Here is a 201,909-nt window from a genome sequence, read left to right on the forward strand (position 1 = left end):
ATTTTTATTTTATAAATTAAGATTCGTGTACACGAATCTTTTTTAAATGAGGTTGTCACCTCAAACACCAATTCATTCATAAAAATTTATTTTCAATTGTTCATTCCCTAAAGGGAATTATACTCCAAAATCAAGATCCTGTCAAGTTAAATTTCCGTTACAAATCTTTATCCTACCCTCCCTCCCCCACAAGTGCTGTGGGGGATTTTTTGTTTTTTCTGAACTTTTTTCACTTTTTAGTCCGAAAACTCCCAAAAAATCTCCTTATAAATAAGAACAACTGTCCAGCTCATGACACTAAACCGAGCAAGAGTCCATTCACTATTTTGTCCAAAAGAAAGGTAAAGAATTATGACAAAAAAACTGAACTCAAAACAACCCAAACCTGACAAGGTCGCTATCCGAAGAGAAAAAGAAATCAAGGAAGCGATTGAACGTGGCGACTGGAAAAGAGTTGTCCATCTTTTATCATTACCATTTGATAACGCAGAGAGGAAAGACAGGTATCATGGAAAACTCAGCCTCAATTTCATCTATAAGAGGAAAGAAATGCTTGACTTTCTACCTGACAATTCCAGACACTCCAATCCTCTTGAGTCACTCATTTATGAAGAAGATACCAAGATTGTCTATCAGACAATTGACGAGTTTGACGACATCGAACAAATCATTATCTTTGGTTACTTCTTTGAAGATAAAAATTTTACTCAATTAGCTGAAGAAGTTCACCTCAGTGATAAAACAGTCAAAAGAAGGCTAGAAAAATCGCTCAAACTTCTGAGGGAAAAACTAGAAGAGTAAATAAAGACTGTCCAGCTCATGACATGAAACCGAGCTTGTCTCTTCTCACTTTTAAATCTACTTATAGAAAGGTATATCCATATGAAAATTAAACCACAACACCGCAAAGGCGGTTACTCAAACCACATCGCCCAACAATACGTTGACCTTACCGAACCTATCTACTTATTGAGTGACGAACTCGAACCCCAACAAAAATATGAAGATAATAAACCAACCGATGAAATTATCGCATATAAGGCTTGGTTTGGTCAAAAAGGACTTCCACCTTTTCAAGTAAAATTTACAGAAGCACCTGAACTACCAGACTACCTATCTCTAATTTCATTTGAAAATCTAGTAGCATGCGAAGTTAACTACAATGTTTACTTCAAAGCTGATGGATTGAAAGAGGTGAACTAATGGTTTCAACTCTCACACAAAGAGAGTTGGAACAATACCTGTTACAGAGCTTGAACATGGGTTTGGGCTCTGTATTACAGGGTGAAACATCCTACACCAACTCTTTTAACATTCTCGTCCGAGAAGACGGCTTTATCTTTGTCCCTCGGCTTCCTTGTGGCTTTATCATCGATGATGACTTGTATCAAAAGATTTTTCTAATCGCAAACGCCTCCCTCTATCCACAATATACTTTGTTAAAGCAAAATTCTGCTTACTTTATCGCATTAAAGACAGAGGATATTCATGTTCAGCGAGGCTTATTCTTCCCATGGAAAATCGGAATTTCGGAACGCTTGGTTATTCCAGAACTTGAGACATTTGCCTCAAATCTAAAGTGTAATAATATTCCTATTATGAAAAATCTAACCATTAACTATGACAAGGTAACATCCCTTGCGATTGCGGGAAATTCAGGTAGTGGAAAAAGCTATGCCCTTACCTACCTTTTAAGTGTCCTCAGAAACTTTTCTGACTTGATTATCATTGACCCTAAGTTTGATACCCCATCACGTTGGGCAAGAGAATACCAAATCCCTGTCATTCACCCTCATGAAAACCGTTCTAAGTCTGACTTTGTGTCAGAAATCAATGAAAACTTAAGCAAGTGTCTGACCATCATCCATAAAAGGCAAGCCATCCTGTTTGAAAATCCTAGGCACGATTTTAAACATCTAAGCATTGTCATTGATGAAGTTCTTGCCTTGTCAGAAGGGGTCAACAAAACCATAAAAGATTCCTTCTTCTCGTTATTATCTCAAATCGCGTTACTGGGACGTTCCACACGAGTTCATTTACTTCTAGTCAGTCAACGCTTTGATCATACTACCATACCAGTTTCTGTTCGAGAACAATTAAACGTTCTTATACAAATTGGAAACATTAATAAAAAGACCACACAATTTTTGTTTCCCGACCTTGACCCAGAAGGCATTGTTATTCCAATCGGCAAAGGAACTGGCTTAATTCAAATCATTGATAACGAACATCCTTATCAAGTTCTCCCCCTCCTCTGCCCCACCTATTACACTACGAAAGGAATTTTATAGACTATGATAAAAACGAATTTTCAAAAAACCATTCATCCAGCAACCACCCTTTTTACAATAGGAATCCTATCTATGCTTATTTCAATCTTATTGAGGCTTGGAATGAATCCCTTGGAAAACAGTATTTATTTCACATCTCTGTTTGATTTCCTGCACTTGCTTCACTTTATCAGCTCATCTATCTCTTTCTTGTCCCTTCTCTTATTCTTTGGATTATTTGGCTATGAAATTAAGATACGACAGAGAGAAGATAGAGTATCTAACCTCTTTAAGTCCATCATACAGACCTTTTCACTTCGCCTTTTTCTTATTCAAAGAGAACACTCAGAATCTGGAAGCACAAGCGAGCAAGGGAATATAAAAAGATACAGTCCTGTCAATAAACAGTTCAATAAAGCAATTCAGAAAGTGGTTGTAGATATAAGAGAAGGAAGCGCAACCTTGATTATTCCTGTTCCCAAATCCCAACAAGCCATTAAAATCTTAAAGGATTTGGAAACAATCATCAGTGAAGAAGTTTCTAGTCGCAATCCAGACTATTATTTTTCACGACCTGAAAGAAAGGGCATGGACTTCTACTTTATCGGAACAAGACGCAAATGATTGGAAGGGCGCTTTGGCGCACGAAGTGAGCGCCACCTAGCGCCCTTCTGTTTTGGTCTACGGACTAACGGGTTACTACGACCCCGTTAGTCCAATAATCAATAATCACAAAAATATCAAATAAAGCGTGTCCCACCTTCCGAAGACACCCCTCTAAATCTCCTTATAGATAGAAATACAATTTGAAAGCGAGACATATTGAATATGGCAAAAGAACAACGTTCTAATAAATGGGCTTTTCTTTTCTACAGAGAGAGCGCCCCAGAAAACTATTTGGAAATCCTTGAAGGTTTTCATATCCCCTTTATCTTATCACCTTGGCATGATAGAGATATCAATCGAAAAACAGGGGAACTTAAGAAAGCTCATAAGCATGGAGCCTTTTTCTTTGATTCGCTTAAAAGCTATAATCAAGTATCTGAACTCATCAAGGATAAATTAAAGGGGCCTGCTCATGTAGAGCCCATTATGTCTCCCAAGGGGATGTATGACTACTTTGTTCATGCGGAGAATCCTGAAAAGACTCAATACAAAATTGATGATATAGAAATAGGATGCGGATTTGAATTAGACAAATTCCTCATAAACAATAACAACGATGATTTTCTATCAGCCATCATTGATGTGATAGACAAGAAGAATTTCACAGAGTTTAATCATCTGGTTAGATATGCGAGAGAAGAAAATCCGATCTTATTAAGGCTTATCGTAGATAAAACTTACTTTTTTGCTAAGTATTTAGATTCACGAAGGTATAGCACAGACAAAAGCAAAATAACTTCATCAGAAAATTCTTTGACGAATACCCCGAATGAAACTAGTGACGTCATATCAAGCACTACTTCAATAGAAGTATAATGGAGGAAAAGCTATGCAAGTAATCTTACCAGATGAGCAAATTCATCAAATTCAACTTTTACTCTCTAATCTTATAAATAAAGAAATCAGAGAGCAATTAGACAAGAGCGGTATCGATAGCCCCTATTTGAACAAGCAACAAGCTTGTAACTATTTAGGTATATCAAACAATACACTGGATTCTTGGATTGTAAAAGGCCTACCCAAAATCAAAATCGGTAAAACGATTCGATTCCATAAAGACGCTATCGACCAATGGCTAAACTCACATAACTAGAAATATCAAGATTTTTGTTTTATAATAGTCATGATATTTTCTGGTTCGATACACAAGGAGAATATCATGACTATCACTAAAACAAAAAATGGTACTTATCGTTTAAAAATCTACATTCCAATAGAAGCTCGAATGCCACTTGGAATCGTCAGTAACAACTACTACGATAAACGATTCAAAACAAGAAAGGAGGCACGACAAGCAGAGATAGACTTACTCACGAAGTTAAACCAAATTGAAGACAATGCGTTTTCAGGACTAGGAAAAGAAGATATTCTTTTCTCAGACTTCTATAATAATATTTGGTGGGAATCCTATAAAGCAGGACAAACTACATCAACTTCTAAGCCACCAAGCAGGTCAACAATTGCTAATACCAAAACATGTTTTGAAAAGCATATACTACCACTTCTTGGCAACTATACGATTCAATTTTTAAACCAAAATAAACAGGTTATTCTAAATTTGATGACGGCAAAAGCCAACGAATATGCCAACTTCAAAACTTTACGAAGTTACGTTATTTCTATTTTTGATTGGGCAGAAGAACTTGAATATATTGAAGCAAATAGAGTTGCAAAAACTTTAAGACGAATTAAGGCTGTTAAAAAAATTCAACTTGCAGAATCAAAACGTGATGAAGATTTATATTTAACTCATGAGCAACTCCAAGAATGGTTCTCAGCCTTTAAAGAGGATTTAGAGAATGATAGAATATCACTCAAAGATTACGTCCTTTTCTATCTCACTTTTTTCCTTGGAGATAGAAAATCAGAAACATATGCTCTCCAGTGGAAACATATCGACTTTTCAAAATCTCAGATTCAGTTAATTCAGGCTTTAGATAGATACGGACAAGTAAAATCTACCAAAGGAAATAAAAAAACTATCTTTTCTATTTCTAGTGACTTGCTTCAACTCCTAACCTTATGGAAAAAACAACAAAAATATGAACTAGCAAAGTTTGGTATCATCAGTAATCCAGAACAATTCATCTTCACTTATATAGATACCAGAGGGAATATCAATAAACCCCTACATTCTGACTATCTTAATAATAAGATGCAAACTATCAGAAAGCGACACCCAGAGCTTACACACGCTACACCACATAAACTACGTCATACGGGAGCAACGCTCGCTAAACAGGCTGGAATGAGCTTAGAAGCCATTTCCGAAGCTCTAACACATAGCGACACAGGTACAACACAGATTTATGTCAATACTTCTAACGTAGTCCCTATGGCAGTCGGTGAATTTGCCTTAAAGTCTCTAAAACAATAAGGTTAAAATAAGGTAAACTTTGAGGTGAACTTTTTCAAAAAACACAAAAAAAGCACCCATGAGGTAAACTCTTGAGTGCTTCGAAACGTTGATATAATCGTATTGATTAACGTTTTGAGAATTGTGATGCTTTACGAGCTTTCTTAAGACCTGGTTTCTTACGCTCAACCTTACGTGAGTCACGTGTAAGAAGTCCTGCGCGTTTCAATGAATCGCGGAAGTCTGGGTCTACTTGAAGAAGGGCACGAGCGATACCATGACGGATAGCTCCTGATTGACCAGCGTATCCACCACCTACAACGTTAACGAAAACGTCGTATGAACCTACAGTTGAAGTAACTGCGAATGGTTGGTTGATTACAAGACGAAGGTCAGCGTGTGGGATGTACTCTTCAACATCTTTTTTGTTAACAGTGATTTTACCAGTTCCTGGAACAAGGCGAACGCGTGCAACAGCGTTTTTACGACGTCCAGTACCTGCATATTGTGCTTGTGACATACTTTATTGTTCCTTTCCTTAGATAAGTCCTGAAATATCAAGAACTTCTGGTTGTTGTGCAGCGTGAGTGTGCTCAGCTCCAACGAATACTTTCAATTTCATACCTTGAGCGCGGCCAAGAGTATTGTGTGGAAGCATACCTTTAACTGATTTTTCGATCAAACGTACTGCATTTTTAGAACGAAGTTCACCAGCAGAGATTTGTTTCAATCCACCTGGGTGATTTGAGTGAGTGTAATAGATCTTATCAGATGCTTTTTTACCAGTCAATTTAACTTTTTCAGCATTGATAACGATTACGAAGTCACCTGTATCAGTGTGTGGTGTAAATGTTGGTTTGTTTTTTCCGCGAAGTACGCTAGCAACAACTGCTGAAAGGCGTCCAAGAGGTACATCAGTTGCGTCAACAACGTACCATTTGCGTTCTACTTGGCCTGGTTTAGCCATGAATGTAGTTTTGTTCATGATTTCTCCTATATGAATATCGTTTTTGTTTACTGGGCGGATGTTCCGGTCCGCGGGGTATTTGAAAGGTTCCGGGGTCTTACAAATGGGGTAAACAATACCGTCTACTATCATACCAAATTTTACTACTAAAAGTCAATAGATATAAAAAATAATTTTATCTATTTTCCCGTTTAAAGTCTAGAAAAACCTCGCTTTCGCGAGGCTCTCCTATTTATAAGCCAAGGCACGTTTGAAGCTTTTCCATAGACCTAAGTCATCTGTCTGAAGGACTAGGCTGGCATACATACGTCCGATAAAGGCTGTTGCAGTCACTGCAAAAACAACCGTTATGGCAAGGGAAATCCAAGCTTCTAAATCACTTGCATAACCATTAATGGCTCTAAATGGCATAAAGAAGGTTGAAATAAAGGGAATATAAGACCCAATTTTCAAAATCAAATTGTCTCCTGCAACACCTAGAGAAGTCACACCGACAAATCCTGCTATAATCAAGATCATCAAAGGCGACAAGGCCTTACCGGCATCTTCAGGGCGAGAAACCATAGATCCTAAGAAGGCTGCTAAAACAACGTACATAAAGAGGCTAACCAAGACAAACAATAAGGTATTAAGCGAGAAAGCCTCTCCTATATGGTTTAAAATACCAGACTGGGCCAAGATTGGTAGGTCTTTAAAGAGCAGAATGGCAGCCAGCCCACCCACGACGTAAATGCCAATATGAGTCAAAATCACAAGAAGCAGAGCCAGCATGCGAGCGTAGAAATAATGGCTAGCTCGAATACTAGAGAAGACCACTTCCATGATTTTGGTTCCTTTTTCACTAGCCACTTCCTGAGCAGTGACACTAGCATAGGTAATCAAGATCATATAAAGGAAGAAACCGAGACCCGCAGCCGCAATGGTTTGGACCATCTTTTTATTTTCTTTGGATTCGTCAATCTTCTCAGTAAAGTCAACAGTCTGAGCCAGGCGTTTTTCCTGTTCTTGAGACAAATTAGCTGCTGAACGATTGAGTTGGTATTGCAGTTCGTTTAGCTTATTGGTTACTGCTAGTTTGATACCTGTTTCAAGAGAAGTTTCACCGTGATAGACGGCCTTGAGGACACTGTCCTCTTGATCAATGGTTAGGTAACCCTTGATTTTCTCATCTTTGATAGCAGCTTGGGCACTGGCTTCATCCTTATAATCAAAGTTGATACCATTGGTACCCTTGAGCCCTTCTTCCACAGATGGCACAGTTGTTACTACTGCTACCTTGCTATTTTTAGCCATCGAAGAATTTTGTAGATAGCCGATTCCTACAGATAAGGCTAAAAAGAGGAACGGCGAAATCACCATAAAGAAGAAACTCCACGACTTGACATGTCGAAGATAGGTTTCCTTCATTACAACCCACATATTTCTCATACTTCCACCCCTGATTCTAGTTTAAAGATTTCATCGATTGTTGGAGCCTGTTGGTCAAAGGTCGCGATATATTGACCTTGAGTCAGGATTGGGAAGAGTTCCCTTCCAGCACTCTCATCATCGAGGATCAATTTCCAACTGCCTTGCTTGGTCAAGCTCACCTGTTTGACATGAGGAAGACTTTCCAGTTCTTCCTTGCTTCGTTCACTTGAAACAAAGAGACGTGTTTTCCCGTATTGATTGCGAACATCCTGAACAGGTCCATGCAAGACTACACGCCCATCACGAATCATCAGGATATCATCGCAAAGCTCCTCGACATTGGTCATGACATGGTCAGAAAAGATAATGATTGCACCGCGCTCTTTCTCTTTCAAGATGACTTGTTTGAGCAACTCAGTATTGACTGGATCCAAACCACTAAAAGGTTCATCCAAGATAATCAAGTCTGGCTCATGGATCAGAGTGATAATGAGCTGAATTTTCTGCTGATTCCCTTTGGAGAGGCTCTTGATTTTATCAGTCAGCTTTCCTTTCACTTCCAGTTTCTCCATCCATTGAGGGAGTTTTTCCTTGACCTCCTTAGCATCCATGCCCTTTAGAGTCGCCAAGTAGCGAACTTGCTCAAGGACTGTCAGCTTGGGCATAAGACTGCGTTCCTCAGGCAGATAGCCAATCCGAGCGTAGGTTTCCTGACGAATCTCCTGCCCATCCAGACTGATTTCTCCTTGATAGTCCAAAAATTTCAACATACTGTGGAAAATCGTTGTTTTCCCAGCACCATTTTTCCCGACCAGTCCCAAAATTCGTCCTGGACTTGCCTGAAAATCGACACCAAACAAGACTTGCTTGGAACCGAAACTTTTCTCTAGATTTCTTACTTCTAGCATTTTCCACCTCCGAAATATGTTGCACTTATTATACTCCTTTTTGATAGCCTTTACAAGGATTTATGTACATTTTTATCTTGTTCATCCTTCCTTAAAAACTAAACTCTCTAAGGATTTTGAGTACCCAAGTGATAGAACAATTATAGCCCATTAAAGTGCATACAGGTGCTCTTACTCCTCAATTGTCCATTTTTGATCCTGAATTGTCATTTTGAAAAGCAAAAATCCACCCCGAAGGATGGATTGATGAGTTAACGCACTTCTGCATTGACTTTTTCTTCGAGTGATGCTTGGATTTTTTCCATATAGCGTGCGACTTCTTCGTCTGTCAAGCTATCTTCTGGATTTTGGAAGGTCAAGCTATAGGCCATTGACTTCATACCAAGTCCCAATTTTTCGCCTGAGAAGACGTCAAAGAGTTTGATATCTGTCAAACGTTTCACGCCTGCAGCTCGGATAGCATCTACAACTTCTTGGTGAGTGACTTCTGCCTTGAGAAGTAGAGCAATATCACGACTAACCGCTGGGAATTTGGTAATTTCCACAAATGGAGTAGCTGGTTGAAGGGCAACTTCGATGGCTGAAAGGTTGAGCTCCGCTACATACGTTTCTGGAATATCATAAGCCTTGGCAGTGACTGGATGCACTTGGCCAAGGAAACCAAGAACTTGGTCACCGTGTGAAATCACAGCTGTACGGCCTGGGTGAAGACTAGCAATTTCATCTGTTGCTGTATAAGTCACTTCAAGCCCCAAGCGAGCAAAAAGCGCTTCAAGGATTCCCTTAGCATAGAAGAAATCAACTGGAACTGCTGCTGTTTGGAAGTCTTTTTCAGCAACCAAGCCTGTCAAGGCAAAGGCAAAGCTGTTGATTTCGTTTGGTAGATCTTCTTTTGGATTGCCTGTTTGTTCAAAGACTTTTCCAATCTCGTAAAGTGCCAAGTTTTTATTCTTACGAGCTACGTTGTAGGCAACGGTATCAAGGATACCAGAAATCATATTTTGACGGAGGACAGAACGGTCCACTGTCATTGGCCACATGAGTTCTGTCAGCTTGCTTGGTTGAGCTGTGAACTCAACCGCTTTTTCAGGCGTTGTTAGAGCGTAGGTGATGATTTCTGTCAAACCTGCTCCTTCAGCGATGGTACGAACTTGACGGCGAAGTTTTTGTGTCGCAGTCAATTCACCAGCTGTACCGTCATCTTTCGGAAGACTAGTTGGCAAACGATCGTAACCATAGATACGAGCGATTTCTTCAAAGAGGTCAGCTTCGATGGTGATATCCCAACGACGACGTGGTACGCTGACTGTAAAGCTAGCTTCATTTCCAGAAAGACCAAATCCAAGACGACGGAATACATCTTCCACATCAGTGTATGAAAGTTCTGTACCAAGGACACGGTTGACGTCTGCAAGGGTTGAAGAAACTTCTACATCAGAAGTATCAAGCTCACCTGCTGAAACGATACCCTTACGCACCGTCGCACCTGCAAGATTAGCAATCATGCTAGCCGCCGCATCAAGGGCTTCGTTAACAGTTGCCACATTGATGCCTTTTTCAAAGCGAGAAGATGATTCCGAACGAAGGTTGAGGCGTCCGCTAGTCTTACGAATCGATTTGCCATTGAAAACAGCAGCTTCAAGGACAACGCGACTAGAATTTTCAGAGATTTCTGTTGCTTGACCACCCATGACACCTGCAAGGGCTACTGGCTTGTCTGCGACAGTGATGACTATGTCATTTGTTTCCAAGTCACGTTCTTCACTGTCCAAGGTCACCAATTTTTCACCAGCACGCGCTTCACGCACACGAATCTCGCTTCCTTCAAAGGTATCCAAGTCAAAGGCATGCATAGGTTGACCAAAGTAGAGCAGGATGTAGTTTGTCACGTCCACTACGTTATTGATGGGACGGATGCCTTCGTTCATAAGGAGGTTTTGCAACCATTGTGGACTTGGTGCAATGGTTACATTGTCCAAGATACGGGCCGCATAGTACGGCGCCTTATCTGTGTCAATGTTGACAGAAAGAGCATCTGTAGCGGCTTGGTCTGTTTCTGAAAGAGCAAATTCTTTAAAGTTAACTGCCTTGTCATAGATAGCTGCTACTTCGTGAGCCACACCCTGCATAGAAAGAGCGTCCGCACGGTTTGGAGTGATGGAAAGTTCGATGATTTCATCATCCAAGTCTAGGTAAGAAAAGACTTCGTCCCCAGGAACTGCATCTTGAGGCAAGATTTGGATACCATCTGCGAATTCTTTCGGAACAACTGAGTCAGAAATCCCCAATTCACCAAGTGAACAGATCATCCCAAGTGACTCAAGTCCACGGATTTTTCCTTTTTTAATCTTGTAGTTGTCAGCGATACGAGCACCTGGAAGAGCCACCATGACCTTGATACCAGCACGCACATTCGGAGCACCACAAACGATTTGGCGGGCTTCTTCTTCGCCAACGTTAACCTGACAAACATGGAGGTGTGTTTCTGGTACATCTTCGCAAGAAAGCACCTCACCGACGACAATTTTTGAGAGACCAGCAGCAGGTGATTCCACACCTTCGACCTCGATCCCTGTAGTTGACATTTTTTCAGCCAACTCTTGTGATGGTACATCAATGTCCACCAACTCTTTTAACCATTTATAAGATACTAACATAATTCTGATTGTAAGATCCCACCAAGTAAGACCTTTTCAATTCCTTTCTTTTTCTTCGAGTCAGTCGTTTCTTTTTAACTATATGAAATGTGAGCGACTGTTTAGGACTGTGTTTCAGGTTTCAATCTTATTTAAACTGTTCTGAGAAACGGACATCCCCTTGGTAGAAGCCACGGATATCGTTGATTCCGTAACGGAGCATAGCTACACGCTCTTGTCCAAGACCAAAGGCAAAACCAGAGTATACTGTCGCATCAATACCACTCATCTCAAGGACACGTGGGTGAACCATACCGGCACCCATGATTTCGATCCAACCTGTTTTCTTACATACGTTACAGCCTTCTCCACCACACTTGAAGCAGGAAACATCCACCTCAACAGATGGCTCTGTGAATGGGAAATAAGATGGACGCAAACGAATTTGACGCTCTTCACCAAACATTTTTTGAACGATTAACTGAAGCGTTCCTTGAAGGTCTGCCATAGAGATATTTTTCCCAACAACCAAGCCTTCGATTTGATGGAATTGGTGACTGTGGGTCGCATCGTCCGTATCACGACGGAACACACGCCCTGGTGAGATCATTTTCAAAGGACCTTTTGAAAAATCATGAGCATCCATAGCACGCGCCTGAACTGGAGACGTGTGAGTACGGAGCAAGATTTCTTCTGTGATGTAGAACGTGTCCTGCATATCACGGGCTGGGTGGTCTTTCGGAAGGTTCATGCGCTCAAAGTTGTAGTAGTCTTGCTCCACTTCAAAACCATCCACGACTTGGTACCCCATCCCGATGAAAATATCTTCGATTTCTTCACTGGTTTGTGTCAAAACGTGACGGTGACCAGTCGCAACTGGGCGACCTGGAAGTGTCACATCGATGCTCTCACTTGCTAGTTGAGCTTCTACTTTCTTTTCTTCCAAGAGCTTAGCCGTTTCTTCAAAGGCTGCTGTCAAGATATCACGCGCTTCATTGACGTGTTTCCCGATGATTGGACGCATCTCAGCAGAGACATCTTTCATCCCTTTGAGGATTTCAGTAAGCGACCCTTTTTTACCAAGGACAGAGACACGCAAGTCCTGCATCTCTTTTTCATTTTCAGCAGTAATCTGCTTCAAGCTAGCCAGCGTTTCTTCGCGAAGCGCTTTTAATTGTTCTTCAATAGTTGACATAATTCCTCCATCAAGTCCCTCGTAGATAAAAAGAAAACCACATGCCAAAAACTCCACTCGGAGCGTTGACACGCGGTACCATCCGTTTTCATCTGACAAGTCAGACCTTCATTTCTAAATCCATGCGCAAGTGAATTCACCCAACTTTCATATAGAGAGCTTGCAGTCACGGCTCTCCTCCCTGATATACTTCCCCTGAGATACTAGTCTTGCGGATTCCTATTCAATTACTACTTAGTTTATCAGATTTTTAGTTAAAAAACAAGTTAGATTAGACTAATTTCAGTATAAAAAGGAACAAGACACAATGCATCACCTATTTGCAGGGTCTGTTTCATCTGCTTTCCTTTTCAATAAAAGAGTTGCTGCTTGATTAAAACCATCACACCAGTTATACCATTTTGCTTCATACTCATCTTGAGCTAGGATACGGTCTTTTAAATCAAAGACAGAGTAAATCTTTCTTTCCTCGCAAGCTTGCGCATAGAGATGATACAGTTCATCGCCACCATCTCTATCCCACTCAGCAGAAATCGTATTCCTACCTGCCAATAAAGCCTGATAAGCCCTGTGATGCCCATCTGTAATTAACAAGTAATCTCCGAACGCAAGAATACTGATTGGAGCAACATTGATTATTTCTGCCGACTGATAAAGTGTCTGGATGCCTTCTAGTTTCTTTTCTGATAAGTATAGTTGACTCGGATGAAGATCTTTTATGTTGACTTTCATTTCTTTCTCCTCGAGGGAATTTGATACTCACTTCTGCTTGCCTTTAAATCGCCATTGGAAGCGAAGCTTGTCATAGAAAGGAAATTCGATAAATAAGACTCCCAAGCCCACACAGAAACTGGCAAGAACATCTGATGGGTAGTGGACTCCCAGATAGACCCGAGATAGCAGCACACTGACTAGGTAGACCCCAAGGACGATTTGCACAATTTTTCTCCAAACCGAATCTTTAATCCGTTGACTGAGAATGACAATCAAGGTCCCTACCATCAAAGTTACAGCCAGAGAATGGCCACTTGGAAAAGAAAATCCCTTCTCCTCTACCAAGTGTAAAATAGCTGGCCGTGGGCGCTGGTAGATGTTTTTAAAGGTCACGATTAAAAGACCAGCTAAGGCTAGATTGCCCGCCATGAAGTAGCTTTCTATCTTCCACTGCTTACGATAAAAGATAACGGCTGCGATGGCAACCCAGGTGATAATCACTGGGATATCAATCAAATGCGTAAGGGCACGGAACAGAACAGTCAAATAATCTGGCAAGTCCCCACGAAGGGCAGTCTGAAGCGGTTGATCAAAACCGGCCAGCGTTTCAGGATAGAACTTAACCATATAGCCAAGAAGGACGAAAAGTAAAAGGGCAAAACTGCCCTTCATTAAAAATGTTTGTTTATCTCTCATAATGTTTTAAGGTTGGTTTCAAGAGGACGTATAACAACCAGAATGAAACAGCAAAGATTAAACCTTCAATCAGGTTAAAAGGTAAAACCATGGTCATCAAGTAGTTAGAAAGTCCTATAATTTCTCTAATATCAAAGTTGGCAAACTGCGCGTACAAAGGAACCGCATAGACATAGTTGAGAACCAACATGGCAGAAGTCAACCCAATAGTTCCCGCTAGAGATGCTAGTAGGAAACGAAGGGTGCTACGTTCCTTTTTCCAAATCAAACCAAAGACGATAACAAAAACTCCCAGAGCTACGACATTCATTGGCAAGCCAATGTAAGTATTCACTCCCTGGCTATTGAGAAGCAGCTTCAAGAGGGATCGCAGCAAGAGAATCCCTAGAGCAGCAGGTAAATCCATCACTACCAAGCCCACAAGGACTGGCAAGATACTAAACTCGATCTTGAGGAAGGTCGCCGCTGGCAAGAGCGGAAAGTCAAAGTACATCAGCACAAATGAGATGGCTGATAAAATCGCAATGGTCGAAAGTCGACGTGTGTTTGTCATAACAGGTTCCTCCAATTTTCTATAAAATCAGAAGAAGTTGGAAAGGATTCCTCTATCTATTCTCACTTTTTATATCTCAAAAGTTCCCTCTCACTCTTTTGAGCAAGCGGTTGCAACTTCTCTATAAACTCATCAGAACAGACAAAGCCATTCTTTCGTCTTCTCCCATCCAGACTATACTGTCGGTTGTGGAATCGCACCACATCAGCTTGCGCTCGCGGACTTCTTTAAGGGAAGGAAATAGAGATTTTTCTTTTAGACTAGGCGACAAGCTGTAGGCATAACTTCCAGTTAGGCAAAACTTGTCAACAAAGTTTTAAAGGAAAAATTTTTTCCTAATGATACTCAATGAAAATCAAAGAACAAACTAGGAAGCTAGCCGCGGGCTGTACTTGAGTACGGCAAGGCGAAGCTGACGTGGTTTGAATTGGATTTTCGAAGAGTATTAAAGTCACCGCCGGTCGGGAATTGCACCCAGCCCTGAAGACCCTTTAATCTTAACAAAAAACGCTTGCAAGTGCAAGCATTTTGATTATTTCAATTTATCTGCTTCATAGGTGTGAACGAGTTCCAAACCTGCGAAATTCTGCTGACGAAGCGCTTCGTAGACGATCATGCAGACCGTATTCGAAACATTGAGACTGCGGACATGTTCATCATTCATAGGAATACGGAGAGCTTTCTCAGGATGTTCTCTCATAAAGTCCTCAGGTAAGCCCTTGTCTTCACGTCCGAATAGAAAATAATGGTCTTCGTCAGTCGATAAATCTGCCTCAGAGTATACCTTCTCAGCAAATTTCGAAATCAGATAGAGTTTTCCCTTCATCTGAGACATGAAATCTTCTAAACTGTCGTAAAAATGAATCTCTAACTTATCCCAATAATCCAAACCTGCCCGCTTCATTTTGCGGTCATCAATAGGAAAGCCCATCGGTTTGATGATGTGGAGGGGAGAATTGGTCGCAGCGCAAGTACGCGCAATGTTACCTGTATTTTGTGGAATCTGAGGTTCAAATAATACAATGTGATTTGTCATGACGGGCTTCCTTTTATCATTGCAAAAAAATAGCCACACTGCCCGGAGTCAAGCTCAGCAAACAGCGTGGTTAAGGCATCGTTAACTTACCTCACAACAGGTTTGAAGTAAATCAGCGAAACTACTTTCTTAGTATAACACTTTCAGAATCAATGTCAATAGAAACGACTTGATTTTTTTACTTTTTTGATGATATTTTCATGTTTGGTCATTCCATTTCTGAAAAGGGATAGTAAAATCACTTCAAATCAGAGTCGTTGTTATAGAAGTTAAGCAAATGTATCTTCAAAAACTTGAAAAAGTTCTTTCTTCCTTTAAAAATCGGCTTGGCAAGTGCATTTTTTGCTAAAAAAGGGTATGATAGTTACATCATGAAAAAGTAGGTTTTTTATATGAAAATTGTCCTTGTTGGTGGAGGGAAAGTTGGTTTCGCCCTCTGTCGTTCACTAGTAGCGGAAAACCATGACGTTGTCCTCATCGAGCAAAATGAAGCTGTACTTAACCATATTGTCAGTCGCTTTGATATCATGGGCCTCCTTGGAAATGGTGCTGACTTTGCCATCTTGGAGCAAGCTGGCGTTCAAGAGTGCGATATCTTTATCGCTCTAACTGAATACGATGAAGTGAATATGATTTCAGCGGTACTTGCTAAAAAAATGGGCGCTAAAGAAACCATCGTTCGAGTGCGAAATCCTGAATACTCTAATGCCTATTTTAAGGAGAAAAATATTCTTGGATTTTCACTTATCGTTAATCCAGAACTCCTAGCAGCCCGTGCCATCTCAAATATCATCGATTTTCCTAATGCCCTCTCAGTTGAGCGTTTTGCTGGAGGTCGGGTCAGCCTGATGGAGTTTGTTATCAAAGATTCTAGCGGGCTCTGTCAAATGCCAATCTCAGACTTCCGTAAAAAATTTGGCAACATCATTGTCTGTGCTATGGAAAGAGACCATCAACTCATGATTCCAAGTGGTGATGTTACTATCCAGGACAAGGATCGGATTTTTGTTACGGGGAATCGTGTGGATATGATGCTTTTCCACAACTATTTCAAATCGCGTGCAGTGAAAAGCTTGCTTATCGTTGGAGCTGGAAAAATCGCTTATTATCTACTTGGCATTTTAAAAGACAGTCGCATTGATACCAAGGTTATCGAGATCAATCCTGAAAGAGCTCGTTTCTTTAGTGAAAAATTCCCAAATCTCTATATCGTACAAGGAGATGGAACTGCTAAGGACATCTTACTGGAAGAAAGTGCTCCTAGCTACGATGCGGTCGCAACCTTAACTGGGGTTGACGAGGAAAACATCATCACCTCCATGTTCCTTGACCGTGTTGGTGTCCAGAAAAATATCACCAAGGTCAACCGAACTAGTCTTCTAGAGATTATCCATGCGCCTGATTTTTCAAGTATCATCACGCCGAAAATCATCGCAGTGGATACCATTATGCACTTTATCCGTGGTCGGGTAAACGCCCAATACTCAGACCTTCAAGCCATGCACCATCTTGCAAATGGCCAAATTGAAACCCTGCAATTCCATATCAAGGAAGCTAATAAAATGACTGCCAAGCCACTTTCGCATCTAAAATTAAAAAAAGGTGTTCTCATCGCAGCCATTATCCGAAAAGGAAAAACAATCTTCCCTACTGGAGAGGATATGCTTGAGGTGGGAGACAAGTTACTCGTGACGACCTTATTGCCAAACATCACCAAGATTTATGATTTGATTGAGAGGTAAAAAATGAATAAAAGTATGATTCGTTACCTCCTCTCAAAACTTCTCTTGATTGAGGCTGTTCTCCTTCTAGTACCTGTTGGTGTAGCAACCTATTACCAAGAATCCAGTCAAGTATTTATCGCTCTCTTTTCTACGATTGGAATTTTAGTCCTTCTTGGTGGTCTTGGCGTTTTACGAAAACCGAAAAATCAACGGATTTACGCCAAGGAAGGGGTCTTAATTGTTGCCCTCTGTTGGATTCTCTGGTCTTTCTTTGGTGGCCTCCCTTTTGTCTTTTCAGGACAAATCCCAAGCGTCATCGATGCCTTCTTTGAAATCAGTTCTGGATTTACGACTACAGGAGCAACTATTCTGAACGATGTTTCAGTTCTCAGTCGTTCCCTCCTCTTCTGGCGAAGTTTTACCCACTTGATCGGAGGGATGGGGGTGCTTGTTTTCGCACTTGCCATTATGGACAATGCTAAGAATAGTCACTTAGAGGTGATGAAGGCAGAGGTCCCTGGTCCTGTCTTTGGTAAGGTTGTATCCAAACTGAAAAATACTGCTCAGATCCTCTATCTACTTTACCTAGGGCTCTTCTCCCTATTTGTTGTCATCTACTATCTAGCAGGTATGCCCTTGTTTGATAGCTTTGTCATCGCTATGGGAACAGCGGGAACAGGAGGCTTTACCGTCTATAACGACGGAATTGCTCACTACGGTAGTTCCCTAATTACCTATCTTGTCAGTTTTGGCGTTCTAGTTTTCGGAGTCAATTTTAACCTGTATTACTTCCTTATGCTCCGTCGGGTCAAGGCCTTCTTTGGAGATGAAGAACTGCGGGCTTATGTCATTATTGTCCTCGTGTCTACAGGTTTGATTACTCTCAATACCCTCCACCTCTATCAAGGTGTCTCTAAGAGTTTTGAGATGGCTCTCTTCCAGGTTTCCAATATCATCACGACAACAGGTTTTGGTTACGGAGATATTACCAACTGGCCCCTCTTCTCCCAATTTATCCTCCTCTTCCTCATGGGAATCGGTGGATCAGCTGGTTCAACTGCTGGTGGTCTCAAAATTATCCGTGGACTCATCCTCACAAAAATTGCCAAAAATCAGATTTTATCTATTTTATCCCCTCACCGTGTCTTGACTCTGCATGTCAATAAAACCGTGATTGATAAGGATACCCAGCACAAGATTCTTAAATATTTTGCCATCTACGTGATGATTATACTCTCTCTCATCTTTATCGTCAGTCTTGATAGCAATGATTTTCTAGTAGTTACCAGCGCCGTTTTCAGCTGTTTTAACAATATCGGACCTATTCTAGGTACAACCTCTAGTTTTGCCATCTTTAGTCCCATCTCTAAAATCCTGCTCTCATTTGCAATGATTGCGGGCCGCTTAGAGATTTACCCAATTTTGCTACTCTTTATGAAACGTACCTGGTCTAAACGTTAATTACAATACAATCCCCTTTTACAAGTAAGTAGAAGGGGAATTTTTCTATTAAAAATGAGAAGACCATTCGGTCCTCTCCTAATCTGTTTATTTTTTAAGAGCTTCTTTGTATCGAGCAACTTCCGCTTGGTTAGCCCAAACATAGTGACCTGGACGAATTTCTACCATAGATGGCTTATCTGTCTCATAGTCATGTTGGTCAGGATCGTAAACTTTCAAGACCTTCTTGCGTTCCAAGATTGGATCTGGAATCGGTACAGCAGATAGAAGTGCTTGAGTGTAGGGGTGGACAGGATTGTTAAACAACTCCTCTGTCTCCGCCACTTCAACGATAACTCCCTTATAGATAACTGCGATACGATCTGAGATAAAGCGAACAACTGACAAGTCATGTGCGATAAAGAGATAAGTCAAGCCCAACTCTTTTTGGAACTTCTTGAGCAAGTTCAAAACTTGCGCACGTACAGATACGTCCAAGGCAGAGATTGGCTCATCCGCAATAACGAAATCAGGTTCCATCACAAGGGCACGGGCAATCCCGATACGCTGACGTTGACCACCAGAAAACTCGTGTGGATAACGGGTCAAGTGTTCTTTCAAAAGTCCAACTTCATGGATCATCTTTTGAACTTTTTCTTTCCGATCTTCTTCATCTTTAAACAAGTGGTAGTTGTAAAGACCTTCAGAGATGATATAGTCGACCGTCGCACGCTCATTCAAGCTTGCTGCAGGGTCCTGGAAAATCATCTGGATACGACGGATTAAGTCTGCTGATTCCTTATGAGATTTTTTCCCATTGATTTTCTGGCCATCAAAGATAATCTCACCTTTACTAGTGTTATTTAAACCAATAATGGCACGACCAATCGTTGTTTTCCCACTACCAGACTCACCTACAAGAGAGAAAGTTTCTCCCTTGTTGATAAAGAAGTTGGCGTTTTTAACCGCGACAAACTTCTTACTTCCTTCACCGAAGGAAATTTCTAAATCTTTAATTTCTACTAATTTTTCAGACATTTCCTTCCTCCTAGTCTTCTAGATGAGCAAAGCCCATTTTATCACGAATTTTGTCATGCAAATCTGCAATGACCCCAGGTTTTTCAACTTTAGGAGCATTCTCATGAAGCAACCAAGTCTTAGCCCAGTGAGTATCAGTGACTGAAAACTGAGGTGCTTTCTGTTCAAAGTCAATTTGCATCGCATAATCTGAACGAAGGGCAAAGGCATCACCTTTCAACTCAGTATAAAGAGACGGTGGTGTTCCTGGGATAGAGTACAATTCCCCTTTATCATCAGCAAGCTGAGGCAAGCTAGACAAGAGACTCCAAGTGTATGGATGACGTGGATCGTAGAAGACTTCCTCAACAGTACCGTATTCTACAATTTCCCCAGCATACATAACTGCTACCTTATCGGCAATACTTGCTACCACACCAAGGTCATGGGTGATAAAGATAATGGTAAAATGGTACTCATTTTGCAAGGTTTTAAGCAAATCAATGATTTGCGCTTGAATGGTTACATCAAGAGCCGTTGTTGGCTCGTCACAGATCAAGATATCCGGACGGCAAGCAAGGGCAATGGCAATAACGATACGTTGGCGCATTCCTCCAGAATATTGGAAAGGATACTCGTCAAAACGTTTTTCAGCATCTGGAATTCCGACCTTGTTCATATAGTCGATTGCCATCTCTTTGGCTTCCTTAGCTGTTTTCCCTTGGTGTTTAACGATAACTTCTGTGATTTGGCTACCGATTGTATTGATTGGATCCAAACTTGTCATTGGATCTTGGAAGATGGTCGCAATTTTAGCACCACGAATCTTCTCCCATTCCTTGTTAGAAGTAAGAGCGGTCAAGTCTTGTCCACGATAGTCGATGCTTCCTTGAGCAATACGTCCATTGTCTTCTAACATCCCTGTAAAGGTTTTTGTTAAAACAGATTTACCAGAACCGGACTCACCTACCAAGGCAAGAACTTCTCCTTCAATCAGGTCCAGAGAAACTCCTCGGATAGCCGTCAGAACTTTGTCACGAACGTCAAATTCCACGACAATATCACGAGCAGTCAAAATTACATTACTTTCTTTTGTCATGTCTACTCCTATCTATGTGTACGTGGATCACTAGCATCCGCTAGGTTTTGACCAACAACGAAGAGAGAAAGAGACACCAAGATCAAGGTTGTCAACGGAATCCAGAACAAGTAAGCGTTGGTCGTAACGTTTTGTGAGTAATCTGAGATCAAACGTCCCAAACTTGGCACTGTTACAGGCAATCCCAATCCAAAGAAGGAAAGGAAGGCTTCATAAGAGATAAAGCTTGGCAACATCAAGGTCATCGTAGAAACAATAACAGATACCAATTGCGGCATGATGTTTTTAACGATAATCTTAAAGGTTGGTGTTCCAAGTGTTTGAGAAGCAAGGTTGTATTCCAAATCACGGTAACGCATGATTTGGATACGAATCATATAAGCAATCCCAATCCAAGTTGTCACACTCATGGCAAAAATCAGATTCCAGAAACCAGCACCGATTGAGTAAGTCAAGACGATGACAATCAAGAGAGATGGAATGTTTGAAATAATGTTATAAACTTCCATCATAACACGGTCAACAGATTTTGAAATTCCCCAGATTCCACCGACAATAACCCCAATTACAAGGTTGATAAAAGTTGCAATTACAGAGATGAGGATAGAGTTACGCGCACCAAACCAAACCCCATCAAACAAGGATTTACCATTGCTATCTGTACCAAACCAATGTTCAGCGTTAGGCTTGATAAAGCGAGCACTGAAGTCATTTACCTTACTTACATCGTTGAAATCAAAATCTGAGAACATTGGATAAATAAAGCTCATCAAGATAATGGCAACCAAAATCCCCAACATAATGACTGTTGATTTTTTCTTTAGAAATTGTCTAAATACAGAACCCCAGTATGAATAGGCAGGGGCGTCAATTGTTTCAGAGGCAAAATCGTCACGTTTTACGAACTGAAATTTTTCTTTTCCGATTGTTGACATTATTTGCCTCCTTTCTCTGTCAATTTAATACGTGGATCAAGCATCGTCATCCAGATATCTCCTACAAAGAGTGAGAAGATAGAAATACATGTGAAGATGAAGACGAGACCAACTACCATTGAGTTGTTGGATGCCTTAACAGAGTCGATCAACATTTTACCCATACCTGGGAAGGCGAAGACTGTTTCTGTCAATGTTGCACCACCAATAACTCCAATTACGGCACCAGGAATACCCGAAACCAAAGGAACCATGGCATTTTTAAAGATGTGTTTATTTGAAATTTCTTTTTCAGACAAACCTTTTGCACGAGCAAATCGAACGAAATCTTGAGATTGCAAGTCGATCATGTAACGACGAATCCAGATAGCTGTACTTGGCGCTCCCAACAAACCTAGAATGACTGCAGGCAAGACATAGGAACGCCAATCTCCAGCCCCCAAGATAGGGAATGAGTCTGGCAGACCAATAGATGATCCAATCAAGCGCACGATGTAAACCAAAGCGATCGTTGGAAGGGCAAGCAAGAAGGTTAGAGCACCTGTAGAGAAACTATCAATCCAAGTATTCTTGTGGCGAGCCATAGCAGATCCAAGAGGAATTGCGATAGCATAAGAAATAATCAAACCGATCAAACCAGCAACAGCCGAGCTTGCAATCATTGATGGATATTGATAATTGCTTTCTGTAGCTGTATATGGATCGTCTTTACCATAGTTAGCTACCTCACGCGCATCTGCTTGACTTGGTGACTTGTAGGTACGAGAGTAAATATCTACAGAGGAAGTCTTTTTACCCGTAGGGAATTGAACTTCTGATGTCTTGGTTTGTCCCTGACCCTGTGTGATAACTTGAAGCACTGGTGTGTTTGCATAAGTTGGGTAAGAGTCTCCCAAGTTAATGTTCACAAAGTTTTGGTGTACAAATGGGAATTGATTATTGAAATACAAAAGATATTTATGCTTTGTACCCGAACCAACTAATGACCAACCGATAGCAGGGTCATTTTCAAAACGAAGATAACGTTCCAAGTTTGGATTTTCAGGGTCTTGAATCTTGTTTGTATGATCAATGTCGAGCAAGTTCGAGTAGAATTTGAAAACACGTTCAAAAATCGGAATTTCACGCGTAGCATAGAATTGACCACTTTCTGAGAATACACCGAGTGTCCAACCATTCCCTAGTTGGTTGATGTATTTTTCGTAGATTGCCTTATTAGTATCATTGGCATCAACTGTTACAGATGAGTCCATTGTGCTCGCTTTTTCTTGCAACTCCTTGGTATCGTAGTACTCGATATAGCCCATCCGCTCATAAACGGTATTTTCATAATTGTCCCGTTTATCTGGCGTCGTTGCAATCTTGTTATAGTTGGTATCCTGCTTAAAAATCAGTTTCCGAGGAACCATCGTATAGATAATCGTGTAGGTCAAGGTTGTCACCAAGAAAATAGACAACAATGAACGCAATACACGCATAAAAATATATTTCTTCATATCGTTTCCTTTTAAAATCCCAAAAGAACCTTCTCCTCATGGAGAGAAAGTTCTCTTGAGAGTTATTTATTTAACGTGATTAGCCAATTCTTTTTGAACTTTTTCGTTTGATTCTTTTTTCTCTTTGAGCCATTTCTCACGAGCTTGTTCATAGTCAGCTTTGGTTACAACCTTGTCTTGTAACTGAATATACTTGAAGTATACATCTGAGCCTTTATCTCCAGATTGGCTATAAGATGCTGAGAATGGTACTACACGAGAAATGAATGGCGCTGCACCACTACCTGACATAGCAGGAAGGAAGAGAGAGCTGTCTGTCAACCAAGCTTGAGCTGCCGCGTATTTTTCATAACGAACATTCAAATCACTGGTTTCTTTAGCAGCTTCATCAACTAACTTATCGTATTCTTTCAAACCAACCTGTGCAACTGCTGCATTTGCTGGATTGTCATAACCCATATAAGTTTTTGTTTGCTCGCCATTAGTTGTCTTCAAGATATCAAGGTAAGTTGACGGATCTTCAAAGTCTGGGTTCCATCCAACTGCCCCTGAGAGATCCCAATCTTCTGCCGCAGCGTTTGCAGCATAATAGGTGATATTGTGCAACTCATCTTTCGAAGTTTGTTGGATATCAATGACTACGTTTTCTGTCCCTAGTACCTTCTCTACTGTTTGTTTGAAGGATTGGATACGAGCAACAAAGCCCTTATCTGTTTGATCTACTGGAATATCCAAGTGAATAGGGAATTTCACACCTTCTGCTTCTAAAGCAGTTTTAGCTTTGGCAAATTCGGCTTTGGCTTTATCGGCATTGAAGAGACCATCTTGACCATCAGCAAAGTTTACGTTCTTCCATTCATCACCGTAAGCAGCCATCTTTTCAGTCACCAAGTCACCGAAAGTTTTTTCACCTGCAGAGACAAACCCTGGTTTCACAAAGAGGTTACGAACGGCAAGGGGAGCTCCTTCTTTACCATTAATTTGTGCTGAATAAGAAGTACGGTCAAAGGCAAAGTTCAAGGCCTGACGGAAATCCTTGTTAAGAAGGGCTTTCTTAGTTGAAGTCTTCTCTTCATCTGTTGTTTTAGAAGTATATTTATAGCTTTGGCGATCAATATTGACACCTAGACCAAAAATACCAGGTCCTGATGGTGTGTAGTAAATATTGTCCTTATAGCTTTCTGCTACCTTAGAGTAGTTTGAACTTGTAGGGAAGAGACGGGCATAGCTATAAGCTCCGCTTGTAAAGTTGCGTTCAAGCGACTCTTGGTCTGATCCATCATAGAAAGCAAGGGTTACTTTATCAAGATGAACATTGTCTTTGTCCCAGTATTGTTCATTTTTAGCGAACTCGATAGAAGACTTGGCAGTCAAACCTTTCAGCAAGAATGGTCCATTGTAAAGCAATGATGTCGGGTCAGTCGCTTTAGCAAAGTCGGCTCCTTTTGATTTTTCAAATTCTTCGTTCAATGGCCAGAAGATTGAATAAGCCATCTTAGAGTTCCAGTATGGCTCTGGTTGATTCAAGGAATACTCAAGAGTATAATCATCAACTGCTTTCACACCAACTGAAGAAAAGTCTTTTGTATTACCTGCCAAATAATCAGACAAACCTTTAACAGAATTTTCTGCTAGGTAAATTGCTTGTGACTTGTTATCAGCTGCATGTTTCAAACCATTTACGAAGTCTTTCGCTGTTACTTCAGCATACTCTTCGCCATCTGATGTCATCCATTTGACACCTTTACGAATCTTGTAGGTATAAGTCAAACCGTCTTTTGAAACTGACCAGTCTTCTGCAACTGCAGGAGTCAAATTCCCATATTTATCATTTGTAAAAAGGCCATCGATACCATTTGAAGTGGCAATTTTGGTACTTTGTTTTCCTGAGATCAAGTAATCCAATGTTTCTGGGTCAGCTGAATAAACATAACCATAATTTTTTGGCGCTGTTGAGTCAGATGATTTTGAAGAACCACAAGCAGCTAGAACGCCAGTTGCTAATAGGGCTATTCCTGCCGCAACAAATACTCTACTTTTTTTCATGTATGTATTCCCTCTTTAAAAAAATTTTAGTCTTGTTTTCGATTATATCACATATTATCTAAAAAGTAAACGAATTTTCAGAATATTTAGGCGTATACCCTCAAAAAACTTTCATTTGTCAAATTTCTCTATTCTTTGTTTGCTATCTATAGAATCAAAAGGGAAGTTAAGGCTCTATAAAGCCTGATTTTCAGATTTTCTCTCCCCATTTTTCCATCCAATCAGAAAGGGCAATCTTCTAAATTGGATTTTCGATTAAGAAACTATTGACGTAGAATCATTTTCAAGGTATAATATTAAACGTTGAGGCGGTATAGCCAAGTGGTAAGGCACGGCTCTGCAAAAGCTTGATCGTCGGTTCAAATCCGTCTACCGCCTTTCAGTACCTGAAATAACAGGAATTAACCGAGCGAAAAGCCCGTAAATCGGGCTTTTTTGTTTTTTTTCTTCGGACAAATAAGGACAACTTTGAAAATCTTTTGGGGCGAATAAAAAACAGTGACGAAAATCACTGTTTTACTCGGTTTCTTCTTCGGGTTCTAGTTCTGTGATTTGAACTTTTACCTTAGTAACGCGCCCATTTTTCACCTTATCATTGGTTAGGATAATCTGCTTGTTTTGGCTGACCAATTCATAACTAATTTTCTCAGTTGTTGGAATCGTACCAACACCCGTCAAATAATAACCGGCGATAGTATCCACATCATCGCTTTCTAGTTCAACGCCAAAGTAGTCGTTGAAGTCGTTAAGATTCATGGTTCCTTGTGCAATATAGGTATCCTCACCGATTTGATGGACTTCGATTTCTGCTCTGTCCGTTTCATCATCAATTTCGCCGACAATCTCTTCTAGGAGATCCTCCAGAGTTACCAAACCAGCCATACCGCCGTATTCGTCTAGTAAGATAGCCATTTGATTTTGGGTATTTCGAAGCTCTTTAAGGAGGTCATCCACAAAGATAGTCTCAGGCACAAATAGTGGCGTTTGGAGGATTCGCTTCCAGACAATATTTTCAAAGCCATCTGCATAAGCAGCGTTTAGCAAACGCTTGGTATGAATCAAACCGATCACATTGTCCTTATCCCCATCATAAACAGGAATACGTGAGAAATTTTGCTTCAAAATACTTTCGATAATCGCCTTACTGTCATCCTGAATATCCACCATGAAGGCGTCGGTTCGGGGCACCATTAGCTCACGAGCCATCAGCTCATCTAGAGAAAAGATCCCCTGTAGCATTTCAATCTCATCTGCATCTAGTGTTTCTTCACTATTGGTGAGCATGTACTCTATTTCATCACGTGTCATCTTTTCATCAGCATCATCAAAGGTCATTGGCGTCACACGGCTCAATAAATTAGTTGAAGCAGATAGCAGCCAAACAAAGGGGCTGACAATTTTCCCCAAACCAATAATGACTGGTGCTGTTCGGATGGCCAAGGTATCTTTCAGATTTAGAGCGATTCTCTTGGGATAGAGTTCCCCAAAGACAATAGAAATATAGGTCAAAAACGCTAAAGATAGAAAACTTGCAATAGCGTAAGCCGTCTCTCCGCTTCCCATCCAAGATGCGATCACTTGTCCAAGGGTATCCGCCAATTTGGCCCCTGACAAGATGGTAATCAAGGTGATACCGACTTGAATGGTTGATAAAAAATGATTAGGGTTTTCAAGTACCTTTAGCAAACGGATATAGCGTTTATCACCTTCCTCTGCTTTTTGCTCTACTCGGGCACGATTTAGTGACACCATAGCCATTTCTGTAGCTGAGAAAAAGGCATTCAAAAAGGTCAATACAACTAAAAGTACAAATTGCAGTAACAAATCCTGACTGCTCGGGTCTTCCATGGTCTTTCTCCTAAAATAGTATCTTGTGTTCCATTATATCATAAATCGGCCTAGGAATCACATTATTTTCTAATTTGCACGATCGCTCCCTTATCTACGATAGACAACGGAGCGATTTTTGTTCTTTTATAGATTGTTTCTAGTTTGTCACCGTGACTTGACCTGTTCGGTAATCAAGCTGGATTCCCTTTTGAACATTGGGGATTAGGACATTGAATTCCAACTCGCCATCCGAAGACTTGGCTTCGATTTGTGAAGCGGATGGAACTAGATCCTCATTTGTCGCATAGTGGAGAGTTACCCGATAACGGACTCTCTTATTCTGGTCCAAGGCTTTTCTGACCAAACTCTCATAGTAGTTCTGACCAGTCGAATCCTCAGCTTGCGCTTGATTCGCCCAAGCTGTCTGGACTGCAATGTTCTTGGGATTGCTGGTAGAGGCATCAAAACCATCCAAACCACCTATCAAGGCATAGCCCAGCAGGTGTCCTCTATCAACTGCATGTGTATAGGTCCCCTTTAGATTCTTGACCTGATGCCACCCTGGTGGAGTCCAAGAGGTGGATCCATTTCCAGTCTCTTCCCGATTCTTATATTGCCGAGTCGCTTTAGATAAGATGGCATTAGCAACAGTTGGGACGGTCTCTTTCCCGACTGGTTTTATTTTATTATCCGCATAGGGTTTGCTAGAAACCTTGGCATCTAGATTGGTTTTATTGCCATTGACAATGAAGGCTCCTGCTCCATTCCACTCGAGCCCCCCTTTGATTTGGTTTTTGATTGACTCAGTTAAGACACTTTCAGCCAGCTCCTGACTGGGAGCTTCTGAAGCTTGTTTTTTCTGACTAACTTTGGTTTTAGGCGTGTTTGATGTCGACTGCATTTGCTTGATATAATAGCTTCCAGCAGCCAAGAGTAAGAATATAAGTAACCCTACTAGTGTCTGTCTTGTTTTTTTGTTCATTTTTCTCCTTATTTCTTTAGAAAAAGACTGGTCTCCCAGTCTAATTTCCTGTAAATTTGCTAATCAATTCTTGCCACTTTGCCGGAGACAAGATAGCCCACGGATCCTGTCCCTTTCCTAGAATTCCGTAGCCGATCATCAAGCCGATTCCTAAAGCAAGGAATCCCAGCAAGAGTACGATAAAAATTAACAATAAGCGACGGAGTACATAACGTATGTTTTTATTCTTCATCCTTAACCTCAATCCGCTGAATCTTTGCTCCTAGCTGAGCTAATTTCTCATGGAAACGGTAGTAACCTCTATCAAGGTGGACTAACTTACCAACAACTGTTTCTCCCTGCGCCACCAGACCTGTCAAAATCAAAGCAGCACTAGCGCGAAGGTCCGTTGATAGAACTTCTGCTCCCTGTAAAGCCTGTCCCCCAACAATACGGGCTGTATCACGGATAATCTCCGAATGCAAGCCCATACGGCGCATTTCCTCTAAGTGTTGGAAGCGATTCTCAAACACCGTTTCCACCATGGTGGATTCCCCTTTTGCGACTGTCATCAGCGCTGTAAATTGAGCCTGCATATCTGTCGGGAATCCTGGATGTGGCAAGGTTTTTACATGAACAGCCTTGAGATTTTCCAGTTGAGAACGGACACGAATACCTTCCGACTCCTCCGTCACCTCAACTCCTATTTCAAGAAGTTTGGCAATCAAGGGGCGATTATGCTCCCAGACTGCATCTCGAATGAGGACATCGCCACCTGTCATGGCTGCCGCCACCATAAAGGTTCCAGCTTCGATACGGTCCTGTACCACATTATGAGTTGTGCCATGGAGTTCCTCGACACCAGTCACTGTGATTGTTTCAGTACCAGCTCCCTTGACCTTAGCCCCCATTTCATTAAGAAGGATAGCAAGGTCAACAATTTCGGGCTCACGCGCAGCATTTTCAATCACTGTCACACCGTCAGCTAGAGTTGCTGCCATCATGAGGTTTTGTGTCGCGCCAACACTAGGGAAGTCCATATAGATATGAGCACCATGCAAGCGTTCTGCCTTGGCTTCGATGTAACCAGCTGCCTGGCTAATCTTAGCTCCCATAGCTTCTAGGCCCTTGAGATGGAGATCAATCGGACGACTCCCAATGGTGCAACCACCTGGCATGGATACCTTGGCATGGCCTACACGAGCAAGGATTGGTCCCAAGACAACGATGGATGCTCGCATCTTGCTGACATATTTGTAAGGAGCCTCCTCCGTGATGTCACCAGTCGCATCGACCTCGACAATATGAGCTTCCTCATCAAAGTCCACCTTGGCATTCAGACCACGAACTACTTGATTCATGGTGAAAACATCTGACAAGATCGGTACATTCTGCAAGACTGTCTTACCCTTGCTTGCTAGAATAGTCGCTGCCAACAAGGGCAAGACTGCATTCTTTGCCCCCTCAATCGTCACACTCCCGACCAGACGATTATCTCCGCCTTGAACCACAATTTTTTCCATAGTTTTTCCTTTACTTTTGATTTTATAACAGTCCTCTAAATGCTTCTTGCCACAGTTGGTACAAACTGATAAAGAATGAACTTAAGATGTAGCCCATTACAATACTAAAGAAGCCTACCAACAAACGAACTTTTTTTGTGTTTGTAGCAGTTACTTTTAACACCTTTTCCCATCTCACAAGATCCTTCAAAAGGTAAAAACTCAAATAAATAAAGAGTATATGACTACTTAGGGTGAATAATAATTGAACCATTTGACTATTATACCATCTTATCCGCTTGCGCGCTAGTTTTCGATTTTTCTACGGATTAGGGATTGTTTTTAAGGTAATCAATCGCATCCTGCAAGGTTTTAACGGGCACGATTTTCATCTCTGTCTTGATTGTTTTAGCAGCTTCTAGGGCTGTTTCATAGTTGCTTTTCGCATTGGGATCTGCTTTTTTCGCTTCCTCAGTGACTGGATTGTCAGGAGCAAAAAAGATGTTCGCTCCCTGACGAGAGGCTGCAACTACTTTTTTGTCAATTCCACCAATGTCGCCAACATTTCCATCGCGATCAATGGTTCCAGTACCTGCTACGATACGACCATTACGCAGACCTGGATCTGCTATCTGGGTATAAATAGCTAGACTAAACATGAGACCGGCACTTGGCCCACCGATACCAGCTGTGGAGAAGCGAATTGGAACATCACTGGTCACTTCCGTACGGTCAATCAAGCCAATACCAATCCCGTTTTTCCCGTTTTCGAGAGTGATAATTTTACCTTCAGCAGTCTTGACTCTTCCGTCTTCTTCGTAGGTTACCTTGACTGGATCTCCTAGTTTTTGAGAATTGACATAATCAATCAAGTCTTTGGAACTGTCAAACGTCTTATCATTAACAGCCGTCACTGTGTCTGCAATGTTCAGAATGCCTTTAAAAGTCGAATTGTCTGTCACGGTTAAGACGTAAACTCCCAGGTACTTGAGTTCTATATCCTTTCCAGCCGTCTTCAATCCTTGATACTTGGCCATATTTTGGGATGTTTGCATGTAGAACTGATTGATCCGCATAAACTCTGCATCAGTAGAGCCACCCGTTGTCTCCTGAGCGCTTCTAATATCCGTAAATGGAGTCAGCCAAGCATAGACAAGATGCGACAGGGTTGCATGCTGAATACCGACTGTTACAAACTGGTAAGCTCCTGCTTCTGTATCTTCTGTTTCATTGACTTTCAAAACTTGACGAATATCTTCCGCTCCACCTGGAACTTCTATGTAGTAAGGTAAAGGTACTACAAAAGCTAAAAAAGTCAATACTAGTGCTAGGATGACATATAAGGGCCATCTAGTTTTTTTCTTCATGTTCTAATTCCTCCACAACACTGTTTGGGACATATTGCTGAATCTCCTGACCAAACTTCAGGAGCTCTCTCACGGCTGAAGAGCTAATATAAAGATGCTCTGGGCGACTATATAGGTAAATGATTTCGATTTCTGGAGCCAGTTGATGATTGTAGTAATCAAAACTAGACTCGTATTGCAAGTCGGTGGCATTCCGCAAGCCACGGACAAGGGTCTTAGCACCCAATCTTCTTGCAACATCGACGACTAGTTGATCATGAGAAGCCAGCACCTCTACATTACCTAAATGCGCCACAGCTTTTTCGACTGCTCGTTTGCGATTTTCAACAGGAAGAAAGCCTTGTTTGTGGGGATTGTAGAACACCCCGACATAGAGCTTATCAAAGAGTTTGCTGGCACGTTCAATGATATCCAGATGTCCATTTGTCATCGGATCAAATGAACCCGTAAATAATCCAATTTTATCTGACATAGACTGTTACCTTACTAATCCCATATATTTTTTCCTTCCAGATGCCTAAGCAGGCAATTTCTTCTGGAAGTTCTACAGACTTATCGGTTTCGCAGACGACCATGACTTCTTGGGAGAATAGATTTCTCTCTGCCATTTTTTCGATATCTGCAACTATTTGTTCCTTGGCATAGGGAGGGTCTAAAAAGACCAGGTCAAAGGGACCATTCACTTGCTCCAAGGCCCGTTCAGCCTCCATCTTTAAGAGCTGAAATTTGGAAACTTCCTTGGTCATTTGGATATTTTCAGCGATGATAGCTTGTGCCTTTCGATCCCGTTCCACTAAGACAGCATGGGACATGCCACGCGATACTGCCTCAATAGATAAGCCACCACTACCTGCATAAAGATCCAAGACACGTCCACCCCCAAAATAGGGACCTATCATGTTAAAGATAGCTCCACGCACCTTATCCGATGTCGGCCTAGTCGTCTTTCCTTCTAGCGTCTTGAGGGGACGCCCTCTGTAGATTCCTGATACGATTTTCATACCGTTTATTATACCAAATTATAGGCAAAAAGAGAAAGAAAACCGAACCTTACGGTTCGATTCTCTATAAGATATTTTCGTAAGTATCGCGGACTTCTTGAGGCCAGACACTGGTCTGAACTTCTCCAATGTGTTTCTTACGAAGAAGGAACATGGCCATCCGAGACTGTCCGATACCCCCACCGATTGTCAATGGGAAAAGGCCGTTAAGCAGAGCCTTATGCCATTCCAACTCAAGACGATCTTCGTCTCCTGTAAGGGCAACTTGGCGACGAAGCGTGTCTTCATCCACCCGAATCCCCATTGAGGAAAGTTCAAAGGCACAACCAAGAGGTTCATTCCAAACCAGGATATCCCCATTCAGTCCCTTGTAGCCATTCTCAGACTCTGTTGTCCAGTCATCATAGTCAGGTGCACGACCGTCATGAGGTTTCCCGTCAGGCAACTCGCCACCAATACCAATCAAGAAGACTGCACCGAACTCTTTACAAATCTCATTTTCGCGCTCTTTTGGTGTTAGATCTGGGTAGCGTTCCACCAACTCTTCTGTATGAATGAAAGTGATTTGTTTTGGCAAGATAGATTCGATATCATAGCGGGCTTCTACTGCTAGCTCTGTCAGACGAATAGCCTTATAAATCTTTTCAACGGTTTCTTTGAGATAGGCGATATTACGTTGTCCATTTGGAATCACTTTTTCCCAGTCCCACTGGTCTACATAAACAGAGTGGGTCGCATCCAGTGAATCTTCATCTGGACGAAGGGCCTTCATGTGGACAAACAGACCTTCTCCTTCTCCAAAACCAAAGCGAGCCAAGGTGTGGCGTTTCCATTTGGCTAGTGAGTGAACGACTTCATAGGTTTCATCTGGAATCTGCAAGACCTTGACAGATACTGGATGTTCGACACCGGACAGGTTGTCCTGCATCCCATCGCCGACCTTACTCAAGATAGGACCTTGAACTTCAACAACTTCTAACTTATCTTTTAAATACTGGGTAAAGGTGTTTTTAACAAAAGAAATTTCTTCTTGCTGATGAATAAAGCTTTTCTTCATAACTACTCCTAAAAAATTAATTAAAAGCATTATACACCTATTTTCAAGAAAAGGAAAGAGTAAATAAGAAAAAGTCAGTGCTCTTTTGAACACTGACTCTGTCATTCATTAATCGTTTCGACCAAAGATTCGTAAGATGCTAAGGAAGAGGTTGATAAAGTCTAGGTAGATGCTGAGCGCCATTGAGATGACCCAACCTGTCGCTACTTGCCCTCGTGACTGCTCATAAACATAGCGAATCTTTTGGTTGTCCCAAGCAATCAAACCTGAGAAAACCAAAACCATGGCAATACTAATCATGTAGTCAAAGAAACCACTAGCTAAGAAAATATTCACAATCATGGCAATGATGAGACCAACAAGCGCCGCCATCAAAGCTCGTCCCATTCCACTCAAATCTTTCTTGGTGAAAATCCCGATTGCCGCCATGACAAAGAAGAGTAGGGCACTGGATACAAAGGCTGACAAAACTGTTCCCGGCGTATAGAAAGCTACGACAAAGCTAAGTGTGAAGCCATTCAGTAGGGAGTACACTAGAAATACTGGCAGAGCTACTGGGCTATTTTTAGCAGCCATGCTACTTGCAACAAAGACCAGACCAAGTTCTGCAAAAGTTGCAATCATCAACCAGAGACGGCCATGCATTAAAAAGTAGACCAATTGAGTCTGAAAGACTGTCAACATCAAAGCTGACACGAGAGCTGACAGACCAATCCCAAGTCCCACAAAGGCATAAACCTTAGCGTAAAATTGATTGAGACCTGAACGTTCTTGAATAATTGTTTGATTCATTCCGATTCTCCTTTTTCTATAAATATGTCTTGATTATAACAAAGATTTTATAAATTAGCTGAAATAAAACATCAAAATGCCTGCTGCAACTGCCACGTTGAGACTTTCTGCTTGACCTTTCATGCTTATATGAACCAGCTGATCAGCACTCTCAACCATGACAGAACTAATCCCCTGTCCTTCATTTCCCATAACTAAAACAAAGTCTTCTAGGGGAGAAAGCTCACGATAATCCTTTGAATCTCTCGATAAGGTCGTTGCTAGAATGGGCAAATTGCTTTTCTTTGCCTCTTCTACAAAGGTGGCAAGAGACATCCGATAGATGGGCAAATGAAAATGACTTCCTTGCATAGAACGCAGGGTCTTGAGACTGTAGATATCCGCTGACTTGTCTGAAACAATGACCCCTGTAAAACCTGCTGCATCCGCCGTCCGAATCATGGTACCCACATTGCCAGGATCTTGGACATCTTCTAAAAATAGAAACTTACCCTGACGAAGATCAGGCTGTCCCATTTCTGCTTTTTGAATAACTGCGACAATGCCCTGAGGAGTTTGCGTATCTGCCAAATCCCGCAAAATCTCCTCTGAAACCCAGACAGTTTGAGGAAAAGTAGCCAACTGTTCCCTATAACTCTCCAGAGCAAAGATCTTCTCAATCCTCACTCCTGCTTGAACAGCTTCTTCGAATAAGTGCCAGCCCTCAATCAAATAAGCAGACTTTCGATATTTTTTTTGATGCAATTTCTTAGCATTTTTTACCACAGAATTGGCTTTTGAGGTTATAATAGTCATAGAAACATTATAACACAATCAAAGGGGATTGGTATGCAAAAGGTTAGAATGATTGCCCAAGGCAGGGTGCAGGGAGTCGGCTTTCGTTGGGGCGTTTATACTCTAGCGCTTGAAATCGGTGGCATCACCGGTCGTGTCTGGAATAATGACGATGGCACAGTGGAAATTCTCGCTCAGGCAGACTCCTCTGCCACTATGGCAAAATTTATCCAAGAAATCCGAAAAGGTCCGACACCTTTCTCAAAAGTTACCTATCTGGATGTGCAAATGAGTAATTTTTCATCCTATTCTGACTTCAAAGTCGCAAATTAGGTCTCCAGAACTATTGTATATTTTACAAAAAAACAGTAGAATAGAAAGGTATAATTTTTAAAGAAGGAATGAAAACATTGAAATCTATTAAACGTTTTGCCCTCTCTGCTATGGGAGTGGCTATGCTACTTATCTTGACAGGCTGTGTTTCTGTTGATAAAACGACTGGAGAACCGACTGGATTTATCTGGAACACCATCGGAGCGCCTATGGCAGAGGCCATCAAATACTTTGCTAATGATATGGGACTTGGTTTTGGGATGGGGATTATCATCGTCACCATTATCGTGCGTTTGATTATCTTGCCACTCGGTATCTACCAATCGTGGAAGGCGACGCTTCACTCTGAAAAGATGAACGCCCTCAAACACGTGCTTGAACCACATCAAACACGTCTCAAAGAAGCAACAACTCAAGAAGAAAAACTTGAGGCTCAACAAGCTCTCTTTGCCGCCCAAAAAGAACATGGTATCAGCATGCTAGGAGGCGTCGGATGTTTCCCTATCCTCATTCAAATGCCTTTCTTCTCTGCTATCTACTTTGCAGCCCAACATACTGAAGGGGTTGCTCAAGCAAGCTACCTAGGAATTCCTCTAGGGTCTCCAAGTATGATTTTGGTTGCCTGTGCTGGTGTCCTTTACTATCTTCAATCGCTCCTTTCACTTCACGGAGTAGAAGATGAAATGCAAAGAGAACAAATCAAGAAAATGATCTACATGAGCCCACTCATGATAGTTATCTTCTCCCTCTTCTCACCAGCCAGTGTCACACTTTACTGGGTTGTCGGTGGTTTCATGATGATTCTCCAACAGTTTATCGTCAACTATGTCGTTCGTCCAAAACTTCGTCAAAAAGTACGCGAAGAATACGAAAAGAACCCTCCAAAAGCAAGTTCTACTGCAGGAGTAAGAAAAGATGTGACTCCTAAGCAGGCTCAAGCGATCACAACCAATAAGAAAAAGAAAAACCGCAACTCTGGTAAACAACGATTTAGATAAGACTCAAAAGGCTTAGCTGAAAGGCTAAGTCTTTTTGCATCACAAAAGCCCGATGTCTCCATCAGGCTTCTTTTTTATCCATGAACACGTTTCATATAGTCTTGATAACTTTCTGTATCCATAAGCTCCTTGGCATTCTTGACACGATCTGCCGTTGGTGGCTTTACCCCTTCAAGCGAATATGGAATCCCTAGTTCACGCCACTTGAATTCTCCCATCGTATGATAAGGTAGGATTTCAAACTTGTCAACGTTTTTGAGGGTTTTGACGAATTTACCGAGTTCGATCAAGTCGTCATCTCTGTCTGTCAATCCCGGAACCAGCACATGGCGAATCCAAACAGGCTTCCCAATATCTGATAAGTACCGGGCACAGGCCAAGATGTTTTTATTGGTTTGGCTTGTGACAATCTTGTGCTGTTCTTCATTGATTTCCTTGATATCCAAGAGAACTAAGTCTGTCACCGCCATGAGTTTATTAAACTTTTCGAGATAACGTGGTGTATTACGGAAAGGAAGGGCACAGGTGTCCAAGGTGCAGTGGATTCCTTTTTCCTTAGCCTTGGTAAAAAAGGCAATCAAGAAATCAATCTGCAAGAGTGCCTCTCCACCACTAACAGTGATTCCTCCCTTGTCTCCCCAGAAACCACGATAACGAAGGGCTTCTGTCAAGACATCGTCTACTGTCCGTTCGCGTGATTTATTGGTCTCCATAGCCCATGTATCAGGGTTATGACAGTACTGGCAACGCATGTGACAGCCCTGCAAAAAGACAATAAAACGAATCCCAGGGCCATCTACCGCCCCAAAACTCTCTGTCGAATGCACCATTCCTGTCACTTGTCCATAGTCAATTGTTTCTTCAGACATATCGTCACCTTCCTTGAAACCGTTTTATAGTTTTATTATATCACGACTTGAGGGAAAAACAAGATTTTTGTCTATTTTTTAGAAAGCAATCTGTTTTTCACTTTCATTTTCATTTTTTTAATGATCGGGTTCAAAATCAAAACCATACAAGGTTGCAAAATAGTCCTCAGGACGCTCTGCACGGCGGATTTGGCGGGCTTTGCCTTCTTCGGTATAGAGGATTTCTGCCGAGCGTAGTTTGGCATTGTACTGGTAACCCATGGAGAATCCATGTGCACCTGTATCATGAATCACCAGTAAATCACCGATTTCTGTATGAGGTAGTTCGCGATTAATGGCAAATTTATCATTGTTTTCACAGAGTGAACCAACCACATCTACAACCTCAACTGGTCCGTCTGGATGGGTCAGATTGGTGATATGGTGGTAAGCTCCATACATGGCTGGGCGCATGAGGTTGACTGCTGAGGCATCCACGCCCAGATAGGTACGGTAGGTTTTCTTTTTATGAGTGACTTTTGTGACGAGAACTCCATGAGGCGCCAACATAAAGCGACCCAATTCGGTGAAAATCTTAACCTGCCCAAGACCTGCCGGCGTAAGGACTTCCTCATAAACCTTACGAACTCCCTCACCAATCACAGCGATGTCATTTGGCTCCTGGTCTGGGCGGTAGTTGACCCCGATTCCGCCAGAAAGATTGATAAAGTCCAGTGAAATACCTAATTTCTCCTTGATTTCAACGGCCAATTCAAAAAGCTGACGAGCCAACTCTGGATAGTAGAGATGGGTGATGGTATTGGATGCTAGGAAAGAGTGAATCCCAAAAGTCTTGGCTCCTTTTTCCTTCAAGATGGTAAAGGCTTCAAAAAGCTGGTCCTTGGTCATACCAAACTTGGCTTCTCCGGGATTGTCCATGATATCTGTCCCTAGCTCAAAAACTCCTCCAGGATTGTAACGACAAGAGATGATTTCTGGAATGCCTGCCGCTCGCTCCAGATGTGCAATGTCTTCAAAGGCATCCAAGTTAATGGTCGCACCCAATTCACGCGCATAAGCATACTCCTTGTCTGGCGTGTTATTAGAAGAGAACATGATCTCAGAACCGGGGAAATCTAGTTTATGACTCATCAAGAGCTCTACATAACTAGAACAGTCCACACCACAACCTTCCTCTTTGAGGATTTTCAAGATAGCTGGGGTTGGAGTAGCCTTAACTGCAAAATATTCTTTAAAGCCCTCATTCCACGAAAAAGCCTTGTTGACCGCTCGGGCTTTTTCACGAATCCCCTTCTCATCATACAAGTGAAAGGGAGTTGGGAACTCTGCAACAATTGTTTCTAAATCTTCTCGGCTGATAAATGGTGTTTTCATAAGCTTCTTTCTATTCTGTTTGCAAAGAAAGGCTGGGACAATCGTTCCAACCTTTAGTTCTATCTCTTATTTGTCTTCGTCAAAGATATTTCCAATCTCAACATCGATGGATTGGTTCTTAACATCAATATTGGTTACTTTCAAGAGTGACTTGTAATCAAACTGCTTTTCACGTTCTTCTTGGGCATTGTCTGCAAAGACTGCGACACCAGCTAGTTCAGAATCGAACTCACGCAAGAGACTGATCATCCCGTTGACCGTTCCGCCACCTTTCAAGAAGTCATCCACGATCAAGACACGACTGCCTGCCTTGAGACTGCGTTTTGAAAGGAACATTTTCTCGATACGGTCACCGCTGGAACCTGATACATAGTTGACGCTGACCGTTGAACCTTCTGTGATTTTCAAGTCACGACGCACAATGACAAATGGAACATTGAGGACATTGGCAACTGCATTTGCGAGTGGCACACCTTTTGTTGCTACTGTCATAACGGCATCGATTTTTTGGTCCATAAAGCTCTTGGCAATGATGCGCCCAATATTTTTCAAAATGGCAGGTGTACTGAGCAAATCAGATAGGTAGATATAGCCACCTGGCAAGATACGGTCGCTTTCTGAAAGTTTGTCACGCAAGTCTGCGATCATTTCTTTGGCTTCATGACTTGAGATTGATGGTGTAAAGATAACGCCACCACCTGCTCCAGTCACAGTCTGAATATGACCGATTTCGATTTCCTCAAAGGCGCGCTTGATAATCACGATATCCTCTGAGATAGAGGATTTAGCAGATTCGTACTTTTCTGCAAAGGTATTGAGACTTGTTAGTTTGTATGGATTATTAATCAAATAGTTGGAAATGACAACCATCCGATCACTTCTTCTTAATTTCATTTTTATTTACCATTCCATTTAATTTTGATATTTTATCCATTATACCACATTCACATAAAAAAACGAACATTATTGCGTAAAAAATGCTCGTTTTTCTTAAATTATTAATCTAAATCTGGTTTATAGAAGGAACGATTGTCCATAGCGAAGATTTTATTGGTCATCTCACCTTTGTCCACCAAAGCAAGAGCTGTTGACATCATCATCATGCTGGCGTCTAGATTGTCAATCATATGAATAATCTCTGCCTCCATAATGCGTGGACGGACTGGACTTCCATACTCCAGCAAGCCATGGTGACTGAGGATGACATGGCGCAGTAATACCACTTCTTCTCTAGTATCATCGATGCCCAGTTCCATGACTGTCTTGGTAATTTCACTATCGATGAGGGCTATATGGCCGATGAGATTGCCTCGTACTGTATACTCCGTCTGGTCTGGTCCCGTCAACTCAATAACCTTGGCCAAATCGTGCAGCATAATCCCGGCATAGAGGAGGCTCTTGTTGAGCTGAGGGTAGATCTCGCTAATGGCATCTGCCAAGCGCACCATGGTTGCTGTATGATAGGCCAAACCAGTTTCAAAGGCATGGTGGTTGGTCTTGGCAGCTGGATAGGAGTAGAATTCCTTATCATACTTGGTGTAGAGACTGCGAACGATACGCTGCCAGACAGGATTTTCAATCTTGAAAACCATTTGCGACATGTAGTCACGGATTTCCTTGACATCAACTGGCGATTTAACCTTGAAGTCAGCTGGATCATTGGGTTCGCCAGGCTGAGGCAAGCGGAGAGTAATTTGATTGACTTGAGGAGTGTTATTGTACACTTCTCGACGTCCCTGCATGTGGACGACTTTCCCTACGGTAAAGGTCTCAACGTTATGAGGTTGGGCATCCCAGAGTTTCCCTTCAATCTCGCCACTATCGTCTTGGAAGGTAAAGGCTAGGTAGTTTTTCCCAGCTCGCGTCTGTCTCAGGTCAGCTGACTTGATCAGGTAAAAACCTTCAAACAGCTCATCTTTTTTCATGTGACTAATCTTCATATTCTTCCTCATCTTCTTGGAAATGGAGTATATCAAGCGCAGGCTCACCTTCTGATAACTCAATGTGACGGAGCGTCCGCTCAATAGCTGTGGTACGACGGTTTAATAATTCATCAATATTGCCAGAGGCATGTTGGAGATGCTTTTGTGCCTTAACCAAAATTCCCCCGAACTTGCCAAACTCGGTTCTGACACTAGCAAGGGTCTTGCTGATATGGTCGGCACTCTTTTGGATATTGAGAGTTTTGAAGCCAACTGATAGAGAATTAAGCAGGGCTGATAGGGTACTTGGACCAGCAACAATAATCTGCTCCTCCCGTCTCAAATCATCAAAGAAGACCGGATTGCGAACAATCTCTGAGTAAAGTCCCTCTGTCGGAACAAACAAGACTCCAAAATTGGTCGTCCGAGGTGGCGCCAGATACTTGCTCTTGATATCCTTGGCAAAGCGCTTGACGCTAGCTAGGAGTGACTTGCGACAGCGTTCGATTTCGTCCTTATCGCCTGCTTCATAAGCTTCTTCTAAGCGGTAATAATCCGCCAGTGGAAACTTGGAGTCAATCGGTAAATAGACATATTCCTGGTCACCCTGTCCAGGTAACTTGATGGCATACTCCACTCGCTCGCTAGAGTTCTCAACCGTTGCGTATTCTCGTTCGTACTGGGCAGGTGTCATGATGTCTTCAATGATTTGCCCCAGTTGCAACTCTCCCAGAATCCCTCGCGTCTTGGTCCCAGAGAGAACCTTGTTGAGAGCTCCGACATCACGGGCAACTGTCTGCATTTCTCCCAGGCCACGATTGACAGACTCCAGTTGCTTGGAAACTGTCTCGAAGGATGCTTGCAAGCGGGTCTGTAAGGTCTTTTCTAGTTTTTCCTCGACTGTCTGGCGCATTTGTTCTAAACGTTGCTCATTTGATTCCTGCAGGGCTTGGAGGCGTTGGTCGGTCTTATCTCTGGTTTGGAGGAGATTCTCGTTCATCTCCTGTCTAACTTGCGTCAAGCCTTGGTGCAACTCCATTCGCACTTCTTGCAAACGGTCGCTGACAGCCACTTCCAAGTCTTTTTGGTCTAACTGGCTGGCTTGTCTAGCTTGGTCAAAACGATAATCTAACTGATCTGACAAGTGATCTGCCTGATCCTCCAAGCTCTTGGCTAGGTACTTGTCTTGCTTATCCTGCCTTTGCCAAATCAGAAAGAGTCCAGCTAGGTTGACAATTAATAATAGTAATAATACAGTCTCCATCCTACCTCCTGTCCTTGCTATGCAACACGACGACATAGCCATCTGGGCAAGTTACCGCAACTTCCCTATCTATATATTCGTTAGAAGCGTACACTTTTTTAAAGAAAAAATTTTCCTCTGTCAACTCATACTTGGCACCGAGAATGGTCAGCTGGCTATCCCGAACTGGCATAAAAGCTAGATAATCGTAGTCCGAACGTGGTTCAAGTTGACTGGTCCCTTCTGGACAATAGGCAATCAAGTTTTGCCCATCCTCAATCGCTATCTGGCGCATATAGGGTGCTAACTTGGGATTGCTAGGCAGAAAGACATTGGCCAGCATATGATCAATACGACCACCCAAAGCCCCAAAAATAGTCACCTGAGCCTGAGGATTTTGTTCAAAGATGGTCAAGAGAGCCAATTCCAGATCCGTATCATCCTTTTCTGGCTGGGCTTGGACAAAATGTTGGGCACGTTTTTGAATCACCTGACGCTCTTCTGCAGTGACAGAATCAAAATCTCCAACTGCTAGGTCGAGAGGAAGGTCTTCTTCCAAGACCCAGAGCGAACCGCGATCCACACCGACAAAGCAATCAAAATCCGTCCGATAATGACCGCGATCTCCGCCGGCAAAAACGGCAACCCTAGTCCAGTTGTTTTCTGAGAGTTTGCACTCGTTCATTGACATCTCCCTTAAAGACATAGGATCCTGCTACAAAAACGGTCGCACCAGCTTCTTTGGCTTGAGCAATAGTTTGATCATCGATTCCACCATCGACTTCGATCTCAAAGTTCAAGCCTTTTTCCTCACGAAGGGCAACTAACTCTCGAACCTTGTCCATGGTTTCAGGCAGAAAGGCTTGACCACCGAAGCCAGGATTAACTGTCATGACCAAGACTTGGTCAACTAGATGAAGGACGTGCTTGATAGCCTCAACAGGTGTACCAGGATTGATAACCACAGAAGGTTTGACACCGAGAGAGCGAATTTTTTGGAGGGCTCCATGAATATGAGGCGTTGCTTCCACATGAATACTGATAATATCTGCCCCCGCACGCGCAAAGTCTTCTAGATGATGCTCAGGATTCGCCACCATCAAGTGACAGTCAAAGACCATCTTACTATGAGGACGAAGAGCTTCAACCACACCTGCACCAAAACTGATTTGCGGTACAAAGTGACCATCCATGATATCGATATGGGCATATTCTGCACCAGTTGCTTCTAGGCGTTTAATTTCACGTTCAAAGTTGGCATAATCTGCTGCCAGAATTGACGGAGCAATCTTGTATTGAGACATAGGTTTCTCCTTATTTTGGAATTTTTTTGCTGACTTTTTTATAGGTTTCTCTGCGATTTTCAATCTCACTGAGGAATTGGAGGTAATTGTCAAAACGGAAGGTCGCAATGATGTCTTCTTCCACTGCAGGCTTGACTGCACAGGACGGCTCATGGGTATGGGTACAAGTACGGAATTTACAGTCTCGACTGACACTGGCAATCTCTGGAAAGGCTTGATTGAGGTCTTCAGCAGTTGAGACTTCATAATCCAGTGATGAAAATCCTGGCGTGTCTGCGATTTTCCCACCATTGAGGTTGTAAAAACTAACAGCTCGAGTGGTATGACGACCGCGACCCAGACTATCTGAGATTTCTCCTGTTTCAAGATTGAGATCCGGAGCAATTTTATTGAGAAGGGTTGACTTACCAACACCCGTTTGTCCCATAAAGACCGTCACTTTGCCTGTCAGCAAAGGCAGGAGTTCCTCCTTACTGGTCACAAAGTCGTAACCAATAGCACCATAGGTTTGTTGGTAAAAACTTAATTCTTCCCTATCTTCTAGCAAATCCATTTTAGAAATATAAACGATGGGATGGATGCCCTTGTGCTCCAAAAGAACCAAGAAACGATCCAGCAAATTACTATTAAAATCAGGTTCCTTGGCCGACATGATAACCACAGCTTGGTCAATATTAACAATAGGCGGACGAACCAGACTATTTTTTCGTTCGTGAATCTTGAGAATGTAACCTTCTGAATTTTCCTCCGCAGAAAAATCTACCCAGTCCCCAACGTAGGGTGTGTGGCCTTTTTTGCGGAAATTTCCACGCGCGCGCGTCTGGTAAACTTGACCATCACTCTCCACATAGTAGAAACCCGCCAAGGCTTTAATGATTTGTCCCTGCATCTTAGAGCCCTTGTCCTTTAAGCGCATCTGCCAGACTGGCAAATTCTACCAAGCCAAGAGCTTCACCACGTACACTTGGTGACAAGCCTGCTTGGTCCAAAGCCTTGGTCAACTTATCCTTGACTTCATCAGTCTTGCCAAAGTAACCTGTCAGGTTATTCCACAAGGTCTTGCGACGATGAGTGAAACTAGCCTTGGAAACCTTAAAGAAGAAGTTCTCATCTTCTACTGCTACAGCTGGTTCTGGACGGCGCACCATTTTCAAGATGGCTGAGTCCACATTTGGCGCTGGCACAAAGACCGTACGAGGCACGATAAAGGCAACCTTGGCTGTCATGTAATACTGAACCGCAATCGACAAGCTACCGTAAGCCTTGGTGTTAGGTTGGGCTGAGATACGATCCGCCACTTCTTTTTGCATCATGACCACAAATTCACTAAAAGGAATGCCACTCTCGATCAAATGCATGAGAATAGGCGTCGTGATATAGTAAGGCAAGTTGGCTACTACCTTGATTGGCAGGTCAGGATTTTTGAAATTCTGGATATGTTGCGCCAAATCGACCTTGAGAATGTCCTCGTTGACTACGGTCACATTATCAAAATCACGCAAGGTATCAGCTAGGATTGGCACCAAACGGTGGTCGATCTCAAAGGCCATGACTTGAGCCGCACGCTCAGCCAAAAATTCTGTCAAGGCACCAATCCCTGGCCCGATTTCGATAACATTAACCTGATCATCAATTTCAGCTGTATCCACGATTTTTTGAAGGATATTGGTATCCGTCAGGAAATTCTGCCCGAAGGACTTTTTAAAGGTAAAACCGTGACGCTCCAGCACTGCCTTGGTCACGCTATAATCTGCAATTCTCATTTATCTACTCTTTTTCCACATTACTATTAAAACCAGTAAAATAAAAATTATACTTTCCTGCCTTATCTATATTCTTTTTCTTTAAAAATCTAGTAAAGCTATCATTTTCAAAAACTATTGTATTATAAACATTTTCATTCTTTATACAAAATATATAATATTTGAAATTATTAGACTTTTGTATTTTCTCTGAAAATAGACTATTCCAACCAGAGAATAAACTTCCAGCAATATAGCCGGATTTATTTTCCTCCGTTATATAATTTTTACTGATACTTATTTTTTTGTTATTTCTTTTTTCATCAACTCCTATGCCGTACGATACCAACCCATTAATAATATCCTTATAAATTTCTTCCCTATTTTCTGACTTAGAATCAATTTCAAAAAACTTGTTTCCTAAAATATAGTTATCAGCTATAATCCCTTCTCGGGCATCAAATACAGTTCCATATTCTGAAACAGATGTAGAATAAAATTGCTCAGCAAAATCATCCTCATTAGAGTCTTTAAATGTTCCTATAATCGTATTACTATCACTTAGTAATTCTTTCACTTTTTGTTCAGATAACTCACCAGTACTGATACTACAGTTGATAAATTCACATGCTTCAAATGAATTTGAAGCAAAAAAATCAGCAGAAAAAGTACACTCTACAAAGCTTTTGTCTTTAAACTTTACTTTTTCAATCTCATATCCAGTAACACCAAATTCAACATAACTGAAATATTTAACTTCCTTGGAACCAAATATTTCTTCCTTTTTCAAAGATATTATTTCTCTCATAACTGGTTTCAGTGCTGTGCTCAAATTATATTTCCAGTTCTCCGCCAACTCATTCCCAGGATTCTCTATTCCTTTTGGATATTTTATTGAACAAATTGTAGACAATACTTGAACAAAGTCAAGAGAAATATCTAATTTTAATATCTCATTCCATTCCTTTAATAATTTATTATACGTATCAATGATATATTCAATTTTTCCCGCCTTATAAAAGGGTAACTCTTTGGTCTTACTAATATCTGCAACAAGTTCTGTAAGTTGCTTATCATAATACTTCACAGTGTCTCTAACATTATCAGACACAGTATTTTTCTTATTTTCTTTACTTTGTTCAATAGCTTGATTCCAAGTAACTAATGTCGGCAACGCAATAACTATGCCCGCTAATACTTCTCCTTGGGATAAACTATTAAGAATTAAATTCTTACCCTCAAAAAGATTATTCATATATAAAATAATACCAACAATCACAACTCCGACTGCAGCAAAACTCAACAATAATTTACCATCCTTATTTTTCATACAGCCTCCTATTAACTTAAATACACTACCTTCATTTTAACATAATTCTCTACACTTTAGAGTCTTTCTCATAACTTTCCATAACCTCTTCCACTTCTGCCAAGGTTACTCCAAACAACTCTAAGCGCTTGAGGAGTTGCTTGCCGTTGGAATAGCCGATGCGGAGCTGTTCGCCTAGATACTCTCGGCGTCTACGACTGTCTGCTCCCGCTAGGAAACCTAGGCGAATCAAGTCGCTTCGACTGATGTCAAACACGTTCTCATTTTCAAATTGCTCTGTCACCTGAGCGAGCGCTGTTTTCAGGTCCTCATAGCTGGCGTGTTCAATTCCCAGAGAACGCCCCTTAGTCTTGGATTTGGGAACAGCCTCATCTCGTTTGAGAAAGGCATGCTGGACTGTTGGAATAGCCGTCATAATCATGCGACGAATCCGCTCCCCATTAAAATCTGGATCGGTAAAGACAATCACTCCATGCAATTCATGCAGGCGCTGAATGCGTTCTATATCCTGGTCATTTATTGCGGAACCTCGTGTCTCATAGGTTTCCACGTCAAAGTAACGTTTGAGATTGACCGTATCATCACGACCTTCGACCACGATAACTTGTGAAATTTTTTCTTTCATGATTGTTTTTCCAATCCAAAAATTCGCTCTGCATTGGCAGTCGTTGCCACCGCCAGCTCTTCTGTCGTCATCCCACGCAAATCGGCAATAAAGTCCGCCACATAGCGTGTGTAGGCTGTTTTGTTTTCACGGCCACGTTTAGGAACAGGAGCTAGGTAAGGGGCATCTGTCTCAACGAGGATTTTATCCAAAGGAAGTTCCCTAGCAGCCTCTTGGATATCCGTCGCTTTCTTAAAGGTCACCACACCTGAGAAAGAAATGGTCATGCCAAGCTCGACAAACTTCTCAGCCCACTCCAAAGAACCTGAAAATGAATGCATGATGCCTCCACGAGGGCCAACTCCCTCGCTCCTGATAATCTCATAAGTATCTTCTAGCGCATCACGGGTATGGACCACAAAAGGCAAATTCAAATCCTTAGACAACTGAATCTGACGACGAAAAACCTGCTCCTGTACTTCCTTAGGTGCTGTCATCCAATGGTAGTCCAGACCAATCTCACCTAAAGCAACAACCTTGTGATGTTTTAGTTTTTCAAGCAAGTAAGCTTCGACCTCATCTGTGTAAGTCCCTGCTTCCGTCGGATGCCAACCAATAGTTGCGTAGAGCTGCTCATACTCATCTGCCAACTCTAGGGCTCGTTCAATGGTCGGTTTATCAAAACCAACAATATTCATCTGTGTCACACCCATCTCAGCAGCCAAGGCGATTTCTTCTGCCTCACGTCCTGCAAATTCTTCTACATTTAAATGTGTGTGCGTATCAAAAATCATCTCTTCTAACCTCATTTTCTTCCATCTATTATACCAAAAATAGCATCCCTCGGCTTGTAAAAATATTCTAATACCGACCATTCTCCCTTGACTGCCCTTTTTCAAAGCAGTATAATAACACTTATTGAAATTTTCAGCAAAGGAAAAGAAAATGTTTAGAAAATTAAAATATACCTTTATCGGTCGGCCACTCAAGTCTCTCACAGATGGTGAAGGGGGATTACTTGGAAAAATGCAGGCACTTGCAATGTTATCCAGTGATGCCCTGTCTTCTATTGCCTACGGACCTGAACAAGTCATTCTCGTTTTAGTCAGTCTCTCTCCTCTCGCTATTTGGTGGAGCCTCCCTATCGGTATTTTTGTCCTCTTACTCCTCGCTAGTTTGACCATTTCCTATCGTCAAATTATTCACGCCTATCCTCAAGGTGGAGGAGCTTATATGGTCACTCGGGAAAATCTCTCCCCTGAACTAGGCTTGATTGCAGGAGGCAGCCTCCTTGTTGACTATATGCTGACAGTAGCCGTATCCGTTGCTTCTGGAGCTGATGCTATTACTGCAGCCATACCTGCCCTCCATCCCTACAATCTTCATATCTCTATTTTCCTAGTCTGCCTGCTCATGCTCTTGAATTTAAGAGGCTTGAAAGAATCGGCCAGCTCTCTGATGATTCCCGTCTATCTCTTTATCTTCAGTACCGTCTTTCTCTTGCTTTATGGGTTCTTTCAACTATTTACAGGTTCCCTAAACTATCAGGCGACTTCAACCATTGGACAAACTGTTCCGAGCCTTTCCATCGTTCTCCTACTAAGAGCCTTTACCAGTGGCTCTGCCTCTCTGACAGGGGTTGAAGCTATTTCAAATGCGGTACCATTTTTCAAAACTCCGAAAGAAAAGAATGCTGCTCAAACCTTGACCATCATGTCGCTCATTTTAGGATTTCTTTTTGCTGGCATTACCTTCCTAAACTACTGGATGGGCATCACACCTCAAAATGGAGAAACCATCCTCTCGCAAATGGCCAAGGGCATTCTTGGGAATTCATTCTTTGGTCATGCTAGCTACTATCTCTTCCAGTTCTCAACAGCCTTGATTCTAGCTGTAGCTGCAAATACTGGCTTTTCAGCCTTCCCTATGCTAGCTTACAATATGGCTAAAAACAAATATATGCCCCATCTCTTTATGGAAAAAGGAGACCGCCTTGGCTACTCCAACGGTATCTTAACTCTGGCTTTTGGAGCTATGATCCTTCTTCTCATTTTTAATGGGAATACTGAACGCTTGATTCCTCTTTATACTATCGGAGTCTTCGTTCCCTTTGCCCTTTCTCAGACTGGGATGATTCGCCATTGGAAAAAGGAAAAAGGAGCAAACTTCTTAAAATCTGCCTTCGCTAATATCCTTGGGGCCATCATTTGTTATGCCATTGTCCTCATTTTACTCCTCTTCAGACTGGGTGATATCTGGCCATTCTTCCCAATTATCCTAGTCTTAACCTTCCTCTTTTTGTCCATTCACAACCATTACCAAAAAGTGGCAAAACAACTACGACTCTACGAAGGAATTGAAAAGCGCACTTATGACGGCAACCTTGTCCTTGTCCTAGTAGGAAATGTTACCAGAGTCAGTGTCGGAGCCATTAACTACGCTCAAAGTATCGGTGATGAAGTGTTAGCCATGCACATTGCTACTAAAGAAACGGCCGAAAAAGACCAAGAAATTCTTCAGGAATTTGCCGATTACTTCCCAAATATCGCTCTGAAGAATATCAATACCAGCTACCGTGACATCATCACCCCTAGTGTTAAGTATGTCAAACGAATCGCCCAAGAAGCTAAGCAAAAAAACTACACCGTTACAGTCCTTGTACCACAGTTTATCCCTAACAAGCCTTGGCAAAATATCCTGCACAATCAAATGAGCCTCAAACTAAAATACGCTCTCAGATGGCATGAAGACGTCGTTGTCGCTAGCTACTCTTATCATTTAAAAGAATAAAGAAAAGGCCCTACCAGAACCAAAAAGCGTCTGGTGGGGCCTTTTTCTGAATCCAGCCACTATGCTTAACTAAAAAGCATGACTAGGAATATTATTGAATGTGGTTAGCTAGATCTTCTTGGGCTTTTTTGTTGGACTCAGTTTTTTCTTTTTGCCATTTTTCATAAAACTCTTGGTACTGTTTCGCAGTCACGGGATCTTTTTGCAACTCAAGGTATTTGTAGTTGTCCGCATCCCCTTTGTGTCCAACGAATGAGAAGGCTCCTGTGAACGGTACAGTCTTACGGAAGATTGGATTAGCTCCTCCACTTTGAACTGGCAGAAAGAGAGCACTATCTGTTAGCCAAGCTTGAACTTCGGCAAATTTCTCATAGCGAACCTGAGTGTTTTCAACTTCTTTATCTGCCTCATCCAACAACTTCTTGTAGGTAGAGAGACCGATTTTTTCCTTAACACCATTGTCTTTTCCTGGAGTCAAGCCAAGATTTTTTAACTGAGAACCAGAGTCTGGATCCAAGAGGTCAAGATAGGTCTTGGGATCAGAGTAATCTCCGCTCCAGCCTGAGATGTCAATGTCATAGTCCTTTTGTTCAGCTGTGTCAGCAAAGAAGGTTGCATTGTCTTTCTCGTCTGGAGAAAGTTGAATCACATCGATAACAATATTATCTGATCCAAGTGTCTCCTCAACCGTCTGCTTGAAAGAACTGGCTTGTTGTACATCCAACTTAGCAGTCTGGTCCACTGGCATGTCTAGATGGATTGGGAAAGTCACACCTTCTGCTTGCAAACTTTCTTTGGCTTTGGCAAATTCTGCCTTGGCTTTGTCAGCATTCAAGAAGGCAGGCTGAGCGTCGTTTAGATTGACATTAGCCCACTCTGAACCATAGTTGACTATCTTTTCATTGACAGCATCTCCAAAGTTTTTCCCACCGATTTGAACAAAATTGCTTGGTGTGACTGTGTTTCGAAGGATACGGTCAGCTCCATCTTCTCCATTTGTCTGTGCGGCGTAGGCATGACGGTCAAAGGCAAAGTTAATCGCCTGACGGAAGTCCTTATTTTGCATAGCTGCACGAGAATCCGTCTTTTCTTTATCCGTCTGTTTCATTGTTTGATTGTAACTTTGACGGTTGACATTGAAGAGATAGTAGAAAGTCACAGCATCCTGAGGAGTATAGGTAATCTTATCTTCATTCCCTTTTTTCAGCTGGTCAAAGACAGAGCTTGTCGGGAAGATACGGCCATCTGTGTAGTTGCCTTCTAAGAATCCTCGAGCCAAACTATCTTGGTCTGAACCATCATAGAAGGAAAGTTTTACTTTCTCAATCTTGACATTGTCCTTATCCCAGTAATTAGAGTTCTTTTCAAACTCAATTAAAGATTTTGATGTGAAAGACTTGAACAAGTATGGCCCATTTGACAGAATACTAGATGGGGTAACACTTCCAAAGTCATCTCCCTTAGATTTCAAAAAGGCTTCATTGACAGGACTCAAAATTCCCCCTGTTGTCTTTGAATTCCAATAAGACTCTGGCTTGTTCAAGGTGTATTGGAGAGTATAGTCGTCCACTGCCTTGACTCCAACCGTCTCAAAGTCAGATGTTTTCCCTTCGACATAATCTGCCAAACCTTTGATTGAATCCCGTACCAAGTACAAGTTCTCAGCCTTTTTATCCGCTGCATACTTAAGACCTGTTACAAAGTCATGAGCTGTCACTTCAGCGTACTCTTCTCCTTCAGAGGTATACCACTTAGCTCCTTGGCGGATTTTGTAGGTATAGGTCAAACCGTCTTTTGATACTGTCCATGACTCCGCCATAGAAGGAACGAGGTTGCCGTACTTATCATTTTCCAACAAACCATCGATCAAGTTTGTCGTAATGCTAGAAGTCGAACCACGTGTCGAAGTGATATAGTCTAATGTATCTGGATTGCTAGCAAATACATATGAGTAGGTTTTATCTGTATTTGATTGTGCCGAACTACAAGCCACCATCAAGAAGCTTGCACTCAAAATTCCAGCCCCTAGTAGGAGGGCTTTTGATTTCTTCATAACTGTTCTCCATTTTTATAGTATATGAAACATTATACATTATTTCAGAAAAAATATAAAGCATTTACAGACTGATATTATAGGAAAAAAGAAAAGCCAGTAGACTCGAGTTCCTACTGACTTCTTTATTGAATTCGTTTGGATTAAGCAGCCAAAACTTTGCGTCCTTTACGACGACGAGCTGCCAATACGCGACGACCGTTTTTAGTTGACATACGGTTACGGAATCCGTGTTTGCGCGCACGACGAAGTTTACTTGGTTGATAAGTACGTTTCACGATGAATACCTCCTCATAGATTTTGTATTCGTTTAGCCGGCTATAAAGTGATCAGTTACTAAACATACTTTACTATTCTATCTGATTCTGCCACTTTTGTCAATAGCTCCAAGCAAATGTTTTCTAGCTTTTCCTATGAAAGCCCTTATCAGAAACAGTTAAGAGTAACATTCTCTTCAGATGCGAATAAATCAGTAAAAAATAATTCTTGCTAACATACATTTCCTATATTGAATCCACCGATTTCATATCCCAAACTGTCTGCAAAAATCAGCATTCATTTCTAACAATTCTTTAAAAGGAACTATTTTTCTAACTGCACCTGATGGAGTGTACTCCATTGACCACATAAATGGATAGGTCAAAACAACTTCATTCGTTTCAAGCGATAAATCTAATTTGAACAAATCTGATACTATAAGTTCTTGATAAAATAGGTCTAACTGATTTGTAGTCACCCAATATAAAAATCCCTTATAATCTATCTCCAAATCCTCCCATTCTAATGTATCGGGGGTAAAATATTCTATTGAATTTAATTTTTCAATATTTATTGCAAATAGACCACCCAAAATATCATAAGCTATCAAACAACGATTAGGATTATAACATTTTGAAAACAATTCATTACAATAGATGAATCCATTCTCTGAGTCATTCCCCAAAATCTTTAAATAACCATTAACAGTTATATAAGAAAAATGTTCTAAGATAAACTTCAGTTCTTGTGGTGTTTCTATAGTATCCGTTATTTTTTTATTAAATTCTAAAAACTTAATATCATTGGAACTTTCATCAAATTTTTCAAGAATCTCTCTCATAGTTATCATTTTATTTACCTATTCTCCACTATTCATCTTTACTCTTGTAGTTCATAGTTACTAATGTTTTTAATATTAAAAATTCTAACAATAAATTCTAATTTTTCAGGATATTATATCTTCCCAGTATCCTTCCAAGAAAATAAAAATCTCAGAGAGGTAACGTTTAAATCATAAAAACGTTCGCTTTCTCTGAGATAAAACGCTAAAATCTAGTTGAGCCCTATAGAACCTTATCTACGATACTGTTTTAAGAAACGAGTCATCTTTTCTTGGATTTGCGCTAATTCGTCCACTCGTGGGAGGTAAACGATACGGAAATGGTCTGGTTCTTGCCAGTTAAAGCCGCGGCCATGAACCAAGAGAACCTTTTCCTGTTTCAAGAAATTAAGAACAAACTGTTCATCATCATCGATGCGGTACATATCGCGGTCGATTTTAGGGAAGATATAAAGACCCGCCTTCGGCTTGACCGCAGACAAACCTGGAATATCTTGAATAGCATTGTAGATGAAGTTTCTTTGTTCGTAGATCCGTCCACCAGGAAGGAGTAATTCGTCCACTGACTGGTGCCCACCTAGCGAGGTTTGTACAACTTGCTGGGCCAAAACGTTAGAGCAAAGACGCATATTGGACAGCATATTGAGACCTTCGATATAGCCCTTGACATGGTGCTTAGGACCAGACAAGACCATCCAGCCCACACGAAAACCAGCGATACGATGCGATTTTGACAGACCATTCATGCTGACACAGAAGACATCTGGTGCCAAGCTTGCCACAGGCGTGTGTACATGCCCGTCCATCACCATGCGGTCATAAATCTCATCTGCAAAGATGATCAAGTCGTTTTGACGAGCAATCTCAATAATCTCCAACAAGAGTTCCTTAGGATAAAGGGCTCCAGTTGGGTTATTTGGGTTGATAAGGACGATGGCCTTGGTATTGGAAGTAATTTTTGACTTGATATCGTCAATATCAGGGTACCATTCTGCAGCTTCATCACAGATATAGTGAACCGCATTTCCCCCAGCTAGGCTGACCGCAGCTGTCCAGAGAGGATAGTCTGGCATAGGAACCAAGACCTCATCTCCATTGTCTAAAAGCCCCTGCATGGACATAACAATCAGCTCGCTGACTCCATTTCCAAGGTAGATATCATCAATGTCCACATTGGGGAAGTTCTTCAATTGGCAATACTGCATGATGGCTTTACGTGCTGAGAAAATCCCTTTGGAGTCAGAATATCCCTCACTATCACGCGCATTCATAATCAAGTCATGAATGACCTCGTCTGGCGCTGTAAAGCCAAATTCTGCTGGATTTCCTGTGTTCAGACGTAAAATCTTTTCTCCGTTTGCTCGCATCCGCATAGCTTCTTCCAAAACAGGGCCACGGATATCATAGGCAACATGCTCTAACTTACTAGACTTGTTATATTCTTTCATCTTGTTTCCTCAATTCATCGAGATAGTAACATTATACCACTAGAAAGGGATTGCGACAAGTTTCCTGAAATGAGCAAACAAAGAAAAAACTCACAACGACTAGGTTCTCACCGTCTAAATAACTAGAAGGAAGAATCATTTTTCACATACCAAAAGACAAACCTAGGAAGACCAATGCTAAAAAGGAATCATACAAAAGATTAAACATGAGAAAGAGCCCCCACGTGACCAAATAGTCCAAGCGACCACTTCTCTTTGCAATCACAAATAAAATGATATGGTAGACTAAGTGAAAGAGAAGAAAACCAACAAAACCTAGATAGAAAACACGCACGACTCTTTCCAGCTGCCAAAGCATCGCTACTTCTCCTACAAGTGACGCAAGGATAATTCCATGATAAAGAAGACTTATTTTTTTAGAAACTTGAACAAAATCTTTCATACTTTCTCATCCCCTCACTATGTTTCCTACTATCCCGTTTTCTTTTATTTTAACATATCTCCACCAAATCGAATCTCCGATAATATTTATTTAAATATGATTTTTACTTTACTTCTTTAGTGAAAAGGATTACAATAAAAGTAAGAAAATTTCAGGAGGTTTCATTATGGCACAACGTTACCAAAATGTTATGGTTGCAATTGATGGTTCTAAAGAGGCAGACTTGGCTTTTGTTAAAGGTGTTTACACTGCTCTACGCAATGATTCCAAGCTCACCATTGCCCATGTTATTGACACACGCGCTCTTCAAAGCGTGTCTACCTTTGATGCTGAAGTTTACGAAGAACTCCAAGTCGACGCTGAAAGTTTGATGAAAGAGTACGAAAAACGTGCAAAAGATGCGGGTGTGACCGATATTCATACCGTCATCGAAATGGGAAATCCAAAAACTCTCCTTGCCCGTACCATTCCAGACGCAGAAAATGTTGACTTGATTCTCGTCGGTGCAACAGGTCTTAATGCCTTTGAACGCCTCTTGGTTGGCTCTTCATCTGAATACATCCTCCGCCACGCAAAAGTTGATTTACTGGTCGTGAGAGAACAAGAAAAAACATTATAGGAACACAAAAGGAGCCTGCTAGGCTCCCTTTTTTCTTACTTATTTCTCTCTTTATGTCGCTCATAAGCCTTGAGCTGACGCTGCAGTTCCTTTCTGATAGCAGGTTCTGGAGCATATTTTTCGTCCCAGTCATCCGGTTTTAAGATTTTATGTGTAATTGGATCAAAATGAGCTTTTCCATCAGGAAAAACCTTCCCCATGTTTGCCTCATGCACAATATCAAATATGCGTTCTGGATCCACTCCCATCAAGGCAAAACTGCCGTAAGTAAAATACAGTGTATCGATTAAGGCATCAACCTGCCCGATTAGATCTTTTTGGGCAGGCGTTTTTTGCCTTACCTTTTCTGCCGCCTTGTCAAGTGCCGCATGCATGCTTGCAAGCGACTGCTGGAATTCTTCCTCCGAAGAACTTGCCGCGCGGACAAACTCTACTAATTCTTCAATTTTAAAGTCTGCACGATGGGTTGCCCCTTCAACATCCCATGCCTGCGGCTCTTCCTGCGTCCGTTCATCCATCATGTGATGGAAGGTCTTGACCTTATTAAAATGGTAATCTCGACTGACAAAAACTTTTTCTGAAGCCAAGACTCCAAAATGTTCAAGCGCCTTGTGGATGCCATCTTGTTGGTTACTTGCAGTAATGTGCTTGGCAACTTCTTTGACGCTGCTACTGCCATTTCCCATGGCTACAGACATACCAACACCTGCCAACATTTCCAGGTCATTGTCTGAATCACCAAAGGCCATGACTTGGTTGAGATCAAAGCCATATTCTTTCCCGACTCGGCGAATGCCTTCTAGTTTAGAATTTCCTTGGTTAATGATATCTGCTGCAAAAGGATTGCTTCGAGTCAATTTCAAATCTTCAAAATCACTTGCAGCTTTCTCAGATTCTTCGGGTGTCATCAGCATTAACACTTGATAGATTGGCTCATTGATCAAACGAAGTAGGTCATCTTCCTTTTGAGGAACTGCCTTGCTAACCATCCGATTAAAAGAACGGCTAACAGTTCTTGTCAGAACAGTCGGAATAAAACGACTAACCAGTTGAGAAAAGGATCCGAGACCAAATGACATAATTTTCGAACCAACAACGGCATGTTCGGTTCCAAGAGCGATTTCTTTTCGCTCTTTTTTAGCATAGGCAATCAATTGACGCAGGCTTGACTTAGCGATTGGGCTTGCAAAGAGTACCTTTTCTTTATTAAAAATGTATTGGCCGTTGTAGGTCACTGCAAAATCCAAGTCTAAATCTTCCATCAATTCCTTGACAAAGAAAGGCCCCCGTCCTGTCGCCACTCCAACAAGCACCCCTTGTTCTTTCACGATCCGAATTGCGTCCTTAGTGGATTTCAAAACACTCTTACGATCGTTAACTAGCGTTCCATCGATATCAAAAAAAACAGCTTTGACTTCCATCCTATCCCATTCTCCCCTTTTGTGTTACAATGATTATACCACATTTCAGAAAGAGTGACTAAATCATGCCTAAGAAAATCCTTGTTTTGCATACAGGTGGGACCATTTCCATGCAAGCAGACGCCACTGGTGCCGTTGTAACTAGTCAGGACAATCCTATGAACCATGTTTCCAATCCACTTGAAGGGATTGAGGTTCATGCCCTAGACCTTTTTAACCTGCCAAGTCCCCATATCAAACCCAAGCATATGCTTGCACTCTATCATAAAATCAAAGAGGAGGCTGATAACTACGATGGTGTTGTCATCACACATGGTACGGATACCTTAGAAGAAACAGCTTACTTCCTTGATACCATGAAAATTCCACCCATCCCCATCGTTCTAACAGGGGCCATGCGTAGTTCAAACGAACTTGGTAGCGACGGTGTATATAACTATCTGAGCGCTTTGCGAGTTGCCAGTGATGATAAAGCAGCCGACAAGGGTGTGCTGGTCGTCATGAATGATGAGATTCACGCAGCAAAGTATGTTACCAAAACCCATACGACCAACGTCGGTACCTTCCAAACTCCAACACACGGACCACTTGGTCTCATCATGAAGCAAGAAATCCTCTACTTTAAAACAGCTGAGCCTCGTGTCCGTTTTGATCTCGAACATATTCAAGGTCTGGTTCCCATCATCTCGGCCTATGCAGGTATGACAGATGAGCTGATTGATATGCTTGACCTAGATCACCTAGATGGATTAGTCGTTCAAGCTTTTGGAGCAGGTAATGTACCCAAAGAAACAGCTCAAAAATTAGAAAGTCTCCTCCAAAAAGGCATTCCAGTCGCCTTGGTTTCACGTTGTTTTAACGGAATTGCAGAACCCGTTTACGCCTATCCAGGCGGAGGAATTCAATTACAAGAGTCTGGCGTTTTCTTTGTCAAAGAACTCAATGCTCAAAAAGCTCGCCTCAAATTATTGATTGCTATCAACGCGGGACTAAAAGGACAAGAACTTCGCAATTACATGGAAGGTTAAAATTGAAAATCAGGAAATCTTCTCGATTCCCTGATTTTTTCTATTTGCGTTTTCGTGTCGAACGACGTTCTGTCAAACCGTGAGGCAGGAGAACTTCACGTTCTTCCAACTCTTCTTTATGCATAATCTTGGTCAACATACGCATACTGATAGCACCAAGGTCGTATAGAGGTTGAGCAATTGTCGTTAAGTTTGGACGAGTGAATCGTGCAATTTGAGAATCATCTGTCGTAATGATTTCAAACTCTTCTGGTACAGAAATACCGTGATCTGCCAAGCCATTTAACACACCCGCAGCCAATTCATCACCTGTCACAACCGCGGCTGTAGCCTGTGAAGAAACCAAGCGCTCTGCCAAGGCATAGCCATCATTATAGCTGTATTTAGACTCAAATACCAAGCCCTCGCTATAAGGGATTCCTGCCTTTTTCAAAGCTTCCTTGTAACCAATCAATCGAATTTTACCATTGATATCATCAACAAGTGGTCCACTGATAAAGGCAATCTTTTCATTTTCCTGAAGCAAATGAGTTACTGCATCAATCGTTGCTTGTTTGTAGTCAATATTAACACTTGGCAACTGGTGTTCGATATCCACCGTTCCTGCAAGGACAACTGGTGTCCGAGAACGAGAAAATTCTGAACGAATCTTTTCAGTCAAGTGATAGCCCATAAAAATGATCCCGTCAACCTGTTTTGAAAAGAGAGTATTAACTACTGAAACTTCTTTTTCATCGTCTTCATCACTGTTGGCTAGGACGATATTGTACTTATACATCTCTGCAATATCATCAATCCCCTTGGCTAGGGTTGAAAAATAGCCATTAGTAATATTTGGAATCACAACACCAACTGTCGTGGTTTTCTTGCTGGCCAAGCCACGCGCTACCGCATTTGGACGATAGTCAAGACGATCAATCACCTCTAGAACTTTTTTACGAGTATTCTCTTTGACGTTCTTATTACCATTCACTACACGGCTAACAGTTGCCATTGAAACCCCAGCTTCACGGGCAACATCATAAATCGTTACTGTATCATCTGTGTTCATTCTGTTTCCTTTCTATATTGAAAATTTCGCTTTCATACATCTGCTTACTCCATTTTATCACTTATTGTAAACACTTTCAAGTATTTTTTAGAGAAACTTTGAAAAAATTTCACAACCTATTCCCATTTTGAAAAAGCGAGTACGATTTCTTGATTTTTGGGATGTTTTGCTGTATGATAAGGAAAAATAAAAGGAGGGAGGGAATGTTTATGGCTTTTACAAATACTCAGAGACGTTCTGCCAGTTTTGGCGTTGTGACCAGCTTGCCTGACGATGTTATCGACTCTTTATGGTTTATTATCGATCATTTTTTGAAAAACGTCTTTGAATTAGAAGAGGAACTCGAATTTCAACTACTAAACAACGAGGGGACCATTACCTTCCATTTCTCTAGTCAGCACCTGCCGACTAGTATCGACTTTGATTTTAATCATCCCTTCGCCCCTCTTTACCCTCCTCGGGTTCTTGTTTTAGACATGGACGGGAAAGAAACCATCCTCCTTCCTGAAGAAAATGACCTATTTTAAAAACTCTAGCTTCTCGGCGCAAACTGCTGAGGAACTAGAGTTTTTTCTATTTGTTCAATTCTTGATACAAGTAGCGTATCGGCTGTTTGAGTACTGGATGAATAAAATGGGGAGCTATTTCTTGCAGAGACTCAAGGACAAAGAGGCGTTCTGCTACATAAGGGTGAGGCAAGATGAGGTCGTCTGTATAAATGACTTGGTCCTCCACAAAGAGCAAGTCCAAATCAATCAAACGTGGTCCCCAATGCACCTCTCGAACCCGTCCCATCTCTGACTCAATGGCTAATAATGTTTCTAACAAGACTGGTGTTGGTAGCCAGGTTTCCACCTCAACCACTTGATTGACAAAACTATCCTGTTCCACACCACCCCAAGGCTCCGTCGTTAAGACACTAGACTCTTTGAGAATATGGATGCCTCGAGTCCGCAGTTTATGAATAGCTTGTTCCAAGTTCGCTTGCTTGTCCCCCATATTGCTTCCTAGGGCGATAAAGGCCCGCTGCTTACGACGGTGAATGATCACCGAGCAGGTATCCAACGGTAAATGCACTGGAGCCCAAGGTTTTTTGAGTTCCAACTCAATTTCTTGGACAAGAGGATAGGTCTCAAAGGTACGCTCTACTAGTTTGTAGGCTACCGTTTCAATCAAGTCCTCAGTGGTTTCCTGAAACCAAGTCGTCCACTGCTGACAAAGTTCCCCATAATGAATAGAAGCTGTCAAGTCCAAGTCTGTCGCTGCCTTGGTCATATCATAGGATAAGATTGCGGAAATAACAAACTTCTGCCCCAATTCTTTCTCACTAGGAAAAAGACCATGATAGGCAAAAATTTCCAAATCTTTAATCTGCAGTTGATCCATAACTAGTCCTTTCTAGAAAAATCCGCATGAAGCGGATTCTTTTTATAGTCCCATTAAACGATAAGCCTGGTCTCGGAGGTCCTTATCTGTTTCAAATAGACCACGAGCTACTGTCGTCAAGGTTGCAGTGCCTGGTTTTCGAACACCACGCATGCTCATACACATATGCTCTGCCTCAATGACAACAAAGGCTCCCTTAGCCCCCAGATACTCCATCAAGGCATCGGCCACTTCGATATTCAACCGTTCTTGAATCTGTGGTTTTTTAGAGTAGACTTCAACCGTACGGGCTAGCTTAGACAAGCCTGCCACACGACCATCTGGAATGTAGGCAATATGCGCTCTCCCATAGAAGGGCAAGAAGTGATGTTCACACATGGTGTGGAAAAAAATATCCTTTTCCACTACCATATTGTCATCAATAATCTCAAAGGATTTTGACAAATATTCCTCCGCTGTTTGACCAAGACCTGAAAAAATCTCTTGGTACATACGGGCTACACGAGCAGGTGTTTCCTGTAATCCCTCGCGGTTAGCGTCCTCACCAACAGCCTCGATAATCATTTTTACAGCCGTTTCAATCTTTTGTGTATCCATTCTCGTTCTTCCTCTCCATCAGGTAGGCTCTCACTTGGTTCAAGAAATACAAGGAACCCGTGACAATCCTAACTGTTTGTTTCTCTTCATTTTTATCTGTCAATTTCTGCTCTAGAAAATCCTGCCAACTTTGGTAATTGAGATTTCTAGACTTGGCTATCTCTTTCAGCACGCTTTCATCCGTCGCCCGACTATCGTCAAAATGGGTTAAAGTCAATTGACTATCTGGCAGCGTTTCTAGCAAATCCAGCATATCGTCCAAGGCCTTGGTTTTGATGCAAGTAAAGAGGATTTCCTTATGATAATCCGCAAAGCGTTCTTGCAAGGTTGCTAACAAAGCCTTGATAGCATGAGGATTGTGGGCCCCATCTAAAAACAGCAAGGAGTTACTAGACACGACCTCCAAACGCCCTGGCCATCTAGTTTCTTTCAAAGCTTGAGCAACCAAGTCATTACTTGCTAATTCTCGCCCAATCTCCTGACAATAAGTATCTAGGAGAGTAAGTGCCATCCCCGCATTTTCTACCTGATGTAAACCAAGCAGACCTGTTTGAAAGCGACCTTGTCTGACAGGACTTGTATAGTCAAAGACATCGCCTGTCACCACACTTTCTTGATGACGAACCTGATAATCTTTTCCATAGGCAAGTCTAGGCGCATTTTTAGCTTCTGCAATAGGATCAATCACAGCCAAGGCTTCAGGAACAATATGACCTGTCACCAAGGGAATACCTTGTTTGATAATACCAGCCTTCTGCTCTGCTATGGCTTCCAAGGTGTCACCAAGTAGGGCTACATGATCCAGTCCAATAGTCGTAATTCCTGTTAAAATCGGCTGGCAAACATTGGTACTATCCAAAAGACCACCCATGCCGACTTCCATGATAGCCACATCTACTTGTTCTGAGGCAAAATAATCATAAGCTATGGCTGTGATAATCTCAAACTCAGTCGTTCCTTGTAATGCAACGCTCCTCTCCCCCTCAAGCAAAGAGCGATAAACTGCCATGAGGGCTTCTAGCCTCTCTTCTGGGATGGATTCCCCATTGATGCTAATCTGGTCTGTGTAATGAATGAGATAAGGCGAGCTAAAAACTCCAACTTTCAACCCCATCTTTTCCAACATATTTTTCAAAAAAGCAATGGTCGAACCTTTACCATTTGTTCCGCCGATATGGATAACCTTGAGTTTGAGATGGGGATTGCCACGCAAAGCTAATAGTTTTACCATTCGCTCCAAACCAAAATGCGGTTGGTCGGTCCGATAGTGGGCAATCCACTGATTGTTTTGAATTTCTTTCATCTTATTTATATTGTTTTAAATCTAGATTTTCCGCATCATCTGCCAAACGAATGGCTGACGCAATTTCAACCGCCATCCTGTGACTGGCTACATCGTGCACGCGCACCACTTCGACACCCTGTCTTGCAGCGATACTGGTTACATGAGCCGAAACTGTGTCCCGATTACGGAAACCAAGTTCGGTCTCAGGATTGACTTCAAAACCATTTTCTTCTAGGATATTGATGACAAATCGCTTACGCGAAACTCCAAGAAAAATTGGATAGCCTTGCTGGTGTAGTTTATCCAGATCCCGTAGAAGGAGCAGATTTTCCTTCTTGGTCAGACCAAAGCCAATTCCTGGATCCAGCAGGATATTTTCTTGTGCAATACCAGCTTGATTCGCTCTCACTAGTGCTCGTTCAAAGAAAGCCTCCATCAAGTCTTCAATTGGCATTTTTTCAAAGTCAGCTAACTCTTCCTCTGTAAAAGCCTGACCAAAGCCAAAATAAGGGAATATGAGCGAGCTAGGGTGCTGAGGTCGAGCCATGACTGGATTAAACATGATAACCACCTTCGCTCCAGCTTTAGCAACCACATCCGCCATTCTCTCATCTCCCATGAGACCAGTGATATCATTGACCAGATTGGCACCAGCTTCCAAAGCTGCCTCTGCCACCTGACTCTTCCAAGTATCGATGGAGATGAGGACATCACTTTCCTTACGGATAGCTTCGATGACTGGAACAACACGCTGGATTTCCTCTTCTATCTCGACATAGCTACTGCCAGGACGAGTCGATTCTCCACCGATATCTAGCATACTCGCTCCTTCAGCTATCAATTTACGGGCTTGCTGGAGAGCCTGGTCAACAGCAAAAAACTGCCCACCATCCGAAAAGGAATCTGGGGTTACATTGATAATTCCGCAAATGGCTGTTTTTGCCTGACTAGCTTTATTGGACATAAGGTCACTCCTCAAGGTTTTTCACCACATTATTTCTCTATTTTACCATAAAAAGAAAAAGATGGATACGCTAGCATTTATCTTTTCCAAGTAAGGAAATGGTTTAGAAAGGCAAGCCTACATTTCGACTAATCAAAACCAGTAAAGCCAGCAAACAAAAGGCAATACCATTGACAATCATATGAAGCAAGATCGACATCTCTAAGCGTTCTGTTCTGTAAGCTGTCCAAGTTAAAACTGTCGACATTCCTCCATAGATAAGGAGAGAAGGCATATTGGTCGGTGTGTGGAGCAAGGCAAAGACGACTGCACCTACAAGATAACCCAACTTCTCCTTCCCACGGAAGATCTTTTTAGGGATAATTCCACGACACAATATTTCCTCACAAATGGGAGCAATCAGAACCAGTAAGAAAAAACTGGAAATCAGCGAGCTATTCTGAACCAGATTATTAATAGTTGATTGGTTGCTGGTCGTAGATTCATTCATCAGACGAAGCAAGGCAGAGCCGAATAAGTTACTTGTGAAAATAACCAAATAACTCAAAACCAAGCGGGCTAGATCTTTTGCCTTGAAAAAAGAAAGATTGAAGGTCGCAATCTCTGTTTTTCGCGCACTAAAGATAAAAACAGTTAGAATAGCAACCGACAGCAAAGCCACCAAGAGTCCTGACTGGAGGAGTGGGAATTGTCTAGCAGATAAAAGGGCAGATAAAATTAAAGGAAGTTGGGATAACACCAATCCTATTAAAAAAATCAACACCCATATTCCTCTATCCAGAATTTCTTGCCAGATACCTTTTTTCTTCATGATGTACCTCCTTATAATAAAAAGGGGAGACTCCCCTTTTTCTATTATACCATTTATAGCTTATAGCGCCATGCTGATATAGTTCAGGATAAACAAGGCATCCAAAATCCAAATCATCACGTGCACATCCTTGGCTTGACCTTTGACAACTTTTGTCAAGGTATAAGTCAAGAAACCAACAGCAATACCTTGTGTGATAGAGTAGCTGAATCCCATAAAGATAGATGTGAAGAAGGCAGGAACCGCTTCAGCCATATCATCCCAAGGAATGTTTTTCAAGTTAGAAAGCATCATGATTCCGACGATGATCAAAATTGGCGCTGTTGCAGCTGTCGGAACAATCGCTAGAAGTGGGCTAAAGAAGCTAGAGAGAGCAAAACAGATCGCAACAACTAGGGCCGTCAAACCAGTACGTCCACCAGCACCGATACCCGCCGCAGACTCGACATAGGTCGTAACGTTTGAAGTACCTGCAATGGCACCTACTGAAGTCGCCACCAAGTCAGAGTAAAGAGCCTTATCCAATTTAACTGACTCATGATTTTCCCCACTTGTCGCAACAATACCAACTTTTTCACCAGTACCGATAAGAGTACCAATTGTATCAAAAATATCCGTTAGTGAGAAGGCAAGAATAGCCATCAAGGTTTCCGGTAAACGTGAAGTGTTTGAAATCAAAGATCCTAAACCTTCTGAGCCCAGAGCGGCACCAAACAAAGTCCCAAGGTCATTAACTGCTGATGAAAGATTGTTGCTAGCGAAGTCAATCCCTGATAATTTCACAACACCAACAGCAATGGCAAGCACAGTCGTTGTTAAAATAGAAAGAATAATTCCACCTTTGATGCCTTTAACAACAAAGAAGATGGTAATAGCCAGACCAGCAAGAGCCACCAATACTGCTGGAGTATTGAAGTCTACCAATCCTGGAACGGCTGCTGAGTTTGCAGTAAGTGCAGCTTGAGCCTTGTCTGCTCCTTCACCTGCTACAGTATAAGTACCTGGGTCAATTGAGAATTTCAAGAGACCAGCATTCTTAATCCCAACATAGGCAAGGAAAACACCAATACCAGCGGAAATAGCTGAACGAAGTGTTGTAGGAATAGATTCGATGATCATTTTACGAACATTTGTCAAGGTAATAATCAGTGAAATAATTCCACAAATGAAGACCATACCAAGAGCTTCTTTCCAAGTATAGCCCATCCCAAACACAACTGTAAATGTGAAGAAGGCATTGAGTCCCATACCTGGTGCTTGTGCATATGGCAAATTAGCATAGAAAGCCATCATCAAAGTACCAACTACAGAACCGATAATTGTTGCCAAGAACACACCTTGAACAGGCATCCCTGTTTGTGAAAGCATTTGAGGGTTTACAAAGAGAATATAACTCATTGCAAAGAATGTTGTTAAACCAGCAAGCACCTCTGTACGGACATCTGTCCCGTGCTCTTTTAGTTTAAATAGTTTGTCCATGTTTAATCTCCTTTTGTTTTTTACGAACAATGAGAGTATTATATCATTTATCATTCACCTTTTCAATATGTTTGTTTGATTTATTTAACAAAATGAAATTTCTATTTTTGTTTTGAGCCTGTTTTTCTTCTTTCTTTTTGATATAATAGTAGACATCTTATCTGGAATGTACTAGGAAGGTTTATATGACTAAAAAAATTATCGCAGTCGATTTGGACGGAACCCTGCTCAACTCAGAGAGTAAGATTTCAGATTTTACTCGAAACACAATTAAACGAATTGCTGAAAAAGGCCACCATGTCATCATCACTACTGGGCGCCCTTACCGTATGGCAAAAGAATTTTATCAGGAACTAGAGTTGCACACACCTATGATCAACTTCAATGGTTCCCTTACCCATCTACCTGGGCAGACTTGGGAACACGAAAAGTGCTTGACCTTGGACAAAAAATACCTCTTAGACATGGTCAAACGCAAAGAGGATATCCAAGCCGACTTTATTGCAGGAGAATACCGCAAGAAATTTTATATCACGGCTCCTAATGAAGAAATTGCCAATCCCAAACTTTTTGGTGTAGAAAATTTCCAACCAGAAAATCAATTCAAATCTGAATTGGTGACCAAGGACCCTAACTGTATCCTCTTGCAAACAAGAGTCGATGATAAATACGCGCTAGCAGATGAGATGAATCGTTTTTACCAACACCAACTAGCAATCAATACCTGGGGAGGCCCTCTCAACATTCTCGAATGTACACCAAAAGGGGTCAACAAAGCCTTTGCCTTAGAATACTTGCTCAATGTTATGAACCGTGACAAAAAAGACCTGATTGCCTTTGGAGATGAACACAATGACACCGAAATGTTGGCATTTGCAGGCAAGGGATATGCTATGAAGAATGCCAATCCCGATTTGCTACCATATGCTGATGAGCAACTCTCTCTGACAAACGATGAAGATGGTGTTGCCCATACCCTACAAGATTTGTTCCTATGACACTCAAAAAGTTAGCTTGTGCTAGCTTTTTTGATTTTCACAATTTTTCAATTAATCGGCCTATTTTCATTTTTTTATATTAAATTACTCCCTTATCTTTTTAAACATTTCTACAAAAGGTTTATATATTAACATTTTGTAAGCGAGTTTTCATTGAAAACCAATACATATTTATAAGAAATGGTTGATTTTTGTTTGAAAACGGTTTATACTTAAAGTTAGGCTTAAAGTTTTCTTAAACAAATAGTCAAACATTTTAAAGGAGGAATGACAATAATGAGTATCGGAATCATTATTGCGAGCCACGGCGAATTTGCTGCGGGTATTCATCAGTCCGGATCTATGATCTTTGGTGAACAAGAGAAGGTTCAAGTTGTAACCTTTATGCCAAACGAAGGTCCTGATGATTTATACGCTAAGATCAATAACGCTGTTGCTGCATTTGACGCAGAAGATGAGGTTCTAGTATTGGCTGACCTTTGGAGTGGATCTCCATTCAACCAAGCTAGCCGCGTGATGGGAGAAAATCCAGAACGTAAATTTGCCATCATCACAGGACTGAACTTGCCGATGTTGATCCAAGCCTACACAGAGCGCCTTATGGACGCTACTGCAGGTGTGGAAAAAGTCGCTGCGAACATCATTAAAGAAGCCAAAGATGGCATCAAGGCTCTTCCAGAAGAGCTTAACCCAGTTGAGGAAGTTGCAACTGCTGCAGCTGCTCCTGCTGCCCAAGCTGCTATTCCAGAAGGAACTGTTATCGGTGACGGTAAACTGAAGATCAACCTTGCTCGTCTAGACACTCGTCTCCTTCACGGTCAGGTTGCCACTGCTTGGACACCAGATTCAAAAGCAGATCGTATCATCGTTGCTTCAGACAATGTCGCAAACGACGATTTGCGTAAAGAATTGATCAAACAAGCAGCTCCAAACGGAGTAAAAGCCAACGTTGTTCCAATTCAAAAATTGATCGACGTTGCAAAAGACCCACGTTTCGGTGACACTCATGCCCTTATCTTGTTTGAAACTCCACAAGATGCACTTCGTGCAATCGAAGGTGGCGTGCCAATCAAAACCCTTAACGTTGGTTCTATGGCTCACTCAACAGGTAAAACAATGATTAACAACGTTTTGTCTATGGACAAAGACGATGTTGCAACCTTTGAAAAAATGCGTGACCTCGGTGTTGAATTTGACGTACGTAAAGTACCAAACGACACGAAAAAAGATTTGTTTGACTTGATTAACAAAGCAAACGTTCAATAATTTTAATCTGTTTCTATCATTTTTGAAAACAGGATTAAATACTTTATTAAAACTAAATAGAAAAGGAATAAAACCATGTCAGATATTTCAATCATTTCTGCTATCTTGGTTGTAGTTGTTGCCTTCCTTGCAGGTCTTGAAGGTATCCTCGACCAATTCCAATTCCATCAACCAATCGTCGCATGTACCCTTATCGGACTTGCAACTGGTAACCTCGAAGCAGGTGTTATGCTTGGTGGATCTCTTCAAATGATCGCCCTCGGTTGGGCAAACATCGGAGCTGCTGTAGCTCCTGACGCTGCTCTTGCATCTGTTGCCGCAGCGATCATCTTGATTAAAGGTGGTAACTTTACTACTGAAGGTATCGCCGTTGCAACTGCAACAGCTATCCCTCTTGCCGTAGCTGGACTTTTCTTGACTATGATTGTTCGTACAATCTCAGTTGGTTTGGTTCACACTGCTGATGCTGCTGCTAAAGACGGAAATATTGCGGCTGTTGAACGTGCTCACTTTATCGCCCTTCTTCTTCAAGGTCTTCGTATTGCAATCCCTGCTGCATTCCTTATCGCTATCCCAGCTTCTGCCGTTCAAGATGCTCTTAAATTGATGCCAGACTGGTTGAATGGTGGTATGGCTGTTGGTGGTGCTATGGTCGTTGCCGTTGGTTACGCTATGGTTATCAACATGATGGCGACTCGTGAAGTATGGCCATTCTTCGCTATTGGTTTCGCTCTTGCAGCGATTTCACAATTGACTTTGATTGCCCTTGGTGTCATCGGTGTTGCCCTTGCCTTCATCTACCTTAATCTTTCAAAACAAGGTGGAAACGGTGGCGGCGGAGCTGCAACTTCTAACGACCCAATCGGTGATATCCTAGAAGACTACTAGAAAGGGGAACAATCATGGCTGAAAAAATTCAATTATCAAAATCAGATCGTCAAAAAGTTTGGTGGCGTTCACAATTCCTTCAAGGTTCTTGGAACTACGAACGTATGCAAAACTTGGGTTGGGCTTACTCATTGATCCCAGCTATCAAAAAATTGTACACTACTAAAGAAGACCAAGCTGCTGCTCTTGAGCGCCACCTTGAGTTCTTCAACACTCACCCATACGTAGCCGCTCCAATCATGGGGGTTACTCTTGCACTTGAAGAAGAGCGCGCTAACGGTGTTGAAATCGACGACGCAGCTATCCAAGGGGTTAAGATCGGTATGATGGGACCTCTTGCTGGTATCGGTGACCCAGTATTCTGGTTTACAGTTCGTCCTATCCTTGGAGCCCTTGGTGCATCACTTGCTGCATCTGGTAACATTGTTGGCCCACTTCTCTTCTTCTTTGGATGGAATGCTATCCGTATGGCCTTCCTATGGTATACACAAGAGTTCGGTTACAAAGCTGGATCTGAAATCACTAAAGACATGTCTGGTGGTATCTTGAAAGACATCACTAAAGGAGCTTCTATCCTCGGTATGTTCATCCTTGCCGTTCTTGTACAACGTTGGGTGTCTATCAACTTTACTGTGAACCTTCCAGGTAAACAATTGGCAGAAGGTGCTTACATCAACTTCCCAGAAGGTCCTGTATCAGGTGCTGAATTGAAAGGTATCCTTGGTCAAGCACTTGGTGGATTGAGCTTAGATAAGATTCAACCACAAACTCTTCAAGGCCAGTTGAACTCATTGATCCCAGGATTGATGGGACTTCTCCTTACTTTCCTTTGCATGTGGTTGCTTAAGAAAAAAGTATCACCAATCGCAATCATCCTTGCTCTCTTTGCAGTAGGTATTGCAGCTCGTTTCTTCGGTATCATGTAAACCATCGAGAATATAAATAAAAAAGAATCAGGATTAAGTCTTGATTCTTTTTGTGTATCAACTTTTTCTCTTAGTCAGATAATGCAAGCCCCAATCACTACTGCTAGGATGGCAACATAGAGCATTTGAGTGGTTTCTAGAGGCACGAAAGCTCCTTGCAGGATAAAGGTATTGACAAGTACGCCAACAAGGGCTGCAAGGCTCAAAAACGTGAGCAAGAGCAACTTGTATCGATTCAAAGGCAGACTAACCTTGGCAACCAGACATAGACCATTGATCAAAGCAAGGAGGAAGCAAATAAATTTGACCTGACTCGGGACAGTGATAAAGAAGTTAGTCAGGAGAACACTAGTAACCAGAATGCCTCCACCAATCGCAGCATTGGTCAAAATATCTCGCATAAAATGTGTGCTGACCTTTTCTTTATTGGACTCAAAAGTTAGGAAGAAGGATGGAATCCCAATCGTAATTGCTGAAATAATCGTGAACTGAATGGGGATAAAGGCAAATTCCAAACCAAATACCACACTCAAAATGGCAAAAACGATGGAGAAGAAGGTCTTTGTTAGAAAGAGAGAGGCTACCTTTTGGATGTTATTGATGACACGGCGACCTTCCATCAAGATATCATAAAATACCGCAAAATCATCTGTCAGGAAAACAATATTGGATACACTTTTAGCTGCGCTGGTAGCACCATTCATAGCAAAACTGATATCTGCTTTCTTGAGAGCCAGAACATCATTGACCCCATCACCACTCATGGCAACGGTCTTGCCAGCATTTTGCAAAACGGTCACCATCTTCTGTTTCTGTTCAGGTGTAACGCGTCCAAAGATATCATGTTCCAAGACCACTCTTTCAAAGTCATCATCGCTCACCTTGGTCATATCAATCGTCCGCGCTTCCTCCTTAAAACCTGCTTTACGAGCCACCCCATATACAGCCACATGATTATCACCACTGATAATCTTCACTTCAACACCTTGAGATTCGAAATAGTCAAAGGTTTCCTTGGTATTATCCTTAATCTCATCTGATAGAACGACGTGTCCTAGTAGTTCCATATTGGCTGGACTTGTAATCTGGTCCTTGCTATGAGCAAGCGATAAGATTCGAAAACCTTGCTGTTTTAGATTTTCATAGTAAGGATCCACCGCTTGGGTGAAGCCGAGAAACTCATAAGCCCCGAAGAAATAGGTCCCACCGTCTTTTACTTGGACAAAGGAATACTTGTTTTTGCTTGAAAAGGCACCAACTTCTTGAACTTCCCACTTTTTCTCACACGTTAAGTAAGTCTTCAAAGCTCGTGAGGTTGCATTTTCATCCTCAAAATAAGCTAGATAAGAAGACAGTTTCTCTGCTAGCTTATCATCTATTTCTTGGACCTTCATATTACCAGTCGTGATGGTTCCTGTCTTATCAAAACAAAGAACATCTACTCGCGCCAAGGTCTCTACACAGTATAGCTCCTGCACTAGAACCTTCTTTTTGGCCAGCTTCATGGCCGCTACTGCAAGGGAGACACTGACCAGGAGAATCAAACCCTCTGGAATCATGCCAACCAAGGCACCTGAACTTCCTAAAACAATCTCAACATAAGACCGTCCTAGACTAAAACCTCTGACATAGAGGAGAATCGCAACTGGCACCAGCAAGATGGAAACGATTTTTAAAATCTTATCCATGTAATCGCGCAGTTGAGAAGGGTATTTTTTGAATTCCTTGCTGGATTTTGCGAGTTTGTTAATATAGCTATCGGGCCCCACAGCTGTCGCCGTGACCAGACACGTGCCACTGACGACATTGCTTCCGCTCATCAGCTGGTCACCAACGGTTTTAAAGACCGAATCACTCTCACCCGTCAGCAAGGACTCATCAACTTCAATATTCCCTTCAAGGACTTCTGCATCGACAGGCACCTGATCACCTAGATTGAGATGCAGATACTCCCCTAGAACGATGTCTTCTGGATCAATCTCGATCGTTTGACCATCTCGGTTGACTCTGTACTTACTTTTACCAAGCAAACTTAGCTTTTCTAAGGCATTTTTTGAACGCACTTCTTGGAAAATCCCAATGGCTGTATTGATAGCAATCACACCTAAAAAGAGCATGTTCTCAAATCGCAAGGTTGTGGCTACCAGAACTGCCAGAGTCAAGTTCATGGCATTAAAAAAGGTGAAGATATTTGAAACGACGATTTCCTTGGTTGTTTTATAAGGTTTAATATCGCTGATGTTTCGTTGACGATTCTTGATGTCTTGGCTACTTAAATACTTCATTTCTACTCCGATATCCTTTTGTACTACTATAGTAACACATATCTTTTTCTCTGTCACTTAAAGACTCAGGATGCTTGGTAAACATCGTCTGTTACCACTTTAAGAACTTATTTGAAAAAAAGGTTAGGATTTCCCTAACCTCTTTTCTTTATACTTTATTCTGCCAAGGCTCCCATTGGATCCCATGGTGCTAACACGATTGGTTCTGCTTCATAGGCGGCTTGTTCTTCTGCTGTCAGCAATTCCTTACGGACAACGATTTGGTAAGTGTATTCATCCATCCAAGCATCTGAAGCAACAAAGTAACCATCTGTACCGACCTTGTCTCCCCAAGAGTTTTCAACCTTCCACTTGGTTGATTTGCCATTTTCGTCCAAGTCCACACCTGTCAAGACCATGGCGTGGGTCATCAAGCTTTCGCTGTAGTCCAAGCGTCCAGCCTTGTCTTGAGTGAGTTGAATATCCATGCTTGATTCAAAGTCATAAACATCTGTCGCAAGAATTCCTGCTTTGCGGTTGCTGAGTTGGCCGACATCAGAACCAAACCAAACAGTCTCACCTGTTTGCATTTGAGCAATCGCTAATTCTTTCAAGCGCTCCATTGGAACGTTGATGTAGCGAACTGCACGGCTGCCAACCACATTTCCCAACATCTCAACTGTGTAAGATTTGCCGTATGGTTTATCAGCAGTTGGGGCATTGATAACAGAAACATAATCTTCTAGCGGAAGATTGACATATTTCTTGTAAAATTCCTGTGGCGTGATTCCCTTTTCACTTTGGTAGTTATCATCCTTGTCGCGATAAGCAAAATCAAATTTACGTGGTGGAAGCCCTAGTGACATAGCAAGGAAGTTAAAGATTTCTTGCAAGAGGTCTTCTTTCTTAGCTTGAATAGTCGCTTGGTCTGCATCAGAAGCAAGCAAGTCACGCAAGATTTGAGCATCTTGACGAAGCAATTTGTTAAGGATGGCATTGAGCTCACGGCTATTGCTAGATGAAACAGACTCAGGATAAACTGACTTGGGCACGACACCGTATTTCTCAAAGAGGGACACTACCATATCCCACTGTCCACCGTCTTGTTGTGGTGTTTGGAGTAGGAAGCTAACCTTGCGGCTAGTTAAGTCTTGGTCTGCAGTCGCAATGACTTGCTCCAAGAACCAGTTTGATTTCTCATACTTGTCCCAGAAGAAGGTGTGGGCTTGTGACAGTTCAAAGTTTTCGAGCTTGTATTGAGAGATGAGTTTGTGACGGAAGGTATTAAGGGCTGCAAACATCCAGCAACGACCAGAGGCCTTCTGATTGGTCACCTTGTCCTTGGTTAAATCAAGTGAGAAAACAGGTGTATTGTCTACATGGCTCTGACGACGTTCTAGGGCTGCAAAAATGCCGTTGTGGCTAGCTGCGTTTTCAATAGCTTGGTATTTTACATTTGCTTCATAGTTGGTAAATAATTGTTCCGTAAATGATTCTTGAATCGCGTTCATAGATTCCTCCTTTAATTCTACTGTCTATTATAACTCTTTTCACAAAGGAAGCAACTGAAAAATGAAAAAGCAAGCCAAATAGACTCACCCTTTTACTAAAATAAATTAACTTAAGCAACGCTAGCAAGAAGCTCCTCTAACTCCTCCTTGGTCAAGCGACGCCATTCTCCCCGTTTCAGCTTCTCGTCTAAAATCAATGTTCCCATCGTCAAACGTTGTAGGTCCACCACTTCCTTGCCACAGTAGGCCACCATTCGTTTGACCTGATGGAACTTCCCTTCTGCAATGGTCACACGAACCAGACTTTGATTCTTTTCTGGATCTACCGACATAATCTCCAGCTTAGCGGGCTGGCAGGTAAAATCCTTGAGCGGAATGCCCTTGGCAAATATCTCCACATCTTCTTGGGTCATAATACCCTCGACTTGCGCCAAATAGGTCTTTTCCACATGACGTTTAGGTGAAAGAAGAGCATAGGCAAGCTGGCCGTCATTGGTCAAGAGCAGAAGACCATGCGTGTCAATATCCAAGCGCCCTACTGGAAAAACTTCCTTGGTCCGCGCCAAGTCATCTAGCAAGTCTAGAACCGTTCTATGCTTGGTATCCTCAGTCGCTGAAATGACTCCTTGGGGCTTGTTCATCATGTAGTAGACAAACTCCTCGTAGTCTAACTTTTGCCCATCAAAGCGAATTTCGTCTCTTTCTTCATTGATTCGCAGTTTAGCTGACTTTTCCATTTTGCCATTTACCGTCACGCGCCCAGCCTTGAGCAAGTTTTTGACCTCTGTTCGACTCCCTACAGCGCAGGCAACTAAAAATTTATCTAATCTCATAGAACTATTATATCATACTCAAAAGGAGGCTGGCCCAAGTGACCAACCTCCTTTTTTCTAATTTTTCAAGAAACTAACTTCCTCGTCTCCAGAAAATAGCCAAAACAATCATAGCCCCTAAAATAGCTGGGACACTCTATCACACAAATCCATTAATTGTGTTGCAACCGTTATTCCAGTAGGTATTTTATGTAGAATTGCTTGTATTGAAATCCAAGCTTTCTTAATTTTTATCCTTTTGGGATTGCTTGAGGACATTTCTGACTGAATTGTTTCAACATCGTCAATAACTACTTCTTTATCATCATTTGACAAGAAGTTAGATTTTATGAGTTCGCTTAAAACATCTGAACAAAGTTTTTCTATTGAATCATTATCCATTGATATAGTATTTACTGAAGAAATACTGCCATTTCCTACTGCAGATGTAGTCCCATAGTTATTTTCAATATTCTGTGTAATTTGCGGCATATTTTGACTTAATCCTGTGAGTTCTATTATTTTTTGAGATAATTGGTCATTTATATAGTCAACTAATGGTTTAAATACTTTATTTAGGAAAGCTCGTATATTATCATTAAATTTTCTTGAAGAGGTGAATAAAAACATACGAGATACCCCTGCTAAATTCATATCCTCTTCAATAATAGTATTTAAATAGTCATAAATAAGCTTCAAATGTTCCGCTTCATTTATGGGAGCATTTATACTATTCCATCCTGTATTTTTATCTTTGATAATGAACTCTCTACTATAATTTTCGGGTAAACCAATCCATAAATTATTTAGAATTTCTTGTATAGCATCATTTTTATCAATAAACTCTTTAAACCTAATAAGATACAGCAAATCATCATCGTATTTAGAATTCAGCATATTTGATGAACTTCTTCTAAAATCTAAGCTAATTTTTCTGTATTTCTGTAAATCACTCAATATATATCACCTCCACAATAGGCACAAAAGACTTTTGAAGCACCAGCATTATATAAGACTTTTTCATGTCGTTCACATATTCCACAAGAAAATACTTCCTCGACAGAATCCTGCTCTTCCGGTTTCAAGATAGACTTGTGTTTTATTTTTTTGAAATCAACCTTAAAACTTTTTGAACTTTTTACTGACCCAAGACTTTTATTTATAGCGTTAATCATCCATTCCTCAGCAATATTCTGAATATAGGCTAGAGTTTCTTTCGAGTAAAATTTGTCTGCCACATCAACTAAACCACAGTATGGGCAAAATAATTCCTCAAGACTAAAACTCTCATCTTTCACATCACTAGCCAATAGCTTAAACTGTTCTTCGCAGAATGGACATTCATAAGTAAAATATCCATCCGAATCGGATTCGAATTCAATTATAAAACTTTCCATATTATACCTCTTTAGATTTCTATATATGTTTATCAAAGATTGAGAAATAGACAATTCTATAATCCTATTATAGCACACCTCAAACATCACAACAATGAAAACCCGTGTAACCACTATATCTACACATCATTCTGCACTCCAATAACCAACTTTGCCTCTTGATCCTAGCTATTTCACATCACTGGAATCTTGTAAAAAACACTTGACACTTCCTCTATAGCGAGTAATGATGAACTCATCAAATAAAGCATGGAAGATTTATATAGAGAAATTCGATAAAAATATAGAAACTATCTAGCTTACTAATTTTGTGAAACTATGAGATTATATCATACTCAAAAGGAGGCTGGCTCAAGTGACCAACCTCCTTTTTTCTAATTTTACAAGAAACTAACTTCCTCGTCTCCAGAAAATCGCTAAGACAATCATAGCTCCTAAAATAGCTGGGATAATGGCCGTTCCTGCTATAATAGGAGACCAACAAACATACTTCCAAGCATAACTTCTCCTTAAATTGCCCAGTCTCCATTACGGAAGAGGGGTACACGTGTTCCATCCTCACGGATACCATCGATATCCATTTGACTAGAACCAATCATAAAGTCAACGTGAACATCTGAACGGTTAAGTCCTGCAGCTTCAAGCTCTTCTTCGCTCATCTCTGCCCCACCAACAACGCTGGTCGCATAGGCTGCACCGATAGCCAAGTGGTTTGACGCATTTTCATCGAAAAGGGTATTAAAGAAGGTAATGCCTGACTGAGAAATTGGACTTGGATCTGGCACCAAGGCACACTCACCCAAGGCACGCGCGCCCGCATTTTCAAAGACAAGGTCTTTCATGACCTGATCACCCTTTTCAGCAGTAATGTCTACGATTTGACCATCCTTGAAGGTCACTTTAATCCCTTCGATGATATTTCCATTATAGCTAAGCGGTTTTGTAGAGGTTACATAACCATCTGCACGACGGAAGTCGGGGGCTGTGAAGACTTCCTCTGTCGGCATATTTGGCAAGAATTCTTCGCCCTGTGCATTGATAGCACCAGCTGATTCCCAAACGTGATTCTTAGGCAAACCAAGTGTCAAATCTGTCCCTGGCGCTGTGTAATGAAGGGCTGAGAATTGTTCTTTATTGAGCATTTCTGCCTTGCTCTTGAGGATGGCTGCATGTTCTTCCCAAGCCTTAACGGGATCTTCTTCGTAGACACGACAAGTTTTGAAAATTTGGTCCCAAAGGAGATCAACTGCTTCTTCGTCGCTCGCAGCATTTGGAAAGACTTTTTTGGCCCACTCAAGTCCAGCAGCGGCTGCCACAGTCCAGCTGACTTTATTGGATTGCGTTGCGATGCGCATTGGCTTCATGGCAAGTCCCATAGCTTTGGCAGAAGCTGAAAGTTTGTCAGCATCGACTCCGTTCAAAGCACCTGGATCAGAAGAGCGGACACCAAGACGGCTAGCCTTGTTTTCCAAGAGGTAGTTCATCTCAGCAATCTTGTATTCTGGCACATTGTCCAGACGCTCCATCGGGGCGTGGAGGAATTTCTCACGATTGATGACATCATCTGTCCACTGAACGATAACTTCGTGTGCTCCAAGTGCATAGGCTTCTTTCACGATCAAATGCGCCAACTCACGTTGCTCTACATCGATAGAGAGAGCCAAAGTGTGACCAGGTTGCACGTTGATTCCATTCGCAACCAATAATTTCGCATATTTTTCTAGATTTTCTTTAAAATTTGGTAAAACCATTTTGTTTTCTCTTTTCTATTTTTATTTTTCTTTCAAAGCAGAGAATAATCCTGCTAAAGCAATGGCACCAGACAAGAGTGCTGTCGATAGAATAATTGTTTCATCTGCCAGCTCTAACTGATAGTCAAAAACCTTTTCAGCAGGTTTATCTTCCGCAAAAATTCTAAGTTTCATCTTGAACTCCTTAAAATTTATTAAAATAAATCGCTATGACTGCCTGTCCTCAGCAAGTTTAAAATCAATTCCGACTTGTCTACTTTATAGACCAAAAGCCAATCTGGTTGGATATGACACTCACGAACTCCTTGAAAGTGCTTGGATGCTGCCAGTTGATGATCTCGATATTTGTCAGGAAGTTCTTTTTCTCGAACCAGAAAATTCAAAACTTCTTCTAACAATTCTGCCCTCAAACCACGCTTCATAGCCAACTTAAAATCTTTTTTAAACTGTTTATGATAACGAATCTTAAGCACGCAAGTCCTCCATCAAGTCAGAGACTGATTCAAAAGATTGGCTCATATTACGATTTTGATTTAAATCCGTTAATCCCTCAAGTAACTTCCGATTCTCGTCTAGCCTAACATCAAAAGGTAAACCCTGATATTGAATAGCCTGACGAAGGAAAATATTGATAGCTGTGGTCATATCCATTCCCAGATTATTAAATACCTGTTGGGCCTGCTCCTTGACCTCACTATCCAAACGAATGCTCATGCTCGTCTTTGACATATTTCCACCCTCTTTCTATTTATTATTTTAACAAAAATGGCAAGCGATGTAAATACAAAACACATACAACGGACATACAATATCCTTCAATAGACAAATAGAATGAGGTTCCCTCTTCAAATATATTGACATAAAAAAGCCAGTGTGCTACTCTTTATAAAAATACCCAAAAATACATAGGAGCAAAAAGATAATGGACGAAATCTTTAACAATGAAATTGCAAAACAAGTTACTAGTGCTATTCTGGATAAATACCTTTTACCTATTATTTCCAAAACGACTGACAAATTTAAAACGCTCTACAATGAGGTAAAAATTGATCTAGAAATTCCTTTCCAAGCTTATTTAACAAATTCTTATGAAAAATACAGTAAAATCAAAACGATTATCTACGGAATTGAACCCAAAAAACTGTATGATTTTTTTGAAATCCCATTTTTAAGAAAAGGCTCAGACATCATCAAGCCCACTACAACAAAAATACTGACTAATCTCTCAAAATTTTTAATCATTGAAGGTTCTGGTGGAATTGGTAAATCCACTCTCATGAAACACCTTTTTCTAAGTGAATTAGAATTAAAAGACTATATTCCTATTTTTATTGAATTAAAAGATTTCAACGAAGAGGGGCATTTAGACCTTGAGAAATTACTGCTAAAAAAACTAAATCAATTTCACAATACATTCCAAGAAGAATATTTAGATTATGCACTTCAATCTGGATGCTTTTTATTCCTATTGGATGGCTATGATGAATTGTATAGCGAAAACCAAAAAGAATTTTTCAAGAAGTTAAATGATTTTTGTGACAAATATCCTGAAAACCATTATATCCTTTCTTCCAGACCTTATAGCGAATCGGAATTCATTGAATTTCAACGTTTCACAGTTTTAAAAGCTGTTCCTTTTACTAAGGAACAAGCTATAAGTCTTATTACTAAAATTGAATATCCCGATGAAGAACTCAAAAATAAATTTATTCGTGATCTAGAGAGTGGTTTATATGATAGACATAAGTCCTTTGCTTCAAATCCTCTGTTACTAAATATTATGCTCTCCACTTACAATGACTATGCAGAAATTCCGCAAAAATTACACCTATTCTACTATCAAGCCTTTGATACCATGTTCTCAAAGCACGATGCTACGAAAAGTTATCGACGAAAAATGTTATCAGATTTAAGTTCAGATACTTTTAAAGAGTGTTTTGCAATCTTCTGTCTTCTGACATACCAAAAAGCAAAAACAGAGTTTACCTTCCCAGAGATTGAAGAAATTTTTAAAAAATTTCCTCCTCGAATTAAAAACGTTCTCAATATAGGCAATTTTATCCACGATTTAGAAAACTGTCTGTGTGTACTATACAAAGAAGGAAACAGATACAAGTTTTCCCATCGTTCTTTTCAAGAATATTTTGTTGCTTATTTTCTAAATATACAAACGGATAGTAAGATGCGTGACTATAGCTTTCATCTAATAGACTCAGGAAAATTTAGGGCCAGTGCAGATTCTGTATTTTTTATGTTAGAGGATATGAATACCCTACGCTTCAATAGCAACATATTGATTCCATTATTAGATAAATTTGAAGAATCTAAATCTGATGAAGAAGACTTATTTGAATATTACATTCTCAATTCTCCCGTAAAAATTGAAATTTCTCCTAGCCCTAGCGACTCATCTCTTGGATTAGGATTCTACGAACCAACAGGTAAACTTCAGAGTTTTATTTATTATTTTTTCGACAATACTATTGATTATACAGTCTACAGTACAAGTGATAATAATCCCCTAATATCATTCTGCGAAGATAATCATTTAATAGAAAAGGTTATAGGACCAGAAGACCTCATTAAAAACAAAGAATTATTGGACTTATTTAAAAAATCTTGGGTCGGCCAACGTATACTTTCTCTCGCTCATTACAAGCAGAAACTGATAGAAGACCTAAAAGAAGATGAGATAGTCTTAGAGGATTAGTAATCTAGCCGTTGTATATTTATGTTCACAATTAAAAAATAACAGGATTGTCTAATGTCCTGTTATTTTTTAATTATCAAACATCTCTGTTAAATTGGGGCTAATCTACCTTCTTAAAACAACTCATCAAACAAACTCAACTGGTTATCCTCTGGCATATTGCCGAGAATCCCCATTTCATCCATCTTTTCAACCAAGGTTGATGAAAGTCCACCGCGTTTGCGCAGTTCTGTCTTAGAGAGGAACTCACCCTCTTCACGCGCACGCACCAACTGCTTAGCAACGTTCTCTCCCAGACCATCCATTGCTACAAATGGCGGAATGAGGGTATCCCCATCAATGAGGAACTCTGTCGCCTGACTACGGTAGAGGTCTAATTTCCCAAATTTGAAACCACGTTCCCACATTTCATTGACAATCTCAAGAGTTGTATAGAGATCAATTTCCACATTAGAGGCTTCGTTATTCTTGCGTTTTTCAGAAATTTCTTCCATTCTGCGCTTGATAGCATCCAAGCCCGCTCCCATGGTCTTGATATCAAAAGCCTTAGCACGAATGGAGAAGTAAGCACAGTAGTAATAAATCGGATGGTGAACCTTGAAGTAGGCTACACGCAAGGCCATCATAACGTAGGCTGCCGCATGGGCTTTAGGGAACATGTACTTAATTTTCCCACAGGACTCGATATACCACTCTGGGACCTTATTGGCCTTCATAGCTTCGATATAGCCATTTCGCTCCTCTTCAGAAATCTTGAGCCACAAGCCTTTACGCACCCGTTCCATGATGGTAAAGGCCATCTTAGGTTCAAGACCAGCATGCATGAGGTAAACCATGATGTCGTCCCGACAACCGATAACAGTTGATAGGTCCGCAATCCCTTGTTTAATTAAATCTTGGGCATTTCCCAACCAGACATCGGTACCGTGGGACAGTCCAGACAGCTGAAGCAACTCCGCAAAAGTCGTCGGATGCGTCTCATCTACCATCCCACGTACAAAGTTAGTTCCAAACTCTGGAATTCCCAGCATGCCCGTCGGTGTTCCAATTTGCTCAGGCGTCACCCCTAAAACTTCCGTTCCAGAAAAGAGAGCCATAACGCTTTCATCATCCATGGGAATTTCATTAGGGTCAATACCAGACAAGTCCTGCAATTTTCGAATCATGGTCGGATCATCATGACCCAGCACATCGAGTTTGAGGACGTTCTCATCGATATCGTGGAAGTTAAAGTGAGTTGTTTGCCATTCAGCCGTCACGTCATCTGCTGGATACTGGACAGGCGTAAAATCATAGACATCCATGTAGTTAGGAATAACAACGATTCCTCCCGGGTGTTGTCCTGTTGTCCGCTTGACACCAGCCGCACCCTGAGCGAGGCGTTCCACCTCTGCATCACGATAAAACTTCCCATAGTCCCTCTCGTAGCCCTTGACAAAGCCATAAGCAGTCTTAGCAGCAACTGTACCAACCGTTCCTGCGCGAAAGGCATACTCCGAACCAAAGATATCACGCACATCCAAGTGGGCGCTAGGCTGGTCTTCTCCCGAGAAGTTCAAGTCAATATCGGGAACCTTGTCTCCATCAAAACCAAGGAAGGTTTCAAACGGAATATCCTGCCCATTTTTGCTGAGTTTATGACCACACTTTGGACAATCCTTATTAGGCATATCAAAACCTGAACCGTAAGAACCATCCGTGATAAATTCACTGTACTGACACTGACCACAGACATAGTGAGGGGAGAGAGGATTGACCTCCGTAATCCCGATCATGGTCGCAACGAAACTGGAACCGACAGATCCACGAGAACCCACCAAGTAGCCCCGTTCATTGGAACGTTGTACCAGCATCTGGGAAGCCAGGTAAATCACGGCAAATCCATTCCCCAGAATGGAAGTCAATTCTTTTTCAATCCGCAAATCAACGATATCTGGCAGCGGATTTCCATAAATCTCAAAAGCTTTCTTATAGGTTAACTCAGCGACCGTTTCTTCAGCCTTGTCGATGAAAGGCGTGTACAAGTCACCCTTAACAACCTCAACAGACTCAAATATTTCTGTCAAGGCATTGGTATTTTCAATAACCAGTTTACGAGCCAGTTCCTCTCCCAAGAAGGCAAATTCATCCAACATCTCATTAGTTGTTCGAAAATGAGCTTTGGGAAGTGGAGCTGGTTGGGCATGTTCGCCGTGACCGATGGTTCGGTTAATCATAGCCCCCTGTCCCAAACTACGGACGATGATTTCACGGTAAATCTCTTCTTCCGGTTCGATATAGTGGACATTTCCCGTAGCTAGAACAGGCTTGTCAAGACGGTCCCCAACCTCTATCAAACTCTTGATAATAGTCTGGAGTTCCTCCATATCCTTGACCTGCTCCTTGGCAATCAAGGGAGCATAGATAGCTGGTGGCATGACCTCGATAAAGTCATAATACTTGGCCACTTCAACCGCCGCGTCCACACCTTGGGAAACGACTGCGTCAAAAACTTCCCCCTCGGAGCAAGCCGATCCTAAAATCAAGCCCTCCCGATGGGCATCTAGAACTGTTCTGGGAATCCGTGGCACCCCTTCAAAGTACTTGGTATTGGACAAAGAAACCAGCTTAAAGATATTTTTTAGACCTACTTGATTCTTGACATAAATGGTCGCATGCTTGATCCGAGCTTTTTTATAAGAGTCTGGACTAATCAAATCAATGTTTAGTCTAGCTAGATCGGTCACACCATGTTTTTCTGCCACCTCTTTGATAAAGATAAAGAGCAGGCGACCGGTAGCTTCCGCATCGTAGTTGGCCATGTGGTGGTGTTCCAGTGCCACACCAAAACGCTTGGTCAAAGGTCCCAAACCATGGCGTTTATACTCAGGATAGAGATTTCTAGCAAACTCGAGCGTATCGATGACTGGCTGGCTAATCGTAGGCAGACCATGACGCTCATAGTTGGCATTCATAAAGCCAACGTCAAAAGTGGCATTGTGGGCAACTAAGACCGTATCCTTACAGAATTCTTGGAATTCTTGCAAAACTTGTTCCAGTGGTTTGGCATTTTTGACATGATCATCTGTAATACCTGTCAACTCAGTAGTAAAGGCAGATAAGGGATGCCCAGGATTGATAAATTCATCAAATTCGGCAATAACATTTCCCTTGTACATCTTAGAGGCCGCAACCTGAATCAAGTCATTATAGATGGCTGAAAGTCCCGTCGTTTCCACGTCAAAAACCACGTAGATTGCTTCTGACAAGTCCATTTCCACTTCGTTATAAACGATAGGAACGCGGTCTTCAACGATATTGGCTTCCATTCCATAGATTAGCTGAATTCCAGCTTTCTCAGCTGCCTTATAGCCATGTGGGAAGGACTGGACATTCCCATGGTCCGTGATAGCAACCGCCTTGTGTCCCCACTTAGCAGCTGTCTCAACGATTTTTTCTACCTCTGGCAGAGCATCCATGGTCGACATGTTAGTATGAGCATGAAACTCAACCCGACGCTCACCTTCTGGCATCAAATCCTTCCGCTCATAGTGAACAACTTCCTGCACATCCTGCACGTTCATGGTCAAATCTCGTGTAAAGTTATTCATCTCTACATTTCCACGAACACGGAGCCAAGAATTTTTCTTGATGAGGTCAAATTTCTGAGCCTCTTCCTCATTTTTAACCCATTTTTGCATTGAGAAGCTTGAACTATAGTCCGTCATTTTAAAGTTGATCAAAACACGACCCGTTCTGGTCACTTTTTGCTCGACATCAAAGACTACCCCTTCAAAGACCAAACGATTTTCCTCAGTTGTCACGTCAATCATCTGGGTAACTTCTGCCTTATCTAGTTTTGGCTTGGCTGCAGCCTTTTTAGCCTGAAAATCAAAGACTGGCTTCTCTTCTACTGGAGGAGGAGCCATTTGTTCTAGTTGTTCCATAGCACGCAAAGCCTCTTCATTGGCAGCCTGGACGATTTGTTCATTCTCCGTATAGAAGGCTTCCTCCTGCTCTTGTGTAAGGGCATCATTCTTTTCTATTTGGCATACAAAGGCTGGGAAACCAAACTTTTCAAGTTGCTTTGCTAGATTAGGAAGATGATTCTTCTTAAAGTGTTCCTTATCAATCGCCTCTGAACCTTCAATAAAGAGCTGATTTCCTTCCGCACGAACTTGCAGATTCTGATAAAGAGACTTAAACCCTTGGCTAGCACATGGACCTTCAGAAAAAGCCTCCTTATAGTAAGCCTGCAAAAGTTCATTTGAAAACTCTTGCGAGAGAACCTTGATTTCGAAAACAGCTCGATTCCCTGTCTTAGAAAATTCTTCACTAAGCCCTTTCTTTAACTCCAAAAAGATTTCAATCGGTAAAATATTAGAAAATACAAAATGAAATTCCCAAATCTTACTAATTTTATGAACCACAACACGCTCAATTCTGGCATCAACAAGAGCAGGATCCCGTCTCAATTGATCAGAGATTCCTAGTTGATTCATTAAAATTTCAAACTTACTTGACATTCATTTTCCTCACATTATTCTCTTACTATTTTACCATAATTAAAGAAAATATATAGTCAGTACCATCTCCCTTGCGACTTAGATGGAAAGATTTTATCATACTTGTGGTAGATAAAACTATACTGATCCGTAGTCACATATTAAAAAGTGAGATGAACTTCATCTCACTTTTATTTTTAAAATCCATTATGGTCGCTAAGCTCTTTGAACCAGTGGCCTGATTTCTTAAGGCGGCGTTCTTGCGTTTCCAAGTCAAGCTCAACTAGACCATAGCGGTTTTTATAGCTATTGAGCCATGACCAACAATCAATAAAGGTCCAGATTAAGTAACCTTTACAGTTAGCACCATCTTCAATGGCACGATGGAGTTCACGCAGATGCCCTTTGACAAAGTCAATACGATAGTCGTCCTGAATCATGCCATTCTCACGGAACTTGTCTTCACCTTCAACCCCCATACCATTCTCTGTCAGCATCCACTCAATATTACCATAATTTTCCTTGATATTTTGGGCAATATCATAAATCCCTTGCTCATAGATTTCCCAACCGCGGTGAGGGTTGATTTTACGTCCAGGCATAACATAAGGCTCGTAAAAATGTTCTGGCAAGAGCGGACTGTCTGGATGCTTGGCAAAACGTGGCGCCATGACACGCAAAGGTTGGTAATAGTTGACTCCAAGAAAGTCCACTGTATGGTCACGAATAAGTTCTAACTCTTCAACAGTGTACTCTGGCAGCAAATCATGCTCAGACAAGATTTTCACTAACTCTTCTGGATAAGCCCCCAAGACAGACGGATCTAGGAAAGATTGAGCTTGAAAGAGATCGGCAATGCGAGCGGCCTTGACATCTGCGGGATGCTGGCTACGTGGGTAGGCTGGTGTCAAGTTGAGAACAATCCCAATCTTAGAATCAGGCAAAACTTCATGACAGGCCTTAACCGCAAGACTACTAGCCAGTTGTGTGTGATAGGCAACCTTAACCGCAGCTTTGGCATCCACCTTGTGAGGATAGTGGGCATCATAGAAATAGCCAAACTCTACGGGGACAATGGGCTCGTTAAAGGTAATCCATTGGTCTACCAAGTCACCGTAAGTCTCAAAACAAAAACGAGCATAGTCTTCATAGGCTGAGACAGTCGCCTTATTTTCCCAACCATCCCCAGTTTCTTGAAGGGCAAAAGGAAGGTCAAAGTGATAGAGATTGACTAGAAGACGGATTCCCTTAGCCTTAATGGCTTCAAATACCTGACGGTAGAAAGACACCCCTTGAGGATTGACCTCTCCACGGCCCTGTGGAAAAACGCGAGACCACTGGATAGAAGTGCGGAAGGCTGTATGGCCAGTCTCTACCAAAAGCTCAATATCCTTCTCCCAGTTCTCGTAAAAAGTCGATGTTTTGTCAGGTCCAATCCCATTGTAGTAGCGATTGGGCTCCACCTGATACCAATAATCCCAGAGATTATCTCCTTTACCATCACCAAGCACTCGTCCTTCTGTCTGTGGTCCAGAAGTGGAGGAACCCCAAACAAAATCCTTTGGAAATTTTAGCATAGCTTTACCTCTTCATTTACTCATTTCCCCCATTATACAGAAAAAACAAGGTAAAAACTAGTTACATTTTTGCCTTGTTTTTCTTCTGATTATAGTTTTTATTTCTTGCTGAGGATTTCAAGCGTTTCAAGCAAGTTGTCTGCGTGAACTTCGATGGTGTCACCAGTCGCCTTAATCTTAACTTCTACGATGCCATCGGCTGCTTTTTTCCCGACAGTGATACGGATTGGCAGACCAATCAAGTCGCTATCGCTAAACTTCACCCCGACACGTTCGTTACGGTCATCCGTCAAGACTTCGTAACCAGCCTCCATCAAGTTGGCTTCCAGTTTTTCTGTCAAGGCTTGCGCTGCCTCATCTTTTACATTGACAGTAATCAAGTGCACATCAAATGGCGCCAATTCTTTAGGGAAGTTAATTCCCCAAGCGTAACGGTATTCACCTTTTGGCGTTTTGTTAACAAAGAGGCGAGCGTGTTGCTCCATAACTGCTGAGAGAAGACGGCTAACACCGATACCGTAACAACCCATGATGATTGGTACAGCACGGCCATTTTCATCCAAAACATCTGCTCCCATACTTGCTGAATAACGAGTTCCGAGTTTGAAGATATGACCGATCTCGATACCACGCGCGAAGTTAAGAACACCTTGTCCGTCTGGAGAGATTTCACCCTCACGCACTTCACGGATATCCACGTATTCTGCAGTGAAATCACGACCTGGATTCAAACCTGTCAAGTGGTAGCCATCTTCGTTGGCTCCCGCAACAGCATTGCGAACATCTTGCACCTTACGGTCAGCAATGATTTTCACGTTTTCTGGCAAACCAACTGGACCAAGCGAACCAAAGCCTGCTGGGATAACATTTGCTACTTCTTCTTCGCTAGCCACATCAAAGAAATCTGCACCCAAATGGTTTTTCAACTTGACCTCGTTGAGTTGGTCATTTCCAACTAGAAGGGCTGCAACAAGCTCACCATCTGCCATATAGAAGAGGGTTTTAATCGTTTGATCTTCTGGCACGTTAAGGAAGGCTGCCACTTCATCGATGGATTTAACACCTGGAGTTTCCACTCGAGTCACTTCTTCTTCAGCAACGACACGGTTGCTTGGTTTGTAGGCGTTTGTTGCCATTTCTAAGTTAGCTGCATAGCTAGACTCACTTGAGTAGGCAATGGTGTCTTCACCAGAAACCATCCATTTGAGCAATTCTGCCTTGATTTCTTCTTGCACTTCTGCAGGAATTTCATCAAATGAGGCAACTGACTTGTCCAAAACAACCCAGCGGTCGAGGTCTGTACGGGCTGGTGTAATCGCCATAAATTCTTGGCTATCCTTACCACCCATGGCTCCACCGTCACCGATGATGGCCTTGAAATCCAAACCACTACGAGTGAAAATACGTTCATAGGCCGCCTTGTACTCGTCATAAGTCACATCCAAACTATCGTAATTAGCATGGAAACTATAACCGTCTTTCATGATAAATTCACGCGTACGGAGAAGGCCGTTACGTGGGCGTTTTTCATCACGATACTTGGGCTGGATTTGGTAAAGGTTGAGTGGCAATTGTTTGTATGACTTAACAGAGTCACGGACAATGGCTGTGAAAGTCTCTTCGTGTGTCGGACCTAGGATAAAGTCCGACTTTTCACGGTTTTTCAATTTATAGAGGTCTTCACCATAGGTTTCATAACGACCTGATTCACGCCAAAGATCAGCACTGAGAAGGGCCGGAGCCAACATCTCCACCGCACCAATCTTATCAAACTCTTGGCGCATGATGTTCTTAGCCTTTTCAATCACACGGTTAGCAAGTGGTAGGTAAGAATAAACACCTGCAGAAACTTGACGAACATAACCAGCACGCAACATAAGGGCGTGGCTGATAACTTGAGCATCGCTTGGCATTTCGCGAAGCGTTGGGATTAGCATTTTACTTTGTTTCATAATATTCCTCGATTATCTAAAAGAAGAGTCGCATAATGTCATTCCAGGTCACAGCTAGCATCAAGACAACCATGATAACTACACCAGCCATGGTGACATAGGTTTCAATTTCTTGTTTAAGGGGTTTCCGGCGGATAGCCTCTAGGATATTGAGCACAATCTTTCCACCATCCAAAGCCGGGATCGGAATCAAATTAAAAATCCCGATATTGATGGAAATCATGGCTAGGAAGTAGAGGACATTCTCAATTCCATTTTTGGCAGCATCGCTACTTGCCTTAAAGATGGCAACGGGGCCACCGAGTTTGTTCAAGTCAGGATGGAAAATCAAGTTTTTCAGAGCCGAAAGGATACGGAGCCCCGAGTCAGCAGCTGTCGTAAATCCACCAACAAACATGGATAGAAAGTCTGACTTGACCCCCGGTTGAACCCCGAGAATATAGCGTCCTTGATTCTCTTCTGGAGTCATAGTAACTTGTTTTTCGCTACCATTTTCAGAAATGGTCACATCCAAGGTCGGGGCAGTCTTATCCTTGGTATCTGCTTCCACAGCCTGGGTCAAATCTTGCCAATTCTTAACTTCATGCGAGCCGACCTTGGTGATTTGAGCTGTCTCAGCTACGCCCACCTTAGCCAAAGCTCCCTCTGGCATGACATGAAAGATATTGGTCTGAGTGTCTCTAACACCACCCTGCAAAAAGATCAGGACCCAAAAAACAACAACACCTAAGATAAAGTTATTCATGGGACCTGCAAAGTTGGTGATGAGCTTACCCCAGATAGAAGCATTTTGATACTGTACATCCAGAGGAGCGATGCGTACTTCGGTTCCGTCTGCCTCAACAACTGTTGCATCGTGATCCACTGCAAAGGTCTTTTCTTCTTCCAAGACCAAGCCTTTAATGAAGAGCTTGTCTTCAAAGTCAAACTGGGTTACCTGCATCGGGAGAGCTGTTTGATCCAGTTTCTTCCCAGATAGATTGATCCGTTTGACCTTACCATCGTCGGCAAGTGTTAAACTGACTGGGGTTCCAGTCTTGATCTCCGTCGCATCATCACCCCAACCAGCCATACGAACATACCCTCCTAAAGGAAGGATCCGAATGGTATAAGCAGTGCCATCCTTACCGATATGGGCAAAAATCTTGGGGCCCATACCAATAGCAAATTCACGAACTAGAATGCCTGATTTCTTGGCAAAATAAAAATGTCCAAACTCATGCACCACCACGATAATCCCAAAAACCAGGATAAAGGTTAGCAATCCAATCATTCAATATTCCTTTCTTTAAAACAGGCCAAACAAGTGCATGATAGGAAATACAACTAGCATACTGTCAAAACGATCCAACACACCGCCATGTCCAGGGATAAATTTGCCAGAATCCTTGACACCGAAATGGCGTTTCATGGCACTCTCAATCAAGTCACCAAACTGACCCGCCACACTGAAGAAGACGGCAAAGAGGCTCATTCTATAAATCCCATAAGGGAGAGCAACTGTGCTATCTACTAGCATGAAGATTGCTGTTACCAGTACCGCACCTAGAATCCCACCGATAAAGCCCTCAATACTCTTATTAGGAGAAACTCTTGGTGCCAACTTATGCTTCCCAAAATTCATCCCTATCAGGTAAGCCGCACTATCTGTCGCCCAAACGATAAAGAGGGCCAGAAGCACCTTGTCAAAACCTGCCACCCGAGCATCTAGTAAGGCATTAAAACCAAAACCAACATAAAAGCTCACAGCAATTGGAAAGGCAGCATCTTCAATCGTATAGCTTTTACTGAAAACAGTCGTCCCTAGCATTATTGTAATCAGAACACTATAGGCAACCACATTCCCATCAACTGGCAAAAAAGTTAGATAATTTTCTAAGGGGATTGTGAGGGCAAATGTCGCAAAGAGGGACAAGGCGCCCTCGATGGTGATGGTCTTTAGCCCCTTCATCTGCAAGAGTTCATGGACAGCCAGCATGGCTAACAAACCAATCCCTACCTGCAACAAGAGTCCTCCCACAAACAAAATGGGAAGGAAAATAGCCAGGGCCAATCCAGCAAACAATGTTCTCTTTTGTAAATCTTGGGTCATATCTTCTCCTAAACTCCTCCAAAACGGCGATTGCGACGATTATAGGCCGTAATAGCCTCCTGCAAAGAGGTCTCATCAAAATCAGGCCACAAGGTATCCGTAAAGTAAAGCTCGCTATAGGCTGCTTGCCATGGCAAGAAATTACTCAAACGCAACTCACCACTCGTACGGATAATCAAATCAGGATCTCGCAAATCCTTTGGCAGGCGTTGTGTGAAAAGATAATCCCCTATCATATCTTCTGTAATATCACCAGGATTGATTTTGGCATCTAGAACCTCCTGAGCCAAGCTCTTAAAAGCCTGCGTAATTTCAGCACGACCACCATAGTTAAGCGCAAAATTGAGAATCAATCCTGTATTGTTCTTGGTCAATTCCTCTGCTTTTTTCAAAGCTTCAAAGGTCGGCTTAGGTAGGCGATCTGTCTCCCCAATCATCTGAATCTTAACGTTATTTGCATGTAATTCCGGGACGTAGTTGTCATAAAACTCGACTGGCAAGTTCATGATAAACTTGACCTCTTGATCTGGGCGTGTCCAATTTTCCGTTGAAAAGGCATAAACCGTGATGACCTTAACTCCCATCTTGTTAGCTGCCTTGGTTACCTTTTGGAGGGCTTCCATTCCCGCCTTATGACCAAAAACCCGTGGTTGCATCCGTTTTTTAGCCCAACGACCATTCCCATCCATGATGATGCCAATATGAGCAGGAACCTGTGTTGGAACCTCGACTTCTACAGCTTTATCTTTCTTAAAAAATCCAAACATGTTCTTATTCCTATTCAAAAATCTATCGTTTCATTATACCATATTTCCCTATTTTCTTCTATTGCTAAGTTATTAGCTCTCCGTAAAGACAAAAATTAAGCCGCCTAATTGGGCGACTTAGTTTTATAGGGAGATTATTATGAAAAAGTTTTAGGAGTTTAAGTTAAGTTTCTCTTAACTTATGAACTTAGTATACACCTCCTAGCTTAAATTTTTCTTAAGTTTTTTGAGAAATGAAAAATCTAAAATAAGATTGCCCACTTGAGTGTACGAAAAGTACCTCAAATCATCTCAAATAGCCAATCTAAGTCTAAAACCTAGCTTTTTCTGAAAGTCATTTCAAGCTGACACCTTTTCCCATAGTTTATAGATTGGAACTTTGCTTCATAAGTTTCTTTCATAATGCACTTATCTATCAAATCATATATTCTACACTGTAGGTGGCATCTGATAAGATACGAGCTAGGAACTGCTTGGTTCGTTCTTCTTGTGGACGACTAAAGAAATCATGCGGATTATTCTCCTCTACGATACGGCCTCCATCCATGAAAATAACGTGGTTAGCGACATCCCTAGCAAATCCCATCTCATGCGTGACGACCACCATGGTCACACCTTCTCCCGCCAACTGTTTCAGAACATCCAAAACATCTCCAACCAACTCAGGGTCCAGTGCAGATGTTGGTTCATCCAACAAAATCACCTCGGGCTTGACGGCAATAGCACGCGCAATTCCTATTCGTTGTTGTTGCCCACCAGAAAGCTGGGAAGGGTAGTAGTCTTTGTAGGCCAGTAAACCAACTTTTTCCAAGGCAGATTCTGCACGTTTGACCGCTTCTTCCTTGGGAACTTTACGAGCCACGATTAGGCCTTCTAGAATATTTTCCAGAGCAGTTTTATTCGCAAAGAGATTGTAGTGTTGGAAAACAAAGGCTGTTTTTTGGCGAATTTCTAGAATGTCTTTCTTGCTTAATTTGGCTAAGTCATAGGTCTTTCCTGCCAAAGTCAAACGACCACTGTCAGCTTTTTCTAAGTGGTTGAGACAACGGAGAAAGGTCGTTTTCCCCGAACCTGATGGTCCTAAAATAACGACGACATCCCCTTGGTTGACCTGAAGATTGACATCCTCTAGTACCTGCCTCTCACCAAATGTTTTTGCGATATGTTCTACTTGTAACATCCTGTCCTCCTATACAAAACGCGCGCTAGATGCTTCTGTTCTCTTTTCTTTTTTCACATAGCCTTTCTCCAGTAGGGAGAAGCTCCACTGAATCAAACCACAGATCAAAATATACTGCAAAAAGATCACAAAATAAGACTCAAAATACTGGTAACCGTAGGACGCTTCTACACGAGCAATAGCAGTAATATCCTTGATAGTCATGACAAAGACCAGGGAAGTCCCTTTGACGATATTGATTACCAGATTGGCCAGGTTAGGTAAGGCTGAGCGCAGAGCTTGAGGAAAAACAATCCTTAAATAGGCCTGGGTCGTAGTCAACCCAATCGCATGCGCCGCCTCTAGTTGTCCCTTGTCCACCGTCAAGATAGCTGATCGCAAAATCTCCGATAAACTCCCGACTGTCATCAAACTATAAATGATAAAGGCATAGTAGAGAGGATCAAGCTTGAAAATATCAAAGTCGCTTCCTATGCTTTTGAAAAATTGATTCAGCAAACTTGGAAACAAACTATAAAAGAAGAGGATCAATAAAATCGGAGGAGTCGCTCGGATAAAAGCCAGATAGACCAGAGAAAAACTCCTCACCCCTCGAATCTTGTGGATCTGCCCCAAGGCTAAAAATAGAGCCGGTAAAAAGCTTAAGACCATAGCCACAATCATGATAATCAAGGTGATTGGCACACCCTTCAAGGTCTCCAGAAAGGTCTTTACAATATAGTCTATATCCATTTCTTACCTCCCTTTTGTTTCCAAAGACTTCTCAAGCAAACGACTCAAGCTAGAAATAACTAAGGCAATCCCCCAGTAAAGAAGTGCAACTGCCGTGTAGATTTCCAGAGAGTAGTTCCCTAAATTGCGACTAATCAAGAGATTTCCTGCCCCCATAACATCAACGAAACCAATCGTATAAGCCAATGCAGCATCCCGCATGAGATTGAGAATAGCAGTCGTTATATTGGGAAGAGCAACTTGAAAAGCTTGGGGAAAAATGATTCTCCAAAAAGTCTGACTTGGAGTCAAACCAATACTAAGCCCGGCCTCTGTCTGCCCCTTTGGAATAGCTTGATAGGCCGCCTTGAAAACCTCGGCAACAATAGCCGCAAACAAGAGAATCATCGTCAGGAGAACAAAAATAGTTTTAGACCAGTTGTTGATATCCAAACCAAGCCACCATTTCAGAAATTCTGGCAAGCCATAAAAGACTAGAAAAAGCAAGACAATCGGCGGTGTACAACGAAGGGTAAAGATATAGCCTTTGGAAATCGCTGCAAAACTCTTGTCTTCTCCTACTTGTGCCCAGGCCAAGAGACCTCCAAAAAGGGAACCAAGAAGAGTGGTAAAAAAGAGAATGGACAAGGTCATAGGAAGTGCCTGCCATAAGGTCGGTAAAAACTGAAAGACCTTGGAAAAATCATAAGAAACCATACAAAACCCTTTCTAGTCTTGGAATTTCTGGTCTAGTCTTTGTCTACGTAACTAAAGACATCTTCTTTAAAGTATTGCTGAGATAGCTTAGCAAGCGTGCCATCTTCTTTCAACTCTTTGATTGCTTTTTCGTATTCTTTAGCGAATTTCTCACCCTTTTCATCACGGTGAATCAAGGGATAAGTTGGAATGCCCTTGTATGGGAACCAGCTGAGTTTATCCGCATATTGGTGGTAAGGGCCATCTTCTGCGGTAACTGCTTTTTCAAAGGACAGTTTGATATCAAAGAAGGCGTCATAACGTCCTTCCAAGATCCAGGCATAGGCATCTGCTACTTTAAAGGATTCTGCTGCTGTTAGCTCAATCGGTGCGTCCTGATGTTTTTCATTGTAGCTGGTGATAACATTCCATTGAGCATTCTGTGGAGAGATAGGAACCAATTTCCCTTTATTCTTAGCAAAGTCATCAATGGTTTTGTATTTCTGTTCATCTTCTTTTCTGACAGTAAATCCGATGATGCTCGCTCCGACTGGTTCAGATGGAATGACAAACTTTTTAGCTCGTTCATCTGTGTACCAAGCTCCCTTGGTTCCGATGTCATACTTGCCTGATTCCAGACCAATCAAGAGGTCGTCATCACTGGTACCCGTATATTCAAATTGATAGTTTGCCAACTTCTCATCAACAGCCTTCAAAACAGCTACTTCATAACCATCTGATTCCCCTTTTTCATTGACAAAGTCATAAGGTACGTAGTTTTGTGTATGGGCAACCTTCAAGGTTATGACTTCAGCAGACGAAGCCGTTTCTCCCTCCTTGGATGGAGCGCCAGCTAAACTTCTCCCAATAATCGTTACCCCAATTACTGCAACAACTGCTACACCACCGATAATCCATGCTTTTTTACTCATCTTTTTCTCCTTTAGTTTTCAAGCGCTTCTCTCACCCACTGGATACGTTCAACTGCGATATCACTTGGAATGGTACAATCTGCCCCAAGTACCAAGCTCTGTTCCCCAGCTTCTGCAACTAGTTTCTTTGCCTCAGCCTGAATGGCGTCCTTGCTACCAGTATACAGCAAGCCTGTCTTACCATTTTCGAATCCTCCAAGAACCGTACGTCCCTTGAAAATCTCACGACCTTCCTTGAGAGTTATTCCCTCTGGTCCTACAGCCCAGTTAAAGACTTGGGCTGGATAGTCTGCAAAAAGGTGAATATCATTTCGCGCCCCCTCGTAGCCACAGATATGAAGGACAGTGACACCACCAACAGCACTAACCGCTTCTAGAATAGTTATCTCGCTAGGTGCAATGACGGCTTGATAATTTGCTGCCGACACTCGTTGATCTTGGATACTTTGCACGCTGAGGTAGATTCCATCTGCACCAGCCTCTTCGATGACAGCTCGGCTGAGACTCGCAATATCTTCTGCAATCACATCCAACACTTTCTTCAGAGCTTCAGGATCTTCCACCAGAAAATCTGCAATGAGGTCATCGCCACCAGACACTTCCCCAAGCAGCCACTTAAGATAGGTCACAGGAGCAAAAATATTGTAAATCGCAACGATATCTTCTGTAAATTCTTGCTTGATTTTCTTAACCAAGTCAACCTGCTCTTTTATCCAAGCGTGATCTGGTCCGAGTGGTTGAATGCTCGCCAATTCTTGAAGTGATTTTCCTTTGGCGATCGCTGGATTTGGATAAGCAAAGTAGCCATCACTCATTAACTTGATAAAGTCCGGCTGAACTTCTCGGATAAAGCGCTTATGCCCCTCGATATTCTTCTCGATAATAGCTGGATTTGAGAAACCGTGTAGCCATTCGTCTTCTGAAGTGAAATGATGCCAAAAACCAACTGGCACACGATCAACCTTTTCACCTCTAAATACTTTTAAAACCCATTCTCTTTTTTCTGACATTCTTATTCTCCATTTCTTCCTTTTTCAACTAATAAACTGCTTGCGATATCATTCGAGCGTAGAAAGGGGAGACTGGACTTGGAAAAATCCTGAACTCCACGACATCTCTCTCCATTTTTGCAGTGCCCATTTTTTAGGACGCTTATGGCGACCAAGGCCAGCAAACCGACAACTGCAATAAAGATGCCCAATCTTTTACTTTTCATAGCTCCTCCTTTTAGAGAACAGCTGCCTGCCGAATCCAGTCCAACCTCTCTAAGTCAAAGTCATCTGGAACAGTACAGTCAGCTCCCAGAAGAACGCCTTTACTACCCGCTTCAGCCAGCAACCGTCTTGTTTCATCTTGCAATTCCGCCTTGGAACCCTGATAAAGCAAACTTTTCTTGCCATTTTCAAATCCACCTAAAACGGCCTTGCCTCGGAACAACTCCTGGCCCTGTGTCAAACTAACATCCTCATGATGAGTCGCCCAGTTGACCACTTGAGCTGGATAGTCCTTAAATATCGTCACATCATTGCTCGCACCTTCAAAACCACAGATATGGAGGATATTGGTCCCACCCACCTGATTGGCTGCCTCCAAAATCGCTATATTGCTCGGTTCGATGTAAGTTTGGTAGAGTGCTGGTGTGATGCGCTCATCTTGAATTTCCTGGGTGCTGAGGTAAATCCCGTCAACACCGCCTTGCTGGATGATTTTCTGAGTTAGGATAGCAATATCTCCTGCAATCACATCTAAAATCGCTCTGAATTGCTCAGGATTTTCAAGCAATAGGTCAGCCACTTCCCTATCTCCTCGAGAAGTTTCTGTACGGAACCAGCGCTTGAGGTAGGAGATCGGTGAAAAGATATTGTAGAAAGAAGCAATCTCTTCGGTAAAGGTCTCTCGAATCGCTTGTACCACTTCCACCTGTTGCTGAATCCATGGGTGTTCCTCACCAATCGACTCAATAGAAGCCAACTCCTGAATGCTTGCGATCTTAGGACTATGGACATTACTTGGATAAAGGAAAAAACCGTCGCTCATAATTTTGACAAAATCAGGATGAATCCTTTCCACATAGTTGCGATGCCCATCAACACTTTTTTGAAAGATACGTGGATTGTTTAATCCCTGCCCCTTTTCTTCGAGTGTTACAAAATGAAACCAAAATCCCACAGGAACTCTTTCCACTTCATCGCCTCGAATCGCTCTAAAGACTAGATCTCTTTTACTTGCCATACCTTTCTCCTTCCATTTGGATTGAAACTATCTTACCATTCCTTTTTTCCTTTTCCCAATATATATTGACTATCGACTCGATTGGAAATTTTTATATCTATAAAGAAAAAAATCCCTGAAAAGCTTGATGTTACTAGCCTCTCAAAGATTCACTTTATTTTCATCTATTTTTCAAAAAGGAGTTGATATAGATTTTCTATCAAGCCGATTGAATTTTTTTATATCCATCTTCATTCCCAAATTAAGTACATAATTTTATCCTAATACCAAATTACTACTGAAAAATTTCTTTTCTCTCGATATTTCCTTGCACAAATCCCATGAAAACGCTACAATATTAATAGACTATTATTAGGAGGATGGGATTATGAAAATATCCAAAGTTACCATTACAATTGCTTCTACACTTACTTCCGTCATTTTACTGACTGGCTGTGGCACAAATTCGGCAAATTCACAGACAACACAAAGTAGTACATCTGATAATCAGGTTACCATGACCTATGATCAGTTGCGTTCAAGAGAGAACACTATGTCAACTCTTTGGTATCAAAAAGCAGCTGAAACCAAGGCACTCTATCTACAAGGTTACAATGTCGCTACTGATCGTTTGAAAGAACTACTAAAAACACAGACAGATAAACCCTACTCTATCGTTTTGGACTTGGACGAAACCGTATTAGACAATAGTCCTTATCAAGCGCAAAATGTCAAAGACGGAACAGCATTTACCCCAGAAAACTGGGATGTCTGGGTAAAAAAAGCAGCAGCCAAGGCTGTACCAGGTGCTAAAGACTTTCTCCAATTTGCAGACCAAAACGGTGTCCAAATTTACTATGTATCTGACCGCACGATAGATCAGGTAGATGATACGATCAAAAACCTAGAAAACGAAGGAATTCCTGTACAAAGTCGCGATCATCTCATGTTCTTAGAAAAAGGCGTCAAATCTAAAGAAGGTCGTAGACAAGCAGTCCAAGAAAAAACCAACTTAGTCATGCTACTAGGAGACAATCTTGTGGACTTTGCAGAGTTTTCAAAGACCTCTGAAACTGAGCGCGACCAAAAATTAGAGGAATTACAAAAAGAGTTTGGTGAGAAATTCATCATTTTCCCTAACCCAATGTACGGATCATGGGAAAGCACTGTTTACAATGGTAATAAATTGGATGCCAAGGGTCAAACTGAAGAGCGCCAAAAAAACTTACAAGGTTTTGATAAATAAAATAAGGGAGCTATCTACTAGTTTACACCAACTACAAGATATCATATTTGCGAGAATATCAAAAAAAGACGATTTCCAAGCGGAAATCGTCTTTTAATAAGGACAGACTTCTCCAATTCAAAATGTACTTCATTTAGTATAGGTGTAGCCATAAATCATATTTTCTAAGTGGTTTATACATGATTACCCGTCAGGGAAAGCAAATATGCAAAATTTAGAAATTTTGATATAATAGAACTATCAAAAAGTAAAGGAACGATTGGTATGAAAGCAATCACAGCTCACAGCTCACAGCTCACAGCTCACAGCTCACAGCTCACAGCTCACAGCTCACAGCTCACAGCTCACAGCTCACAGCTCACAGCTCACAGCTCACAGCTCACAGCTCACAGCTCACAGCTCACAGCTCACGCTGATTATGTAATCAAGCGTATTTTTTGTCAAGCCCTAAAACAGACTTTTTCACATTTTTGTGAGAAGGTCTTTTCTGTTGTGTATGAAAGGGAAATTGCAAGATGAAACGTATTGATATTATAGAAAAAATAGGAAAAGATTACCTTGTTTCAAATATTGAAAATGAGGAATTTAGCTACCAAAAAGCACTGAAAGAAATAGGAAAAGATATTGCTGAGTATCAAAAAGAAAATTATAAGCGGAAATATAAGGATTTAGATATCCGATTTGAAAACAAAGATTTATCTATTCTTATAGAGACTAAAATAAAGTTCAATCAAAAGGACTATGAGCAGTTACAGGCATATGTTGACTATGAAAAGCAACTTACCAATAACTTTATAGTAGCCATCTTAGCTAATACTTCTAACGATGAAATTAAAGTATGGTTTGGTGATAGGTCTTTAGAAATTACAGATGAAACTCTATGTTTTGACGAGCGAAAGCTAAAGTCTTTTGAAGAGTATAAAGATACTTTTTTAGGGCATAATAATGATAAGTTAAAGGTTATGAAAAGTACATATAACCTTAATGAAATTTTGCATAATCTAGGAATTCAAGAAAAATTAAGAAGTCAGTTTGTTGGCACTTGCCTTTTGACATTAAAAAATGGTCTACAATTTGAAAACTTATCTACTAAAACTATTATTGCAGGCATTGAAGAGATTCTGGAAAATTTACTTGAAAAAGATATCAATAAAGCAGTGAAAATTGGTCTCATAAAAACTAATGTTTTATCTTCTCAAGATATTAGAACTCTTGAAAATAAATCTTTTCAGAAGTTGTTACATCGCATAGAAAAAGATATTTTGCCTTACATCAACGACAAAACTACGATGGGACAAGATATTTTAAATTTATTTTTTACAACATTCAACAAATATGTTGGGAAATCTGACAAAAATCAAGCTTTTACCCCAGATCATATTGTAAAATTTATGTGTGATATAGCAGGAATAAATCGACATACAAAAGTTCTAGACCCTTGTTGTGGAAGTGGTGCTTTTTTAGTGCGAGCAATGACTGATGCAATGGACGATTGTGATACAGAACAAGATAGAGATCATGTTAAAAAGAATAATATTTATGGCTTAGAATTTGATGATATAGCTTTTGGTTTAGCAACAACTAATATGTTATTGCATAGTGATGGGAACTCTAATATTTTGCAAGGTAGCTGTTTTGATTATTTAAATCAATTCGATATAACACAATCTAAAGAAAATACAAGTATAGATGTTGTTTTAATGAACCCTCCTTATAATGCTCAGAGGAAGCAAAGTAAAAAGGAATATGTAGAATCTTGGCCTTCTAAAACAAATGCAGACCCATCAAAAGGTTTTCACTTTGTATATGAGGTGGCAAAAATAGTTGGAACAGGGAAACTACTTGTGTTATTACCTACTTCGTGCGCTATCGGTGGGGAAAAACAAAAGGAAATAAACATTTTTAAAGAAAAAATGTTGTCTGAACATACATTAGATGCAGTCTTTTCTTTACCTGTTGATATGTTTCACCCTGGAGCTAATGCAACTGCTTGTTGTATGATATTTAATTTAGGTGTGAGACATTCTAAAGCGCTAAACAAGAAAACTTTTTTTGGATATTTCAAAAATAGATGGTTTTGTAAAACGAAAAAACTTAGGTCGTGTTGAACGATTTGTTGACGGAAAGAGCCTATGGGAAGACATTTATAAGGAGTGGAAATACTTATATGTGAACAGAGTGGAGAAAACGGGGCTTTCTGTACTAAAAGAAGTTAGTTTCGAGGACGAATGGTTAGCTGAAGCTTATATGGAAACCGATTATTCAGAGCTATCTCATAGCGATTTTGAACGAAATATAAAAGAATTGTTTGCTTTTGAGGTGAAATATGGTTCGCCAAACCTTAGCGTTGAAAGCTCTAATAAAAAAACATTAGAATTAAACTCGTCAAATTGGTTACCATTTACTATTAAAGAAATTTTTGGTGATGTTCAACCAGCTAAGGGGGAAACTACTGATCAGTTAGAAGAAGGTTCAGATTTAGTATATATTGCAGCTAAAAAAGAGAACAATGGTGTAAAAGCAACTGTGGAATATGATAGTAGGTATTTATCGAAAGGTAATTCCGTTGTCTTTATAAATTTAGGTCAAGGTAGTGCAGGTTATGCAACATATCAGCCATATGATTTTATAGGTATGAAAGGAAAAATAAGTACTGGAACTTTTGACAAACTCAATCAATATATTGGTGTATTTTTAGTTACAATTTTAGATAAAGAAAGATTTAGATATTCTTTTGGACGAAGTTGGACTGGAGATAGATTATTACAAACTAAAATAAAGTTGCCTGTTGATGCCAATAACAATCCTGATTGGATTTTTATGGAGGAATATATAAAATCTCTTCCGTATGGAAATATGATTTAAATTTTAAAAAAAGAATCTCTAGATAGAGAGTTCTTTTTTTGATTATAAATTTTTCATCAGAATCACATCTTGTGGTTTACACAAACTGGTATATAGCTCCTCAAATTTCAAGTATTTGTTGGGGGGTATGCAATACTTTTCTTTATTCTTTTATAGATTGTTGGTGGTTAGTTAATAAAAGTTCTAAAAAATACTGTTAGGAATAAATCCTTAGCAGATTTTTTCAATATTATTTAATTATAAGGAACAGGAGTAATATCATTAGATAAATAAAGTGGATGATGAGGAGTTCCATTTTTATTTCGTTGTAAGCAAAAAAGATTTGGAACCATACCCATCAGATTCTTGTCTCTATTCAGCAACTTCGTTTGATTTCCCCAACATGCAATTACCAAATCAGATTCAGAAACATACTTTTGAATATAACTGTCATTTTCGGGGCCGACTGGATCTTCCACTCTTTTAAGCAAAGATGGGCCAGTACTTCTAAAAGCAAAGAGATTCACCATGATCAATTTACCATTTCCCCATCTTTTGGAGTAACCTATACATTTTCGAATAGTTTGATCATCCTTCTCCTCATCAGCTATCGAAGGATTTAACCCAATAAATACCACTGTTGGTTTTGTTTCATCCCAAATTCGTGTGAGAACATATCTATACTTTCTATCAGTTGATAAAATAGCACTCTTCTCCATATTTCTCCCATTTATTTCTTAATCTATTTTTTCCATTTTCAACTTCTAATTATTTCACTTTAAAAATAAGATTAAAGACAATCGCCAGCACATAAAGCGTAACCGGCACTGTTAATGCTTTAACTTTAAACTTTTTTTGATAAATACCAATTAAAGTAAAAAATAGAATGACACTTGCTACAACATATAACATATATTTCTCCTAATCTATACAAACCGAATCGACTCAATTGATTTTTTGTTGTTTCTTATCCAAAAGTCTTTCCTACATGCCCTCCATAGTAGTGTGAGATACTAACTTGGTGAGCCAGTGTGTTATAGTTACCAACCCAAAAGATGCTATCTTCGCCTTTTTTAGTGGACTTAACAATAAATTGAACCACATCCGATGATTTAGATTCATAAACTTCAATATCATCTACGTTTACATCATATCCATTTTGTTGGAATGACACTGCAAAGGACCTTATTTGAGCCTTATCGGCCATTTTTAAATGCTTCTCCATAGAAAAATCAATCTCTAAGATATTCGCTGTTTTACATTCTTTAATAACAATCTTAAAGGCCTCTTTCACTTCTTTTTCTATTTCTGGTTTTACTTTGTGACCAGGCATTTCAAGGGACGAAAGGGCGGTGTTATAGTTTTATCATCTGCGGGAGTCTCACCTACTTTTTCTGTACTTTGCACTTCGTTACTCTGAACAGATTGAGTTTGTTGTTTGGTTTCATTTTTGGTATTCATATATTTAGCATAAAATACTCCTGATACAGAGCCAGTAAGAATTACGCTAATAAAGAGCGCTGCTATTAAAAATAAACTTTTAAATTTTGCCATGATTATTCCTCCTTTTAATTTTTTGGCATATCAATTATGAAAAAAGTCAGCAAAGCAGGGGCAAGGAAACTTAACATTACAGAAAGAATAAATTCAACAATTGCCTTACCAAGTTCTTTAGTCGGTCCTGAAATAGAAATTCCTCCTTGCAATGTTAAAAAGAAATAGTCTTTATTAAACCAATATCCAGCAGATATAACTGCAAACAAAGCAAATCCAATCATCCACTTAAATAATAGTTCTACCTTAGAACTGTATTCCTTGTATTTCTTATCTTTTTTTGCTTTGATAAGAGCTTGCTTACGTTCCTCTTCCTCTCTATTCTTCTTGGCTTCTTTCCTAAAATACTCTTGTTTTATAAGTTCAACACGTTCTTCAGGAGGCAGTCCCTCATATTTATCTTTTTTAGGAGGGTTCTTTCTATAATCTTCAAAAATATCATAATCCATAGTTTTTTACTTTCTTTTTATAATCCTTAACTTCTCATAATCTTCCGACTACGATGCTCACTATTGAGAATAACCCACCAATGAATACAATAGGCATGATGATTGCAAGTCCAGCTAGAATAGGTAGGAGACTAATAATGCCATTAACAATCCACATTATAATCGAATAAATAGGAATGATAATCCCCGCCCCCAAGATGAGAGTTACAGGGATAAGGAATAGAAAGACACTTCCAAAAATACCAATCAATCTAAAAGCACGGCTATACACATTGTTTTCGCCTTCTAATCCAGATAAGAAATACACTGAAGAAAATAAACCTGTTAAACAACCAAAAATCAAGACAAAGTAGTTGACTTTCATGTCTAATTTCACTTTTAATGGTTCTGTTAAATCATTGACAAAAGAAATGATAGGAGTGCCTATTATTTGCCATAAAAAAATGTAAAATCCTAACTGTAAACCATTTATGATTGGATGTAACAATAGTGACTTTGTATAATCGATTAAAAATAAATAAATATTATTTGCCATTTAAATTTAGCTCCTTGTTATTCATATATTTTTATTTTACATAATTTCTGGTTTTCTAGCAAATTATTTTTCCCTCTAGCAAACTATGTAATTGTTTTGGAATAGATTTTCCCTTTTTTCTCATTTATGACTAAATCCACTTTGTAACAACCAGGACAAAACAATTGATTTTCATACTTAAATTTTGTCCCAGCTTTATCCTTTTGATATTCCTTTTGTAACTCATGAAGTTCTAGTCTCTCATGATTGTAAATACAGTATTGAAATTTATTTTTTGTAGACATAATAATTCTTTCTAGTTATCATCGATTAAATCTTGTTTTTAAAAATCTAAGATGTGTAGTTATCTAAAACCATTATCTATTTTTCTTAAACAACACAAAAATGCTCTAGACAATATGACTAGAGCGTTTTCTATATATCCGAATATCTAATTTATTTCACAAAAAATGTAGTCATTCGGTTGATTTTTATTGCAATACATTGAAATTTGAAAATTCAAGAATCGCCTTAAATCAAGGTTTTTTCGTTTCTACTGAAACGTAATGACCCTCTATTTAACTTCTTTTCAGGATAAATAACTTAGTCATTAATACAATAGCTCCTTACTCAAGGATACCAAGAGAGCAAAAAAGTCTAGATGAACTAGACTTTCTTAGCTTATTCTACTGTTACTGACTTAGCAAGGTTACGTGGTTTGTCCACATCAAGGCCACGGTGGAGTGTTGCAAAGTAAGCGACCAATTGCGTTGGTACGACCATTGAGATTGGTGAGAGGTAAGGGTGGACAGTCGTAAGAACGATATCGTCTGTCTCTTTAGCAACATTTTCTTCTGCGATAGTGAGAACCTTGGCACCACGGGCTGCGACCTCTTGGATATTTCCACGAGTATGGTTAGCAAGGACTGGATCTGACAAGAGGGCCAAAACAGGTGTTCCTTCTTCAATCAAGGCAATGGTTCCATGCTTGAGTTCTCCCGCCGCAAAACCTTCACATTGGATGTAAGAAATCTCTTTGAGTTTGAGACTAGCTTCCATGGCTACATAATAGTCTTGACCACGTCCGATATAAAAGGCGTTACGAGTTGTTTCAAGAAGCTCTCGAACCTTGGCATCAATGGTTTCTTTCTCAGAAAGAGTTGATTCAATAGACTGAGCCACGATAGACAACTCACGAATCAGATCAAAGGCTTGTGCTTTAGCATTGCCATTTGCTTCTCCGACTGCTTTTGCAAGAAATGCAAGGGCTGCGATTTGCGCTGTATAAGCTTTAGTTGAAGCCACTGCGATTTCAGGACCCGCGTGAAGGAGCATGGTATGGTTGGCTTCACGTGAAAGAGTTGATCCTGGCACGTTTGTTACAGTTAAGCTAGGGATTCCCATTTCGTTAGCCTTAACCAAAACCTGGCGGCTATCCGCTGTTTCACCAGACTGGCTGATAAAGATGAAGAGTGGTTTCTGGCTGAGAAGTGGCATACCGTAGCCCCACTCAGATGAAATTCCAAGTTCAACAGGTGTATCCGTCAATTCTTCCAGCATTTTCTTAGAAGCAAATCCTGCGTGGTAAGATGTCCCAGCTGCAAGGATGTAAATGCGATCTGCCTCTTGAATAGCCTTGATGATAGCTGGATCTACCACTACTTGACCAGTCTCATCTGTATAGGCTTGGATGAGTTTACGCATGACCGTTGGTTGCTCGTCAATTTCCTTGAGCATATAGTAAGGGTAAGTTCCCTTACCGATATCTGACAAATCAAGCTCAGCAGTGTAGCTAGCACGCTCACGACGATTGCCATCATAGTCTTGAACTTCTACGCTATCTGCCGTCACAATCACCAACTCTTGGTCATGGATTTCCATGTATTGGTTGGTCTCACGGATCATAGCCATAGCATCCGAGCAGACCATGTTGTAACCATCTCCGAGACCAATCAAAAGTGGTGACTTGTTCTTAGCGACATAGATAACATCTGGATTTTCAGAGTCAATCAAGGCAAAGGCATAAGAACCACGGATGATGTGAAGAGCTTTTTTGAAGGCTTCAAGAACTGAAAGACCATCTTCTTCTGCAAATTTTCCAATCAAGTGAACGGCGATTTCAGTATCTGTCTGCCCCTTGAAGTGGTGACCTGCAAGGTATTCTTCCTTGATCTCAAGGTAGTTTTCAATCACCCCATTGTGCACCAAAACAAAACGTCCAGTCTCAGAGCGGTGTGGGTGAGCATTGTCCTCGGTTGGTTTACCATGAGTCGCCCAACGCGTATGACCGATACCAGTTGTTCCCTCAACACCAGCTGTCTTAGCAGACAATTCAGCGATACGGCCAACAGCCTTGACTAGATGATTTTCAGCACCACCTAGGACAAAAATTCCCGCAGAATCATAGCCACGGTATTCAAGCTTTTCAAGCCCTTGAATCAAAATATCAGTTGCATTTGTGTTTCCAACAACACCGACAATTCCACACATAGTATATACGACACAGACCAGCTGTGCTTTCTCCTTAAATTGGTATAGTCTGATTTTCCTTTTACAGAACCAGCAAAGACAGTATATACTTGTTTTTCTCACTTGTCAAGCATAAAAATTGGTATAGCTTTTTAAAATGCCATCAGAGCAAGATTTCACTTGAGAACTGACAAGTAGGATTCGATTACTTATAATAGAGAGAGGAGGTAGTTACCATGTGGTTTTTCTTCGCACTTTTATCTGCTGTCTTTGCAGCTTTAACTTCTATTTTAGCCAAGATTGGGATTGAAGGAGTTCCGTCCAATCTAGCAACAGCCATTCGTACGGTCGTCGTCATTCTTATGGCTTGGGCTATGGTTTTCTTGACCAATAGTCAGACTGAGATTGTCAACATCAGTAGAAAAAGTTGGCTCTTTCTCATCCTGTCTGGTTTGGCAACAGGCGCCTCCTGGCTCTGCTACTACAAGGCCTTGCAGATGGGCAATGCGACTGAGGTATCTGCTGTCGATAAGTTTAGTCTCGTCATTACACTCGTTTTAGCCTTTTTCTTTCTACAAGATGTCCTGACGTTTAAAACAATCATTGGATGTATACTGATTACGATTGGAACCTTGGTGATGATTTTGTAATCCTCTCCCCCTCCATATATGAGCTCCCCCCAAAAAAGCTAGATAGTTTTGGGGGTATTTTCTTACGTCTAAATTTATAAGTACAGGAAATCAGCTTCAAGCGTCTAGCAAAAAGGAGAGAACCAAATTGGTTCCCTCCAAGATGTGGTTTTTCATCATCCCACTACACAGTTGACAAAAAACTAATTATCCCAAGTGGCTAACTTCAACTTGAAATTTTGCCTTTCCAAATCTGAATGTGGTAAACCGATGACTGACTTTTGACTAATCTAAGAGCATCATGGAATCAATAAACAATTTCTTTGTGAAATAACCATTTTTAATTAAGTAAGCTGTATATTTTGCTCTTGTGACCATTTGATCATACTCTTCTTCCGTACATTCCTGAACCACGCGGCTAGCTTCTTCCAAGCTGGACACGACAAAGCCCAAACCTTTCTCACGGATATAGTCTACATTAGAAAGATAGTCTGGCACAACCACAGGAATACCCGCGGCCAGATAAGTTGTCAACTTATAAGAAACATTTTCTTTGTAGTAGTCACGCTCTTCCGCAGGATTTTCGGAATTTCCCCATACTAGGCCAAAACCTCCTCCTTTAGACAACTCCAACAATAATTCCTGCTGAGTTCGCCAACCTTCAAGATGGACTTTGGAATAATCTACTCCCTCTGCTCTCGTAGCGTAAACGTGCAGGGGTGTACTTTGTTTCCAGTCAACAATATGTGGAAAACGAGATGGGTCTCCTGAGAAGATTAATTTTTTCTCAAACTTTGGAGTATAGAGTTCCAAACCATGGGGAAGATCCCAGAGTGTTTGAACAACGTAGTTCTTGACGGTTAATCCTTCTGAAACGAGTTTCTGGTACATTTGTTCGGATGGTACTACCACCACATCACATTTATTATACATGTCAATGTGGGCCTTCATAAGATAATAATTGCTCTCAAACATTAGTGGCTGAACATCATGGATAAACATCACCATTTTTACATGAGAAAGCTTTAACTTTTCTATCAAGTGATTGTCCCATTCAACACTATTCCATGAAGGAGATTGGAAAAAAACGACATCTCCATAAGATACCCCCGCGACAATTCCATCCATCCGCGAGTTCAGTTCTTCCCACGGTTCATGGCTTGCATCATAAAAATATATCCCCAGTTCGTTAACTCCAAAGTCTCGAACAATTTTCATGACATTGTTCTGCGCCATCAAGGCAACACTCGTTGATGCTTGCCCAAATAAATTTGTGAAATGTACTTTCATTGTTTTCTAAATCCTCGTCTCAGTAATTTCTCTAAACATTGTATCATAATTTACGACTTTTCAAAAGCGTTTACATGCCAATTTTCAAACTCAAGTTAGTTACTTGGGATAATTTTCCAGGAGTCTTATCTTCCAAGAACAATAAGGATAGCCTTAATAGACGTTTTTCTCACTCAATCTCACAAATTCGGTATCTTTGTTAGCTATGATAGATTGAATGAGTTGTTCCTGTTGAGTATAAATTTTTTGCATCTTTAGATTTCTCTGCTCATCTTGTGATGATTACAAACTCACATATAGAATTCTTATGTAATCAAGTCACTAACTTCTTTTCAAAGATTCGAGAAAGTGAGATTTTTCCATTTTTCTTGCCAATTTTTCTTGGGCAATCGTGTTTGATAGAGTTTCATTCGGTCTTCATTTTCTAAGAAGTGAGGAGTCGGGTGAACTTGAAACTTTAAAATATCCTCGAGTCCATAGGGCGCGAAGAGCTCTAAAGTTGCATCAGCATGCAAGCGAAGGCCTACTGCCGTACAACGCTCAGGATATTTACTCATAGCATCACAAGAACTGGTATAAGGAGCTGTGTGGGGACTGTGCAGATGCATATAGACCTGATTTTTCAACTCCCACTGATACTGAGGGAAATCTTCTCTCAGCTTGTTCTCTAGGGATACTGTTTCCCCATAAGAAACATCTGGATCAAAGAAAATCACATCCACATCCGTTTCACGGTCAAAAGGGGATTTGTCTGACAAGAGATTCCAGATGAAATTTCTAACCGAACCCGCTGCCAACCACGAGTCTTTCAGACCAAGGTCACGAATGATGGTCAGAATGGTCATCATATCTGGATTTTTTCTAAAAACCTCTAGAATATCTTGCTCATTTTTCACTGTAATCATAGCCTAAATGCTCATATGCCTTAGCAGTTGCCACCCGTCCAGAACGAGTTCGCATGATAAAGCCTTTCTGGATCAGGTAGGGTTCGTACATATCTTCGACTGTTTCGCGCTCCTCGGCAATATTAACGGAGAGAGTTCCGAGACCGACAGGACCTCCACCATACATCTCAATCATGGTACGAAGAATCTTTTGGTCCACATAGTCCAAACCTTCATGGTCAACATCTAGCATGGTCAAGGCCTTATCCGTAATCACATCATCAATCAAGCCATCACCCATAATCTGTGCAAAGTCGCGCACGCGCTTGAGGAGACGGTTGGCAATACGAGGGGTTCCACGACTACGTAAAGCCAACTCCGAAGCTGCCTCATGGGTGATTTCCATTTCAAAAATATCTGCCGTCCGCTCAACAATTTCCGTCAAGTCAGCGTGGGCATAGTATTCCATATGACCTGTAATACCAAAACGTGCTCGTAGCGGATTTGAGAGCATCCCCGCACGTGTCGTTGCACCAATCAAGGTAAAAGGTGGCAAGTCTAAATGGACGCTGCGACTGCCCTCACCAGCCCCAATCATAATGTCAATGTAGAAGTCCTCCATGGCACTATAGAGCACCTCTTCCACCGACATGGGCAAGCGATGAATCTCGTCAATAAAGAGGACGTCCCCAGGCTCCAAATCATTCAAAATCGCTACCAGATCACCCGCTTTTTCAATGACAGGACCAGACGTTTGCTTGAGATTGACTCCCAATTCATTAGCAATGACAAAGGCCATGGTCGTTTTCCCCAAACCTGGAGGCCCAAATAAGAGTACATGATCCAGCGCTTCATCCCGCATTTTGGCAGCTTCGATAAAGATTTGCAGCTGATCCTTGACCTTATCCTGACCGATATATTCACGTAAATACTCGGGACGGAGGGTACGTTCTACCAACTCCTCATCCCCCATGATTTCATTATCTAAAATTCTACTCATGGCTCTATTATATCAAAAATCCAAGCCACAAACAAAAAAGCCACCTGATTGGGTGGCCTCTTTAGGGAGATTATTATGAAAAAGAAAGGATTAGGATTTCATTAAATAAAGTTAGGAGGTCTTTATCTAATGGCTATATGATACACGAGGAGACTTAAAATTCCCTTAATTTTTAAATCAATCACTAACAATTTTCTTTAACAGCTGTTTGACCTGCAATACGTCCAAAAGTAAAGATATCCGTAAGCGAATTTCCTCCTAGACGGTTACCTGCATGGAGTCCACCTGCGACTTCTCCGGCAGCATACAAACCAGGGATAATCTGACCGTTTTCATTCAAAACGTGTGTTGAAGTATCAATCTTGAGCCCACCCATTGTATGGTGAACGGCTGGTTTTCTCGGTGTTGCGTAAAATGGCGCAACCTCACACTTGAGATCAAAACTACCTTTATTAAATTCAGGGTCAAAGCCTGCATCAACATAAGAATTGTACTTCTTGATTGTATCTGCTAACACCTCTGAATTCATACCAATCTGAACCGCCAACTCTTCTATCGTATCTGCACGATAGAGAGTGCCTGCTTTGACTTGGGCATCGATTTTTTCTTGGCTAGTGTTGTAGGCTGTTGCCTTGATGCGGTCATCTGCAATTAGATAGAACAAGCCTCCATTATCAATCGCCGCTTGAGATAGCTTGTCTCGGCTACCGTACTCATCTACAAAGCGCTTCCCTTGAGTATTTACCATGATGAAGTTAGCTGGAGGAACTTGAAGTCCTGAGAAGAGGGCTCCTGTCACTGGATCGGATACTGGCATCATTTGACTAAAGCCCATACCCACCAAATCTGCACCTACACTTTGCCCTAAAAGAATACCATCTCCTGTTACAGCTGGTGTATTAGATGTAGCAATATCATCTGCAATTTCAGTCCAGTAGGTATTGTATTTTTGTAGCATCTTTGTATTGGCACCAAATCCTCCAGAAGCTAGAACAACAGCATCTGCATTGACAATGATGGTTTGACCGTTTCGACCTTCTGCTCTGACACCCTTGACAGCCCCGTCTTTTACAAGCAATTCTTTAACTGGAGAGTCAGTCAAGATCTTGCCACCATTTTCTAGAACATATTTTTGTAGGACGGATATAAAGGCATACCCCATTGGTTGAACCGGCTTATGACCACGACGCCAAAGGGCTCCAACTGGCATTGTCACTTCGCTACGAACAAATTCAACGCCGATGTCTTCCAACCAGCGAACAGACTCTAGGGCCCGTTCGGTTAAAACAGATACTAAATCATATTGGCCATGAATTTCATTTCCTTGTAAATCTTTTCGTTTCCCACCGATATAGGTTTGGATACGGTAAAGTAAGGTAGAGTCAAACAAATAGCTCGGGTCCTGCAAATACTGCTCAACCTCAACTTTCAAGGCTCTAAAGTCCTCTAGATATTCTGGATCAATCGTTGATTCATCTGTCGCAATCAATTCTTGAAGCGTATGAGCCTCACCTGGATGAGCTGCGAAAGTCCCTTGCCATGCTGGATCTGGTGCATTCATTGGACCACCTGCACGAACAGTATTTCCTCCAATTGCAGGAAATTTCTCAACAACAATTGGCTTCTTACCAGCTTGTAAGACTGCAGCCGCTGCAGCTAATCCAGCTCCTCCACCTCCGACGACGACAACGTCTGCCTGATAGGTTTTATCTTCTTTATCTAGAGCAGATGGTGCTTTTGAACGTTTCCGTAAAACATCTGGATTTGCACCAGCTTGTTTGACTGCGCGAGCAACTCCGTCCAAGACACCATTTGAAGTCACAGAAGCTCCTGACACCGCATCAACGTTTAAGGTCTGTCCCTCAATGATTTCCGCTGGGATACGGGTAAATACGACATCTGCAATTCCTGAAGATTCTCCAGAAGAATCGATTTCGATTTTTTCAATACGGTCCTCAGAAACCGTTACATCCATCGGTAATTTACCATTATGGCCTTCAGTTGTAACATGGTAAGTCCCCGGTTCAAAGCGAACTTCTTCAGGAAGGTTTAGTTGGTTTACAATAGATACAAAGCGAAGGAAGCGATAAAAACAACTATCTAGGAAATCAACGGTTCGCTCATCAATCAAATCTCCATTGTCATCAAACGCTCGATGCGCTCGACCAAGTAAAAACTCACTACCGGGCATAACTGTTGCATTTACCCCAGGAGCATCCAGAATCTGACGAAGATGAAGTTGGGCACGTGAAGAACCTTGAATATCGTAAGAAGCTCCGACAATCATTGTCGGCTTTCCGTCTAGTGGATGAATGTTAAAAGACAACCACTCGAGCAAGCTATTCAAACTTGATGGAATCGTATGATTGTGCTCGGGTGTCGAGATAATGACACCATCAGCTTCTGAAATAACCTGATTAAACTTCTGAATAATAGGTGTATCTGTTTGATCATCCATTTCATTAAACATCGGTACATCTGTTATTTCTAAAATCTCAATATCCGCTTTCTGAGCAAAATGTCTTTTCATAAATTGCAACAGGTTGCGATTATAGGATTTTTTTGCATTAGTCCCAACAATAGCTACTAATTTCATTGACTCTTCTCCTTTCATTAATTCCCTAGGCTTTCAACCATTCTTCCCAGATGAATGATTTTTTTCGATTTGTATCTTCAGGTTTTACTAAAGCTTTTGTTAATTCAACAAAGTTTTGAAACTCTGAAAAATGTTCTTCTAGTTCTGCAACCTTTTCTGGATTGTTCAAATGACACTCATCATCTAGGACTTGCTCAGAATGACCTAGAAAGAACTCTGTACCAGGCATAACTCTCGCTTTAAGCTCCGGCGCATCTAAAATCTGACGTAAATGTGCCTGCGCTCTAGATGTTCCTAGCAAACCGAGAGAAGCACCTACAATCATCGTTGGTTTGTTAACCAAGGCACGACTGGTATAAGCAATCCACTCTAAAGCAGAGGCCAAAGGTGCTGGTATCGTGTGGTCGTACTCAGGTGTTGAAATAATCACACCATCTGCGGCAAGAATTTTTTCTGAAAAAGCTTGAACTTCAGCTGGCGCTTGCTTGTCCTCAGGTTCGTTAAATGCTGGCAATTGTTTGATTTCCAATACCTCAATGTCGGCTTTATCCGAAAAGTGCTTTTGCATAAATTTCAAGAGTTTCCGATTGGTTGAGCGATCTGAATTGGTTCCAACGATAGCAACTAGTTTCATCTTGGTACCCCTTTCATTTATTTAATCTACTTTCATTATACTACTTTAGAAAATCTTGTAAATCCTTGATAATAAAGACCGTGTTATTCTATCAGATTATCGTACTTTAGTACAAGTTCGTGAAAAAATTAACAAAACATCTTCATAAACTATTGACCGGCTTCCTTAACTATGATATAGTCTTGGTGAAAAAATATACATTTAAGGAGGATGTTTTTATGAAAGAGACATTCAATCGTTGGAGGATTTTAGTCGCGTCTACAGCCATTCTTCTTTGCACAGGTGCCGTCTATTCCTTTTCTGTTTTTGCCGGACCACTTAGCAGTTCAACAGGCTGGTCCATGTCTGATATTATGTTAGCATTTGCTATCAACTCTGCAATCGGCCCTATCCCCATGATTCTAGGAGGTTATTTAGTTGACAAAGGTTATGTAAAATGGACCATCGCCCTCGGCGCTCTCCTATTTGCTAGCGGATTTTACTTAACCGGCTATGCCAATTCACCAGCCATGCTTTATTTGACCTATGGATTAATGGCTGGACTTGGTCAAGGTTTTGCCTATTCGGCTGCCCTCTCCAATTCACTTCGCCTCTTCCCTGATAAACGTGGCTTAGCCTCTGGAATTCTGACAGGCGGAATGGGTTTTGCCGCAGTCATCGCTTCTCCAGTCGCAAGCAATCTCATTCAACAACAAGATGCCTTCTTTGCTTTTCGTACCATTGGGCTAGTCTATATTGTTGTTATCATCTGTGCAATTTTCTTTATCAAGGCGGCTCCAAGCGGCTACCAACCAGCAGGCTGGAAAGCTCCTATCCCAACCAAGCAAGGAGCTACTAATAAAAACTGGAAACAAATGCTACAAAGTCCTCTGTTTTACATTATCATTAGCATGTTCTTTGTCGGCGCCTTTTCTGGTTTGATGATTGCCTCTCAAGCATCACCAATCGGTCAATCAATGTTTGGACTCTCTGCAGGCACTGCAGCTCTCTATGTCTCTCTTTATTCAATCGCAAACTCTAGTGGTCGTTTTATCTGGGGATCACTTTCTGATAAAATTGGCCGTTCAAAGACCTTATTAATTATCTACTCTGTCATTGTCCTAGCTTTATTTTCCCTAACTATCGTCCCTGGTCAATTCGGGTTTACCTTAGGAATTATAGGACTTGGTATCTGCTTTGGTGGTGTTATGGGGGTCTTCCCATCTATCGTCATGGAAAATTACGGTCCTGCAAATCAAGGGGTCAACTACGGTATAGTCTTCACTGGATATTCTTTAGCAGCATTTTTCGCTCCCAAAGTCGCTGTTCAAATAGCAATGGCTAATAATGGAAATTATAGTGTAGCTTTTTATGTTGCTATTGCTTTGGCCTTCATTGGACTTATGCTTACTATTTTTTATATGAAAAAGAAAGCTTAAAGCCCGAAAACTTCCTAGATAAGGAAGTTTTTTTGGTATAATAAACGTAGTAATAGTATATTGGGAGGATTTACCATGGCAGACCGTTCACGTTTCTTACGAGATAACCCATCTGACTTCCCATATGATTTTGAAAAACAAATCCTATCCAAGCAATCTTCTAATACAATTTATCATTGGCATCCTGAATTCGAGATAATCTATGTCAAAAAAGGAACTGCTACCTTCTATATCAACTCTGAGCGCTTTGAAAGTCATGAAGGTGATATTTTCCTAATTCAGCCAACGTCTCCTCACGCTATCTACCCTATTGAAAATCAAGAACAAATTTCAACAGTTTTTCGTATCCATTTAGATTTCCTAGGTAGAAGTCAAATTGACAGTTTTAGCCAACGCTATATCCAACCCCTCCACTCTGGTCACTTTTGCCTTACTCCTCAAATATCACCAGGCGATAAGGCCTATGATCAAATTCAATCCTGCCTTCTTTCCCTCTTTTCTATCCTTGAAGAAAAAGGCATATACTACGATCTACTCATAAAATCTAAACTATACGAATTGCTTCATCTTCTCTTTAAGTATAGATACGTCAATCGACACTATACAGATGATACCTACCAAAAATACCAAAAACTAAAAGAAGTGATTTGCTACCTTGAACAGCATTACTCAGAACCCATTCATATTGAGCAACTAGCTGCAACATTTGGATATAGTAAAAATCACTTTATGAGTATTTTCAAGCAACATACTGGAGCCAGTTGTATGGACTACCTGCTCCAGTTACGTCTTGAGAAATCCTGTGAGAAACTCGTCCAAACCAACCTCAGTATTCAAGAAATTGCAAGCCAGGTCGGTTTCACCAACCTTTCAAACTTCAACCGTCAATTTAAGCAGCACTATCACTTAACACCTAGACAGTATCGAAATCAACAACTTAAAAAGAAAACATGATTCTTTCTCCTTAGTTTTTTCTAAGGAGTTTTTTCAAACAAAAAAGCCACCTGATTGGGTGGCCTCTTTAGGGAGATTATTATGAAAAAGAAAGGATTAGGATTTCATTAAATAAAGTTAGGAGGTCTTTATCTAATTACTATATGATACACGAGGAGACTTAAAATTCCCTTAACTTTTTTCTGATTTATCATTTTTTTAGAAAAATTTTTTCCAAATGAAATTTCCTTTCTCAAGTCACAAAAAAGCCACCTGATTGGGTGACTTCTTTAGGAGATTATGATGAAAAAGAAAAGTTTAGGATTTCATTAAATAAAGGGTACTCAATGAAAATCGAAATCAGACTAGGCAGATAGACGCAAGCATAACTATAGTTAGCTAAGTCAACTCTAACGAAGGTTGATGAGATTTTCGAAGAGTATTAGGAGGTCTTTATTTAATGACTATATAATACACGAGGAGACTTAAACTTTACTTAATAAAAATAATTATTTTATCTTTTTCGATCGCCCCAAATCATTCCTGTGCAATCATAAGTAGATAAGGTTTCAAATCCCAGAGAACGGTAGAATACCAAATTTTTTTCTGTCTGTTCGGTCACTAGTTGGACTTGATAGGCGTCTTTGAAATCAGCTAAAGCCTTTTTCATCAAGGCACTGCCAATTCCTTGGCGCTGATAAATAGGCAAAACGATCAAATCCTGGACAAAAATCGATGAAAAACCATCTCCGACCAAACGGACCAAGCCCACCACGGCATCACCATCAAGTGCCAGATAAATCGCTAATGAGTGAGACAAGGACTTCTCCAGCATCTGGGGTTGATGTGTGTAGTTTGTCCAACCGACTGCCTGATAGAGATGCAAAACATCATTTATATTTACTAATTCTTGCTTTCTAACGGTAATCATGTCATCACCTCTTAGATTTCTCTCAAACTCTTGTACTGTCGTCCATTCTTGTCAAAATTTTTAGGAGCCAGCCATGCTTCCAAACGAGCTTTGACTTGAGGCCAGTCCTTATCAATCATAGACAACCAATCCGTATCTCTAGTTCGCCCCTTATAAACGACAGCCTGGCGGAAGGTTCCTTCATAGACAAAGCCCAAACGTTCCGCAGCTCGTCTTGATGGCAAATTTAGAGCGTCGCATTTCCACTCATAGCGACGATAGTTGAGTTCCTCAAAAACATAGCGAGCCAAGAGATACTGGGCTTCTGTTCCTATCCTCGTCCCCCTAAGTGCTGGTGAAAAGGTGACGGCACCCACTTCTATTACTCGGTTATTCTGGTCAATGCGCATGAGAGAAAAAGTTCCCAAGGCCTTACCAGTTGCCTTGTCTATAATCGCATAGTAAAAACGATCCTTACGAGCCAACATCTGATTTAAGACGGTGACCAGTTCCGCCATATCTGCCATCGGCTCCCGAAAGAGGTAGGTCCACATCTCCCGAGGCGTATCTGGACCATAGACAGCTAGCAAATCCTCCGCATGCTTTTCTACCGAAAGAGCCTCTATCCGAGCATAACGCCCTTCTAAGAAATCAATGGAAGGCAATTCACCTGATGTAAAACCTTCCATTGACTCACCAATCATCTGACCATATTCGTTTATTGGCATCGTTTTTCTCCTTGCTTTACGCTGAAAATACTATATCATAATTTGCTCTATATGGAAACTAGCACTCTCCTCAAACCTCATCCTCAACACTACATTAGTGATTCGTTTTCTTTCTTTTATCTTCTAAGGCCTGATTAATTCGTTGGGTGAGCTTGTGAGTTTGCCAGATCTGGTACAACCATATCAGTCCATAAATTAATAAGAAAAAGAACCAAAGCAAGGGACTCAACAATGCTGAACCCCAGCCAAAAAATAGGTAGGTTAATACTAAGATAGTAGCTGTCGCTAACAAATGAACTCCTACACGCATACTATAAGCAAGAAACTCTAGCCTTTCAAGGATTAAGGTCAATACCCCCATAATTCCGCTCATCAAAAACAAAGCTAGAATATTTTTTGTCGTTGGTGTGGGATAGGTAATACCTGAATAAAACTGAGCCAATAACACCAAACTCAAATAAACAAAGGAGGCCGTACGCATTCCCGATACAAAATAAGCAATCAATCGCTTCATGATTTTCTCCTATAAACCTAGATAATCCATTAAGGACTTAACGTATTTCCGACTCACACTCGATTTGATACCCCGAGTCATCTTAGCCATCATGTTCCCTGAAAAGCTATCCGATAATGACTCTAGATGGTCAATGTTTATAATTGAATGACGTGATATCTGTATAAAGTTACGTCGGTTAACCCGATTCTGAAAGTTTGTCAATGTTTCCTTAGTTTTATAAATCCCATCTACCGTATAAATGGTCAACAAACTCTTATCAATATCTGCTAGAATAAGATCCTCAATTTTCACCATAACCAGATGATCATCCGTTCGAATAGGAATGACCACCTGATTAGTCGTTGAAAATTGTTCTAAATACTCCATGACCTCTCTTGCTTGGTCGGTTAACTGAGCTGCCTGAATTAAAATGTGTGGGTCTTTTTCTGAAAACTCTGTCTTCATTTCAAAACGAATCTTCATTTTCTCTCCAATACATCTTTATTTTCTCTTGCTAAACACTTTAACAAATAACATCCAAAGAAGAATAGCGACGAGACTGATAATAACCACTATAAAGTATGTTTCTTCCTTTGTCAATAGTTCTTGCCAGTTGATTTGGATTCCCATTTTTTCTTGAAATTCCTGTAACAGACTGTTATTTCCTGAAAATGCGGTCTCTAACCGCTCTTTCATCAAGACTTGTCGATAGAGAGAAGCAATATAAGTTGCAGGGGTACATTTCATGAAAAGCTGTGCAGAATCAGGTAATACTCCAATGGGGATATAAGTTCCTACTAAAAATCCAGAGGCAGTTCCCACTATCGTTGCCAGTTTGCCAAGGCTATCTACAGATTGAAAACGGTAAATCAAGAGAACATTTACCAAACTTGAAATCAGACTGCTTAATAACATAATCAAAGCGATTTCCGGTAAATGGCTGATAACTGGACTTTCTTTAAAATAAAGGCTCATAACAGCAAACATAAACACCTGCATGACAAAAGAAATGATAATACTGCTGATTAGATAGGACGCCTGTAAGCCCCAGCTACCTAAATCTGTCAAGAAAAGATCTTGATCTACTTGATTTTCACGATCCTGTACCATTTGTGTAAGAGCCGTAAAACTGGTTGTAATCCCAGTCACAGCCAAGGTCCCACCCATCAGCCAGTTATTTAAAAGGTTCGTATTATCAGGGAGTTGAGACCAAGCATCCGTCAAGTTCTTCTGCAAAAAAATGATATAAAGGAGGAAGGAAATCAATGCCCCCAATAATGAGAAAAATACTCCCGAACGATTACGAAAATATAAAATAAAATTCCGTTTCAATAAAGCTAGCATTAGCGAACCTCTCTTCCTGTAAGTGCAATAAAGGCATCATCCATAGTGCCCGGACGAAACTCAAAAGAATCAATTTCTTCTCGAACTTTTGCCAAATATTCAATGGCTTCCTGTGACGTCCTTGGATAAAAAAGATATTCCAACTCATTTTCTTCCTCTACTGTCATTCCAGCCTGTAGCAGCTTTTCTAAATCCTTCATTTCCTTAAAACGAATTTTTAGGATATTAGATGCATACTGACTTTTAATAGCAGTCGCAGAACCTTGCGCAATCACTTTCCCATGATCAACGATATAGATCTGATCCGCTTCATCTGCTTCATCCAGATAATGAGTCGTTAAGATAATAGTCATCCCTTCATCCTTTTGTAGTCGATACAGTAGATCCCAGATGGATTTGCGCGTCTGAATATCAAGACCTGTGGTTGGTTCATCCAAGAAAAGAATATCTGGTCGCGAAAGAAGAGCACGTGCAATATCAACCCGACGTTTTTGCCCACCTGACAAAGTCCCATATAGTTGTTTCTGGAATGCAGTCAAACCCAGTTGATGAATCAAATCATCCACACGACTTGCCGCAATCTCCTTATACTGTTGAGCACGAATCGTGAGATTTTCCCTAACCGTCAACATCTCATCCAGTACACTAGCTTGAAAAACCACTCCGATTTTCGTATTTGGCGCATATCGAATCTGACCTTGTGTCGGCTTTTTCAAACCGATTAACATGGAAATAGTGGTTGATTTCCCTGCACCATTGGGTCCCAAAATAGCATTGAAACTTCCTTTTTCAAACTCTAACTGAATATCATCGACAGCCATATGATTGCCGTACCGTTTAGTCAAATGTTTCGCTTGTAAAATCATATTTTTTCCTCCTCTTAACCACACTAGTTTAACAAAAAGAATGAAAGAAAAATCGACTTTTGAGATAAGCAGTTAAAATGAAAGGCCAAGTGGTAAAATAATGGGGGTTAAATTAAAGTAGAGCAGGCTGCAACCGTTTTTCTCCTATCGAATCACTAGAGGATGTTGAAAAACACTTACAACCACACATTATATTTTTAAACATGCGCTATAAAAGAAGAGTTTTATAACATCCGGTAGAAAAATCCAAGAGTCAATAGTATTGTTCTCGCTAAACCAAACAATAAAAAATGAATCAGAAATCATGGCACACACTCCCTTCTAGTGAAATGAAAATGCTGAATGGGGCAGGATTGAATTTGAAGCAAGCAAGTATGGTCCTGAATTTGAAACTGCCATTAACGATAAGTCTATCTATTAGGAAAGAAATCTTCAATACAAGCAAAAACAGCTCTTGTTATCCAAGAAGAGCTGTTCTATTTTATGAAAGAGAATCACTAGTGCCCCTTGTGTTTCTCTCTACGTTTTTGCTGTTTGCGTTCAAATTTCTCTTGTTTGAGCAATTGCTTTTGGAGACTGGACTGTTGTTTTGAATGCTTTTTTCGTTCTTCGTGCTGCAACTGCAAAAGCTCTTGTGACTTAGAAGAAACTTTCTGCTTCACCTGTTTCTTTACAGCTCGCTGCAAACGCTTCGGATTCTTAATCTTCACATGATGTTTGACTGTTGCCTCTGGACTAAAAGATAACCGAACAAACTGAGTCTGTAAAAGTTTCAAAATTTCATCCTCTTTTGGTTCCTGACCAAATGTCACTCGACAAACTTGATAAGTTCCCTCATACTCTTATTCAAACAATCCATGCCAAAATCCATCTTCAAAATAAACTGTCAAGCCAATTGAAACGATTTCCACGACAGCACCTCCTTAAATCTATCCCTAAGAATGGACAACCAAGGAGGAAGGTTACTGATAGGCTTGCCTACGTCTGGACTACCAACCAGAACTGTGTTTTTATCTTAGTTGGGACTATTATAGCATAATCCAATTTAAAAATCCTCCAGATTCTACTCTGAAGGATTCCTATCTTATTTCACAACGATATTTACCAACTTGTTAGGTACCGCAATCACTTTCACGATTTCCTTACCGTCAATCTCCGCTTTGACTTTTTCGTCAGCCAGAACAATTTCTTGCAATTCTTCGCGTGACAGGTCTTTAGCGACCATGAGTTTGGCACGGACTTTTCCTTTGATTTGAACGACGATTTCGATTTCGTCTTCAACCAATTTACTTTCGTCCCAAGTTGGCCAAGCTACATAAGAGATGGACTCACCTGTTGCTGCAACAGTTTGCCAGAGTTCTTCTGCCAAGTGAGGGGCAAATGGGGCGATCAATTGGATAGAGCCTTTGGCGTAATCCACATAGAGTTTGTCTTCCTTATTAGCAGCGTTGACAAAGACCATAAGTTGGGCAATGGCTGTGTTGAATTTCATGGATTCGATTTGCTCAGTGACAGATTTAACGGTTTCGTTATAAACCTTGTCAAGAGCACCATTATTTTCCGCAGCAATTTCTTTACTTGTAATCAAACGGTAAACACGGTCAAGGAATTTACGGCTTCCTTCCAGACCTTCTTCTGACCAAGCGATGGAAGCATCGAGTGGCCCCATGAACATTTCATAAACACGAAGGGTATCAGCACCATATTGTTCCACCACATCGTCTGGGTTGACAACGTTCTTGAGCGATTTAGACATCTTGGCTGGTGCTTGCTCCAACTCTTCTCCTGTTTCCACATGGAAGAAAGAACCGTCACGTTTTTCAACCTTATCAGTCGCTACAAGAGCTCCACGGTGGTCACGGTAGCTTGTTCCCAAAATCATCCCTTGGTTAAAGAGTTTTTGGAATGGTTCCTTAGTCGGAACAACACCGAGGTCATAGAGGAATTTATGCCAGAAACGAGCGTAAAGCAAGTGAAGAACGGCATGCTCTGCACCACCAACATAAATATCTACAGGCAACCATTGTTTGAGGATGTCCTCATCAGCCAATTTCTCAGTATTGTGTGGGTCAATATAACGGAGGTAGTACCAGCTTGAACCAGCCCATTGTGGCATAGTGTTTGTTTCACGACGACCTTTGACGCCATCCTCACGAGTCACTTCAAGCCAGTCTGTCAAGTTAGCCAATGGACTCTCCCCTGTACCTGAAGGGCGGATGTCCTTGGTGACTGGCAAGACAAGTGGCAATTCACTTTCAGGAATAGCTGTTGAAGTCCCATCTTCCCAATGAATGATTGGAATTGGCTCACCCCAGTAACGTTGACGGCTAAAGAGCCAGTCGCGGAGACGGTAGGTGACTTTTTCTTGACCGCAGCCTTTTTCTTCCAACCAAGCCACAATCTTAGCAATAGCGTCTTCTTTATTCAATCCATCTAGGAAGTCTGAATTGACATGAAGTCCATCTTCAGTATAGGCAGCCTCTTCAACGTTTCCACCTTCTAGCACTTCTACGATTGGAAGGTCAAATTGTTTAGCAAATTCCCAGTCACGTTGGTCATGGGCAGGCACAGCCATGACAGCACCTGTTCCATAACTAGCAAGAACATAGTCCGCGATCCAGATTGGAATTTCTTTGCCATTGACAGGGTTGATGGCATAGGCACCTGTCCAAACACCAGTTTTTTCTTTAGCAAGGTCGGTACGAGCCAAGTCTGACTTGAGGCTAGCTTGGTGTTTATAGTCCGCAACTGCATCAGCTTGCTCTGGGCTTGTGATGACATCTACCAGTTCATGCTCAGGAGCTAAGACAGTGAAAGTCGCACCGAAAAGAGTGTCAGGACGAGTGGTAAAGACGGTGAATTCCTTGTCTGTTCCTTTCACTTTGAAGGTTACATTGGCACCAGTTGATTTCCCGATCCAGTTGCGTTGCATGTCCTTGATAGACTCCGGCCAGTCAAGCTCGTCCAAATCATTAAGCAGACGCTCCGCATAAGCCGTGATTTTAAGCATCCATTGGCGCATCGGTTTGCGGACAACTGGATAACCTCCACGCTCAGAGGTCCCGTCAGGAAGGACTTCTTCGTTAGCGATGGCTGTTCCCAACTCTTCTACCCAGTTTACTGGCACTTCGGCTTCATAGGCCAAGCCTTTTTCGTAAAGCTTAGTGAAGATCCACTGAGTCCATTTGTAGTAGTTTGGATCTGTTGTGTTGACTTCACGATCCCAGTCGTAAGAGAATCCAAGCGCATTGATTTGACGTTTGAAGTTGGCAATGTTTTCCGCTGTAAACTCTGCCGGGTCATTCCCCGTATCCATAGCGTACTGCTCAGCTGGCAAACCAAAAGCATCCCAGCCCATTGGGTGAAGGACATTGTAGCCTTGCGCACGTTTGTAACGGCTGAGAATATCCGTTGCTGTATAACCTTCTGGGTGTCCTACGTGCAGACCTGCTCCAGACGGGTAAGGGAACATGTCAAGCGCATAAAACTTCGGTTTTGAGGCATCTGTTCCTGTCTTAAATGTATGATGTTCTGCCCAGTAGCCCTGCCACTTAGGCTCAATTTCTTTATGATTGTAAAAACTCATGGTCTCTCTCCAATTTTGTGATGTTACTATTATACCATTTTTGAGGGAATTTGAAAGACGAGAAATGTTCTTTTAGACTTGGATAACAAGAAATACTGAGTCGCAAATCCACCTTATTTAACAGGAAAAAAATTAGCTCCTAATCGGAGCTAACTTCTATCAATTTTTTATTTCTTCCATCTTCTCACGTCCCAGCTCCCGATAACTACGGTCGCCGACAACTTGGACCGTAAACTGGCCGTTCTCATATTCAAGAATGGTCACGCTACCATTATCGAGACCATGCGGATGCATGCCATTGATCAGATATACAATGGTACCAATCGTCATTCCATGGCTCACAACGAGAGCATTGCCCCCACCTTGTTCTTCCATTTCTTTGGCAATCGTTTCAAAACCTTCCTTGATTCGACCACTGAGTTTTTCCCAACCTTCTGCCCAGCCTGCAGTATCAACCTCAACTAGACCTTCTGCTAGCTCTGCATAGGACAACTGATGAACATGGTCTACATTGAAAATTCTCGGAATCAAGCCCATAAAGAGATCTCCATCATAGGCCCCATCAAAACTACCAAAACACCACTCTCTGATGCGCTTGTCCATTCGATAAGGGATTTTCCCTTGCAAGCCCAGTTCTTCAAGAATAATTCCCATGGTCTGAATAGTTCGCCCTGAATCACTAGAATAAGCTCGGTCAAACTGCAAACCAGACTCTCTCAAGCCAATTCCCAGTTCATGGATTCCCAACTCACCTTCTGCGGTTAGAGGCGTATCACTCCATCCTTGAGCACGTCCAATCGTGTTAAACATCGTTTTACCATGACGGATCAGGTACAATCTTACTTTAGACATTTTCTATCCTCCATTTTCTTCTATTATATCATGGAACAAAGAAATATTCGGCTTTCAACAGTAAAGTCCGCTCTCGTAATTTTCCCACAAGAAAAGCTACCCTAACGGTAGCTTTCCTAGGAGATTATTATGAAAAAGTTTAGGATTCTAATTAAATAAAGTTAGGAGATCTTTATTTAATGATTATAGTATACACAGTCATCCTTAAACCCAACTTAAATCTTCTCTCTTTTTTATTAATTTTTAAAACTATGGATTGGAGCTGGGATTTGCCCACCACGAGAGATGAAATCAACAGACGAAGCCCCGTTAACCTTCATAACTGGAGCTGTCCCTAGCAAGCCACCAAACTCAATCATATCGCCTTCTTTGCCCTTTGGAATGATACGGACGGCCGTTGTTTTCATGTTAATAACACCGATTGCCGCCTCATCCGCAATCATAGCCGCAATGGTCTCAGCAGGTGTATCTTCCGGAATGGCAATCATATCCAGCCCAACAGAACAGATAGCCGTCATGGCTTCTAGTTTTTCTAAATTCAGAGAGCCATTTTGCACCGCAGCAATCATACCCTCATCTTCAGATACAGGAATAAAAGCCCCTGATAAGCCACCGACCTGGTTACAAGCCATCACTCCACCCTTTTTAACTTGGTCATTCAAGAGAGCCAGTGCAGCAGTCGTCCCGTGTGTTCCAACTGTTTCTAGACCCATTTCCTCCAGTACCCGAGCCACAGAATCACCAACCGCAGGAGTAGGTGCCAAACTTAGGTCGACAATTCCAAAGTCAACACCAAGTCTCTCGCTAGCCATCTGACCAACTAATTGACCGATACGAGTAATCTTAAAGGCCGTTTTCTTGACTGTTTCCGCTACTACATCAAAGCTCTGTCCACGAACTTTTTCCAAGGCACGCTTGACCACACCAGGACCCGAAACCCCGACATTGATGATAACATCTGCTTCGCCAACACCGTGGAAAGCCCCTGCCATAAAAGGATTGTCCTCAACAGCATTAGCAAATACGACCAACTTGGCCGCACCCATATCTGACAGCGCAGCTGTTTCCTTGATGATGCGTCCCATATCTGCAACCGCAGTCATGTTGATGCCTGACTTGGTTGAGCCGATATTGACAGACGAACAAACCTTGTCTGTCTCAGCTAGAGCGCGGGGGATAGAATTGATGAGAATCTCATCTCCTTTTTGGTAGCCTTTTTGTACCAAGGCCGAAAAGCCACCAATGAAGTCAACACCGATCTCCTTGGCAGCCTTGTCAAGTGCCTTTGCCAAAACAACATAGTCTGTCGCATCAGTCGCAGCACCAATTAAAGAAATCGGAGTCACTGATACCCGTTTATTGACAATCGGAATCCCAAGTTCCGCAGCAATTTCATCTCCCACAGCCACTAGATTTGCAGCTTTAGTAGTGATTTTTTGGTAAATCTTTTCAGCAGCACGATTGATATCTGGATCAATACAGTCCAAAAGGGAAATCCCCATGGTGATGGTTCTGATATCGAAATTCTGTTCTTCAATCATGGCAATGGTTTCAGTAACTTGTCTAATATCCATGATGACCTCCTAGATATTGTACATAGCATCAAAAATCGCTGCACTTTGAATATTGATTTTGACATTCAAGGTCTGACCGAAAGTTTCAAACTCATTTCTGAGAGAGGTAAAATCTTGTTTTTCGTCACTAGATACGACAGCCATCATGGTAAAATATTCGTCCAGTACTGTTTGAGAAATATCATCAATATTCAAACCCAACTCTGCAATCTTAGTAGACACACCTGCAACAATACCAGCCTTGTCCTTGCCAACCACTGTAATAATAGCCTTCATCCTTATACCCCATTTCTACGATTTTTAGAAAACCTGAACGTTTTTGATTTTCTTTTTCCCTAGTATAGCATATTTCCATAGAAAATACTAAAAAACGCCTGCTTACGAAGTTGTTCTTAAACAAAAAACAATTTCGTAAACAAGCGTCTACCCTATCAAATGATGATGAGTGTTCCCGCTAGGACCGAAGTCCCAGCGGTAGACCAGAGCTAGACTAAGAGCACAAGACTCCATCATCATAACACTCAACAAAATTGATGATTTTATACTAATTCGATGATCGCCATTGGCGCAGCATCACCACGACGTGGTTCAGTTTTAAGGATACGAGTGTATCCACCGTTACGTTCAGCATAACGAGGTGCAATTTCTGAGAACAATTTTTGAAGTGCTGTAGTAGAAGTGTACTTATCAGTTGCTTCATCATAGTTTTCAGATGCGATTTCATTACGTACGAAAGCAGCTGCTTGACGACGTGCATGCAAATCACCACGTTTACCTAGAGTAATCATTTTTTCAACAGTTTTGCGGATTTCTTTAGCACGAGCTTCAGTTGTCACGATTGATTCGTTGATCAAAAGGTCAGTTGTCAAATCGCGAAGCATTGCTTTACGTTGTGAGCTAGTGCGTCCTAGTTTACGGTAAGCCATGTATTCCTCCTTTATTTATCTTTCAATCCAAGACCCAAGTCAATGAGTTTGAGTTTCACTTCTTCCAAACTCTTGCGTCCAAGATTTCGTACTTTCATCATCTCTGCTTCAGATTTTTCTGTCAAATCATGCACAGTGTTGATACCGGCACGTTTCAAACAGTTGTATGAACGCACAGACAAGTCCAGTTCCTCAATCGTACGATCCAAAATACGATCGTCAGATTCAGTATCAGCTTCTTTCATCACTTCAGTTGACTTAGCAATCTCAGTAAGATTTGTAAACAAATCAAGATGTTCTGTCAAGATACGTGCTGAAAGCCCTAAAGCATCTTCTGGAATAATTGTTCCATTAGTCAAGATTTCAAGGGTTAATTTGTCAAAACCATCGTTGCTACCTACACGAGCAGGCTCTACTTGATAGTTGACTTTTGTAACTGGTGTATAAATAGAATCTACAGCAAGTGTTCCAACTGGTGCATTATCTTTTTTGTTTTCATCAGCAGGTACATATCCACGACCACTGTTAACAGTCATTGTCGCTTTTAGAGAAGAACCTTCACCGATTGTAAAGAGATAATGATCTGGATTTACAATCTCAATATCACTGTCAGTCAAAATGTCTCCAGCTGTAATTTCAGCAGGGCCTTCAACGTCAAGCTCAATGATTTTTTCGTCTTCAACGTATGATTTCACTGCAATCCCTTTAATGTTCAGAATGATTTGCATCACGTCTTCACGAACACCTGGAACTGTGTCGAACTCATGCAAGACACCTTCAATATTGATAGATGTCACTGCTGCTCCTGGTAGAGAAGCTAGTAGTACACGACGAAGAGAGTTACCAAGAGTTGTACCGTAGCCACGTTCAAGTGGTTCGATTACAAACTTGCCATAATCTTTATTTTCATCAATTTTTGTTATATTTGGTTTTTCAAACTCGATCATTTAGTTACTCCCTCTTAAACGAAAAGCAGTGTAATGCAATGATTATACACGGCGACGTTTTGGAGGACGAGCACCATTGTGTGGCACTGGAGTCACATCACGAATTGCTGTTACTTCAAGACCAGCGGCAGCAAGCGCACGAATAGCTGACTCACGACCAGAACCTGGACCTTTTACAGTAACTTCAACTGATTTAAGACCGTGTTCTTGTGCAGATTTAGCAGCAGCTTCAGAAGCCATTTGAGCAGCGAATGGTGTAGATTTACGAGAACCTTTGAAACCAAGAGCACCAGCTGATGACCAAGCAATTGCATTACCATGCACATCAGTAATCATAACAATAGTGTTATTAAATGTAGCGTGAATATGAGCAATACCAGATTCGATATTCTTTTTCACACGACGTTTACGTGTTGGTTTAGCCAAGACTTTTACCTCCTATATTATTTTTTCTTACCAGCAATCGCAACAGCTTTACCTTTACGAGTGCGAGCATTGTTTTTAGTGTTTTGTCCACGGACAGGAAGTCCACGACGGTGACGAATACCACGGTATGAACCGATTTCCATCAAACGTTTGATGTTCAAGTTTACTTCACGACGAAGGTCACCTTCAACTTTGATTGCATCCACTTCACGACGGATAGCATCTTCTTGATCTGATGTAAGGTCACGTACACGAACATCTTCTGAGATTCCAGCAGCAGCCAAAATTTTCTTAGATGTTGCAAGTCCGATACCATAAACGTAAGTCAATGAGATTACTACGCGTTTGTCATTTGGAATGTCAACTCCAGCAATACGAGCCATGTTTTCTCCTTTCTATCTTATCCTTGACGTTGTTTGTGTTTTGGATTTGCTGGGCAAATTACCATAACACGGCCATTACGACGAATTACTTTACAGTATTCGCAAATTGGTTTGACCGATGGTCTTACTTTCATTTCTTATCCCTCCAAGTTTTTCGATTATTTAAAGCGGTAAGTGATACGTCCACGTGTCAAGTCATATGGACTCATCTCGACAGTAACACGATCTCCCGCTAAAATACGAATATAGTTTTTACGAATTTTACCAGAAACTGTTGCTAAAATCTGATGTCCATTTTCAAGTTCAACCGTAAACATTGCGTTAGGCATTGTATCAACTACTTTGCCTTCAACTTCAATCACATCGTCTTTTGCCACGCAAAAGCACCTCCATAAATTTCGATTTGATGCCTCTAGACACAGAGACAACAATTATAAGTCAGACTATTTCAGTATAACATTTGTAGCGATTTTTTGCAAGTGTGAAAAACGCTTTATTTCAAATTTGTCAATACTTTTTCGATGTCTTTGAACACATCATTGATATCTTGATTTCCTTCGATATCGTGGACCAAACCTTTGGCACGGTAGTGAGCAATGATTGGTTCACCTTGTGCGATATTGACATCCAAACGACGTTTTACTGTCTCAGGTTTATCATCTTCACGTTGGTAGTAATCTTCTTCTTTGTAGTCAACTGGTGGGTTGAAAACTTTGTGGAAGGTTTCACCTGTTTGGCGGTGAATAATACGGCCACTCAAACGTTCCAAGAGACAGTCTGGATTCACTTCGATATTGATCACACCTTCCAATTCAATACCAAGTTCAGCCAATGTTTTGTCCAAGGCATAAGCTTGTTCAATCGTGCGTGGGTAACCATCCAACAAGAAACCTGTTTCTTTGATATCGTCCTGAGAAAGACGTTCTTTAACAATACCATTTGTAACTTCATCTGGAACCAACTCACCTTTGTCGATGTATGACTTTGCAAGTACACCCATTTCAGTTTGATTTGCCATAGCAGCACGGAACATATCTCCAGTTGAAATGTGTGCCACGTGGAATTGTTCCACAATTTTAGCTGCTTGCGTTCCCTTACCTGCTCCAGGTAAGCCCATAATCAAAAGATTCATGATCTGATCTCCTTATTTTGTATTTAAATAGAAGCAAAAAGCTAGTTTCAACTCCTATTTAAAAACAAAATAGAAGAGGGGAGACGAAAGTCTCTCTTATAGATAGACCTTCATACTCCACTCTCTAAGCAAAAGTAGTCTTGCTTTTATTCTGTTTTGTCCATGAAACCAACATACTTACGTTTCAATAGGTAACCTTCTAGCTGTTTGATTCCTTCGATACCTGTCGAAATAATGATCAAAAGACTAGTTCCCCCAAAAGCAACCGCTTCTGAGAGCCCAAAGACATCTTTTGCTACAATCGGCAAGATTGAAATCACACCAAGGAAAAGGGAACCGACGGTTGCAAGGCGACGAAGAAGTTTTGACATAAACTCTTCCGTTCCTTTACCTGGACGGACACCATGGATATAGGCTCCGCTCTTTTGCAAGTTTTCTGCTGCTTTCTCTGGATTGATCTGTACAAATGTATAGAAGAATGTAAAGAGAATAATCAGCAGTGCATACATGGCAACACCTGTTGGAGATGTTGTAGATAACATTTCCTGTGCTGTACGTACCCAAGCCCAATCATGACCTGTAGCGCTGACAAACTGAAGAATAGCCGCAGGTGCTGCTGTAATGGAACTTGCAAAGATAACTGGGATAACACCAGCAGGATTGACCTTCAAAGGAAGGTAAGAACTGGATGGAGCACCTTGAGCAACTTTTGTATATTGAATCGGAATTTTATATTCTGCCTGTTGTACATATGTTGTAAAGTAAACAATCAACAAGACAGCGATAATGAGAATAACGACAAATATAATAGATGACGTCAACCGATCACTTGGAATATTGACAAAATAGTCCACGTAGATGCCATGAATCATCTCTGGAATTGAAGCCACAATCCCTGCAAAGATAATCATAGACACCCCGTTACCATATCCCTTATCAGTGATTTGCTCCCCTAGCCAAGTAACAATCATAGTACCTGCAGTCAGGATAATACCAATCGTAACAAAGACTTGAGGGGTTAGATCTGTCGTTAATAATTTTGCACCAGAAAGAGTATTAAATCCTGCTGTAATCCCGATAGATTGAACAAATGCAAGCACAAGTGCAATATAACGAGTAGCCTGGTTTATCTTTCTCCGTCCAACTTCCCCCTGCTTGCCCCACTCTACAAACTTTGGAACAATATCCATTTGCAGCAATTGAACAACGATGGAAGCTGTGATATACGGACTCACACCGAGTGCAAAAACCGAGAAGTTCTTCATGGCATTCCCTGAAACTAAACTAAGCATGTTTAAGAAGGATAATCCACTCAAAGCTTCCAGACTTTTTGCATTCACACCTGGTACAGTAATACTAGTCCCGATACGGAAGACAAGTATGATAAAAATCGTAAAGAGAATTTTTGATCGTACTTTCTTAACCTTGAGGGCCTCTTTTAATAATTTAAAAAACATAGGTCACCTCTCTAGATGACTTCTACTGAACCACCTTTAGCAGTGATAGCTTCTTCAGCTGTTTTTGAGAATTTAGCTGCTTTCACAGTCAACTTCTTAGTCAGCTCACCGTTACCAAGAATTTTAACGCCTGATTTTTCAGCTTTTACAATTCCTGCTTCGATAAGAACAACTGGAGTCACTTCAGTACCATCTTCAAAAACGTTCAATTGATCAAGATTTACAATTGCGTATTCTTTAGCGTTGATGTTAGTGAATCCACGTTTTGGAAGACGACGGAACAATGGAGTTTGTCCACCTTCAAAACCAAGGCGAACTCCGCCACCGCTACGAGCTTTTTGACCTTTTTGACCGCGACCAGATGTTTTACCGTTACCTGATGAAGTACCACGACCAACACGGTTACGTACTTTACGAGAACCTTCTGCAGGTTTCAATTCATGAAGTTTCATTTATATTTTCTCCTCTTTTGTAAAATGCTAGCGCCGATAAGAGAGAAAAGGTTGTCTCCCTTATCAACTCGCCTATACATTCGTCATCTTAGATGACTATATCTAGTTTTAGGGGATGAGTATTGCCACATCCCCTAAAAATCCATTAGTTTACTTCTTCAACCGTTACCAAGTGAGATACTGCAGTGATCATACCACGGATAGCAGCGTTGTCTTCTTTGATAACAGAGCTGTTCAATTTGCCAAGTCCAAGTGCTACAACAGTTTTACGTTGTGATGGAATGCGTCCGATTGGAGACTTAGTCAAAGTAATTTTAATTTGAGCCATTTTATCCCCTTTCTTATGCCAAATCAGAAACTGAGATACCACGAAGGGCAGCAACTTCTTCAGCGCGTTTCAATTGTTTCAAACCTTCAACAGTTGCGCGAACAATGTTGATTGGAGTGTTAGAACCAAGTGATTTAGATGTAATATCTGCCACACCTGCCAATTCCACAACGGCACGAACTGCACCACCAGCGGCAACTCCAGAACCTTCTACAGCAGGTTTCAACAATACTTTAGCACCACCGAATTCTGAAAGAACTTCGTGTGGGATTGTTGTTCCAACCATAGGAACTTCAATCAAGTTTTTCTTAGCATCTTCTACTGCTTTACGGATTGCTTCTGGAACTTCTTGAGCTTTACCAGTACCAAATCCTACGCGACCGTTGTGGTCACCAACAACAACAAGAGCTGCGAAACGAAGACGACGTCCACCTTTAACAACTTTTGTAACACGGTTGACAGCAACTACGCGTTCTTCTAATTCAACTGCATTGTCTTTAAATGCCATTTTCTAGTGTCCTCCTATTAGAATTTCAATCCGTTTTCACGAGCTGCATCAGCCAAAGCTTTCACACGTCCGTGATATAGATATCCACCGCGGTCGAACACCACTTCTGAAATACCTTTAGCGTTTGCACGTTCTGCAACGAGTTTACCGACAGTAACGGCTTGTTCAGTTTTAGTTCCTTTTGAAACTTCTTTGTCAAGAGTTGAAGCACTTGCGAGCGTTACACCCGCTACGTCATCAATCACTTGAGCGTAGATGCCTGTATTAGAACGGAATACGTTCAAACGTGGGCGATCAGCAGTTCCAGAGAGTTTTCCGCGAACGCGACGATGGCGTTTTTGGCGGAGTTTGTTTTTATCTGGTTTAGAAATCACAGTTTTCACCTCTTTAGTTTTAAATCGTGTGCTATGCACAAAGTTGGAAAATAGGTCGGTGGTTGAAGATCAACCACTCAACATTATTTACCTGTTTTACCTTCTTTAAGACGAACGTATTCGCCAACGTAACGGATACCTTTACCTTTATATGGTTCTGGTGAGCGAAGGCTACGTACGTAAGCAGCTGTTTGACCAACTACTTCTTTTGAAATTCCGCTGATAACGATTGTTGTTGGGTTTGGAAGTTCAAAAGTAATTCCTTCTGGAGCTTCAACTTCGTCTGGATGAGATTTACCAACAGCCAAAACAAGTTTTTTACCTTGAAGTTGTGCACGGTAACCAACCCCACGCATTTCAAGTTCTTTCTTGAATCCTTCTGATACACCAACAACCATATTGTTCAAAAGGGCACGAGTAGTTCCGTGAATAGTTTTCATTTCTTTTGAATCGTTTGGACGGTGAAGAGTTACTTCAGTACCTTCCACACGAATTTCAATATCTTTTGAGAACTCACGAGTAAGTTCTCCTTTAGGTCCTTTTACAGTTACTACGTTGTCATTGTTAGTGAGTTCAACACCAGCAGGCAACACGATAACTTTATTACCAATACGTGACATGTTTATTTTCTCCTGTTAAATTGTCAGGCCGTGATGGCCAGTTTTCACGGGGTTAAATCGATTTCTCGATTTAAAGGAACATTTAGGTTTCAATTTCAAAGTGAATCTAGGCATCGTCTCGCAGGCATAACTTTGGGTTAGGCAAGAGACGATAACGAAGAGGCACAAAGAAATTGGGAGCTAAATATTACCAAACGTAAGCGATAACTTCCCCACCAACATTCTTTTGGCGTGCTTCTTTATCAGTAAGCAAACCTTCAGATGTTGAAAGGATAGCAATTCCAAGTCCGTTAAGAACTTTTGGAAGATCTTCACGTTTTTTGTAGACACGAAGTCCTGGTTTAGAAACACGTTTCAAGTTAGTGATAACTTTTTCACCGTTTGGTCCGTATTTAAGGAATACACGGATGATGCCTTGTTTGTCATCTTCGATGATCTCTACGTTCTTAACAAAACCTTCGCGTTTAAGGATTTCAGCAATCCCTTTTTTGATGTTTGATGCAGGTACTTCAAGTACTTCGTGTTTCGCTTGGTTAGCGTTACGAATACGAGTTAGGAAGTCTGCGATTGGGTCAGTCATAACCATTTTTTATTCTCCTCTTACTAGTAGTTTGCAAGTCGCACTTGCTAGTTAATGATTGAGCTGTGCTCAGATAGTATTGACACATTCAAATGAGATAACTCTCTTATTTGAACACGAGCTACAACCTAGGCAAAAAAGATAGATTTGTTTTGGAGCATCGCTCCTACACCAAATCTCCTATTTTTGCTGTGGTTGTTACGCTCTTTGTATCATGATATTACCAAGATGCTTTTGTTACACCAGGAATTTGTCCTTTGTAAGCTAATTCACGGAAGCAAACACGGCAAAGTTTAAATTTGCGGTAAACTGAATGTGGACGACCACATTTTTCACAACGAGTATAAGCTTGAGTAGAGAACTTCGCTGGACGTTTGTTCTTAGCAATCATTGATTTTTTAGCCATTAGATTTACCTCCTATATTATTTTGCAAAAGGCATTCCAAGGCCTGTAAGCAATGCACGTGACTCTTCGTCAGTGTTAGCAGTTGTTACGATAACGATGTCAAGACCACGAGTTTTGTCAACGTCATCAAAGTTGATTTCTGGGAAGATCAATTGTTCTTTCACACCAAGTGTGTAGTTTCCGCGTCCGTCAAATGATTTTGTTGGAACACCGTGGAAGTCACGCACACGTGGAAGTGAAACTGAAACCAATTTATCCAAGAATTCGTACATACGTTCACCACGAAGGGTAACTTTTGCACCGATCGCAACACCTTCACGAAGACGGAAGCCGGCGATTGATTTTTTAGCTTTAGTGATAAGTGGTTTTTGACCTGAGATAAGTGCCAATTCTTCAGCAGCTTTTTCAAGACTTTTAGCGTTTGATACAGCTTCACCAACACCCATGTTCAAAACGATCTTATCTACTTTAGGCACAGCCATCACTGATGAGTAGTTGAATTGTTCTGTCAAAGCAGGAACTACTTCATTAAGATATTTTTCTTTTAAACGATTTGCCATTATACTTCTCCTTTCCTTCGTGATTAATCAAGCACTTCGCCTGATTTTTTGTTGTAGCGAACTTTCTTACCGTCTACAAATTTGTAACCAACACGACCAGCCACACCATTTTTGTCCAATACTTGAACGTTTGATACGTGGATAGCTGCTTCTTTCTCGATGATACCACCTTGAGGAAGATCATTAGTTGGACGTTGGTGTTTCTTAACGATGTTTACACCCTCAACGATAACTTTGTTTACTTTTGGAAGGGCAGTAAGGACAACAGCTTCTGTTCCCTTATCTTTACCAGCGATTACGCGAACTTTGTCGCCTTTTTTTACAAACATTAGGTTTCTCCTTGATTTTTCTTACGCCCATAAGGGCACCCTGGAGGTAAATCCAGGGGACTAGTTTGTTTTTTTAAAATTAAAGTACTTCTGGAGCAAGTGACACGATCTTCATGAAGCCACCTTCACGCAATTCACGTGCAACTGGGCCAAAGATACGTGTTCCGCGAGGAGTTTTATCTTCACGGATGATAACTGCTGCGTTTTCGTCAAACTTGATGTATGAACCATCAGCACGACGAGCACCTGATTTAGTACGAACGATAACAGCTTTTACAACGTCACCTTTTTTAACCGCACCACCAGGAGTAGCTTGTTTTACAGATGCCACAATGACATCACCGATGTTCGCAAATTTACGTTTAGAACCACCAAGAACTTTGATAGTCAAGATTTCGCGTGCACCGCTGTTGTCTGCGACTTTCAAACGAGTTTCTGTTTGAATCATTTCAGTTTTCTCCTTTCAGGCTTGATTAGATGATGACCGCTTCTTCAACAACTTCTACAAGACGGAAACGTTTTGTAGCTGAAAGCGGACGAGTTTCCATGATACGTACGATATCGCCTTCTTTGGCAACATTGTTTTCATCATGTGCTTTGTATTTTTTAGAGTAGTTAATACGTTTACCATAGACTGGGTGGTTACGTTTTGTTTCAACTACAACTGTGATTGTCTTGTCCATTTTGTCAGATACAACACGTCCAACAAGAACTTTACGATTATTGCGTTCCATTGAAATTTCTCCTTCCCTAGTCTATTATTTCGCTTCAGATTGAACTGTTTTGATACGAGCGATTTGTTTTTTAACTTCTTTCAAGCGAGCTGTTTGTTCCAATTGACCAGTAGCAGCTTGGAAACGAAGTTCAAACAATTCTTTTTTCAATTCGTTTTCGCGCTTCGCGAGTTCTTCTTGAGAAAGACCACGAAGTTCTTTAACAAATTCTTTTACTTCATTAAGTTTCATGCCTTCTCCTTATTCTGCTTCACGTTTTACGAATTTACATTTAACTGGCAATTTGTGGCTAGCAAGACGAAGCGCTTCGCGAGCAATCTCTTCAGATACACCAGCGACTTCAAACATCACTTTACCACGTTTAACTGGTGCTACCCAACCTTCAGGTGCCCCTTTACCAGATCCCATACGCACACCGATAGCTTTAGCAGTGTATGATTTGTGTGGGAAGATTTTAATCCAAACTTTACCACCACGTTTCATGTAACGAGTCATGGCGATACGAGCAGCTTCGATTTGGCGGTTAGTGATCCAGTGGCTAGTTGTAGCTTGAAGACCGTATTCACCGAATGCTACTTCTTTTCCACCTTTTGCTTCACCGCGCATTTTTCCACGGAATTCACGACGGTGTTTAACACGTTTAGGTACTAACATTGGTTATTTACCTCCTTTAGTGTTTTTACGAGCTGGAAGAACTTCACCACGGTAGATCCATACTTTAACACCAAGTTTACCGTATGTAGTATCTGCTTCTTCCCAAGCGTAATCGATATCTGCACGAAGTGTGTGAAGTGGAACAGTTCCTTCAGAGTATCCTTCAGCACGGGCGATATCTGCACCGTTCAAACGACCTGATACTTGAGTTTTGATTCCTTTAGCTCCAGCACGCATTGCACGTTGGATTGCTTGTTTTTGTGCACGACGGAAAGCAACACGTTGCTCCAATTGACGAGCAATTCCTTCACCTACAAGATGAGCATCCAAATCAGGTTGTTTGATTTCGATGATGTTGATGTGTACTTGTTTTCCAGTCAATTTGTTAAGTTTTGCACGGAGTGCATCAACGTTAGCACCACCTTTACCGATAACCATACCTGGTTTAGCAGTGTGAAGTGAAACGTTAACTTTGTTTACTGCGCGTTCGATTTCGATAGTTGAAACTGCTGCGTCAGCAAGTTCTTTTTGAACGAATTTACGGATTGCAAGATCTTCATGAAGGTAATCCGCGTATTCTTTTTCAGCATACCATTTGGCATCCCAATCACGGATGATGCCGACACGCATACCAATTGGATGTACTTTTTGACCCACGATTTTACCTCCTTATTTTTCTGCAACAGCTACAGTGATGTGAGCTGTACGTTTGTTGATTGGTGAAGCTGAACCTTTCGCTCGTGGACGGAAACGTTTCATAGTTGGTCCTTCGTTTGCGAATGCTTCAGATACTACCAAGTTAGCTTTGTCCAAACCAAAGTTGTTTTCAGCGTTAGCTACAGCTGAATTCAAAACTTTCAAGATGATTTCAGCAGCTTTGTTTGGTGTGAATGTCAAGATTGCAATAGCATCGGCTACGCTTTTACCACGGATGTTGTCAAGAACAAGACGTGATTTACGAGGTGAAACACGTACTGTACGAGCCATTGCTTTAGCTGAAGTAATTTCTGCCATTTATGTTCTCCTTATTTTCTACGTGTTTTCTTGTCGTCTGCAGCGTGACCTTTGTAAGTACGAGTTGGTGCAAATTCACCAAGTTTGTGACCTACCATGTCTTCTTGGATGTAAACAGGTACGTGTTTACGTCCGTCATAAACTGCGATAGTATAACCAATGAAACTTGGGAAGATCGTTGAACGACGTGACCAAGTTTTGATAACTTTTTTCTTTTCGTCGTTAGCTTGAGCTTCAACTTTTTTCATCAAATGCTCATCGACGAAAGGTCCTTTTTTAAGACTGCGTCCCATTTTTATTTTTTCTCCTTTAAATGTTGTACCACAGCGGCTTGCGCTCACATGGAGCGCTACCGAGCTGGCGGATTTCCTAGTTGCTTAGGCGACTAGTTTACTATTATTTCTCGTTGCGACGACGAACGATAAGTTTGTCAGATTTCGCTTTCTTGTTACGAGTTTTAAGACCAAGAGCAGGTTTGCCCCATGGAGTAGATGGTGCTTTACGACCAACTGGTGCTTTACCTTCACCACCACCGTGTGGGTGATCGTTAGGGTTCATTACAGAACCACGAACTGTTGGGCGGATACCTTTCCAGCGGCTACGTCCTGCTTTACCAAGGTTTACAAGTCCATGTTGTTCGTTTCCGACAACACCAACTGTAGCACGACAAGTTCCAAGAATCATACGAACTTCGCCAGATTGAAGACGAACAAGAACGTATTTACCTTCTTGACCCAATACTTGAGCAGAAGCTCCAGCTGCACGGACCAATTCTCCACCACGACCTGGTTTCAACTCGATGTTGTGGATCAAAGTACCAACTGGGATGTTTGCAAGTGGAAGAGCGTTTCCGACTTTGATATCTGCTTCAGGACCTGAAACGATACGTTGACCAACTTCAAGACCTTTTGGAGCGATGATGTATGCTTTCACACCGTCAGTGTAGTGTACAAGAGCGATGTTTGCAGAACGGTTTGGATCGTACTCGATTGTTTTAACAACTGCTTCAACGTTGTCTTTGTTACGTTTGAAGTCAACCAAACGGTAGAAACGTTTGTGTCCACCACCTTGGTGACGAACAGTGATACGACCGTTGTTGTTACGACCAGCCTTGTTCTTCAAAGCAACAAGCAATGATTTTTCAGGAGTGCTTGTTGTGATTTCAGCGAAATCCAAAGAAGTCATATTACGGCGACCGTTTGTTGTTGGTTTATAAACACGAATTCCCACGATATTTCCTCCTTAGATTATTCAGCTTCAGCAGCAAACAACTCGATTGCTTTTGAATCAGCTGTAAGTGTGATGATAGCTTTTTTAGTTTTGTTAGTAAAACCAGTGTAACGTCCAACACGTTTCGCTTTAGGTTTTACGTTGATTGTGTTAACGTTGGCAACTTTAACACCTTCGAAAGCAGCTTCAACAGCTTGCTTGATCAACAGTTTGTGTGCACGAGTGTCAACTTCAAATACATATTTTCCTGCTTCAAGTTGAGCCATTGAGCTTTCAGTGATGACAGGTTTTTTGATAACATCATACAAATTCATTATGCAAGAACCTCCTCGATTTTAGAGATAGCTGCTTGTGTGACAAGAAGTTTGTCGCTATTTGCGATGTCAAGAACACTTGCAGTTGTAGCAGTTGCAACTTTCACATTTGGAAGGTTACGAGCTGAAAGAGCTGCGAATTCATTTCCTTCTTCAAGGATAACAAGAACTTTTGAATCGATGCTCAATGCTGCAAGAACTTTTGCAAATTCAGCAGTTTTTGGAGCTGTAAATGAAAGAGCGTCTACAGCTACGAATTTGTTTTCAGCAACTTTTTCAGAGTAAACTGATTTAAGAGCTAGGCGACGAACTTTTTGTGGAAGTTTGTAGCCGTATGAACGTGGAGTTGGTCCGAAGACAACACCACCACCACGCCATTGTGGTGAGCGGATAGAACCTTGACGAGCACGTCCAGTTCCTTTTTGACGCCATGGTTTGCGTCCACCACCTGATACTGCAGAGCGGTTTTTAACAGCGTGTGTTCCTTGACGAAGGCTTGCGCGTTGGCTGATGATCACATCAAACACAACTGATTCATTTGGTTCGATACCAAATACTGCATCGTTAAGAACAACTTGGCCAGCTTCTTTACCAGTTTGGTCAAATAATGTTACGTTTGCCATTGTGACTGATTTCCCCTTTCTTTATTATTTACCAGCTTTAACTGCTGATTTGATAGTGATAAGAGATTTCTTAGCACCTGGTACGTTACCTTTGATAAGGATAACGTTCTTTTCTGGAACAACTTGTACAACTTCAAGGTTTTGAATTGTTACGCGGTCGCCACCCATACGTCCTGCAAGGTTTTTACCTTTGAATACGCGGTTAGGTGCAACAGGTCCCATAGAACCTGGACGACGGTGGTAACGAGAACCGTGAGCCATTGGTCCACGTGATTGTCCATGGCGTTTGATAACACCTTGGAAACCTTTACCCTTAGAAGTACCAGTTACGTCAACAACGTCTCCAGCTGCGAATGTTTCAACTGTGATTTCAGCACCAACTTCCAAGCCTTCAACGTTTTTGAATTCACGAATGAAGCGCTTAGGAGCCGTGTTAGCTTTCGCTACATGTCCTTTAGCAGGTTTGTTGCTCAATACTTCGCGTTTGTCATCGAAACCAACTTGGATAGCGTTGTATCCGTCTGTTTCAACAGTTTTAACTTGAAGAACAACGTTTGGAGTTGCTTCAATAACTGTTACAGGGATCAATTCGCCAGCTTCAGTGAAGATTTGAGTCATTCCCACTTTTTTCCCTAAGATTCCTTTTGTCATGAGAAAATAGTTCCTTTTCTATATTTTTTATTCAAAAAGTTTTTAACGAGCGTTTTTTATGCTCAAGTCTAAGATACAAAGGGCGTCAAACTCAAAGTGAAAATAGGAAACTGACGCAATGTCTAACAGACACTAGGAAGTTTATCTTTTTCACGCCGAGTTTAGCCCGTGTTCAATTAAATTGAAACACTAGCTTCTACTCTTTTATATTTTAGATTAAAGTTTGATTTCTACGTTTACACCACTTGGAAGATCCAATTTCATCAACGCATCAACTGTTTTTTGAGTTGGGTTAACGATATCGATCAAACGTTTGTGTGTACGCATTTCAAATTGTTCGCGAGAGTCTTTGTATTTGTGAGTCGCACGAATGATTGTGTAGAGGCTACGTTCAGTTGGAAGTGGGATTGGACCCGCAACTTGTGCACCTGTACGAGTAGCTGATTCTACGATTTTTGCAGCCGCTGTGTCAAGCGTACGGTGTTCGTAAGCTTTCAAACGGATACGGATTTTTTTGTTTGCCATCTTTTTCTCCTTTTCGTCTATTTAAGATAATAGGCTAGCTCCACAAGAAAACCGACGCGCGTTGCGTGGCAATGCAACCGAGCGTGTCGCAACCTCTTGCATCACAGCTAAGGCTGTAATTTACAGCACCATAATAGAATAACACAAAGCCCCTGCGATTGCAAGGGATTTGTTAGGTTTTTTTCTTTTTTTTGGAATGAAACTGTTTTCCTATTTCATCTTCCTATGACTACTGATTTACGATCTTAAAATTCAATCTTTTCTTCTATATAATACTATTCATTTTGACCTTGAATTTATCTTCCGATTGATCCACTAAAATGTCCGCTTTAGACTCGTTTTCTCTATAGTATCGCAGATACTGCTCCCGTCTCATCTGATGGCTAGCTAACACAAAGGAAGCATCGCGATTTCTCATAGTTGTATCTCGAGCTAAGCGCCTATTTAATTCGGTCTCTTCATCCGTGTAGAAACAGATGGTTTTGTCAAAGAGTTCCTTGGGTAGAAAGCCCACAGACATCCCTTCAACAATCAGAATTGGCTTGGCTCCAGATAAGATTTCACTAGCCTTCCACGGTTCATCGATTGTTAAGACATCCATACCTGCCTGCAATGCGAGAATATCTCTCTGCAAACTTGCCAATTCATGCGCCACTGGGAGACAAGCTGTCACCTTTTGATCTGGCGCTTGCTTTGGTATTACCAGGTGACGTTCTGAAGTGATATAGGGATCTGTTTCTAGTAAATTTACTGTAGTAGAATCTAAAGCTTGACACAATTCCTGTGCAAAGGTTGATTTACCTGAAGCCCCATGACCGTATATCCCTAGCGTCCTAACTCTTCCCGTTTCGATTTCTGAAACCAGTTGTTCTATCAGGTCTTTTTTCTTCATTCTCTCTTCACCTGTTCATAGCTTTCTTTTCCGTCATTAAGCTTGTCCCAAATCACCACTTGCCCACTTTTGAGAGATTTTTGCACATCGATAATTCGTTGATTAGAGGAACCTCGAAACTGGAGCATGAGATTGCGCTTGCTTTTATCATACCGTCCATCGACAAGGATGTCAATCAATGATAAGAGTTCCAGTTTATCTGGGGTTTCTAGCATCATTTCTTCCCAAGTGTAGCCCGTCCAGGACCAGATGTCTTTGTCTGGAAATTCCTTTCGAATACGCTTAACGAGAGGTAGGAGGATACCTGTATTGAGAAAAGGCTCTCCTCCTAGCAAGGTCAAACCTTGAACATAAGGCTGGGCAAGATCTGTCATAATCTGTTCTTCCAACTCTGGTGTATAAGGAATCCCTGCATTGAAAGACCAAGTCGCAACATTATAGCATCCCTCACAGTGGAACATACAACCTGCTACGTAAAGGGAGTTGCGCACCCCTTCTCCATCCACAAAGTTAAAAGCCTTATAGTCAATGATACGCCCCCGACTGAGTTCTTCACTTTTCCACTCGCCTGGTTTTGGTGTATTCCATGTCATGCTGTCTACTCCAAGTCTATCCAGTAACGTTCTACGCCATTGCGAACATCTTCAAACACCCCGCCATTTGATACAATCACCGCTCTACTAGCAGAGTTTCCCACACTACAGGTCACAAGTGCTTTTTTGATGTTCTTTTCCTTGGCAACTTGCAGACCTTGTCTGAGGGATTCTTTCGCATAACCCTTACCTCTTTCAGATGGACGAATGGAGTAGCCAATATGGCCCCCATTTTCTAGTAAGTAGTCATTTAATCGGAGACGAAGGTTGAGAAAGCCAAGAGCCTGGCCTGCTACGTCAAAACTAACCAGCTGGATAGCAGGAACCCAGTTTTCAGGAATATTGAGTCCCGCTTCCGCTTGAAGATTTTCTTCTAGCCACTCTTCATAAACAAAATTGTTGGCGCTCCAAAATCCACCATCGTGGGCTGATTGAGTCTGTTCAAACTCTGCCATCATCTCTAAAACTGTTTCTTTATCTGCCAATGTTGGTCTGCGTAGTATCATTTTTACCTCCAATTAAGAGAAAAGCGAGAGGCAACTCTCACTTTTATTTTTTCTTGTTCTTGTTTAAAAACTGTTCTCTGAGATTGAGCAAGCGTTCTTTTTTACCTGTTCCACCTTTTGAATGTTTTTCATGATAACGGGTCACTTGAGCGCGTCCCTTATCGTCTAATTGGTATTTCCCCATTCCATTTCCTTCTAATTTGTTACTTCATGTCCTGCCGTTTTAATAGTTGAGCCATTCATGTGTTTAACCCGCGCAGCGATTTCCTTGTGGCGTCCATTAACCATTGGACGCGCTTGAGGATTTCCCAGATAACCACACGTACGTTTGACCACGTCTACTGTTTTAGGGTCGCTATTGCCACAGTTTGGACAAGCAAATCCTCTTTCAGTTGGTTCAAAATCCCCTTCAAAGTCACACTTGTAGCAACGATCAATCGGAGTATTGGTTCCTAGATAACCGACACGGTCATAGGCATAGTCCCAGACAGCTTCCAAGGCTTTAGGATTTTGTTGAAGAACTGGATACTCACAATAATGGATGAAACCACCTGACGCACCTGCTTCTGGATAAACTTTCTCAAAGTCTAATTTTTCAAATGGTGTTGGATTTTTACGAACATCGTAGTGGAAAGAGTTGGTATAGTATTCCTTGTCCGTGATATCAGGAATAGAGCCGAACTTCTCTGTATCCAAGCGACAGAAGCGATCTGTCAGACTTTCAGACGGTGTGGAGTAGATAGAGAAATGGTAACCATATTGGTCAGACCACTCTTCCACTCGACGTTTCATATCACGAATAATATCCAGTGTGAATTCCTTGGCTTCAGGATTGCTTTCCCAGCTATTTCCAAAGAAGACAGTAGCCACTTCGTACAAACCGATGTAGCCCAGCGAAACTGTCGCACGGCGATTCTTAAAGAGTTGATCTACACTTTCTTCTTTTCCAAGACGGCGACCAAAGGCTCCGTACTGATAGAGGATAGGGGCATTTGCTGGTATTGCTTCCTTGGTCCGTTCAACACGGTAAACCAGAGCATCTTCTGCGATGTTCATACGTTCGTTGAAGATTTCCCAAAACTTATTCAGATCCCCTTCAGACTCGAGAGCGATACGAGGCAGATTGACTGTCACAACACCTAGATTCATCCGACCTGAATTGACCTCAACACCATTTTCATCCTTCCATCCTTGAAGGAAGGAACGGCAACCCATAGGAACCTTGAAAGAACCTGTCAACTCGATAATCTTATCGTAGGACAAGACATCTGGGTACATCCGCTTGGTTGCACACTCGAGGGCCAACTGTTTGATGTCATAGTTAGGTGAACCTTCCTCTAAGTTGAGTCCTCTTTTAAGCGTAAAGATAAGTTTAGGGAAGATGGCTGTTCGATGTTCTGAACCAAGACCCTTGATACGAATGGTCAAGATAGCTTTTTGAATTTCCCGTTCAAAACGACTAGTTCCTAGACCAAAACCTAGTGAAGTAAAAGGTGTTTGCCCATTTGAAGTGAAGAGAGTGTTGATTTCATACTCGAGAGATTGCATGGCATCGTAGATATCTTTCTGCGTTTTCTTCCATGCGTAATCTTCCCGTTTTTCAGGCAAGACCCACTCTTCTGCATCCTTGAGGTGTTTTTGGTAATTCTTCTCTGCATACGGAGCCAAGACTTCATCGATACGGTCAGCTGAACAGCCCCCGTACTGACTAGAAGCAACATTGGCGATGATTTGTGAAATTTGAGCTGTCGCAGTTTGGATAGACTTGGGACTCTCTACCTCTGCATTACCAATCTTAAAACCATTTTCCAACATGCCTTTAAAATCAATCAAACAGCAGTTGGTCATCGGAGTGTAGGGGCTGTAGTCCAAGTCATGATAGTGGATATCTCCCTTTTGGTGAGCATTGGCTACGTGCTTAGGAAGCATTTGCAGTCCGATTGATTTCCCCACAATCCCTGCTGTCAAATCACGCTGGGTGTTAAAAACATCACTGTCTTTATTGGCATTTTCATTGACAACTGCCTGATCTTTATTGAGAAGCTTATGAATGCTAAAGTTGATATCTGTCGCTTTTGAGCGCTCAAAATCCCTTTGTGTCCGATAAGTGATATACTCCTCAGCCAGCGCATATTCTTTAGCTTCAAGGAGTTCATGCTCTACGATATTCTGAATCTCGTAAATCTTGACACCTTGAGGGAAACGACTATGAATTTCCGCAACAATACGCTCAAGCAGCCCATTTAGACGTTTTTCGACCAAGGGTGTCACATCCATGACTTTGTCAGCCGCCTTGTGGAGAGCTTTGTCAATCTTGTCTATATCAAACACTACACGTCTACCATCTCGTTTTTCAACGAACAAAGTGGGAACGGTTGCAAGGTTTTCTTCTAATACAATCATATCCAGGCTCTTTTCTATTTTTCTTCTTAAATGATATTATACCACTCTAAAAAGAAAAATCAATATCTTGTGTTAAAAATTCGAAAATTTTTAAAAATACACAAGATATTGATTTGTTATTTAGATTTATAAAGCTTGAATTCCTTACTATCCGTCTGAACAAGCTCGTATTTTTCACTAAGTAGGCTCTCTACATCCGACCACAAGGCAACCTTTTGATTGACCAAAATCATCTTCGGTTGATTTTCTTTCAAGTCATTGACTAGTTTCGTTTTATTCTCGTCGCTTGCAGTATAGAGTGTTGGTGTCACTAGAGAGCTTGGTGCCAAGCGTTCACTTGCGCGGTAGAAATCTGGCCGATTATCCCAAGCATAGACACGATCCTCGGAACTCGTTTGCTGTTTGACCAAGCTAGCAAGCTGCTCACGTTCCTGATAAGTACTTGGATGCGAAATATAGCGACTCAAAACGGGTAGGAAAAGTAAATAGACTATCGCAACTAATGGTAGATAGAAATTTACCTTGAGGTAGCGACCAAAGAGTGATGAAGAGCGAACTCTTCGTCTACTACGACTGATACGATCAGGGCTTCCTTCTTTGATGTTGGTTAACAATAACAATGTCAGAAAGGGCAAAATCGCTGCCAAACGTGAGCCATGCAAAGGTTCTTTTGAAAGAATTAATAAAGCAAGAGTTACCAATAAACCTAAAATAGCGCCTATTGAGACAGCAAATTGCTGAGCTGACTTGGTCTGAAACAATCCTGAAAAGATCAATGTCAGAATCCCAACACCGATGGATAGTAAACCATAGAAAGCAGCATTCTCCATAAGATTGGCATTTGAAAATAGACTAAGCGTATCTATTGGATACAAAGTATGGCTAATCGCATCACCAAAAGTTCCTGTTAATACAGTATAATAGCCAATTGGATAAAAAATGATAGAAAATCCTAGAGCTGATGCGAAAAATTGATACAAACCATGAACAAATTTACGCTTGGCAATATTAAATCCAAACAAACTTAAGGCAAGTGTGGCTGCAAACAAAGCTGTGGGAATAGGTGATAGAAAGAAAGCTAATGCTAAACTCATCCCAACTCGCAAGAAACCTTTATCGTTACTTGGATCATCCAGATAGTCAGCCACTAGGCTAAAACTATAAAATAGAAAAGGCAAGGCCACAGCCACTGCATAGCTACCACCAAATCCCAGACTGCCCACAAGCAGATAGAAAACCAACAAAAGCTGTCTAGCCTGCTCTCCCTGACCTGTCAAGGTATCTGCGGATTTAAATAGAAAAACACCAGCTCCGAACAAGGCCAACCACTCCACCAAAGCAAAAAGAATACTCCCTTGAGAGAGATAGATTAGTACGTAATAAAGCAGTCCATTTGAACCATAATAATCCGTGTAAATCTGCCCACTCTGATGTAGCGCCCAACCAGTATAAAGATCTTGCATCTGTTGGGGGCTCACCAAACCAAAGATCAGAGGCAACATTACAGAAACAGCTGTAGCAGCCAGACTCCAAATTGCCACACTAAAAAACGGAAGTGGAGTTCGTTTCTTCTTGCCTCGCTCCAGTCCAAATTCAGACTCTTGATCCAGCCGTTCCCGATACTGGTATCGAAATTCTTCTAGCTGTTCGTCTTTTTCCTCGTATACGTTCATTCAATTTCTCCTAGTAAGTTTATCTGTTTTAGTATATCAAAATCTTACAGGAATGTCAGCTAAGGATTGATATTTCCTTAACTTCTTATCTAGCTCAGCATAGCGTTCAATCTCTCGAAAACGGTGTAAACTGCTTGTTTGAAACTCTAGGATAAAATCATGTTCTTCTTGATTTAGCATTTTCATCCTCCTGCTTATCTATTCGCAAAAAGACAAAAATAAGATCCAGCCTTGGGCCAGATCTTGGTTGGTAGTTAGAGCATAGGCGCAAACAACTGGACAATTTCCTTGATCAAACTTTGATACCAGCTTGTTTTGATCGTGTGGGGATAAATTTCTTGAGAAACTTTAAAAATCTCTTTGAAGTCCCTCTCAATATCGATGATAGACTGCGTTCTATAAAGCAAGACGGCATTTTCATAGTGGTGTAGCAAACTCCGATAGTCAAAATTGATGGTTCCCACAGTTGCCACCTCTCCATCGACAAGCATTTGCTTGCTATGAAGGAATCCCGGACTGTACTCATAAATACGAACCCCCGCAGATAACAAGTCTGGATAGGCTCCCCGAGTAACCAATTGGATAATCTCCTTATCTGGGATACATGGCGTCACAATTCGTACATCTACTCCTCTCAGAGCTGCATTTTTGATACTCTCGGTTAGATCATAGTCAGCGATCAGATAGGGAGTCGTGATATAGACGTAATCTGTAGCTTGATTGATAAGATTTTGGTAGACCGTTTTTCCTACCTGAGCTCGGTAGATGGGTTTTGGCCCACTACTGTAAGGGATACAAAGCCCCATCCCATCTCTAGGTTGATTTTCGAGATGGTATTGGTCAAAATCACTAATTTCCCCACGATTGATATACCAAGTGGATAAGAAGAGTCTAGTAAAAGCCTTAACAGCCGGTCCATCTAGTCGAATACCGCTATCCTTCCAATAGCCAAAGCGTTCGATATGGTTGATATACTCATCTGCCAGATTAACACCACCTGTATAGGCGATCTGCCCATCAATGATCATGATTTTACGGTGGTCACGGTTGTTATAAGCAACGGTCAAGCGCGGAATCACCTTATTAAATTTGTGGGCTTCAATCCCTAGACCACGAAGCTGGATGGTATAATCTCCAGGCAAGGTTGCCATACAACCAATATCATCATAGAGGAGCTTCACTTCTACTCCTTGAGCTGCCTTTTCTTCCAAAATTTTCAAAATACTATTCCACATCAAACCTTCTTCGATGATATAGTATTCGAGAAAGATAAATTTCTCGGCTTTTTTGAGATCCTCTAGCATCTGGCGCCACATGCTTTCCCCTGAAGGGAAAAAATGGGTATCCGTTCGATTATAGACATCCGCATTCGTATCCATGCTAAGGAGAGATTTGATGACACCGTAAGCCGACTTATCCTCTTCCTTTAACTCCAAACGGAGAGCTCTGCTATTGTCCTCTCGGTCAACCATTGATTGGAGTTGCTTTAGCTGTTTCATTTCTTTTTTAGATAAACGGCGTTCTCCAAACATGATATAGAGCAATGGCCCAAACACTGGCACAAAGGCTACTAACAGCCATGTTACCTTACTCTCAGGATTCATGGACCGATTGACAATTGATACAATGGTCGCTAAGCTCACTAAAATGACTAGGATAATCCAGATAATTGGAGCCATTTGCCCTAGATAGAGAAATAAACCAAAGACGATAAACAACTCTGCCAACATGATGGTAATACTAAAACCATATTTGGACATGAGTAGCTGCATTTTTCTAGCTGTCATACATCCCCTTCCTTTTCTATCATTCTCCCTCACCGATTGATGAACTAATGTTTCTACTAGTATACCTCAGTTCAGGGGTAGATGGCAACCTTTTACCTTTTTCTATTCAAACTATTCCAAGAACTGTAAGATTCTTAAACTACTCCTTCACTATATGACGTGCTATCCCTTTTTATATTTTTAACTAGGGTATTAAGAGGCTTAAAAAGAACTACCAAAATGATAGTTCTTTCCAGCATTATTTAGCTTCTTTTTCACTTTATGAATCAGAAGAGTTCTTTGTAGAGAGCTATAGTTTCTTCCAAGGTTGGCATAAATGGATTTCCTGGTGCACAGGCATCGATCAAAGCATTCTTAGAAAGGTAGTCAAAGTCAAAGTCTTTTTCGTGGATACCGAGTTCAGTGAGTTTCTTCGGAATACCTACTGTTTCAGACAGTTTCTCAATTTCAGCGATAGCATAGTCAGCACATTCCTGGTCTGTTTTCCCTTCCACATGGAGTCCCAAGGCCTTGGCTACATTGCGAAAAGCTTCTGGTACACGCTTGGCATTTTCACGTTCTACAACTGGGAGAAGCATGGCACAGCAGACACCATGTGGCAAGTTATATACTGCACCGAGTTGGTGAGCCATAGAGTGAACGTAGCCCAAACCAGCATTGTTAAAGCTCATACCACCGAGGAAGATGGCATTGACCATCGCCTCACGCGCTTCGATATCTTGGCCATTTGCCACAGCACGAGGAAGATACTCCTTGATGAGTTCAATCGCTCCGATAGAGAGTTTCTTGGTCACATTATAAGCACCTGGTGTTACTAAAGCCTCGACAGCATGAGTAAGAGCATCCATACCTGTCGCCGCTGTCAATCCTTTCGGTTTTGAAAGCATGAGTTCTGGATCATTGACAGAGATGAGGGCGAGGCTGTTCTTATCAACCATTACCATCTTGACCTTGCGTTCTTCGTCAGTAATGACATAGTTAATGGTGATTTCTGCTGAAGTTCCAGCTGTTGTATTGATCGCAACCACTGGCAACCCTTTTTCAGCAGACTTGTGGAGACCCTCATAGTCCTGTGGTTTTCCTCCGTTTGTAGCAATGATAGAGATACAACTAGCCGCATCCTGAGGAGACCCACCCCCAAGACTGATGATAAAGTCACATCCATGCTCTTTCAGGGCAGCCACTCCGTCTGTCACGTTCTTGCAAGTCGGATTTGGCTCCACATCGCTAAAGATCACATATTCGATTCCTTCAGCATCTAGTGGTTTTAGGACCTTAGGTAAAATATCGCTGCCTTCGATGAACTTATCTGTTACCAAAAGGGCCTTCTTATACCCCAGTTCCTTGATATACGGACCTACTTCATTTACAACACCTTTACCGATAAGGTTAACTGATGGAACGTAAAATGTAGCCATATGCTTTTCCTCCTGCGCCTCTGCGCTATTTGATTATTTACCATAAGTATACGACCTTATAAGAAGTTTTACAAATATTTGTAAGCGTTTTAAGTAAAAAGTTAGTAAAGAACAGCCAGCTCCTTTTTCACGAAAAAAGCTCCAAAAAGATGGATTTCATCTCACTGGAACTTTTACTTAATCATTATTGTTTCGTTAAGACTACTCGGTCAGATGCCTCTCGGTCCATATCGTCGATAATCAATTGATTATCATTAACTGCGTAAATCTTGACATCATCACCGATGATGACACGTTGATTTTCCGGCTCAAAACTAACTTGTTTGATTTCCTTATCTCCATCTGGCTCGACCTCAGTCCATATACCAGTTTTACCTGTTACAACAAGAGTGATTTGGTCATTCTCATCTTTTCCAGTATAGGTACCATCGATGTTCGTAGGTTGAGCTACAGTAGTGTCCTGACTCGAGGACGCCTGTGGTTGACTAGCACTTGTCGCAGCGCTAGAAGATGATTCTTGTTGAGTAGATGATTGCTGAGCCGATTGCTGGGCAGGGGCTTGTGCCTTAGGTCCACAAGCTGCTAAAAGACTAAGAATTGCTAGGGAAGCAATAGAAAGTGTGAATGTTTTCGTTTTCATAGCGATTTCCTTTCTTTTGTGCCAATATTTTGCTGGAAGAGTTTCCAGATGTACCTCCTACCTTCAGTATAGCAACTTAAACCTAGACGGTCAACTAATCCCATCGCTTCCTACTAAACTCGCTCGTACTTCCGAGATAAAGTAGAGGGATCCCGTCACGAAAAGCAGATCCTGGTCATTGGCTCTTTCTTCAAATTCGCTGATAAAATCGCCATAGGAAGGAATCAAATCGTAACCCGCCACATCCTTTTCATCCAAAGAACCTTGGTAGTCAAAACCTGTTACCTTAAGTTCCACCTCAGGTAACCGCTCCGTCAGATAGCCTAACATCCCTTGATAATCCTTGCGTTTAAGAGCCCCAAAAAGAATGTGAACTTGATAGCCTTGCTGGATTTTCCCTTGGATAAACTCGACCAGACGGGTTAAGGCTGGAAGATTGTGAGCTCCATCTAGGTAGATTTGCGGACGAATCCGTTCCAATCGACCCGCCCAATGTGTTTCTTTCAAGGCCTGTCTGATAAGCTCTTCTTCGACCCTTTCCTCTCTTGACGCCATAAATAGAAGAAAGGTTTGTAAAGCCAAGGCGGCATTTTCTTGCTGATAAGCACCTTCCAAACCGATTTCAAGCTGGGAAAAGCTTGCTAGGCTGCTTGAGAAATTCCCAGTTTTCAAGGTGAAGTCTTGCCCAGTTTGATAAATGTCTACGTCTAACTCTCTTGCTCTTTTTTGACAGACAAGTTTAGCTTCTGGAGCGAGCTTGGCAATGACCGCCTTCTTGCCGGCCTTGAAAATACCAACTTTCTGCCCTGCTATTTCCTCCAGACTGTCGCCCAAGGTCTCCTGATGATCTAGCCCAATGGAAGTAATAACTGCAATCTCTCCTGTTACGACATTAGTGGTGTCAAGCAAACCACCAATCCCCACTTCTAGCAGGACTAGGTCAACTCTTTGCTCTTTAAAATAGATCAAAGCAATCAAAGTCAACAACTCAAAGAAAGACAATTGATCATGTGCTTCTAAAAGAGTTTTTTCCATTTCTTGAACTTGTTCTGCCAAACGGATAAAATCTGCATCAGCTATTGCTTGCCCATTGATACAGATTCGATCATGGATACTGATGATATGAGGAGAGGTAAAAGTACCAACTTTTTTACCATGAGCAACAAACAACTCCCTCATAAAGGCAATAGTTGACCCCTTACCGTTAGTCCCTGTTACGTGGATAATAGGATAAGTCTTCTCAGGATTCCCCAGCAAATCCACCGCTTGCTGCATTCGTCCAAGTCCAGATCTAAAATTTAAACCAATCCGACTATGCAGCCATTCTTCTACTTCAAACATACATGTCTCCTTACAAAAGTACAATCAACTACTGAATCAAAATATGATTGCAAATAAAAAACGAGGTCGGGACAAAAATCCCGACCTCTTACCTGGTTAGCTAATCACTAGCTACTATGAATTTCAACGTGAGCTAAAAACGTTCCCCGAACGTTCCTGCGTTTCTAATTTCTGGCGCAGGGCTAAAAACATCCACTGGATGTTCCAACTCTTCCAATTTTTAGGAGTTGGGCTGATACAGTCTCCCAGACTGTATCACTCCTCCATAAAGCTGTTGAAGACTTCTTCAATCATGTTCCACTCGTCTTCTGAGTCTTCTGGGATTGGTTGCAATTCGCCTTCTGTTCCGTCTTCATTTTCGATGAATGAGTAAGCTTGAATTTCAACTTCACCGTTTTCATCTTCTTCTGCGTTAACTGGCACTAGAAGAACATAGTTCTTACCAAATTCTTCTTTCCCGTCAATAGTCAAAAGAATCTCAAACAAGGTTTCATTACCTTGCTCATCTACTAGTGTAATCAATTCACGTTCTTCGTGGTCATGGTTGTGATCGTGTGACATAGTTTCTCCTCTGTCTTAAAATTTTCTATCTAAATAATTTTGCAAAATCAGTTGAGCAGCCAACTTATCAATGACTTTTTTTCGCTTGTTGCGACTGATGTCAGCCTGCTCAATCAACATACGCTCCGCAGCGACCGTTGTCAAACGCTCATCCTGATAGTCTACTGGCAAACCAAAAAGTTCCTCTAACTTTGCTCCATAGGCTTGACTGGCTTCTACCCGCGGACCGCTGGTATTGTTCATGTTTTTAGGCAGACCTACTACAAAACGTTCCACCTTATAGCTGTCAACCAATTCCTTGATACGGTCAAAGCCAAACTGGCCCTGATCCTCATTGATTTGGATGATTTCAAGTCCTTGAGCGGTGAAGCCTAGTGGATCGCTAATCGCAACACCCACTGTTTTTGAACCGACGTCCAATCCCATAATTCTCATAGATTATAGATCGACTCCTTGTCCTTTAAGGTAGTAGCGCACCAATTCTTCAACAATTTCATCACGCTCATACTTACGAATTTGATTTCGTGCATTATTGTAACGAGGAACGTAGGCAGGGTCTCCACTCAATACATAACCGACGATTTGATTTATCGGATTATAACCCTTTTCATTCAGAGAAGCATAGACATCTGTCAACGTTTCACTGATTTCCTTCTTGTTGGAATCATCCAATTTAAAACGTACAGTTTCTTCAGTAAATCCCATTCTAACACCCTCTTTCCTTAGAATAGTACTATTATAGCACATTTCCTTACGTTCTACAATTAAGTCAATCCATTTATTTGGATTTTCTTACTGTTCTGTCGCACCATTTGCCACTCTGTCTGCGATATATTGGCTTGGTTCATTTTTCAAAAGAGTCTCTAAGCCAAGATTTTTCAAATAATCTGTCTGTGACGCCTTTTTGACATCCAAGACTTGTAAATCATAGGTCGTTGTGGTCTGGATTTCAGTCTCACTGAGCAGTTTGGTTTCAAGTGTAAAACCTGCCAATTTGCGCGCTTCCTGAAGCATTTCATCCTTTTCTTCTGCTTCTAAAAGAGCTTTTTGAGTTTCTTCAAGACCGTGGTCAGCGATAAAGGATTTCAATTCCTCACTTAAGGGCCGTATCTGCCGAATAACCAATTTTAGAAATTGTTTCCCTTTATAGGTAATTGTTTGAGTTTGCTTAACGCCTCCTTCTGACTCAGGGAGAAGTAAGGTCTTGGTTACAACCGTGCTCTTCTCGGCATTCTCAAGAACTGGCAGAGTAGACTGGAGTTCTTCTGACGGCGTTGTTGAAGCGGCAGTTGTTCCCTTCTTTTGTCCACAACCAGCAAGTAAAAAAAGGAGGGCAAATGCACTGATTACTATTTTTTTCATATTTCCTCACATAATCTTTAGATAAAAAACGAAGAAGGCTAGGAGATACCCCAGCCTTGATGTTTATAGAGCTGCACGCAAACGTGCCTCTGCATTTTCTACATTACGGACAGAGCGTGGTAAGAAAGCACGGATATCATCCTCTTTATAGCCGACTTGCAGGCGCTTCTCATCCACAAGAATCGGGCTTTTTAGAATCCGCGGTGTTTCCATGATTAAGTTGAGCACTTCATTGACACTCAAATCTTCGATGTCAACTCCCAAAGCTTTTGCATAGCGGTTTTTTGATGACACAATACTAGCGATTCCATTTTCTGTCTTCGTCAGAATATCAAGTAATTCTTCTCTCGTAATTCCTTCTTTGCCAAGATTTTGTTCTTTATAACTTAACTGGTGGGCATTGAGCCAGGTCTTTGCTTTTTTACAGCTGGTACAACTGGAGACTGTATAAATTTTAATCATGTACCTACCCCTTTCGCTACATGTTACTATCAGTTTAGTCTATTATACCATAAAAAACATCCGACTTGCGACCTATTTTTAAAAAAATTTAACTTTTTTAGCGATTTTCGTACTTTTTTCTTGACAAAATCAATTTATAGCCAACTTTTAAATTTTTTGATATACAATCGTTTTACAACTGTAACACTTATCATATAGAGAACGATAATCAAAAGCAAAAAGAGGAAATAAATTGGTTCCAAAGGGGTTAAATGAAGTAGGCTAGCAATTGAAGAGTAGGGAAGGAAAGTCACAAAACTAGCTGCTAGCAAGCTTGTTCCAAGAACAAACCATGATGGACGACTTTGTAAGAAAGGAAGTTTTGCTGAACGAAGCATATGAATAACCATGGTTTGGGACCACATGGATTCAATGAACCAACCTGTCTGGAACAAGATGATAAAGCCCCTTGCAGACTCTGCTCCGTGGACATAGGCTTGACCTGTCGCCATTGGAACAATGACAAAATAGAGCAAGATAAAGGTCAAAATATCAAAAATAGAAGAAATCGGACCCATCCAAATCATAAAGCGAGTAATAGACTTGGCTTCCCACTTATGAGGATGCTTCAAAAAGTCTTCATCCACATTATCAAATGGCAAGGCAATGCAAGAAAGATCGTAGACGAGGTTTAAGACAATCAAGTGAATCGGAGCCATAGGAAGGAAAGGTAAAAAGATACCAGACACTAACAGAGAGAAAATGTTCCCGAAATTAGAGCTGACCGTCATCTTGATATATTTGGTCATGTTGGCATAGACCTTACGTCCTTCAACTAGCCCTTTTTCAAGCACCATCAAATCCTTATCTAACAAAATGACATCAGCCGTTTCTTTGGCAATATCTACTGCTGTATCAACAGAAATCCCCACATCTGCCACTTTCATAGAAGGGGCATCATTGATCCCATCTCCCATATAGCCGACACAATGTCCATTCGATTTGATTTGTAAAATGATTCGTGCTTTTTGATCCGGAGAGAGTTTGGCAAAGACAGTCACTTTCTCAACTGCTTGGGCCAACTCTTCGTCCGTCATGGCGTCAATATCAGAACCCAACAAGATTTGATCAACATCTAAACCAACTTTTTCGCAAACTGCTTGGGTTACCTTCTCATTGTCCCCCGTCAAGATCTTTGTTTGAACACCGTGTTCTAACAAAGCTTGGATAGCAGGTGCTGCTGATGGTTTTGGTGGATCTAGAAAGGCAAGATATCCTGTTAGAATCATCTCTTTTTCATCTTCAACGGAGTAAGCAAAACCTTCTTTTAGGCCTGTTTTATAGGCGACTCCCAAGACTCGCAAGCCTTGTTGATTAAGTTGATCTACTTCTTTTAAGATTTCCACTCGGATATCATCCGTCAGAGGGCTAATCTGGCCTTGATATTCTACATGGGTTGAAATCGCAAGCATTTCCTCTAGGGCACCCTTGGTTACCAAACTAACAACTTCGTTCTCATCCTTGACGATGACACTCATTCGTCTGCGTTCAAAATCAAAGGGCAATTCATCTATTTTTTGGAAGCTAGTATCCAAATTTTGTAGAATAGCGTGTTCTTTAGCTTCTTTTTCAGTTCTACTGATAATGGCACGGTCCATCAAGTTTTTCAAACCGGTTTGAAAATAGGAATTGAGGTAGGCCCGTCTCAACACAGACAAATCCAAATCTCCATGTATGTCCAAAGGATATTCAAGGACAATTTCATCTTGGGTAAGGGTTCCGGTTTTATCTGTGCATAGGATATCAATAGCACCTAGGTCCTGTATGGCATTGAGTTTTTTGATGACGACTTTTTCCTTGGCCATGATAATGGAGCCTTTTGCTAGACTGGCCGTGATGATCATGGGTAGCATCTCAGGTGTAAGCCCGACACCCACGCTCAAAGCAAATACGCCAGCTTCTAACCAATCTCCATCTGTCAAGCCATTGGAAAGAAATACGATGGGAACCATGACCAACATCAAACGGATTAAGAGCCAAGAGATACTGTTCATCTCCCGTTCAAAAGAGGTCGGTTCGTCATAAGTATTGAGAGTCTGCTCTATTTCCCCCATCATGGTGTCATCACCGACCGCTAGAATCAAAGCCTTGGCACTTCCTGATATCACATTGGTTCCCATAAAGGCGAGCGCTTCTGCTTCTAGCAGACTATCAAAGCTTGACTGACTCATTTTTGACAAGGCTAGTTTTTCAACCGAGTCGCTTTCACCTGTCAAACCAGACTGTTGGACAAAGAAATCGCGTGATTCAATCAAAAGGAGATCTGCTGGAATCATATCTCCAGCACTCAACTTGACCATATCTCCAACGACCAAATCTTCAATTGCGACCTCTAAACTCTGGCCTTCGCGAATAACTGTGGCAGTGTTCACAATCATTTTTGATAGATTGGTCGCAGCCTTGTCACTCCGTAATTCTTGGACAAAGCGTATACCACCAGAGATTAGAACGAGAACGACGATGATGATAGAGGTCGTCGAATCTTCTTGTCCAGGCTTCGCCAACCAGACATTGGTCACCATGGAAATCATAGCGATGACCAGCAGGATGATTGTAAATGGATTGATAATAGATTCGTAAATCTTTTTGAGGATACTGTCTTCTTGACCCTTGGTGATGGTGTTTTCGCCATATAGGTCACGATTTTTCTCCACCTGCTCCTCAGTCAAGCCTGTTAGACTTGTCTTATAAAAAGATAGAGTTTCGTTTAAAGATGTGTGAATAGCTGCTGCTAATCTTTCTTTTGTAGTTTTCATTGGTTTCTCCTATCTGTATGAATGATGTGTTTCATACACAGAGACCAATCACTTTATAAGGGCAGAACGACACAAATCAGCGATTGGCTGTGTATGTGCGGTTCTGGGTGGTCGTCAATTTGCATCGTTTTTCTCCTTTCTTTTTCTTAAAACAGCAGAAAATCCTGCCATAAAATGGCAGGATTAAAAAACTAATTATCTGTTTTTTCGTTCAAGCTTTAACTCCATAGGGCGATGTAATGAGCTTAGTCTTGGCCTTCGCGACCAGGACTGTTGACCAACGAGTAGTGTCTCCACTGCTTTGCGGTAGTCATCCGTATCCCTATGGTAGCCTCACCTACCGTTTTCGTCTATCAGTATAAACCTTTAAAATATAAAAGTCAACGATTTATCATAATTTTCTTAAATGACAATTAATTCCTTCGGTGCTAGAGTCAACAATTCGCAACCGTTATCTGTAATTAAGATATCATCTTCAATACGAACGCCGTATTTTCCTTCAATATAAATACCTGGTTCATCAGTCAAGACCATACCGGATTTAATGACTTCTTTGGAAGTTTGGCTAAAGTAAGGTTCTTCGTGAATATCCAGTCCGATACCGTGTCCAATACCGTGGGTAAAGTAGTCACCATAGCCTGCCTCGATGATAATATCACGAGGAATTTTGTCAAAATCACGGAAACCTAAACCTGCCTTAGCTTGGTCAATCAGAGCTTGGTTGGCTTTCAGAACCGTATTGTAAATTTCTGCTTGCTCGTCACTGACATGGCCTAGATAGATGGTCCGTGTCATATCACTGACATAGTGGTCATAGAGACATCCGAAGTCCATGGTGATGGCTTCTCCCAGCTCTACGGGTTTATGCATGGGATGGGCATGTGGTTTAGAAGAGTTGATACCACTCGCTAAAATGGTATCAAAAGACAAGCCTGCCGCTCCTAGCTCACGCATGCGGAAATCAAGGAAGTTGGCAATCTCAATTTCAGTTTTTCCTGGTTTGATAAAGTCAAGCGCATCACGGAAAGCTTGGTCTGAGATAGAACATGCCTTGCGAATAGTCGCAATCTCTTTCTCATCCTTAATTATACGAAGCGCTTCAACAAACTGAGTCTGCGGAAGTAAATCCAAACCTGCAAAAGCTGCCTGCATACGGTGGTAATAAGAGACCGAAATCTCGTCCTCAAAACCGATGCGAGACAAACCCATATCCTTAACGATGCCTGCAATAACAGTCAATTCATCACGATCAGCCACAATCTCAAAACCTGTCACTTCTTGCTTGGCCGCAATGATATAGCGAGAGTCTGTCACCAAGACCTGACGGTCACGGCTGATGAAGGCTGTTCCGTTTGAACCCCAAAAACCAGTCAGATAATAGACGTTTTTAAGATTATTGATGATGATGCCATCTAGTTCTTTTTCTTGCATTTTAGCTAGAAATGCTTGTACACGTTTATTCATGATGTAACTTTCCTTTCAAATAGTGTCCTGTGTAGCTGGCTTCATTGGCAGCTACTTCTTCTGGGGTTCCTGTTGCGATGATAGTTCCACCACCGACACCGCCCTCAGGACCCAAATCAATAATGTGATCTGCCGTCTTGATAACATCTAGATTGTGCTCGATGACGAGGACTGTATTGCCATCGTCGACAAAGCGAGCCAAGACTTTAAGCAAGCGAGCGATATCCTCGGTATGAAGCCCTGTCGTCGGCTCATCCAGAATATAGAAAGACTTTCCTGTCGAGCGTTTGTGAAGCTCACTAGCCAACTTCATACGCTGGGCTTCTCCCCCAGAAAGGGTGGTAGCTGGTTGTCCCAAGGTCACATATCCTAGCCCCACATCCTTGATGGTCTGAAGTTTGCGTTGAATCTTGGGAATGTGTTGGAAGAATTCTACCGCATCGTTGACGGTCATATCCAAGACCTGCGAGATATTTTTTTCCTTGTAGTGAACTTCTAGGGTTTCACTGTTGTAGCGGGTTCCGTGGCAGACTTCACAAGCCACGTAAACATCTGGTAAGAAGTGCATCTCAATCTTGATAATTCCGTCACCTGAGCAGGCTTCACAACGACCACCCTTGACGTTGAAACTGAAACGACCCTTCTTGTAGCCTCGAATCTTGGCCTCGTTTGTCTGGGCAAAGAGGTCACGAATATCATCAAAAACTCCTGTATAGGTAGCAGGGTTAGACCTCGGCGTCCGTCCGATTGGACTCTGGTCAATATCAATCAGACGATCTACATGCTCAATCCCTGTAATCGTTTTAAATTTACCAGGTTTGTCTGAGTTACGGTTGAGTTTTTGAGCAATGGCTTTTTTGAGGATACTGTTGATTAAGGTCGACTTCCCTGAACCCGATACCCCCGTTACTGCGATAAATTTCCCTAATGGAAAGCGAGCCGTGACTTTTTGCAAGTTGTTCTCACGCGCTCCTGTCACTTCGATAAAGCGACCATTTCCGGAACGGCGCTCTGCTGGCACTGGGATGGCTCTTTTTCCTGACAAGTACTGACCTGTGATAGACTTGCTGTTGCGAGCCACCTGTTTGGGCGTTCCTGCAGCAACAATCTCTCCACCAAAGACTCCCGCACCAGGTCCGACATCAATCAGATAATCCGCCTCACGCATAGTATCTTCGTCGTGTTCTACCACGATGAGAGTATTGCCCAAGTCACGCATCTTTTTCAGGCTGGCAATCAGGCGGTCATTATCCCTCTGGTGAAGACCAATCGACGGCTCATCCAGGATATAGAGGACACCTGATAGGTTAGACCCAATCTGGGTTGCCAAGCGAATACGCTGGCTCTCACCACCTGAAAGGGTACCTGCCGAACGTGATAGAGTCAGATAGTTAAGCCCTACGTTATTAAGGAAGGTCAAGCGATCCTTGATTTCCTTGAGGATAGGACGGGCAATGATGGCCTCATTTTCAGACAAGGTCAGCTGACTCACCAACTCCAAGTGGTCTGCGATAGACAGGTCTGAGATTTCACCGATATGTGGCCCTTGCTCACCACCCACACGGACAGACAAGGCCTGATCGTTGAGACGATAGCCGTGACAGGTTCCACAAGTCAGCTCATTCATGTAGAGTCGCATCTGGGTACGGGTGTAGTCACTGTTAGTCTCATGGTAACGACGCTTGATATTATTGACAACTCCCTCAAAAGGAATGTCGATATCGCGCACACCGCCAAATTCATTCTCATAGTGGAAATGAAATTCCTTGCCCTCAGACCCATAGAGAATCAAGTTTTTATCTTCTTCTGACAAGTCCTCAAAAGGCTTATCCATATCCACTCCAAAGGCTGTCATGGCTTGTTCCAGCATGTTTGGATAGTAGTTGGATGAGATAGGATTCCAAGGAGCCAAAGCCCCCTCACGCAAAGTTTTGCTGGTATCAGGAACTACCAAATCAGTATCCACCTCCAGCTTGATGCCTAAACCATCACACTCGCTACAAGAGCCAAAAGGGGCATTAAAGGAGAAGAGACGAGGCTCTAACTCTGGAACAGTAAAGCCACAAACTGGGCAAGCATAATGCTCAGAGAAGAGCAACTCAGAATCGTCCATAGTGTCGATAATCACATAGCCTTCTGCGATACGAAGGGCAGCCTCAATGGAATCAAAGAGACGGCTACGAATACCTTCCTTGATGACAATACGGTCGACCACAACATCGATATTGTGTTGCTTGCTCTTGGACAACTCTGGAACTTCAGTCACATCATAGACCTCCCCATCCACACGGACGCGGACATAACCATCTTTCTGAACCTTTTCAATGACACTCTTGTGTTGCCCTTTTTTCTTGCGAATAACAGGAGCTAAGATTTGCAGACGTTGGCGTTCTGGCAATTCCAAGACCTTATCCACGATTTGCTCCACAGAAGAGGCCTTGATAGCCCCATGTCCGTTGATACAGTAAGGCGTCCCCACACGTGCGTAGAGGAGACGCAGATAGTCATTGATTTCAGTCGTGGTTCCCACGGTCGAACGAGGATTTTTGCTAGTCGTTTTCTGGTCGATAGAAATAGCTGGGCTGAGGCCATCAATGGCATCCACATCTGGTTTCTCCATGTTGCCCAAGAACTGGCGAGCATAGGCTGATAGACTCTCTACATAGCGACGTTGCCCCTCAGCATAGAGGGTATCAAAAGCTAGACTGGATTTCCCTGAACCTGACAAACCGGTAACGACGACCAGCTTGTCTCGTGGAATTTCCACATCGATATTTTTTAAGTTATGGGCACGCGCCCCATGAATCACAATTTTATCTTGCATCTTTGTTCTTTCTAGTCCATTATTGCTTTCCATTATACCAAAAAATGTGAAATTCTATTACCCAAAAAGCTGTTTTTATAGTATAATAGTACGGTGCAAAAAATGAATCACTGAATAGTAGGAAAGGATAGGGGATGTGAAACAGGTTTTTCTCTCAACAACAACTGAATTTAAAGAGATCGACACGCTTGAACCGGGTACTTGGATCAATCTCGTCAATCCTACACAAAATGAATCGTTGGAAATCGCCAACGCCTTCGATATCGACATCGCCGACCTCCGGGCACCGCTCGATGCGGAAGAAATGTCCCGTATTACCATTGAAGATGAGTATACCTTGATCATCGTGGACGTTCCCATCACAGAGGAGAGAAACAATCGCACCTACTACGTAACGATTCCGCTGGGGATTATCATCACCGAGGAAACCATTATCACTACCTGCTTGGAAGCCCTCCCAGTTCTCGATGTCTTTATCAACCGTAGACTGCGTAACTTTTATACCTTCATGCGTTCACGTTTTATCTTCCAGATTCTCTACCGTAACGCCGAGCTTTACCTGACAGCTCTCCGTTCGATTGACCGTAAGAGTGAACAAATCGAAAGTCAACTTCACAAGTCTACTCGAAACGAAGAGCTGATCGAGCTCATGGAATTGGAAAAGACCATCGTCTATTTCAAGGCCTCGCTTAAGACAAATGAGCGCGTGATTAAGAAATTGACTAGCGCAACCAGCAATATCAAGAAATACCTAGAAGACGAAGACCTACTCGAAGACACTCTGATTGAAACCCAACAGGCCATCGAGATGGCAGATATCTATGGAAATGTCCTTCACTCTATGACAGAGACCTTTGCCTCTATCATTTCCAACAACCAGAACAACATCATGAAAACCCTGGCTCTCGTGACCATTGTCATGTCTGTCCCAACCATGATCTTCTCAGCCTATGGGATGAACTTCAAGGATAATGAAATCCCTTTGAACGGTGAACCACACGCCTTCTGGTTAATCGTCTTTATCGCCTTTGCTATGAGTGTTTCGCTCACTCTCTATCTCATCCATAAAAAATGGTTCTAAGAGGAATCCCTATGTCTCAGATTGATTTACAAAAACTAACCAAGAAAAACCAAGAGTTTATCCACATCGCTACCCAACAATTTCTCAAAGATGGGAAAACAGACGCTGAAATCAAGGCTATTTTTGAGGAAGTTATTCCCCAAATCCTTGAAGAGCAAGCCAAAGGAACGACAGCTCGTTCCCTCTATGGCGCACCGACCCACTGGGCTCATAGCTTCACTGTCAAGGAGCAATATGAAAAAGAGCATCCAAAAGAAAATGACGATCCAAAACTCATGATTATGGACTCAGCCCTTTTTATCACCAGTCTCTTTGCATTGGTTAGCGCTCTGACTACGTTCTTCTCTACAGATCAGGCTATTGGCTATGGGTTGATTACCCTCTTGTTGGTTGGACTTGTAGGAGGACTTGCCTTCTACTTGATGTACTACTTTGTCTACCAGTACTATGGACCAGATACAGACCGTAGCCAGCGTCCTCCATTCTGGAAATCAATCCTCGTCATCCTGGCCTCTATGGTCCTTTGGTTGGTTGTCTTCTTTGCAACAAGCTTCCTACCAGCTAGCCTTAACCCCGTACTTGCTCCATTGCCACTAGCTATTATCGGCGCAGTTCTCCTAGCCCTTCGTTTCTATCTCAAGAAACGTTTCAATATTCGAAGCGCAAGCGCGGGCCCGTCACGTTATTAAGAAAAGTGAAAAGCTATGGCATATAGTCAATCTTTAGCTCAGCAGATTCGAAAAATTCTAGCACTCAAACCTCCTCCCCAAATTTTCGAAGAAGAGCTAGAAGAAAAGAAACTGTTTGGCGGCCTTGCCTTTATGATTCGTGGGAAAATGGTCCTTACAGTCAGTTCCAGAAAGGACGAGCTGGTTATGGTGAGAATTGGCAAAGAAATGGAAAAACAAGTTCTACCCCGAACAGGAGCTCATACTACATTGATGAGAGGACGCCTTTATCATGGCTACATAGACCTAGATATAGAAGGTCAAAAAGAACTGCCTTACTGGATTGATTTAGCCCTCTCCTATAATCAAGAGTTGACCAAGTAACTCATATCTAGTGAGATTAGAAAAACAAGAAGCAACTGCTCAGGCGGTTGCTTTTTTGCTTGCTTTCTTGATATTCAATAGCACTTCTGAGTCTAATTCCTATAGTTTTCTCTCACCTTTTGTGATAAAATAGGCTCAATCTATTTCTGGGAGGATGAGTTATGGTTTCTACTATTGGTATCGTGAGTTTATCTAGTGGCATTATCGGAGAGGATTTTGTCAAACACGAAGTGGACTTAGGTGTCCAACGTCTCAAGGACTTGGGACTCAATCCTATCTTTTTGCCCCATTCGTTAAAAGGTTTAGACTTTATCAAGAACCATCCTGAAGCGCGTGCAGAGGATTTGATGCAGGCCTTCTCTGATGATAGCATCGACATGGTCCTATGTGCCATCGGTGGAGACGACACCTATCGTTTGTTGCCCTACCTTTTTGAAAATGACCAGCTTCAAAAGGTTATCGAACCAAAGATTTTTCTTGGCTTCTCGGATACCACTATGAACCACCTTATGTTGCACAAACTAGGGATCAAGACTTTTTATGGGCAATCCTTTCTAGCAGACATTTGTGAATTGGACAAGGGGATGTTGCCCTATAGTCTCCACTACTTTAAAGAATTGATCGAGACAGGAAAAATCTCAGAAATTCGCCCTAGTGACGTTTGGTATGTGGAACGAACTGACTTCAGTCCCAAGGCTTTAGGAACACCTCGTGTCAGTCATGCAAATACCGGTTTTGACTTGTTACAAGGAAATGCTCAGTTTGAGGGAGAAATTCTCGGTGGTTGCCTTGAGTCTCTCTATGATATCTTTGACAATTCTCGATACGCAGACAGCACGGAGCTCTGCCAAAAATACAAACTTTTCCCTGACTTGTCAGACTGGGAAGGAAAGATTCTCTTGTTAGAAACAAGCGAAGAAAAGCCTAATCTGGAAGACTTCAAAAAGATATTGCAGACTTTGAAAGAAACTGGGGTATTTGAAGTCATCAGTGGACTCTTGGTCGGAAAGCCAATGGATGAAACCTTCTATGACGACTATAAGGAAGCACTATTGGATATCATTGATAACAATATCCCGATTGTCTATAATCTAAATGTCGGCCACGCAACTCCAAGAGCCATTATCCCTTTTGGCGTTCACACCTATGTAGATGCACAGGAGCAAGTCATTCACTTTGACTATAACAAAAAAAGCTGAGAACAGATTCTCAGCTTCTTCTCTTGTATAACTACTAAAACGTCACATATTACTGATGACTAAAATCATAAAAGAGAGACTGTTTCATAGTATGTGAACTAGCAAGGGATAGTAAATATTTTCTTTTTCTTTTACATAAATAATCGAAAAAACTAACCCCCACCCAAATAACTAACTGCACTGATCCACTCTGATAAACTTAAATTATGCATATGAGTAAATGCAAAGGCAAGGCCGACCAAAAAGACACTCAGCCAAGTGTACTGACCCCCAAAAGTTGGACAAATAATTATTGAAAGGATTTAGTTCTGTATTGCACAGGGCTAAGTCCTTTTAGTTTGACTTTGATTCGTTTGTTGTTGTAATAATCAATATAGTTTACAACAGCTTGTTCCAATTGCTTAATTGACTGAAACGTCTCCTCATAACCGTAAAACATCTCAGACTTAAGAATTCCAAAGAAGGACTCCATCATACCGTTGTCTGGACTATTCCCCTTACGTGACATGGAAGGCTGAATACCTTTACTCTCTAAAAAGCGATGATAATACTGGTGTTGGTATTGCCAACCCTGATCACTATGTAGAATAGTGTTCTCATAGTATTCTTCTGTGAAGGCCTGCTCTAACATCATTTTCATTTGTTCCAAGTTCGGTGTGGTAGAAAGATTATAGGCAATAATTTCGCTGTTAAAGCCATCTAAAACTGGTGATAAGTAAAGCTTTTGAGTACTTGCTGGAATGGCAAATTCTGTCACATCTGTGTAGCACTTTTCCATTGGTTTGGATGCTTCAAATTGGCGTTGAATAAGGTTATCTGCTTTCTTGCCAATCTCTCCTTGATAAGAAGAATACTTCCGTTTACGACGAATTCGAGCACTTAAACCAAGGATTTTCATCAAGCGTTGAACTTTCTTATGATTGACCGCATAACCACGATTCCTTAATTCTAAATGGATTCGGCGATAGCCATAATTTCCTTTGTGCTCAGTAAAAATAGCTTGAATTTCAGCTTTAAGATCTTTATCTTTGTCAAGCCCATCTAGTTCCTTCAACTGATAGTAGTAAGTTGAGCGAGGTAAACGAGTCACTTCAAGAAGTAAATCTAGTCGAAATCCTCCTGAAGCCATTTCTCTAATTGTCTCTGCCTTTCTCGCTGTATGGCTTCGTCCCTGTCTTCCAGCTCTTTTAACTTTTTTAAGTAAGCCACCTCAGTCCGTAAGCGTTCATTCTCCTCTTGGAGTCGCTCTAGTTCTGTCATTTCTTCCCAAGTTTTCTTCCGTTTACGTCCCATTTTAGGTACTCTCCCTCTTGTTTTCTCAACAATAGTATACCCGTTTTTCTTGTATTGTGCCAGCCAATTTGAAAGCATCCCACTACTTGGAAGAGCATAATCAAGACTAACACTTCTAAGTGAACAACCTCCAAGCAGAACTTTATCTATCATTGCTTGTTTTAGTTCTGGAGAATAATAACGATTCTTCCCTTTTTTGATGATTTCTATTCCGTAATGGTCAATTAATTTCACCATATACTTTAGACTAGAAGCATCCACACCAAATCTTTTTGAAAGCTGTTTGAAGCTTTGTCCTTGTTTTATTAGTTCATAGATTTGAACTTTATCTTCATAACTCAATTTCATAATAAAACACCCCAAAAGTTAGATTTTTTCTGTCTAACTTTGGGGGCGCAGTTCAAAGTTGGTAGACTTTTCCTCAAATATCTCAATAAAATTTGACGGAAAAAGAGTTCTTCCACAAAAGGTCCGATGACACAAGCAAAAACAGCTATCAGTAATGGTTGCTCTTGAAAGGTACTTTGAATATTCGACTGGTTTAGACCTTGTCCGTCTAGCCCCAAAAACTGTCTCAATATTCCCGAGATAAAGCCAAAGAAAACAGTCATCAGAATGAGAAATAGCCATCCTGTTAAGACGCCAAATAAGAATTTTCTCTTAGTTTTTCTAATCTCATTCCATTGTTGGATTAATCTATCCTTAAATAAAAAAGAACCATACAGAGCTAATACTACATAAACTAGATAATTCGTAATTGAAGATGGCATCAAGGAAGCTAACCATTTAACACCGTCAAAAACAAAGAGAATTGTATAGAGAAGCACAAAAATAAGGATTCTCTTATGTTTGTTGGACATCATTTATCTCCCCTTCCACTCACAATCATTCTCATGGTCATCAACCAGACCTGCAGCCTGAAGAAATGACAAAACTGCCACAGGACCTGTGAACTTGAAGCCCTGTTTTTTGAGATCCTTAGCTACCAGCTCTGACAAGGCTGTTTTGGCCGCTACCTCTTGGTAGTCAGGGACATCATGGACTATTGTTTTTCCTTCAACAAAAGACCAGAGATAAGCGTCAAAAGAGCCATAGGTTTCCTGGACTTGTAAAAATGCATGGGCGTTGGCACGCGTCGCAAAGAGCTTGGCACGGTTTCGGATGATGGCTGGATTCTCTAACAAGGTTTCCAATTCCTCGTCGGTCATTTCTACGACACGCTGAAGATCATATTGGTGAAAGGCTTCTCGGAAAGCCTGACGCTTATTAAGTACCGTTTCCCAAGATAGACCTGCCTGATAGGTTTCCATACAAAGAAGTTCAAATAACTTTTGATCGTCATGAAGAGGTTGCCCCCACTCTTCGTCATGGTAGGCAATATAAAGGGGATTGGTCATTTTGACCCAGCCACAGCGGGTTTTCATAGTCTATTCTCCTATTTCACCAGCATCTTGAGAGCTGACTTGATATAGTTCTCTGCTGTATCCGTCGTTCCTTCAAAGAATTTCTTGATTTTCTTGAGCTCAGTTGCCTTGTAGCCCAATGCCAACATAGCTTCCATAGCTTCTTCCAGTTCTTGGTTTTCAGCGCTGGTTTGCACTGCCACCTTGGCAGGAAGATCATCACTAGCCACGACTACCTTGCCTTCCAAGTCTAGCACCATCTGCTGGGCTGTTTTCTTGCCAATCTTTGGAAACTTGGTCAAGTAAGTGATGTTCTTGGTCTCAATCGCTTGAACCAGACCAGCATTATCATCGGCAGCGATAATAGCAAGAGCTGATACAGGACCAATCCCTGAGACCGAGATCAGACTAAGAAAGAGTTTCTTCTCATCTTCTGAGCGAAAACCATAGAGCAGATGTGCGTCCTCACGGACAACTTGGTGCACATAAATTTGAGTTTTTTGATTGACCTGACCTGAGTAAGCATAGGGATTGGCTACATGCAAGATATAACCGATACCATTCGCCTCTAGGACAATGTATTTAGCAGTGATTTGGGTAATGCTACCTTTTAGATATTCGTACATAGGATTCCTTTACAGACAATATTTTACTTATCTAAGTATATCACACTTTTTATCATCGCTATTAATATTGTACCTAGAATGTGACTTCGAACGATTTAGCGATGAGACTTCTTTCTTAAGTAGTCCCACTAAACATAGAGACTAAGAACCTGTATTCACAAAAAAATGTTAAACTAAAGTTATGACACGAAAAGCATATGATACTGATTTAAACGATCAAGAATGGGCTAAGATTGAACCCTATTTCTCCAAACACCGCACCTATAAATGGTCGAAACGAGAACTTGTTAATGCGACTTTGTACATCACTAAAACAGGCTGTCAATGGCGCATGCTCCCTCATGACTTCCCTCCTTATCCAACGGTATGGAGTTTCTTTCGTCGTGCTAAGGCGAGTGGTTTGTGGGATACCATCTTGACAGAGCTGGTTAAAAAAAGCGACTAAAAGCTGGTAGGTCAGTCTCTCCAACCTATGCTATCATAGATTCTCAGAGTGTGAAAACAACGGACGCTGCAGAGGAACGAGGTATTGACGGCGGTAAAAAAGTAAAAGGGAGAAAGCGCTACATTGTGGTTGATACCATGGGGAATCTTCTTGATGTTGTGGTTCATGCAGCTAATCTTCATGACACAAAATCAGGGATTTTAGTAGCGCGTCAAGTGATGGCACAATTCCCGACAATCAAGGCTTTTTCAGCTGATGCTGGTTATAGGAAAAGTTTTGAAGAGATGATGGCACAGGAGTTTCAGTGTCCAGTAGATATTTCTGAAAAAATCAAAGGAAGTTGGCGCATCATCCCAAAGCGTTGGGTCGTAGAGCGGACTTTCTCATGGTTGAATCACTCGCGAAGATTAGCCAAGGATGTTGAAAAATCTGTATCATCTGAAGTTGCTTTTGTAAAACTATCTCACATTCGTCGGATCTTAAGGACGTTATGATGTTGTGAATGCAGGTTCTAATAAAAATCTATGCGAGTCCAGATTTTTGCTCTATATCTACTTTCGCCCAAATGGTAAAAATAGAAAACAACCTAGAACCTTTTATTTTCAAGGATTCTTGGTTGCTTTAAATTTAGGATACCTCTAAAAAGTCCAGTCGATAGAATCTATCATCATAAACTCGCTCAACCTACAATTAACGTATATAAATTGTAGCCATTTAACGTCAAAACAGCTAAAACAACTACCTGAAATACACGAACTACTTTATCCTCCGATAATACTTTACTACATTTAGCACCCAAAATCCCTCCTAAAATAGCCGAACATACTACAAATACTAGTACTGACCAATCAAAATGATTAAAATGCACTACAAACATCAAGGATAGAATTTTAGATAGTTGTGAAAAGAAAATTGTGGCAATCGAATAGACCGTTGCCAACTTAATCGGCACAGAAAACAAAATCATAAATAAAGAAACATTTATTGGACCGCCTCCAATCCCTAAAAAGCTTGACAGCAGACCTAAGATGATGCCGCAAGTCACATACCAAAATATTCCTTGTAGCTGATAAGATTTAAAGTAATTTTTAGAGGCTAGCAACGAAAAGACTAACACCAAAATCGTTATTACAATCTGTGTTAACTGAGCTGTGCCATCATTTGTTAAGGCTAACAGGCCATCAAAAAGCAGACTGCCTAGGTAACCTCCTAGGAGCGACCCCAAAGCTAGATAGAGAAGCCTAGAAAATTCCAATTTCACTCCAGATTGAACTTGACGTACAGTCGATACTGACGACATGACAAAAACTGCGACCGTAGAATAAAAGGAAATCGTTGCGACAGAGTCAAGAGCAATAAAATCAAACGCTGGCTTGATGATAACTCCGCCACCCATTCCAGATATGGAGCCTATCGTATTGGCAAAAATAATAACGATAAAATAAAGTATTTCCTTTAGCATCCTAATCCTCAAACCAGACTAATCTATATCTTTTACACAGCGAAATCCCATATTCTGACTGCTAGACATGGCTGTGTTGCTATTGCGGGCACACATGCGATAGCGATTGCAGTAAGAGAAATGGCAGAGGAATGAACCTCCCTTAATCGCATACAGTTCATCATCCTGTACTTGATGAACATGCCAAAAATCTTTTCCGCTGACCTTTTGAAACGATACCAGTTCAATTTTTCCTGGATTTACACACCACTCCCATACATTCCCAATCATTTGGTACAGTCCATAAGGGTTTGGTGGATAGGTACGAACCGGCGCAGTACTAGCATAACCATCATCCAATGTATTGGTATTTGGAAAATCCCCTTGCCAAGTATTGCAGACATGCTTGCCATCAAATACTAACTCGTCTCCCCAATAATACTGCTCATTATCCGTTCCGCCCTGTGCTGCTATTTCCCACTCAGCTTCTGTTGGCAATCGTTTCCCTGCCCATTGACAGTAAGCCACCGCATCATTTCGGGTTACATGTACTACAGGATGATCCAAGCGGTCCTCGATAGAGGAGTGCGGTCCTTCTGGATGACGCCAAGAAGCGCCTTCTACAGCTATCCACCAAGGCGTTTTATGTACCTCGATTGGATATTGTTCCGAATCATCTAAGAAGTATTTGAAAACATAGGACCAGCCGATTTTTTCAGCCTCTGTAACATAGCCAGTTTCTGTTACAAATTTTAAAAATTCTTCATTTGTAACGGTCGTTTCATCTATGTAAAAACCCTCAATCGTGACTTCTGTCCGCGGCGTTTCAAAATCATATTCAAAACCAATTTTTTCATTGGTCCCAATATGATAGGTTCCAGCTGGTATACGAATCATCCTTCTTGTCCTTTCAGTCTTTTTTACGCAAATTTAACCGTTCAAACTGCTCTTCTGGAGCTTCTAATTTCTCCAGTTCAGCAATAAGAGCTTGCTTCATTTGCTCCTCTTTTTCTTGATCATGCAGCGGATGCTCCTGACCGGCATCTGCTGTTAAATCAAAGAGCAAGCTGTCTTTGGTGTACTCGCTCATATCACCCAGACCATCTAAAATAGCTGCTTTCTTTATCGGTACTTTATAGACTGGGAAGTCTGTACGCTTCAAAAAGCGCCCCATTTCAATGTCTTCGGGATTTTGCTCTCCAAGATAATGACGAATGGTCGTCGGAATTCCTGCATACTCATACAAAGGTGCATTTTTTCTGTTAGGCGCTCTGAAATAGGTGTATTTTCCATCTGTAATATTGACTGTAATCCCATGCGCACCATAGACAGCATAGTCTTTATCGTTTTTATCACCTTTGATCAGCGGAAGCCAAGATTTTCCTTGTACCTCTTCTGGTGTGTCAATATCAAAATAATCTAACAAGGTTGGCATAATATCAATATTTTGTGAAATGGTATCAATACGCTCACCAATCTTCCGGTGCTTTGGATCTCTGACAAAGAGCGGAATCGCAGCTAATTCATTGAAATTATGCATATAATTCTTGCCGAATAGATCGCGTTCCCCTAAGAAATAGCCATGATCTGATGTCACAATAATCAATGTGTCATCATATAAATTCAGCTCTTTCATCTTATCAATCAAATAACCAAAATGAACATCTGTCATCGTCATCAAGGCCGCATAACGTTTACGGATATAATCAACCGCTTCCTCAGGCACATCAACCGCTCCGTAATTAGGAGTTTCAAAGTAAGGTCCTGTATAAACATCGTCATACATCTTCATATATTTTGATGGTACATCAAACGGCTCATGCGGATCAAAAACCTCTACCTGAATAAAGAAATCATCCTCATCTTTATTCAGCTCTAGCCATTCACAAGCTGATTTGAAGGTTCGTGGCGTAGGATACAAATCCTCATTTTCATACCATTTTTCGCGATTAGCTTGGTACTGACGGCGCAATTTCCCATAATACTGTTCTGGCATCCATTCGGGATCTTTGATGCGAGATACCCAAGGGTCGCCTTCTTGTCCACGATGGAAGTCCCAGGTTGTGAATTGGTTGATATAGCCTTCACCACCCAGCCTAAAGTAATGCGTGTGGTCAGTGGTCAAATGCGAATAGATACCATGATCTTGCAAAACTTTTGACACTGTAATATCATAAGGCTCGATTGGTCCCCAAGAACGCTCCAAAAAGTTAAGCCGGCCCGTCATAATATCACGACGGGCTGGCATACAAGGGGTCGAACCGATATAGTGGTTATCAAAAGTTGTAGAATCTTTCGCAAAAGCATCCAGATTAGGTGTTGAAACGAAGCTATCTTGATTATAAGCCTTCAAAAAATCCTTTCGTAAGGTGTCCATCAACACGAGAACAACTTTCATACAACTACCTCGTTTCTTTCATAACTTGATTATACAATGATTCCAAAATAGGACAGCAGAATTGCCAAGCCAATGATAACAAAAATCATCGCGACAACGTGTTTGCCATTCCACTTCTTCATCAAATAAAGACAGAGCAATGTCAATAATAATGGTAACAAATTAGGCAGAACTTTGTCCAGCATTTCTTGAACTTTAATAGCGTCATCGCCTTTACCAAATTGTAAGCCTAGATTGAGTTTTACAGTTGAGGTGATGAGTGCTCCAGCTACCATTACCCCTAAAACATTGGCAGAGGTGGTAATCCGGTCAAGAATTTTCTTCCCATTTTCTGAAGTTAAAATGTCTTTTCCTTTTTGATAGCCTAAATGAATACCATAATATTTCAGAGGGAAGTACAGGGCATTGATCATCAAGAACATGAGGAATGGTCCGATAAAATTCCCCTGAACTGCAAAGGAAGCTCCGATACTTCCAGCGATTGGGAACCAAGTGAAGTTAAGCAGGCTATCGCCCAGCCCAGCTAGCGGTCCCATCAGACTGGTTTTCACTGCGATAACAGACTCTTTTTCATCTTCAGCTGTCGTTTCTTCCAAGGCTGTTGTCACACCAAGAATAAATGGAATGAGAACTGGGTGACTATTAAAGAACTCCAAGTGGCGTTTCTGCGCATTGATTCGTTCTTCCTCGCTTTTGTCTTTATACAAACGTGAAAGAACAGGTGTCAAGGCAAACAAAGTACTCAAACTCTGCATACGTTCGTAGTTATGAGAGAATTGAATCATTTGACAACGCCAAAACATTTTATTCAAATCTTTTTTTGTAATTTTGTTTTCGTTTGTCATAAATCAAACTCTCCTTCTCCATCTGCTACAACGACTGTTGCTTCCGTATCGTCTTCTTTTGTTTTTGTTTCACCACGATTCATCATGATGTCATACAGTGCAGCCGCAACCAAGGCAAAGATGGCGATACCGACTGTTGGAATTTGCAAGAATGTCGCTAAGGCAAAACCGAGAGTCAAGAAAATCCACATATTCTTCTTGAGCATCATGGAAAGCAACATCGCTAAACCAACTGCTGGAATTAGTTTAGAAGCTACCGTCAATCCAGTTAAAACAAATTTAGGAATAACACCTAAAACAGCTTCAACAGCTGGAGCCCCTAACCAAACTGCAATAAAGACCGGTACGGCTCTACTTAGGAAGAACAAAAGACCTCCTAAATACTGTAGTTTGTCAATCTTTCCAAACTCTCCTGATTGGACGATTTTATCTGCACTATGAACCAAAGAAACATTAGTTGTCATCATAATCATGCTTAGCTGCTGAACAAGAAGGGCTACTGGAATAGCAACCGCAACACCAGCTGCTTCACCGCCGCCAGATAAGATACCGATAGCAACACCAACGACAGCTCCTGAAATAACATCAGGTGGTTGATAAGCTCCAACATTGTTTGTTCCTAACCACATCAGCTCTAGAGTTCCAGCGATAATCAAGCCTTGGACAGGATCGCCCAGCAAGATACCGACTACAACACCAGCTAACAATGGTTTTCTAAAGCCGAGATGCGGACCAAATTGGTCAAGTGCACAAAGACCTGCCCAAACCGCCACAAGTAACGCTTTGAAAATCATATGATTTTCTCCTTTCTAATTTTTCTATTTTTTTGTAAAACTATCTAATTAATTTCTAGGACTAAATCAAGGTTCTGTAGTCAATTCGCGGATCTTTGGGCACCATTTGCACATTAATGTGAATCTCTTTATCCATCAAGTCTAAAAACGCTTGATGCTCTTCATCTGTCACAGAAATAGCTTTTTCTAGTCTTCTACGTCCGTCACGGAAACGCATTCCACCAGCATTAACTTCATTAATTTGCAATCCTTCATCTACCAAAAATTTAATATCAATCGGGTTGGTAAATAATAGCATGGTTCGTTTTTTGATATCACTTTTCTTCATAACTTCTGCAAATTGTTTGACTCCAAAAATCATTACTTTAACACCCGCAGGCACAGCGAAATTCGCAACACTGTGCTGAACTGGATCATTTTTAGCTTCATCATTAATAATTAAGATTTGTTCAATTTCATAATTACGAGTCCAAGTAGTTGCCACTTGACCATGAATCAAGCGGTCATCAATTCTAACAAGTTCTACTGCCATTTCTATGTCTCCTTCTATAAATCAAATGAATCTTCCTCAATAGGTTCGGAAGTTATTGTCTTATCAACAATTGACATTGTATTCGGTAATATATTTTTTATTACCTCTGCTGCCTCTAACAAGCGTAACTCCGAGTGCATAAACAATTCAATTAACAAGGGCAAATTAAAGCCTGTTACTATCAATACATTTCCATTAGTTTCTAAAAAACGATAGGATGCATTAAACGGAGTTCCACCAATAATATCTGTCAGGATAACCCATTCCTCATCTGCATATACGGACGTAACTGTCACAATTTCTTCATACATTGATTCTATCGTCGAATCCATTGTCACTGATAACGTATTAACACGATTTTGTGAACCTAAAATCATTTCTGCACTTTCTACCGCAGCTTTTGACATCGGTCCATGACTTATAATAAGATATCTCATCATTTCCCTCCTAAATTATATTTATGATATCGCTTACAATTCTAATTATAATCTTTTTTAATCATTTGTCAACACTTTTTGTTCTATTTTTGTTCATTTTTTGTTAATTATGTTATTTAATGTTAATTTTTGTTATTTTTTGACAAAATTATATGTTGATTTGTGCTTTTTGTTGAAAAAATGACATTTTGATGATATTATAAATTTAAAAGATAACAAGAAGGAATCTACTATGAAAAAAAATGAGCGAATAAAATTTATCCTAGATACAGTAAACGTTAAAGGCTATGTTTCAATTCAAGAACTTGCTCAACATCTCAATGTATCCAACATGACAATCCGACGCTATTTAACTGAACTAGAAGAAAAAGATGAATTAATAAAGGTTCATGGCGGAGCAGAAAGTAAATTAGTTCAAAATGAAAAATCACAATTCGAAAAACAATCCTTATACATGAACGAAAAAAAAGAAATCGCAGATATCGCTTCTCATTTTATTAAACCTGGCGAAACTATTTTTATCGGCTCTGGAACAACACTAGAACAATTAGCATATAAAATCGATGAAGAAGATATACGAGTTGTTACCAATAGCTGGCCTGTTTTCGTCATACTAAATCAAAAAAATTTTAAGGAATTAGTATTAGTAGGCGGAACATATCGTGAACGAACAGGTGCATTTGTCGGAAAAACAGCATTTAATTGTTTAGAATCAATGAATTTTACTAAAGCTTTCATCAGCTGTAATGCTATATATGGTACAAACATCTCAACATTCACTGAAAGTGCTGGGGATATACAAACTGCAGCCTTAAATAAAGCACAAGAAAAGTTTTTACTAGTAGATCATTCAAAGTTTAATAAAATCGATTTCTATCAATTTTACAATTTAGAAGATATTAACTATTTGATTACTGACCACAATATAGAAGAAAAAACAATTGCGAAATACTCTCAATTTGTTAAAATTTTATCATCTAAAACAATAGATTCTCTTTTTTAAATTTAAAGCAGGAAATACACATGAAAAAGATATCCGTACTAATCAAACCATCCTCATCTCTTTGTAATATTCGATGTAAATACTGTTTTTATGCTGACGTAACTTCATTACGAGAAGTTCGTTCCTATGGAAAAATGAAGCCCGAGACTACTGAAAAAATGATTGAACATTTATTTATAGATTTATCTGACGGAGATGAGTTGTCCATAGGATTCCAAGGAGGAGAGCCTACTTTAGCGGGATTATCTTATTTTAAGCATCTTATCACTTGCGTACAAAAACAGACAAAAAAAGTTTCTGTACATTATTCAATACAAACAAACGGAATTCTCATCAATAAAAAATGGTGTGAATTTCTCAAAGAAAATAATTTCTTAGTCGGTTTATCAATAGATGGAACACCCATTCTACATGATATGAGTCGACTTGACCCAAGAGGGAGAGGAACCTTCCAAAAAGTAATACAGACAAAACGTCTTTTTGATGATTATTCAATCGAATATAATGTGCTTTGTGTTTTAACGCAAGAATTAGCTCAACATGCAAAAGATATCTTTCTTTTTTTAAAACAAGAAAATATCCACTATGTCCAATTTATCCCTTGCTTAGATGAACTGAATCCAAGCGAAAAAAGTTCTTATGCACTTACTCCTCAGAAATTCTTTCAATTCTACCATGATATCTTACCTCTTTGGCTAACTGAATTAGCTAATGGACACTATATATCCATTAAATTATTTGATGATATTTTTAATTTAATTGTAAGAAAAGAAGTAAACGCTTGCGGACTTGTCGGAAATTGTAGTATTCAATATGTCATAGAAGGAGATGGAAGTGTCTATCCTTGCGATTTTTTCGCTTTGGATGAATACAGAATGGGCTTCATCCAAGAAATGGGATTGAAAGAACTCTTTTCTAGCAAAATTGCTAAACAATTTTTATATTCTCGTCCACTATCGAACATTCCTTCCAAATGTACATCCTGCCCTTTTCTAAACATATGTCGTGGTGGATGTAAGCGAATGAAAAATTCAATGTACGTTGATGAAAAAAATGATTTCTGTGGCTATCGATCTTTTTTAAATGAATTTATACCTAAAATAACTAACATAATGGCTTTGATAAATAATTATTAATCTATGCAAAAATGAGTAACTGCTATAATCTGTTCTCCAGAATAGTTCAGTCACTCATTTTTATGCTAAATTAAAATCCAATCTTTGTATATCTAATAATCTCAGCAAATCTTCTATTATCTCACTTCAAACATCGTTTAATATTTCCCCAACTCACGAAGGCTCGTATGATTTTCCTGAATACGTCGGAACATTTTTTCCATATCCGACTTGGTAAAATGCACCAAAACAGGACGTCCATGAGGACAGTTGTAGGGATTGTCACATTGAGAAAGTTGATAGAGAAGCTGTCTGGCTGAGTGGTCATCGATACGATGGTTGGCCTTGATAGACCGCTTGCAGGACATCATGATAGCTAGCTCTGCTCGATATTTTTTGATCGAAACTTCCTTGGTCAAGAGGAGCATGTCGCACATTTCATAGATGCCAGATTCGATTTCTTCTTCCGTCATCCAAATAGGATGTTCACGTAGGATAAATTGATTTTCTCCGTACTCTGCTAGAAAGACGCCCACTTCCTCTAAGAGAGGCATTCTTTCCCTGAGACGAAGGGCATCATCTGCAGGAAATTCAAAGATGTAAGGTACTAGGAGTTGTTGCTGGCTCTGATCAACATTGCCAATACTTTCACGATACTCCTCATACTTGACCCGTTCCTGGGCTGCATGTTGGTCTATGATATAGAGCCCATCTCGGCCCTGGGCAAAGAGATAGGTCCCATGCATTTGCCCGAAAAATTCCAACTCTGGGAAGCTTGAAGATTCTTCTCGCTCCAGCTTATCATAAGCCTTATCAAGACTAGCTAAGTCTAACTCTGGATGGTCTAGTTGGTCGTAGTTAGCAGGCTTTCTCTCTGCAAAATGGAGCTTTGCTGGCTTGGTCAGCTGGTCCAAGGTTTCCTTGGCAAACAGGGTCAAGTCCTGTCCTTCATCAGTCAATTCAACCTGATAATCAGCTACTTCAGCTTGACTAGGTTTTGAGAGTTCTGTTTTTTCATAGTAAAGCGTATTTTCTTTGAGTGGGAGAATGGTCTGCTCTACCTTTTGACGATTACGCACGGTAGATTTGGCAAGATTTTCCAAGGCATCAGGGATCAAGGCTTGCTCTTTAAGACTGTTGGAAATGGCCTCTGAAAGCAACGCCATTAGCTCTCTTTCCTTGGAAATCCGCACCTCTTGCTTGGTTGGATGCACATTGACATCAGCTAGATAGGGGTCAATATGGATATGAATGACAGCCAGTGGAAAACGCCCCACCATAAGCTTGCTACCATAACCATCAAGAATAGCACGGTTGAGCAAGAAGTTCTTGATATAACGCCCATTGATGAAGAGACTGATATAATTGCGGTTGGCTCGAGTCAACTCAGGCAAGGACACAAAACCTGTAATTTCGAAATCTAAGTCAGAATTCTCAATGGCAATCATCTTCTTAGCACTCGCCAAACCATAAATTCCTGCGATGGCTTGTCGCAGTTGGCCAGTCCCTGCTGTCCGCGTCATTTCCTTGCCATCACTGATTAAACTAAAAGAAATCTCGGGATGAGCCAATCCCAGACGGTTGACAATATCAATGATATGAGACAGCTCCGCTTGCTGGCTCTTCATATACTTGAGACGGGCAGGCGTGTTGAAAAAGAGATCCTCTACACAAACCTTGGTTCCCACAGGACTAGTCGCTGGGATGACTTCCTCAACTTCTCCCCCACGCGCAACGAGCTTGGTCCCATGACTCGCACCATCCACCGCCGTCAACAGAGTCAAGACACTGACAGAAGCGATAGAGGGCAGGGCTTCACCACGAAAACCAAGTGTCCGAATCCGAAAGAGGTCTGCTTGATTTTTTATCTTACTGGTCGCATGTCGACGCAAGGCCAATTCCACCTCATCATGGACAATTCCATGACCATTATCTGTGATTTGAATTTTCTTGAGACCGGCTTCTTCAATCTCAATGATAATCTGGCTCGAGCCAGCGTCAATGGCATTTTCTACCAACTCTTTGACCACACTAGCAGGACGTTCGATAACCTCCCCTGCTGCAATCTGGTTTGCCAGCACCTCTGGCAATTCAATAATATGAGACATCTTTCAGCCCCTTTCTGTATCTATTTTCCTAGAAATTGATTAGTGCTATTATACCATATTTCAGATAGGACCGAAAAGCTGCACCACATAGACATCAAATCCCTCCACATAGGCAAAAACTCTTGTCATGGGTCGTAAAATAGTGTTTAATATAGGTGTACAAGGAGTGATCGCAATTTTGTATAACTGAAAAGGAGGGAAGTTTATGAAAGTAGAACTACAGATTAAGGAGACATACAAGGAAGAAAAGCTGATTGTCCAAGCACCTAAATCAACCGAGAAAGTCCAGAAAGTCATCGAGTTCGCTGAAAATCTTGACCAAAAAGAAACAATCAAAGGAAAGATTGAAGATCAGGTCTATCTAGTTGAAATTGGCAAGATTCAGCGCTTCTATATAGAAAACCGAAAGGTTCTGGCAGAAACTGCATCCCAGACCTACAGCATTGATTTGCGGCTCTATCAAGTTCTTGAAATTCTGCCGACAACTTTTATCCAAATTTCCCAATCTGAAATCGTCAATATCGACTCCATCTCTCATCTCAAGCTCACGCCCAACGGTCTGATTGAAATTTTCTTAAAAAACGAAAGTTTCACCTACTCTTCACGCCGCTACCTAAAAACCATCAAGGAGAAATTAGAACTATGAAAAAACAAATCTTTCACGATGCAGCCGCTGGTGTACTTATCGGCCTCATCCTCTCTATCCTCTTTTCACTCATTTATGCCCCAAATACCTATGCCCCACTGAGTCCCGAGTCTCTCATAGGCCAAGCGATGGTTCAACATCAAGTTCATGGTGCCCTGGTCTTGCTCTACTGCACGATTATCTGGTCAGCTATCGGCGTTCTCTTTAGTTTTGGCAATCGCTTATTCAGCCGTGACTGGAGCTTGCTCCGTGCCACACTTTCCCATTTCTTCCTCATGCTGGCTGGCTTTGTTCCACTAGCAACCCTAGCAGGCTGGTTCCCCTTCCACTGGACCTTCTATCTCCAGCTCATTCCAGAGTTTGCGATCGTCTACCTCATCATCTGGGTTATTCTCTATAAAAGAGAAGCTAAAAAAGTAGACCACATCAATCAACTCTTGGCCCATAAAAAGTAATAGAGAGAAATCCCACTCACAAATGCATGAGTGGGATTCTTTTTATAATTTTTGTTTGAACTCGACTAAGACATTCATAGCCTGCATAGGTGTCATGTTGTAAATATCCAGTTTAGCTAATTCTGCTAGGATAGGATGTTCTTCAGGCGCATCAAAGAGTGACATCTGTTCTGTGACAGCACTTGTTTGTCTCATCGGAGCTGGGCTTTCTTGCCCCTGACTCTCCAGTTGCGTTAAAATCTTATCCGCTCTTGCTAAAAGTTCTGCTGGTAAGCCAGCAATCTTAGCAACATGGATACCGTAGGATTTGTCAGCAGGTCCTGGTTCGATCTTGTGAAGGAAGGTGACTTGTCCATCCTGTTCTAAGGTTGCCACGTGGACATTAACCAAGTGTTCCAAGCTATACTCCAGACTGGTCAACTCATGATAGTGGGTCGCAAAGAGGGTCTTGGCTCCGATATGTTCATGAATGTATTCGATGATGGACTGGGCAAGAGCCATCCCGTCATAAGTCGCAGTTCCCCGTCCTAACTCATCAAAGAGAATCAAGGAATCCTTGGTCGCATGCGAAATAGCATTGTTGGCCTCCATCATCTCCACCATGAAGGTTGATTGGCCTGAAACCAAATCATCGGCTGCTCCGATACGGGTAAAGATGGCATCAAAAATCGGCAAATGGGCGCTTTCTGCCGGCACATAAGAACCCAGCTGGGCCATAACCGCAGTCATGGCTAGCTGGCGCATGTAGGTAGACTTCCCACTCATGTTTGGCCCTGTGATTAGCTGAATACTGATATCTTCTGTCATCTGAATGGTATTAGGAATGTAGGTCTGAGCTCCCATGACCTTTTCGACGACAGCATGGCGCCCTTTCTGGATATCGATTTGTGAATCGTCTCCGAACTCCGGTCGGATCAAATGCTGGGCTTCAGCCACAACTGCGAGACTTTGCAAGACATCAACCGTTGCAATTCCTTGGGCTAGAGCCTGCAAACGCTGGATGTACTTGCTGATTTCCTCACGGATGCGCATAAAGATTTCATATTCTAGGTTGGCTGACTTCTCACGCGCCTCCAGCATATCTCCCTCGATACGAGCTAATTCTTCGGTACCAAAGCGTTCTGAGTTTTTCAACGTTGCCTTGCGGAAAAAGTGGGCAGGCACATTCCCCAGTTGCGAATTGGTCACATGGAAATAGTAACCATCCTTCTTATTGTAGTCAATCTTAAGCGTGCTGATGCCAGACTTTTCTCTCTCCTTGGCCTCAATCTCAGCAATCCAACTGGTCCCTTCTCTGAGCACTCGGCGGTATTTATCCAAGGTCTCATCAAATCCCGTACGGATAATGCCGCCTTCCGTAATCACATGAGGAGCTTCAGGAGCAATCGCTGCGCTAATCAAATTCTCCAACTCAGGGATTCCATCCAATTGTTCGATAAGATAGGCCAGAGCAGGTTGCTCCATTGCCTCTAAAATCGCTCGAATCCGTGGCACACTGGATAAGGTGGTCGCCAACTGCAAGAGATCCTTGGGATTGGTCTTACCAAAGGAAACTCGACTAGCCAAACGTTCGATGTCATAAACGCCTTTGAGACTGTCTGTCAAATCACTGCGCTCAAAGAAGTGGTCAAGAAAGACCTGCACCACCTCTTGACGTTGGATGATTCGCTCCTTATCAATCAAGGGACGATGAATCCAAGAGCGCAAAAGGCGCATGCCCATAGCTGTTTTGGTTTCATCCAAAAGCCAGAAAAGACTGCCCTGTTTCTTGCCTGAACGGGCATTCTCAACCAAATCCAGACTAGCCTTTGTCGCATAGTCCATCTGTAAGAAATCTTTAATTTCATAGCGGATAACTGGTTTGAGATGGTTCAATTCCCGCATCTGGGTCCGATGAATATACTGGAGGAGCTTACTAGCTGCCGCTTGCTCCACAGCGGGCAAACGTGGATCCAGTAAATGGACATCCTCAAAGCCTTCCTTTTCATAGGAAAGTACCAGATTCATCTGACGGCTGAGGATTTGTTCTTCTTCCTCAGACAAGGCATAACCCAGTACCACTTCTCGCGCCTTGAGATTACGGATTTCCCCACAAACGAGGGTAAAGTCCAATAGACCCGTCACATAAAAATCACCCGTCACCAGATCCATATAAGCTAGACCAAATTGATTGCCGTCACGATCTAGAGCAACCAGAAAGTTGTTCTGACTATCCGGCTTACTGCTATCGACGACCGTTCCAGGTGTGATGACCTGAACCACCTCGCGCTTAACCACTCCAACTGCTTGCTTGGGATCTTCCATCTGCTCGGCAATGGCAACTTTATAGCCCTGCTCAATCAGAACATCGATATACTGTTGGGCAGAATGATAAGGAACTCCCGCCATAGGAATCGGATTTTCTGCATTTTTATTACGACTGGTCAGTGAAATCTCTAAAATCTGCGCCGCATTGACCGCATCTTCATAAAATAGCTCATAAAAATCACCCATCCGAAAGAGCAAAAAAGCATCTGGATATTGCTGTTTAATATCCACATACTGCTGCATACCAGGTGATAGTTTTTCTGTCGTCATATTGGCTCTCTCCTTGTCAAAAATAAGGCTTGGGAACAAGTCCCAAAACCCTATTCATCCTTCATCAAATCTAGCAAACGCTCTTCCATGAGCTTGGCAACATGCTGGTCTCGACAAATAACCAGTAAGGTATTGGCACCAGCAACCGTCCCTAAAATCGCCTCGTCCTTATTTTCATCAACAATATTTGCTAAGACAGCTGCTTCTCCCAACTTGGTATGAAGTACCAAAGTAAACTCTGCTCTCGCAACCCCTTCTAGATGATGCGACAAAAACTCTACCAAATCAATCTTTTCTGTTTCATTCGCTAGCACATAATATACCATACCATTTTTCTTAACCTTGATCAAGCCGATCTCGCGCAGGTCGCGAGACAAGGTCGTTTGCGTCACAAAGACATTCCGAACTTCTAGGCGATCTTGGATATCCTTTTGTGTAGCTAGTTTTTCCTCAGTGATCATCTTTTTAATCAATTGGTGCCGTTCTTTTTTTCTCATATCAACCTCTTACATGAATATTTATAACCGATTTCGGGTTTATTTTTAGATATAATTATACCAAAAAAACTGAATAATTCAAAAAAATCTTTCTTCTTTCACTAAATTTATGATAAAATAGAATAAAAGTCCAAAAGGAGCCTACTTATGAGCACAAAAAAACTGATTGCTAGTGAATTGGCTAGCGTCATCGATAGCCTAGATCAAGAGGCTATTTTAAATTTACTAGAACAACCAAAAAACTCTGACATGGGAGATATCGCTTTCCCTGCTTTCTCACTTGCAAAAGTCGAACGCAAGGCACCTCAAATGATTGCTGCTGAAATCGCTGAAAAAATCAACAGCCAAGCCTTTGAAAAAGTTGTTGCAACTGGCCCTTACGTCAACTTCTTCCTTGATAAATCTGCCATTTCTGGAGCAGTTATCAAAGAGATCATCGAAAAAGGATCTGACTACGCTCAACAAACGGAAGGCAAAGAGCAAAATATCACGATTGACCTATCAAGTCCAAACATCGCAAAACCTTTCTCAGTAGGTCACTTACGTTCAACTGTTATCGGAGATGCTCTTTCTAATATCTTTAAGAAAATGGGCTACAACACTATTAAAATCAACCACCTTGGAGACTGGGGTAAACAGTTTGGTCTTCTCATGGTTGCTTATAAAAAATGGGGAAGTAAGGAAGCCGTAGAAGCTAATCCAATTGACGAATTGTTAAAATTGTACGTTCGCATCAATGCTGAAATCGAAAATGATCCAGCTCTTGATGATGAAGGACGTCGCTGGTTTAAAAAATTGGAAGATGGCGATCCAGAAGCAACTCAACTTTGGCAATGGTTCCGTGATGAAAGTTTGGTTGAGTTCAACCGTATCTACAAACTGTTGAACGTTGAATTTGACAGCTTAAACGGGGAAGCCTTCTACAACGATAAGATGGATGAGGCCGTGCAAATCCTTGAAGAAAAAGGTTTGCTAGAAGAGTCACGCGGAGCTAGCATTGTCAACCTCGATGATGTTGAACTTCCACCCGCTATGATTAAGAAATCTGACGGTGCAACCCTCTACATCACACGTGACATTGCGACAGCTATCTACCGTGCACGTACTTACAATTTTGTTAAAAATGTCTACGCAGTTGGTCAAGAGCAGTCTAACCACTTTAAACAGTTAAAAGCCGTCTTGAAAAAAATGGGATTTGACTGGAGCGATGATATGATTCACGTAGACTTCGGTTTGGTAACCAAGAACCGTCAAAAGCTCTCTACTCGTAAAGGAAATATTATCCTGCTCGAACCTACTCTTCAAGAAGCTATCAGCCGTGCTAAAGCACAAATCGAAGCGAAAAATCCTGACCTCGAAAACAAGGAACAGGTTGCCCAAGCTGTCGGAGTGGGAGCTGTTAAATTCTACGACCTCAAAACGGACCGCAGAAATGGTTACGACTTTGACCTCGAAGCTATGGTTTCCTTTGAAGGAGAAACTGGTCCATACATCCAATACGCTTACGCTCGTATTCAGTCTCTACTTAGAAAAGCAGACTTCCAACCAAATGCTCAAGCAAATTACAGTCTAAATGATGCTGAAAGCTGGGAAATTATCAAACTTCTCCAAGACTTTGCCCGTGTCATCAAACGCGCATCTGTTAACTATGATCCATCGCTCATTGCCAAGTATGCAATCAGCTTGGCTCAAGCCTTCAATAAATACTATGCCCACACTCGTATCCTGGATGAAAGCCCAGAGCGCGACAGCCGTTTAGCCCTCAGCTACGCAACAGCTGTTGTTCTCAAAGAAGCCCTTCGTTTGCTTGGAGTAGAAGCACCAGAGAAGATGTGATTCAGTACTAACAATTGGAACTAAAGTTCCTAATTGTTAGACGCTAGCCACTTAGTATGCGGACTAGCTAACTGCTTCACTAGTCATGACCCCTAAATATAATCGATTTAGAGGCCATGACGTCGTAACCAGTACGAATTGCCTAAACGCTTTACTAATTCACCAAACCAAATAAAATCGATTTGATTTGGTTCATGTCGTAATCTTTAAATCACTTAATTGCAAAGCAATCTAAGTAACTAACACCAAATCCTATACGGACTTTTCAGTTAAAGGTCAAGACCGTCTTGTTTTATCTGTCGGATACCTGTTCCGCTAGTCTAATCACTTAGTTGAAAAGCGAAAATTTCTTTCGCTTTTCTTATACCATCAACTTTTTTATCAAACCAGGAGAGATTTTATGAGCCAGTATGCTTATATCTTAGTTCTTATCAGTCTTGTCGTTCTTTTTCTCATCAATAAATACGAAAAAGAAAAACTTCAACAACTCCTTCAGGAACAGCTTCTGAAGGACGAAGCTTTCAAAACAGACATACGCGAAAGGATCCAAACAACGGAAAATATCAATGATGTGATTGACTACATCAATAAAGGTTATCGTTTGGGACTCCTGCTTTCTAAGGAAATCACTGAGCAACTGAAATAAGGGAATCCGAGAAGCTTTTTTCTCGGATTTTTTACTCCCATCAATACCATTTCCTTGTGATAATCATATCTTTCATATGATTTTTCTGAAATTTTCTAAATTTTTCAAAAATTATCTTGCATTTTTCATAAGTTTCTTGTAGAATAGTAGCTACCTATTCAGATTATTCTGAAAATTCAAAAACGGGAGGTTTTTATGTCACAAGTTACTTCATCACACCAGTCTACCTGGACAAGCAAGCTAAAAGCAATGGGACCCGGGATCCTAATGGCTTCCGCTGCAGTCGGAGGTTCTCACATCGTATCCTCCACTCAAGCCGGTGGTTCTTATGGATGGTCGCTGCTTCTCTTGGTCATCTTAGCCAATGTTTTTAAATATCCATTTTTCCGTTTTGGTGCTGAATACACAGCAGACACTGGAAAGACCTTGGTCGAAGGTTATGCCGAAAAAGGAAAACTCTATCTCTGGATTTTCTTTATTCTCAATGTCTTTTCTGCCTTGGTCAATACTGCTGGTGTTGCCATCCTTTGCTCAGCCATCATTGCTAGCGCCTTTCCAATGATTGGTCTTAGCATCACTCAATGGTCCCTTATCCTTGTTGCGGTCATTTGGGCTATGTTGCTCTTTGGGGGCTACAAACTATTGGACGGTATGGCCAAATGGATCATGTCTGCCTTGACTATTGCAACTGTTCTTGCCGTCATCATTGCTGCCGTTAAGCACCCAGAATACAGCTCTGATTTTATCGAGAAAACACCTTGGCAAATGGCGGCGCTCCCTTTCATCGTTTCCCTCTTAGGATGGATGCCTGCCCCTATTGAAATTTCAGCCATCAACTCACTCTGGTCAGCCGAAAAGAAAAAAACCGTTAACTTTAATACAGCGGACGCCCTTTTCGACTTTAACGTTGGCTACATTGGAACGGCTATCCTCGCTGTATTCTTTGTGGCACTCGGAGCACTCATTCAGTATCCTACAGGGCAAGCGGTTGAAGCCGCTTCGGCCAAATACATCTCGCAATTTGTGGGCATGTACGCCTCTGTCCTTGGTGAATGGTCTCGTTATTTGATTACCTTCATCGCTTTCCTCTGCATCTTTGGGACAGTCATCACCGTTATCGATGGCTATTCACGTGTCAATCAGGCCTCCCTTCAACTCTTGGCAAATCAAAAAGAGGATAATCGTAAATCTTTGAACATCTGGATGACCATCACAGCTATCATTGGTATCGTCATCATCAAGTTCTTTGCCGGTCAAGTTTCAACCATGCTCCGCTTTGCCATGATTGGATCTTTTCTTACAACACCATTCTTTGCCCTTTTGAACTATGTCTTGGTCACAGGTGAAAATAAAAATCTTCCTTCTTGGTTGAAACTCCTCGCCATTGCAGGATTGATCTTCCTCTTTGGATTTGCCATCTTCTTTATCTATGCACTTGCCATCGGAAAAGCAGGTTAGTTCACAAAGCAGCACCCTCGTCTGGGTGCTTTTTTCTGCATTCAAAAGGCAGTTGAGAAAATCCAACTGCCTACTTGAACGATTCTAACTTTCTGAACCCAATCCATATAAGTCCGCGATAATCGTTGCGACTTTTTTAATATCTCCCAGCATACCACGCATTTCAAAGTCTGCTAGGACCGGGAAGCCAAAGCGCTGGCTATACTGCTTGGCTGTCAGGCAGTATTGATTGTTAAAATTGCGATTACCAGATCCCACTACCCCAAAACACTTACTAGCATTGTCTCCATAGGCGATAAAGTCGCCCACTGGAGTCGTAAGAATCTCAACATCGCCGTTATCGACACCATTTCCACCTTCCAGATAGGTCGGCAAGAAAGCGACATAGGGATGCTCCATTTCAAAGAATTCTTGGCCTTCCTTGACCAAATCCTTGATATGAATCTTTTGGACCTCAATCCCTTCGTACTGAGACAAGAGATAGTCCTTAAGTCGAGTTACAAAACTCTCTGTATTCCCGCTCAAACTGATATACACTAAGGATATTTTTTTCATGTTAACCTCGATTTTTATGTTTACGATATAAAAAGAACTAACAAGATTGTAACTTGATAGTTCCCTTTTGTCAACTCTTATGCGAGCTCTTCTGTTTCGACTTCCTCAGACAAATCTTTTTGTTGACGCCACATCTTGTAAAAGACAATGGCAAGGAAGAGGACATTGATAACAACAAATAAAATCGTTGTTCCCTTTCCAAGGACTTCTGTCCCTAGTCGCAAAGTTTCATCACGGATAGCTTGTACAGCATCTTGCATACCCATGTAAGTATAAATCGAACCAACAATGGCAAGCAAAACATAAGCAATGTAAGCATAATTTGCATATTGCAAATGATTACGAACCAAGAGCACAATACCTGCGACTACCAAAATCGCAGATAAAATAATCAAAACGATGTTAACAGTCGAATGCGATAATTCAGCTGTCTTATGTAGATAATTAATCGTATCCTCCAGCTGCTGAGCGCTAATGCCTTGTACTTGTGCTTGTGCTTGACTGGCACCTAGTGCTTCTTTACTAGGTACTGGACTTAGTATTCCAAACAAAGACATAGCTGAAATCAATGCTGATAGGACTAATAAAACCCAAAGATAAATAGGTTTCTTTTTCATAATTTTTCCTCCTTAAGGTATTTTGGACATTATAGCATTTTTTGCACGTAAATACAAGCTTTACAGGGAACTTTCGACTTGTTTGCGGTAAGCTTTTGGTGATTTTCCGCACAATTTACGGAAAACCTTGTAGAAATATCCAACATTGCTGTAACCAACAGCATAGCAAACATCTTCAATACTATCATTGGTTGAAAGCAAGAGCTGTTGCGCTGCCTTAATCCGCTGTTTGTTGAGCAATTCCGCAAAGGTTGAGTTGGTTTCTCTTTTGATTAGCTGACCGAGGTAGACAGGATTGATAAAGAGATCCTTGCTGATATCCTTAAGCGAAAGCTCTTTCTGGTAATCACGCCCGATGACTTCAAGAACACTCACCACATTTTCATTCATGCGGTACTGGCCAAAAAACTTAGTCAAGGTTTCTTTGATGTAGGCAACCAATTCTTTAAAGGAGTTAATAGCATGGATGGCTTTGACAATCTCAGTCATATCATCCGCTTTTAGATGCTCAAACAAGTGGAAGACATCCATGACAAACTGAGTAAAGAGTTGTTTGGTGATAGCCACGCGCGGTGTGTTCTTTAAGACAACCTTCTCCAGTAGGGTCAATTCTTCAATGATTTGATTGATATTTCCTTGGATAATCACGCGATAAATCGGTTCGTAATAAGCAAATAAACTCTCGGATTTTTCTAGATTAACTGAACCGTAGAAGAGGGCTTTTTCTGCATTGATCTTCCATTTTTCAAAGGCTTGTTGGTAGGGTGCTTCAAAAGGCGTTACTACGATTCCATCTAGTGGCTGATCAGAGATAAAAATCTGCCAGTCTTGACCTAAAACATAGTAAGGAATAGTGAAAGATCCTTGTTTTTCCTTTGAAAGGCCTATCCACCAGCTGTCTTTACCCGCTAAGAAGTTGATAAAGCCCTCTTCATCCAATTCTTGGCTGAGAGTTTGGCTTTGCTCCATCTTTTCCTGAAGCTGTCTCGCAATTTTTTCTAATAGATGACTCAACTCCACCTTATCCACTGGCTTCACTAGATAATCCACGACACTTAGGTTCATTGCTTTCTTGACATAGTCAAACTCCTGATAGCCAGACAGCAAGATATAGTAGGTATCTGGAAGCAGCTCCTTCATCTCCTTGATCATCTCCAGTCCTGTCTTATCTGGCATATTGACATCGGAAATGATCACATCTACTGGATTTTCCTTGACATAATCTAAAGCATCATCTGCGTGATTAGCTGTTGCGACGACTTGCATATCCCATTTTTCAAAGGGGATTAATCGCTTGAGCCCCTCTGTCACCATATACTCGTCGTCTACTAATAAAACTTTATACATTTCCCTTCCTTTCTATTCATTTTGAATAGTAATACGGTAACGAACACCTTCTTGCTCAGCTGACTCTACACTGATTTGGTAGCGATCCCCAAAATAGAGGACAAAGCGTTCGTGTACATTGACTATTCCAATTGATTGTCGCTCTCCGCTATAGCTTGCCTCGTGCTCAAAACTTCTCTGAGTTAGTTTTTCTTGCAAGCTAGCCAGTTTCTCAGCAGTCATCCCGCGACCATTGTCTACCACTAGGATTTCAACAAAACCTTGGCCCTTCAAAACCTTGATACTGATCACATTGTCTGTTCGGCGGTGGTCAATACCGTGGGCAAAGTAGTTTTCTACCAATGGTTGGAGTGTAAACTTGGGAATCTTCATATTTTCTAATTCTGGCGCGATCTTAAAGCCATAGGCAACTGACTTTGGATAACGCACCATACAGAGATAGCTGTATTTGCGACAAAATTCTAATTCTTGCTTCAGCGTCGTTTCCCGCTCGTTGGAGATATTATTGCGTAGTAAACTACTAAATTCATAGATAATATCCGCCAGTTCATCTTGGCTTTCCATGACGGCATACATGCGCAGAAACTCTAAGGTATTGTACATAAAGTGAGGATTGATTTGAGCTTGCAGGGCTCGCATATTGGCATCTTTTTGACTGAGCTCTAGCTGATAGATATCGTGGATATTTTTTTCCAGGCGATCCAACATATCATTGGTGGTTTCTGCGATGAGGAGCAATTCCTGGTCTTTTTCAGAAGTATCGATCCGAAGTCCCTCTTCTCCTTGAGCAATCACCTCGATAGAATCTACTAAATCTACGACCTGCCTTTGGTAATTGGAGAAGGTCTGCCTCAAAGTGGTATATAAGATAATGATAAAGAGAACACTTAGTCCAATAATGACAGCAGAACTGGTCAAAGTGCCCTTAAGGACAAAATCCTTAGGAACTGCTGATTGGACTTGATAGCCATGTGATGTCAAACCAACAATCCAATTTTCCCGTTCAGCTACTACATTTTCCCCTATATGAAACAATTCAGTATCAAAAGGGGAGGTGATCGTCACGGCCACAGGAATCAGACCGCGAGTATTATCAATTGCTTGGTAAAGTACATCCTGCGATAAAGAAATGTAGATAACACCTAGAGACTGATCGGAGTTAGGATCAAGTACTGGTATGGCAAAACTATTGGCTGCTGGTTTGAAATCCTCAGCAAGAATTTTCTCCCCACTACGTTTCTCTCTAGTAGAAACGTAGACTTCCTTGTAGTCTTGCAAAACAATTGCAACACCTGTCACAAAGTCATTTCTTACATACAAATCATCAATGTTTTCATACAAGGATACTGAGACATAGGGAGACGCTTTACGTTGCAACAGCCAGTAAAAATAATCCGATGTACTCAGACTAAAATACTTGTAAATCCCTTCAATCCGTGCTCGATTTTCAACCAGTTCCTGCGCTAGCTGAGTCGACTCCCTGTGGTAATATTCAATCTCACTCACTGTTCGAGTCGTTACACGTTGAGCTACTCGCTGGGCTTCTTTTTCACGGGAACTCCAGTCAGCATAGGAGAGCATGACCGCAAAACTTGCAATGATGACAATCATCACCAAGGTATAGATGCGCAAGAGCGAGTGGAGCCAGAACGGCTTCATTTTATTTTGTCGCCAATTTTTCATGGATACTTTCATATACAGGTTCCAACATATCACTGATAAAGAAATGCCACATCCCAATTCCTACGAAGGAAAGCAAGGCGGGCATATAGTAACCAATTCCTATAAGCATAACCGTACCAAATAAAACCTTGGCAATTGCCGGCAAATTCATAAAAATCCCGATAAGAGCGAGTTTTACAGTATTTCGATAAGAGAGCTCATAGTGAACTTGGAGTTTCAATGAAACGGTATAAGCCAAAAAAACAAAGGCAACAACAAGGATATTGAGAAAGGTTGCCAAGAGATGGAAGATAGTCTGATGGGGCAATTGAACCAAAAGGTACAAACCATAGACTAAGACTAGATCTACAAGTACAAAACTATAGAAAGCTAAGTTGCTCTTGACAAAGTTACTCTTATACAATTCCCAAGCTTCTTTCAAACTATAAGCTCGATAAGTATAACCGTGCTCCGCATATAAACTCATAAGAGTTGCACTAGCTGGTGCCAAACCAAAGACCACACCTCCTGCTAGTGTCAATAACCAGAAAAAAGCCGTCGCAATCATTCCTAAAAAGAAACGATTAAAGACGAATTCTAGAAACTTTCCCATGATATCCTCCTTAAAACAACTATGTAACTATTATATCATATTTCAAACGTTTTCAAAAACATAGAGCTCCCATTTACAATACTCTAAAAGCGTGATACAATTGATTTTGACAGTTTTATATAAGGAGATTCTCATGAAGAAAAATATCTTAACTACCCTCTTAGCCGTCGTTCTCTACTTCCTCTGTCTAGGAATCGGAGTAGTACTTGGACACTTGGTGGATTCAACGGGCAATATGTTCTATGCACCTGCCTTTTCTGCCCTTGTCGGTGGCAGTGTCTACATGCTTCTTTTGACGAAGGTCCCTCGTTTTGGCGCTATCACCACTCTAGGACTTTTTATGGCACTTTTTTTCCTAGCTAGCAAGCATGGCGCTGGTGCCTTTCACCCAGGACTCGCCTGTGGTCTTGCAGCAGATGCCATCGCTCGTCTCGGAAACTACAAAGACCGAATCAAAAACACCCTCTCCTTCCTCGTCTTTGCTTTTAGCACAAGTGGTCCTATCTTCCTCATGTGGATCAGTCCCAAAGCTTATGAAGCAACTCTACTCGCTCGTGGAAAATCCCAAGAATACATTGACCGTATCATGGTCGCTCCAGAGCTAGACAAAATTTTTCTCTTTGTCGCAAGCATTCTCCTTGCTGCCTTAATTGGTGCCTTGCTTGGGCAGTTTCTAAGTCAAAAAATAGCTGATAAACTATAAGATAAAAGCCCTGAAGACTAGCAATGCCTAGCTTCAGGGCCTTTTTGTATACAATCTTAGAATTCACTATAGATAAATTCTTGAATATTCGAAAAATCTGTCACAAAACAGTAAATCACGATGCTCAAGATAACCGTATAGAAAAATAGTGTCCACAAGATTAAACGATGTGTGTTAGTTAGCTTGGTTTGCAAATTTGTAAAGTTCTTTTTCAACTTCCATCCATCCTTTCACTCCAACGTGCATCACGTCAAATAAAAAGTAATCATCATACTCTCTGTTTCCATAGTTTAGCACCGTTGCACCATGGCTTTTTGCGACATCTTCTATTTTTTTATAAGTTTTTTCCCGCATCTCTCTTGAGACACCTGTGTAGTCGTTCCATTTCCCGTTTACCGGGAAAATAATAACTTCAACTTCAATGCCCAATTCTTTGGCAACTGTCAAGAAGAGTTCCATATCTGAATATTCTGGTGACTCCAGATAGCTCAAATCTTTATTGGAATCTTTCAGCGATGCATAGCGATCTTTTAAGTAAGTATTGTAGTAGTTATTATCCACCGCATAGTCATTGTTGTCTGTTTTCTTTTCAACTTCTTCTACAAATTTCTTGGTCAGCTGCTCCCAATCATAGTCTGGGGTTTTATCTCCTAGTGAAGGATAATCTGATTTAGCATGTTTTTGATAAAAAGTCTGTTTGAGCTTAAAGGAATACATCGCGTTCTCAAACTCTAATAGTTTTTTATCAACAATGGTTCCTTTTCCATCTATGAAATAACTTTTATATTTTTTGTAGATGTCATTTTGTTGCTTGTTCCCTTTGGTAATCTCAATAATCCGATTGATTATTTTTTCTTTCGTTTCCTTACTAATCTTGCCATTATCTAGCATATGGAAAATATGTTCCTGAGAAGCCTTGTTCAAAAAGGCATCTTGATGAGTCCCAGCTTTTTCAAACCATTGAACCGACTCGACAATGGCCACTTTTCGCTTAGTCATAGATCCTTCAATAGAGCCCAAGGTCGTAGCCTGAATGATGTTTTGAGAATAACTGGTCCCAATCTGCATGATATTAAAATCGTTGTAGTTAAAAATTTTATTGGGATGATAGTCTTCATTTATCGTCGCAACCAACTCAGACGAGCCCAATAAAACCAGTGTATTGGGAGTGATATTGCTTGTTAAAATATCTCTACTTTTATACTTTTCATACGAAGTGCTATAACGAATACTGTTATCCTTGACTTTATAATAATCATCAATCTTCTTGACATATGTCACATTTAAAAGGGCAAGCGTCGCAATTACGAGCACAAGCGATAGTAAAAATGCTTTTAATTTAATCATCTTGTTTTATCCTATCCCTTCGATCTGTCTGATTTCTTTTCAATCTCTTATCTCTTTAAAATCGTCAGTAAGATTTTATAGGGTTCACCTGAAAAGATAAAGAAACCAACCATAACCAAATTCATGGTCACAAACCAACTTAGTAGCTTATACCAGTTTTTGTTTTTATTTTTCTTATAAAAATTGCTTTTCTTTTGATACACTTCAAATCCAGCCATCAAGACACCATGGTAAAAACCATAAACAATGTAGCTAACACTAAGACCATGCCAAAAACCCATGACCAACATATTGACCATATAGGCATAGGTTGCATTGTGTAGTCTATTTTTGAACCATTTTTTCCTGATAACCTGCATCAATACTCTTGAAAATACAAAATCTCTCAACCAGGTCGACAAGGTGATATGCCATCTGGTCCAGAAATCCTTGATATCGACACTCAAAAAAGGTTTGTTAAAGTTCATCGGTGTCTGAATACCTAGAATGTTGCTACTTCCAACGGCCATTAGACTATAGCCTGAAAAGTCGAAGAACAGATACAAGGTATAGAGGTACATATACTTGATTGAGTAAACGACTGTGCCAGTATTATTTAGAGCGAGTAACATCTGGTAAACATAGGTTGATAAAACAACCTTGTAAAGAAGACCTAGAACGATACGATACACACCGTCCCCCGCTAACTCCAGATACTCTTTTCGGGGCATGACCTCGTTTATCTCTTTTAAAAATCTCCTACTCCGATCAATCGGACCAGCACTAACTGTTGGGAAAAAGAGCAAAAACTGTAGATAATCTTTTACACTGATTTTTTCTTTTATCAAGCCATCCGATATTTCTAGCATGATCTGAATGGTCTTAAAGGACATGTAGGAAATTCCAATAAAGGCCAACAAATGCAGAGAAGTCAAGGCAAAGACTTTATTGATTACCAAAGGAAGGATAGAAAGGAAAACCAGGGGTTTCAGCCGCTTTGCTTCTATCCTCTGTGCTAGAAAAAACAGAAAATATTGGTAGACGATAAAGGCGAGCAAATAGACAATCATCGCTCGGCTCTTACCATAGATAGCTCCTGCAAATAAGAGGGAGAGCGCCAAAATATAGTAGTCCTTACGTTTTTCAAAAAAGTTTACCACAAAACCAATCAGTAAAACTACAAATAAGAGAAGGAAAAACTCATTCCCCTCGAAATAATTCATACCAGCTAAACTCCTTTTTCATTTTCTCATCTCGCTTCAAGGTTTATATTTCTAATTTTTTCCTATCCTATCACCAGAAAGAGTTAACTTTATCTATTATACCATAATTTAAAAACTTTAAATGCCCCCTGTTGGCAGCTCCCTAGAACAAAAAGAGCCCTTCGGCTCTTTTTATTTATGACTTAATTTCTTGGTCAAGAAATCTCCCAAGAACTGGATCGTAAAGATAATCAAGATAATGATAATGGTTGCTAGAACTGTCACATCATGATTGAAACGGTTAAATCCATAAGCGATGGCTACGTTACCGATACCACCAGCTCCGACCGCACCAGCCATAGCTGTTTCCCCAACAAGGGAAATCAAGGTCACAGTCGTCACACGGATCAAATCTGGAAGACCTTCCGATAGATAAACCCCCACGATGTCCCAGAATGTCGCCCCGCTCGCTTGAGCCGCCTCAATGACACCGCCATCTAGCTCAGCCAAGACAACCTGCACCTGACGGGCAAAGAAGGCAAAGACTGCAAAAGAAAGTGGGACAAGGGCTGCATTTGGCCCAATACTAGTCTTAACAATCAAGTGAGAAAGCGGAGACAAGATCGCCAAAAGGATGATAAATGGTACCGCACGGAAAATAGAGGTAATCTTGTCTAAAATCCAGAAGACAACCTTATTTTCCAAGACACCACCTGGCGCTGTCAAGACGAGGAAAAGACCTGCCACTAGCCCCAAGAACCCTCCGATGATGAAGGAAAGAACTGTCATATAAAGAGTTAGGTAGATAGCCGTTCCCCAGCCTGCTTGACCAGCCCAGCCCATTTTATAGACATTTGGTAAATAGGTTTGAATCAATGATTCCATCTTACTGTCCTCCCTTCAATACTTTTAGCTGTACGCCTGCTTGACGAATAGCTTCTTGGGCGCCTGCTAGCGCTTCTTTTTCACCTGACAAGACCACAACCAATTCTCCAACAGGAGTACCGTCGAGAATCTCGATATTCCCATAGAGGATATTGGCCGTTACTTGGTAATGTTTATACAATTCATTCAAAAGTGGCTCGTCTGTAGAAGCCCCTGCATACTTGAGCTGCACTAAAATACTGTTCTCAGATAAATGCTCTACAATTTCTTGCTTCTCAATCTTGACCATAGCTTCGTCAATACCTGTGGCAGTTGAGATGAAGTCTTGAGTCAAAGGTTGTTTAGGATCTGAGAAGATTTCAAGGACACTGCCTTCTTCAATCAAACGGCCATCCTGCATGACTGCCACACGGTTGGCAATATCTTTGACAATCTGCATTTCATGCGTAATCAAGACAACGGTCAAACCTAATTTTTGGTTCAAATCTTGCAACAAGGCCAAAATCTGCTTGGTTGTCTTAGGGTCAAGGGCAGAAGTTGACTCGTCTGAAATCAAGATTTTTGGATCATTTGCCAAGGCACGCGCAATGGCTACACGCTGTTTTTGACCTCCAGATAGTTGTGAAGGGTAGTTTTCAGCACGATCCGCCAAGCCAACCAAGTCCAACAACTTAGCTACTTTAGCTTTCTTTTCTTCCTTGCTGAGTCCAGAGTGTTTGAGGGCAAAGGCCACATTTTCCTCTGCTGTCTTTTGACTCATGAGGTTAAAATGCTGGAAAATCATCCCGATATCCTGACGCTTACGACGCAACTGCTCTGCAGTCAAGGTCACTCTGCCGTCAAAAATGACGTCGTTATCAATGGTAATTTTCCCAGCAGATGGCTTTTGCAAGAGGTTAATCACCCGTACAAGAGTGGATTTCCCCGCTCCAGAATACCCAACGATTCCGTAGATATCCCCTTCTTGGATGTGAATGGTCACATCCTTGACCGCTGTGATGGTTCTCTTCTTCTGGTGAAAAGTCACATCGATCTGATCTAACTTGATAATATCTCTACTCATAGCTTCTAATCAGCTCCTCTACTAATTCAATATGGGTGTAGTAATCGGCGATTCGCACATTTTCATCTCCACCGTGGTCTCGGCTATTGGCATTTCCTAGACCGAAAGCCACCATTGGCACTTCCAGGGCGTCAAAGACCGTATGCATCGGTCCTGTTCCCGCTGTTGTTGGCAAGACTGATACGCCCTGTGGATAGAATTTCTTGGCCAACTCGATTACGTTGAGAATGGCTGGCGCACTCATATCGCTTCGATAGCTCATCTCTCCCAAGGTATAGTATAATTCTACCTTATCAAAGCCATTTTTGTCTAGCTGTTTCCGAATTTTTTCCAGAACATCATGTGGTTCTAGGCCAGGAACCAAACGAACCTCTAACTTAGCACTGGCTTCTGCTGGCAAAATCGTTTTAACCCCTTGCCCTTGATAACCTGACTGAATCCCTTCGATATTAAGGGCTGGCTCGAAAAAGAAACGTTTTAGAAAGGCTGCACGTTCCTCTTGTAAGAGAGGCAATTCCAAGCCATAAATGCGACTGATTTCCTCAGGATTGCGTTGGGCGTAGGTATCCACCAAGGCTAGTTCTCGTTCATTTGGCTCTTGAACATCCTCGTACAAGCCTTCTACTAAGATACGCCCATCTGCTGCACGTAGGCTACTTAGAGCCTGGATAAGATACCATGGAGCTGATTCCACGACACCACCATAACTCGAGTGAATATCCACATCAGCACTTTTTACCTTAGCATCAAATGTCACAATACCCTTATTACCACCCGAAATTTCTAACTGCTCCAAGGCGTTCTTGGTCCCTTGTTCCCATACCAGCAAATCCGCCCCACGAAGTTTGTCTGCGTGTTTCTCTAAATACTTATCTAGATCCACGGAAGCAGACTCCTCTGCCCCTTCCATGATAAAGCTAATATTGACAGGTAGGTCATCATGGTGTTGCATGTATTTTCTCAAAGCACTCAAACGAGCCGTGATATGCCCCTTGTCGTCGTCAACCCCACGCCCATACATAAAGCCATTTCGTACAGAAAGGGTAAAAGGATCCTCTGTCCACACCTGATCACCATCCGCTGGCACGGTGTCATAGTGGTTATAGAAGATCAAGGTCTTAGCATCTGGACGCGAACTCTTGAAATGCGCCATGACAAAGGGAGCCGTATAAGTTTCATCAATCTCCACTTCAGCCCCTACGCGCTTGAAAATCTCACCCAGATAGTTTGCGACTTCCTTAAGTCCAACCTGCTGGGCAAAGACTGATTTCTTGGAAATTAAGGTGCGCAAGACTTCAAAATAATGTTGAGCTACATGATCCTTTTCAAATTTTTCAATCTGTTCTTGTTCACTAGGAAAAACCATATTCTCTCTACCTTTCTATGAACCTATAGTCTTCTTTACAATCCATGCTCTAGACAAAAGTAAGAGGTGGAAACTCTCTCCCACCTCCCTGTGTCTTATTACCAAACTGGTTGGTCCAAACCGTCTGATGTTTCTTCGATAACCTTTTTCACTTCATCAGTGTGGTAAGCTGCGATAATTTTCTTGATGGCATCAGCCTTAGGTGATGATTCCCAATCTTTTTTCGCAACGATGATGTTGTACCATTGTTTTGAGTTTTCATCAGCTTGTTCTTTGAAGAGTGCTTTTTTGTAGTCCAATTTTGCTTCTGTAACGAAGGTATTGTTTACAACGGCAGCATCAACTGATGACAATGAACGAGCTGTTTGGCTAGCGTCCAATTCAGTAATCTTCAAGTTCTTTGGATTTTCTTTGATGTTTGCGATAGTAGCAAGTTCAGTTCCAGAAACATCCAATTTGATCAAACCAGCTGATTGAAGCAAGTAAAGCGCACGGCTTTCGTTTGTAGCGTCATTCGGTACAGCGATTTCACCCTTATCTGGGATTTCTTCCACTTTCGTGTACTTGTTTTCTTCCCCATTTTTACCTGAGTAAAGGCGGATTGGTGAGATGTACGTATCTGCAATCGCTACAAGGTCTTTCCCATTTTCTTTGTTCCAGTTGTTCAAGAAGTTGTAGTGTTGGAAGGCGTTCAAGTCTACCTCGCCATCAGCAGTTGCCTTGTTTGGTTGTGAGTAGTCAGTGAACTCTGTGAATTCCAATTTAATGCCATCTTTTTTAACCAATTCTTGGATTTTATCCCAACGTTTTTCTTCAGAACCACTGCGGTTAACTGTTGCGATTTTAACAACTGTTTCGTTGTCTGCTTTCTTTTCTGAATTTCCGCAAGCTGCAAGAGCCAAACCTGCGACTGTAGCAAGCGCTGCTACACAGAGCCATTTTTTAATTTTCATGATTCTATCTCCTTTAAAAATAATACCGTAATAGTATCTCATACTTTATTTGATTTCGCAAATTGTTATTAGATAGACAGACATATAGTTTGAAACTATATGTCTAAAAATTGAGAAATCATCCGTCTTTCTCAGACTGGATGATTTCATACGACTATTTAATGTCAGCTTCTGCTGGGAGGTAAGTGTCTCCGAAGAATTGTTTAGACAATTTTTCAAGAGTTCCATCTTTGTAGAGTTCTTGGATACGTTTGTCCACAAATGATTTCAACTCATCTTGACCTTTAGCAAGAAGTGGGTATACGTAAGGTTGTTGGTCGCTTGGAAGTTCAATCACTTTCAAGTTGTCCAAACCTTGGTTCTTGATAACTGTCTCAACACCGATTTTATCAAAAATCTTGTAGTCAAACTGACCATCGCTCAAACGTACCATGATTTGTTGGAAATCTGCCTTAGTATAGTTGAGGATAGTTGGGTTATCTGCGTGTTGTTTGTTGTATTCTTCCAACTGTTTAGCTGATGTAGTAGCTTGAACAATCTCTGTTGATTTTCCACCGATATCATCGAGAGACTTGATACTATCGTCGTCTTTCTTCACAACGAGAACGTTAGGGTTTTGGGCAATTGGTGCTGCATAGAGGTATTTTTCCGCACGTTCTTTAGTATAACTAAGATTGTTCACAGCCATATTGTAGCGGTCAGCGTCAAGTCCTGCAAAGACACCTGACCATTCTGTCTTTTCAAACTTAACATCATACTTATCAGAATCTTTAAAGATAGCACGAACCACTTCAATCTCGTAACCAGTCAATTCACCATTTTCTTCATAGATAAATGGCTTTGGCGAACCGTTAGTTGCTACGACGATTTCTTTTTTACCAGATGTTGCTGCTTCACTAGATGCGCTATCTTTCTTATCTCCGCCTGAGCAAGCTGCTAGTACACCTGCGGCAACAAGTCCGAGAGCAGCAAGAGATGAATATTTGACGATTTTTTTCATGTCATTTCCTCCAAAATAGAATACTGTACTATCTTAACAGAAAAAAAATTTTTTCGCCATTATATGATACCTATCTCGGTGATAGGTTTTTTTTATGGCTGACTAAAAGACCAGACGCAAGACTGCAATCAAGACCACTCCAAAAAGAACCGTACCCACTAGATTGCGGTAGCGAAAGGCTACCCAAGCCGTTGGAAAGACTGCTAAAAAGTCCAGCCATTTGATTTGAGGAAGGCTGCCAACCTTGCCAGTCACTACGCTTGAGAGGATCAAGGCAAAGATAATGGAGACAGGCAAAAACTTCAAAAATCGCTCAACGATAGCTGGCAGCCCCTTGTACTTCACCAAGATGAAGGGAATCATACGGGGAATCCAAGTCACCAATCCAGAAAAGACGATTGCCATTAAAATATACTTACTGACCATCTAAGACCACCCCCATGGTACAACCAAGTAGCGTCGCAAATAGAACAGCTAGCGACTGGGACACTACTGTCAAGAGGAAAAAGAAAGACACCGCAACAACAGCTAGGATCAGCAGCAGATTGCGAACAGGAACCCTTCTTTGCATAATCTGGAATTGCGAAGTAAAAATCCCGATAAACATCCCAACAAGGGCAAAGTCTAATCCAAAGACCTCAGGATTTGGAAGAAACCCACCTAAAGCTGTCCCCGCCACTGTCCCAATAAACCAGGCAACATAGCTATTCAAGTTGTTTCCATGCATCCACATAGGATTGACATTGTCTGTATGGGCTAATTCTCCCATCAAAACTCCGTAAGTCTCATCTGTCAGGAGACTGGACATGCCGATGTTTTGCCAGAGACTAGTATGACGGAAATAGGTCGATGCATGCAAGCTCAGCAAAAAGAGTCGCAAGTTGATCAAAAAGACCGTCATAGCAATAGCTGCCACAGGCGCTTGTACTGCAATCAGTGCCAACATGGCAAACTGGGCGCTCCCAGCATAAACAAAGAGGCTCATCAAGCCCATTTCAACAGGTGTCACATAGGGTGCGCCGATAATCCCACAAGCCAGACCAATGCTGACATAGCCAAGGGCAGTCGGCATAGCCGCCTGTACACCTTCCCAAAATCCTTTTTCTTTCATCTCTCTCCTCTTATTCTCTTCGTTTGAGGCTGTTCAAGGTCACAGCCACAGCAAGAAATATTATAACACATTCAAAGAAGAGAAAAAAGTTTAGAGTTTGAAACTAGTAGCTATCAAAAAATGCTGAAATCCCATGAGTGTTATTAATGCATCCTAAACTGATCAACTCGGATAGTGTACTTATCGGCTTGGCTTTCAACAGACTCATCTTCTGTCGGATAGACATCAACCCAGAGTTCTTTCCTTTTCCCTTTCAGCTTGACTTTATAGCGATAGCCGTCATCATAGAGTCCTACCATATCAATTGTCATGGACTGGTAATCTGGAAGAGCTTCAATTTCTTTTTTTATAGTCTGGGATAGATTATTGTGCACTACTTGTTGCTCCACCTTTGAAGTTACAGGAATATGAACTGTCGCTTTTTCCAAGCGATGTGATTTTGAAAATGTGAATCTTGCTCGACCTGTATAACCATTCAAAGAAATATTTTCATAATCATAGAAAAGGCGGCCCGTTTTATAGAAATAAGGGTCTTCAGCACGCCAAGTATCTCGATAGGCCATCTCTGTTTCCTCCACTACTTCGCTAGCCTCTTCAAACACTTCTTCAAAGGATTTAAGGGACATATTGAATGAAAGGGATTCAAACAAAACCAGTTGTGTCTTTTTAAAATTCTGGCAAGCTGTTAAAAGCATGAGGAAAACTCCAAGAGCAAGCAAACTACTGATTATTTTTGTAAATTTCATATTTCTACTATACAAAAAAACTCTAGAATTGACAAACTTTGATAGAATCGAATTCCGTGATTGGATTTTAAAAATGCTTCTTTTTGTTTTAAATTTAGTAAGAGTCAGTAACAAACCGTCATAATAAGAAAAAGACTGGGAAGCCAGCCTTATCTATGTGATGTAAAAAATTCTGCCAAACCTAATACCCAAACACCAGTAAACTGACGATAATTAAAAAGCTATTCCACAAGATGTGGAGTGCCATTGACCAATAAATTGAACGTGTATAACGAAAGAGCATACAGAGTAGCAGACCTGCTCCTGCATAAACGATGAAGTCTGTTAACACCCATCCATATTGCAAAACATGGATAAGACTGAAGAAAGTTGAGGAAACAATTATATCAACATAGCGC

Annotated in this window: 211 protein-coding genes, 1 tRNA gene, 5 pseudogenes and 2 riboswitches; of the genes and pseudogenes, 41 read left to right on the forward strand and 176 right to left on the reverse strand. The window is 41.3% G+C overall.

The window, feature by feature from the left end:
• Nucleotides 1-351 precede the first annotated feature (351 nt).
• From SORDD05_RS06355 to SORDD05_RS06385, 7 genes are all read left to right on the forward strand, one after another.
• Entirely contained in the window at nucleotides 352-801 is a 450-nt protein-coding gene (locus tag SORDD05_RS06355) for a sigma factor-like helix-turn-helix DNA-binding protein (protein WP_061418084.1), read from the forward strand.
• A gap of 87 nt (nucleotides 802-888) precedes the next feature.
• Nucleotides 889-1,203, forward strand: coding sequence for a hypothetical protein (locus tag SORDD05_RS06360; RefSeq protein ID WP_196757205.1), 315 nt, complete (start codon nucleotides 889-891; stop codon nucleotides 1,201-1,203).
• On the forward strand, nucleotides 1,203-2,291 hold the full coding sequence (locus tag SORDD05_RS06365; RefSeq protein ID WP_061418089.1) for an ATP-binding protein: 1,089 nt from the start codon (nucleotides 1,203-1,205) through the stop codon (nucleotides 2,289-2,291). The genes SORDD05_RS06360 and SORDD05_RS06365 overlap by 1 nt, the downstream gene beginning before the upstream one ends.
• A gap of 102 nt (nucleotides 2,292-2,393) precedes the next feature.
• Nucleotides 2,394-2,894: a hypothetical protein gene (locus SORDD05_RS06370; protein ID WP_231077322.1), complete on the forward strand. Its 501-nt coding sequence runs from the start codon at nucleotides 2,394-2,396 to the stop codon at nucleotides 2,892-2,894.
• Between the two features lie 204 nt (nucleotides 2,895-3,098).
• The gene (locus tag SORDD05_RS06375) at nucleotides 3,099-3,752 is read left to right on the forward strand and encodes a replication protein (RefSeq protein WP_061418095.1); all 654 of its coding nucleotides are present in this window, start codon (nucleotides 3,099-3,101) and stop codon (nucleotides 3,750-3,752) included.
• A gap of 13 nt (nucleotides 3,753-3,765) precedes the next feature.
• Nucleotides 3,766-4,029, forward strand: coding sequence for a helix-turn-helix domain-containing protein (locus SORDD05_RS06380; RefSeq protein WP_061418099.1), 264 nt, complete (start codon nucleotides 3,766-3,768; stop codon nucleotides 4,027-4,029).
• Between the two features lie 66 nt (nucleotides 4,030-4,095).
• Entirely contained in the window at nucleotides 4,096-5,313 is a 1,218-nt protein-coding gene (locus SORDD05_RS06385) for a site-specific integrase (protein ID WP_061418102.1), read from the forward strand.
• Nucleotides 5,314-5,419: 106 nt separating this feature from the next.
• On the opposite strand, the gene rpsI is transcribed toward SORDD05_RS06385, so the two are convergent.
• The 10 genes from rpsI to SORDD05_RS06435 all read right to left on the reverse strand — a co-directional run bounded on the left by rpsI (nucleotide 5,420) and on the right by SORDD05_RS06435 (nucleotide 15,407).
• Nucleotides 5,420-5,812 carry a 30S ribosomal protein S9 gene (gene rpsI, locus SORDD05_RS06390; protein WP_000075973.1) on the reverse strand — a complete coding sequence of 131 codons (393 nt, stop codon included), beginning with the start codon at nucleotides 5,810-5,812 and terminating at the stop codon, nucleotides 5,420-5,422.
• Between the two features lie 18 nt (nucleotides 5,813-5,830).
• Nucleotides 5,831-6,277 carry a 50S ribosomal protein L13 gene (rplM, locus tag SORDD05_RS06395; RefSeq protein ID WP_061418105.1) on the reverse strand — a complete coding sequence of 149 codons (447 nt, stop codon included), beginning with the start codon at nucleotides 6,275-6,277 and terminating at the stop codon, nucleotides 5,831-5,833.
• Between the two features lie 210 nt (nucleotides 6,278-6,487).
• Entirely contained in the window at nucleotides 6,488-7,687 is a 1,200-nt protein-coding gene (locus SORDD05_RS06400; RefSeq protein ID WP_061418108.1) for an ABC transporter permease, read from the reverse strand.
• Nucleotides 7,684-8,577: an ABC transporter ATP-binding protein gene (locus tag SORDD05_RS06405; protein WP_061418112.1), complete on the reverse strand. Its 894-nt coding sequence runs from the start codon at nucleotides 8,575-8,577 to the stop codon at nucleotides 7,684-7,686. Before SORDD05_RS06405 ends, SORDD05_RS06400 begins: the two co-directional genes overlap by 4 nt.
• Nucleotides 8,578-8,828: 251 nt before the next feature.
• Nucleotides 8,829-11,234 carry a phenylalanine--tRNA ligase subunit beta gene (gene pheT / locus SORDD05_RS06410; RefSeq protein ID WP_061418115.1) on the reverse strand — a complete coding sequence of 802 codons (2,406 nt, stop codon included), beginning with the start codon at nucleotides 11,232-11,234 and terminating at the stop codon, nucleotides 8,829-8,831.
• 127 nt (nucleotides 11,235-11,361) lie between these two features.
• On the reverse strand, nucleotides 11,362-12,408 hold the full coding sequence (gene pheS, locus SORDD05_RS06415; protein WP_061418120.1) for a phenylalanine--tRNA ligase subunit alpha: 1,047 nt from the start codon (nucleotides 12,406-12,408) through the stop codon (nucleotides 11,362-11,364).
• Between the two features lie 312 nt (nucleotides 12,409-12,720).
• The gene (locus SORDD05_RS06420; protein WP_061418123.1) at nucleotides 12,721-13,140 is read right to left on the reverse strand and encodes a hypothetical protein; all 420 of its coding nucleotides are present in this window, start codon (nucleotides 13,138-13,140) and stop codon (nucleotides 12,721-12,723) included.
• Nucleotides 13,141-13,167: 27 nt separating this feature from the next.
• Nucleotides 13,168-13,818, reverse strand: a complete 651-nt coding sequence (locus SORDD05_RS06425) for a phosphatase PAP2 family protein (protein ID WP_061418126.1) — start codon at nucleotides 13,816-13,818, stop codon at nucleotides 13,168-13,170.
• The gene (locus SORDD05_RS06430) at nucleotides 13,808-14,371 is read right to left on the reverse strand and encodes an ECF transporter S component (protein ID WP_061418129.1); all 564 of its coding nucleotides are present in this window, start codon (nucleotides 14,369-14,371) and stop codon (nucleotides 13,808-13,810) included. Before SORDD05_RS06430 ends, SORDD05_RS06425 begins: the two co-directional genes overlap by 11 nt.
• A 153-nt stretch (nucleotides 14,372-14,524) precedes the next feature.
• Nucleotides 14,525-14,863, reverse strand: a riboswitch (FMN riboswitch).
• Between the two features lie 40 nt (nucleotides 14,864-14,903).
• A complete protein-coding gene (locus SORDD05_RS06435) occupies nucleotides 14,904-15,407 on the reverse strand; it encodes a tRNA (cytidine(34)-2'-O)-methyltransferase (RefSeq protein ID WP_000181363.1) in 504 nt (167 codons plus the stop codon).
• A 392-nt stretch (nucleotides 15,408-15,799) separates the two neighbouring features.
• Here SORDD05_RS06435 and trkA point away from each other — a divergent pair, with 392 nt between their 5' ends.
• The gene (gene trkA / locus SORDD05_RS06440) at nucleotides 15,800-17,149 is read left to right on the forward strand and encodes a Trk system potassium transporter TrkA (RefSeq protein ID WP_061418132.1); all 1,350 of its coding nucleotides are present in this window, start codon (nucleotides 15,800-15,802) and stop codon (nucleotides 17,147-17,149) included.
• A 3-nt stretch (nucleotides 17,150-17,152) separates the two neighbouring features.
• The gene (locus SORDD05_RS06445) at nucleotides 17,153-18,592 is read left to right on the forward strand and encodes a TrkH family potassium uptake protein (RefSeq protein WP_061418135.1); all 1,440 of its coding nucleotides are present in this window, start codon (nucleotides 17,153-17,155) and stop codon (nucleotides 18,590-18,592) included.
• A gap of 87 nt (nucleotides 18,593-18,679) precedes the next feature.
• Here the strand turns inward: SORDD05_RS06445 and SORDD05_RS06450 are convergent, their stop codons facing one another.
• The 5 genes from SORDD05_RS06450 to SORDD05_RS06470 form a co-directional block, all read right to left on the reverse strand.
• Nucleotides 18,680-19,609 (reverse strand): ATP-binding cassette domain-containing protein, encoded by a 930-nt coding sequence (locus tag SORDD05_RS06450; protein ID WP_001291315.1) that lies wholly within the window; start codon nucleotides 19,607-19,609, stop codon nucleotides 18,680-18,682.
• 10 nt (nucleotides 19,610-19,619) lie between these two features.
• Nucleotides 19,620-20,687: an ABC transporter ATP-binding protein gene (locus SORDD05_RS06455; protein WP_061418138.1), complete on the reverse strand. Its 1,068-nt coding sequence runs from the start codon at nucleotides 20,685-20,687 to the stop codon at nucleotides 19,620-19,622.
• Between the two features lie 8 nt (nucleotides 20,688-20,695).
• Entirely contained in the window at nucleotides 20,696-21,622 is a 927-nt protein-coding gene (oppC, locus tag SORDD05_RS06460; protein WP_000103935.1) for an oligopeptide ABC transporter permease OppC, read from the reverse strand.
• Nucleotides 21,622-23,118 (reverse strand): ABC transporter permease, encoded by a 1,497-nt coding sequence (locus tag SORDD05_RS06465; RefSeq protein ID WP_061418141.1) that lies wholly within the window; start codon nucleotides 23,116-23,118, stop codon nucleotides 21,622-21,624. Before SORDD05_RS06465 ends, oppC begins: the two co-directional genes overlap by 1 nt.
• Before the next feature lie 66 nt (nucleotides 23,119-23,184).
• Nucleotides 23,185-25,164: a peptide ABC transporter substrate-binding protein gene (locus SORDD05_RS06470; RefSeq protein WP_061418144.1), complete on the reverse strand. Its 1,980-nt coding sequence runs from the start codon at nucleotides 25,162-25,164 to the stop codon at nucleotides 23,185-23,187.
• 307 nt (nucleotides 25,165-25,471) lie between these two features.
• On the opposite strand from SORDD05_RS06470, the gene SORDD05_RS06475 reads away from it, so the two are divergent.
• Nucleotides 25,472-25,542, forward strand: a tRNA-Cys gene (locus tag SORDD05_RS06475).
• Nucleotides 25,543-25,680: 138 nt separating this feature from the next.
• Here SORDD05_RS06475 and SORDD05_RS06480 read toward each other — a convergent pair.
• The 11 genes from SORDD05_RS06480 to SORDD05_RS06525 all read right to left on the reverse strand — a co-directional run bounded on the left by SORDD05_RS06480 (nucleotide 25,681) and on the right by SORDD05_RS06525 (nucleotide 34,469).
• Nucleotides 25,681-27,012, reverse strand: a complete 1,332-nt coding sequence (locus SORDD05_RS06480; RefSeq protein WP_061418147.1) for a hemolysin family protein — start codon at nucleotides 27,010-27,012, stop codon at nucleotides 25,681-25,683.
• A gap of 139 nt (nucleotides 27,013-27,151) precedes the next feature.
• On the reverse strand, nucleotides 27,152-27,976 hold the full coding sequence (locus SORDD05_RS06485; protein ID WP_061418150.1) for a DNA/RNA non-specific endonuclease: 825 nt from the start codon (nucleotides 27,974-27,976) through the stop codon (nucleotides 27,152-27,154).
• A 40-nt stretch (nucleotides 27,977-28,016) separates the two neighbouring features.
• The gene (locus SORDD05_RS06490) at nucleotides 28,017-28,208 is read right to left on the reverse strand and encodes a DNA-directed RNA polymerase subunit beta (RefSeq protein WP_000791880.1); all 192 of its coding nucleotides are present in this window, start codon (nucleotides 28,206-28,208) and stop codon (nucleotides 28,017-28,019) included.
• Nucleotides 28,198-29,478 carry a UDP-N-acetylglucosamine 1-carboxyvinyltransferase gene (gene murA / locus SORDD05_RS06495; protein ID WP_061418153.1) on the reverse strand — a complete coding sequence of 427 codons (1,281 nt, stop codon included), beginning with the start codon at nucleotides 29,476-29,478 and terminating at the stop codon, nucleotides 28,198-28,200. The genes SORDD05_RS06490 and murA overlap by 11 nt, the downstream gene beginning before the upstream one ends.
• 22 nt (nucleotides 29,479-29,500) lie before the next feature.
• Nucleotides 29,501-29,731, reverse strand: a complete 231-nt coding sequence (locus SORDD05_RS09885) for a DUF1146 family protein (RefSeq protein ID WP_081102469.1) — start codon at nucleotides 29,729-29,731, stop codon at nucleotides 29,501-29,503.
• 55 nt (nucleotides 29,732-29,786) lie between these two features.
• Entirely contained in the window at nucleotides 29,787-30,824 is a 1,038-nt protein-coding gene (locus SORDD05_RS06500; protein WP_061418156.1) for a SepM family pheromone-processing serine protease, read from the reverse strand.
• Entirely contained in the window at nucleotides 30,808-31,296 is a 489-nt protein-coding gene (coaD, locus tag SORDD05_RS06505) for a pantetheine-phosphate adenylyltransferase (protein ID WP_061418157.1), read from the reverse strand. The genes SORDD05_RS06500 and coaD overlap by 17 nt, the downstream gene beginning before the upstream one ends.
• Complete coding sequence (rsmD, locus tag SORDD05_RS06510) at nucleotides 31,286-31,825, reverse strand: 16S rRNA (guanine(966)-N(2))-methyltransferase RsmD (protein WP_061418160.1); 540 nt, start codon at nucleotides 31,823-31,825, stop codon at nucleotides 31,286-31,288. Before rsmD ends, coaD begins: the two co-directional genes overlap by 11 nt.
• 64 nt (nucleotides 31,826-31,889) lie before the next feature.
• Nucleotides 31,890-32,882 (reverse strand): aspartate--ammonia ligase, encoded by a 993-nt coding sequence (asnA, locus tag SORDD05_RS06515; protein WP_061418164.1) that lies wholly within the window; start codon nucleotides 32,880-32,882, stop codon nucleotides 31,890-31,892.
• A 108-nt stretch (nucleotides 32,883-32,990) separates the two neighbouring features.
• Complete coding sequence (locus SORDD05_RS06520; RefSeq protein ID WP_061418167.1) at nucleotides 32,991-33,674, reverse strand: Bax inhibitor-1/YccA family protein; 684 nt, start codon at nucleotides 33,672-33,674, stop codon at nucleotides 32,991-32,993.
• Between the two features lie 54 nt (nucleotides 33,675-33,728).
• Entirely contained in the window at nucleotides 33,729-34,469 is a 741-nt protein-coding gene (locus tag SORDD05_RS06525; RefSeq protein WP_061418170.1) for a TrmH family RNA methyltransferase, read from the reverse strand.
• A gap of 33 nt (nucleotides 34,470-34,502) precedes the next feature.
• On the opposite strand from SORDD05_RS06525, the gene SORDD05_RS06530 reads away from it, so the two are divergent.
• Together SORDD05_RS06530 and yidC are read left to right on the forward strand one after the other, a co-directional pair.
• A complete protein-coding gene (locus SORDD05_RS06530) occupies nucleotides 34,503-34,781 on the forward strand; it encodes an acylphosphatase (RefSeq protein ID WP_001174620.1) in 279 nt (92 codons plus the stop codon).
• 77 nt (nucleotides 34,782-34,858) lie between these two features.
• Nucleotides 34,859-35,779 (forward strand): membrane protein insertase YidC, encoded by a 921-nt coding sequence (gene yidC, locus SORDD05_RS06535; RefSeq protein WP_061418823.1) that lies wholly within the window; start codon nucleotides 34,859-34,861, stop codon nucleotides 35,777-35,779.
• Between the two features lie 74 nt (nucleotides 35,780-35,853).
• On the opposite strand, the gene pflA is transcribed toward yidC, so the two are convergent.
• The 12 genes from pflA to SORDD05_RS06595 form a co-directional block, all read right to left on the reverse strand.
• On the reverse strand, nucleotides 35,854-36,648 hold the full coding sequence (gene pflA, locus SORDD05_RS06540; protein ID WP_061418174.1) for a pyruvate formate-lyase-activating protein: 795 nt from the start codon (nucleotides 36,646-36,648) through the stop codon (nucleotides 35,854-35,856).
• A gap of 117 nt (nucleotides 36,649-36,765) precedes the next feature.
• The gene (locus tag SORDD05_RS06545; protein WP_061418177.1) at nucleotides 36,766-38,022 is read right to left on the reverse strand and encodes a diaminopimelate decarboxylase; all 1,257 of its coding nucleotides are present in this window, start codon (nucleotides 38,020-38,022) and stop codon (nucleotides 36,766-36,768) included.
• A gap of 66 nt (nucleotides 38,023-38,088) precedes the next feature.
• Nucleotides 38,089-38,916, reverse strand: a complete 828-nt coding sequence (gene purR / locus SORDD05_RS06550; protein WP_002874197.1) for a pur operon repressor — start codon at nucleotides 38,914-38,916, stop codon at nucleotides 38,089-38,091.
• A gap of 104 nt (nucleotides 38,917-39,020) precedes the next feature.
• Nucleotides 39,021-39,962, reverse strand: a complete 942-nt coding sequence (locus tag SORDD05_RS06555; RefSeq protein WP_061418180.1) for a 3'-5' exoribonuclease YhaM family protein — start codon at nucleotides 39,960-39,962, stop codon at nucleotides 39,021-39,023.
• Nucleotides 39,952-41,208, reverse strand: coding sequence for a DNA recombination protein RmuC (rmuC, locus tag SORDD05_RS06560; protein WP_061418183.1), 1,257 nt, complete (start codon nucleotides 41,206-41,208; stop codon nucleotides 39,952-39,954). The genes SORDD05_RS06555 and rmuC overlap by 11 nt, the downstream gene beginning before the upstream one ends.
• 1 nt (nucleotide 41,209) lies before the next feature.
• Entirely contained in the window at nucleotides 41,210-41,872 is a 663-nt protein-coding gene (locus tag SORDD05_RS06565; RefSeq protein WP_061418186.1) for a thiamine diphosphokinase, read from the reverse strand.
• A complete protein-coding gene (gene rpe, locus SORDD05_RS06570; protein WP_000084990.1) occupies nucleotides 41,835-42,491 on the reverse strand; it encodes a ribulose-phosphate 3-epimerase in 657 nt (218 codons plus the stop codon). Before rpe ends, SORDD05_RS06565 begins: the two co-directional genes overlap by 38 nt.
• A 10-nt stretch (nucleotides 42,492-42,501) precedes the next feature.
• Nucleotides 42,502-43,380: a ribosome small subunit-dependent GTPase A gene (gene rsgA / locus SORDD05_RS06575; RefSeq protein ID WP_061418188.1), complete on the reverse strand. Its 879-nt coding sequence runs from the start codon at nucleotides 43,378-43,380 to the stop codon at nucleotides 42,502-42,504.
• A gap of 1 nt (nucleotide 43,381) precedes the next feature.
• Complete coding sequence (rsmA, locus tag SORDD05_RS06580; protein ID WP_061418191.1) at nucleotides 43,382-44,254, reverse strand: 16S rRNA (adenine(1518)-N(6)/adenine(1519)-N(6))-dimethyltransferase RsmA; 873 nt, start codon at nucleotides 44,252-44,254, stop codon at nucleotides 43,382-43,384.
• A 4-nt stretch (nucleotides 44,255-44,258) separates the two neighbouring features.
• Nucleotides 44,259-45,563 (reverse strand): hypothetical protein, encoded by a 1,305-nt coding sequence (locus SORDD05_RS06585; protein WP_061418195.1) that lies wholly within the window; start codon nucleotides 45,561-45,563, stop codon nucleotides 44,259-44,261.
• Nucleotides 45,564-45,612: 49 nt separating this feature from the next.
• On the reverse strand, nucleotides 45,613-46,188 hold the full coding sequence (gene rnmV / locus SORDD05_RS06590; RefSeq protein ID WP_061418198.1) for a ribonuclease M5: 576 nt from the start codon (nucleotides 46,186-46,188) through the stop codon (nucleotides 45,613-45,615).
• Nucleotides 46,185-46,961: a TatD family hydrolase gene (locus SORDD05_RS06595; protein WP_061418202.1), complete on the reverse strand. Its 777-nt coding sequence runs from the start codon at nucleotides 46,959-46,961 to the stop codon at nucleotides 46,185-46,187. Before SORDD05_RS06595 ends, rnmV begins: the two co-directional genes overlap by 4 nt.
• Nucleotides 46,962-47,112: 151 nt before the next feature.
• Between SORDD05_RS06595 and SORDD05_RS06600 the strand changes: the two genes are divergently transcribed.
• Entirely contained in the window at nucleotides 47,113-48,957 is a 1,845-nt protein-coding gene (locus tag SORDD05_RS06600; RefSeq protein WP_061418205.1) for an APC family permease, read from the forward strand.
• Nucleotides 48,958-49,048: 91 nt separating this feature from the next.
• Here the strand turns inward: SORDD05_RS06600 and SORDD05_RS06605 are convergent, their stop codons facing one another.
• From SORDD05_RS06605 to SORDD05_RS06625, 5 genes are all read right to left on the reverse strand, one after another.
• The gene (locus SORDD05_RS06605) at nucleotides 49,049-51,010 is read right to left on the reverse strand and encodes a peptide ABC transporter substrate-binding protein (protein WP_061418208.1); all 1,962 of its coding nucleotides are present in this window, start codon (nucleotides 51,008-51,010) and stop codon (nucleotides 49,049-49,051) included.
• Nucleotides 51,011-51,153: 143 nt separating this feature from the next.
• Nucleotides 51,154-51,288, reverse strand: coding sequence for a 50S ribosomal protein L34 (rpmH, locus tag SORDD05_RS06610; RefSeq protein ID WP_000831905.1), 135 nt, complete (start codon nucleotides 51,286-51,288; stop codon nucleotides 51,154-51,156).
• 245 nt (nucleotides 51,289-51,533) lie between these two features.
• Entirely contained in the window at nucleotides 51,534-52,118 is a 585-nt protein-coding gene (locus SORDD05_RS06615) for a DUF2625 family protein (RefSeq protein WP_061418211.1), read from the reverse strand.
• Between the two features lie 224 nt (nucleotides 52,119-52,342).
• Nucleotides 52,343-53,557: a pyridoxal phosphate-dependent aminotransferase gene (locus tag SORDD05_RS06620; RefSeq protein ID WP_061418214.1), complete on the reverse strand. Its 1,215-nt coding sequence runs from the start codon at nucleotides 53,555-53,557 to the stop codon at nucleotides 52,343-52,345.
• Between the two features lie 142 nt (nucleotides 53,558-53,699).
• Nucleotides 53,700-53,999: a hypothetical protein gene (locus SORDD05_RS06625; protein ID WP_061418217.1), complete on the reverse strand. Its 300-nt coding sequence runs from the start codon at nucleotides 53,997-53,999 to the stop codon at nucleotides 53,700-53,702.
• 166 nt (nucleotides 54,000-54,165) lie between these two features.
• On the opposite strand from SORDD05_RS06625, the gene SORDD05_RS06630 reads away from it, so the two are divergent.
• Nucleotides 54,166-54,618 (forward strand): universal stress protein, encoded by a 453-nt coding sequence (locus tag SORDD05_RS06630; RefSeq protein ID WP_000079159.1) that lies wholly within the window; start codon nucleotides 54,166-54,168, stop codon nucleotides 54,616-54,618.
• A gap of 35 nt (nucleotides 54,619-54,653) precedes the next feature.
• On the opposite strand, the gene SORDD05_RS06635 is transcribed toward SORDD05_RS06630, so the two are convergent.
• The gene (locus SORDD05_RS06635; protein WP_061418220.1) at nucleotides 54,654-56,039 is read right to left on the reverse strand and encodes a Cof-type HAD-IIB family hydrolase; all 1,386 of its coding nucleotides are present in this window, start codon (nucleotides 56,037-56,039) and stop codon (nucleotides 54,654-54,656) included.
• Between the two features lie 65 nt (nucleotides 56,040-56,104).
• Here SORDD05_RS06635 and SORDD05_RS06640 point away from each other — a divergent pair, with 65 nt between their 5' ends.
• Complete coding sequence (locus tag SORDD05_RS06640) at nucleotides 56,105-57,067, forward strand: asparaginase (RefSeq protein WP_061418223.1); 963 nt, start codon at nucleotides 56,105-56,107, stop codon at nucleotides 57,065-57,067.
• Between the two features lie 40 nt (nucleotides 57,068-57,107).
• Here the strand turns inward: SORDD05_RS06640 and ccpA are convergent, their stop codons facing one another.
• Nucleotides 57,108-58,118: a catabolite control protein A gene (gene ccpA, locus SORDD05_RS06645; protein WP_001090631.1), complete on the reverse strand. Its 1,011-nt coding sequence runs from the start codon at nucleotides 58,116-58,118 to the stop codon at nucleotides 57,108-57,110.
• A 209-nt stretch (nucleotides 58,119-58,327) separates the two neighbouring features.
• Here ccpA and SORDD05_RS06650 point away from each other — a divergent pair, with 209 nt between their 5' ends.
• Entirely contained in the window at nucleotides 58,328-58,645 is a 318-nt protein-coding gene (locus SORDD05_RS06650; RefSeq protein WP_061418826.1) for a DUF960 domain-containing protein, read from the forward strand.
• A gap of 46 nt (nucleotides 58,646-58,691) precedes the next feature.
• Here SORDD05_RS06650 and folK read toward each other — a convergent pair whose 3' ends face one another.
• The 6 genes from folK to SORDD05_RS06680 form a co-directional block, all read right to left on the reverse strand.
• Complete coding sequence (gene folK, locus SORDD05_RS06655) at nucleotides 58,692-59,504, reverse strand: 2-amino-4-hydroxy-6-hydroxymethyldihydropteridine diphosphokinase (protein ID WP_061418226.1); 813 nt, start codon at nucleotides 59,502-59,504, stop codon at nucleotides 58,692-58,694.
• 42 nt (nucleotides 59,505-59,546) lie between these two features.
• On the reverse strand, nucleotides 59,547-60,101 hold the full coding sequence (folE, locus tag SORDD05_RS06660; protein ID WP_061418228.1) for a GTP cyclohydrolase I FolE: 555 nt from the start codon (nucleotides 60,099-60,101) through the stop codon (nucleotides 59,547-59,549).
• On the reverse strand, nucleotides 60,082-61,404 hold the full coding sequence (locus SORDD05_RS06665) for a bifunctional folylpolyglutamate synthase/dihydrofolate synthase (protein WP_061418231.1): 1,323 nt from the start codon (nucleotides 61,402-61,404) through the stop codon (nucleotides 60,082-60,084). The genes folE and SORDD05_RS06665 overlap by 20 nt, the downstream gene beginning before the upstream one ends.
• Before the next feature lies 1 nt (nucleotide 61,405).
• Entirely contained in the window at nucleotides 61,406-62,350 is a 945-nt protein-coding gene (folP, locus tag SORDD05_RS06670) for a dihydropteroate synthase (protein WP_061418234.1), read from the reverse strand.
• A 103-nt stretch (nucleotides 62,351-62,453) separates the two neighbouring features.
• Nucleotides 62,454-63,161, reverse strand: a complete 708-nt coding sequence (locus SORDD05_RS06675) for a CPBP family intramembrane glutamic endopeptidase (protein WP_061418237.1) — start codon at nucleotides 63,159-63,161, stop codon at nucleotides 62,454-62,456.
• A 60-nt stretch (nucleotides 63,162-63,221) separates the two neighbouring features.
• Complete coding sequence (locus tag SORDD05_RS06680) at nucleotides 63,222-64,640, reverse strand: NCS2 family permease (protein ID WP_000359243.1); 1,419 nt, start codon at nucleotides 64,638-64,640, stop codon at nucleotides 63,222-63,224.
• A gap of 185 nt (nucleotides 64,641-64,825) precedes the next feature.
• Here SORDD05_RS06680 and SORDD05_RS06685 point away from each other — a divergent pair, with 185 nt between their 5' ends.
• The 4 genes from SORDD05_RS06685 (at nucleotide 64,826) to SORDD05_RS06700 (ending at nucleotide 68,718) form a co-directional block, all read left to right on the forward strand.
• Entirely contained in the window at nucleotides 64,826-65,638 is an 813-nt protein-coding gene (locus SORDD05_RS06685) for a Cof-type HAD-IIB family hydrolase (protein ID WP_000162367.1), read from the forward strand.
• Nucleotides 65,639-65,914: 276 nt separating this feature from the next.
• Complete coding sequence (locus SORDD05_RS06690; protein WP_061418240.1) at nucleotides 65,915-66,904, forward strand: PTS sugar transporter subunit IIB; 990 nt, start codon at nucleotides 65,915-65,917, stop codon at nucleotides 66,902-66,904.
• A 75-nt stretch (nucleotides 66,905-66,979) separates the two neighbouring features.
• The gene (locus tag SORDD05_RS06695; RefSeq protein ID WP_061418243.1) at nucleotides 66,980-67,792 is read left to right on the forward strand and encodes a PTS mannose/fructose/sorbose transporter subunit IIC; all 813 of its coding nucleotides are present in this window, start codon (nucleotides 66,980-66,982) and stop codon (nucleotides 67,790-67,792) included.
• 14 nt (nucleotides 67,793-67,806) lie between these two features.
• Nucleotides 67,807-68,718, forward strand: coding sequence for a PTS system mannose/fructose/sorbose family transporter subunit IID (locus tag SORDD05_RS06700; protein ID WP_061418245.1), 912 nt, complete (start codon nucleotides 67,807-67,809; stop codon nucleotides 68,716-68,718).
• Nucleotides 68,719-68,775: 57 nt separating this feature from the next.
• On the opposite strand, the pseudogene SORDD05_RS06705 reads toward SORDD05_RS06700, so the two are convergent.
• The 10 genes and pseudogenes from SORDD05_RS06705 to SORDD05_RS06750 form a co-directional block, all read right to left on the reverse strand.
• Nucleotides 68,776-71,003, reverse strand: a pseudogene (locus SORDD05_RS06705) (HAD-IC family P-type ATPase).
• Between the two features lie 155 nt (nucleotides 71,004-71,158).
• Entirely contained in the window at nucleotides 71,159-72,493 is a 1,335-nt protein-coding gene (pepC, locus tag SORDD05_RS06710; protein ID WP_061418250.1) for an aminopeptidase C, read from the reverse strand.
• Between the two features lie 110 nt (nucleotides 72,494-72,603).
• On the reverse strand, nucleotides 72,604-73,326 hold the full coding sequence (locus SORDD05_RS06715) for a pseudouridine synthase (protein WP_061418253.1): 723 nt from the start codon (nucleotides 73,324-73,326) through the stop codon (nucleotides 72,604-72,606).
• A gap of 117 nt (nucleotides 73,327-73,443) precedes the next feature.
• Entirely contained in the window at nucleotides 73,444-74,262 is an 819-nt protein-coding gene (locus SORDD05_RS06720; protein ID WP_223804946.1) for a hypothetical protein, read from the reverse strand.
• Complete coding sequence (locus tag SORDD05_RS06725; protein WP_061418258.1) at nucleotides 74,259-74,702, reverse strand: hypothetical protein; 444 nt, start codon at nucleotides 74,700-74,702, stop codon at nucleotides 74,259-74,261. Before SORDD05_RS06725 ends, SORDD05_RS06720 begins: the two co-directional genes overlap by 4 nt.
• A gap of 390 nt (nucleotides 74,703-75,092) precedes the next feature.
• A pseudogene (locus SORDD05_RS10050) lies at nucleotides 75,093-75,182 on the reverse strand (GlsB/YeaQ/YmgE family stress response membrane protein); the annotation flags it as partial.
• 29 nt (nucleotides 75,183-75,211) lie between these two features.
• Entirely contained in the window at nucleotides 75,212-76,453 is a 1,242-nt protein-coding gene (locus SORDD05_RS06735; RefSeq protein WP_061418261.1) for an aminopeptidase, read from the reverse strand.
• Between the two features lie 21 nt (nucleotides 76,454-76,474).
• Entirely contained in the window at nucleotides 76,475-76,627 is a 153-nt protein-coding gene (locus SORDD05_RS10055; protein ID WP_000776617.1) for a hypothetical protein, read from the reverse strand.
• 20 nt (nucleotides 76,628-76,647) lie between these two features.
• Nucleotides 76,648-76,926: a type II toxin-antitoxin system YafQ family toxin gene (locus SORDD05_RS06745; protein WP_061418263.1), complete on the reverse strand. Its 279-nt coding sequence runs from the start codon at nucleotides 76,924-76,926 to the stop codon at nucleotides 76,648-76,650.
• Complete coding sequence (locus tag SORDD05_RS06750; RefSeq protein WP_061418266.1) at nucleotides 76,919-77,182, reverse strand: type II toxin-antitoxin system RelB/DinJ family antitoxin; 264 nt, start codon at nucleotides 77,180-77,182, stop codon at nucleotides 76,919-76,921. The genes SORDD05_RS06745 and SORDD05_RS06750 overlap by 8 nt, the downstream gene beginning before the upstream one ends.
• 193 nt (nucleotides 77,183-77,375) lie before the next feature.
• Between SORDD05_RS06750 and SORDD05_RS06755 the strand changes: the two genes are divergently transcribed.
• A complete protein-coding gene (locus tag SORDD05_RS06755) occupies nucleotides 77,376-79,163 on the forward strand; it encodes an NACHT domain-containing protein (RefSeq protein ID WP_231077323.1) in 1,788 nt (595 codons plus the stop codon).
• Between the two features lie 113 nt (nucleotides 79,164-79,276).
• Here SORDD05_RS06755 and SORDD05_RS06760 read toward each other — a convergent pair whose 3' ends face one another.
• The 13 genes from SORDD05_RS06760 to SORDD05_RS06820 all read right to left on the reverse strand — a co-directional run bounded on the left by SORDD05_RS06760 (nucleotide 79,277) and on the right by SORDD05_RS06820 (nucleotide 95,786).
• Nucleotides 79,277-83,668 (reverse strand): PolC-type DNA polymerase III, encoded by a 4,392-nt coding sequence (locus SORDD05_RS06760; protein WP_061418270.1) that lies wholly within the window; start codon nucleotides 83,666-83,668, stop codon nucleotides 79,277-79,279.
• Between the two features lie 176 nt (nucleotides 83,669-83,844).
• Nucleotides 83,845-85,224 (reverse strand): glycoside hydrolase family 1 protein, encoded by a 1,380-nt coding sequence (locus SORDD05_RS06765; protein WP_061418273.1) that lies wholly within the window; start codon nucleotides 85,222-85,224, stop codon nucleotides 83,845-83,847.
• Between the two features lie 98 nt (nucleotides 85,225-85,322).
• Nucleotides 85,323-87,176 carry a proline--tRNA ligase gene (locus SORDD05_RS06770; RefSeq protein ID WP_061418276.1) on the reverse strand — a complete coding sequence of 618 codons (1,854 nt, stop codon included), beginning with the start codon at nucleotides 87,174-87,176 and terminating at the stop codon, nucleotides 85,323-85,325.
• Nucleotides 87,177-87,192: 16 nt separating this feature from the next.
• On the reverse strand, nucleotides 87,193-88,449 hold the full coding sequence (rseP, locus tag SORDD05_RS06775) for an RIP metalloprotease RseP (RefSeq protein ID WP_061418280.1): 1,257 nt from the start codon (nucleotides 88,447-88,449) through the stop codon (nucleotides 87,193-87,195).
• 15 nt (nucleotides 88,450-88,464) lie between these two features.
• The gene (locus SORDD05_RS06780; protein WP_061418282.1) at nucleotides 88,465-89,268 is read right to left on the reverse strand and encodes a phosphatidate cytidylyltransferase; all 804 of its coding nucleotides are present in this window, start codon (nucleotides 89,266-89,268) and stop codon (nucleotides 88,465-88,467) included.
• Between the two features lie 8 nt (nucleotides 89,269-89,276).
• The gene (locus SORDD05_RS06785; protein WP_038804618.1) at nucleotides 89,277-90,035 is read right to left on the reverse strand and encodes an isoprenyl transferase; all 759 of its coding nucleotides are present in this window, start codon (nucleotides 90,033-90,035) and stop codon (nucleotides 89,277-89,279) included.
• 415 nt (nucleotides 90,036-90,450) lie between these two features.
• Nucleotides 90,451-91,215 carry an amino acid ABC transporter ATP-binding protein gene (locus tag SORDD05_RS06790; RefSeq protein WP_061418285.1) on the reverse strand — a complete coding sequence of 255 codons (765 nt, stop codon included), beginning with the start codon at nucleotides 91,213-91,215 and terminating at the stop codon, nucleotides 90,451-90,453.
• A 9-nt stretch (nucleotides 91,216-91,224) separates the two neighbouring features.
• Nucleotides 91,225-91,947 carry an amino acid ABC transporter permease gene (locus SORDD05_RS06795; protein ID WP_061418289.1) on the reverse strand — a complete coding sequence of 241 codons (723 nt, stop codon included), beginning with the start codon at nucleotides 91,945-91,947 and terminating at the stop codon, nucleotides 91,225-91,227.
• 3 nt (nucleotides 91,948-91,950) lie between these two features.
• Entirely contained in the window at nucleotides 91,951-92,643 is a 693-nt protein-coding gene (locus SORDD05_RS06800; protein WP_061418292.1) for an amino acid ABC transporter permease, read from the reverse strand.
• 32 nt (nucleotides 92,644-92,675) lie between these two features.
• Entirely contained in the window at nucleotides 92,676-93,554 is an 879-nt protein-coding gene (locus tag SORDD05_RS06805; protein ID WP_061418294.1) for a transporter substrate-binding domain-containing protein, read from the reverse strand.
• An 11-nt stretch (nucleotides 93,555-93,565) separates the two neighbouring features.
• Nucleotides 93,566-94,564 carry a uroporphyrinogen decarboxylase family protein gene (locus SORDD05_RS06810; RefSeq protein ID WP_061418297.1) on the reverse strand — a complete coding sequence of 333 codons (999 nt, stop codon included), beginning with the start codon at nucleotides 94,562-94,564 and terminating at the stop codon, nucleotides 93,566-93,568.
• Between the two features lie 2 nt (nucleotides 94,565-94,566).
• Complete coding sequence (locus SORDD05_RS06815; protein ID WP_061418300.1) at nucleotides 94,567-94,770, reverse strand: hypothetical protein; 204 nt, start codon at nucleotides 94,768-94,770, stop codon at nucleotides 94,567-94,569.
• A gap of 11 nt (nucleotides 94,771-94,781) precedes the next feature.
• On the reverse strand, nucleotides 94,782-95,786 hold the full coding sequence (locus tag SORDD05_RS06820; RefSeq protein WP_061418303.1) for a uroporphyrinogen decarboxylase family protein: 1,005 nt from the start codon (nucleotides 95,784-95,786) through the stop codon (nucleotides 94,782-94,784).
• A 367-nt stretch (nucleotides 95,787-96,153) separates the two neighbouring features.
• Here SORDD05_RS06820 and SORDD05_RS06825 point away from each other — a divergent pair, with 367 nt between their 5' ends.
• The 3 genes from SORDD05_RS06825 (at nucleotide 96,154) to SORDD05_RS10265 (ending at nucleotide 99,876) form a co-directional block, all read left to right on the forward strand.
• Nucleotides 96,154-97,011, forward strand: a complete 858-nt coding sequence (locus tag SORDD05_RS06825) for a 5'-nucleotidase, lipoprotein e(P4) family (protein WP_000703387.1) — start codon at nucleotides 96,154-96,156, stop codon at nucleotides 97,009-97,011.
• 515 nt (nucleotides 97,012-97,526) lie between these two features.
• On the forward strand, nucleotides 97,527-99,119 hold the full coding sequence (locus SORDD05_RS06835; RefSeq protein ID WP_231077324.1) for an HsdM family class I SAM-dependent methyltransferase: 1,593 nt from the start codon (nucleotides 97,527-97,529) through the stop codon (nucleotides 99,117-99,119).
• A complete protein-coding gene (locus SORDD05_RS10265; RefSeq protein WP_231077325.1) occupies nucleotides 99,064-99,876 on the forward strand; it encodes a restriction endonuclease subunit S in 813 nt (270 codons plus the stop codon). Before SORDD05_RS06835 ends, SORDD05_RS10265 begins: the two co-directional genes overlap by 56 nt.
• Before the next feature lie 233 nt (nucleotides 99,877-100,109).
• On the opposite strand, the gene SORDD05_RS06840 is transcribed toward SORDD05_RS10265, so the two are convergent.
• From SORDD05_RS06840 to glmS, 7 genes are all read right to left on the reverse strand, one after another.
• The gene (locus SORDD05_RS06840) at nucleotides 100,110-100,574 is read right to left on the reverse strand and encodes a DUF1643 domain-containing protein (RefSeq protein WP_061418309.1); all 465 of its coding nucleotides are present in this window, start codon (nucleotides 100,572-100,574) and stop codon (nucleotides 100,110-100,112) included.
• Between the two features lie 49 nt (nucleotides 100,575-100,623).
• Nucleotides 100,624-100,767 carry a hypothetical protein gene (locus tag SORDD05_RS10060; protein WP_155718853.1) on the reverse strand — a complete coding sequence of 48 codons (144 nt, stop codon included), beginning with the start codon at nucleotides 100,765-100,767 and terminating at the stop codon, nucleotides 100,624-100,626.
• A gap of 55 nt (nucleotides 100,768-100,822) precedes the next feature.
• Nucleotides 100,823-101,188 carry a hypothetical protein gene (locus tag SORDD05_RS06845; protein WP_061418311.1) on the reverse strand — a complete coding sequence of 122 codons (366 nt, stop codon included), beginning with the start codon at nucleotides 101,186-101,188 and terminating at the stop codon, nucleotides 100,823-100,825.
• Nucleotides 101,170-101,409, reverse strand: coding sequence for a hypothetical protein (locus SORDD05_RS06850; RefSeq protein ID WP_061418314.1), 240 nt, complete (start codon nucleotides 101,407-101,409; stop codon nucleotides 101,170-101,172). Before SORDD05_RS06850 ends, SORDD05_RS06845 begins: the two co-directional genes overlap by 19 nt.
• 14 nt (nucleotides 101,410-101,423) lie before the next feature.
• Complete coding sequence (locus SORDD05_RS06855) at nucleotides 101,424-101,858, reverse strand: hypothetical protein (protein WP_061418317.1); 435 nt, start codon at nucleotides 101,856-101,858, stop codon at nucleotides 101,424-101,426.
• A gap of 34 nt (nucleotides 101,859-101,892) precedes the next feature.
• On the reverse strand, nucleotides 101,893-102,393 hold the full coding sequence (locus tag SORDD05_RS06860; RefSeq protein ID WP_061418320.1) for a hypothetical protein: 501 nt from the start codon (nucleotides 102,391-102,393) through the stop codon (nucleotides 101,893-101,895).
• Nucleotides 102,394-103,053: 660 nt separating this feature from the next.
• Nucleotides 103,054-104,862, reverse strand: coding sequence for a glutamine--fructose-6-phosphate transaminase (isomerizing) (gene glmS, locus SORDD05_RS06870; protein ID WP_061418323.1), 1,809 nt, complete (start codon nucleotides 104,860-104,862; stop codon nucleotides 103,054-103,056).
• Between the two features lie 215 nt (nucleotides 104,863-105,077).
• On the opposite strand from glmS, the gene SORDD05_RS06875 reads away from it, so the two are divergent.
• Entirely contained in the window at nucleotides 105,078-105,491 is a 414-nt protein-coding gene (locus SORDD05_RS06875) for an EamA family transporter (RefSeq protein WP_000264215.1), read from the forward strand.
• 264 nt (nucleotides 105,492-105,755) lie between these two features.
• On the opposite strand, the gene SORDD05_RS06880 is transcribed toward SORDD05_RS06875, so the two are convergent.
• The 5 genes from SORDD05_RS06880 to SORDD05_RS06900 form a co-directional block, all read right to left on the reverse strand.
• Nucleotides 105,756-106,760 (reverse strand): sugar transferase, encoded by a 1,005-nt coding sequence (locus SORDD05_RS06880; RefSeq protein ID WP_061418326.1) that lies wholly within the window; start codon nucleotides 106,758-106,760, stop codon nucleotides 105,756-105,758.
• 332 nt (nucleotides 106,761-107,092) lie between these two features.
• Entirely contained in the window at nucleotides 107,093-107,665 is a 573-nt protein-coding gene (locus tag SORDD05_RS06885; RefSeq protein ID WP_061418329.1) for a nucleotidyltransferase family protein, read from the reverse strand.
• Nucleotides 107,646-108,644 carry a Holliday junction branch migration DNA helicase RuvB gene (gene ruvB, locus SORDD05_RS06890; protein WP_081102470.1) on the reverse strand — a complete coding sequence of 333 codons (999 nt, stop codon included), beginning with the start codon at nucleotides 108,642-108,644 and terminating at the stop codon, nucleotides 107,646-107,648. Before ruvB ends, SORDD05_RS06885 begins: the two co-directional genes overlap by 20 nt.
• A 184-nt stretch (nucleotides 108,645-108,828) precedes the next feature.
• A complete protein-coding gene (locus tag SORDD05_RS06895) occupies nucleotides 108,829-111,240 on the reverse strand; it encodes a flavocytochrome c (RefSeq protein ID WP_061418332.1) in 2,412 nt (803 codons plus the stop codon).
• 25 nt (nucleotides 111,241-111,265) lie between these two features.
• Nucleotides 111,266-111,874: an NADPH-dependent FMN reductase gene (locus SORDD05_RS06900; RefSeq protein WP_000779601.1), complete on the reverse strand. Its 609-nt coding sequence runs from the start codon at nucleotides 111,872-111,874 to the stop codon at nucleotides 111,266-111,268.
• Nucleotides 111,875-112,092: 218 nt separating this feature from the next.
• Here SORDD05_RS06900 and SORDD05_RS06905 point away from each other — a divergent pair, with 218 nt between their 5' ends.
• Both SORDD05_RS06905 and SORDD05_RS06910 read left to right on the forward strand, forming a co-directional pair.
• Nucleotides 112,093-113,292, forward strand: a complete 1,200-nt coding sequence (locus tag SORDD05_RS06905; RefSeq protein ID WP_061418336.1) for an L-lactate MFS transporter — start codon at nucleotides 112,093-112,095, stop codon at nucleotides 113,290-113,292.
• A 75-nt stretch (nucleotides 113,293-113,367) separates the two neighbouring features.
• The gene (locus tag SORDD05_RS06910) at nucleotides 113,368-114,246 is read left to right on the forward strand and encodes an AraC family transcriptional regulator (protein ID WP_061418339.1); all 879 of its coding nucleotides are present in this window, start codon (nucleotides 113,368-113,370) and stop codon (nucleotides 114,244-114,246) included.
• Between the two features lie 493 nt (nucleotides 114,247-114,739).
• Here the strand turns inward: SORDD05_RS06910 and SORDD05_RS06915 are convergent, their stop codons facing one another.
• From SORDD05_RS06915 to uvrA, 59 genes and pseudogenes are all read right to left on the reverse strand, one after another.
• Nucleotides 114,740-115,156 carry a GNAT family N-acetyltransferase gene (locus tag SORDD05_RS06915; RefSeq protein WP_061418341.1) on the reverse strand — a complete coding sequence of 139 codons (417 nt, stop codon included), beginning with the start codon at nucleotides 115,154-115,156 and terminating at the stop codon, nucleotides 114,740-114,742.
• A gap of 11 nt (nucleotides 115,157-115,167) precedes the next feature.
• A complete protein-coding gene (locus SORDD05_RS06920; RefSeq protein ID WP_061418343.1) occupies nucleotides 115,168-115,863 on the reverse strand; it encodes a GNAT family N-acetyltransferase in 696 nt (231 codons plus the stop codon).
• A 94-nt stretch (nucleotides 115,864-115,957) separates the two neighbouring features.
• Nucleotides 115,958-116,377: a DUF3021 domain-containing protein gene (locus SORDD05_RS06925; RefSeq protein WP_000825488.1), complete on the reverse strand. Its 420-nt coding sequence runs from the start codon at nucleotides 116,375-116,377 to the stop codon at nucleotides 115,958-115,960.
• Nucleotides 116,378-116,386: 9 nt separating this feature from the next.
• The gene (locus SORDD05_RS06930; RefSeq protein ID WP_057488807.1) at nucleotides 116,387-116,842 is read right to left on the reverse strand and encodes a LytTR family DNA-binding domain-containing protein; all 456 of its coding nucleotides are present in this window, start codon (nucleotides 116,840-116,842) and stop codon (nucleotides 116,387-116,389) included.
• Between the two features lie 18 nt (nucleotides 116,843-116,860).
• A complete protein-coding gene (locus tag SORDD05_RS06935; RefSeq protein ID WP_061418345.1) occupies nucleotides 116,861-117,703 on the reverse strand; it encodes an ABC transporter permease in 843 nt (280 codons plus the stop codon).
• Entirely contained in the window at nucleotides 117,703-118,569 is an 867-nt protein-coding gene (locus SORDD05_RS06940) for an ABC transporter ATP-binding protein (protein WP_061418348.1), read from the reverse strand. The genes SORDD05_RS06935 and SORDD05_RS06940 overlap by 1 nt, the downstream gene beginning before the upstream one ends.
• Before the next feature lie 497 nt (nucleotides 118,570-119,066).
• A pseudogene (locus SORDD05_RS06945) lies at nucleotides 119,067-119,480 on the reverse strand (YjdF family protein).
• A gap of 173 nt (nucleotides 119,481-119,653) precedes the next feature.
• Nucleotides 119,654-122,155, reverse strand: coding sequence for a leucine--tRNA ligase (gene leuS / locus SORDD05_RS06950; RefSeq protein WP_061418351.1), 2,502 nt, complete (start codon nucleotides 122,153-122,155; stop codon nucleotides 119,654-119,656).
• A 159-nt stretch (nucleotides 122,156-122,314) separates the two neighbouring features.
• The gene (locus SORDD05_RS06955; RefSeq protein WP_061418353.1) at nucleotides 122,315-123,007 is read right to left on the reverse strand and encodes a histidine phosphatase family protein; all 693 of its coding nucleotides are present in this window, start codon (nucleotides 123,005-123,007) and stop codon (nucleotides 122,315-122,317) included.
• 236 nt (nucleotides 123,008-123,243) lie between these two features.
• Nucleotides 123,244-124,581, reverse strand: coding sequence for a PFL family protein (locus SORDD05_RS06960; RefSeq protein WP_061418356.1), 1,338 nt, complete (start codon nucleotides 124,579-124,581; stop codon nucleotides 123,244-123,246).
• A gap of 9 nt (nucleotides 124,582-124,590) precedes the next feature.
• Nucleotides 124,591-124,857 carry an ACT domain-containing protein gene (locus SORDD05_RS06965; protein ID WP_000644108.1) on the reverse strand — a complete coding sequence of 89 codons (267 nt, stop codon included), beginning with the start codon at nucleotides 124,855-124,857 and terminating at the stop codon, nucleotides 124,591-124,593.
• Between the two features lie 263 nt (nucleotides 124,858-125,120).
• Nucleotides 125,121-125,507: a 50S ribosomal protein L17 gene (gene rplQ / locus SORDD05_RS06970; RefSeq protein WP_000331493.1), complete on the reverse strand. Its 387-nt coding sequence runs from the start codon at nucleotides 125,505-125,507 to the stop codon at nucleotides 125,121-125,123.
• Between the two features lie 11 nt (nucleotides 125,508-125,518).
• Nucleotides 125,519-126,454 (reverse strand): DNA-directed RNA polymerase subunit alpha, encoded by a 936-nt coding sequence (locus SORDD05_RS06975; protein ID WP_000568993.1) that lies wholly within the window; start codon nucleotides 126,452-126,454, stop codon nucleotides 125,519-125,521.
• A 42-nt stretch (nucleotides 126,455-126,496) separates the two neighbouring features.
• Entirely contained in the window at nucleotides 126,497-126,880 is a 384-nt protein-coding gene (gene rpsK / locus SORDD05_RS06980; protein WP_001118385.1) for a 30S ribosomal protein S11, read from the reverse strand.
• A gap of 17 nt (nucleotides 126,881-126,897) precedes the next feature.
• Complete coding sequence (gene rpsM, locus SORDD05_RS06985; RefSeq protein ID WP_000090781.1) at nucleotides 126,898-127,263, reverse strand: 30S ribosomal protein S13; 366 nt, start codon at nucleotides 127,261-127,263, stop codon at nucleotides 126,898-126,900.
• A 17-nt stretch (nucleotides 127,264-127,280) separates the two neighbouring features.
• On the reverse strand, nucleotides 127,281-127,397 hold the full coding sequence (rpmJ, locus tag SORDD05_RS06990; protein WP_001808836.1) for a 50S ribosomal protein L36: 117 nt from the start codon (nucleotides 127,395-127,397) through the stop codon (nucleotides 127,281-127,283).
• A gap of 24 nt (nucleotides 127,398-127,421) precedes the next feature.
• Nucleotides 127,422-127,640, reverse strand: a complete 219-nt coding sequence (gene infA / locus SORDD05_RS06995; RefSeq protein WP_001029883.1) for a translation initiation factor IF-1 — start codon at nucleotides 127,638-127,640, stop codon at nucleotides 127,422-127,424.
• 116 nt (nucleotides 127,641-127,756) lie between these two features.
• Nucleotides 127,757-128,395, reverse strand: a complete 639-nt coding sequence (locus tag SORDD05_RS07000) for an adenylate kinase (protein WP_061418359.1) — start codon at nucleotides 128,393-128,395, stop codon at nucleotides 127,757-127,759.
• A gap of 146 nt (nucleotides 128,396-128,541) precedes the next feature.
• The gene (gene secY, locus SORDD05_RS07005; protein ID WP_038805841.1) at nucleotides 128,542-129,852 is read right to left on the reverse strand and encodes a preprotein translocase subunit SecY; all 1,311 of its coding nucleotides are present in this window, start codon (nucleotides 129,850-129,852) and stop codon (nucleotides 128,542-128,544) included.
• A gap of 11 nt (nucleotides 129,853-129,863) precedes the next feature.
• On the reverse strand, nucleotides 129,864-130,304 hold the full coding sequence (rplO, locus tag SORDD05_RS07010; protein WP_000766092.1) for a 50S ribosomal protein L15: 441 nt from the start codon (nucleotides 130,302-130,304) through the stop codon (nucleotides 129,864-129,866).
• A gap of 145 nt (nucleotides 130,305-130,449) precedes the next feature.
• Complete coding sequence (gene rpmD / locus SORDD05_RS07015) at nucleotides 130,450-130,632, reverse strand: 50S ribosomal protein L30 (protein WP_000057241.1); 183 nt, start codon at nucleotides 130,630-130,632, stop codon at nucleotides 130,450-130,452.
• Nucleotides 130,633-130,645: 13 nt separating this feature from the next.
• Nucleotides 130,646-131,140 carry a 30S ribosomal protein S5 gene (rpsE, locus tag SORDD05_RS07020; RefSeq protein ID WP_000874204.1) on the reverse strand — a complete coding sequence of 165 codons (495 nt, stop codon included), beginning with the start codon at nucleotides 131,138-131,140 and terminating at the stop codon, nucleotides 130,646-130,648.
• A gap of 17 nt (nucleotides 131,141-131,157) precedes the next feature.
• Nucleotides 131,158-131,514: a 50S ribosomal protein L18 gene (gene rplR, locus SORDD05_RS07025; protein WP_004244055.1), complete on the reverse strand. Its 357-nt coding sequence runs from the start codon at nucleotides 131,512-131,514 to the stop codon at nucleotides 131,158-131,160.
• Nucleotides 131,515-131,597: 83 nt separating this feature from the next.
• On the reverse strand, nucleotides 131,598-132,134 hold the full coding sequence (gene rplF, locus SORDD05_RS07030) for a 50S ribosomal protein L6 (RefSeq protein ID WP_000086638.1): 537 nt from the start codon (nucleotides 132,132-132,134) through the stop codon (nucleotides 131,598-131,600).
• A gap of 187 nt (nucleotides 132,135-132,321) precedes the next feature.
• Nucleotides 132,322-132,720 carry a 30S ribosomal protein S8 gene (rpsH, locus tag SORDD05_RS07035; protein ID WP_000245504.1) on the reverse strand — a complete coding sequence of 133 codons (399 nt, stop codon included), beginning with the start codon at nucleotides 132,718-132,720 and terminating at the stop codon, nucleotides 132,322-132,324.
• A 214-nt stretch (nucleotides 132,721-132,934) separates the two neighbouring features.
• Nucleotides 132,935-133,120, reverse strand: a complete 186-nt coding sequence (locus SORDD05_RS07040; protein WP_001085697.1) for a type Z 30S ribosomal protein S14 — start codon at nucleotides 133,118-133,120, stop codon at nucleotides 132,935-132,937.
• 17 nt (nucleotides 133,121-133,137) lie between these two features.
• Entirely contained in the window at nucleotides 133,138-133,680 is a 543-nt protein-coding gene (gene rplE / locus SORDD05_RS07045; protein ID WP_000013542.1) for a 50S ribosomal protein L5, read from the reverse strand.
• A 23-nt stretch (nucleotides 133,681-133,703) separates the two neighbouring features.
• Nucleotides 133,704-134,009, reverse strand: a complete 306-nt coding sequence (rplX, locus tag SORDD05_RS07050) for a 50S ribosomal protein L24 (protein ID WP_000497690.1) — start codon at nucleotides 134,007-134,009, stop codon at nucleotides 133,704-133,706.
• Between the two features lie 79 nt (nucleotides 134,010-134,088).
• Nucleotides 134,089-134,457, reverse strand: a complete 369-nt coding sequence (gene rplN, locus SORDD05_RS07055) for a 50S ribosomal protein L14 (protein WP_000616548.1) — start codon at nucleotides 134,455-134,457, stop codon at nucleotides 134,089-134,091.
• A gap of 25 nt (nucleotides 134,458-134,482) precedes the next feature.
• Nucleotides 134,483-134,743: a 30S ribosomal protein S17 gene (gene rpsQ / locus SORDD05_RS07060; protein ID WP_000440801.1), complete on the reverse strand. Its 261-nt coding sequence runs from the start codon at nucleotides 134,741-134,743 to the stop codon at nucleotides 134,483-134,485.
• A 24-nt stretch (nucleotides 134,744-134,767) separates the two neighbouring features.
• Nucleotides 134,768-134,974 (reverse strand): 50S ribosomal protein L29, encoded by a 207-nt coding sequence (gene rpmC / locus SORDD05_RS07065; RefSeq protein ID WP_000772918.1) that lies wholly within the window; start codon nucleotides 134,972-134,974, stop codon nucleotides 134,768-134,770.
• 9 nt (nucleotides 134,975-134,983) lie between these two features.
• Nucleotides 134,984-135,397, reverse strand: coding sequence for a 50S ribosomal protein L16 (gene rplP / locus SORDD05_RS07070; RefSeq protein ID WP_000960948.1), 414 nt, complete (start codon nucleotides 135,395-135,397; stop codon nucleotides 134,984-134,986).
• Nucleotides 135,398-135,400: 3 nt separating this feature from the next.
• Nucleotides 135,401-136,054 carry a 30S ribosomal protein S3 gene (gene rpsC / locus SORDD05_RS07075; protein WP_000529936.1) on the reverse strand — a complete coding sequence of 218 codons (654 nt, stop codon included), beginning with the start codon at nucleotides 136,052-136,054 and terminating at the stop codon, nucleotides 135,401-135,403.
• Nucleotides 136,055-136,066: 12 nt separating this feature from the next.
• Nucleotides 136,067-136,411: a 50S ribosomal protein L22 gene (gene rplV, locus SORDD05_RS07080; protein WP_000818137.1), complete on the reverse strand. Its 345-nt coding sequence runs from the start codon at nucleotides 136,409-136,411 to the stop codon at nucleotides 136,067-136,069.
• A gap of 11 nt (nucleotides 136,412-136,422) precedes the next feature.
• Complete coding sequence (gene rpsS, locus SORDD05_RS07085; protein ID WP_000533766.1) at nucleotides 136,423-136,704, reverse strand: 30S ribosomal protein S19; 282 nt, start codon at nucleotides 136,702-136,704, stop codon at nucleotides 136,423-136,425.
• A gap of 103 nt (nucleotides 136,705-136,807) precedes the next feature.
• Nucleotides 136,808-137,641 carry a 50S ribosomal protein L2 gene (gene rplB / locus SORDD05_RS07090; protein WP_000512905.1) on the reverse strand — a complete coding sequence of 278 codons (834 nt, stop codon included), beginning with the start codon at nucleotides 137,639-137,641 and terminating at the stop codon, nucleotides 136,808-136,810.
• A 17-nt stretch (nucleotides 137,642-137,658) separates the two neighbouring features.
• Nucleotides 137,659-137,955 carry a 50S ribosomal protein L23 gene (locus tag SORDD05_RS07095; RefSeq protein ID WP_001055347.1) on the reverse strand — a complete coding sequence of 99 codons (297 nt, stop codon included), beginning with the start codon at nucleotides 137,953-137,955 and terminating at the stop codon, nucleotides 137,659-137,661.
• Complete coding sequence (gene rplD, locus SORDD05_RS07100; protein ID WP_000024537.1) at nucleotides 137,955-138,578, reverse strand: 50S ribosomal protein L4; 624 nt, start codon at nucleotides 138,576-138,578, stop codon at nucleotides 137,955-137,957. The genes SORDD05_RS07095 and rplD overlap by 1 nt, the downstream gene beginning before the upstream one ends.
• A 24-nt stretch (nucleotides 138,579-138,602) precedes the next feature.
• Nucleotides 138,603-139,229: a 50S ribosomal protein L3 gene (rplC, locus tag SORDD05_RS07105; RefSeq protein ID WP_000160197.1), complete on the reverse strand. Its 627-nt coding sequence runs from the start codon at nucleotides 139,227-139,229 to the stop codon at nucleotides 138,603-138,605.
• Between the two features lie 216 nt (nucleotides 139,230-139,445).
• A complete protein-coding gene (gene rpsJ, locus SORDD05_RS07110) occupies nucleotides 139,446-139,754 on the reverse strand; it encodes a 30S ribosomal protein S10 (protein ID WP_001284513.1) in 309 nt (102 codons plus the stop codon).
• Between the two features lie 265 nt (nucleotides 139,755-140,019).
• Nucleotides 140,020-140,646, reverse strand: a complete 627-nt coding sequence (locus tag SORDD05_RS07115) for a uridine kinase family protein (protein ID WP_061418362.1) — start codon at nucleotides 140,644-140,646, stop codon at nucleotides 140,020-140,022.
• Nucleotides 140,643-141,239: an anaerobic ribonucleoside-triphosphate reductase activating protein gene (nrdG, locus tag SORDD05_RS07120; protein ID WP_061418366.1), complete on the reverse strand. Its 597-nt coding sequence runs from the start codon at nucleotides 141,237-141,239 to the stop codon at nucleotides 140,643-140,645. The genes SORDD05_RS07115 and nrdG overlap by 4 nt, the downstream gene beginning before the upstream one ends.
• A gap of 5 nt (nucleotides 141,240-141,244) precedes the next feature.
• The gene (locus SORDD05_RS07125; RefSeq protein ID WP_061418369.1) at nucleotides 141,245-141,745 is read right to left on the reverse strand and encodes a GNAT family N-acetyltransferase; all 501 of its coding nucleotides are present in this window, start codon (nucleotides 141,743-141,745) and stop codon (nucleotides 141,245-141,247) included.
• Nucleotides 141,746-141,788: 43 nt separating this feature from the next.
• Nucleotides 141,789-141,929: a hypothetical protein gene (locus SORDD05_RS10065; RefSeq protein WP_000521625.1), complete on the reverse strand. Its 141-nt coding sequence runs from the start codon at nucleotides 141,927-141,929 to the stop codon at nucleotides 141,789-141,791.
• Between the two features lie 11 nt (nucleotides 141,930-141,940).
• Nucleotides 141,941-144,148 (reverse strand): anaerobic ribonucleoside-triphosphate reductase, encoded by a 2,208-nt coding sequence (nrdD, locus tag SORDD05_RS07135; RefSeq protein WP_061418372.1) that lies wholly within the window; start codon nucleotides 144,146-144,148, stop codon nucleotides 141,941-141,943.
• Nucleotides 144,149-144,264: 116 nt separating this feature from the next.
• Nucleotides 144,265-145,821: a hypothetical protein gene (locus SORDD05_RS07140; protein WP_061418375.1), complete on the reverse strand. Its 1,557-nt coding sequence runs from the start codon at nucleotides 145,819-145,821 to the stop codon at nucleotides 144,265-144,267.
• A gap of 36 nt (nucleotides 145,822-145,857) precedes the next feature.
• Nucleotides 145,858-146,001: a hypothetical protein gene (locus SORDD05_RS10155; protein ID WP_000934021.1), complete on the reverse strand. Its 144-nt coding sequence runs from the start codon at nucleotides 145,999-146,001 to the stop codon at nucleotides 145,858-145,860.
• 74 nt (nucleotides 146,002-146,075) lie between these two features.
• Nucleotides 146,076-147,608: a cardiolipin synthase gene (gene cls, locus SORDD05_RS07145; RefSeq protein WP_061418378.1), complete on the reverse strand. Its 1,533-nt coding sequence runs from the start codon at nucleotides 147,606-147,608 to the stop codon at nucleotides 146,076-146,078.
• Nucleotides 147,609-147,874: 266 nt separating this feature from the next.
• The gene (locus SORDD05_RS07150; RefSeq protein ID WP_061418381.1) at nucleotides 147,875-149,026 is read right to left on the reverse strand and encodes an iron-containing alcohol dehydrogenase; all 1,152 of its coding nucleotides are present in this window, start codon (nucleotides 149,024-149,026) and stop codon (nucleotides 147,875-147,877) included.
• A 184-nt stretch (nucleotides 149,027-149,210) separates the two neighbouring features.
• A complete protein-coding gene (locus SORDD05_RS07155) occupies nucleotides 149,211-149,666 on the reverse strand; it encodes an SP_0198 family lipoprotein (protein ID WP_061418384.1) in 456 nt (151 codons plus the stop codon).
• Nucleotides 149,667-149,756: 90 nt separating this feature from the next.
• Complete coding sequence (locus tag SORDD05_RS07160; protein WP_061418388.1) at nucleotides 149,757-151,007, reverse strand: bifunctional folylpolyglutamate synthase/dihydrofolate synthase; 1,251 nt, start codon at nucleotides 151,005-151,007, stop codon at nucleotides 149,757-149,759.
• 255 nt (nucleotides 151,008-151,262) lie between these two features.
• Nucleotides 151,263-151,568 (reverse strand): DUF1292 domain-containing protein, encoded by a 306-nt coding sequence (locus tag SORDD05_RS07165; protein WP_000017624.1) that lies wholly within the window; start codon nucleotides 151,566-151,568, stop codon nucleotides 151,263-151,265.
• Between the two features lie 15 nt (nucleotides 151,569-151,583).
• Nucleotides 151,584-152,003, reverse strand: a complete 420-nt coding sequence (gene ruvX, locus SORDD05_RS07170; protein ID WP_002876031.1) for a Holliday junction resolvase RuvX — start codon at nucleotides 152,001-152,003, stop codon at nucleotides 151,584-151,586.
• Between the two features lie 3 nt (nucleotides 152,004-152,006).
• The gene (locus SORDD05_RS07175) at nucleotides 152,007-152,273 is read right to left on the reverse strand and encodes an IreB family regulatory phosphoprotein (RefSeq protein ID WP_000507060.1); all 267 of its coding nucleotides are present in this window, start codon (nucleotides 152,271-152,273) and stop codon (nucleotides 152,007-152,009) included.
• Nucleotides 152,274-152,360: 87 nt separating this feature from the next.
• Nucleotides 152,361-152,930: an SP0191 family lipoprotein gene (locus SORDD05_RS07180; RefSeq protein ID WP_061418391.1), complete on the reverse strand. Its 570-nt coding sequence runs from the start codon at nucleotides 152,928-152,930 to the stop codon at nucleotides 152,361-152,363.
• Between the two features lie 63 nt (nucleotides 152,931-152,993).
• Complete coding sequence (spx, locus tag SORDD05_RS07185; RefSeq protein ID WP_061418394.1) at nucleotides 152,994-153,392, reverse strand: transcriptional regulator Spx; 399 nt, start codon at nucleotides 153,390-153,392, stop codon at nucleotides 152,994-152,996.
• Between the two features lie 134 nt (nucleotides 153,393-153,526).
• Nucleotides 153,527-156,187, reverse strand: coding sequence for a magnesium-translocating P-type ATPase (mgtA, locus tag SORDD05_RS07190; protein WP_061418397.1), 2,661 nt, complete (start codon nucleotides 156,185-156,187; stop codon nucleotides 153,527-153,529).
• A 195-nt stretch (nucleotides 156,188-156,382) separates the two neighbouring features.
• Nucleotides 156,383-156,534: riboswitch (M-box (ykoK) riboswitch) on the reverse strand.
• Nucleotides 156,535-156,589: 55 nt separating this feature from the next.
• A complete protein-coding gene (locus SORDD05_RS07195; protein WP_061418399.1) occupies nucleotides 156,590-157,651 on the reverse strand; it encodes a M24 family metallopeptidase in 1,062 nt (353 codons plus the stop codon).
• The gene (uvrA, locus tag SORDD05_RS07200; protein WP_061418402.1) at nucleotides 157,644-160,475 is read right to left on the reverse strand and encodes an excinuclease ABC subunit UvrA; all 2,832 of its coding nucleotides are present in this window, start codon (nucleotides 160,473-160,475) and stop codon (nucleotides 157,644-157,646) included. Before uvrA ends, SORDD05_RS07195 begins: the two co-directional genes overlap by 8 nt.
• A gap of 136 nt (nucleotides 160,476-160,611) precedes the next feature.
• On the opposite strand from uvrA, the gene SORDD05_RS07205 reads away from it, so the two are divergent.
• The 4 genes from SORDD05_RS07205 to SORDD05_RS07220 all read left to right on the forward strand — a co-directional run bounded on the left by SORDD05_RS07205 (nucleotide 160,612) and on the right by SORDD05_RS07220 (nucleotide 163,807).
• Complete coding sequence (locus SORDD05_RS07205) at nucleotides 160,612-161,556, forward strand: magnesium transporter CorA family protein (protein WP_061418405.1); 945 nt, start codon at nucleotides 160,612-160,614, stop codon at nucleotides 161,554-161,556.
• 11 nt (nucleotides 161,557-161,567) lie between these two features.
• Nucleotides 161,568-162,245 carry a DUF1129 domain-containing protein gene (locus SORDD05_RS07210; RefSeq protein ID WP_061418408.1) on the forward strand — a complete coding sequence of 226 codons (678 nt, stop codon included), beginning with the start codon at nucleotides 161,568-161,570 and terminating at the stop codon, nucleotides 162,243-162,245.
• Between the two features lie 15 nt (nucleotides 162,246-162,260).
• Nucleotides 162,261-162,608 carry a hypothetical protein gene (locus tag SORDD05_RS07215; RefSeq protein ID WP_061418411.1) on the forward strand — a complete coding sequence of 116 codons (348 nt, stop codon included), beginning with the start codon at nucleotides 162,261-162,263 and terminating at the stop codon, nucleotides 162,606-162,608.
• 161 nt (nucleotides 162,609-162,769) lie between these two features.
• The gene (locus tag SORDD05_RS07220) at nucleotides 162,770-163,807 is read left to right on the forward strand and encodes a S66 family peptidase (protein ID WP_061418414.1); all 1,038 of its coding nucleotides are present in this window, start codon (nucleotides 162,770-162,772) and stop codon (nucleotides 163,805-163,807) included.
• Between the two features lie 84 nt (nucleotides 163,808-163,891).
• Here the strand turns inward: SORDD05_RS07220 and SORDD05_RS09890 are convergent.
• The 5 genes and pseudogenes from SORDD05_RS09890 to ruvA all read right to left on the reverse strand — a co-directional run.
• Nucleotides 163,892-164,061: pseudogene (locus tag SORDD05_RS09890) on the reverse strand (type II CAAX prenyl endopeptidase Rce1 family protein); the annotation flags it as partial.
• 35 nt (nucleotides 164,062-164,096) lie between these two features.
• A protein-coding gene (locus tag SORDD05_RS09895) for an IS3 family transposase (RefSeq protein ID WP_128973484.1) occupies nucleotides 164,097-165,448 on the reverse strand; the annotation gives its coding sequence in 2 pieces (ribosomal slippage) (nucleotides 164,097-165,007 and nucleotides 165,007-165,448; 1,353 coding nt in all).
• Nucleotides 165,449-165,501: 53 nt separating this feature from the next.
• Nucleotides 165,502-165,963, reverse strand: a pseudogene (locus SORDD05_RS07235) (type II CAAX prenyl endopeptidase Rce1 family protein); the annotation flags it as partial.
• Nucleotides 165,964-166,524: a DNA-3-methyladenine glycosylase I gene (locus SORDD05_RS07240; protein WP_061418423.1), complete on the reverse strand. Its 561-nt coding sequence runs from the start codon at nucleotides 166,522-166,524 to the stop codon at nucleotides 165,964-165,966.
• 11 nt (nucleotides 166,525-166,535) lie between these two features.
• The gene (gene ruvA / locus SORDD05_RS07245) at nucleotides 166,536-167,129 is read right to left on the reverse strand and encodes a Holliday junction branch migration protein RuvA (RefSeq protein WP_061418425.1); all 594 of its coding nucleotides are present in this window, start codon (nucleotides 167,127-167,129) and stop codon (nucleotides 166,536-166,538) included.
• Between the two features lie 181 nt (nucleotides 167,130-167,310).
• On the opposite strand from ruvA, the gene SORDD05_RS09900 reads away from it, so the two are divergent.
• Nucleotides 167,311-167,574, forward strand: coding sequence for a transposase (locus SORDD05_RS09900; protein ID WP_061453292.1), 264 nt, complete (start codon nucleotides 167,311-167,313; stop codon nucleotides 167,572-167,574).
• A gap of 35 nt (nucleotides 167,575-167,609) precedes the next feature.
• Nucleotides 167,610-168,068: a transposase gene (locus SORDD05_RS07250; protein WP_269139510.1), complete on the forward strand. Its 459-nt coding sequence runs from the start codon at nucleotides 167,610-167,612 to the stop codon at nucleotides 168,066-168,068.
• Between the two features lie 185 nt (nucleotides 168,069-168,253).
• Here SORDD05_RS07250 and SORDD05_RS07255 read toward each other — a convergent pair whose 3' ends face one another.
• From SORDD05_RS07255 to SORDD05_RS07285, 7 genes are all read right to left on the reverse strand, one after another.
• Nucleotides 168,254-169,036, reverse strand: coding sequence for a sulfite exporter TauE/SafE family protein (locus SORDD05_RS07255; protein ID WP_061418432.1), 783 nt, complete (start codon nucleotides 169,034-169,036; stop codon nucleotides 168,254-168,256).
• Between the two features lie 18 nt (nucleotides 169,037-169,054).
• Entirely contained in the window at nucleotides 169,055-169,912 is an 858-nt protein-coding gene (locus SORDD05_RS07260; protein ID WP_061418434.1) for a formylglycine-generating enzyme family protein, read from the reverse strand.
• Between the two features lie 13 nt (nucleotides 169,913-169,925).
• The gene (locus tag SORDD05_RS07265) at nucleotides 169,926-171,413 is read right to left on the reverse strand and encodes a sulfatase (RefSeq protein ID WP_061418437.1); all 1,488 of its coding nucleotides are present in this window, start codon (nucleotides 171,411-171,413) and stop codon (nucleotides 169,926-169,928) included.
• Nucleotides 171,414-171,442: 29 nt separating this feature from the next.
• Complete coding sequence (locus tag SORDD05_RS07270; protein ID WP_061418440.1) at nucleotides 171,443-172,258, reverse strand: PTS system mannose/fructose/sorbose family transporter subunit IID; 816 nt, start codon at nucleotides 172,256-172,258, stop codon at nucleotides 171,443-171,445.
• Nucleotides 172,255-173,052: a PTS mannose/fructose/sorbose/N-acetylgalactosamine transporter subunit IIC gene (locus tag SORDD05_RS07275; protein WP_061418443.1), complete on the reverse strand. Its 798-nt coding sequence runs from the start codon at nucleotides 173,050-173,052 to the stop codon at nucleotides 172,255-172,257. Before SORDD05_RS07275 ends, SORDD05_RS07270 begins: the two co-directional genes overlap by 4 nt.
• A gap of 61 nt (nucleotides 173,053-173,113) precedes the next feature.
• Nucleotides 173,114-173,584, reverse strand: a complete 471-nt coding sequence (locus tag SORDD05_RS07280) for a PTS sugar transporter subunit IIB (RefSeq protein ID WP_061418446.1) — start codon at nucleotides 173,582-173,584, stop codon at nucleotides 173,114-173,116.
• A 14-nt stretch (nucleotides 173,585-173,598) separates the two neighbouring features.
• Nucleotides 173,599-174,021, reverse strand: coding sequence for a PTS sugar transporter subunit IIA (locus tag SORDD05_RS07285; RefSeq protein ID WP_061418449.1), 423 nt, complete (start codon nucleotides 174,019-174,021; stop codon nucleotides 173,599-173,601).
• Nucleotides 174,022-174,253: 232 nt separating this feature from the next.
• Here SORDD05_RS07285 and SORDD05_RS07290 point away from each other — a divergent pair, with 232 nt between their 5' ends.
• Together SORDD05_RS07290 and SORDD05_RS07295 are read left to right on the forward strand one after the other, a co-directional pair.
• Nucleotides 174,254-175,024, forward strand: a complete 771-nt coding sequence (locus SORDD05_RS07290; RefSeq protein WP_061418452.1) for a DeoR/GlpR family DNA-binding transcription regulator — start codon at nucleotides 174,254-174,256, stop codon at nucleotides 175,022-175,024.
• Nucleotides 175,025-175,044: 20 nt separating this feature from the next.
• Entirely contained in the window at nucleotides 175,045-176,160 is a 1,116-nt protein-coding gene (locus tag SORDD05_RS07295; protein ID WP_061418455.1) for a radical SAM/SPASM domain-containing protein, read from the forward strand.
• Nucleotides 176,161-176,297: 137 nt separating this feature from the next.
• On the opposite strand, the gene mutL is transcribed toward SORDD05_RS07295, so the two are convergent.
• The gene (mutL, locus tag SORDD05_RS07300) at nucleotides 176,298-178,247 is read right to left on the reverse strand and encodes a DNA mismatch repair endonuclease MutL (protein WP_061418458.1); all 1,950 of its coding nucleotides are present in this window, start codon (nucleotides 178,245-178,247) and stop codon (nucleotides 176,298-176,300) included.
• Nucleotides 178,248-178,452: 205 nt separating this feature from the next.
• Between mutL and SORDD05_RS07305 the strand changes: the two genes are divergently transcribed.
• Together SORDD05_RS07305 and SORDD05_RS07310 are read left to right on the forward strand one after the other, a co-directional pair.
• The gene (locus tag SORDD05_RS07305) at nucleotides 178,453-178,893 is read left to right on the forward strand and encodes a LytTR family DNA-binding domain-containing protein (RefSeq protein ID WP_061418461.1); all 441 of its coding nucleotides are present in this window, start codon (nucleotides 178,453-178,455) and stop codon (nucleotides 178,891-178,893) included.
• Nucleotides 178,890-179,348 carry a DUF3021 domain-containing protein gene (locus SORDD05_RS07310; RefSeq protein ID WP_061418464.1) on the forward strand — a complete coding sequence of 153 codons (459 nt, stop codon included), beginning with the start codon at nucleotides 178,890-178,892 and terminating at the stop codon, nucleotides 179,346-179,348. The genes SORDD05_RS07305 and SORDD05_RS07310 overlap by 4 nt, the downstream gene beginning before the upstream one ends.
• Before the next feature lie 42 nt (nucleotides 179,349-179,390).
• On the opposite strand, the gene mutS is transcribed toward SORDD05_RS07310, so the two are convergent.
• The gene (gene mutS, locus SORDD05_RS07315; protein WP_061418467.1) at nucleotides 179,391-181,925 is read right to left on the reverse strand and encodes a DNA mismatch repair protein MutS; all 2,535 of its coding nucleotides are present in this window, start codon (nucleotides 181,923-181,925) and stop codon (nucleotides 179,391-179,393) included.
• A gap of 50 nt (nucleotides 181,926-181,975) precedes the next feature.
• The gene (argR, locus tag SORDD05_RS07320) at nucleotides 181,976-182,422 is read right to left on the reverse strand and encodes an arginine repressor (RefSeq protein ID WP_061418468.1); all 447 of its coding nucleotides are present in this window, start codon (nucleotides 182,420-182,422) and stop codon (nucleotides 181,976-181,978) included.
• Between the two features lie 147 nt (nucleotides 182,423-182,569).
• On the opposite strand from argR, the gene argS reads away from it, so the two are divergent.
• The 3 genes from argS to SORDD05_RS07335 all read left to right on the forward strand — a co-directional run bounded on the left by argS (nucleotide 182,570) and on the right by SORDD05_RS07335 (nucleotide 186,362).
• Nucleotides 182,570-184,258: an arginine--tRNA ligase gene (argS, locus tag SORDD05_RS07325; protein WP_061418471.1), complete on the forward strand. Its 1,689-nt coding sequence runs from the start codon at nucleotides 182,570-182,572 to the stop codon at nucleotides 184,256-184,258.
• A gap of 400 nt (nucleotides 184,259-184,658) precedes the next feature.
• Nucleotides 184,659-184,904, forward strand: coding sequence for a hypothetical protein (locus SORDD05_RS07330; protein WP_000084853.1), 246 nt, complete (start codon nucleotides 184,659-184,661; stop codon nucleotides 184,902-184,904).
• Nucleotides 184,905-185,099: 195 nt separating this feature from the next.
• On the forward strand, nucleotides 185,100-186,362 hold the full coding sequence (locus tag SORDD05_RS07335; protein WP_061418474.1) for an NRAMP family divalent metal transporter: 1,263 nt from the start codon (nucleotides 185,100-185,102) through the stop codon (nucleotides 186,360-186,362).
• Nucleotides 186,363-186,446: 84 nt separating this feature from the next.
• Here SORDD05_RS07335 and nrdI read toward each other — a convergent pair whose 3' ends face one another.
• The 5 genes from nrdI to SORDD05_RS07360 form a co-directional block, all read right to left on the reverse strand.
• Nucleotides 186,447-186,917 (reverse strand): class Ib ribonucleoside-diphosphate reductase assembly flavoprotein NrdI, encoded by a 471-nt coding sequence (gene nrdI, locus SORDD05_RS07340; RefSeq protein ID WP_061418477.1) that lies wholly within the window; start codon nucleotides 186,915-186,917, stop codon nucleotides 186,447-186,449.
• A gap of 77 nt (nucleotides 186,918-186,994) precedes the next feature.
• Complete coding sequence (locus SORDD05_RS07345) at nucleotides 186,995-187,534, reverse strand: ABC transporter permease (RefSeq protein ID WP_061418479.1); 540 nt, start codon at nucleotides 187,532-187,534, stop codon at nucleotides 186,995-186,997.
• Nucleotides 187,535-187,594: 60 nt separating this feature from the next.
• A complete protein-coding gene (locus SORDD05_RS07350; protein ID WP_061418482.1) occupies nucleotides 187,595-188,881 on the reverse strand; it encodes a response regulator transcription factor in 1,287 nt (428 codons plus the stop codon).
• A 12-nt stretch (nucleotides 188,882-188,893) separates the two neighbouring features.
• Nucleotides 188,894-190,564 carry a sensor histidine kinase gene (locus tag SORDD05_RS07355; protein WP_081102472.1) on the reverse strand — a complete coding sequence of 557 codons (1,671 nt, stop codon included), beginning with the start codon at nucleotides 190,562-190,564 and terminating at the stop codon, nucleotides 188,894-188,896.
• Nucleotides 190,542-191,156, reverse strand: a complete 615-nt coding sequence (locus SORDD05_RS07360) for a YesL family protein (RefSeq protein WP_061418485.1) — start codon at nucleotides 191,154-191,156, stop codon at nucleotides 190,542-190,544. The genes SORDD05_RS07355 and SORDD05_RS07360 overlap by 23 nt, the downstream gene beginning before the upstream one ends.
• A gap of 133 nt (nucleotides 191,157-191,289) precedes the next feature.
• Here SORDD05_RS07360 and SORDD05_RS07365 point away from each other — a divergent pair, with 133 nt between their 5' ends.
• Entirely contained in the window at nucleotides 191,290-191,859 is a 570-nt protein-coding gene (locus SORDD05_RS07365) for an MptD family putative ECF transporter S component (RefSeq protein WP_061418489.1), read from the forward strand.
• A gap of 174 nt (nucleotides 191,860-192,033) precedes the next feature.
• Here the strand turns inward: SORDD05_RS07365 and dltD are convergent, their stop codons facing one another.
• From dltD to SORDD05_RS10270, 11 genes are all read right to left on the reverse strand, one after another.
• Nucleotides 192,034-193,206 carry a D-alanyl-lipoteichoic acid biosynthesis protein DltD gene (gene dltD, locus SORDD05_RS07370; protein WP_061418492.1) on the reverse strand — a complete coding sequence of 391 codons (1,173 nt, stop codon included), beginning with the start codon at nucleotides 193,204-193,206 and terminating at the stop codon, nucleotides 192,034-192,036.
• 47 nt (nucleotides 193,207-193,253) lie between these two features.
• Entirely contained in the window at nucleotides 193,254-194,408 is a 1,155-nt protein-coding gene (gene dltB / locus SORDD05_RS07375; protein ID WP_061418495.1) for a D-alanyl-lipoteichoic acid biosynthesis protein DltB, read from the reverse strand.
• 171 nt (nucleotides 194,409-194,579) lie between these two features.
• Nucleotides 194,580-195,272, reverse strand: coding sequence for a methionine ABC transporter permease (locus SORDD05_RS07380; RefSeq protein WP_061418498.1), 693 nt, complete (start codon nucleotides 195,270-195,272; stop codon nucleotides 194,580-194,582).
• Between the two features lies 1 nt (nucleotide 195,273).
• Complete coding sequence (locus tag SORDD05_RS07385) at nucleotides 195,274-196,335, reverse strand: methionine ABC transporter ATP-binding protein (RefSeq protein ID WP_061418501.1); 1,062 nt, start codon at nucleotides 196,333-196,335, stop codon at nucleotides 195,274-195,276.
• A complete protein-coding gene (locus tag SORDD05_RS07390) occupies nucleotides 196,328-197,701 on the reverse strand; it encodes a M20 family metallopeptidase (RefSeq protein ID WP_061418504.1) in 1,374 nt (457 codons plus the stop codon). Before SORDD05_RS07390 ends, SORDD05_RS07385 begins: the two co-directional genes overlap by 8 nt.
• Nucleotides 197,702-197,799: 98 nt before the next feature.
• Entirely contained in the window at nucleotides 197,800-198,654 is an 855-nt protein-coding gene (locus SORDD05_RS07395; protein WP_061418507.1) for a MetQ/NlpA family ABC transporter substrate-binding protein, read from the reverse strand.
• 154 nt (nucleotides 198,655-198,808) lie between these two features.
• Entirely contained in the window at nucleotides 198,809-199,654 is an 846-nt protein-coding gene (locus SORDD05_RS07400; RefSeq protein ID WP_061418510.1) for an amino acid ABC transporter substrate-binding protein, read from the reverse strand.
• A 102-nt stretch (nucleotides 199,655-199,756) separates the two neighbouring features.
• Nucleotides 199,757-200,080 carry an AzlD domain-containing protein gene (locus SORDD05_RS07405; protein WP_000253912.1) on the reverse strand — a complete coding sequence of 108 codons (324 nt, stop codon included), beginning with the start codon at nucleotides 200,078-200,080 and terminating at the stop codon, nucleotides 199,757-199,759.
• Entirely contained in the window at nucleotides 200,070-200,765 is a 696-nt protein-coding gene (locus SORDD05_RS07410; protein ID WP_155718859.1) for an AzlC family ABC transporter permease, read from the reverse strand. The genes SORDD05_RS07405 and SORDD05_RS07410 overlap by 11 nt, the downstream gene beginning before the upstream one ends.
• Before the next feature lie 143 nt (nucleotides 200,766-200,908).
• Nucleotides 200,909-201,511, reverse strand: a complete 603-nt coding sequence (locus SORDD05_RS07415) for a hypothetical protein (protein WP_061418513.1) — start codon at nucleotides 201,509-201,511, stop codon at nucleotides 200,909-200,911.
• A 181-nt stretch (nucleotides 201,512-201,692) separates the two neighbouring features.
• Nucleotides 201,693-201,909 (reverse strand): CPBP family glutamic-type intramembrane protease (locus tag SORDD05_RS10270; RefSeq protein WP_231077326.1); only part of this gene is annotated, 217 nt, incomplete at its 5' end.

Source organism: Streptococcus oralis, from assembly GCF_001578705.1.
GTDB lineage: Bacteria > Bacillota > Bacilli > Lactobacillales > Streptococcaceae > Streptococcus > Streptococcus oralis_J.

Excerpts from the sequence above, each read along its gene's own strand:
- SORDD05_RS06355 (WP_061418084.1), top strand. The coding sequence starts at position 352 with ATGACAAAAAAACTGAACTCAAAACAACCCAAACCTGACAAGGTCGCT.
- SORDD05_RS06365 (WP_061418089.1), top strand. The coding sequence starts at position 1,203 with ATGGTTTCAACTCTCACACAAAGAGAGTTGGAACAATACCTGTTACAG.
- SORDD05_RS06370 (WP_231077322.1), top strand. The coding sequence starts at position 2,394 with ATGAATCCCTTGGAAAACAGTATTTATTTCACATCTCTGTTTGATTTC.
- SORDD05_RS06375 (WP_061418095.1), top strand. The coding sequence starts at position 3,099 with ATGGCAAAAGAACAACGTTCTAATAAATGGGCTTTTCTTTTCTACAGA.
- SORDD05_RS06380 (WP_061418099.1), top strand. The coding sequence starts at position 3,766 with ATGCAAGTAATCTTACCAGATGAGCAAATTCATCAAATTCAACTTTTA.
- SORDD05_RS06385 (WP_061418102.1), top strand. The coding sequence starts at position 4,096 with ATGACTATCACTAAAACAAAAAATGGTACTTATCGTTTAAAAATCTAC.
- rpsI (WP_000075973.1), bottom strand. The coding sequence starts at position 5,812 with ATGTCACAAGCACAATATGCAGGTACTGGACGTCGTAAAAACGCTGTT.
- rplM (WP_061418105.1), bottom strand. The coding sequence starts at position 6,277 with ATGAACAAAACTACATTCATGGCTAAACCAGGCCAAGTAGAACGCAAA.
- SORDD05_RS06400 (WP_061418108.1), bottom strand. The coding sequence starts at position 7,687 with ATGAGAAATATGTGGGTTGTAATGAAGGAAACCTATCTTCGACATGTC.
- SORDD05_RS06405 (WP_061418112.1), bottom strand. The coding sequence starts at position 8,577 with ATGCTAGAAGTAAGAAATCTAGAGAAAAGTTTCGGTTCCAAGCAAGTC.
- pheT (WP_061418115.1), bottom strand. The coding sequence starts at position 11,234 with ATGTTAGTATCTTATAAATGGTTAAAAGAGTTGGTGGACATTGATGTA.
- pheS (WP_061418120.1), bottom strand. The coding sequence starts at position 12,408 with ATGTCAACTATTGAAGAACAATTAAAAGCGCTTCGCGAAGAAACGCTG.
- SORDD05_RS06420 (WP_061418123.1), bottom strand. The coding sequence starts at position 13,140 with ATGAAAGTCAACATAAAAGATCTTCATCCGAGTCAACTATACTTATCA.
- SORDD05_RS06425 (WP_061418126.1), bottom strand. The coding sequence starts at position 13,818 with ATGAGAGATAAACAAACATTTTTAATGAAGGGCAGTTTTGCCCTTTTA.
- SORDD05_RS06430 (WP_061418129.1), bottom strand. The coding sequence starts at position 14,371 with ATGACAAACACACGTCGACTTTCGACCATTGCGATTTTATCAGCCATC.
- SORDD05_RS06435 (WP_000181363.1), bottom strand. The coding sequence starts at position 15,407 with ATGACAAATCACATTGTATTATTTGAACCTCAGATTCCACAAAATACA.
- trkA (WP_061418132.1), top strand. The coding sequence starts at position 15,800 with ATGAAAATTGTCCTTGTTGGTGGAGGGAAAGTTGGTTTCGCCCTCTGT.
- SORDD05_RS06445 (WP_061418135.1), top strand. The coding sequence starts at position 17,153 with ATGAATAAAAGTATGATTCGTTACCTCCTCTCAAAACTTCTCTTGATT.
- SORDD05_RS06450 (WP_001291315.1), bottom strand. The coding sequence starts at position 19,609 with ATGTCTGAAAAATTAGTAGAAATTAAAGATTTAGAAATTTCCTTCGGT.
- SORDD05_RS06455 (WP_061418138.1), bottom strand. The coding sequence starts at position 20,687 with ATGACAAAAGAAAGTAATGTAATTTTGACTGCTCGTGATATTGTCGTG.
- oppC (WP_000103935.1), bottom strand. The coding sequence starts at position 21,622 with ATGTCAACAATCGGAAAAGAAAAATTTCAGTTCGTAAAACGTGACGAT.
- SORDD05_RS06465 (WP_061418141.1), bottom strand. The coding sequence starts at position 23,118 with ATGAAGAAATATATTTTTATGCGTGTATTGCGTTCATTGTTGTCTATT.
- SORDD05_RS06470 (WP_061418144.1), bottom strand. The coding sequence starts at position 25,164 with ATGAAAAAAAGTAGAGTATTTGTTGCGGCAGGAATAGCCCTATTAGCA.
- SORDD05_RS06480 (WP_061418147.1), bottom strand. The coding sequence starts at position 27,012 with ATGGAAGACCCGAGCAGTCAGGATTTGTTACTGCAATTTGTACTTTTA.
- SORDD05_RS06485 (WP_061418150.1), bottom strand. The coding sequence starts at position 27,976 with ATGAACAAAAAAACAAGACAGACACTAGTAGGGTTACTTATATTCTTA.
- SORDD05_RS06490 (WP_000791880.1), bottom strand. The coding sequence starts at position 28,208 with ATGAAGAATAAAAACATACGTTATGTACTCCGTCGCTTATTGTTAATT.
- murA (WP_061418153.1), bottom strand. The coding sequence starts at position 29,478 with ATGGAAAAAATTGTGGTTCAAGGCGGAGATAATCGTCTGGTCGGGAGT.
- SORDD05_RS09885 (WP_081102469.1), bottom strand. The coding sequence starts at position 29,731 with ATGGTTCAATTATTATTCACCCTAAGTAGTCATATACTCTTTATTTAT.
- SORDD05_RS06500 (WP_061418156.1), bottom strand. The coding sequence starts at position 30,824 with ATGAAGAAAAAAACTAGATGGCCCTTATATGTCATCCTAGCACTAGTA.
- coaD (WP_061418157.1), bottom strand. The coding sequence starts at position 31,296 with ATGTCAGATAAAATTGGATTATTTACGGGTTCATTTGATCCGATGACA.
- rsmD (WP_061418160.1), bottom strand. The coding sequence starts at position 31,825 with ATGAAAATCGTATCAGGAATCTACAGAGGGCGTCCCCTCAAGACGCTA.
- asnA (WP_061418164.1), bottom strand. The coding sequence starts at position 32,882 with ATGAAGAAAAGCTTTATTCATCAGCAAGAAGAAATTTCTTTTGTTAAA.
- SORDD05_RS06520 (WP_061418167.1), bottom strand. The coding sequence starts at position 33,674 with ATGAATCAAACAATTATTCAAGAACGTTCAGGTCTCAATCAATTTTAC.
- SORDD05_RS06525 (WP_061418170.1), bottom strand. The coding sequence starts at position 34,469 with ATGACTATTATAACCTCAAAAGCCAATTCTGTGGTAAAAAATGCTAAG.
- SORDD05_RS06530 (WP_001174620.1), top strand. The coding sequence starts at position 34,503 with ATGCAAAAGGTTAGAATGATTGCCCAAGGCAGGGTGCAGGGAGTCGGC.
- pflA (WP_061418174.1), bottom strand. The coding sequence starts at position 36,648 with ATGTCTGAAGAAACAATTGACTATGGACAAGTGACAGGAATGGTGCAT.
- SORDD05_RS06545 (WP_061418177.1), bottom strand. The coding sequence starts at position 38,022 with ATGAAAACACCATTTATCAGCCGAGAAGATTTAGAAACAATTGTTGCA.
- purR (WP_002874197.1), bottom strand. The coding sequence starts at position 38,916 with ATGAAATTAAGAAGAAGTGATCGGATGGTTGTCATTTCCAACTATTTG.
- SORDD05_RS06555 (WP_061418180.1), bottom strand. The coding sequence starts at position 39,962 with ATGAAGATTAGTCACATGAAAAAAGATGAGCTGTTTGAAGGTTTTTAC.
- rmuC (WP_061418183.1), bottom strand. The coding sequence starts at position 41,208 with ATGGAGACTGTATTATTACTATTATTAATTGTCAACCTAGCTGGACTC.
- SORDD05_RS06565 (WP_061418186.1), bottom strand. The coding sequence starts at position 41,872 with ATGAACGAGTGCAAACTCTCAGAAAACAACTGGACTAGGGTTGCCGTT.
- rpe (WP_000084990.1), bottom strand. The coding sequence starts at position 42,491 with ATGTCTCAATACAAGATTGCTCCGTCAATTCTGGCAGCAGATTATGCC.
- rsgA (WP_061418188.1), bottom strand. The coding sequence starts at position 43,380 with ATGCAGGGACAAATCATTAAAGCCTTGGCGGGTTTCTACTATGTGGAG.
- rsmA (WP_061418191.1), bottom strand. The coding sequence starts at position 44,254 with ATGAGAATTGCAGATTATAGCGTGACCAAGGCAGTGCTGGAGCGTCAC.
- SORDD05_RS06585 (WP_061418195.1), bottom strand. The coding sequence starts at position 45,563 with ATGAAAAATAAGGATGGTAAATTATTGTTGAGTTTTGCTGCAGTCGGA.
- rnmV (WP_061418198.1), bottom strand. The coding sequence starts at position 46,188 with ATGAAAGAAAAAATTTCACAAGTTATCGTGGTCGAAGGTCGTGATGAT.
- SORDD05_RS06595 (WP_061418202.1), bottom strand. The coding sequence starts at position 46,961 with ATGATTTTTGATACGCACACACATTTAAATGTAGAAGAATTTGCAGGA.
- SORDD05_RS06600 (WP_061418205.1), top strand. The coding sequence starts at position 47,113 with ATGTTTAGAAAATTAAAATATACCTTTATCGGTCGGCCACTCAAGTCT.
- SORDD05_RS06605 (WP_061418208.1), bottom strand. The coding sequence starts at position 51,010 with ATGAAGAAATCAAAAGCCCTCCTACTAGGGGCTGGAATTTTGAGTGCA.
- SORDD05_RS06615 (WP_061418211.1), bottom strand. The coding sequence starts at position 52,118 with ATGATAACTATGAGAGAGATTCTTGAAAAATTTGATGAAAGTTCCAAT.
- SORDD05_RS06620 (WP_061418214.1), bottom strand. The coding sequence starts at position 53,557 with ATGAAAGAATATAACAAGTCTAGTAAGTTAGAGCATGTTGCCTATGAT.
- SORDD05_RS06625 (WP_061418217.1), bottom strand. The coding sequence starts at position 53,999 with ATGAAAGATTTTGTTCAAGTTTCTAAAAAAATAAGTCTTCTTTATCAT.
- SORDD05_RS06630 (WP_000079159.1), top strand. The coding sequence starts at position 54,166 with ATGGCACAACGTTACCAAAATGTTATGGTTGCAATTGATGGTTCTAAA.
- SORDD05_RS06635 (WP_061418220.1), bottom strand. The coding sequence starts at position 56,039 with ATGGAAGTCAAAGCTGTTTTTTTTGATATCGATGGAACGCTAGTTAAC.
- SORDD05_RS06640 (WP_061418223.1), top strand. The coding sequence starts at position 56,105 with ATGCCTAAGAAAATCCTTGTTTTGCATACAGGTGGGACCATTTCCATG.
- ccpA (WP_001090631.1), bottom strand. The coding sequence starts at position 58,118 with ATGAACACAGATGATACAGTAACGATTTATGATGTTGCCCGTGAAGCT.
- SORDD05_RS06650 (WP_061418826.1), top strand. The coding sequence starts at position 58,328 with ATGGCTTTTACAAATACTCAGAGACGTTCTGCCAGTTTTGGCGTTGTG.
- folK (WP_061418226.1), bottom strand. The coding sequence starts at position 59,504 with ATGGATCAACTGCAGATTAAAGATTTGGAAATTTTTGCCTATCATGGT.
- folE (WP_061418228.1), bottom strand. The coding sequence starts at position 60,101 with ATGGATACACAAAAGATTGAAACGGCTGTAAAAATGATTATCGAGGCT.
- SORDD05_RS06665 (WP_061418231.1), bottom strand. The coding sequence starts at position 61,404 with ATGAAAGAAATTCAAAACAATCAGTGGATTGCCCACTATCGGACCGAC.
- folP (WP_061418234.1), bottom strand. The coding sequence starts at position 62,350 with ATGTCCAATAAAGCTAGTCAGGCAAAAACAGCCATTTGCGGAATTATC.
- SORDD05_RS06675 (WP_061418237.1), bottom strand. The coding sequence starts at position 63,161 with ATGAAGAAAAAAGGTATCTGGCAAGAAATTCTGGATAGAGGAATATGG.
- SORDD05_RS06680 (WP_000359243.1), bottom strand. The coding sequence starts at position 64,640 with ATGGACAAACTATTTAAACTAAAAGAGCACGGGACAGATGTCCGTACA.
- SORDD05_RS06685 (WP_000162367.1), top strand. The coding sequence starts at position 64,826 with ATGACTAAAAAAATTATCGCAGTCGATTTGGACGGAACCCTGCTCAAC.
- SORDD05_RS06690 (WP_061418240.1), top strand. The coding sequence starts at position 65,915 with ATGAGTATCGGAATCATTATTGCGAGCCACGGCGAATTTGCTGCGGGT.
- SORDD05_RS06695 (WP_061418243.1), top strand. The coding sequence starts at position 66,980 with ATGTCAGATATTTCAATCATTTCTGCTATCTTGGTTGTAGTTGTTGCC.
- SORDD05_RS06700 (WP_061418245.1), top strand. The coding sequence starts at position 67,807 with ATGGCTGAAAAAATTCAATTATCAAAATCAGATCGTCAAAAAGTTTGG.
- pepC (WP_061418250.1), bottom strand. The coding sequence starts at position 72,493 with ATGAACGCGATTCAAGAATCATTTACGGAACAATTATTTACCAACTAT.
- SORDD05_RS06715 (WP_061418253.1), bottom strand. The coding sequence starts at position 73,326 with ATGAGATTAGATAAATTTTTAGTTGCCTGCGCTGTAGGGAGTCGAACA.
- SORDD05_RS06725 (WP_061418258.1), bottom strand. The coding sequence starts at position 74,702 with ATGGAAAGTTTTATAATTGAATTCGAATCCGATTCGGATGGATATTTT.
- SORDD05_RS06735 (WP_061418261.1), bottom strand. The coding sequence starts at position 76,453 with ATGGTTTTACCAAATTTTAAAGAAAATCTAGAAAAATATGCGAAATTA.
- SORDD05_RS10055 (WP_000776617.1), bottom strand. The coding sequence starts at position 76,627 with ATGAAACTTAGAATTTTTGCGGAAGATAAACCTGCTGAAAAGGTTTTT.
- SORDD05_RS06750 (WP_061418266.1), bottom strand. The coding sequence starts at position 77,182 with ATGTCAAAGACGAGCATGAGCATTCGTTTGGATAGTGAGGTCAAGGAG.
- SORDD05_RS06755 (WP_231077323.1), top strand. The coding sequence starts at position 77,376 with ATGGACGAAATCTTTAACAATGAAATTGCAAAACAAGTTACTAGTGCT.
- SORDD05_RS06760 (WP_061418270.1), bottom strand. The coding sequence starts at position 83,668 with ATGTCAAGTAAGTTTGAAATTTTAATGAATCAACTAGGAATCTCTGAT.
- SORDD05_RS06765 (WP_061418273.1), bottom strand. The coding sequence starts at position 85,224 with ATGCTAAAATTTCCAAAGGATTTTGTTTGGGGTTCCTCCACTTCTGGA.
- SORDD05_RS06770 (WP_061418276.1), bottom strand. The coding sequence starts at position 87,176 with ATGAAACAAAGTAAAATGCTAATCCCAACGCTTCGCGAAATGCCAAGC.
- rseP (WP_061418280.1), bottom strand. The coding sequence starts at position 88,449 with ATGATTGGATTGCTAACCTTTATCCTGGTTTTTGGGATTATCGTGGTG.
- SORDD05_RS06780 (WP_061418282.1), bottom strand. The coding sequence starts at position 89,268 with ATGACCCAAGATTTACAAAAGAGAACATTGTTTGCTGGATTGGCCCTG.
- SORDD05_RS06785 (WP_038804618.1), bottom strand. The coding sequence starts at position 90,035 with ATGTTTGGATTTTTTAAGAAAGATAAAGCTGTAGAAGTCGAGGTTCCA.
- SORDD05_RS06790 (WP_061418285.1), bottom strand. The coding sequence starts at position 91,215 with ATGTTACAAGTAGAACATATCGCAAAAACATTTGGTGAGAGGCAGGTA.
- SORDD05_RS06795 (WP_061418289.1), bottom strand. The coding sequence starts at position 91,947 with ATGGATATAGACTATATTGTAAAGACCTTTCTGGAGACCTTGAAGGGT.
- SORDD05_RS06800 (WP_061418292.1), bottom strand. The coding sequence starts at position 92,643 with ATGGTTTCTTATGATTTTTCCAAGGTCTTTCAGTTTTTACCGACCTTA.
- SORDD05_RS06805 (WP_061418294.1), bottom strand. The coding sequence starts at position 93,554 with ATGAGTAAAAAAGCATGGATTATCGGTGGTGTAGCAGTTGTTGCAGTA.
- SORDD05_RS06810 (WP_061418297.1), bottom strand. The coding sequence starts at position 94,564 with ATGTCAGAAAAAAGAGAATGGGTTTTAAAAGTATTTAGAGGTGAAAAG.
- SORDD05_RS06815 (WP_061418300.1), bottom strand. The coding sequence starts at position 94,770 with ATGAAAAGTAAAAGATTGGGCATCTTTATTGCAGTTGTCGGTTTGCTG.
- SORDD05_RS06820 (WP_061418303.1), bottom strand. The coding sequence starts at position 95,786 with ATGGCAAGTAAAAGAGATCTAGTCTTTAGAGCGATTCGAGGCGATGAA.
- SORDD05_RS06825 (WP_000703387.1), top strand. The coding sequence starts at position 96,154 with ATGAAAATATCCAAAGTTACCATTACAATTGCTTCTACACTTACTTCC.
- SORDD05_RS06835 (WP_231077324.1), top strand. The coding sequence starts at position 97,527 with ATGAAACGTATTGATATTATAGAAAAAATAGGAAAAGATTACCTTGTT.
- SORDD05_RS06840 (WP_061418309.1), bottom strand. The coding sequence starts at position 100,574 with ATGGAGAAGAGTGCTATTTTATCAACTGATAGAAAGTATAGATATGTT.
- SORDD05_RS10060 (WP_155718853.1), bottom strand. The coding sequence starts at position 100,767 with ATGTTATATGTTGTAGCAAGTGTCATTCTATTTTTTACTTTAATTGGT.
- SORDD05_RS06845 (WP_061418311.1), bottom strand. The coding sequence starts at position 101,188 with ATGCCTGGTCACAAAGTAAAACCAGAAATAGAAAAAGAAGTGAAAGAG.
- SORDD05_RS06850 (WP_061418314.1), bottom strand. The coding sequence starts at position 101,409 with ATGGCAAAATTTAAAAGTTTATTTTTAATAGCAGCGCTCTTTATTAGC.
- SORDD05_RS06855 (WP_061418317.1), bottom strand. The coding sequence starts at position 101,858 with ATGGATTATGATATTTTTGAAGATTATAGAAAGAACCCTCCTAAAAAA.
- SORDD05_RS06860 (WP_061418320.1), bottom strand. The coding sequence starts at position 102,393 with ATGGCAAATAATATTTATTTATTTTTAATCGATTATACAAAGTCACTA.
- glmS (WP_061418323.1), bottom strand. The coding sequence starts at position 104,862 with ATGTGTGGAATTGTCGGTGTTGTTGGAAACACAAATGCAACTGATATT.
- SORDD05_RS06875 (WP_000264215.1), top strand. The coding sequence starts at position 105,078 with ATGTGGTTTTTCTTCGCACTTTTATCTGCTGTCTTTGCAGCTTTAACT.
- SORDD05_RS06880 (WP_061418326.1), bottom strand. The coding sequence starts at position 106,760 with ATGAAAGTACATTTCACAAATTTATTTGGGCAAGCATCAACGAGTGTT.
- SORDD05_RS06885 (WP_061418329.1), bottom strand. The coding sequence starts at position 107,665 with ATGATTACAGTGAAAAATGAGCAAGATATTCTAGAGGTTTTTAGAAAA.
- ruvB (WP_081102470.1), bottom strand. The coding sequence starts at position 108,644 with ATGAGTAGAATTTTAGATAATGAAATCATGGGGGATGAGGAGTTGGTA.
- SORDD05_RS06895 (WP_061418332.1), bottom strand. The coding sequence starts at position 111,240 with ATGAAATTAGTAGCTATTGTTGGGACTAATGCAAAAAAATCCTATAAT.
- SORDD05_RS06900 (WP_000779601.1), bottom strand. The coding sequence starts at position 111,874 with ATGAAACTAGTTGCTATCGTTGGAACCAATTCAGATCGCTCAACCAAT.
- SORDD05_RS06905 (WP_061418336.1), top strand. The coding sequence starts at position 112,093 with ATGAAAGAGACATTCAATCGTTGGAGGATTTTAGTCGCGTCTACAGCC.
- SORDD05_RS06910 (WP_061418339.1), top strand. The coding sequence starts at position 113,368 with ATGGCAGACCGTTCACGTTTCTTACGAGATAACCCATCTGACTTCCCA.
- SORDD05_RS06915 (WP_061418341.1), bottom strand. The coding sequence starts at position 115,156 with ATGATTACCGTTAGAAAGCAAGAATTAGTAAATATAAATGATGTTTTG.
- SORDD05_RS06920 (WP_061418343.1), bottom strand. The coding sequence starts at position 115,863 with ATGCCAATAAACGAATATGGTCAGATGATTGGTGAGTCAATGGAAGGT.
- SORDD05_RS06925 (WP_000825488.1), bottom strand. The coding sequence starts at position 116,377 with ATGAAGCGATTGATTGCTTATTTTGTATCGGGAATGCGTACGGCCTCC.
- SORDD05_RS06930 (WP_057488807.1), bottom strand. The coding sequence starts at position 116,842 with ATGAAGATTCGTTTTGAAATGAAGACAGAGTTTTCAGAAAAAGACCCA.
- SORDD05_RS06935 (WP_061418345.1), bottom strand. The coding sequence starts at position 117,703 with ATGCTAGCTTTATTGAAACGGAATTTTATTTTATATTTTCGTAATCGT.
- SORDD05_RS06940 (WP_061418348.1), bottom strand. The coding sequence starts at position 118,569 with ATGATTTTACAAGCGAAACATTTGACTAAACGGTACGGCAATCATATG.
- leuS (WP_061418351.1), bottom strand. The coding sequence starts at position 122,155 with ATGAGTTTTTACAATCATAAAGAAATTGAGCCTAAGTGGCAGGGCTAC.
- SORDD05_RS06955 (WP_061418353.1), bottom strand. The coding sequence starts at position 123,007 with ATGTCTAAAGTAAGATTGTACCTGATCCGTCATGGTAAAACGATGTTT.
- SORDD05_RS06960 (WP_061418356.1), bottom strand. The coding sequence starts at position 124,581 with ATGGATATTAGACAAGTTACTGAAACCATTGCCATGATTGAAGAACAG.
- SORDD05_RS06965 (WP_000644108.1), bottom strand. The coding sequence starts at position 124,857 with ATGAAGGCTATTATTACAGTGGTTGGCAAGGACAAGGCTGGTATTGTT.
- rplQ (WP_000331493.1), bottom strand. The coding sequence starts at position 125,507 with ATGGCTTACCGTAAACTAGGACGCACTAGCTCACAACGTAAAGCAATG.
- SORDD05_RS06975 (WP_000568993.1), bottom strand. The coding sequence starts at position 126,454 with ATGATCGAGTTTGAAAAACCAAATATAACAAAAATTGATGAAAATAAA.
- rpsM (WP_000090781.1), bottom strand. The coding sequence starts at position 127,263 with ATGGCTCGTATTGCTGGAGTTGACATTCCAAATGACAAACGCGTAGTA.
- rpmJ (WP_001808836.1), bottom strand. The coding sequence starts at position 127,397 with ATGAAAGTAAGACCATCGGTCAAACCAATTTGCGAATACTGTAAAGTA.
- SORDD05_RS07000 (WP_061418359.1), bottom strand. The coding sequence starts at position 128,395 with ATGAATCTTTTGATTATGGGCTTACCTGGAGCAGGTAAGGGAACGCAA.
- secY (WP_038805841.1), bottom strand. The coding sequence starts at position 129,852 with ATGTTTTTTAAATTATTAAAAGAGGCCCTCAAGGTTAAGAAAGTACGA.
- rplO (WP_000766092.1), bottom strand. The coding sequence starts at position 130,304 with ATGAAACTTCATGAATTGAAACCTGCAGAAGGTTCTCGTAAAGTACGT.
- rpmD (WP_000057241.1), bottom strand. The coding sequence starts at position 130,632 with ATGGCTCAAATTAAAATTACTTTGACTAAGTCTCCAATCGGACGCATT.
- rpsE (WP_000874204.1), bottom strand. The coding sequence starts at position 131,140 with ATGGCATTTAAAGACAATGCAGTTGAATTAGAAGAACGCGTAGTTGCT.
- rplF (WP_000086638.1), bottom strand. The coding sequence starts at position 132,134 with ATGTCACGTATTGGTAATAAAGTTATCGTGTTGCCTGCTGGTGTTGAA.
- rpsH (WP_000245504.1), bottom strand. The coding sequence starts at position 132,720 with ATGGTTATGACTGACCCAATCGCAGACTTCCTAACTCGTATTCGTAAC.
- SORDD05_RS07040 (WP_001085697.1), bottom strand. The coding sequence starts at position 133,120 with ATGGCTAAAAAATCAATGATTGCTAAGAACAAACGTCCAGCGAAGTTC.
- rplE (WP_000013542.1), bottom strand. The coding sequence starts at position 133,680 with ATGGCAAATCGTTTAAAAGAAAAATATCTTAATGAAGTAGTTCCTGCT.
- rplX (WP_000497690.1), bottom strand. The coding sequence starts at position 134,009 with ATGTTTGTAAAAAAAGGCGACAAAGTTCGCGTAATCGCTGGTAAAGAT.
- rplN (WP_000616548.1), bottom strand. The coding sequence starts at position 134,457 with ATGATTCAAACAGAAACTCGTTTGAAAGTCGCAGACAACAGCGGTGCA.
- rpsQ (WP_000440801.1), bottom strand. The coding sequence starts at position 134,743 with ATGGAACGCAATAATCGTAAAGTTCTTGTTGGACGTGTTGTATCTGAC.
- rpmC (WP_000772918.1), bottom strand. The coding sequence starts at position 134,974 with ATGAAACTTAATGAAGTAAAAGAATTTGTTAAAGAACTTCGTGGTCTT.
- rplP (WP_000960948.1), bottom strand. The coding sequence starts at position 135,397 with ATGTTAGTACCTAAACGTGTTAAACACCGTCGTGAATTCCGTGGAAAA.
- rplV (WP_000818137.1), bottom strand. The coding sequence starts at position 136,411 with ATGGCAGAAATTACTTCAGCTAAAGCAATGGCTCGTACAGTACGTGTT.
- rpsS (WP_000533766.1), bottom strand. The coding sequence starts at position 136,704 with ATGGGACGCAGTCTTAAAAAAGGACCTTTCGTCGATGAGCATTTGATG.
- SORDD05_RS07095 (WP_001055347.1), bottom strand. The coding sequence starts at position 137,955 with ATGAATTTGTATGATGTTATCAAAAAACCTGTCATCACTGAAAGCTCA.
- rplD (WP_000024537.1), bottom strand. The coding sequence starts at position 138,578 with ATGGCAAACGTAACATTATTTGACCAAACTGGTAAAGAAGCTGGCCAA.
- rplC (WP_000160197.1), bottom strand. The coding sequence starts at position 139,229 with ATGACAAAAGGAATCTTAGGGAAAAAAGTGGGAATGACTCAAATCTTC.
- rpsJ (WP_001284513.1), bottom strand. The coding sequence starts at position 139,754 with ATGGCAAACAAAAAAATCCGTATCCGTTTGAAAGCTTACGAACACCGT.
- SORDD05_RS07115 (WP_061418362.1), bottom strand. The coding sequence starts at position 140,646 with ATGAAGAAAAAAGACCTGATAGAACAACTGGTTTCAGAAATCGAAACG.
- nrdG (WP_061418366.1), bottom strand. The coding sequence starts at position 141,239 with ATGACATGGAATACACCAAAACCAGGCGAGTGGAAAAGTGAAGAACTC.
- SORDD05_RS07125 (WP_061418369.1), bottom strand. The coding sequence starts at position 141,745 with ATGATACTACGCAGACCAACATTGGCAGATAAAGAAACAGTTTTAGAG.
- SORDD05_RS10065 (WP_000521625.1), bottom strand. The coding sequence starts at position 141,929 with ATGGGGAAATACCAATTAGACGATAAGGGACGCGCTCAAGTGACCCGT.
- nrdD (WP_061418372.1), bottom strand. The coding sequence starts at position 144,148 with ATGATTGTATTAGAAGAAAACCTTGCAACCGTTCCCACTTTGTTCGTT.
- SORDD05_RS07140 (WP_061418375.1), bottom strand. The coding sequence starts at position 145,821 with ATGAACGTATACGAGGAAAAAGACGAACAGCTAGAAGAATTTCGATAC.
- SORDD05_RS10155 (WP_000934021.1), bottom strand. The coding sequence starts at position 146,001 with ATGCTAAATCAAGAAGAACATGATTTTATCCTAGAGTTTCAAACAAGC.
- cls (WP_061418378.1), bottom strand. The coding sequence starts at position 147,608 with ATGACAGCTAGAAAAATGCAGCTACTCATGTCCAAATATGGTTTTAGT.
- SORDD05_RS07150 (WP_061418381.1), bottom strand. The coding sequence starts at position 149,026 with ATGGCTACATTTTACGTTCCATCAGTTAACCTTATCGGTAAAGGTGTT.
- SORDD05_RS07155 (WP_061418384.1), bottom strand. The coding sequence starts at position 149,666 with ATGAAAACGAAAACATTCACACTTTCTATTGCTTCCCTAGCAATTCTT.
- SORDD05_RS07160 (WP_061418388.1), bottom strand. The coding sequence starts at position 151,007 with ATGTTTGAAGTAGAAGAATGGCTGCATAGTCGGATTGGTTTAAATTTT.
- SORDD05_RS07165 (WP_000017624.1), bottom strand. The coding sequence starts at position 151,568 with ATGTCACACGATCACAACCATGACCACGAAGAACGTGAATTGATTACA.
- ruvX (WP_002876031.1), bottom strand. The coding sequence starts at position 152,003 with ATGAGAATTATGGGATTGGACGTCGGTTCAAAAACAGTGGGTGTTGCG.
- SORDD05_RS07175 (WP_000507060.1), bottom strand. The coding sequence starts at position 152,273 with ATGGGATTTACTGAAGAAACTGTACGTTTTAAATTGGATGATTCCAAC.
- SORDD05_RS07180 (WP_061418391.1), bottom strand. The coding sequence starts at position 152,930 with ATGAAAAAAATAGTAATCAGTGCATTTGCCCTCCTTTTTTTACTTGCT.
- spx (WP_061418394.1), bottom strand. The coding sequence starts at position 153,392 with ATGATTAAAATTTATACAGTCTCCAGTTGTACCAGCTGTAAAAAAGCA.
- mgtA (WP_061418397.1), bottom strand. The coding sequence starts at position 156,187 with ATGAAAACTACAAAAGAAAGATTAGCAGCAGCTATTCACACATCTTTA.
- SORDD05_RS07195 (WP_061418399.1), bottom strand. The coding sequence starts at position 157,651 with ATGAATAAACGTGTACAAGCATTTCTAGCTAAAATGCAAGAAAAAGAA.
- uvrA (WP_061418402.1), bottom strand. The coding sequence starts at position 160,475 with ATGCAAGATAAAATTGTGATTCATGGGGCGCGTGCCCATAACTTAAAA.
- SORDD05_RS07210 (WP_061418408.1), top strand. The coding sequence starts at position 161,568 with ATGTCTCAGATTGATTTACAAAAACTAACCAAGAAAAACCAAGAGTTT.
- SORDD05_RS07215 (WP_061418411.1), top strand. The coding sequence starts at position 162,261 with ATGGCATATAGTCAATCTTTAGCTCAGCAGATTCGAAAAATTCTAGCA.
- SORDD05_RS07220 (WP_061418414.1), top strand. The coding sequence starts at position 162,770 with ATGGTTTCTACTATTGGTATCGTGAGTTTATCTAGTGGCATTATCGGA.
- SORDD05_RS07240 (WP_061418423.1), bottom strand. The coding sequence starts at position 166,524 with ATGAAAACCCGCTGTGGCTGGGTCAAAATGACCAATCCCCTTTATATT.
- ruvA (WP_061418425.1), bottom strand. The coding sequence starts at position 167,129 with ATGTACGAATATCTAAAAGGTAGCATTACCCAAATCACTGCTAAATAC.
- SORDD05_RS09900 (WP_061453292.1), top strand. The coding sequence starts at position 167,311 with ATGACACGAAAAGCATATGATACTGATTTAAACGATCAAGAATGGGCT.
- SORDD05_RS07255 (WP_061418432.1), bottom strand. The coding sequence starts at position 169,036 with ATGCTAAAGGAAATACTTTATTTTATCGTTATTATTTTTGCCAATACG.
- SORDD05_RS07260 (WP_061418434.1), bottom strand. The coding sequence starts at position 169,912 with ATGATTCGTATACCAGCTGGAACCTATCATATTGGGACCAATGAAAAA.
- SORDD05_RS07265 (WP_061418437.1), bottom strand. The coding sequence starts at position 171,413 with ATGAAAGTTGTTCTCGTGTTGATGGACACCTTACGAAAGGATTTTTTG.
- SORDD05_RS07270 (WP_061418440.1), bottom strand. The coding sequence starts at position 172,258 with ATGACAAACGAAAACAAAATTACAAAAAAAGATTTGAATAAAATGTTT.
- SORDD05_RS07275 (WP_061418443.1), bottom strand. The coding sequence starts at position 173,052 with ATGATTTTCAAAGCGTTACTTGTGGCGGTTTGGGCAGGTCTTTGTGCA.
- SORDD05_RS07280 (WP_061418446.1), bottom strand. The coding sequence starts at position 173,584 with ATGGCAGTAGAACTTGTTAGAATTGATGACCGCTTGATTCATGGTCAA.
- SORDD05_RS07285 (WP_061418449.1), bottom strand. The coding sequence starts at position 174,021 with ATGAGATATCTTATTATAAGTCATGGACCGATGTCAAAAGCTGCGGTA.
- SORDD05_RS07290 (WP_061418452.1), top strand. The coding sequence starts at position 174,254 with ATGAAAAAAAATGAGCGAATAAAATTTATCCTAGATACAGTAAACGTT.
- SORDD05_RS07295 (WP_061418455.1), top strand. The coding sequence starts at position 175,045 with ATGAAAAAGATATCCGTACTAATCAAACCATCCTCATCTCTTTGTAAT.
- mutL (WP_061418458.1), bottom strand. The coding sequence starts at position 178,247 with ATGTCTCATATTATTGAATTGCCAGAGGTGCTGGCAAACCAGATTGCA.
- SORDD05_RS07305 (WP_061418461.1), top strand. The coding sequence starts at position 178,453 with ATGAAAGTAGAACTACAGATTAAGGAGACATACAAGGAAGAAAAGCTG.
- SORDD05_RS07310 (WP_061418464.1), top strand. The coding sequence starts at position 178,890 with ATGAAAAAACAAATCTTTCACGATGCAGCCGCTGGTGTACTTATCGGC.
- mutS (WP_061418467.1), bottom strand. The coding sequence starts at position 181,925 with ATGACGACAGAAAAACTATCACCTGGTATGCAGCAGTATGTGGATATT.
- argR (WP_061418468.1), bottom strand. The coding sequence starts at position 182,422 with ATGAGAAAAAAAGAACGGCACCAATTGATTAAAAAGATGATCACTGAG.
- argS (WP_061418471.1), top strand. The coding sequence starts at position 182,570 with ATGAGCACAAAAAAACTGATTGCTAGTGAATTGGCTAGCGTCATCGAT.
- SORDD05_RS07330 (WP_000084853.1), top strand. The coding sequence starts at position 184,659 with ATGAGCCAGTATGCTTATATCTTAGTTCTTATCAGTCTTGTCGTTCTT.
- SORDD05_RS07335 (WP_061418474.1), top strand. The coding sequence starts at position 185,100 with ATGTCACAAGTTACTTCATCACACCAGTCTACCTGGACAAGCAAGCTA.
- nrdI (WP_061418477.1), bottom strand. The coding sequence starts at position 186,917 with ATGAAAAAAATATCCTTAGTGTATATCAGTTTGAGCGGGAATACAGAG.
- SORDD05_RS07345 (WP_061418479.1), bottom strand. The coding sequence starts at position 187,534 with ATGAAAAAGAAACCTATTTATCTTTGGGTTTTATTAGTCCTATCAGCA.
- SORDD05_RS07350 (WP_061418482.1), bottom strand. The coding sequence starts at position 188,881 with ATGTATAAAGTTTTATTAGTAGACGACGAGTATATGGTGACAGAGGGG.
- SORDD05_RS07355 (WP_081102472.1), bottom strand. The coding sequence starts at position 190,564 with ATGAAAAATTGGCGACAAAATAAAATGAAGCCGTTCTGGCTCCACTCG.
- SORDD05_RS07360 (WP_061418485.1), bottom strand. The coding sequence starts at position 191,156 with ATGGGAAAGTTTCTAGAATTCGTCTTTAATCGTTTCTTTTTAGGAATG.
- SORDD05_RS07365 (WP_061418489.1), top strand. The coding sequence starts at position 191,290 with ATGAAGAAAAATATCTTAACTACCCTCTTAGCCGTCGTTCTCTACTTC.
- dltD (WP_061418492.1), bottom strand. The coding sequence starts at position 193,206 with ATGATTAAATTAAAAGCATTTTTACTATCGCTTGTGCTCGTAATTGCG.
- dltB (WP_061418495.1), bottom strand. The coding sequence starts at position 194,408 with ATGAATTATTTCGAGGGGAATGAGTTTTTCCTTCTCTTATTTGTAGTT.
- SORDD05_RS07380 (WP_061418498.1), bottom strand. The coding sequence starts at position 195,272 with ATGGAATCATTGATTCAAACCTATTTACCAAATGTCTATAAAATGGGC.
- SORDD05_RS07385 (WP_061418501.1), bottom strand. The coding sequence starts at position 196,335 with ATGAGTAGAGATATTATCAAGTTAGATCAGATCGATGTGACTTTTCAC.
- SORDD05_RS07390 (WP_061418504.1), bottom strand. The coding sequence starts at position 197,701 with ATGGTTTTTCCTAGTGAACAAGAACAGATTGAAAAATTTGAAAAGGAT.
- SORDD05_RS07395 (WP_061418507.1), bottom strand. The coding sequence starts at position 198,654 with ATGAAAATTAAAAAATGGCTCTGTGTAGCAGCGCTTGCTACAGTCGCA.
- SORDD05_RS07400 (WP_061418510.1), bottom strand. The coding sequence starts at position 199,654 with ATGAAAAAAATCGTCAAATATTCATCTCTTGCTGCTCTCGGACTTGTT.
- SORDD05_RS07405 (WP_000253912.1), bottom strand. The coding sequence starts at position 200,080 with ATGGTCAGTAAGTATATTTTAATGGCAATCGTCTTTTCTGGATTGGTG.
- SORDD05_RS07410 (WP_155718859.1), bottom strand. The coding sequence starts at position 200,765 with ATGAAAGAAAAAGGATTTTGGGAAGGTGTACAGGCGGCTATGCCGACT.
- SORDD05_RS07415 (WP_061418513.1), bottom strand. The coding sequence starts at position 201,511 with ATGAAATTTACAAAAATAATCAGTAGTTTGCTTGCTCTTGGAGTTTTC.